This is a genomic window from Comamonas sp. GW821-FHT11H03, from assembly GCF_058807955.1.
Window position 1 is genome coordinate 512,500 of sequence record NZ_JBXARF010000002.1, and the last position, 228,916, is coordinate 741,415.

Below are 228,916 nucleotides of genomic sequence, written 5' to 3' on the forward strand. Positions count from 1 at the left end.
GAATAAATTTTTGGTGGGCCCTGAGTGATTCGAACACTCGACCAACGGATTAAGAGTCCGCTGCTCTACCAACTGAGCTAAGAGCCCGCCGGAGTAAATCCGGAGGATCAATCTGAAGAATCAGACTGAAGAAATTTGGTGGGCCCTGAGTGATTCGAACACTCGACCAACGGATTAAGAGTCCGCTGCTCTACCAGCTGAGCTAAGAGCCCCACACAACGCCTGCGCTGCAAGCGAGACCGCAATTATGCGCTAATTCTGGAGGGCTTGCAGGAAAACCCGCAGGTTTTTTTAATCCAGTGCATTGCGGCGCTGCAATTCGACGAACAGGCCCGCCTGGTCCAGGTCGCCCAGGCCGTTTTTCACGCCCTCGGCATAGAGCTGCTCCAGCAGGCCGGTGATGGGCGCGTCAAAGCCGACTTCCTCGGCCGTGGCGATGGCATTGCGCATGTCCTTGAGCTGCACCGTCATGCGCCCGCGTGGCGCAAAGTCGTGCTTGACCATGCGTTCGCCATGCACTTGCAGGATGCGGCTGTCGGCAAAGCCGCCGGAGATGGCTTCGCGGACCTTGGCCGGGTCGGCGCCGCCGCGCTCGGCCAGCAGCAGGGCTTCGGCCACGGCACCGATGGTGATGCCCACGATCATCTGGTTGGCCAGTTTCGCCAGCTGGCCTGCGCCATGCGGGCCTACATGGGTGGCACGGCCCAGCGCGGCAAAGATGGGCAGGGCTTGTTCGAAATCCGAAACTTCTCCGCCGGCCATGATGGCCAGCGTGCCGGCTTCGGCTCCCAGCGTGCCGCCCGAGACGGGGGCATCCAGATGGCGCACGCCCAGCGCGGCAAGCTTGCCGGCATGTTCGCGCGCTTCGCGTGGCTGGATGGAGGCCATGTCGATGAACAGCGAGCCCTTGGGCAGGGCTTCGGCAACCCCCAGCTCGAACAGCACTTCTCCCACGATGGCGCCGCTCTCCAGCAGGCTCACGGCAAAGTCCACGCCGCGCACGGCATCTGCCGCGCTGTCGTGGATGCTCGCGCCATCGGCAGCCAGCGGCTCGGCCTTGGCGCGGGTGCGGTTCCAGACATGGACTTCATGGCCGGCCCGGGCCAGGCGGCGAGCCATGGGCAGGCCCATCATGCCCGTGCCCAGAACTGCGATCTTCAAAGTGTTCATGGCGTTGTCTCCCTGGAGTTCTGATGAATGACGACATGCTAAGCCCTGACGAAGGCCGCAATGGAGGCCATGATCACAGATCAGTTGTGCGCGCGGGATGCAGAACCAGGAACGCCAGAAACAACAAGGGCAGCCTGAGCTGCCCTTGATGCTTTTTTTTGGAGGTTCACCTTCGCGCTGGTGAGTCGCGCCTGGCGGCCTACATCAGCAGATGCTCGCCGGCGTTGTCGCCGCCGAGGATGACGTAGTTGACCTTGCGGATGTCCATGAGCTTGGTGCCGCCTGCGTAGCTGATGGAGGACTGCACGTCCTGCTGCATCTCGACCAGCGTGTTCATCAGCGGGCCCTTGACGGGCTCCAGAATGCGCTTGCCTTCCACATGCTTGTACTCGCCCTTGTTGAAGTCGGAGGCCGAGCCGTAGTATTCCTTGAACAACTGGCCGTCGACTTCCACCGTCTTGCCGGGCGACTCTTCATGGCCCGCAAACAGGGAGCCGATCATCACCATGGTGGCACCGAAACGGATGCTCTTGGCGATATCGCCGTGGCTGCGGATGCCGCCGTCGGCGATGATGGGCTTGGTGGCCACGCGGGCGCACCACTTGAGCGCCGACAACTGCCAGCCGCCCGTGCCGAAGCCGGTCTTGAGCTTGGTGATGCAAACCTTGCCGGGGCCCACGCCGACCTTGGTGGCGTCCGCACCCCAGTTTTCCAGGTCGATCACGGCCTCGGGCGTGGCGACGTTGCCGGCAATCACGAAGGCCGCAGGGATCTTGGCCTTGATGTAGGCAATCATGTTCTTCACGCTCTCGGCATGGCCGTGGGCAATGTCGATGGTGATGTATTCGGGGCAGATGCCGTCGGCCACGAAACGGTCCACCGTCTCGTAGTCCGGCTGCTTGACACCCAGAGAGATGGAGGCAAACAGTCCCTTGGACTGCATGTCCTTGGTGAAGGCCACGTTGTCGATGTCAAAACGGTGCATCACATAGAAGAAACCGTTTTGTGCCAGATAGGTGCAGATCTTCTCGTCCACCACCGTCTTCATGTTGGCGGGCACCACAGGCAGCTTGAAGCTGCGGTTGCCCAGCACGACGCTGGTGTCACATTCCGAACGGCTTTCCACGCGGCAGATGCGGGGAAGCAGAAGAATGTTGTCGTAGTCGAAGATTTCCATGGTTCCAAGCTCCGGAAAAGGTCACGGCGGGAATCTCACCCACCTCAATTTTCAAGGATAGGCGCTTGGCTTGGAGCCCGGTTTTTGGCAGTGCCGGCATGCAGCAGACAAAAAAAAACCGGACCTCAAAAAACTTGGGCCCGGTGATTGATTCTATACGGCGCTGGCGCAAATCGTATGTCCCTGCATTGTTATGAGGGTTATAAGGATTTTCTTATAGGAGCGCTTTCGCTCTGCGTGTCACCTGGTGTGCCATAGGCCCGCATGAAGGCATCCACGGCGCGCTCGGTGCACAGGGCAATCTCCTGCGCCGTAGGGGCGGGCAGGTGCTGGAACATGAAGCGAGGCAGCAGCTCGGCCTCCAGCAGCGCCAGCAGATGATGGCGCATGACCTCGGTGTCGGCGCGGCGCAGCAGCCGGCGCTCTATGCCCTGCTGCAAAAAGGCATTGATGGCGGCATTGCCACGCGCCGGTCCCATGTCCCAGCAGCGCTGGCCGATATTGGAGCGCCCGCCTTCGGAGACCAGCAGGCGGCGCACGGCCATCACCTCCGGCGAATACAGCAGACCCAGGAAACGCTGGCCAAAGTTGCGCAGTGTCTGCGCCGCATCGTCATTGCCGGTCTGCAGCGCCAGCATGGTGTTCTGGAAGTCGGCTTCGGAGGCCTGAAACATCACCTCCAGAAACAGCGCTTCCTTGGACGCAAAGTAGTTGTAGAGCGTGGCCTTGGAGCCGCCCAGCCGGGTGCAGATCTCGGACATGGAAGTGCGCTCAAAGCCCAGTTCGCCAAAGGTGGCCGCTGCAACGTCAATGATGGCCTGTCGCTTTTCTTCCGTTTTGGTGCGCATGGGGCGAAATGTCCTGGGGCGGTTGTGATGTCTTTCAGTGTAGCGCTTGCGATCTCGAACGCTGGAAACATATACTGTACCGTACAGTTCATTATTAAAGTATTTCATGACTCAATGCATAGCCGTCGAGGCGCAGAGGATTCGGCCCAGGCGCCATGGCTGGTGGGTTCTGGGCTTGCCTGCGGTTCTGGCAGCCTGCGCCCAGATTCCCGAATGGGAGGGCAAGGCACTATTGGCGCAGCCCGTGCCCGAGACTCTGCAGGCTGCAAGCCATGCCCCGCCCATGGACTGGCCCACCCGGCAATGGTGGCAGCGCTATGGCGATGCACAACTCGATCAGCTGATTGCCCAGGCCCTGGAGGGCGCTCCCGATATGGCCGCCGCCGCAGCCCGCGTGCGGCAGGCCAGGGCCATGCTGGGGGTGAGCGAAGCGGCCTCTGCGCCGCAGCTTTCCGCCCGCGCCTCGGTCAGCGAGGACAAGCTCAGCTACAACCATCTGACGCCAGAGGCCTTCGCGCCGCGCGGCATGAATGACTACGGCCGCGCCACGCTGGACCTGAGCTGGTCGCTGGACCTGTGGGGCAAGCAGCGCGCCGCCGTGGCCGCCGCTGCCGGCGAGTTGGCAGCGAGCGAGGCCGATGCCGCGCAGGCGCGTCTCGTGCTGTCCAGCAATGTGGCCCTGGCCTATGCGCAGCTGCTGCGCCTGGCCGCCAATGCGCAGACGCTGGAGCAATCGGTGCAGGTGCGCCGCACCACGGCCGATCTGTTTGAGCAGCGCTATGCCAACGGGCTGGAAAACCAGGGCAGCGTGCACAGCGCCAGGGCGCGTCTGGCAGCCGCGCAGGCCGAGCTGGCACAGATGCAGGAGCAGGTCGCCTTGCAGCGCAACAGCATTGCTGCGCTGATCGGGGCCGCGCCCGATCGTGGTGCTGCCATCGAGCTGGATGCCGGACGCCTGCAATCACCGTGGCAGCAGCAATGGGCCTTGCCTGAGCAACTGCCGGCGAATCTGCTGGGCCGTCGCCCCGATGTGGTGGCCGCCCGCCTTCAGGCACAGGCGCTGGAGTCGCGCGTGGCATCGCAGCAGGCCGAGTTCTATCCCGATGTGAACCTCAGCGCCTTTGTCGGCGTGCAGTCGCTGGGCCTGGACATGTTGACCCGAAGCGGCTCCGGCATCGCCAGTGTGGGGCCGGCTGTCAGCCTGCCGATCTTCAATGGCGGCCGTTTGCGCTCGCAACTGGGTGCTGCGCGTGCCCGCTATGACGAGGCCGTGGCCCAGTACCGCAGCACGCTCAACCGGGCCTTGCAGGAGGTGGCGGACAACGCCGTCAGCCAGCGAGCGCTGCAGCAGCAACTGGCGGCCATGCAGCAGGCCGTGACGGCTGCGACCGAGGCGCATCGCGTGGCGCGCAACCGCTATGAGGGCGGGCTGGCGCGCTATCTCGATGTGCTGTCGGCCGAAGACCAGTTGCTGGCCAGCGTGCGCCAGCTGGTCGATGTGCAGTCGCGTGCCCTGACGCTCGATATCGGTCTGCATCGCGCACTGGGCGGTGGCTGGAGCGAGTCTGCCGGTGCCCCTGATGCGGTCTCGCCAAAGGTCTGAGCCGCTTTCCTGAACTGAATCACGACCTACGCACAACGGGTTCAGGCAAGACGACTGTCTCAGCAGGCAGACCGTTATTGCAATCCCGTTTGCGTAAGTCCTATGAATATTTCCAAGGTTTTGTATGACTGAAAACGCTTCTTCCGTGAACGCGAATCCTGCTGCGCGCGAACAGCGCCGCAACCGGCTGCTGGCCGCGCTGGCAGGTGTGGTGCTGCTTGCCGGCGGGGCTGCCGGCGCCTATTGGTGGCTGCATGCCTCCCACTTCGTCTCCACCGACAACGCCTATGCGGCGGCCGAGGTGGCGCAGGTCACGCCCTCCATAGGCGGCACGGTGCTGGAGGTGCTGGTCAGGGACACCCAGGCCGTCAAGCAAGGCGATGTGCTGGTGCGCATCGATCCCACGGACGCCAGGCTGGCACTGGCCCAGGCCGAGGCCGAGCTGGCTCGCGCCACGCGCCGCGTCAAGGGCTATGTGGCCAACGATGGCGGGCTGAAAGCGCAGGTCACGGCACGCGAGGCCGACGAAAAACGCGCCGCCGCCCAGTTGCTGGCAGCCGAGGCCGATATGGCGCGCGCCACCATCGACCTGCAACGCCGCCAGGCCCTGGCCAAGAGCGGTTCGGTCTCGGGCGAGGAGCTGACGCAGGCGCAGAACGCGTTTGCCGCAGCCAAGGCGCAGCAGGCATCGGCCGTGGCCGCCCAGGCCCAGGCCAGGGCCAACCGCGAGGCCGCCATTGGCGCCAAGCAGGTCAACGCCACGCTGATCGAGGGTGCGGATGCCGAGACCAATCCCGAGGTGCAGCTGGCGCAGGCGCGTCGCGACCAGGCACAGGTCGATCTGGATCGCAGCACGGTGCGCGCTCCCATCGATGGCGTGGTGGCCAAGCGCAGCGTGCAGATCGGGCAGCGCGTGCAGGCCGGCGCGCCCCTGATGACGGTGGTGCCGGTGCAGCAGATCTATGTGGATGCCAACTTCAAGGAGGGCCAGCTGGGCAAGGTGCGTGTGGGCCAGCACGTGCAGCTGCAGTCCGATCTGTACGGCAGCGATGTGAAGTACAGCGGCACTGTGCTGGGCTTCAGCGGCGGCTCCGGTTCGGCGTTTGCAGCCATTCCCGCGCAGAACGCCACGGGCAACTGGATCAAGGTGGTGCAGCGCCTGCCGGTGCGCATTCAGCTGGATGCTGGCGAGCTGGCCAAGAACCCGCTGCGTGTGGGCCTGTCCATGCAGGTGACGGTGGACACCCGCAGCGGTCCTGCCGGCGCAGCCGGCGTTGCGACCACGGCCGCGCAGTGAGTGCCTCATGAGTGATCACAACGCAAGTGCGGCCGATGCGCCTGCCGTGCCCATGGCCGCCGGCATGGTGCCGCTGACGGGGGGCACGCTGTGGCTGGCGGCCCTGGTGCTGGCCGCAGCCAATTTCATGGCCGTGCTGGACATGACGGTGGCCAATGTCTCCGTGCCCAGCATTGCCGGCAATCTGGGCGCGACCACCAGCCAGGGCACCTGGGTCATCACCAGCTACGCGGTGGCCGAGGCCATCACCGTGCCGCTGACCGGCTGGCTGGCGGCGCGCTTTGGCGCGGTGCGCGTGTTTGCCACGGCCATGGGCTTGTTCGGTCTGGCGTCGCTGCTGTGCGGCCTGGCCAATTCCCTGGGCATGCTGGTGTTTGCGCGTATCTTGCAGGGTCTGGCCGGCGGCCCGCTGATGCCGCTGTCCCAGTCGCTGCTGCTGCGCATCTTCCCGCCGCGCATGGCGCCCGCAGCCATCGGCCTGTGGTCCATGACCACGCTGATCGCTCCCGTGCTGGGCCCCATCGTGGGCGGCTGGATTTGCGACGAGTACACCTGGCACTGGATCTTTCTGATCAACATCCCGGTGGCCCTGGTCTGCGCGTTTGCGGTCTGGCATCTGGTCAGGCGCTACGAGCAGCCGCTGCTCAAGAACCCCATAGACACCGTGGGCCTGATTCTGCTCATCGTCTGGGTGGGCTCGCTGCAGCTGATGCTGGACGAGGGCAAGAATCTGGACTGGTTTGCCTCGCCCATGATCGTGGCGCTGGCTGCGGTGGCCGTGGTGGGTTTTGCCGCCTTCATGATCTGGGAGCTGCATGCCGAGCACCCGATCGTGGATCTGCGCGTCTTCAGGCACCGGGGCTTTTCCATGGCCGTGCTGACCATCAGTCTGGCGTTTGCGGCCTTTTTTGCCGTCAATGTGCTCACGCCGCTGTGGCTGCAGAGCTTCATGGGCTACACGGCCACGCTGGCCGGTCTGGTCACGGCATGGACGGGGCTGTTTGCGCTGTTCGTGGCGCCGGCTGCGGCCGGGCTGGCGGCCAGGGTGGACCCGCGCCGGCTGATCTTTGGCGGCGTGTTCTGGATGGGGGTGATCACCTGCTTGCGGGCGTTTGCCACGACGGACATGGGCTATTGGGACATCGCCCTGCCGCTGATGTTCATGGGGCTGGGCCTGCCGTTCTTCTTCATACCGACCACCGGACTGGCGCTGGCCAGCGTGGAGCCGCAGGAGATGGACAACGCGGCCGGCCTGATGAACTTTCTGCGCACCCTGTCGGGCGCAGCGGCGGTCTCCATGGTCAACACGGCCTGGGAGAACGGAACGACGCGCAAGCATGCCGAACTGGTGGGCCTGAGCGACGCCGGCGGCGAGGTGCTGCACGGGCTGCAGCAGTCGGGCATGAGTGCCGATGCGGCGCTGTCGGCGCTCGATCAGCTCATCACCAGCCAGAGCGTGATGCTGGCCACCAACCAGATCATGTTCATCATTGCGGGCGGCTTTGTGCTGGCGGCCTGCGTGATCTGGCTGGCACCGAGGCCGAGCCGCGTGGTCGAGCCCGGTGCGGGCGGCCATTGAGGGCGACGGCTTGAATGAATTGATAGCTGCTTGCGCATGATATGAATGAGTTTCAGGTATGAAAATATCTGAAACCATTATCAATCAAGCGTAATAAGCTATTTTTTCAGGAGTGTCAAGCCGCGAAAGCAGCAGCAAGTCGCAGGGAGTCGCCAGCATTTCTACAATGGGAGGCTATGTTCCCGATCGACCTGCTTGACTCCGCGCCAGACGGTGCAAATTCTGGCGCCAGCCCCGCCTCTCACTCGCCCCTGCTGACCGGCCTCAACGATGAGCAGCTGGCTGCGGTGACCCTGCCTGCGGGCCATGCGCTGATTCTGGCGGGTGCCGGCTCGGGCAAGACGCGCGTGCTGACCACGCGCATCGCCTGGCTGCTGCAGACCGGGCAGGCCACGCCCGGCTCCATCATGGCGGTGACCTTCACCAACAAGGCCGCCAAGGAGATGCTCACGCGCCTGTCGGCCATGCTGCCCTACAACGTGCGCGGCATGTGGATAGGCACGTTTCACGGCCTGTGCAACCGTCTGCTGCGCGCCCATTACCAGGCGGCCAAGCTGCCCCAGGCGTTCCAGATTCTGGACACCCAGGATCAGCTCTCGGCCATCAAGCGCCTGTGCAAGCAGTTCAATGTGGATGACGAGCGCTTTCCGCCCAAGCAGCTGATGTACTTCATCGCGGGCTGCAAGGAAGAGGGCATGCGCCCCGGCGATGTCGTGGCCACGGATCCGGACACCCGCAAAAAGGTCGAGATCTACCAGCTCTACGAGGAGCAATGCCAGCGCGAGGGCGTGGTCGATTTCGGCGAGCTGATGCTGCGCAGCTACGAGCTGCTGCGTGACGATGCCCATCTGCGCCACCATTACCAGCGCCGCTTTCAGCATATTCTGGTGGACGAGTTCCAGGACACCAACAAGCTGCAGTACCAGTGGCTCAAGCAACTGGCGGGCGACGATGTGGGCGGGCGCTACGAGTCGGCTGCCAGCGTGATTGCCGTGGGCGACGACGACCAGAGCATCTATGCCTTTCGCGGCGCGCGCGTGGGCAATATGGCGGACTTCATCCGCGAGTTCGACGTCAGGCACCAGATCAAGCTGGAGCAGAACTACCGCAGCTACAGCAACATCCTCGACTGCGCCAATGCGCTGATCAGCCACAACAGCAACCGCCTGGGCAAGAACCTGCGCACCAGCCAGGGCCCGGGCGAGCCGGTGCGCATCTACGAGGCGCCCAGCGATCTGGCCGAGGCCGCGTGGATGGTCGACGAGATCAAGCAGCTGGTCAGAAACGACGGCTTCATGCGCCAGGAAATCGCCGTGCTCTACCGCAGCAATGCGCAAAGCCGGGTGATCGAGTCGGCACTGTTCAATTCCAAAATTCCCTATCGCGTCTACGGCGGCCTGCGCTTTTTCGAGCGCGCCGAAATCAAGCACGCGCTGGCCTATCTGCGCTTGCTGGAGAATCCGCACGACGACACCAGCTTCATGCGCGTGGTGAACTTTCCCGCACGCGGCATCGGCGCGCGCACCATCGAGCAGTTGCAGGATGCGGCGCGCAGCAGCGGTTGCTCGCTCAGCGATGCCGTCACCGCCGTGGGCGGCGCAGCAGGCACCAAGCTGCAGGGCTTTGTGGCCCAGATCGATGTGCTGCGCGAGCAGACGCAGGGGCGCACGCTGCGTGAAATCATCGAGACCGTGGAAGAGCAAAGCGGGCTGATCGAGCATTACCGCAACGAAAAGGAAGGCGCGGACCGCATCGAGAACTTGCAGGAGCTGGTCACGGCTGCCGAGAGCTTTGTGACCCAGGAAGGCTTTGGCCGCGATGCCGTGGCCATGCCGCTGGACGAGCAGCAGAATGCGCCGCAACTGGGCCAGTCGCCCGTCAGCCAGGGGCTGGATCCGAATCAGCCGCTGCTGGACGAGGCGCTCAGGGCGCCGGCCGGTACGGCGGCCTCCATGGTCAATGCCGACACCGGGGAGACGCTGTCGCCGCTGCAGGCCTTTTTGGTGCATGCGGCGCTGGAAGCGGGCGACAACCAGGCACAGGCCGGCCAGGACGCGGTGCAACTGATGACCGTGCATGCCTCCAAGGGCCTGGAGTTCGATGCCGTGTTCATTGGCGGCGTCGAGGAAGGCCTGTTTCCGCACGAGAACGCCATGATGGATCGTGGCGGTCTGGAGGAGGAGCGGCGCCTGGCCTATGTGGCCATCACGCGTGCGCGCAAGCGTCTGTATCTGAGCCATTCGCAGACGCGCATGCTGCATGGCCAGACGCGCTACAACGTCAAGAGCCGCTTCTTTGACGAGCTGCCCGAAGAGGCACTCAAGTGGATCACGCCCAGACAAAGCGGCTTTGGCAGTTTTGCGCCCTCTTCAGGCACCGGTGGTGCCTGGGGATCCCGGGCTGGAGGTCAATACGGCTCGGGCTGGGGCGGCAAGCAGACCGAAGTCTTTGCCAGCCCGCCGGTGCCACAGCAAAAGGCCGAGCCTGCGCATGGCATCAAGGCCGGTATCGCGGTGTTTCACAACAAGTTCGGCGAGGGCAAGGTGCTGGCGGTGGAGGGCACGGGTGACGACGCGCGCGCCCAGGTCAGCTTCGGTCGCCATGGCACCAAGTGGCTGGCGCTGGCGATTGCCAAGCTGACGATTGTGGATTGAGTTTCCCCAAGTCCCTGGCGCAGAAAAAAGCCGCTGCCTTTTGCAAGGCGCGGCTTTTTTTGTTGAGGCCCGGGCGCGGTACTTACTTGGCGCTGAGCTTCATCTGAGCAGGCGAAGCGGTGAGGTAGCCTACAGCTGCACCGAATTTGCCCTTGTAGTTGGCGTTGATCAGCGGATCCAGCTGGGCCTTGACGTTGGCGTGGATGCCGCCCCAGTCACCGGCGTGCTGGAAGTTGCTCATGATGTAGGTCCAGCCGTTGATTTCGTCCACGGCATGCAGGCCCGTGGATTCGCCGCCGGCAGGCACGGACAGCACGCGCGACAGCTGCTTGGTGTCCACGTTGTAGGCCCACATGAAGTTGTTGACGTGCTGGCTGCTGTCCTCGCCGATGAAGAGGGTGCGCATTTTTTCCGAGAACTTGAGGTTGTCGGGGTTGGCAATCTTGTTGGGGTTGGCGGTGTTGCCCAGGGCGTCGCCCTTGAGGGTCTTGCCATCGGTGTCCAGCAGATCTTCGCCGGCCAGCAGGGGCGCGGTGTCCACGGGCATCCATTCGCTGCTGATGGCTGCGCCGTCGGTGTCCTTCTGGCCACCCTTGAGGTTCAGCGCCATCACCACGCCTGCCACCAGCTGCTTGGGCACCGAGACGCCGTTGCCAGCCACGTTGGCAGCGTTGCCCGCCACCATGGAGGACTGCACGTTTTGCAGTGCGGAGTAGGCAATCTTGTCCTTGGCGTTGACGGTCGTGCCTTCCATCTTGGTGAAGCCCAGGCTGGCGCCCTTGAAGGCGGCATAGCGATGGGTTTCGAGGAAGGCTGCGGCCTTGTCCATGCCGGCGTTGATCTTGATCCACTCGGTCTTGCCGTTGACCACGATCTTGGTGTAGCTGGCGTCGCTGGGGTCGGTCTTGACCACGGTCATGATGTCCGTGGGCTTGAGCGTGTTGGCCAGGTTCTCGATCTCGGTGCTGGTGGCAGAGCCCAGCTTGATCCAGGTCAGGGGGGCAGCGCTCTTGGCGGCGGGGTCGATGGAGAAGCCCGCGCCGACCTTGGCGGCGTACAGCGTGCCCGAGGACAGGTCTTTTTCCTTGTCGGCGACAAAGACGAAGTAGCCGCTGTTGGTGGCGTCGTCACCCATCAGCGCGGTGCGCTGGTCGGGCATGACCTGCACCAGCTCGTGCGAGATGCGGCCCATGCAGAAGTGCTTCTTGATGGTGGCCGTGCCGTCGACGTTCACGATCACTTCGGGCATATGGCCGTAGTGGTAGGGGTTGGCCTTGGCCGGGTCGCCGTACAGGTTCTGGCTGAAGGCCTGCAACTGGGCGTTGGATGCGTTGAAGGCATCAGGCTCGTACTCTTCCGACGACAGATGGGTGCCCCAGGGCGACAGGCTCGCGCCGCAGGTGATCCACAGGCCGTGGACCTTGGAGGTGTCGACGTTGTGGTATTTCACCAGGCTCAGCTTGCCGGTGCTCTGGTCCTGATCCAGCGTCAGCACGGCGATGGGCGAGGGCAGCTTGCCGTACATATCGGTCTTGCCGTCCTGGGCCCAGGTGGTGTATTCGAACTGCACCACGGCGAAGACGGGCAGGCCCTTGACGCCGTCCACCTTGGTGTTGGGCACGGTCAGCAGCGAGGTGCCGTCCGGCGAATCGGAGAAGAAGTGGCGCTCTTTGCCTGCGACCGTCTTGTCGATGATCTTGTTGTTGTAGATGTCGTAGTAACCACCGGCCAGCACCTGGTCGCCCTTGCCGTTGGAGACCATGTCGCCAGTCACGAAGAAGGGTTGGTAGCCCAGGTCGTAGACCTGCTCGCTCTTGTCATCGAAAGCGACCTTGAGCTGGGAGGCCGCATACATGGTCGCCATCTTGTCAGGGGTGCTCAGCGTAGGCGCGGCCATGCTGGTGAAGCTGGCGGACACATAGTTCTTGGTGACAGGAGGCGTTGTGTTGCCACTGTCACCACCACCACATGCGGCCAGCAGGCTGGATGCGGACACGACCGAACCCAGTGGGAGCAGAGGAGCGCCGGAAAAGAGTTGCAGGGCCTTACGACGGCTGAGCAGATTTTGTGCCATGAGAGTTTCGCAGTGTGGGGTGAAGCGCAGACCTGGGGCCGCGCTGAATTGGATGAATGCCAGGGCATGAGATGCATGTCTTGGTCAGTCCTGCGAATCCTAGGAAACGAATATGACAGTGCCATGGCGGCTTGATGACGCCGGGATGAATGATCTGCTGGCGCGGGCCTGTGTTCAGCCCATAAAAAAGCCCCGACCTGAGGGCGGGGCTGGTGCTGGGTGGTAGTGCTCGAGCTTACGAATCCGATGACGGCGGCGCTGTGCCCGACGAGGACTCGATCAGAGTCTGGTCGTCATCGGGCGGGCTGAAGCTGTCACGGAAGGTAAACACAATCGAGGTAAAAAAGATGGCCGCCAGCATCAGTGCCGTTGCCACCATCAGGCCACCGGCAATGCTGCCGATGAGCATGGCCAGGATGCCGGTCACGATGGCCAGGGCCATGCCGGAGACGATGAACACGCCTATCCAGCAGACACCGAACACCAGATAGGCACCGATATTGCGGATGCAGCCGACAAAACTGAAGAACAGCGATTTGACGGGGCTGATTCCATGCCAGTGGATGAGCGCCGGAGCATGCCAGAAGGCCAGCGACAGCGGCAGGTAGAGAAACATGCTCAGCCACATGGCGGACTGGAACTCAGGCTCTTCGGCCAGTTCGCGGGTCATGGGCGTCTGGCCCAGGTAGACGCTGGCAAAAGTGCCGCCGTCCACAAGGCTGGAGGCTCCGATGATGAGCAAAAAGCCTGCGGCATAGAGGCCGCCCAGCATCAGCATGGAGTGCAGATGCTGGCTGCCGGAGCGGAAAGCCACCAGCAGCAGCGCCGGTGTGGGCTTGCGGCCGTGGGCGGCTTCGGATGCCGCGACCATCATGGTCAGCGAGATGCAGGGCAGCAGTGCCAGTGCAATGACGGGGCCGATCAGCGGCAGGGCCGAGATCAGAGACATGCTGGCCATGCCCAGAAAGAAAAGGGCTGCCAGGGCCAGGGGCTGGCTTTTGAAGGTGCGCAGGCCCTGCAGCACCCATTGCAGACCGGTGCCGGGTGGAACGATTTGAAGTTTCATGGAAGAGGCTGAAATACTTTTGCGAGAGCGTGCAAAAGTCGCTTCTTGCACTGTACCCGAGACGGCTGGGCGGGGCCATCAAAAGCCCCGGAGCAATCAGCTGCTTGGTACTCAGTCCAGCGTCAGCGGATGCGCGATGCGCTGGCTCAGCACACGCTCGAAGTGGGTGGGGTCGTGGGGCTGCAGCAGTGCGGCTTCACGCGGCAGATGGAAGTCCCAGAGACGGGAGATCCAGAAACGCAGGGCGCCGGCACGCAGCTGGGCGTTGAGCAACTCGCGCTCGGGCCCGGTCAGCGGACGCACGGCCTGGTAGGCCGCAAGCATGGCTTTGGCGCGCTCGGCATCATGTGCACCTGTTGCGTGATCGATACACCAATCGTTGAGGCAGACCGCCAGATCGAAGAGCCAGGTGTCCACGCCCGCGAAATAGAAGTCGAACAAGCCGGTCAGCCGGTTGCCGTCGAACATCACGTTGTCGCGGAACAGGTCGGCATGGATGGGGCCGCGCGGCAGGGCCGCATAGCCGGCCGAGGCGGCGATATGGTTCTGGTAGGCCAGCTCGGCGCGCAGCATGGCGGCGGTTTCCTCGCCCAGATGGGGCAGGACCACGGGCACGGTTTCATTCCACCAGGGCAGGCCGCGCAGATTGGGCTGCTGGCGGTTGTAGTCCTGACCGGCCAGATGCATGCGCGCCAGCATCTCGCCCACGGCCGCGCAGTGCACGGCAGCCGGGGCCAGCTGGCTTTTGCCGGCCAGGCGGTTGACGATGGATGCGGGCTTGCCGCACACCTTGAGCAGAATGTCGCCGCTGCGTGTCTCGCCCTGCGGGTCCGGCACGGGAATCCCGGCTTGTGCCAGGTGCTTCATCAGGTAGAGGTAAAAAGGCAGCTGCTCGGCACTCAGGCGCTCAAACAGTGTCAGCACCCACTCTCCCTGGTCGGTCGTCAGAAAGTAGTTGGTGTTTTCAATGCCGCCTTGAATGCCGCGCAATTCCTTGAACGAGCCTAGGGGCATGCGGCGCAGCAGTTCGCGCGCATCTTTATCGGAAACTTCGGTGAAAACAGCCATGGTGAATACGCCGGTCTGGGGCGACCGGCCGAACTAGCGGGGAGAAGGTGTCTATATGCAACAGGGCAGTGAAGCACTGCCCTGTCATGAATGGGGGAAAGCGCGCCGCGCTTCAGAATTTGATGAAATTCCAGACGCGGGTGCCCGTGGTGTCGCCGCTGTTGTTGTCGCGGTTGCGGGCTGCGCGGGCGCCGTCGTTGGACTGCACCTCGTACTCGGGCATGGAGCCGACCTTGGGTTGCACGGTGATGCTCTGGGTCTGACCGCCGACACGGGTTTCATCCACACGGCTGCCAGCGTCTTCCACACGGATATGTTCGATCCGCTGGTTGTGCTTGCCGGTGGGCGCTGAGTTGTCCTGCTGACCCTGGGGCGCAGGAGCGACCACGGCATTGGCCGGAGCAGGAGTGGGGGACTGGGCCAGAACGGATCCGGCAGCCAGGCTCAGGATGATGAAAAGTGGTGCAGCGCGCATGATGCATAGATTGTAGGGCGTCTTCGAATGGTCACACCAGGCGCTGCCTGTCTTTGAGGCTGGGGCCTACAGTGTCGGGCACGCGTGCACAATCCAGGGTATGAGCAATTCCAAGACCCTGGTGCTGGTGGACGGCTCCAGCTACCTCTACCGCGCCTACCATGCCATGCCCGATCTGCGGGCGATTCCAGGCGACCCGGCCAGCCCGGCCACGGGCGCTATCCGCGGCATGGTGAACATGATGCAGGCGCTGAGGAAGGACGTGCAGGCCGATTACGCCGTCTGCGTGTTCGATGCCTCGGGCCCGACCTTCCGCGACGAGATGTACACCGAGTACAAGGCCACGCGCTCGCCCATGCCCGATGATTTGCGCAGCCAGATCGAGCCTATTCACGAGGTGGTTCAACTGCTGGGCTGGAAAGTGGTGGCCGTGCCCGGCGTGGAAGCCGATGACGTGATTGCGACCTTGGCGCAGACTGCGGCGGCCCAGGGCATCAACGTGATCGTCTCCAGCGGCGACAAGGACCTGAGCCAGCTGGTGGACGAGCATGTGACCATCATCGACACCATGAATGGCAAAAAGCGCGACGTGGCGGGAGTGACGGCCGAGTTCGGCGTGCCGCCGGCGCTGATGATCGACTACCAGGCGCTGGTGGGAGACACCGTGGACAACGTGCCAGGCGTGACCAAGGTTGGCCCCAAGACCGCTGCCAAGTGGCTGGAGGAGTTCGGCTCCCTGGACAATCTGATTGCCAACGCGGCCGGCATCAAGGGCGTTGCGGGCCAGAACCTGCGCGATGCGATTGCCAGCGGCCAGCTGGCGCTGAGTCGTCAGCTGGTGACCATGAAGACCGATTGCGATCTGTCCGCCTACATCGGCGGCCTGCCGCAGCTCGACGCCGTCACGCTGGGCGAGCCCGATAGCGCCGCACTCGCGCCGTTCTACGAGAAATACGGCTTCAAGGGCCTGGTGCGCACGCTGGGCGCTGCGGCAGCCGAAGCCAAGCCGGCCAAGCCCGGCAAGGCTGCCAAGGTCGACAGCGCCCAGGGCGGTCTGTTCGATGCCGATGACGCGGCGGCGACGGAGGTGGCCGTGGCTGCCCAGCAGCGCGATGTGCTCTACACCACGATTCTGAGCGAGGCTCAGTTCGATGAATGGCTGGCCAAGATCCAGGCCGCCGAGCTGACCGCGCTGGATACCGAGACCGATTCGCTGGACGAGATGGTGGCCCGCATCGTCGGCATCTCCTTCAGCGTGGCCGTGGGCGAGGCCGCCTATATTCCGCTGCGCCACGAGGGCATGGACGTGCCCGAGCAGTTGAACCTGGACATGGTGCTGGCCAGGCTCAAGCCCTGGCTGGAAGACGCCGGCAAGAAAAAGCTGGGCCAGCATGTCAAATATGACCAGCATGTGTTTGCCAACCACGGCATCACCGTGCGCGGCTATGCGCACGACACCATGCTGCAGTCCTATGTGCTCGAAGCCGACCGCCCGCACAATCTGACCAGTCTGGCGCTGCGCCATGTGAATCGCAGCGGCATCAGCTACGAAGACCTGTGCGGCAAGGGCAAGGGCCAGATTCCGTTTGCCCAGGTGAGCGTGGACAAGGCTGCGGCGTACAGCTGCGAGGACTCCGACCAGACGCTGGACGTGCACCACGCCTTGTGGCCGCGCATCCAGGCCCAAGCCGGGCTGCTGCACATCTACGAGCTGGAAATGCAGACCAGCGAAGCGCTGCTGCGCATCGAGCGCAATGGCGTGAGCATCGACGCGGGCGAGCTGGCGCGCCAGAGCAACGATCTGGGCGCGCGCATCCTCAAGCTCGAAGAGGAGGCTTACGAGATTGCGGGCCAGCCCTTCAATCTGTCCTCGCCCAAGCAACTGGGCGAGATCTTCTTCGACAAGCTGGGCATGCCCGTCGTGAAGAAGACCGCCACCGGCGCGCGCAGCACGGACGAGGAAGTGCTGGAAAAGCTGGCCGAGGACTATCCGCTGCCCGCCAAGCTGCTCGAACACCGCTCGCTGTCCAAGCTCAAGGGAACCTACACCGACAAGCTGGCGCAGATGGCCTTGCCCAGCGACGGCCGCGTGCACACCCACTACGCCCAGGCCGTGGCGGTGACGGGGCGTCTGTCCAGCAACGACCCCAATCTGCAGAACATTCCCGTGCGCACGCCCGAAGGCCGCCGCGTGCGCGAAGCCTTTGTGGCCCCCGAGGGCAAGCTGATTGCCAGCGCCGACTATTCGCAGATCGAGCTGCGCATCATGGCCCATCTGTCCGGCGACGAGGCCCTGCTGAGCGCCTTCAAGAACGGCCTGGACGTGCACCGCGCCACGGCCGCCGAAGTCTTCGGCGTGAGTGTGGACGAGGTCAGCAGCGAGCAGCGCCGCTATGCCAAGGTGATCAACTTCGGCCTGATCTACGGCATGAGCAGCTTCGGCCTGGCCAAGAACCTGGGCATTGAAACCAAGGCAGCGGCGGCCTATATCGACAAATACTTCCAGCGCTACCCCGGCGTGAAGCGCTATATGGACCAGACCGTGGAGCTGGCCCATGCCCAGGGCTATGTGGAGACCGTGTTCGGTCGCCGCCTGGTGCTGCCCGAGATCAACGGCGGCAACGGCCCGCGCAAGAAAGCGGCCGAGCGCGCGGCCATCAACGCTCCCATGCAGGGCACGGCGGCCGATCTGATCAAGAAGGCCATGGTGGCCGTGCAGGCCAGGCTGGATGCCGAAAAGCCCGAGGTGCTGGTCATCATGCAGGTGCATGACGAACTGGTGTTCGAGCTGCCCGAGTCCGCCAGGGACTGGGTGCAGGCCGAGATCCCGGCCATCATGGCCGGCGTGGCGGACCTGTCCGTGCCGCTGCTGGCCGAGATCGGCTTTGGCAGCAGCTGGGAAAAAGCGCATTGAGTCTTTCGCCGCAAGGCGCTCTGGGCTTTTTTCAAGAAAGCGCACCAGGCCTCTTGCCAAAGGGGTCGTGCGCGCTTTCGACTCCAGGATGCGCCCGGATTCTTTCGATGCGTAGCTCCTAAAAAGAGAGCTTATAGCGCATGTCAAATAAGAACTTCAGGTTGTTTTTGACCTGAAGTGCTTTGTGAGCATGCGCTTGCAGCTCCTGAATTGTTCTAGCTTGATCCAGGAAATATCTTGTTCAAAGGCTTTGCAATGACGCCCGCCGTGCGCATGGGGCTGTCGATTTCGGTGGCGACGGGGCTGTACGGCATCTCCTTCGGCGCGCTGTCCGTGGCGGCGGGTCTCAGCCTCTGGCAGACCATGGCGCTGAGCGCGCTGATGTTCACGGGCGGCTCGCAGTTCGCCTTCATCGGCGTGGTGGCGGGCGGCGGCAGCGGCGTGGCGGCCGTGAGTGCGGCCTCGCTGCTGGGCGTGCGCAATGCCATCTACGGCATGCAGATGAGCCGCCTGCTGGGCGTCAAAGGGCTGCCGCGCTGGCTGGCGGCGCACTGGACCATCGACGAATCTGCGGCCACGGCATCTGGGCAGCAGGAGCTGGCCGAGCAGCGGCGCGGCTTCTGGGTCGCCGGGGCAGGTGTGTTTGCGCTGTGGAATCTGTTCACCTTGCTGGGCGCGCTGATGGGCAATGCGCTGGGCGATACGCGTCGCTTTGGGCTGGATGGGGCGGCGGTGGCCGCCTTTCTGGGCTTGCTCTGGCCGCGCCTGAATGCGCGCGAGCCGGTGGCGCTGGCGCTGGCTTGCGGGCTGGTGACGGCGATTGCCATTCCTGTGGTGCCGGCAGGCGTGCCCATTTTGCTGGCCGCTGCAGTGGGCGCGTTCTGGGGCTGGGTCAGGCCATCGGAGGCAAAGCAATGACGCTGTCTTTATGGCAATGGATCTTGCTGGCCTGTGCGCTGGCCTTTGTGACCAAGCTGCTGGGCTACAGCCTGCCCGAGCGCTGGATGCGCAGCCCGCGCATGGCCCAGATCGCGGCCTGTCTGACGGTGGCGCTGCTGGCCTCACTGACGGTGATGAACACCCTGGCCAGCGGCACGCGAATCGATCTCGATGCACGCCTGGGGGCCTTGCTGGTGGCGGCGCTGGCCCTGTGGCTGCGGGCACCATTCTTGCTGGTGGTGATTCTGGGCGCGGCCGCAGCGGCGCTGCTGCGTTGGCTGGTCTGAGAACGTCGACATGCTCCGGGTGCCTGCAACGCACTGGCCTTAGACTGCATGGCCAGCCGGGCTTGCTGCGCGAGCCGGGCTGGCTGGAGATCGTCAACACGTTCTGAAATTCCATCATCCCAAGGAGGATCCATGAAGTACGAAGACATCGCTCAGGATATGCAGGGGCTGCTCGGTGGTCGCGCCGATGCCCAGCCCAGCCGCCGCACAGCCTTGCGTGCGGCCCTGGGGGCCGGCCTGGGCGTGGGTTATGCCTGCGCTGCCGGCCCGGTCATGGCACAGACGGCCATCAAGACCCCGGTCGACGGCCTGACGGCAGGCGAGGTCAGCATCGATGTCAAAGGCTTCAAGCTGCCGGCCTACCGGGCCATGCCTGCGGGCCGGCGGAATCTGCCCGTGGTGCTGGTGATCTCCGAAATCTTCGGCGTGCACGAATACATTGCCGACACCTGCCGCCGCCTGGCTCGTGCCGGCTATCTGGCGATCGCCCCCGATCTGTTTGTGCGCCAGGGCGACCCCATGGCCTATGCCGAGATGGCCAAGCTTATGAGCGAGGTGATTGCCAAGGTGCCCGATGCCCAGGCCATGGGCGACCTGGACGCCGCCGTGCAATGGGCGGGTACCCAGGGCGGCGATGTCAAAAAGCTGGCCATCACCGGCTTTTGCTGGGGCGGGCGCATCACCTGGCTCTATGCCGCGCACGCGCCGCTCAAGGCCGGCGTGGCCTGGTACGGGCGTCTGCAGGGCAACAAGAACGATCTGCAGCCCAGCTATCCACTGGATCTGGTGGGGCAGCTCAAGGCTCCGGTGCTGGGCCTGTACGGCGGCAAGGACACGGGCATTCCGCTGGAGTCGGTCGAAGCCATGAAGGCTGCGCTCAAGACCGGCTCTGCGGCGGCCAGGGCCTCGGAGTTCGTGATCTTCCCCGATGCGCCCCATGCCTTCCATGCCGACTACCGCCCCAGCTACCGCGAGCAGGCCGCGCAGGACGGCTGGGCCCGCATGCTGACCTGGTTCAACCAGCATGGCGTGGCCTGATGCTGCATGCGCCGAAATTTTTGGCCCCGGGGGGCTTGACAGCTTTGCTAAGGTGAAAGAAGTCCCGGCATGCCATGCACGTCATGCGCATCCGGGGCTGACGTTATGGGGATAGTCGCAAGCGGGCCGCGTTGGGCGGCGCATTCTGCGAAAATCCCCAAGATTCGCCTGTAAAAGGTTGCGGTTAAGCCATATAAAGCTATGACATTGGTAGCAATTATTCTGGCCACCCTGGCTGCTGGTATCGGCAGTGTCTGGGTGGCCGCGTTGTTGATGAGTCTGGGAGGGGGACGCACGCCGGGGCTGATGCCCCAGCGTCTGCTGAGCCTGGCTGCGGGAGCCTTGCTCGCCACGGCCTTCATGCATTTGCTGCCCGAGGCGTTCGAGAGCCACGGCAAGTCCCATGATCTTTTCGTGGTGCTGCTGATCGGGCTGGTGTTTTTCTTTCTGCTGTCCAAGGCCGAGCTCTGGCACCACGGCCATGAGCATTCGCATGGAGATGCCCACCAGCCTGTTGCCGTGCACCACGCTCACAGTCATGGCCATGATCACCAGCATGGTCACGAACGCCATGACCATGGCGAGCACACGCATGGTCACAGCCATGTCAAGGGCGGCTGGGCCATCTTGACGGGCGACAGCGTGCATTGCTTTGGCGATGGCGTGCTGATTGCATCGGCTTTCGTGGCCGACATCCGTCTGGGCCTGATCGCCGCCCTGTCGGTGCTGGCGCACGAGGTGCCTCACCACATGGGCGATATCGTGGTGCTGCGCCAGTCCAGCAGCAATCGCCGCGTGGCGCTGATCAAGGTGTCCATGGCGGGAGCCGTGACCACGCTGGGCGGGGTGGCCGGCTATTTCCTGATCGGACAGCTGCACGAGCTGCTGCCGTATTTCCTGGTCGTTGCGTCGAGCAGCTTCATCTATGTGGCCCTGGCCGACCTGATTCCCCAGCTGCAAAAGCGCCTGAGCGCCAAGGAAACCGCAGCCCAGGTCTTCTGGCTGCTGCTGGGCATCGTCATCGTGACGGTGATGAGCGGCGCGGCGCACAACCATGGGCACGAGCACGACCACGATCATGGCGCCGAGGTCGGGCAACCGCATGAGCCCGCATCCCCGGCTGCCGGCGAAGCGGCGCACAAGCATTGATTGCGGCTGCAGTCGATAAAAACCGGCTTTCGGCCGGTTTTTTATCGTTCAGGAAATCTCTCTGAGCTCGGTCTTGACCGCTGCCAGCTGGCGGCGCGAGACCGGCAGCAGCTCGGGCACGCCCTGCAGGCGCAGGCCCCAGCCTTCGCCTTCCTGCGGGTCGTCATATTTTTCAAGGCCGCGCAAGGCCGCACGCAGCACCAGGGCGTTGCGGTGTATGCGCAGCAGATGCTCGCCATGGCGGCTTTCGAGATCGGCCAGCGCTCCGTCGAGGACGTAGTTGCGCTGCACGGTGCGCACGGTGATGTATTTCTGCTCGGCCTTGAGAAAGCGCACCTCGGACAGCGGCAGCCGCAGCGTGCTGCCGCGCTCCTGGATCAGCAGCACGGGACCGTTGTCGACGACGCTGCGCGTGCTCAGTGCGCGCTCGGCCTTTTGCAGCGATTGCTGCAGGCGCTCCAGGCGTACGGGCTTGGTCAGATAGTCCACGGCATCGAGCTCGAAGGCCTGTACCGCATGGCTGGCATGCGCCGTCACGAACACGATGGCGGGCGGGTCGGCCAGCTCCGCCAGTGCCGTTGCCAGCTGCAGCCCGTTGCGGCCCGGCATGTGGATGTCCAGCAGCACCAGCTGTACGGGGGTGGGCCGTGCGGCCTGCAGTATCTGCAGGGCCTGGTCGGCATCGGCGGCTTCCTGGATATGGTGCGGGCCATGTGCGCAGTCGCCGAGCAAAGTGCGTAGTCTGGCGCGGGCCAGAGCTTCGTCATCAACGATCAGAATGTGCATGGCGGGATTGTCCCGGTTTTGACTCGCTCTGCAGCAAAGGCACGCTCAGGCGCACCACATACAGCCCGTCGCGCACCTTGGCGCTGAAGCTGCCTTGCAGATCGTGCAGCAACGACAGCCTGGCCTTGACATTGTCCAGGGCCATGCCATGGCCGGTGCTTTGATGCTCGGCGCTGGCCGGCGGCAAGGTGTTGATGATCTGGATCAGCGCCTCGTTGCCGCGCCTTTCCGTGCGCACCTGCAGCTTGCCGCCGCGTGCATTGGGCTCCACGCCGTGGCGGATGGCGTTCTCCACCAGCGGCTGCAGCAGCAGGGGCGGCAGCAGCGCGCCATGCACGCTTTCGTCGAGCTGCCACTGCATCTGCAGGCGCTCGCCAAAGCGTACCTGCTCTATGGACAGATAGCGCTGGGCCAGCTCTATCTCCTGGGCCAGCGTGGTGGTCAGATGCGGCTCGGCCAGCGCATAGCGAAACAGATCGCTGAGGTCTTCGAGCAAGGCCTCGGCCTTGGCCGGCTCGGCGCGCACCAGCGCAATCGCGCTGTTGAGGGTGTTGAACAGAAAGTGCGGCCTGATGCGTGACTGCAGCTCGGTGAGGCGAGCCTGGGTCTGCGCCGGCGTGTTGCCGCGTGCGCGCAGCACCAGCGCCGTCACCAGCAGCGCGGCCAGCAGGCCTCCCGTGACAGCACTGGCCAGCCAGGGGGCTTTGGGTATGCCGATGAAAAACAGCATGCCGCAGGCATAAAGACCCGCAAGGGCGCCCAGCAGCACGCCGGCCAGATACTGGCCGCGCGTGCCCAGGCGCTGCAACTGGTGCTTGAGGCTGCAGGCCGCTATCAGCCAGACCAGGGTGCCGGGCAGGCAGGCCCCGGTGAGCAGGGCGGTGCTGGAAAACCACTCCCACAGCGACTGCGCACCATAGAGGGCGGCCGTGCCCACCACCACCTGTACAAACAGCACGGCGCGCAGCACCACGCCGGCATTGCAGGCGTCGAACACCAGGACCTTGCGGGCCGGGTTGGGGGCGGCAGCGATGAGCGGAGAAATGGGCACGGGCGGTCTGGTCGGGTCTGGTGCAGGGCGGTGATTTGGATGCAGGAGCCGGGCGGGCCAGCATGCGCAAAGAGCATATCCATCGACATGCCCGATCCGAATTTGCGCAAGTCCCGTGATTATTGGCCCGCAGCTGCGCCGCAACTGCAATTCCTGCGGCATCTGTCGGCTGGATGCATCAGCGTTTGTGCTGACTCAAACCGAGGCCGCAGCCCGGCCTGCGGCCTGAAAGCGTCTGAGCGACCAGACCACGCCCGCGAGAATCAGCAGCATGGGCGCCAGCTCGGCGAGCTGGGGCAGGCGCTGTTCATAGAGGAAGTGGTAGGCCAGGGCGAACAGGGTCTCGAACACCAGCAACTGGCCCACGAAGGTGATGGGCAGGCGCTGGCTGGCGGCATTCCACATCCAGTTGCCCAGCCAGGACGAGAGGATGGCCACGGCCAGATTCAACAGCCAGAACAGCTGCCAGCGCTGGGCCGAAATGTCGGGATTGCCGGCACCGCTGGCCTCTGGTGATATCAGCCACAGCAGCGCCCAGAGCAAGGCGCTGATCAGCCCGACGACCAGACCCCAGAGCGTGGACCATTCCGTGCCGTTGAAGCGGCTTTGCGCCAGATAGCGGGTGTTGTCCAGCGCGTAGCGGCTCCAGCAGAGCATGGCCAGCACGGCCATCAGCACGCCCAGCAGATAGCGCCCCTGGCTGCCTTCGGACCCTGTGGTCAGCGCATGGGCGTTGACGAGCACGATGCCGGCCAGAATCAGCGCCATCGGCGCCAGCATGCGGCGCAGCGGAAGCGCGCCATGGGTGTTGCGGCCCAGCAGCGGCACGGTGACGGGCACCAGGCCCACGATCAGCGAGGTCACGGCCATTCCTATCCATTGCACGGCGGTGGCGACCAGGGCAAAGTACACCACATTGCCCGTCAGGGCCAGCCAGACCAGGTGCCGGATATCGGCCGCTTGCAGCCTGGGCAGCAGCCTGGTGGCCCGAGGCAGGAAAACGCACAAGGCCACCACGCCATAGAGCACGAAGCGGCCGAAGGTGATCTGCAGCGGCGAGAACTCCGGCAGCATGGCCGGCACGAGAAAAATCGCGCCCCAGAGCGCACAGGCGGCCAGGGCAAAACCGAGGCCGGAAATCAGGGAAGAGCGGGAATTCATGCCGGGCGGCGCGTCAGCCGGGCGGGCCGCGGCCTGTGAGGAAGGTGAGCGAAGAGGCCGAGATTGTCCGCGCAAGCCAGAAACCGGGTGGCTGCTGCCGGATTTTCCTGATTTGCATGGAAAGGCCGTTCAGGCCTTTCCCATAAAGCGTGGAAAGCTATTTATTAATGAGCGATTGGTGCGTGAGTGCCGCTTTGTCGCAGTGACCGGCAATGGCTCTGGGGCGCTCTGGCACCGGTGTCGGGTCAGGCCGATAAAATCCCTGTTTCTGCTTTGCACAGCCGTCACGCCAAACTTCTGCATTGGGCGGCCTGTGGTTTTACGGGATTGTTGCCCTCACATGTCTACATCTGCTCCTTCGCACAACCAGCTCGATTCCAAGGCCGAAGCCTGGTCTGCCCTGTTCTCCGAACCCATGAGCGACCTGGTCAAGCGCTACACCTCCAGCGTGTTCTTTGACAAGCGCATGTGGCAGGCCGACATCCAGGGCTCTTTGGCGCATGCCGAAATGCTGTCGGCCCAGAAGATCATTGCGGCCGAAGATTTCGCCTCCATCCAGAAGGGCATGGCGCAGATCACGGCCGAGATCGAGGCCGGCACTTTCGAGTGGAAGCTGGACCTGGAAGACGTGCACCTGAACATCGAGGCGCGCCTGACCCAGCTGGTCGGCGATGCCGGCAAGCGTCTGCACACCGGCCGCAGCCGCAACGACCAGGTGGCTACCGACGTGCGCCTGTGGCTGCGCAGCGAGATCGACATGATCGAAGGCCTGCTCAAGGAGCTGCAACGCTCGCTGGTCGACGTGGCTGCCAAGAACGTGGACGTGATCCTGCCCGGCTTCACCCATCTGCAAGTGGCCCAGCCCGTGAGCTTCGGCCACCACATGCTGGCCTATGTGGAAATGTTCAAGCGCGATGCCGAGCGCATGCTGGACGTGCGCAAGCGCGTCAATGTGCTGCCCCTGGGCTCTGCCGCTCTGGCCGGCACCACCTACCCGCTGGACCGCGAGCGCGTGGCCAAGACCCTGGGCATGGAAGGCGTGAGCCAGAACTCGCTGGACGGCGTGTCCGACCGTGACTTCGCCATCGAGTTCACCGCTGCGGCCTCGCTGTGCATGGTGCACGTGAGCCGTCTGTCGGAAGAGCTGATCATCTGGATGAGCCAGAACTTCGGCTTCATCAAGATCGCCGACCGCTTCACCACCGGCTCGTCCATCATGCCCCAGAAGAAGAACCCCGACGTGCCCGAGCTGGCACGCGGCAAGACCGGCCGCGTGGTCGGTCATCTGATGGGCCTGATCACGCTGATGAAGGGCCAGCCCCTGGCCTACAACAAGGACAACCAGGAAGACAAGGAGCCGCTGTTCGACACCGTCGATACGCTCAAGGACACGCTGCGCATCTTCGCCGAGATGATCGGCGGCCAGCTCAACCCCGCCAGCGGCGTCAAGGAAGGCGGCATCACCGTGAATGCCGAGAACATGCGCGCGGCTGCCCTGAAGGGCTATGCCACGGCCACCGACCTGGCCGACTATCTGGTCAAGAAGGGTCTGCCTTTCCGTGACGCCCACGAAACCGTGGCTCACGCCGTGAAGCTGGCCACCATGAAGGGCGTGGACCTGACCGAGCTGCCGCTGGCCGAGCTGCAGGCCTTCAACCCCAACATCGAGGCCGATGTGTTCGAGGCCCTGAGCCTGGAAGGTTCGCTCAATGCCCGCAACACGCTGGGCGGTACGGCTCCGGCGCAGGTGCGTGCGCAGCTGGCCAAGCACCACGCTCGTCTGGTCTGATGGACTCAAGCACTGTGGCGTAACGTTCACGCCTTGAAAGCGCCCTTTGCCGGGCGCTTTTGTTTTGGTTAGTCTGGAAAAAGCATAAGGAGAAAACACATGACGCAAACTCGTCGTCAATGGCTCAAAGCCGGAGTGGGAGCGGCTGCCGCGTCTGCCCTGGGCTCGGTGGCCTGGGCCTCGTCGGGCCAGCCCATCCGCATTCTGGTGGGCTTTCCGCCCGGCGGCGGCTCGGATGCGATTGCGCGCCTGCTGGCCGACAAGCTCAAGGACGAGCTGGGCGGCGTGACGGTGCTGGTGGAGAACCGCCCCGGCGCTGGCGGCCAGATTGCGGCGCAACTGCTCAAGGCCTCGCCTGCGGACGGCCATACGCTGTTTCTCACGCATGACCACACCATCTCCATCCTGCCCAAGGTCGTGAAAAAGCCGGGCTTCGATCCGCAGCAGGACTTCATTCCCGTGGCCGGGGTCGCCACTTTTGTGAATGCACTGGCTGTCTCCAGCAACACGCCGGTGAGGAATCTGGCCGAGTACGCGGCCTGGGCCAGGGGCAGTGCCAAGAACGGCACCATCGGCATTCCGGCTCCGGCATCGACGCCCGAATTTCTGGTCAAGATCCTGGCCGAGCACTACAAGCTCGATCTGGTGGCCGCACCGTATCGCGGCAGCGCTCCCTTGCTGGCCGATATGCTGGGCAATCAGATTCCTGCCGGCATCGCCTCGGTGCCCGACTTCATGGAGAACCAGAAGGCCGGCAAGCTGCGCGTGATCGGCGTGCTGGGCGCCAAGCGTCAGGCTTCCATGCCCGAAGTGCCGACCTTGCTGGAGCAGGGCATCAAGGGCTTCGAGGACATGCCTTACTACGGCATTTTTGCGCCCAAGGGCGTGCCCCAGGCCTTTGTCGAGCGCTTTTCTGCAGCCGTTGGCAATGTGCTCAAGCAGCGTGACGTTTACGCGCAGCTGACGGCACTGGGGCTTACAGTTGGATACATGAATCCCCGCCAATTGGGGGAGCGTGAGGCCGCCTATTCCAGGGTTTGGGCCGGTATCATTCAGCGCAGCGGTTTCCAGCCGCAGTAGTTTCGCGCGTGCGGCACCTGCTCAAGGCCCTGCTTCACTTGTGAGGCGGGGCTTTTTGCATTCTGCCGTCCTGCACTGCTGCGTCGCTGATTCCAGACTTCAGACTCAAACAGCCAGGGCCGGCAGCAGCCTGCCCGAAAAGAAAGTGACTGTATGACTGTGCCTTATGCAGAGGGAAGGAAGAGGGAGCAGATCGCGCCGCACTGGCGCAAGCTGCTCAAGGCAGGCCTGTTATGGGGCCTGACGGCCACAGCGGCCCATGCCGTGGGGGTGCGCCAGTTCAGCCCGCAGGGCGATGTGAGCAAGGTGGGCCAGGTGGTGGTGCAGTTCGATGGGGCCGCCGTGCGCTTTGGCGACCCCAAGGCCGCCGCGCCGGTCAACCTGCAGTGCAGCGATGCCCAGGCCGCCAAGGGCACGGGGCGCTGGAACAGCGAAAAGGAATGGGTCTTCGACTTTGCCCAGAACCTGCCCGCTGGCGTGCGTTGCACGGCCCAACTCAACCCTCAGTTCAAGAGCGTCTCGGGTGCAGCTCTGACGGGCGCAGCCAGCTATCAATTTCAGACCGGCGGCCCGCAGGTGGCCAGCATTGCACCCAACACCTATGAAGAGGTGGACGAGCAGCAGTATTTCGCACTGCGCCTGACGGGCGCGGCATCCGTCGACAGCCTCAAGCAGCGCGTCTGGTGTACCTCCGAAGGCGTGGGTGAGCGCATTCCCGTGCAACTGATCGAGGGCAAGGACCGCGAGGCCGTGCTCAAGCAGCGCCACTGGGACAAGGATGCCGCAAAGAACCCGCAGAACTTCGCGGTGCTGGCCTGTAACCGCCGCCTGACTTCGGGCAGCAAGATGACCCTGGTCTATGGCAAGGGCGTGGCCATGGCCAACGGCCTGGCCAGCAAGGACGAGCAGCGCTACGAGTACCAGGTGCGCCAGCCGTTCAGCGCCGACTTCAGCTGCGAGCGCGAGAACGCCAACGCCGCCTGCCTGCCGATCCGGCCCATGCGCCTGTCCTTCAGCGCGCCGGTGCCGCGCAAGCTGATCGAAGGCATACGCCTCAAGAGCGGTGCCTCGGCCGTGGCTCCCATCATCGAGCAGAACGGCGAAAAGCTGGCCGAGGATTCGCTGGTGGACAGCGTGAGCTTCCCCGCTACCATGCAGCCCAACACCAAGTATGTGGTGGAGCTGCCGCCGCAGTTCAAGGATGCTGCGGGTCGCACGCTGAGCAATGCCAATATGTTCCCGTTGGCCACGGCCACGGGCAATATGCCGCCGCTGGTGAAGTTTGCCGCCGCGCCCTTCGGCATTGTCGAGCGCTTTGCCGAAGGTCCCAAGGGCCCGGCGCTGCTGCCCGTGACGCTGCGCAATGTGGAGCCGCAGCTTCTGGGCAAGTCGCTGGATGCCAGCGTGGTGCGCACCAAGAAGGGCGGCTCGGACGCCGACATCATCGCCTGGCTCAAGAAGGTCGAGCGCTATGACAGCTACAGCGTGGAGCGCAAGCGCGCTGCGCGTGATGTAAAGGTCTTGCCTCCTGTCATCAACGACGACAACAAGCACTGGGTGCAGACCCGCATGCTGTCGCTGCTGGACGGCCAGAGCCAGACCCAGACGCTGGAGCTTCCCAAGGCGGCCAAGAGCGACCCGCGCCCCTTCGAGGTCGTCGGCATTCCGCTGAACCCGGGCTTCCAGGTGGTGGAGATCGCCTCGCCCATGCTGGGCCAGTCTCTGCTCGATGAAGGCTATGGCGCGGGCCGCACCATGTATGTGCGTACCTCGGTGCTGGTGACCAATCTGGCCGTGCACTTCAAGCTGGGTCGTGAAAACTCGGTAGCCTGGGTGACGACGCTGGACAAGGGCACCGTGGTGCCGGGCGCCACGGTGCAGGTCTCGGACTGCAACGGCCAGGCGATTGCTTCGGCCGTCAGTGATGCCCAGGGTCTGGTGACCTTTAACGGCCTCAATCCCAATCCGCCTTCTTGCAGCAATGAAGACGGCTACTACCGCAGCAACTCCTATTTTGTGAGTGCGCGTGCCAAGACCGAGGCTGGCGAGGAGCTGGCCTTTGTCTGGAGCAACTGGAACAAGGGCATAGAGTCCTGGCGCTTCAATGTGCCGACCAGCTCCAGCAGCAAGCGCGACGAAGTGGCGCATACGGTGTTTGACCGCATGCTGTTCCGTGCCGGCGAAACCGTGTCCATGAAGCACTTTCTGCGTGCCCTGACGGGCCCCGGCAAGAACTCCACGGGCTTTGAACAGACCCAGGACAAGCCTGACCGCCTGACCATCACCCATCTGGGCAGTGGCCAGCGCTTTACCCAGGCCCTGAACTGGAATGGCAATGGCAGCGCGAGCAGCGAGTTCCCCATCTCCAAGGCCGCCAAGCTGGGCGAATATGCGGTGGAGCTGGGCTATGCCAACGACAGCGGCCGCCGCTCCAGCTTCAACACCGGCATCTTCCGTGTCGAGGAGTTCCGCCTTCCCGTGATGGAGGGACGTGTGGGCCCGGCCGGCAAGGAGCAGCTCTACGCTGTCAGCAGCGTGCCTGCCGAAGTGCAGATCAACTATGTCTCGGGTGGTGCCGCCGCCAATCTGCCGGTCAAGGTGTCGGCTCTGCTGCGCTCCAAATCGCTGGATTTCGCGGGCTGGGATGGCTTCAGCTTCAACCCGCCGCGCAGCGCCCAGGACGTGGGCAGCAGCGACGACGAGGAAAGCACGGCGGCTGACGACACCAAGGTCGTGGCCGACAAGCTGTCCGTGACGCTGGACAAGAACGGTCTGGGCAAGGTCGCTATCGACAAGCTGCCCAAGTCCGGTGAGCCGCGCGAGCTGCTGATGGAGGCGACCTACGCCGACCCGAATGGCGAGGTGCAGACCCTGCGCAGCACGCGCACCATCTGGCCGGCTGCCGTGGTGGCCGGCGTGCGCTCCGAGAACTGGATCTCGGTGGATCGCAAGCTGCGCTTTCAGGCGCTGACGCTGGATACGGCAGGCAAGGCCCAGGCAGGCGTGCCCGTCAAGGTCGAGGCCGTGGCGCGCATCACCACCTCCAGCCGCAAGCGGCTAGTGGGCGGCTTCTACAGCTACGACAACCAGACCACGCTCAAGAATCTGGGCACCGTGTGCTCGGGCACCAGCGACAGCCATGGCCTGGTTCAATGCGAGGCCCAGCTGTCTCAGCCCGGCGAGGTGGAGCTGATCGTCAAGGCCGCCGACAAGGAAGGCCGCAGCAGCCAGGCCGCGACCTCGGTGTGGGTCACTGGCCAGGGCGAACTCTGGTTCGGTGGTGAAGACCATGACCGCATGGATGTGCTGTCCGAGCGCAAGAGCTATGAGCCCGGCGAGACAGCGCGCTTTCAGGTACGCATGCCCTTCCGCCGCGCCACGGCGCTGGTGGCCGTGGAGCGCGAAGGCATCGTCAGCACCCAGGTGGTGGAGCTGGCGGGTGACAACCCCACGGTGGAGGTCAAGATCGAAGATAACTGGGGCCCCAATGCCTATGTCAGCGTGCTGGCGCTGCGCGGCCGCCTGATGGAGGTGCCCTGGTACAGCTTCTTCACCTGGGGCTTCAAGTCGCCCATGGAGTGGTGGCGTGCCTTCTGGAATGACGGCAAGGAATTCATCGCGCCAACTTCCATGGTGGACCTCTCCAAGCCTGCCTTCCGTTTCGGCATGTCCGAAATTCGCGTGGGTTTGAAGAGCAATACCCTGGACGTCAAGGTCTCCTCGGACAAGTCCAGCTACAAGGTGCGCGGCACAGCCAAGGTCACCATCAAGGCGACGCTGCCCGATGGCAAGCCTGCTGCGGGTGCCCATGTGGCGCTGGCGGCCGTGGACCAGGCCTTGCTGGAGCTGATGCCCAACAGCAGCTGGAATCTGCTCGATGCCATGCTGACACGCCGCGAATGGGGTGTGCAGACGGCAACGGCCCAGATGGAGGTGATCGGCCGACGCCATTACGGCAAGAAGGCCGTGCCTGCGGGCGGTGGCGGTGGCCGCAGCCCCACGCGCGAACTGCTCGACACCCTGCTGCTGTGGAAGCCCGATGTGGTGCTGGACGGCAACGGCATGGCGCTGATCGAGGTGCCGCTCAACGACGCCCTGACCACCTTCCAGGTGGTGGCCGTGGCCGATGCGGGCGTGAGCCTGTTCGGCACCGGCCAGGCGGCGATCCGTACCACGCAGGATCTGCAGATCATCAGCGGCCTGCCGCCTCTAGTGCGCGAGGACGATCAGTTCCGCGCCCAGGTCACGTTGCGCAACACCTCGGCCAAGGCCATGAAGGTGGAGGTCACGCCGCGTGCCACCATGCTGGAGCTCAAGGCCCAGAAGGTGGAGATTCCCGCTGGTGAGGCGCGTGAAGTGGCCTGGGATGTGAAGGCTCCGGCCCAGCTCTCGGGCACGCGTGTCGAGGCGCTGATCTGGGAGATTTCCGCGCGCGACACCGCTGGCGGCGCCGATGCGGCGCAGGATGCGCTCAAGATCAGCCAGCGCATCGTGCCCGCTGTCCCGCTGTCGGTGCAGCAGGCCACGCTGGTGCAGGTCAACGGCAGCTACAGCGTGCCCGTGAATCCGCCCGCCGACGCGCTGCCCGGCCGTGGCGGTCTGCAGATGTCGCTGGTGCCCAAGCTGACCGAAGGTCTGCCCGGCGTGCGCGACTGGTGGGCCCGCTATCCCTACACCTGCCTGGAGCAGACCACCAGCAAGGCCGTCGGCATGAACAACGCCGAGCTGTGGGGCAGCATCATGGCCCAGCTGCCCAACTATCTGGACGGTGACGGCCTGGCCAACTACTTCCCGCCCCAGGACGGATCGCTCAGCCGAGGCAGCGACACGCTGACCGCGCATCTGCTTAACCTGTCGGCCCTGGCACAAGGCGTTGACAAGCGCTTCGTGATTCCTGCCTCCGATCGTGCGCGCATGGAGGACGGCCTGATCGCGTTTGTGGAAGGCCGCATCCAGCGCAACTTCTGGAGCCCGCGCAAGGATCTGGAAATGCGCAAGCTGGCGGCGATTGCCGCGCTGGCACTGTCGGGCAAGGCCACGCCGCGCATGCTCGACAGCATCAACGCCACGCCCAACCAGTGGCCCACGCACACGGTCATCGACTGGGTGCAGCTGCTGCAGCGCATGAGCGATGCGCCGCAGCGCGACGAGCGCCTGGCCCAGGCCATGCAGATTCTGCGTGCCCGCCTGACCTACAACGGCACGCGTGCCGGCTTCTCGACCGATCAGGACGATGGCTGGTGGTGGCTGATGCAGGGCCCGGACGTGAATCTGGCGCGCCTGATTCTGGCGACCATCAACGATGCGGCATGGGCCGAAGACATGCCGCGTCTGGTCAGCGGCTTTATCGCACGCCAGCAGGGCGGTGCCTGGCACACGACCACGGCCAACCTCTGGGGAGCGCTGGCGTTGCGCCGCTTCTCGCAGAAGTTCGAGTCCGAGCCCGTGGCCGGCAGCACCGTGGCCAGCATGAACGGCAACGAGGCCAAGGTGAACTGGGCTGATGTCAGGCGTGCCACGGCCGAGGATGCGCAGGGCACGGCCCATGCCAGCAGCCTGTTTGGTGATCCCGTGCGCGCCGGCGGTCTGATGAATAACACCATGTTCATGCCCTGGGCCAAGGCCGGCAAGGGCCAGCTCAGCGTCACGCAGCAAGGCACGGGCAAGCCCTGGCTGACCGTGCAGTCCGTGGCGGCCGTGGCCCTCAAGGCTCCGTTCAGCGCCGGCTACACCATCAAGAAGACCGTGACGCCGGTGGAGCAGGCGGACAAGGGCCTGTTCGGTGGCGGCCAGTACACGCGCGGCGATGTGCTGCGCGTGACGCTGGAGGTGCAGGCCAAGACCGATATGACCTGGGTGGCCATCACCGACCCCATTCCCACGGGGGCGACCATTCTGGGCGGCGGCCTGGGCCGTGATTCGGAGATCGCGTCCAAGGGCGAGAAGCAGGAGGGGGCCGGCTGGCTGGCCTATGAGGAGCGCAGCTTCGAGTCCTACCGTGCCTACTACCAGTACCTGCCCGCAGGCACGACCAAGGTCGAATACACGGTGCGCCTGAACAACGCCGGTGAATTCGCCCTGCCGCCCACACGTGCCGAAGCGCTGTATGCGCCCGAGATGTTTGGCGAAATTCCCAACGCCAAGCTCAAGGTGGTGATGCCCAAGTAAGCCCTCGGCGGTTTTCTGCCGGGCTCGGCCAAGCCCCGGTCTGCGCAAGCGGCCGGGGCTTTTTCATGCACTGATGCTATGAATACAGAAGCTGCTTGCGCCTTTGAACAGGATGATTCAAAGTCATTTCAATCTGAAATCTATGAATAGAGAGCGCAAGAAGCTCCTGTTTTTGATGACACTCAAGTTGACACGCGGCTGTCATCCAGTCTTTCTAGACTGGCGCGATGTCTTTGATCGAGCTGGAGAACGTCGCCAAATCCTGGGGTGACGCCACGGCCCTGCATGCCGTGAATCTGCGCATTGAACCAGGCTCGTTCTGCGTCCTGCTCGGCCCTTCGGGCTGCGGCAAATCCACCACCTTGCGCATGATCGCCGGGCTGGACACGCCTAGCTCGGGGTCGGTGCGCATCGATGGTCGCGACGTCACTCATCTGCCGCCCGCGCAGCGCGGCATTGCCATGGTGTTTCAGAACTATGCGCTGTTCCCGCATCTGAGCGTGGCCGACAACATCCAGTTCGGTCTGCAGGTGCGCAAGGTTGCCAAGGCCGAGCGCGAGCAGCGTCTTGAGCAAACGGCCGAGCTGCTGGGGCTGACGGCACTGCTGGAGCGTCGGCCCGGGCAACTCTCGGGCGGTCAGCAGCAACGCGTTGCGCTGGGCCGTGCGCTGGTGGCGCAGGCCAGGGTCTGTCTGATGGACGAGCCGCTGTCCAATCTCGATGCCCAGCTGCGCCAGGAAATGCGCGCCGAGCTGCGTGAGCTGCAGCAGCGTCTGGGTCTCACGGTGGTCTATGTGACCCACGATCAGGCCGAGGCCATGAGCATGGCCGATCAGGTGGTGCTGCTCAACAAGGGTCTGGTGGAACAGGCCGCCGGGCCGCGCGAGATCTATGCCCGGCCCGCAACCACATTTGCCGCGCGCTTTATCGGCACGCCCGCCATGAATATCGTTGCCCTGCAAGGCAACCGGATTGCCGGCAGCGATGTGGTCGTGGCCCCGGATCTGGTGACCGGCAGCGCCTATCCGCAGGCGCTGGGCGTGCGGCCCGAGGTGATTGCCGTGGCAGGTGATGTCGACGGCGGCAACGAGGGGCTGGGCAACGGCATTTCGGCCACCGTGCAGGGCTTTGAATATCTGGGTGCCGATCTGGTGCTGCGCTGCCAGGTTGGCAGCGAGCTGCTGACGGCGCGTGTGCCCGGCCATGCCCATGCAGATCTGCGGCCTGGACAAGGCGTGATCCTGTACTGGCCGCAGCAGGCTGCGCATTGGTTCGATGCGCAGGGCGGGCGCATTCATGTGTGCGGGCAGGCGGTGGAATCCGCCCGCTCCTTGCTGGCCGCAGCCTGAGCCGCCGGTGTTTTCCATTGTCTGCAAATCCCGAGGAGAGATTCCCATGCGTCGCCATACCTTTGTTCACGGCCTGTTCGCCGCTGTCGCCGGCCTTGGCCTGGCGGGCACTGCTCTTGCGCAGTCCCCGCTGGAAGTGCCTTTCTATTACCCGGTGGCCGTGGGCGGCCCCATCACCAAGGTGATAGACGGTTATGCGGCGGACTTCAACAAGGCGCATCCGCAATACAAGCTCACGCCCATCTATGCGGGCACCTATCAGGAAACCATCGTCAAGGCGCTGACGGCGCACAAGGCCGGCAAGGCGCCTGCGAGCTCGGTGCTGCTGTCCACCGATATGTTCACGCTGATGGACGAAGGCGCGATTGCGCCCATTGACGACTTCGTGAAGACCGATGCCGACAAGGCCTGGCTCAAGGGCTTTTACCCGGCCTTCATGGCCAACAGCCAGGCCGGCGGCAAGACCTGGGGCGTGCCCTTTCAGCGCTCCACCGTGGTGATGTACTACAACAAGGAAGCTTTCAAGGAGGCCGGCCTGAACCCCGACAAGGCGCCCCAGAACTGGAAGGAGCTCAAGGAGGCCGCCCACAAGCTGACCAGGAAAGACGCCAGCGGCAAGGTCGTGCAATACGGCATCCAGATTCCGTCCACCGGCTTTGGCTACTGGATGCTGCAGACCCTGACCACGCCCAATGATGTGCTGCTGGCCAATGAGTCCGGCACCCGCGTCATGCTCAACCACCCCAAGGTGGTGGAGGCGCTGAACTTCTGGGTCGGCCTGGTCAAGGACGGCGTGCACCCTGCAGGTGTGGTGGAGTGGGGCACGACGCCCAGGGACTTCATGGAAAAGAAGGCCGCCATCATCGTGACGACCACGGGCAATCTCACCAATATCCGCGCCAATGCCAAGTTCGACTTCGGTGTGGGCCAGATCGCCGGCAATGTCCGCAAGGGCTCGCCCACGGGCGGGGGCAATTTCTACATCTTCAAGAATGCGCCCAGGCAGCAGCAGCAGGCTGCGTTCGAGTTTGCCAAATGGGTGACGCAGCCAGAGCGTGCAGCGCAGTGGAGCATGGACAGCGGCTATGTGGCTGTCTCGCCTGCTGCCTACGAGACTCCCGCACTCAAGAAGTACGGCCAGGAATTTCCCCAGGCACTGGTGGCGCGCGATCAACTGCCCGTGTCGGTGGCCGAGTATTCCACCCATGAGAACCAGCGCGTGACCAAGGTGCTCAACGATGCGATTCAGGCGGCCCTTAACGGCACCAAGACCGCAGCCCAGGCCATGGACGACGCGCAGAAGGAATCCGAGCGCATTCTGCGTCGCTACCAGTAATGAGCAGTCCGGCGCTTGAAACCGGCAAGGGCGCCATGTCTGCGCCTTTGTCATCCAGGGCCGCCCGCCGGCTGGCGCAGGCCGCCGCGCGACAGCAGGCCGTGCATGCCTGGCTGCTGCTCATGCCGGCGCTGGTGCTGCTGCTGGGCTTTACGCACTGGCCGGCCTTGTCCACGTTGATCGACAGCCTGCATGCCACGGGGCGTGGCGGCCAGTCCGGCGAATGGGTGGGTCTGGAAAACTACGCGCTCATGGTCGACGACCCCGTGTTCTGGCAGGCCGTGCGCAACAACCTCTGGTTTGCCGCCGCCACCATTCCGCTGTCCATGGGGCTGGCCTTGCTGATGGCGCTGTGGGTCAACGAGAAACTCGCGGGGCGGGCCTTGCTGCGCATGGCGTATTTCACGCCCACGGTGCTGCCCATGATTGCCGTGGCCAATATCTGGCTGTTCTTCTACACGCCTCAGTACGGACTGCTGGAGCAGGTGCGCGGCGCACTGGGCCTGGACGCGCACAACTGGCTGGGCGATCCATCCACGGCCCTGGCCTGCATCACGCTGGTGGCCGTGTGGAAGGAGGCAGGCTTTTTCATGATCTTCTATCTGGCCGCGCTGCAGACGCTCAATCCCAGCCTCAAGGAGGCGGCGGTCATCGAAGGCGCATCGCGCTGGTATTTCCTGCGCCGCGTGCAGTGGCCGCTGCTCATGCCGACCACGCTGTTCATCCTGGTCAACGCCGTGATCAATGCCTTCCGGCTGGTGGACCATGTGTTCATTCTCACGCGCGGCGGGCCGGACAATGCCTCCACGCTGCTGCTCTATCACCTCTACGAAGTGGGCTTCAAGTTCTGGGATACCGGCTATGCAGCGGCCATCACCGTGGTGCTGGTCGTGGTGCTGGCTGCCGTGGCACTGTTCCAGTTCTTCGTGCTGGACAAAAAGGTGCACTATCAATGACAGCTGCTGCATTTCTGTCGGGGCGCAGGAGCGCACGGGCAAGCCAGGGCGTGAGCTTTTATGGCGCTTCATGGCTGGACACCCTGGCCGCCTGGACGCTGGCGCTGCTGTGGCTGCTGCCGCTGGCGTATGCGGTCTGGACGGCGTTTCATCCGTCCGATGCGTCCACGCGCCTCGATCTGTCGGCGCCCTGGACGCTGCAGAACTTCCGCCATGCCTGGGAAGCCGCGCCGTTTGCGCGCTATTTTCTCAACACCATCTTGCTGGTGGCCATGATTTTGGCGGTGCAGCTGCTGCTGTCCACGCTGGCTGCATTTGCCTTTGCACGCTTGCGCTTTCGCGGCAGCAATGTGGCGTTTGCGCTGGTGCTGATACAGCTGATGATCATGCCGGACATCCTGCTGGTGGCCAACTATCAGACCATGTCCGGGCTGGGCGCGGTCGATAGCCTGTTGGGCATAGGTCTGCCGTATTTCGCCTCGGCCTTTGCCATCTTTTTGCTGCGCCAGACCTTTATGGGCATACCCCGCGAGCTGGACGAAGCTGCGCGCGTGGAAGGTGCCAGCACGCTGCAGATTCTCTGGCGTGTCTACGTACCGCTGGCCAGGCCGGTCTACACCGCGTTTGCGCTGGTTTCGGTGAGCTTTCACTGGAATAATTTTCTCTGGCCTCTGATCATCACCAACAGCGTCCAGGCGCGTCCGCTCACCGTAGGGCTGCAGGTTTTCTCCAGCGTGGAATCGGGCGTGGAATGGTCGAGCATCTGCGCCGCCACGCTGATGACTTCAGGGCCGCTGCTGATCGCATTCCTGCTGTTCCAGCGCCAGTTCGTGCAAAGCTTCATGCGCGCGGGCATCAAGTGAGTGGGATACAGTCAAACCATTTGAGGAGTTGGCGATGCCTGGTCCCGCTGCTGCCGGCGTGCTGATTTATGCCAAGGATTTCCAGAGTCTGGCCGGCTTCTATGAGCAGGTTCTGGGCATGCAGCGGCTGCATGAGGATGCGCACGTCATCGTGCTGGAGTCCGCTGCGTTGCAGCTGGTGATTCATGCCCTGCCTGCCGAGATTGCGGCGCGGGTCAGGATCGGCACGCCACCGCAGCGCCGTGCCGATGTGGCTCTCAAGTTCTTCGTCACCGTGGCGGCGATTGACAATGCCAAAAGCGCTGCGCAGGCGCTGGGCGGACAGGTGTTTGACGAGCGTTGGCAAGGTCCTGGCTTTGCGGCCTGCAATGCCATGGACAAGGAGGGCAATGTGTTCCAGTTGCGCGAGACCTTGGTCTGATCCGCAGCTGAAAAAATAGTGGCAAGTCAGGGCTTGAGCCATTTTCAATCTGGAAAGACACGACAAGATGAATATCCTGACCTGGAACGTGCAATGGTGCTGCGGCATGGATGGACTGGTCAGTGTGGAGCGCATCGTGCGTCACGCGCTGCAAATGGGCGAGCAGGCCGGCGGACTGGATGTGCTGTGCCTGCAGGAAATCGCCGTCAACTACCCCGATCTGCAGGGCCGGCCCGGCGACCAGCCGGCCGAGCTGAAGGCACTGTTGCCGGGCTGGCAGATTTTCTTTGGCGCATCGGTCGATGAGTTCACGCCCCGGGGACATCAGCGTTTTGGCAATCTGATTGCCACGCGGCTGCCGGTGCGGCTGGTTCAGCACTATCTGCTGCCCATGCCGGCAGAGGCCGATATGCGCTGCATGCAGCGCATGTGTTCTGTGGTCACGGTCGAGGACGCGGCGCTGGGGCCGGTACGCATCATGACCACCCATCTCGAATATTTTTCGACGCGTCAGCGCATGGCTCAGGCCGGCGCACTGCGTGCCCTGCAGATGCAGGCCTGTGCGCTGGCCGATGCCCCGCCGCAGCCGGCCAGTGATGGCTCGCCCTATCAAACCAAGCCGCATACACGCCACGCCGTGCTTTGCGGGGATTTCAACTTCGAGCCGCACGAGCCCGAATATGCCGTTCTGTCCGCGCCTTGGGTTGCCGGCGAGGAAGGCTGTCTGCAGGCCGGGCAGTGGCGCAATAGCTGGGATGTGCTGTATCCCGGGCAACCGCAGCCGCCGACCTTCAGACTGGTGGACAGAACCTGGGGAGCAGAGCCCGGGGCCTGTGACTTGATATGGGTCAGCGACAGCTTGTGCCAGAGAGTGCAAACTTGGCGTGTAGACAGCGCCACACAGGCGTCTGACCACCAGCCTGTGATATTGACGCTGGGCTGAGCTTGTTGCTAGTGTCGGAGCTGGAGTCGAGAGACGAGTGGCAGCACAAGTCGCACTGTTGTGAAACCCTGAGAACGTAAACACGTTCTAAAAGAGAGGAGTCTTCATGCCTGTAGAAATTCCGTCCATGTCCATCATGCTGCACCGTAGCTGGTGGGTGCTGTTGTTGCGCGGTGCCGCCGCCATCATCTTCGGCGTGCTGACCTGGATGCAGCCCGCAGCATCCGCCGCCGCGCTGGTGCTGGTGTTTGGCGCCTATGTGTTTGTCGATGGCCTGCTAGGCATCTACACCGCCATCAAGAGCCGCCAGCAGTCGCGTCACTGGTGGGTGGTTTTGCTGTGGGGGTTGACGGGGGTGGTGGTGGGGGTGCTCACGGTCATCAACCCTGCGATTACGGCGCTGGTTCTGACCATCTATATCGGCGTCTGGGCCTTGATGACGGGCGTACTTCAGATCGTCGCGGCGCTGCGTCTGCGCAAGGAAATTCAAGGCGAGTGGGTGCTGGTGCTCGGGGGGCTGCTCTCAGTGCTGTTCGGCATCTTCGTGCTGATGCAACCCGGCGCGGGCATGATGGCCATGCTGTGGGTGCTGGCGACCTATGCCGTCATCTTCGGTGTGCTGATGGTGATACTGGCCTTCAAGATCAAGAAGTTCACGGCTTGAAGGGCAGTGATCTCGCAGAAGCGGCTCGCTGGAGCCGCTTTTTTGCAGCCGCTTGTCTGAGCGGGCAGTTTGCCATGCCATCTTTGGGACAATGACTGCTGACTTCCAACAGCACACAAGGACATGGAACAAGGCATGCAGCGGTATCTCCAGCCCCCGAAAATGAAGCAGTCCTGGCGAACCGTTGGCATGACGGCCGCTTTATGGCTGGGTCTTGCCGCCAGCAGCCATGCGGTGCCCAGCTATGACGAGGTGCGCAGCGACCATCGCTCCTCGGAGACCCTGCTGCTTTCGCGCGAAGGCGAGATGCTGCAACGCCTGCGCACCGACAGCACGGTGCGCCGCGGCTCCTGGGTGGCATTGGCCGATGTCTCGCCGGCACTGCGCACGGCCCTGGTGCTCAGCGAGGACAAGCGTTTCTACGAGCACAGCGGCGTGGACTGGGCTGCCGTCAGCGCAGCCGCCTGGGGCAACCTCTGGAACACGCGCACGCGCGGCGCAAGCACCATCACCATGCAACTCGCCGGTCTGCTGGATGGCGACTGGCGTCAGGGATCGGGCGGGCGCAGCGTGGTGCAGAAGGTGGGTCAGGCCGTGGCGGCCCAGGTGCTGGACAGGCGCTGGCGCAAGGACCAGATTCTTGAGGCCTATCTGAACCTGGTGCCGTTTCGCGGCGAGATCGTGGGTATAACTGCGCTGTCGCAAAGCCTGTACGGCAAGGCAGCTCATGGGTTGGATGCGCGCGAGGCGGCCATTGCTGCGGCCCTGGTGCGTGCGCCCAATGCCTCTGTCGAGCGCGTGGCCCAGCGTGCCTGCGGCGTGCTGCAGGTGATGGTGCCCGATGATGTAGCGGCCAAGGATTGCTCGGCCATGCAGCTCTATACCTCCAGCGTGCTGCAGCGGCGTCAATGGCTGGCCAGCGAGGGCGTGGCCCCGCATTTCGCGCGGCGCTGGCTGGCCTTGCCCCAGAACAGGGGGCAGGAGCAGGTGCGCTCAACCTTGAGCGCGCCCTTGCAGCGCTTTGCGGTGGCCAGCCTGCAGCAGCATCTGCGCGAGTTGCAGGGCCGCAATGTGGAAGATGGTGCGGCCGTGGTGCTGGACAACCGGACAGGCGAGATTCTGGCCTGGGTCGGCTCCTCAGGAACGCTGAGCCAGGCGTCCGAGGTCGATGGCGTCACCGCGCTGCGTCAGCCCGGCTCCACGCTCAAGCCTTTTCTCTATGCCCAGGCGATTGCCGAAAAGCGCATCACGGCCGCCTCGCTGATCGAGGATTCATCGGCCCATATTCCCACGCAGAACGGCCTCTACATTCCGCAGAACTACGACCGGCGCTTCAAGGGCTGGGTGTCGGCGCGCACGGCGCTGGCATCCTCGCTCAATGTGCCTGCGGTGCGCACGCTGGTCATGATCACGCCCGACGCCTTCTTCGAGCAGCTCAAGAAACTGGGCCTGCCGCTGCGCGAAAGCGGGGGCTATTACGGCTTCAGCCTGGCGCTGGGCAGCAGCGAGGTCGCGCTGCTCAATCTGACCAATGCCTATCGGGCACTGGGCAATGGCGGTCAATATCGCCCCGTGAGTTGGGCCTTGCCTCAGGCTGAAAGCCGCAAGGCCGGCAGCAAAACCGGCGACGACGCGCTGCAGGCGCTGGATGCGCGGGCCGCCTTCATCGTGGGCGACATCCTCTCCGACAATATGGCGCGGGCCCCAACGTTCGGCACGGACAGCGTGCTGGCCACGCGCTTCTGGACGGCTGTGAAAACCGGCACCAGCAAGGATATGCGCGACAACTGGGCCGTGGGCTGGTCCGAGCGCTACACCGTGGGCGTCTGGGTGGGCAATGCGGGTGGCGAGGCCATGCATTCGGTCAGCGGCACCAGCGGCGCAGCGCCCATCTGGGCCGATATCATGGGCTTTTTGCATCGCAACCTGTCCAGCCGTGCGCCCAGGGCTCCGAGCGGTGTGCTGCAGCAGCAAGTGCAGTTCGGTGCGTTGGCAAGCGGCGCCACGCCTATCGAAAGCGCACGCGAAGAATGGTTTGTGGCAGGGACCGAGCAATCACTGTTTGCCATGGATCACGTGGCTGGCAGTGCGGAGCAGAAAAACCTTGCAAGGCAAAAAGGCAGCAAGTCTGGCAGCGCTGCGGCTGCGTCCGCTGTGCGTATCTCGCGTCCGGCCAATGGCACCATTTTGGCGCTGGACCCCGATATTCCGCCTGACAGCCAGCGCGTGCAACTGGTGGCGCGCCAGGCCGGTATGGCGGCCGAGCAGGACTGGCGTGACGGCAGCTTGCGCTGGCGGCTGGTGACCCGGCAATACGGCCCGCCTGCGGCTGCCGACAAGAATGCGCAACCCGTGATGCGGGAAGTGCAGCGCGAGCTGGGGCGCGGCAGTCAGCTGGGCTGGCTGCCCTGGCCGGGACGCCACAGGCTGGAGTTGCTCGATGCCTCTGGCAAGGTGCTGGACAGCATTGCGCTTGAGGTGCGCGGTGCCGGGGCACTGGTTGCGGGCCCCGAGGACATCAAGAAAAAAAGATAGACATGAAAAAACTGCTGGTCTGGGCCAGCGGTTTGTAGAAGGGGGCATGGCCGCTGGACATTCCTGCCCCCCAAGCGAAACCATCGGGAGGCAGCAGTGCCGTCTCACCGAGGCGCTCAGCGCACCAATAGATCGCCCGTGATCTCCGAGACCTTCTTGACGCTGGTCAGCGTCATGGCCACGCGCATTTCCTTCTCGAGCAGGTTCAGCAGGTTGGTCACGCCGGCTTCGCCCTCGGCGGCCAGCGCGTAGACGAAGGCGCGGCCTATCATGGTGCAGTCTGCGCCCAGGGCCAGCAGGCGCACGATGTCCAGGCCGTTGCGCACGCCCGAGTCGGCAAAGATCTTGATCTGGCCCTTGACGGCATCGGCAATGGCTGGCAGGGCGCGTGCCGACGAGAGCACGCCGTCGAGTTGGCGCCCGCCGTGGTTGGAGACGATGATGCCGTCAGCGCCGAAGCGCACGGCATCCCTGGCGTCCTCGGGATCGAGGATGCCCTTGATCAGCATGGGACCCTTCCAGAAGTCGCGGATCCACTCCAGGTCCGACCACGAGATCGAGGGGTCGAAGTTCGCGCCCAGATAGCCCATATAGTCTTCGAGCGAGACGTTCTGGCCCTTGTAGGTGGAGATGTTGCCCAGCGTGTGTGGGCGGCCCATCAGGCCCACGTCCAGGGCCCAGTGCGGATGGGTCACGGCCTGCAGATAGCGGCGCATGGCGGCGTTGGGGCCGCTCATGCCCGAGTGCGCGTCGCGGTAGCGGGCACCGGGCACGGGCATGTCCACGGTGAAGACCAGGGTGGAGACGCCAGCAGCCTGGGCGCGCTCCAGCGCGTTCTTCATGAAGCCCCGGTCCTTGAGCACATAGAGCTGGAACCACATCGGTCGGCCCAGCCTGGGTGCGACTTCCTCGATGGGGCAGACCGAGACGCTGGACATGGTGAAGGGGATGCCCTTCTTGTCAGCGGCCATGGCGGCCTGCACTTCGCCGCGGCGGGCGAACATGCCGGTCAGGCCCACGGGAGCCAGCGCCACGGGAATCGAGAACTTCTCGCCGAACAGCTCGATGCTGGTGTCCAGCTGGCTCATGTCCTTGAGCACGCGCTGGCGCAGGGCCACGTCGGCCAGGTCGTCGACATTGCGCGCCAGCGTCTTCTCGGCATAGGCACCGCCGTCGAGGTAGTGGAACAGAAAGGGCGGCAGGCGCTTTTGCGCAGCCGCGCGGTAGTCGGTGGTGGAGGAGATGATCATGAAAAAATGGCGGAGGAAGAGGAGAAACGATCCAGCCGCTTGCGTCGGGCCGCTTCGGCATCCGACTCGGACAGCTTTTCGTGAACATAGGCCAGGTGCTGGCCGATGGCGCTTCTGGCCTGCTCGGGCTCGCCGTCGACAATGGCCTGCATGAGATTGCGGTGCTGCGCAGTCAGATGCTCCAGCGTCGAGAGATCGTCATGCACGAACATCAAACGCCGGTTCTGGGCCACGGTGCCCAGCACCAGCTCGAAGAGGCTGCCCATGAGCTGAACCAGCACGGCGTTGTGCGAAGCCTCGGCAATCGCCAGATGGAACTGCGCATCGGAGCGGGCCGCACTGGCAGCATCGCGCGCCTGCTGGTGGCGCAGCATATCGTCGAAACAGTGGCGGATGCGGTCCCTGTCCTTGTCAGTGGCACGCTGGGCCGCATACCAGGCAGTGCTGAGCTCCAGAGCCTGGCGTGCTTCCAGCACGTCGTAGCGGTATTGGGGGTCGTCGCGCAGCAAGGATTCCAGCGGTGCGACGGCTTGTTCGTGCCACAGCGGCACGCGCGAGCCGACAAAGGTGCCGGCGCCTACGCGGCTTTCGAGCACGCCTCGGCTGGCAAGCTTCTGTATGGCCTCGCGCAGCGCCGTGCGCGAGACCCCCAGTTGCTCGGCCAGCGCCCGTTCGGTCGGCAGCCTTGCGCCGCTCTGGAGCTGGGTGCTCTGGATCAGCTCCAGCAACTGCTGGGCAACGCGGTCGGACAGGCGGATGGCGGACATGGGGTCTGGCAGGAGTTTCAGGTGGTGGGAATCATCCACGGAAACACATAAGCCTGCAGCGTGCAGATGATGCCGATCAGCACCAGGAAGGCCAGGCTGTGCTTGACGGTAAAGCGGAACAGGTCCGATTCCTTGCCGGCCAGGCCTACGGCTGCGCAGGCAATGGCGATGGACTGGGGCGAGATCATCTTGCCGGTTACGCCGCCGGTGGTGTTGGCCGTCACGGCCAGAACCTCGGGCAGCCCCAGCTGCGCTGCCGTCGTGGCCTGCAGGGCGCCGAACAGCGCATTGGCCGAGGTGTCGGAGCCCGTGAGGAACACGCCGACCCAGCCCAGGAAGGGCGAGAAGAACGCAAAGGCCTTGCCGGTATGGGCCAGCGCCATGGCCAGCGTGGTGGACAGGCCGGAGTAGTTGGCGATGAAGGCGAAGGCCAGCACCATGCCGATGGAGTAGATGGGCAGTGCCAGTTCCTTGAAGGTCTCGCCCAGGGTCCGGACTGCCACGGCAGGCTTGAGGCGCAGCAAAAGAATGGAGAGCACGGCGGCGATCAGGATCGCGGTTCCCGTGGCCGACAGCCAGTTGAAGGAATAGACCGCGCCATAAGGCGTGGGCGTGGCAACGACGGGAGCCATTTTCTGCACCAGATTGTGCAGCATGGGAACGGGAATGCTGAAGACCGTGCCGGACAGTGCGCCGCCCGAGGCGAACAGCGCCTTGAAGGGCTTGAGGCTCCAGATGGTCACCATGGCCGTGAGGATGATGAAGGGCGACCAGGCCTTGAGCACCATGCCGGTGGTCAGCTTGACGGGGGCCGCTGTCTGGATCTTTGCCGCGCCCGGCTCGGTGTCGAAGCGGAAGATGCGCTTGGGCTGCCAGAACTTGAGGAAGGTGGTCAGTGTCACCAGGGCGAAGATGGCCGAAGTGATGTCCGGCAGTTCGGGGCCGATGTAGTTGGCTGTCAGAAACTGTCCGAGTGCAAAGCTGCCGCCGCCCACCAGCACCGCAGGCCAGGTTTCCTTGACGCCGCGCCAGCCGTCCATGATGGCCATGAGCCAGAACAGCACGATGATGGTCATGAAGGGCAACTGGCGGCCGGCCATCTGGCTGATGGCCATGACATCGACGCCCGAGACCTGAGCGGCCACGATGACGGGAATGCCCATGGCGCCGAAGGCCACAGGAGCGGTATTGCCGATCAGGCACAGGCCCGCTGCATATAAAGGCCTGAAACCCAGGCCCACCAGCAGCGCTGCCGTGATGGCCACGGGGGCGCCGAAACCGGCAGCTCCCTCAAGAAAGGCACCGAAGCAAAAGCCCACCAGGATCAGCTGCAGACGCTGGTCTTCGGTGACTGACAGAATCGACGAGCGGATGATGTCGAACTGCCCGGTCTTGACCGAGACCTTGTAGAGAAAGACCGCCGCGACAATGATCCAGGCAATCGGCCACAGACCGTAGAAGAAGCCGTAGACGCCTGCGGCCAGCGCGTTGGCGACCGGCATGCGATAGAACAGCAGCGCCACGGCCAGAGACAGCGCCACCGTGATGGTGCCCGCCACATAGCCCTTGAGGCGCAGCTTGGTCAGCGCGAGAAAGAAAAAGATGATGGGTATGAGCGCCACCAGCGCCGACACCCACACATTGCCTGCGGGGTCGTAGTTCTGCGACCAGATTTCTTGCATTGCCTTGATCTCCTGGAGATGCGCGGGGAGGTCAAGCCTCCTGACTGCCCAGAAGTCTTCCCCGTCAAATTTTCAAAAATGACCGTGCGCAAAACCGGCTGTGCCGCGCCATAGGCGGGCCTGAGTTATTCCAGTCTTGCTTGCTAAATTGGTATTACCAATATCGGTCGATTTCAAGTGGAGTGGATTGTATGAAGCGAAATAAGTCTTGAAATTCATGGTTTTCCCTTGATTTATGAAATTAATTGGTAATACCAATTGGGGCGGTATGAAATTCTGAGAACATAAAAAAACCGCAGGCCTGGGGCGCTGCGGCTTTTATGGACAAGCTCATTGCCGTCCCCCTGGAGGGACGCCGCAAAGCGGCTCAGGGGGCGCGTCAATTCACCATCAGATGGAAGGGCCAGACATAGGCCTGCATGGTGACGAACAGGCCCATCAGGCAGGCCAGGGCGATGGAGTGGAAGAACACATAGCGCAGGATGTCGCCCTCGCGGTTGAACCAGCGTGTGGCGGTCGAAGCCACGACAATGGATTGCGCATCGATCATCTTGCCCATCACGCCGCCCGAGCTGTTGGCGGCACCCATGAGGTTGGGGGACAGGCCCAACTGATCGGCAGCGACTTTCTGCATGCCGCCGAACAGCACGTTGGACGCCGTGTCCGAGCCCGTGAGCGCCACGCCCAGCCAGCCCATCAGCGTGCCGAAGAAGGGGTAGAACACACCGGTGTTGGCAAAGGCCAGGCCCAGGGTGGTGTCAGTGCCCGAGTAGCGTGTCAGTGTGCCCAGGGCCAGCATCAGCACGATGGTCAGCAGCGAGTAGCGCACCAGCCAGGTGGTCTTGAAGAAGGTGCGCACTATGGTCACCGGGTTGTACTTCATGACGAAGGCGCTGACGATGGCAGACAGCAGAATGCCGGTTCCGGTGGCCGACAGCAGGTTCAGCGTGTAGACCGCGCCTTCCTTGGTCGGCTGAGGCACCACGGGCGGCATTTTCTCGATCAGATTGTGCAGGCCCGTCATGGGGAAAGCGGGGGCAAACAGGCTGTTGAGCCAGGCCTTGACCGGCGGCAGACCCCAGATGAACACAAACACCGAGAGAATGATCCAGGGTGTCCAGGCGGCGATCAGCGCGCTCCTGCTGTGCTTGGCTACGGGCTGGGGCGGCTTGACTTCGGAGGCGCTGACATCCTTGCCGCGCAGCGAGGCCGAGGTCCAGATCTTCTTGGGCTGCCAGACGCGCAGGAACAGGATCAGGCTGGTCATGGAAACAATGGCCGCGATGATGTCCACCAGTTCCGGGCCGATGAAGTTGGAGACCAGGTACTGGGGAATGGCAAACGACAGGCCGGTGACCAGAATCGCGGGCCAGATCTCCATCATGCCCTTGCGACCGGCAAAGGCCCAGATCAGCCAGAACGGCACCAGCACCGAGAAGAAGGGCAGCTGGCGGCCGATCATGGCAGTCACTTCCATCAGATCGTAGCCATGGACCTTGGCCAGCGTGATGACGGGCGTGCCCAGTGCGCCAAAGGCCACGGGAGCGGTGTTGGCGATCAGCGACAGGCCGGATGCCGCCAGCGGCGAAAAGCCCAGGCCGATCAGAATGGCGGCCGTCACGGCCACGGGCGTGCCGAAGCCGGCAGCGCCTTCGAAAAAGGCACCGAAGGAGAAGGCAATCAGCAGCAGCTGGATGCGGCGGTCTTCGGTGATGCCGGAAAGCGAATCCTGCAGCACCTTGAAGCTGCCGTTCTGCTCGGTCAGCTGATGCAGGAAGATGATGTTCAGCACAATCCAGCCAATGGGCAGCAGGCCGGTGAAGCCGCCGAACAAGGCAGCACGCCCCGCCATTTCGCCGGGCATGTTGTAGACAAAGACTGCAATCAGCAGCGCTGCAATAAGGCCTGCGCCTGCGGCCAGGTGGGCCTTCATGTGCAAAAAGCCCAGGCCCACCAGCATCACCACGACCGGAATGGCCGCAAGCAATGTGGATAGCCACATGTTCGATAGTGGGTCGTAGACCTGTTGCCAAACCATCTCTGTTGTCTCCTGTTTGTTGTGGTGACAAGGATGGTGACTGTGCCAATAGGCTTGCACACCTAGCAATAGCCCTTGATTTTTTCTCGCTGAAGAAAATTTCAAAACCGGCATAAATCACTTCAAACCATAGTGCACCGCCGATCACGACGATGAGGGCTACCATCGGGTTCAATTCCAATTACAAGGCTAGAAGTCGTGAGCGATCTTTCCAAAATCACCTGTATCGAAGACCTGCGTGTGGTGGCCAAGCGTCGTGTGCCGCGCATGTTCTATGACTACGCCGATTCGGGCTCTTACACCCAGGGCACGTATCGGGCCAACGAAGACGAGTTCCAGAGCATCAAGCTGCGTCAGCGTGTGGCCGTGAACATGGAAGGGCGCAGCACGCGCACCACCATGATCGGCGAGGAGGTCGCGATGCCGGTGGCGATTGCGCCCACAGGCCTGACGGGCATGCAGCATGCCGATGGCGAGATTCTTGGAGCCAAGGCCGCCAAGGCTTTTGGCGTGCCGTTCACGCTGTCCACCATGAGCATCTGTTCGCTGGAGGACATCGCCGAGCACACCGATCGCCATCCGTTCTGGTTCCAGCTGTATGTGATGCGGGACAAGGCCTTCATGGAGCGCCTGATCAATCGTGCCAAGGCGGCCAACTGCTCGGCGCTGGTGGTGACGCTGGACCTGCAGATCCTTGGGCAGCGCCACAAGGACATCAAGAACGGCCTGTCCACCCCGCCCAAGCCCACACTGGCAAACCTCATCAATCTGGCGACCAAACCGCACTGGTGCCTGGGAATGCTGGGTACCAAGCGCCGCAGCTTCGGCAATATCGTCGGCCATGTGGATGGTGTGGGCGATGTCTCCTCGCTGTCGTCCTGGACGGCAGATCAGTTCGATCCGTCACTGAACTGGAGCGATGTGGAATGGATCAAGAAGCTCTGGGGCGGCAAGATCATTCTCAAGGGCGTGATGGATGCCGAAGATGCACGTCTGGCGGCGCAAAGCGGTGCTGACGCGCTGGTGGTCAGCAACCATGGCGGCCGTCAGCTTGACGGTGCGCCTTCTTCGATTGCCGCCTTGCCGTCGATTGCAGAGGCTGCGGGCAAGGACATCGAAGTCTGGATGGATGGCGGCATTCGCAGCGGTCAGGACGTGCTCAAGGCCCGCGCACTGGGTGCGCAAGGCACGATGATAGGTCGCAGCTTCCTCTATGGTCTGGGGGCCTATGGCCAGGCCGGCGTGAGCAAGGCGCTGCAGATCATCCACAAGGAGCTCGATACCACCATGGCCTTCTGCGGGCACACCAATATCAACCATGTCGGCAAAGAGATTCTGTTGCCAGGCACCTATCCCAAGCCGTTTGCAGTGATCTGATCCGTGTTGTCGGCGGCTTGCTGCGCTGCAAGCCGCCGCGACCTCTGGCCGCAGGTCAGGAGTTGCCGGCCTTGGGCTTCCACTCCTGCACCTGCTGCTGGATCTTGGCCCGTTGCGCCGGCTTCAATTTCTTGGCAATGATTTCCTGCTGCTTGGCCGAATCCTTCTCGCCATCCCTGGCTGCCAACAGCGCCCAGAAATAAGCCTGGGGCCAGCTTTGGCTGACACCGCGGCCCAAGGCATACATGGAGCCCACGTTGAACTGGCTATTGGCATCTCCTTGTTCTGCCGCAATCATGTACCACTTGAAGGCCTCCTTGCTGTCTTGCGCCACGCCACGGCCATGGTCGTACATATAGCCGAGATTGCTCTGGCTCGATACATGGTTTTGTGCCACGGCAAGGCGGTACAGCCTGACGGCTTCTTCCGGGTTCTCAGCCACGCCCCGTCCGTCGTCATACATCACCGCGAGGTTGAACAGGCCATCGACATCGCCTTGTTCTGCCGCCAGGCGATACCACTTGACGGCCTCTTCATCGCTTTGCGGCACGCCGCGTCCGCGGCCGTACATCAGGCCCATATTGGCCTGGCTTTCGGCGTGGCCCTGCTTTGCGGCCAGCATGAACCACTTGGCGGCTTCGTCATCATTCTTGGGTCCACCGCGGCCCGTGAGATAGACGGCCGCGAGCTTGAACTGCGCCTGGGCATCGCCCGCCTGGGCTTTTTGCAGCAGGTCGGCCGATTGCGCGATGGCCAGAGGGCCGGACAGCAGCAGGGCGGCTGCGCAAAGGAGATGGCTGAATTGCTTTTTCATGGATTGCCTGTCGATAAGGGGTTGCTGTTTCGAATGCGCAAATTCAGCGATTTGTCGTCTTGGGTTTCCAGGCACCGATTTTCTTGTCCAGGGCGGCGCGCTCCGCAGGCTTGAGCTTCTGGGCCGCAGCATCGCGCAGCGACACCGTGTCCTCCAGGCCCTGGGCGGCTGCCAGGGAGTACCAGAAATAGGCCTGAGACAGGCTGCGCTTGACGCCGCGGCCTTCCTCAAACATCGTGCCGAGGTTGACCTGGGCCGTCGCATTGCCTTGCTCCGCGGCCAGGCCCAGCAGTCGGGCTGCCTCCTTCTCGTCGAGCGGCACGCCGCGACCGGTGGCATACATCACGGCGAGGTTGGCCTGGCCCGAGTCGTGGCCCTTGGCGGCCGTGATGCCAAACCATTTGGCGGCCTCCTGATCGCTTTGCTCCACCCCGCGGCCGCTGACATACATCAGCCCCAGGTTGTACTGGGCATCGAGAAGGTTCTGCGCGGCGGCAAGCCGATACCACTTGACGGCTTCCTGATCGCTTTGCTCCACCCCGCGGCCGTCTTCGTACATGACGCCAAGATTGAACTGGCCGTTGGCCTCGCCCTGCGCTGCCGAGAGGCGATACCACTTGACGGCCTCCTGATCGTTCTGCGCCACACCACGGCCACGGTCATACATCAGGCCGAGATTGCTCTGGCTCAAGGCGTTGCCTTGTGCGGCTGCCAGGCCAAACCATTGCGCGGCTTTCTCGTCGCTTTGCAACACCTCACGGCCATCTGCGTACATCTGGCCCAGGTCAAGCTGTGCCTGGGCATCCCCCGCCTGTGCTTTGCGCAACAGGTCTGCGGGTTGGGCCATGGCCAAGGTGCTGGCTAGCAGCAGTGCGGCAGCGGAGTAAAGGTGAAGCATGTTTTTCTGCATTTTTCCTGATGTTCTTGGGATGGAGGTGCCGTTTTCGGCCTGCAACTGCAAAGCTCGTCATCGCTTCAGGCGGCCCTGAGGCCTTTGCCTGAGAGCCGGTGCAGGAGCACGGTGAAGCGGTTCACTGTGCGTGAGCGTGCAGGGACGCTGCACAGCGAGACCTGCGAACACCGGGTCCTGGCCGATTGACGCCTGAGCATGGATCGAGAATCTCTGGAGCACTGGTCATTGCCGTCAATGGAGCAGGCAGATATGCGGATTGCGGGGCAGAGCGAGGAGGCATTCTAGTCACCAAACAGGAACGCCTTTGACTGTTTCTAGCCCCATTGGGCATCACGATCGAGAAGTGCTTATGCGTGCTGCAGGCGCTTGCGCATGGCAAAGCCATAGCCCAGCCCCAGCAAGGCGGCGACGGCCGAGCCTGCCAGAATGCCCAGCTTGGCCGCGCCCAGCAGCTTCGCATCGGCAAAGGCCAGGCCGCCGACAAAGATGGACATGGTAAAGCCTATGCCGGCCAGCAGACCCACCAGCAGCACACCGCGCCAGTTCAGGCCCTCGGGCAGGCTGCACAGCCCGCTCTTGACGGCTAGCCAGGTGCAGATGAAGACGCCCAGGGGCTTGCCCAGCACCAGGGCCACCAGCACGGCCATGGCCGTGGTCTGCGGTGCGCTCGCGCTCAGGTCTATGTCCGAGAATTGCACGCCGGCATTGGCCAGCGCAAAGATGGGCATGATGCAAAACGCCACCCAGGGATGCAGAATCATGGGCAGGCGCAGAGCGGGCGGCAACAGGTCGCGCTGTGCGAGCTGGGCGGTGCGCAGCTCCTGCAGCAGGTGCTGCGGATCGGGCCGGCCGCTGAGCATCTGCTCGCCAGCCTTGCGCATCGCCGTCTGTGCCGTGATCAGCAGCGGCATGGGAGTGGGGCGTACAAACACAGGCGTCATCAGACCCAGCACCACACCTGCCAGAGTGGGGTGAGCGCCGGTCTTGAGCAGGCCGAACCAGAGAATGGCTCCGGGCAGCACATACAGGGGCGCGGCGGCAATGCCCATGCGGTTGAACAGCAGCACCAGCAGCACGCCAGCTGCGGCAACTACAAAGCCCATGGCCTGCAGGCCGCCCGAGTAGAAGAACGCGATGATGAGCACGGCCACTATGTCGTCGATGATGGCCAGGGCCAGCAGGAAGATGCGCAGTGCACCCGGGATATTGCGGCCCAGCAAGGCCAGCACGCCCACGGCAAACGCGATGTCGGTCGCCGTCGGAATTGCCCAGCCGTTGAGCAGTGTCCTGTCGTTGCCCGCGAGGGCCACGTAGATGAGCGCGGGCACGGCCACGCCGCCGATGGCTGCGATCAGCGGCAGGCTGGCCTGGCGCAGGCTGGCCAGCGCGCCGTTGTGCAGCTCGCGCCGGATCTCCATGCCCACGACCAGAAAGAACACCGTCATCAGAACGTCGTTGACGATGAAATGCAGATCGGTGCTGAAGCTCCATGGGCCAAGCGTCAGCGCGACGGGCGCATGCCACAGTGCAAAGTAGCTTGGAGCTGCAGCGGAGTTGGCCCAGATCAGGGCTGCCGCAGCGGCCAGCATGAGCACCATGCCGGCGAAGGACTCGATATGCAGCAGGTGCGAGATTTGTGCCTGCACGCGCTCGGTCGCGGATTGCAGCGCGGGGACACGGGGCGAATTTTGGGATGCAAAAGGCGCAGGGGCCTGCACAAGTGTTTGTGGGTCCATGAGTTGGTAGGTGTCTGAAGTCGTGCGCTGAAGGCGTTCTGCACCCGAGGCAATGCCTGCTGGTGCCGTCTGCATTCCTGGACGACTGACGCGCTGGCGGCCCGACCTGCGCATGAACATTCACCTGCCATCGCCACCTCGTGCGGCGGGCACCCGGCTGAAATTGTAGCTAAAGACGCAGCAATGGCCTGGATATGGGGTTTATTTGCCGGGAAAAAGACGTCGCCATCAGCACGGAAGCCGTTCGTGCTTCACGTCGCCTTGGCTTGAGCGGGCGGACTGCACGAATCGCGTCAGCACTGCCCGGCAGCCGGCGCTATGCTGGCGCGTTCACAAAAAAGAAAGCGTCTCATGCCGGGCATAGGAATGGAATATCTGTGGGTGGGAGTGGTGCTGTTTGCGGCGGCGGCGCAGACGGTGCGCAACACGGCCCAGCGCTCGCTGACGACGCAGGTCGGCACCCTGCCGGCCACGCTGGTGCGCTTTCTCTATGGCCTGCCGTTTGCCGCCGTCTATCTGTTGGCGCTGTATGGTCTGGGCGATCCGTCCCAGGTGCTGCCGAAGTTCAGCGTCGCGTATCTGGGCTGGATTGCGCTTGGTGCGCTCTTTCAGGTCGCAGCCACGGTCGCCTTGCTCATGGCCATGAAGGAGCGCAACTTTGCCGTGGCGGTCACGCTGTCCAAGACCGAGGTGCTGCAGGTGGCCCTGTTTGCCGCCATGTTCCTGCATGAGCTGCCGACCCGGCTGGCGCTGCTGGCCATGGTGCTTGCCACGGTGGGCGTGCTGATGCTGTCGCTGCCGCCGCGCGGGCAGCTGTTCACGCTCTCGGCCTGGACCAGCAAATCCTCGGTCTACGGGCTGATCTGCGGCGCCTGTTTTGCGCTGGCCACGGTGGGCTTTCGCGGCGGCGCGGTCGAGATCGCAACACTGGGCGTGAGCTCGCCCTGGTTGTCGGGGGCCTGGGGCGTGCTGATTGCGCAGACCATGCAGTCCGTCGTCATGAGCGCCTGGATCGCCAGAACCCATGAACAGGGCTTGCGCCCCATCTTCAAGGCCTGGCGCATCTCGCTGCTGGCCGGCAGCATGGGCGCTGCGGCCTCGCTGGCCTGGTTCACCGCCTATGCCATGCAGGGGGCTGCCGCCGTGCGCACCCTGGGCATGGTGGAGGTGGTGTTCAGCTATATCGTCTCTCGCAAGGTGTTCAGCGAGAAGCTGTCGCTGACGGAAAAGCTGGGCATGGCGCTGATGATGCTGGGCCTGGTGCTGATCTGTCTGCAGCTCTGATTTCAAGAGCTGCTTGCGCTTTTCAGTGTTCATTTTCAAGGTGAAAAGTCCTTGAAATTAAACGTGGAATAGCAAAATAAGCTCCTGAAAAAATAGCTTTCTGCAGCGAGAATGCGCGATGCCGTGCCTGGCTTGTTGCTACAGTTCCTTGAAGCCGCTATCAGGCGCTGGCGGTGGTCAGCGTGGCCGGCTGTGACCGCCTGCTGGCGCTGCCCATGGACTGCAGCACGACATCGCCGACCATGTCGGCGGTGACGGCCGACAAGGTCCAGCCCAGATGGCCGTGGCCGGTGTTGTAGAACACGCAGGGCTTGTTGCCAGAGCCCACGCGCGGCAGCATGTCCGGCATCATGGGACGCAGACCGGCCCAGGGCACGACGCTGCGTGTGCTGACGCCCGGGAAGCATTGCTGCACCCATTCGATGAGCGGTCGGATGCGGTCGGCGCGGATGTCCTTGTTGTAGCCGTTGAATTCGGCCGTGCCGGCCACGCGGAAGCGATCGTCACCCAGGCGGCTGGTGACCAGCTTGGTCTCGTCGTCCAGCAGGCTCACCAAGGGGGCAGCGGCTCGGCTGGCTTCATCCGTCAGATTGACCGTGATGGAATAGCCCTTGACCGGGTAGATGTTGACGCTGTCGCCGAGCTGAGCGGCCAGCGCGCGGCTGGCCGTGCCCGCGCAGACCACCATGGCGTCGAAGGTCGAGGTTTCGGTTTCCAGACCCTGGCGCACGGTTACGCTGGCCTGCTTGCCATTGCTGTCCACCGCCACGATCTCCTGACCGTAGCGGCATTGCACGCCCAGTCGCTCGCAGGCGGCGGCAAGGCCGCTGGTGAACTTGTGGATGTCGCCGGTGGAGTCGCTCTCGGTGAAGTAGCCGCCATAGAAGGTTCCGGACAGGGTCGGCTCGATGGAGCGCATCTCCTGCGGTGTCACGGCGCGGCGCTCCAGCCCGCCTTTGGCCAGCAACTGGGACACCTTGCCCGCATGTTCAAAGCCTGCTCGGTCGCGGTAGATATGCAAGATGCCTTTTTGCTTCAGATCGAAGTCAATGCCTTCGCTGGCCGCCCAGCCAAACAGGTGTTCGCGTGCCGCAATCGCCAGTCTGGCGGTCTCCACGGTGTTTTTCTCGTAATGGGGGATGGCAGCGAGAAACTGGCAGAACCAGGAAATCTTGTGCCAGCTGGGCTTGGGGTTGAGCAGTAGCGGAGCATCGCTCTTGAGCATCCATTTGAGGCCCTTGACGATGGTGGACCAGTGGGTCCAGACCTCGGCGTTGGAGGCCGAGAGCTGGCCGCCATTGGCGAACGAGGTTTCCATGGCGGCATAGCGCTGCTTCTCGAACAGGGTGACGGAAAATCCGCGGCGTGCGAGGGCGTAGGCGGTGGTCACGCCCGTGATGCCACCGCCGATGACGGCGATTGTCTTCATGATTCAGATTCCAGATGCGTCAAGGGTGGAGCCCGTGCGCAACATGCGCAGCGGACGCCCCCTCTGTTCTGGACCTGAGAGATTCACGAGGCAGGGCCTTGCGGCGCTGCTCGCTTGCTCCTTCGGTATGCCCGGCGGACGATGACGTCCGGACATTCTTCAGAGTGTCTGAAAGCGATGCCGATCCTTTGGCCTGAGAGTTTCCGGGGCGGTTGCTCCTTCGGCGCTGCATGCGCCAAGTTTGCGCTGCAGTCTCTCTCGGCATCACCGGGCTGAGAGCCTGTGGGCAAATGTAGGAAGAATGGCGGCGTCTGGATATACGGGTTTACTCGACTTCTGCGCCAGGGGGCAGCCATGGCCGATCATGCCGCTTCTGTAATATTTGATAGCAATTACCGCATGTGCCCTGTAGAACTCAATGTTGTTTGACCATGAAAGTGAATATATTCATGCGCAACATGCTTTCAAATTCATAGCTATAAGCTCTGTCAAGAGTGCCTGAGCAGCCCCAGAGTCAGCCCCTGCATTGGCACAGCGGCTCATGGACGTTGGTGGATTTGGGCAAAATATCGTCTTTGCCTGTCAATGGGCCCGGCGATATCACCGCTTTGCCATTGAAGCACCCGACCGGGGTGGCTGCCGATTCAGAATGCAACTGGCCTATCCGCCATGGCGTTCTGCTGTCATGGCTTCGTTCCTTTGTCCTTGTTGACCGCGACCGTCATGGTCGCCTTTTTGCGTTGCCAGTCGCAGCGCCTGCGGGATGGTTGGGTGTTTTGTCCGGATGGGCGCAAACCATTACAACAAGACATTTATGTCCCAACCCAACTCAAGCCAGCAGCTCGCGCCGACTGGCGATGGTGACGATAAGCAGCCCCGCTTGCACCGGGTGCTCAAGCAGCGCCACCTGAGCATGATCGCCATTGGCGGCGCCATCGGCACGGGCCTGTTTGTGGCCTCCGGCTCGGCCATCGCCCAGATCGGCCCCGGCGGTGCCGTGCTCACCTATCTGCTCATCGGCATCATGGTCTACTACATCATGACCAGCCTGGGCGAGCTGGCTGCCTTCATGCCTGTGGCCGGTTCCTTCTCTACCTATGCCTCGCGCTATGTAGATCGCGGCTTCGGCTTTGCGCTGGGCTGGAACTTCTGGTTCAGCTGGGCCGTGGTGGTGGCGGTGGATCTGGTGGCCTCGCAGCTGGTCATGGCCTACTGGTTTCCGAATGTGCCGGGCATCCTCTGGAGCGGCCTGTTCCTGCTACTGATGGTGGGGCTGAACGCGTTTTCCGCGCGCGGCTTTGCCGAGGCCGAGTACTGGTTCGCGCTGATCAAGGTGCTGGCCGTGGTGGCCTTTCTGATCACCGGCGTGCTGATTCTGTTCGGCATCATCAGCAACGGCCATGCGCCCGGTTTCGAGAACTGGACCACGGGCGATGCGCCTTTCGTCGGCAGTTTCGCGACCTTTGTGGGCGTGGCCATGATCGTGGCCTATTCCTTCCAGGGCACGGAGCTGGTGGGCGTTGCGGCGGGCGAATCCGAGAATCCGCGCGAGAACGTGCCGCGTGCGATTCGCCAAGTGTTCTGGCGCATTCTGCTGTTCTATGTGCTGGCCATCATCGTCATCGGCTTTCTGATTCCCTACACCGATCCGCAGCTGCTGCGCACCGATGTGGCCGATATCGCCGTGAGCCCGTTCACGCTGGTGTTCCAGCACGCGGGCCTGCTGTCGGCGGCCACGGTGATGAATGCGGTGATCCTGACCTCGGTGCTGTCGGCCGGCAACTCGGGCATGTATGCGGCCACGCGCATGCTCTACAACATGGCCACCGAGGGCAATGCGCCGCGCATCTTCTCCCGGCTGACCCAGAACGGCGTGCCGCTGGTGGCCTTGATCGGCAGCACGCTGGTGGCCAGCCTGTGCCTGTTCTCCTCGCTCTACAGCCCGCAGGCCGTCTATATCTGGCTGCTGAATCTGGCCGGCATGACGGAGTTCATCGTCTGGCTGGGCATTGCCGTCAGCCACTACCGCTTCCGTCGCGGCTATGTCATGCATGGTCATGATGTGGGCCTGCTGCCCTACAAGGCCGGCGCCTTCCCCTTCGGACCCATCTTTGCCTTTGTGCTGTGTCTGGTGGTGACGCTGGGCCAGAACTACCAGGCCTTCCTGGAAGATCGCATCGATTGGGGCAGCGTGGTCTCGACCTATCTGGGCATTCCGCTGTTCCTGCTGTTCTGGCTGGGTTACTGGCTGGTCAAGCGCAAGACCTGGATCAGCTATGCCGATATGCGTTTTGACGAGCTCGAAGACATCAAGCAGGGCAAGGTGTCGTCCTGAGGCGGTTTGAGCCTTCCCCTTCTTCGTGCGGGAAGGGGTAGCGGCAGGGGCGGGAGCTGCTTGCTGTTTCCCGGTGCCCGTGTGCCTGTTTGACGCATGGCTGCCGTCTCTTGCCAGCGCAGGCAAAATCGGCACTGTGAGCGATCTTCCCACCAGCCCCGAGCCCAGGCCCAGGCGCATAGCGCATCTGGACATGGATGCGTTCTACGCCTCCGTGGAGCTGTTGCGCTACCCGCAGCTCAAGGGGCTGCCGGTGGTGATCGGCGGCGGGCGGCGCAGCTTTGACGAGCAGCTGCTGGCGCGGCATGCGGGGCGGGCGCTGTCCGAGATCCCGGTGGCGGACTTTCCGCTGCTGCGCGATTACACGGGGCGCGGCGTGATCACCACGGCCACTTATGCGGCCCGGCAGTTCGGCGTGGGCTCGGCCATGGGCATGATGAAGGCCGCCAGGCTGTGCCCGCAGGCGATTCTTCTGCCCGTGGACTTTGCCGAGTACCGGCGCTTTTCGCGGGCCTTCAAAGAGATCATCGTGTCGATTGCGCCGCTCATGGAGAACCGTGGCGTGGACGAGGTCTACATCGACTTCACCGACGTGCCCGGCGGCCAGCGCGAAGGCGGACGCGTGCTGGCCCGGCTGATCCAGAAATCCATCTTCGACGCCACGGGCCTGACCTGCTCGGTCGGTGTGGCTCCCAACAAGCTGCTGGCCAAGATGGCCAGCGAGTTCAACAAGCCCAACGGCATCTCCATCGTCCAGCCCGAAGATCTGCAAAGCCGGATCTGGCCGCTGGCTTGCCGCAAGGTCAACGGCATAGGGCCCAAGGCCGATGCCAAGCTCAAGAGCCTGGGCATAGAAACCATTGGCGACCTGGCCGCGCAAAGCCTGCCACAGCTGCTGCACTGGTTTGGCAAAAGCTATGGCCACTGGCTGCACGAGTCGGCCTGGGGGCGGGACGAGCGCGCCGTGGTGACCGAGAGCGAGCCGGTGTCCATGAGCCGCGAGACCACCTTCGAGCGCGATCTGCATGCCGTGCGCGACAAGGCCGAGCTGGGGGCCATCTTCACGGACCTGTGCGAGCGGCTGGCCGAGGATCTGCGGCGCAAGGGCTATATGGGACGTACGGTGGGCATCAAGCTGCGCTATGACGATTTCAGGATCGCCACGCGGGACCAGACCCTGAACCTGCCGATACAGGATGCGGCTGCCATCCGCCTGGCTGCAGGCCAATGCCTCAAGCGCGTGCCACTGGGCAAGCGCATCAGGCTGCTGGGGGTCAAGGTTTCGGGCCTGATCGCCGAGCAGCTCTGGCAGGCCAGCGCTCACGATCCGGTGGCAAGAGAGCTACTGCTGAGGCCTTATGGTTTGACCTCCGTCAAGCATTTGGATCCCTATACCGCATCTCTGTTCTGAGCCTGGGGGATCGGGAATCATCACTGTGCGATGATTCAAGTGTGAATTTGTGTATCTGGTTAACCAGCTGACTACGGGATGCCTGATCGCTCACTCTCGAACAAAAACTACATAGGCCTATTGGAGGAGTGCAAAGCATGCGCCTGAACCTGCCGGTATCTCAACAAAACTACGACTTTCCGGGTGACGAGCTGTTGGTCTCCAGCACCAACACCAAGGGCGAGATCTCTCACTGCAATCCGGCCTTCGTGCGCGTCAGCGGCTATGCCTACGAAGAGCTGATCGGCCAGCCGCACAATCTGATTCGCCATCCCGACATGCCGGCCGCTGCCTTCAAGGACATGTGGCGCACCATTGCTCATGGCTATCCCTGGACGGCACTGGTCAAGAACCGCCGCAAGAACGGCGATCACTACTGGGTGCGGGCCAATGTCACGCCCATCATGGAAGGCGGCAAGCCAAGCGGCTATCTGTCGGTGCGTACCAAGCCTTCGGCCAGGGAGGTGGCCGAAGCCGAAGCGCTGTACGCGCGCATGCGCGACGAGGAAAAGCAGGCACAGGCCAGCTTCCGCCTGCGCGCAGGCTCGGTGCGCCGTCTGGGCCTGATGGGCTGGTGGGATGGTCGCAAGGATGTGGGCCTGGTGGCGCGCATGGCCTGGTTGCTGGCCATCGTGGCATTGATCGCCATGCTGCCCGATATGCTGGGCTGGCAGGGTGCAGCCGCCTGGGGCTGGCGTGCTGCAAGCCTGGTGGCTGGCGGCGCATTCGTGCTGTGGCGCTTTCAACGGCGCTGCGTGGCGGGACTGGAGGAAGCCAGCCGCTTTGCTGCCGATGTGGCCGCCTGCAACCTGAGCACCGAATGCAGCCAGACCTACAGCGGTGCCATGGGGGCGCTGATGCTGAGGCTGCAGCAGATCCAGATCAATCTGCGCGCCGTGGTGGGGGATGTGCGCACCGAGGTGCAGGGCTTTGCCCAGACCGCCCATGAAATCGCCCAGAGCAGTTTCGATCTGGCAGGGCGTACCGAGTCGCAGGTCACCAGCCTGCAGCAGACAGCGGCCTCGATGGAGGAGATTTCGGGCACCGTGTCGCAGACGGCCGATACGGCCCAGTTCATGGCCGGAGCCAGCGACGAGAGCAGCAAGGTGGCCAGCCGCAGCGGCGCTGCCATCAGCGAGGTGGGCCAGGCCATGGAACATATTCGGGGCTCCTCGACGCGCATGAGCGAAATCATTGGCGTGATCGAGAGCATTGCCTTCCAGACCAATCTGCTGGCACTGAACGCGGCCGTGGAGGCGGCGCGTGCCGGCGAGCAGGGGCGCGGCTTTGCCGTGGTGGCGGGCGAGGTGCGGGCACTGGCCCAGCGCAGTGCCGAGGCGGCCAAGGAGATCAGCGTGCTCATCAACCGCACGGTCGACGGCATCAACGACGGCAATGCGCGCATGCGTGCCGCAGGCCAGACCATAGACGGCATGGTGCAGGCCGTGGACAAGGTCGGCTCCCTGGTGCACCAGATCAGCATTGCCACGCGTGAGCAATCGATAGGCATCTCCCAGGTCAACGAGGCCGTGGCCCAGCTCGACTCCGTGACTCAGCAGAATGCGGCTCTGGTGGAGCAGTCGACCAGCGCCGCGCAATCGCTGCGCCAGAGTGCCAAGACGCTGGAGCGTTCGGTGGACGTGTTCCATCTATAGGCTTTTGTGGCCTTGCTCTGAAAAGGCAGCCGTGGAGCTGCCTTTTTCACATCGGCTTTGGGTAGGATTGCGGCATGAGTGTTGTGCTGATCCTGATCGCCATTGCGGCGCTGGCCCTGTGTTTGCTGATCTGGCTGATATCGCGTTTGCGCGCTGACGCCAGACCGGCACCGTCTGCAACTGTGGGGCAGGAGGCCGAGCCGTCTGTGGCCCAGGCCAGAACGGCGTCGGAGGCTGCGGCGCAGACACCCTCCGATCAAGAGCTTGCGGCGCAGGCGGACATGGTGTCGGAGTCCAATCGGGATGTGAATTTTCGCCCCCAGGGCGAGCGCGGCATGGGCGGCCCCATCTACGGCGACGTGCTGTGTGCGGACGGCGTCTATCTGCCCCATGTCTGGGAGATGGACATGCACACCTCCTATGACGGGCGCTGGCTGCGCACGGGCTTTTACGACAGCGAGGCCGCCCATCTGGTCGATCGCAAATCACGTCGCAGCTGGCGCATAGACAAGCCGGAAGGCGAGCTGCTGGATGCCATCCACTGGCGCATGCCGCGCTGGAGTGGCGAGAGCATCAACGAGAGCGGCATTGCCGACGATGCACATGTGATCATGTCCGATGCCAACTTCGAGGGCTGGCTGGGCGAGCATATGGCTGCGCAGCCGCAGCCCCTGCAGCAGGTGGTGGATCTCTGGGTGCCGGCAGACTGCCTGCCGGTCGAAGTCGCCCGGCCCATGCCAACCCTGCCGCAACCGGCTCAGCCCAGCTCGGTGCCGCCGGTGCTGCTGCAGCGCCACTGGCCGGCTTCGCTGCGCAAGCTGCGCTACCCCATGGCTCCGCTCCAGAATCCGCACTGGCAGCTGATGCTGGGCGAGTCCCCCCAGCCCTGGGTGCTGGACGAGAATCACAGCATGGTCTGGCGTGCCGATGCCCAGGCCTTTGCGCTTTATGCCTACCCGACCCAGGGCGATGCCAGCCAGGCCAGCCTGCGGCTGGCCGTCTGGACCATGGAGGGGGGCTGGCAGCAATGGCCGGAGTTGATGCCCGAGGACCGCAAGCCCTGGGCGCTGGGCCTGGCACGATTGGGCCTGGCCCGGCCGGGTGATGAGCAGGAGTCCGGTGCTTTGCCGCTGAGCTGGCTCAATGAACTGCTGCTGCAGAAAGTGCAGCTCGATATACCCGAGACCGAACGCCTGCACGATGGCACCAGCATCAGCTGCGCCATGAGCGAGGTGGATGTCTGCGCAGCCCATCAGCGCGATGGTCTGCCCATCACCCAACCCTCGCTGCCCGTGAGCTTCGACTGGCTGCGTGACCCGGCGCAGCCCGCGCTGTGGCGCGCGCAGAGCGAGCCACTCAAGGGTCAGCGCCTGATCTGGACCCTGTCCAAGCCCGCCAGGGAGGAGCTGGGTGAAACAGCGGCCTACAACCTGCAATGGGGCGAGCGCCATCTGCCCGGCAGCTGGGCGCTGGAGCATGTGATCGTGCAGGGGCGCTGGGCGGTTCTCATGCCCCATGGCCGCGCCCCGATTCGCGGCGGCAGCGGCAGCCTGCAGGTCTGGGATGGGGAGCGACTGCAAAGCGTGGACCTGCCCTGGCCCGTGGTGCGGCTGGCTGCTGTGCCGTCGGTCAAGGGCGGCATGGCCGCCCGCATGCGCGTGCTGGCGTTGACGGCCAGTCTGGCGGACAAGGACTGGGACCCCTCCACCGCATCCTGGCGCTGGCCTCTGCAGTCCGTGTCGGCCAGCCATCTGGCCAGACCCGACTGGCGCCCGCTTTACTCCGAGCGCGAACTGGCGCCCGATGCGCAAGGGCGCTGGCAGTTGCTGCCGCGCTGGCGCGAGGTGAGGCAGATCCAGCATCCCTGCTCCGACGGCGACTATGTCTGGCGTGACGAGGTGCGCGGCGACACCGTCTGGTGGTGGGGCGGCGTGAACGAGCGTGTCAACCACTATTGGCAGCATGATGAACCTCGCAAGGATGGCGTGATCATGACGCGCAGCGGTCTGGCGTTCTGCGGTGTCGGGCCCTGCGCCTGTCCCCATCCTTCAGGCGAAGGCTGGGCCTTGCTGGAGCCGGTGGAGACACGCCATGGCGAACAGGGGCAGTGGCAGCTGCACTGGCTCAACCCTGTGGAAAAGGAAGTGCGCACGCTGACGCTCAAGGCGCGCATGCCGGTGCTGCAGGGCTGGGATGCCCAGGGTCTGCATTGGCAGGATCTGCCCTTGCCTGACGAGGCGGCGCTGCAGGGTGAGGCCAGCGCGGTTCACAAGTCCCAGGCAGAGCCGGCGGCGCCGCGTCAGCTGGTGGTGGCGCAGACCTGGCAGCGTGCTGCGGTCGAGCCCCTGCGCCAGGGCATGAACGGGCTTTGGCTGCGCATTCAGGATCTGCGTTATGCCGAGGCTTTGCTGGGGCAGGATGACTGCCCTTGGAAGAGTTGATCTCCCTGAGCCGCGTTGCGGCCTCCCCTTGAGGGGGACGGCAGCCTTGCTGCGGGGCGGCCCTTGCTGGCTGCCCTTGATTGGGCCGTGCCGCTGTTACTGGCGGGCGGTGCGCACGTTGGCGGGCAGGGCGCCCGGGTGGCTGGTGCGCAAGGGGTTGATGTCCAGGCCGCCACGGCGCGTGTAGCGCGCGTAGACGGCCAGCTTGATGGGTTTGCAGCGGCTCCAGATGTCCATGAAGATGCGCTCCACGCATTGCTCATGGAATTCGTTGTGGTTGCGAAAGCTCACCAGGTACTGCAGCAGACCTTCCTGCTCGATCTGTGCGCCGCTGTATTGAATCTGCACGCTGCCCCAGTCGGGCTGGCCGGTGACCAGGCAGTTGCTCTTGAGCAGGTTGCTGACCAGGGTTTCGCTGACGGGCGCTTCGTCATGGTTGGCACGCAGCAGCTCGGGAGCCGGCGTGTACCGGGTGCACTCCACATCCAGGCGGTCCAGCAGCAGACCGTCGAGCTCGTGCACTTGCTGGGCATCGAACTGCTGCGCTTCCAGCAGCCGCACACCCACGCTGCCCTGGGTTTGGCTGCCGCGCCAGGTGGCTTCGGACAGATCACTGCGCAGGCGCGCCAGCACCTCGCTGGCGTCGGCAAAGCGGGTGTTGTTGAAGCTGTTCAGGTACAGCTTGAAGGACTTGCTCTCGATCAGGTTGGGCGTTTCGCAGGGGATGGTGAAATGCGCCAGCGCCACCTGGGGCTTGCCGCGCAGATTGAGCCAGGAAACTTCAAATGCCGTCCACAGATCGGCGCCAAAGAACGGCGGGTTGATGGCAGCGCCGATTTCCTCGCGCTTGGCAAGGCGCGGCAGGGGAAAGAGCAGGGACGCGTCGTACTGGTCCACATAGGCCGAGCTTTTGCCCAGCTGCGATTGTTCAGGGGTATGCATGATTCAAAAACAAAATGACCAGCAGTAAAAAGGATAGCTGCTGGCGCTTTATGAGTAAGGGCTAGCGCCTGTTTTACTTGAACTCTCGTTCACGCAGCCACTTGGTGGCAATCCATTTTTCGCCCTCCAGCACGGGGGCGCCGCCGTGCAGGGTCTTGGTGGCCGGGTCGGGCCGGTTGTAGCTGAAGAATACGGCATTGCCACGGCGCGGAACGACCTGCAGCCCTACATCGGGAAAGGTGGTTGCGCCGCCGCGCGCGGGCTCGTTGAGATACATGACCAGGGTTCCCACGCGCTGGCCGCCACGTTTGAGTATGGTCGGCGTGCCGGGCTCGCTGGGGGCGAAGTAATCGTAATGCGGCTTGTACTCGGCGCCTGGTCGGTAGTGCAGCACCTGCATGCCTTCGCCGTTTTCCAGCGGCCAGTTCAGCAGTCTGGCAATGCGCTGCTCGACACGGCTGATGAGCTCGTTTTCTCCGCGCTGGAAGAACATGCCATTGCTGGTGCGGTCGTCGTTGATGGCCTCGCCACCGCTTTGGTTGTCCACGGTCAGCGAGCGCTGCATGCGCGGGCGGGCAGCTGCGATGATGGCATCGCATTCCTCGTTGGAGAGCAGGTTGCCGAACACCACGACGCGCGGGTGGCGCACGCTCATCAGCACATGGACATCGCGATCGCCGGCATGGACGCAGCAGGGATCTGTCAGCAGATCGGGCTCGGGAACGCCTGACTCATGGACCTGCACTGCCACATCGGCTTCGGGTCTGGCTGCTGCGAAAGGCAAGGGCAGTACACCCTCCTCGGGCAGGGCCAGCGCGCGGCGTGCGAGATGCTCGGCCCAGCCCGCCTTGCGCATGGATTGCAGCAGCGATGGCAGTGGCACGCCAGAGGCGCTTTGTGTGCGCACCCATTGCATCAGCTCGGGTGTCAGGCCGGGAGGTGTGACGAACTCGTCTTGGGTGGAAGTGCTCATGTCGACAATGCTAGTGCGCACTGATGCCGATTTCAATGTGCAGCGTCAGTCTTGCTGCTTGCGGCGGAACACCAGCTTGCCGGGCGTGCTGGCCTGCTCGGCCAGTGCATAGCCTTCCAGGTCGAACTTGCGCAGGTCGGCCACCTTCTTGGCCTTGTGCTGCACGGCCCAGCGCACCATCAGCCCGCGCGCGCGCTTGGCATGGAAGCTGATGATCTTGTATTTGCCGCCCTTGAAGTCCTCGAAAACGCATTCCACCACGGGAGCCTTGAGTGCCTTGAGATCCACGGCCTTGAAGTATTCCTGAGATGCCAGGTTGACGACAATTCGCTCGGTCTGGGCGTCACCGCGCTCGGCTTGCGCGCTGCTGCGCTCGTTCAGGTAGTCGGCAATCTGGGTTCCCCAGAACTGGTAGAGGTTGCTGCCCTTGGCGTTTTCCAGCCGGGTGCCCATCTCCAGGCGATAGGGCTGCAGCAGATCCAGCGGGCGCAGTGCGCCGTAGAGGCCGCTCAGGATCACGACATGCTCCTGGGCCCAGTCCAGCTCCTTGGGCTTGAGGCTGGCGGCATTCAGGCCCTCATAGACATCGCCATTGAAGGCCAGCACGGCCTGGCGCGAGTTCTTGGCGGTGAACCTGGCGCTGAACGCTTCGTAGCGGCCCACATTGAGCACGGCCAGCTTGTCGCTGATTTTCATGAGCTCGGAAATCTGCTGGGGCGACTTCTCGCGCAGCACTTCGATCAGTTCCAGGGGCTGCTTTTTGAATACCGGCAGCGTGTGTGGCAGCTCGGCGGAAATAGGGCTTTCATAGTCCAGCGATTTGGCCGGAGAGATCAGAAACAACATGGCTTGACGTTCACTCAATCAAAGAAAGGGCGCATGAAAAAGGGCCAAGGCCCATCCACGGAAGTGGACAGTGCCTTGGCCCAGTGATGCCGCAAGGCAGTCTGCTTAGGCGTTGACGCCTGTAGCCTGTTCTTCCTTCTCGAACGGCAGCTGCATCAGGCTCAGATCCTTGCGGGTCTCGACCAGAATCAGCGGGCCTTCGTCGAGCACCACCACGGGTGGGCGCTCGCGCGGAATGCGCACGGGCTTGGGCTCGGCGGCAATCGCAGCCTGGACGGCGGCGATCTTTTCGGCATCGGAGTTGATCCATTCCAGACCCGATGCGGCTGCCAGGGCTTGCAGCTCGGCAATCGGCAGCGCGTAGCTCTGTGCCTTGGGCGCTGCGACTGCGGGGGCAGGAGCTGCAGCTTCAGCCACAGGCTCCACGACTGCTGGCTGAGGCTCTGCGGCAATCGCAGGCTCCGCCTGCACGGGCTGGGCGGGTTCGGCTTCAGGAGCGACAGCTGTCACTACGGCTTCTTCTGCAACCACGGGTGCCTGCACTTCTGCCGCAACAGGCGCTTGTTCTGCCTGAGCCTGAGGTGCAACAGCATCAAAGTAGCTGCGGCGTGCCGGCTGCTCGCCAGCGTCTGCGGCAGGCAATTCGACCGGGGCCTGGGCTTCGGCTGTCTGCTCGGCAGCCTGGCCTTCCGCCTGGGCGTCGCGCGGTGCACGGTCGCGGCGGTCACGGCCATAGCGGTCGCGCGAACGGCGCTGACGGGGCTCGCGAGCTTCGCCGCCTTGTGTGCCATCCTGCACCTGAGCGTCAGAACCCTCGACTGAGGCGATGTTCAGCGCCGCTTCGTCGGCCACGGCCTGCATGGCGGGCTGGGCATCGGCGTTGCGATTCTGGCGCTCGCGGCGGCCTTCACCGCGTTCGCCGCGCTCATTGCGTTCCGCACGTTCACCGCGCTCCTGGCGGTTGCGCTCGGGCTTGGGAGCTGCGTTGAACTCTTCGCCATTCAGCGCGGCTTCTGCCACCTGGGGCTGGCGGTCGTCGCGGCGCTCATTGCGTTCGCCACCGCGGCGACTGCCGCGCTCGGGGCGGTCCTGGCGCTGCTGCTGCTCGGGACGCTCGTTGCGTTGCTGCTCGTCACGGCCCTGGGCATTGCGGCGGTTGTTGCGGTCTGTGCGTTCGCTGCCATTGCGCTCCGCGCTGTTGCGGTCGCTGCGCTCGTTGCGGTCACCGCCACGGCGGTTGCGGTCACCGCCACGGCCTTCGCCTCGGCGGCCGTCGCGGCTGCCTTCACGGGCGGCAGGAGCGGCAGCCTCGGCTGCGGGAGCGGGCGCTGCCACGGGAGTCTGTGCGCCAAAGCCGAACAGATTCTTGAGCCAGGCAAAGAAGCCTTGCTCGCGCACCACAGGGCGGGCCGCTACGGGAGCGGGTGTCGCGGCGGCAGCGGCAGTGCGCGGCTGGCGAGGAGGGCGAGGCTCGGCAATCGGTGCGGGAGCATCGGGCAGCACCCCCTTGATGACGGGAGTCTGCTTGTTGGTGGGCTCCTGCGAGCGGCGGGTGACGGTGGTCACCTCTTCGGGCTCGTCGGCCAGCTTGTAGCTGGCTTCCATGGATTCCAGGCGCGCGTCGTCGTGCTTGAGGCGCTCGAGCTTGTAGTGCGGCGTGTCCATGGACTTGTTGGGCACCATGATCACGTTGACGCGCTGCTTGAGCTCGATCTTGGTGATTTCACTGCGCTTCTCGTTGAGCAGGAAGGAGGCCACTTCCACGGGCACCTGGCAGTGCACGGCGGCCGTGTTGTCCTTCATGGACTCTTCCTGGATGATGCGCAGAATCTGCAGCGCCGAGCTTTCCGTGTCGCGGATGTGGCCGGAGCCGCCGCAGCGCGGGCAGTTGATGTGGGCGCCTTCGGACAAGGCAGGCTTGAGGCGCTGGCGGCTCATTTCCATCAGTCCGAACTTGCTGATGGTGCCGAACTGCACGCGGGCGCGGTCCTGGCGCAGGGCATCGCGCAGGCGGTTTTCCACTTCGCGGCGGTTCTTGGCCTCTTCCATGTCGATGAAGTCGATCACGATCAGGCCGCCCAGGTCGCGCAGGCGCATCTGGCGCGCCACTTCGTCGGCTGCCTCGAGGTTGGTGCGGGTCGCGGTTTCCTCGATATCGCCACCCTTGATGGCGCGGGCCGAGTTCACGTCCACGGAAACCAGGGCTTCGGTGTGGTCGATCACGATGGCTCCGCCCGAGGGCAGGGTCACGGTGCGCGAATAGGCGGACTCGATCTGGTGCTCGATCTGGAAGCGCGAGAACAGGGGGGCGTCGTCGCGGTAGCGCTTGACGCGGGCAGCATGCTCGGGCATCACATGTGCCATGAACTGCTGGGCCTGTTCGTAGATGTCATCGGTGTCGATCAGGATGTCGCCGATGTCATTGTTGAAATAGTCGCGGATGGCGCGGATCACCAGGCTGGATTCCTGATAGATCAGGAAGGCGCCCTTGGAGGACTTGGCGGCACCGTCGATGGCACTCCACAGCTTGAGCAGGTAGTTCAGGTCCCACTGCAGCTCGGGAGCCGAGCGGCCGATGCCGGCAGTGCGCGCAATGATGGACATGCCCTTGGGGTACTCGAGCTGGTCCATGGCCTCCTTGAGCTCGGCGCGGTCCTCGCCCTCGATGCGGCGCGAAACGCCACCGCCACGGGGGTTGTTGGGCATCAGCACCACATAGCGGCCGGCCAGAGAGATGAAGGTGGTCAGGGCTGCGCCCTTGTTGCCGCGCTCTTCCTTTTCGACCTGGACGATCAGCTCCTGACCCTCGCGAATCACGTCGTTGATGCGGGCCTGGCTGGGCGAAACGCCTTCGGCAAAGTATTGCTTGGAGATTTCCTTGAAGGGCAAAAAGCCGTGGCGGTCTTCGCCATAGTCAACAAAGCAGGCTTCGAGAGAAGGCTCGACGCGGGTCACGACGGCCTTGTAGATATTGCCCTTGCGTTGTTCGCGACCTTCGATCTCGATCTCGTAGTCCAGCAGCTTCTGGCCGTCAACAATGGCCAGACGGCGTTCTTCAGACTGCGTCGCGTTAATCAGCATCCGTTTCATGATGCGCTTCCTTTATTCGTTTTATGGGGCACGCTGGTCACAGACCAACGTGCCTTTGACTGGTAATCAAAGACAGGCTCAACAGGAGCCGTGATGCCAGACGAACGCGTTGAAACGGATGAGGAATCTGGGGCGGTACAGGACGGCGCTACTGGCCTGATCTCAAGTCAGTAGCGGAGGTACAGGCCGGGGGACGAGCGGGAGAGGACGCGCATGCAGACGGGGTACAAAAGAAGCCGATGCGCGTGCTAGGGAGGTGGGTGGTTTCTTCAAGACATGGCTCGTCTCGGGGGCCGGCCGTGCCTTGCCCCAGAGGTTGATCAGCAATGTCCAAAAGATCCACATGCTCGTTGAGAGAACCGGCAGTTGCAGGCTGCTTTTGCCTGGTCAACTGCACGGTATGAGATTCCGTATCAGTGTTTCAATTCGTCAGCCTTTGCCAGGCTTTCACAGGCTGCTGCAGCTCTTCTTGACTGCAATTTGCGTGTGCAAAACTGGCGGGCATCGACCTGCCTGTGCGGTGGGAAATGATTGTTTGGACTAAACTCCATGCGAATCAATCACTTACAACTAAGCTCGGCACAGGTGAAACACATTATAGAGGGCAAACCGGCGCAGGGCCGGTCACAGAATACGGCTGCGGCCTCGGTACGGCTGATCGAGGTCGATGAAGACTCTGCCGGACAGCGACTTGACAACTTTCTCATGCGCCACCTCAAGGGGGTGCCCAAGACCCATGTCTATCGCATCATCCGCAGCGGTGAAGTGCGTATCAACAAGGGGCGCGTGAGTGCCGAGACCCGGGTTCAGCCCGGCGATGTGGTGCGTCTTCCCCCGGTCCGGATTTCCGAAAAAGTGACTGAAAAAGCGGAACGCCCGGCACCGGCTAAGGACTTTCCCTCCCTGTTGGATGACGAACACATGATTGCGTTGTCCAAGCCTGCCGGCGTGGCCGTGCATGGAGGCTCGGGCGTGAGCTTTGGCGTCATCGAGCAACTGCGCCAAGCGCGTCCCGATGCCAAGTTTCTCGAGCTGGTGCACCGGCTGGATCGCGAAACCTCGGGCATTTTGCTGGTGGCCAAAAAGCGCTCCGCACTCATCAATCTGCAGGACCAGTTTCGCGAGCGCGAGACCGGCAAGACCTATCTGGCGCTGGTGCAGGGAGCCTGGCCGGCCAACAAGAAGGTCATCGATCTGCCGCTGCACAAGTATCTGCAGGCCGACGGCGAGCGCCGCGTGCGCGTGACCACGGCCGATGACCCGGATGGAATGCGCTCCATCACCCTGGTCAAGGTCAGGAAGCTGATCGAGCCGCGCCCTCTGCAGGGACTGCCAGCCATGAGTCTGCTGGAGGTGACCATCAAGACGGGGCGTACCCACCAGATTCGCGTGCATCTGTCCTCGCAGGGGCATCCCATCGTGGGTGATGACAAATACGGCGATTTTGATCTCAACCGTCGTGTGCAAAAGCAGGGGCTCAAACGCATGTTTCTGCACGCCTGGCGGCTACAGTTCAATCATCCCGCCAGCGGCGAGCGTGTCGAGCTGCGCGCCGAGTTGCCGCCGGAACTGGCGGATTTTGTGAACTGACTAGGCTCCATGACTACTGAAAACCATAGCGCCCGGCGACCACGCCGCTTCGATCTGATTGCATTTGACTGGGATGGGACCGTGGCGGACTCCACAGCCATCATCAGTCGCAGCATCCAGGAGGCGGTGCGTGATGTGGGCGGCACCGTACCCAGCGACGAGCAGGCTGCCTATGTGATCGGCATGGCGCTGATGCCGGCCCTGGCCCGCGCGGCACCCGATGTGCCGCCCGAAAAATATCCTGAGCTGGCCAATCGCTATCGCTTTCACTTCTTCAAGCATCAGGACGATATCTGCGTGTTTGACGGCATCCTGCCGCTGCTTGCCGAGCTGCGTGAGCGCGGTCACTGGCTGACCGTGGCCACGGGCAAGAGCCGCATGGGGCTCAACCATGCGCTGCAGGACCCGCAGCTCAAGGGATTGTTCGACGGTTCGCGCACGGCCGATGAGACCGCCGGCAAGCCCAGTCCGCTGATGTTGCACGAGTTGATGGCCGAATTCGGTGTGGAGCCCGAGCGAACACTGATGATTGGCGATACCACGCACGATTTGCAGATGGCGCAGAACGCCGGCTGTGCCTGTGTAGGGGTTTCCTATGGTGCCCATGCTCCCGACGGCTTCTCGCAGTTCAATCCGCTGTTCGTGGCCGACTCCGCAGCGCAGCTGCGGGCCTGGTTGCTGGCCAGCGCGTGAAGGCCGCCATGACGCAGACCGTGGAGTTGTGCGCCAGTGCCGCTTTGGTCGAGGGCGGTCGGGCTGTGGGCTTTGACGTGCGGTATGCCGGCCAGGGCAGCCGAGCTTTTGCAATTCGCTACCAGGGGCAGGTCTATGCCTATCTGAATCGCTGCAGCCATATTCCCATGGAAATGGACTACCAGGAGGGTCAGTTTTTTGACGATTCCGGTCGCTGGCTGTTGTGTTCTACCCACGGAGCTGCCTATGAACCTGACAGCGGTGCCTGCGCCGGCGGTCCTTGCCGTGGCGGGCTGGTAAAAATCGCCTTGAGCGAAAGCGATGGCGTGGTGCACTGGCATACTGGGCCACAACTGAAACCTCCAGAGTTTTGAGATGAGTTCCCCAAACACCCCTGACAATCATGATTCCCAGCAGCATGTGACGCCGGGCGCGGACCTGTGGTCCAAGGCTTCTGCCGCATCCGCCGAAGCGCCAGCTGCGGCCAAGGCCTCCGGGAATGGGGGCTGGGAGCGCGATGTGCTGGAAAAGCTGGTGTTCGCCTCCATCAAGGAGCAGCGAGCAGCACGGCGTTGGCGCTTTTTCAGCCGTCTGCTGTGGTCCGTAGTGGTGCTGCTGGTGCTGTGGGCGGTGTTCTTCAAGGATACGGCCACCAAGACCAGCACCTCACCCCATACAGCGGTGGTGGAGATCAAGGGCGAGATCGCCTCGGGTGCGGACGCCAGTGCCGAGCTTGTGGTGGCCGCCATGCGCAGTGCCTTTGAGGATTCGGGCTCGCGTGCCGTGGTGCTGCTGATTAACTCGCCCGGCGGCAGCCCCGTGCAGGCAGGCATCATCAACGACGAGATGACGCGTCTCAAGGCCAAGTACAACAAGCCTCTGTATGCGGTGGTCGAGGAGTCCTGCGCCTCGGCGGCCTACTACATCGCGGCGGCGGCCGACGAGATTTTTGTCGACAAGGCCAGCATCGTGGGCAGCATCGGCGTGCTCATGGACGGCTTCGGCTTCACAGGGGTGATGGACAAGGTGGGGGTGGAGCGCCGCCTGCTGACGGCTGGCGAGAACAAGGGGTTTCTCGATCCGTTCAGCCCCATGTCGGCGCAGCAAAAGGAATTTGCGCTGCAGATGCTGGAGCAGATTCACCAGCAGTTCATCGGCGTGGTCAAGGCCGGCCGTGGCGACCGTCTGCATGAAACCCCCGAAATGTTCAGCGGACTGTTCTGGACCGGCCAGCAGGCCGTGGAGCTGGGTCTTGCCGACAAGCTGGGCAGCCTCGACTTTGTGGCGCGTGAAGTGGTCAAGGCCGAGGAAGTCATCGACTACACCCGCCGCGACAATGTGGCCGAACGTCTGGCCAAGCGATTTGGTGCGGCCATCGGCGAGGGCTCGGTAAAAGCCATGCGCGGGCTGGTGCCCAGCATTCGCTGATCAGGTATCACAGAGGCGTTAACCCTTTCTGGATAAACGCCAGTAGCTATCAAAAAAGCCTGCGGTTTGGCCGCAGGCTTTTTTGTTTCCTGGCGCTCAACGGCCTATGGCAAACACCACCGGCGTGCGATTGTCGGGTGGTGCATTGCGCTGGCGCCATTCGCGCACCAGATGGCTTTCAATGCGCGCCGTCTCCAGCGTCAATCCGCTGGCCAGGGCCAGCCTGGTATTGGGTTGCAAGGTTTGCAGCAACGCCTGCCAGAGGGCTGCATTGCGGTAAGGCGTCTCGATGAACTGCTGGGTCTGGCCTTGACGCAGGGCCAGGCTCTCCAGTTCCTTGATGCGGGCCGTGCGCTCAGCGCCATCCTGAGGTACATAGCCGACAAAGGCGAAATTCTGGCCGTTGAGGCCGCTGGCCGCCAAGCCCAGCAGCAGCGAAACCGGCCCCGTCAGCGGCACGACGCGAATGCCCAGATCATGGGCGGCACGCACGATGGAGCTGCCGGGGTCGGCCACGGCGGGCATGCCCGCCTCGCTGATCAAACCCATGTCCTGCCCGGCCAGTGCCGGTGCCAGCAGGGGTTTAGGGTCGAAGACGGCGCCGCCCTTGTTGCCGTGGTCGCCTTTTTTGTGGGCTTCGCGTGGCAGCTCGGCAATGTTCTGGGCCTGCAGCGGCGCAGCCAGCGGGAACAAGGCGTCGATACGCTTGAGATAGGCTCGGGCCGTCTTGGCGTTTTCGCTGATCCAGTGAGTCAGAGAGGCGGCGCGGCGCAGTGTGCCCTCGGGCAGCACCTCGGTCAGCGCTGTCTGGCTTTCGCAGCCAAAATCGAGTGGAGCGGGCACCAGATAAAGAGTGCCTGCTTTGCTTTGGGAAGTCTCGCTCATGGCAGCACCACTCCTGCAGCACGCAGCAACTGGCAGGTGCGGATCAGCGGCAGGCCTATCAGTGCCGTGGGGTCGTCGCTGACGATGGCATCCAGCAGGGCGATGCCCAGGCCTTCGCTCTTGGCCGAGCCTGCGCAGTCATAGGGCTGCTCGGCGCGCAGGTAGCGCTCGATTTCAAGGTCGTTCAGCTCGCGAAAGCGCACTTGCACCGTGACCACGCTGGATTGCGTGAAGCCGGTTTCGGTACAGCTCACGCAGACGCCGGTGTGGAAATTCATCTGGCGGCCGCTCATCTGGCGCAGCTGTTCGGTGGCTCGCTCGTGGGTGCCAGGCTTGGACAGGGGCTGGCCGTCGAGCTCGGGCACCTGGTCGGAGCCGATCACAATGGCGCCAGGGTGCAACTGGGCCACGGCCTGCGCCTTGGCTATGGCCAGACGCAGACTCAGGTCGTGGGGTGTCTCGCCACTGAGCGGGGTTTCATCCACTTCGGGAGACACTGTCTCGAACGGCAGTTGCAGGCGGCTGAGCAACTCACGGCGATAGCGCGAGGTGGAGCCAAGAATCAATGGACGCTCAAGTCGTCCGGCAATCAATAAGTCGGGCATTTCGGGATTCTCTTACACTGGCTGCATGAGCAAGGATTTTTCTGCGACCCGGCTGGACGTGCGTGCATTCGCGCAGGCTGCAGGTCATGTGCATGGTCAGGCACCGTTGTCGGACTTCAAGCGTCTGGCGGCCGATGCGTTGGCGATTACTGGAGAGCAGCCCCTGGTGCGCTGGGAAGCCGAAGGCGAGCTGGTGGAGCAAAAAGGCGGCAGCGGCCATGTGTGGCTGCACCTGAGTGCCGAGGTGGCTTTGCCGCTGACCTGTCAGCGCTGCCTGACCGAGGCCGATATTCCCCTTTACGTGGATCGGTCATTTCGCTTCGTTCCGGACGAAGAGACGGCAGAGCTGGAAGATGACGACAGCGATGAGGATGTGCTGGCATTGAGCAGCGAGTTCAATCTGCTGGAGTTGATCGAGGACGAGTTGCTGATGGAAGTGCCTGTAGTGCCTCGCCATGAGGTCTGCCCGGTCCCCGTCAAGCTAGAGGTCAGCGATGACGCCTTCGAGCAGGCCAGTGAGCAAAAGGAAAACCCTTTTGCCGTGCTGCAATCTCTCAATGTAGGCAAGTCTGCCGACTGATCCATCCCATGGCACGGTGGGGATTTGATTTTGCCTGGGCCGCGAAAAGCGTTTGCGCTATAATCGTGAGCTTCGCGCGAAACCCCCTCGTGTCTTTAATGGGCTGATCGCGTTTTTTTAGGACTTGCACGGTCAAGGGCGCCCTCTCGCTGAGGGTGTCGAAAGGCAGAGTTTTTTGCCCGGTCTTGCTGTGTAGGTCGTGTTACCAACCCTTTCAAGATACACAGGAGCCATCATGGCTGTTCAGCAAAACAAGAAGTCTCCCTCCAAGCGCGGCATGCACCGTTCGCACAATGCACTGAATGTGCCTGGCATCGCTGTTGAAGCCACCACTGGCGAAACACACCTGCGCCACCACATCAGCCCCAACGGCGTGTACCGTGGCCGTCAAGTGCTGAAGAACAAGTCCGAAGCCTAAGCGACGACTGCATTCACAAAGCCTGTTGCTACATTTTTTGTAGCAACAGGCTTTTGTTTTTATAGGGATATTTGCAAAATCAGTCATGGCCGCCCTTGCTGCACAATTCCGGGACTGGTTTTGCAAATAACTCCTGTTGTGGTCTCAGGACCGTTCAGTTCATCACCCCAAACCCGATTGGACCTGTCAGTCGCCCATGATTACTTTGGCTGTTGACTGCATGGGGGGCGATCATGGCCCCCGCGTCACGCTGGTCGCGTGTCGTCAGTTTCTGAATTTACACCCCGATGTGCATTTGCTGCTGGTCGGCAAGGCCGATGAGTTGGCTGGCTTCAAACACGAGCGTGTGACCGTCGTCCCCGCCACGGAAGTGGTGAGCATGGATGATCCTGTGGAAATCGCCCTGCGCAAGAAAAAGGACTCGTCCATGCGCGTGGCCGTGCAGCAGGTCAAGAATGGTGCGGCTCAGGCTGCAGTGTCGGCGGGCAATACCGGGGCGCTGATGGCGATCTCGCGCTATCTGCTCAAGACGCTGGATGGCATTGACCGTCCTGCCATTGCCTTTGGTTTGCCCAACGCCAAGGGTAGCGACACCACCATGTTGGACCTGGGGGCCAATGTGGACTGCACGGCGGAGCATCTGCTTCAGTTTGCGGTCATGGGCTCGGCCCTGGTGTCGGCGCTCAAGAACACGGAGGCGCCCAGCGTCGGCCTGCTCAACATCGGTGAAGAGCTGATCAAGGGCAGTGAAGTCATCAAGCGTGCGGGAGAGCTGCTGCGCGCCGCAGGCGAAGCGGGCAACCTCAACTTCTACGGCAATGTGGAAGGCAACGACACCTTCAAGGGTGTGGTGGATATTGTCGTGTGCGATGGTTTCGTTGGTAACGTTGCGCTCAAGACCACCGAGGGGGTTGCCTCGATGATCTCGGGGATTCTCAAGGAAGAGTTCAAGCGCAACATCTTCACCAAGATTGCTGCCATCATTGCCTATCCGGTGCTATCTGCGCTGATGAAGCGTGTTGATCACCGTCGTTACAACGGCGCTGCATTGCTGGGTCTGCGCGGGCTGGTCTTCAAAAGCCATGGCTCGGCCGATGCAATGGCATTCGAGCATGCTTTGAACCGCGCGTATGATGCGGCACGCAACAACCTGCTTGACCGTGTCCGCAGCCGTATTGCTGCTGCCGCACCATTGCTGCTGGCAGCGCAGACGGAATCTGGAACTTCGGCGCCCTGATAGAAGACATGAGACGCTACGCACGCATCATTGGTACCGGCAGTTACCTGCCGCCCCGCCGCCTGACCAACAACGACCTCGCAGCCGAGCTGGCTCAGCGCGGCCTGGAAACCTCGGACGAGTGGATCGTCGAGCGCACCGGCATTCGTGCTCGCCACTTTGCCGAGCCCGATGTGACCAGCAGCGACCTGGCTCTGGAAGCCAGTCGCAACGCCATCGAGGCTGCAGGCATAGAGGCTTCGGATATTGATCTGATCATTGTCGCAACGTCCACCCCGGACATGGTGTTTCCCTCGACGGCCGCCATCCTGCAGCACAAGCTGGGCATCAGCAACGGTTGCCCAGCCTTTGATGTGCAGGCGGTGTGCAGCGGTTTCGTCTATGCCCTGGCGGTGGCCGATTCCATGATCCAGACCGGCGCTGCCAAGCGCGTGCTGGTGGTGGGCTCCGAAGTCTTCAGCCGCATCCTGGATTTCAACGACCGCACGACCTGCGTGCTGTTCGGTGATGGCGCAGGCGCCGTGGTGCTGGAGGCCTCCGATGAGCCCGGCATCCTGTCCACCGAGCTGCACGCTGATGGCAGCCATGTCGGCATTCTCTGCGTGCCGGGCAATGTCTCCGGCGGCAATGTGCTGGGCGATCCCTTGCTCAAGATGGATGGTCAGGCCGTGTTCAAGCTGGCGGTGAGCGTGCTGGACAAGGCGGCTCGCTCCGCGCTGGAAAAGGCAGGTCTGACGGATGCCGACATCGATTGGCTGATTCCGCATCAGGCCAATATCCGCATCATGCAAAGCACGGCACGAAAGCTCAAGCTGTCCATGGACAAGGTGGTGGTGACTGTCGATCAGCATGGCAACACCTCTGCGGCGTCGATTCCCCTGGCGCTAGACCATGGCGTGCGCAGCGGCCAGGTCAAAAAAGGCCAGACCGTGCTGCTCGAAGGCGTGGGTGGCGGCTTCACTTGGGGTGCTGTGCTCCTCAAGATGTAGCTGTAAGCGCAATCTGGATAAGCGTTTAAGGCAGTTTTTATACTAAGAAATATGAAGAAATTCGCATTTGTATTTCCTGGCCAGGGCTCTCAGTCCGTAGGCATGCTGGACGGCTGGGGTGATCATCCTGTCGTGGCTCAGACCGTAGCCGAGGCCTCCGAAGCTCTGGGTGAGGATGTGGGCCTGCTGATCAAGCAAGGCCCCAAGGAAGCGCTGGCGCTGACGACCAATACCCAGCCCGTGATGCTGGTGGCCGGTGTGGCGGCCTGGCGTGTCTGGCAGGCCGAAGGCGGCGCGCTGCCCGATGCCGTGGCCGGTCACTCCCTGGGCGAGTACTCGGCGCTGGTTGCGTCCGGCGTGCTGACGCTGGCTCAGGCCGCACCCCTGGTGCGTCTGCGCGCCGCTGCCATGCAGGATGCCGTGCCTGTGGGCACGGGCGGCATGGCGGCCGTGCTGGCGCTGGATGCTGAAAAGGTCAAGGCAGTCTGTGCCGAAGTGACGGCCCAGCTGGGCGGCGCTGAAGTGGTGGAAGCCGTGAACTTCAACGACCCTGGCCAGACCGTGATCGCCGGCAGCAAGCTGGCCGTGGAAAAGGCCTGCGAAGCGGTCAAGGCGGCCGGCGCCAAGCGCGCCCTGCCTCTGCCGGTCTCCGCACCTTTCCACTCCAGCCTGATGAAGCCCGCTGCAGAAAAGCTCAAGGCCGCGCTGGCCGAGCTGACACTGGCTGCTCCATTGATTCCCGTCATCAACAATATCGACGTGACCGTCCAAACGGACGCTGATGCGATTCGCGATGCCCTGTACCGCCAGGCCTTTGGCCCGGTGCGCTGGGTGGAGTGCGTGCAGGCCATCAAGGCTCGCGGCGTGACCCACATCGTGGAATGTGGGCCCGGCAAGGTGCTGGCCGGCATGGTCAAGCGTATTGACGCCGACCTGACGGGTGCTCCCCTGTTTGATACAGCCAGCCTGGCTGACGTGAAAGAATTGCTCGCATGACTGATAACCAGACCAAGCCCCAGGTTGCCCTGGTCACCGGTGCCACCCGTGGCATTGGTGCCGCCATCGCGCAGGAGCTGGCCTCCAAGGGCTATCAAGTGATTGGCACGGCCACATCGGATGCTGGCGCTGAAAAGATCAGCCAGGCTCTGTCCGCCTTCGGTGGCCGTGGTGTCACGCTGAACGTGACTGACGGCGCTGCCGTGGATGCCCTGATCGACTCCATCGTCAAGAATGACGGTGGCCTGCATGTGCTGGTCAACAACGCAGGCATTACCCGCGATACCCTGGCGATGCGCATGAAGGATGACGATTGGGATGCTGTCACCGACACCAATCTGAAGGCTGTTTTCCGAGTCAGCCGTGCGGCTATTCGTCCCATGATGAAGCAGCGTTTTGGCCGCATCATCAGCATCACCAGCGTGGTCGGCGCCTCGGGTAATGCCGGTCAGGCCAACTACGCTGCAGCCAAGGCTGGCGTGGCAGGCATGACCCGTGCCCTGGCCAAGGAACTGGGCAGCCGCGGCATCACCGTGAACTGCGTGGCTCCCGGCTTCATCGCCACGGACATGACGGCAGATCTGCCAGAGGCGCAGAAGGCTGCGCTCAAGGCGCAGATCGCCATGGGCGATCTGGGGCAGCCCAGCGACATCGCGCATGCGGTGGCCTATCTGGCTTCTGCCGGTGCCGGCTATGTGACGGGGCAGGAATTGCACGTCAACGGCGGCATGTACATGTAAGAAATTTCGGCAGTTTGCGCGGTGTTTGTCGCACTTGCTGCCAGAAGCTGAACACTTTTGCAAGTTCAGTGGCCGTTTCCTCGCGACGGCCAGCCGCCAAGGGGCTTCTCCCGAAACGGCTAGAATCGCGGGTTCATTCACAACCCCCTGAGGGAAACCATGAGCGATATCGAAGCACGTGTCAAAAAAATCATTGCCGAACAACTCGGCGTTGAAGAGTCCCAAGTGACCAACGAAAAGGCCTTCGTGGCTGACCTGGGCGCTGACTCCCTGGACACAGTGGAACTGGTGATGGCCCTGGAAGATGAATTCGGCATCGAGATCCCTGACGAAGACGCAGAGAAGATCACGACGGTGCAAAACGCCATCGACTACGCCAATACCCACCAAAAGGCCTAAGGTCTTTTTTCAGCGATCAGTTAAAGGTTTGAACGCATGAGCCGTCGTCGCGTTGTCGTGACCGGTCTAGGCTGCATCTCCCCCGTGGGTAACACGGTGGGCGAAGCCTGGGCCAATCTTTTGGCCGGCCAGTCCGGTATTGACCTCATCACCAAGTTCGATGCGTCGAACTTCTCCTGCAAGATTGCAGGTGAGGTCAAGGGATTTGATGTGGAGAAGTACATGAGCGCCAAAGATGCGCGCTCCATGGATACCTTCATTCATTACGGCATCGCGGCTGCGGAGCAAGCCGTTCTGGACGCAGGCCTGCCCACAGGCGAAGCCCTGTCCGAAGACCTGGCCACACGCATTGCCTGCGTGATCGGCTCGGGCATTGGCGGCCTGCCGCTGATCGAGAACACTCACGCAGAACTGGCTGCCCGCGGTCCTCGCCGCATCACGCCGTTCTTCGTGCCTGCTTCCATCATCAATATGGTGGCAGGGCATGTGTCCATGCGATTTGGCTTCAAGGGGCCGAATCTGTCGATAGTGACAGCCTGCACCACAGGCCTGCACTGCATCGGCGAAGCCGGACGCATGATCGAATACGGCGATGCAGACATCGTCGTGGCCGGTGGCACGGAAGCCACTGTTTCGCCTCTGGGTGTCGGCGGCTTTGCTGCCATGCGTGCGCTGTCAACGCGCAACGATGACCCGAAGGCTGCTTCGCGCCCCTGGGACAAGGACCGTGACGGTTTTGTGCTCGGTGAAGGTGCTGGCGTGCTGGTGCTCGAAGAGTACGAGCACGCCAAGGCCCGTGGCGCAAAGATTTACGCGGAGCTGGCTGGCTTTGGCATGAGTGCCGATGCCGGTCACATGACGGCTCCCAATATGGACGGCCCCCGCCGCGCCATGCTCAACGCTTTGCGCAATGCCGGTGTGAACCAGGATCAGGTCAACTACCTGAATGCGCACGGCACGTCCACACCGCTGGGCGATGCGAACGAATCCAATGCCATCAAGGCGGCCATGGGTGAGTTCGCCAAGAAGAATCTGGTGGTCAGCTCGACCAAGTCCATGACGGGTCACCTGCTGGGTGGTGCTGGTGGCATCGAGAGCGTTTTCACCGTGATGGCGCTGCACGACCAGAAGATTCCTCCGACCATCAATTTGGTGAACCAGGATCCCGGGTGCGATCTGGACTATTGCGCCAACACAGCGCGTGACGCCAAGCTGGAAGTCGCCGTGAAGAACAACTTCGGTTTCGGCGGTACCAACGGCACACTGGTCTTCAAGCGCGTCTGAGTCGCGTCGAGCCGCTTCTGCACAAGCCCGCACCGGCCCTGGCCTTGCGGGCTTTGTTCTATGTGCGGCTTGATCGTGCTTTCCCTAGCTTTGCTGCAGCCGGGTTTTCGCACATGGTCGGCCCATGAGTGCTCGCTACCATGCTCCAGCCGTTGCCTATGTCTTTGTCCGGCCTAGCTGGGCCGGAGGGGGGCTGGTGCTGACCGGAATGGTCCTGCTGATGGCTCTGCTGGTCTGGTGCCTGCAAGTCCAATCGGGCTGGTTGCAGGTGCTGCTGGCTTTACCGGCCTTGATCCTGGCCGCGGTGCTGCTTTACGGGCAGTGGCGCAACTGGCCGCAAGGACGTCTGCTCTGGAATGGCGAGCATTGGTTGCTGGAGGCCGAAAACCTGTCAACCGCTCGGTCACTGCCTGTGCGGCTGGCGGTGGGGTTTGATGGTGGCCACTGGCTTTGGCTCAGTGTTTCGGATGCTTTAGTGTTCAGGACCAAGGGCGGAAGGCGCAAGGCGCTATGGATTTTCCTGTCCCAACGACACAGCCCCGAGCAATGGGGAGACTTGCGGCGTGCGGTATATTCCTCCATCGTGCCGCTGGCAGAGCAAGGCTAGGCCTTCGCCGGTTATGGCAGCACGCCGCTTGGCCTTTCATGACACCTCCCGATTTTCCCACTCCCTCTGCCGACAGCGATCTGGCTCTGGTCGAACGAGCCAATGCTGGCGACACACGGGCTTTTGAGCTGCTGGTCATCAAGTACCAGCGCCGCATCGAGCGTCTGGTGGGCCGCATGGTGCGCGATGTCGACCTGGTGCCCGACATTACGCAGGAAACCTTCATCCGCGCCTACAAGGCCTTGCACCAGTTTCGCGGCGAGGCCCAGTTCTACACCTGGCTGTACCGCATTGCCGTCAACACGGCCAAGAAGGCCTTGATGGAAATGCATCGCTCGCCGGTGATAACCGAGAGCGCGTTACACGCTGGGGACGATGACGATGAAACTTCTTTTCACAGACAGGAACTAACGACTCAGGAAACCCCGGAAACAGTGTTGGCGGCGCGTGAAATTGCCGAAGCCGTCAATGCCGCCATGGAGGCTTTGCCCGAGGATTTGCGCCAGGCGGTCACGCTGCGCGAAATCGAGGGGCTCAGCTATGAAGAAATCGCGCAGGCGATGGACTGTCCCATAGGTACGGTGCGCTCGCGCATCTTTCGGGCACGCGAGGCGATTTCGGCCAGGGTCAAGCCCCTGCTGGAGCGCCAGGGTGGAAAGCGTTGGTAGTACAGGCAAGACGAGCAGGTGAACTTCATGAATGACGATCTGATCAAGCAGGAACAGTTGTCGGCCCTGGTGGATGGCGAGACTTCCTCGGTCCAGATGCAGGACGTGCTTTCCTATGCGGAAAGCGACGAAGGCCAGCATTCCTGGGCCATGTATCACCTGATTGGCGATGTGCTGCGTTCTCCCGAGCTGGCCCATCACAGTCAGCACGATATTCTGAGCCGCGTGCGCGCTCATATGGAGCGCGAGCCGATCCGCGGCATTCATCTGCCCGGTGTGACCGCAGATGCAGCCAGCTCCCTGGGTTTGGGCGGTCTGGAACAGATCACAGCAGCCGAGGAGCGCGGGCAGGCTCAGGGCAACGGCGCAACCGTGGTCAGCCTGCCTGCCCGTCAGGCGGCCAATGCATCGGTCTTTCGCTGGAAGATGGCCGCCGGCTTTGCTTCGGTTGCTGCCGTGGCCGCCGTTGGCTGGGGGGTCATGCTCGCAGGCTCGGGGGGGCTGTACGGCCGCCAGGGTGGGGCGCAGCTCGCTGCTCTGAGCCCGAATGCCGTAGTGGCCGCTGCGCCTGCTGCATCGCTGGGCTTGAGCCAGCCCGTTTCGGACGGTGAAGAGACAGCCATGCCCTTGGGTTCGGAGGCCCAGTCTTCCACCGTGGTGGCAGTTGCTGGTCCCAACGGCCAGACCGTGATGCTGCGCGATCCGCGTCTGGACGAATTGCTGGCTTCTCACCCTCAGCAAAGCAGCGCGCCCAATCTGCAGATGCCGGCCAGCTTTTTGCGCAATGCAAGCTTTGCCACGGCCACCCGCCATTGATGCTTTTCCACACAGCCGTCTTGGCCTGAAATGCATGGTTTCAGGTCTAGGCTTTTTCCCGGCTTGCGTACGCAGCTATTGATTTAGGATCAGTTGGGCGCAGATACTGTTTCATCTGCGCCCAATTTGAAGGGCCGGATCGCTTTCAGTCGATGGCGGCTTTTGCCAGAAAGCGTTTCAATGCTCTCACCTATTTTCTCTCATGGGTCTGATTTGGCGACCCGTTCTGTCAGACGACTCGAACAAGGAATAAAAACGATGCGCACACCAGCCTGGACGACGCTCAAATCCCGTGTTTCGGCTACAGCCATTGCCAGTGCTATGGCGATCGCGGCTCTGGCCGCAGGAGGCATGCTGCCAGTTACTGCTGCTCATGCCCAAAGTGCTGCAACGGCGCGCGGTCTGCCGGACTTCACGGATCTGGTCGATCAGGTCGGACCTTCCGTGGTCAACATTCGAACGCTGGAGAAGGTCTCCAACAACAGCGCCGAAGCTCTGGGCATGGATGAGGATATGCTGGAGTTCTTTCGCCGCTTCGGCCTTCCCGTGCCCAATGTGCCGCGTCAGCGTTCACCCAAGGGCGGTCAATCAGAGGAGGAGCAGCCCCGTGGCGTGGGCTCTGGCTTCATCCTTACGGCCGACGGCTATGTGATGACCAATGCCCATGTGGTAGACGGCGCAGATGAAGTCATTGTCACGCTGACGGACAAGCGCGAGTTCAAGGCAAAAATAGTCGGCGCAGACAAGCGTACCGATGTCGCCGTGGTCAAGATCGATGCCAAGGGGCTTCCCGCGGTCAAGATCGGCGATGTGAGCAAGCTGCGTGTGGGCGAGTGGGTCATGGCGATAGGCTCGCCCTTCGGACTCGAAAATTCGGTCACAGCCGGCATTGTCTCGGCCAAGCAGCGCGACACCGGAGACTACCTGCCCTTCATCCAGACCGATGTGGCCATCAATCCCGGCAACTCGGGCGGCCCGCTGATCAATATGCGCGGAGAGGTGGTGGGGATCAACAGCCAGATCTATTCGCGCTCGGGCGGTTTCATGGGTATCAGCTTTGCGATTCCCGCCGATGAAGCGATTCGTGTCAGCGATCAACTGCGTGCCACCGGCAAGGTCACGCGCGGCCGTATTGGCGTGCAGATTGGTCCCGTGACCAAGGATGTGGCCGAGTCCATAGGCCTGGGCAAGCCAGAAGGCGCTCTGGTGTCGGCCGTCGAGCCGGACTCCCCTGCCGCAAAGGCTGGCGTGGAGGCGGGCGACGTGATCACCAAGTTCGATGGCAAAGCCATCGAGAAGGTCTCCGATCTGCCGCGTCTCGTAGGAAATACCAAGCCAGGCACCAAGAGCGCCATTACCGTGCTGCGCCGTGGCAAGCTCAAGGAGTTGAGCATGGTGATTGCCGAAGTGCCTTCCGACGAATCTGCCAAGACCAAGGCTGGCAGCAGCGGTGCAGGCAAGACTCCATCCGGTACGCTGGAGAACAAGTCGCTGGGTCTGACGCTGAGCGAGCTGACGTCTGCACAGAAGAAGGAGCTGGCCATCAAGGGCGGCGTGCGCGTGGCGGCTGCGGTGGATGCCGCAGCCCGTGCCGGCTTGCGTGAAGGCGATGTGATCCTGCAACTGGCGAATGCGGAAGTCTCCGATCTCAAGAGCTTCGAGGCTGCCTGGGCCAAGGCCGACAAGTCCAAACCCGTCAATGTGCTGGTGCGCCGTGGTGACTGGGCGCAGTATGTATTGATTCGCCCTGCCAAATAACTGTGGTGAAAAGCCTGCATGGGCTTGTTGCCATTTCGTGATCTGAAATGACAACAAGCCCTCAGCCTGTCAGTGTCCCTATGCCATTGGGTAGAATCCCACGCAAATGCATGGTGGTTGGACGCAAAAAATCACGCTGACAGGCGGTTTTCAAGCGGTGCAAAAGCCTTTGCAATCTCCGGCTGCTGATGGCTAAACAGTGTTTTTCGGTTTGTGGATAATTTGTTGATAAATGAATTCGAAAATCACAAACCGAAACTTGTCAAGCCTTGCCGGGTCTTGGCTTGCGGCCAGTTTTGCCTACAATAAAGTCCCAACTATCGCAGTTGCCAGAGATTGTTGGTTAAGGGCGCGCCGCTTGAGGGACGCGCCCTTTTTTCTTGCTGCTGCAGGCCACTTTTTTCAATTCCAAAGCTGTCTTTCTCGTTGATGAATCACATCCGTAATTTCTCCATCATTGCGCACATTGACCATGGCAAGTCCACCCTGGCGGACCGCCTGATCCAGCGCTGCGGAGGCCTTGCCGACCGCGATATGGAAGCCCAGGTGCTGGACTCGATGGACATCGAGAAAGAGCGCGGCATCACCATCAAGGCCCAGACCGCGGCCCTGCAGTACAAGGCCAAGGATGGTCAGGTCTACAACCTGAACCTGATCGACACCCCCGGCCACGTGGACTTCTCCTACGAAGTCTCGCGCTCGCTGTCGGCCTGCGAAGGCGGCCTGCTGGTGGTCGATGCCTCCCAGGGCGTGGAAGCCCAGACCGTGGCCAATTGCTACACCGCGCTCGATCTGGGCGTGGAGGTGTTCGCCGTCCTCAACAAGATGGATCTGCCCCAGGCCGATCCCGAGAACGCCAAGGCCGAGATCGAGGACGTGATCGGCATTGATGCCAGCGACGCCATTCCCTGCTCGGCCAAGACCGGCATGGGTATCGACGAGATCCTGGAAGCCATCGTGGCCAAGGTTCCTGCCCCCAAGGGCAATCCCGACGGCCCGCTGCGCGCCATGATCGTGGACAGCTGGTTCGACCCCTACGTGGGCGTCGTGATGCTGGTGCGCGTGGTCGACGGTCAGCTCAAGAAGGGCGAGCGCTTCAAGATGATGGCCACAGGCGCAGCCTATGAAGCCAACAACATCGGCGTGTTCACCCCTGCCAACCAGCCGCGCGATGCGCTCAAGGCCGGTGAGGTGGGCTACATCATTGCCGGCATCAAGGAGCTCAAGGCCGCCAAGGTCGGCGACACCGTCACGCTGGAAAAGAAGCTACCCAACAACCTGGGCCCGGCCGAGAAGGCCTTGCCCGGCTTCAAGGAAGTCAAGCCCCAGGTGTTTGCGGGTCTGTACCCTACCGAAGCCTCTGAATACGACCAGTTGCGTGATGCGCTGGAAAAGCTGCAGCTCAACGATGCGGCGCTGCAGTTCGAGCCCGAAGTCTCGCAGGCGCTGGGCTTTGGCTTCCGCTGCGGCTTCCTGGGCCTGCTGCACATGGAAATCGTGCAGGAACGCCTGGAGCGCGAGTTCGATCAGGACCTGATCACCACAGCCCCTAGCGTGGTGTACGAAGTGGTCAAGGCCGACGGCGAAGTCATCCAGGTGGAAAACCCCTCCAAGATGCCTGATCAGGGCCGCATGGAAGAAATCCGCGAGCCCATCGTGACCGTGCATCTTTACATGCCGCAAGACTATGTCGGCCCGGTGATGACGCTGGCCAACCAGAAGCGCGGCGTGCAGAAGAACATGGCCTACCACGGTCGTCAGGTCATGCTGACCTATGAAATGCCGCTGGGCGAAATCGTGCTGGACTTCTTCGACAAGCTCAAGTCCGTGTCGCGCGGCTATGCCTCCATGGACTATGAGTTCCTGGAGTACCGCGCTTCCGACGTGGTGAAGGTCGATATCTTGCTCAACGGCGAGAAGGTCGATGCCTTGTCCATCATCGTGCACCGCTCGCAGTCCGTGTATCGCGGCCGCGCCGTGGTCGCGAAGATGCGCGAGATCATCAGCCGCCAGATGTTCGATGTGGCCATTCAGGCTGCCATCGGCGCCAACATCATTGCGCGCGAGACCGTCAAGGCCATGCGCAAGAACGTGCTGGCCAAGTGCTATGGCGGCGACATCACGCGCAAGCGCAAGCTGCTCGAAAAGCAGAAGGCCGGCAAGAAGCGTATGAAGCAGATTGGTTCGGTAGAAGTGCCGCAGGAAGCCTTCCTGGCCATTCTGCAAGTGGAGGATTGATGCAAGTCATGCAGTGGATCACGGCCGCCATCCTGGCGGCCTTTGTAGGCTATATCGCGGCCTGGTACACCGGCTCCATCGAAGGCAACTTCGCATTGCTGCTGTTTCTGGCAACCGTGGTGACCGGCGTGTACTGGCTGGCCGAGCGCTTTTACTTCTGGCCGCGGCGCCGAGCGGCTGCGGCCGCGTTGGAGCAGGCTGCGGTCGAGCGCCGCGCCGAGCTGGACCGCATGGGCATCGCCAAGACAGACATCGAGGTCTCCGACGACGCCAGGGGCCGCATCCTCATGCAGCCCTGGTGGCTGGACTGGACCGCCGGTCTGTTCCCGGTGATCGCCATCGTCTTCGTGCTGCGCTCCTTCCTGTTCGAGCCGTTCAAGATTCCCTCAGGCTCCATGATTCCGACGCTGATGGTGGGCGACCTGATCCTGGTCAACAAATTCACCTACGGCATCCGTCTGCCCGTGATCAACAAGAAGATCACCGAAGGCAACAAGCCCCAGCGTGGCGATGTGATGGTGTTCCGCTACCCGCCCCAGCCCACGCTGGACTACATCAAGCGTGTGGTGGGCGTGCCCGGCGATGAAGTGGCCTATATCAACAAGCGTCTGAGCATCAACGGCAAGGAGCTGCCCACCCGCGAGCTGCCGGACTTTCTGGACCGTGACGTGATGCGTTACTTCAAGCAGTTCGAGGAAACCCTGGGCGAGCAGCCGCACCGTACCATCGTCAACAACGATGTGCCGGCCTTCATTCAGGGAGCGAGCAACTTCGAGTACAAGGAAAACTGTCGCTACAGCGTTGAAGGCGTGACCTGCAAGGTGCCCGAAGGGTACTACTTCATGATGGGCGACAACCGCGACAACTCGCTGGACTCGCGCTACTGGGGCTTTGTGCCGGACCAGAACATCGTGGGCAAGGCATTTTTTGTCTGGATGAACTTCGGTGATCTGAGCCGTATCGGCCGCTTCCACTGAACACCGGCAATCGGTTCGTCATTTTTCTGGGATACACGGGCAGGAACATGCCCGGCTTCAGAGGGGAAAAGCATGAAAAATCTGGCATTGCGCTCCAGGCAGCGCGGTCTGTCCTTCATCGGTCTGGTGTTTCTCGTGGCCATCATCGTGGCGGTTGCCGCAATTGGCGCACAATCGGTGCCCGTCTTCCTGGAGTACCAGGCCATCACCAAGGCGGCCAACAAGGCCGCCGCTGAAGGCAGTAGCGTTGCCGAAGTCAAGGCCAGCTTTGATCGTTCGGCCTCCATTGATGATTTCAAGTCCATCTCCGGCAACGATCTGAACGTGACCAAGGTCAACGACAAGATCGTCGTGGGCTTCGAGTATTCCCGTGAGATTCATCTGGCAGGCCCTGCCTACCTTGTTTACCGTTTCAAGAAATAGACCTTTCAGGTGGAACCTGCTCTAGTCGCTCTGCAGCAAAGGCTGCAACATCAATTTGCCAACCCGGCGCTGCTGCAGCGTGCCATCACGCACCGCAGCTTCTCTGCCGACAACAACGAGCGACTGGAGTTTCTGGGCGACTCGGTGCTCAGTCTGGCCATCTCCAGCTTGCTCTATGCCAAGCTGGCCTCCATGCCCGAAGGCGATCTCTCGCGTGTTCGGGCCAATCTCGTCAAGGAAGGCACGCTGCACAAGATTGCGCTGAAGCTGCAGTTGCCCGATCTGCTGCGTCTGGGTGAGGGCGAAGCCAAGTCCGGTGGCAAGCAGCGCCCGTCCATCCTGGCCGATGCCGTGGAGGCGCTGATCGGAGCCGTCTACCTCGATGCCGGTTTTGCCGCCGGCGAGACAGTCGTCCACCACCTCTTCGAGGGCGTGGACATCAATCCCCACATGCGTGCGGCCGACAAAGACCCCAAGACCGCACTGCAGGAATTGCTACAGGGCAAGCGCATGAAGCTGCCGCAATACCATGTGGTGGAAATCAGTGGCGCGGCGCACAAGCAGACCTTCAAGGTCGAGTGCACGATTGCCGAATGGAATATCAGCGCCCAGGGCTCGGGAGCATCCCGCCGCATGGGCGAGCAGGCAGCCGCCGCTGCCTTGCTGGAAAAAGTGAAAGCCAAAAATCCATGACCGATGCTGCTAAGAAAAAGATAGCGGGCACCGCAGGTGCAGAAAAAGCCAAGGGCCAAAAAGGTCCCAAGTCTGTGACTACCGATATCAGCGACCCCAACCTGGACTACATCAGCGCCATGCTGGCTGCTGCCAAGCCGGGCAGCACGCCGACCGCCATCCGCGACCAGGAGGAAGAAGCTCCGGCGCGCGTCTACGCGCCCGAAGAGCAGCGCTGCGGCCTGATCGCCATCGTCGGCAAGCCCAATGTGGGCAAGTCCACGCTGATGAACGCACTGGTGGGTCAGAAGATCTCCATCACTTCGCGCAAGGCACAGACCACGCGCCACCGCATCACCGGCATCCGCACCAAGGACGAGACCCAGTTCGTCTTTGTGGATACCCCCGGTTTCCAGACCAAGCATTCCACCGCCCTGAACAAGTCGCTCAACAAGACCGTGATGGGCGCGATCGGCGATGTGGACCTGATCCTGTTCGTGGTGGAGGCGGGCAGCTTCACGCTGGCCGACGCCAAGGTGCTTAGCCTGTTCAAGCCAGGCATCCCCACGCTCTTGATCGCCAACAAGCTCGATACCGTGGGTCGACGCGCCGAGATCGCGCCCTGGCTGCGCGATATGCAGGAGCGCCATCCTTTTGCCGAGTTCGTGCCCATGTCGGCCAAGAACAAAAAGGATATCGAGCGCATGTATGGCATCTGCGCCAAATACCTGCCGCAGCAGCCCTGGTTCTACGGTGAGGACGAACTGACCGACCGCAGCGAGAAGTTTCTGGCTTCCGAGACCCTGCGCGAGAAGCTGTTCCGCTTCACGGGCGACGAGCTTCCCTACACCTCGACGGTGGTCATCGACAAGTTCGAGGAGGAGCCCAGCCCCAAGTTCGGCCGCTTCATGCGCGTTGCCGCCACCATCGTGGTCGAGCGCGACGGTCACAAGGCCATGGTGATCGGCCAGGGTGGCGAGCGCCTCAAGCGCATTTCCACCGAAACCCGCCAGGAGCTGGAAAAGCTGCTCAACGCCAAGGTGTTCCTGGAAGTCTGGGTCAAGGTCAAGTCCGGCTGGGCCGATGACGAGGCCCGGGTCAGGTCCTTCGGCTATGAGTAAAACTTTTTGACCCCCACGCTCGCTCACTGCGTGTGCTCGCTGCCCCCCGAGGGGGCCCGGACCCGGCTTAGGCCGGGTTTTGCCTTGGGGCGGCCTGGCGGCAAAACCGCCCCCTTCACCTTTTTGTTGTGGTACGGAGCAAGTCATGGCTAGCGCCAAACGCGTCGGTGACGAACCCGCATACATCCTGCACCAGTACGACTGGAGCGAATCCAGCCTGATCCTGGAGGTGTTCACACGCCATCGCGGGCGCGTGGCGCTTGCGGCCAAGGGCGTCAAGCGCCATACCTCCAACTTTCGCCCTGTGCTGCTGCCACTGCAGCCGCTCAAGCTCAGCTACACGCTGGGAGCAGAGGGCAATGCCGAGATTCATAGCCTGAAGGGGGCGGAATGGGTGGGCGGGCATGTCATGCCCCAGGGTGATGCGCTGTGGTCGGGCATGTACCTGAACGAGCTGCTGCTGCGCCTGCTGGCACGCGACGACCCTTATACGGCGCTGTTCGACATCTATGCCGGTGTGGTGCGCGTGCTGGCTGGCCAGCATGGCGGCACGACCGAGGCCATCGAGCCCGTGCTGCGCGCCTTCGAGCTGGTGCTGCTGCGAGAACTCGGCCATCTGCCCGATCTGAGGCAGGAAAGCGCCACGCTCAGCCAGGTCAACAGTGTTTTGCGCTACACGCTGGTGGCCGATGGGGGGTTGCGCCAGGCTTCTGGCTACGAACGCGCGGCCCTGACCGGCGTGCAGTGGCAGAGCATAGAGCTGGCGCTGCAGGCCGAGCAGCCGTTTCCGAGAACCCTGAACGCGCTGTCCGAGCCCGAAGTGGCCCAGGCCCTGAAGCCGCAATTGCGCCATCTTCTGCAATACCATTGCGGCTCAACCATGCTGCGCACCCGCCAGCTGATGATGGATTTGCAATCGCTATGAATACCTCTGCCTCCCCACGCACCGCGCTTTCGGTCAATGTCAACAAGGTGGCGCTGCTGCGCAATACCCGCCATCTGGGCATTCCCTCCGTGACGCGTGCGGCGCAGATCTGCCTGGAGGCCGGAGCGCAGGGCATCACCATTCACCCGCGTCCGGATGAGCGCCATATCCGTGCGCAGGATGTGTTCGAGCTGCACGAGCTGCTCAAGAACTGGCCTCAGGCCGAGTTCAATATCGAAGGCAATCCCACGCAGAACCTGATGGATTTCATCCGCCAGACGCGTCCGCATCAGGCCACGTTCGTGCCCGACAGCGAAGACCAGTTCACCAGCGACCATGGCTGGAGCTTTCCCCAGGATGCCGAACGCCTCAAGCCCTTGATTGCCGAATGCAAGGCGCTGGGCGTGCGCGTGAGCCTGTTCATGGACCCCATCCCCGAGCAGATGGCGGCTGCCAAGGCGGTCGGCGCCGACCGCGTGGAACTCTACACTGAGCCCTTTGCCGCCAACTGGGGCCAAGCCGGCCAGGAGCAGCAACTGCAAGCCTATGCCAGGGCCGCGCAGGCCGCGCTGGATGCAGGCCTGGGCATCAATGCCGGCCATGACCTCAATCGCGACAACCTCGCGGCCTTTGTGGCCCGGGTGCCCGGTCTGGCTGAGGTCTCCATCGGCCACGCTCTGGTCGCCGATGCGCTGGAGCTGGGCTATGCCCAGACTGTCAAGGCCTACCAAGCCTGCATCGACTCTGGCATGGCAGACAAAAATTCCTGAAAAAGATAGCTGATAGCACTTTCTAGGTAAGCGTTTTAGGCCTTTTTCTCTAAAAGGAGTCATGGATGATTTACGGCATCGGCACCGATATCTGCGACGTGCGCCGCATTCGCGCCAGCCTGGAAAAGCATGGCGAGCGCTTTGCCCGCAAGGTTCTGGCCGATGGCGAGTTGGCGACCTGGAAGGCGCGCAGCGAGCGCTGGCCCGAGCGCGGCATCCGCTATATGGCCACGCGCTTTTCGGCCAAGGAGGCTTTCAGCAAGGCCGTGGGAATGGGCATGGTCATGCCCATGACCTGGCGCCATTGCGAAGTCATCAAGCTGCCCAGCGGCCAGCCAGCGATTCGTCTGCATGGCGAACTCAAGGAGTGGTTTGAGAAGAACAATCTGACGGCGCACCTGTCCGTCACCGATGAATCCGACTACGCAGCCAGCTTTTGTGTCGTCGAAAGAAAAGAGTGAAACTGGCCTCTGGTGCTCGATATATAAGCGCCGGATGCTATGGAAATATATAAATCATGAGCATGCATGCACCTCTGATCATTGATATTGCCGGCACATCGCTGACCGATGTGGACCGCGCGCGCCTGGCCCATCCGCTGGTGGGCGGCATCATTCTCTTCAAACGCAACTGGGAAGACCGCAGTGCGCTGGTCCAGCTGTGCGCAGATATCAAGGCCGTCAAGCCCGATCTGCTGATCAGCGTGGACCACGAGGGCGGCCGCGTGCAGCGCTTTCGCACCGATGGCTTCACGCATATTCCGCCGATGCGCGCCTTTGGCGAGAAGTGGATGGATGACGGTAAGGGCAAAAAGCACCGCGAAGGCAGCGGCGCCATGCGGGCCATGAACGCTGCCACGGCCGCCGGCTATGTGCTGGGTACGGAGCTGCGCGCCTGCGGCGTGGACTTCAGCTTCACGCCTGTGCTGGATCTGGACTACGGCGAATCCTCGGTCATCGGTGACCGTAGCTTTCACCGCGACCCGCGCGTGGTGGCCGCTCTGGCCAAAAGCCTGATGCACGGCCTGTTACAGGCCGGCATGGGCAATTGCGGCAAGCATTTTCCCGGGCATGGCTTTGTGAAGGCCGATTCGCATGTGGACATTCCCGTCGACAAGCGTAGCCTGACGGCCATCCTCGACGAAGACGCCGCGCCCTATCCCTGGCTGTCCAGCGTGCTGACCGCCGTCATGCCCGCCCATGTGATCTATCCCAAGGTGGACAAGCGCCCGGCGGGCTTCAGCGAGAAATGGCTCAAGGACATCCTGCGCGCCCGTCTGCGCTATGACGGAGCCATCTTCAGTGACGACCTGAGCATGGAGGGCGCGCGCCGCATTGATGGCGCACTCATCAGCTACACCGATGCCGCGTTGACGGCCCTGAATGCGGGCTGCGACATGGTGCTGCTGTGCAACCAGAGCCTGGGTCTGGGCGAGCATGTGGACGAGTTGCTGGACGGCATGGATGCGGCACTGCGCGATGGTCGCTGGGTGCCCGATATCGACTCCGAATCGCGCCGTGTCTCGCTGCTGCCCGATACCGAACCCCAGGCATGGGAGGATCTGATGCGCCAGCCCGCCTATCTGCAGGCGCTGGATCTGCTGCCGTAGGCCAGGACTTGCCCGACCCCGCCATCCGCTGCCTCTGATGCAAGGGCAGCGGATTTTTTTATGGCTTTTGAAGGCCGGGCAGGGCGGTCTCGCACATTTAAGTCTGGCCTCAGCTAGCCGGCTTAGGGTGAGCTCAGTAGCCCGGCAGCGGCATCAGTGCCGCGCCAGTTGTTCAAGAATCACCGAAAGCCTGCATGAATTCGAAGATTTCGAGACCTGAGTCCCGCAAACACCGACCGGGCGTGCTGCGCCAGGCCTTTTCCCTGACCCGGCCCTATTTCCAGTCCGAGGAGAAATGGAAGGCCTGGGGGCTGCTGGCCGCCATCGTGGGCCTCAATCTCGCAGCGGTGTTCATGCTGGTGCAGATCAATGAATGGAACCGGGTGTTCTATGACGCATTGCAGAACAAGCAGGCCGAGGTGTTCTGGCAGCAGCTATGGCGCTTTCTCTGGCTGGCCCTGGTCTATATCGTCATCGCGGTCTACAAGTTCTATCTGACGCAGTTGCTGCAGCTCAACTGGCGGCGCTGGCTGACCGAGCACATGTTGCAGCGCTGGTTGTCGGCCAAGGCGTTCTACCGGCTGGAGCTGGGGCGCTATGGCGTGGACGGCAATGCCAAGGCCCCCGACAACCCCGACCAGCGGATTCAGGAGGACCTGAATCTCTTCACCACCTATACCGTGTCGCTGTCCATGGGGTTGCTGAATGCGGCCGTCACCTTTGTGAGCTTCGTCGGCATTCTGTGGAGCCTTAGTTCCGTCGTCGATATCGGTCTGCCTGCCCTGTTCGGCGGCGGGCAGCTGCAGGTTTCCGGCTTCATGGTCTGGATGGCGGTGCTGTATTGCCTGGTCGGCAGTGCCATCACCTTCTGGATCGGCAAACCCCAGGTCTGGCTCAACAGCCGCCAGCAGCAGCTGGAGGCCAATTTCCGCCACCACCTGATCCGCGTGCGCGAGCATGCCGAAGCCATCGCCCTGGACGGCGGCGAGCGCGTGGAGGGCGCGCAGATCGGCCTGCGTTTTGGCGATGCCCTGGGCAACTACCTGAACCTGATCAAGAAGCAGAAGAGTCTGGGATGGTTTACCAATTTCTTCGGCCAGGCGGCCGTGGTCTTTCCCTTCATCATTGCCGCACCCCGCTTTTTCAGTGGCGCCATCCAGTTGGGTCAGCTCATGCAGATAGGCTCGGCCTTCAATCAGGTGCAGGACTCGCTGAGCTGGATTGTCAACAACTACTCCGATATCGCGGCCTGGCGGGCCACGACCTTGCGTCTGGCCGGTTTTGACGAGAGTCTGCGCGAGCAGGAGGAGCATCCGCTCGGCGTGCAGCTTGCAGCGTCGACCCAGTTGCAGACCCGGGCTCTCGATGTGTCCCTGCCCGCAGGCAGCCCCATCGTGGCGGACGCCGAGCTTCAGATACGCCCGGGTCAGAGGCTGCTGATCAGCGGGCCTTCGGGCAGCGGAAAGTCCACCTTGCTGCGGGCCTTTGCCGGCATCTGGCCCTATGCGCGAGGTCAGGTGGAGCGGCCTCTGGACGCGATGTTCATTCCTCAGCGTCCCTATTTTCCCGACGGCAGCCTGCGCGATGCGCTGGCCTATCCGGAGCCGGCGGCAAGCTACAGCGACGCTGAGCTCAAGCAGGTCTTGCGCGAAGCGCAGCTGCCGCAGCTGCAGGAGCGGCTGGACAGCCAGGCGGCCTGGAACAGCAGCCTGTCGGGAGGCGAGCAGCAGCGGCTGTCCGTGGCGCGGGTCCTGCTCAAGCGTCCGGCCTGGGTGTTTGCGGACGAGGCCACGAGCGCGCTGGACAATGCCGCCGAAGCGCAGATCTACAGCCGGCTGGTGCAGCTGGTGCAAAGCAGAGGCGGGGCACTGGTCTCGGTGGCCCACCGCGACAGCGTGACGGAGTTCCACACGGCCCGCTGGCTGCTTTCGCCGCAGCAAGGGATCCGGGAGGCCGGCCCTGCAGGGAGCTGCTGAAGCAGGCAGGTTCGAGGACAAGCAGTCTCAACCGCAGTGCAGGCCTGCGAGGCTTTGGCTGCAGCTTTCTCGTGGGATGATGTGCATTCGAGAATCTTTGGAGAGCGAGCCCATGCGCGTTGGTGTGCTGACCGGTGGCGGCGATTGCCCCGGCCTCAATGCGGTGATCCGTGCGGTCACCAAGTCCCTGATCAACCATGGCCAGTGCGAGGTGCTGGGCATTGCCGACGGCTTTGAAGGCCTGATGGATGCAAACCCGCGCGTCAGAGCGCTGAGTTGGGACGAAGTCAGCGGCATTTTGCATATCGGCGGCACGATCCTGGGCACCAGCAATAGCGCCAACCCGCTGCGCGATGCGGCCACGCTGGCCCAGGTGGGGAGCAACGTCAAGGCGCTGGCACTGGATGTGGTGGTCGCCATCGGAGGCGACGGCACCATGAGTCTGGCCCACGGTCTGGCGCAGGTGGGACTGCAATGCGTGGGCGTGCCCAAGACCATCGATAACGACATTGCCAACTGCGAGCGCAGCTTCGGCTTTGACACGGCCGTGGCCACGGTGACCGAAAGCCTGCGCCGCATCGAGAGCACGGCCATGAGCCATCACCGCGTGATGATCGTCGAGACCATGGGTCGCCACGCGGGCTGGCTGGCGCTGGAGTCCGGCATTGCCGGTGCTGCCGACATCATTTTGCTGCCCGAGATCGATTACGACCTGCAGTCCATCATCAAGGTTTGCCAGGAGCGCGAGCGGCGTCAGCGCTACACCATCATCTGCATCGGCGAGGGGGCCAAGGAAAGCGGCCAGAGCCTGACGGTGCGCGAGCGGATTGCACACAGTCCCGACCCCGTGCGCCTGGGCGGCGTCGGCCATGTGCTGCGCGAGCGCCTGCAACCCCATCTCCAGAGCGAGGTGCGCACCACGGTGCTGGGCCATGTGCAGCGCGGCGGCGATCCGACTCCGTTTGACCGGGTGCTGGCCACGCAGTTCGGCCACCATGCGGCGCAGCTGGTGCTGGACGGCCGGCTGGGCCATATGGTCACGCTGCAGAACGGCCGCATCGGCAGTGTGGCGATTGCCGATGTGGCCAATACCCAGCGCACCGTGCCGCTGGACAGCCCGCTGCTGACCATGGCGCGCGATATCGGAATTTGCTTCGGCGAGGCCTGAGCTGCGCTAAGGTGTGAGCCTGCGCGCACTTTCGGCGCGCCGGAGAAATTGAGCATGGACCGACATGAAGAAGCCGTGATGCAGTTGCTCACGGCCAACGGTGAGACTTTTGTGGCCCCCAAGTACGAGGTGGCCGATGGCTGGCAATGTCCGGCTTTCGTGGCATTGCGCCCGGCTCGTCGCCAGGTCTATGTGGTCGAGGTATCGGCTTCCGGCTATCCGCTGGCGCTGGTCAACCGTCTCAACGAGCGGGTCGAGAAATGGTATGCCCCGCTGCTGTCGCAGCTGCACGGCCTGGGCATCACGCAGCCCGACTGGGAGATCGCCTGCCTGGTGTTTGTGCGCAGCGATCAGATCGACTGGCTCAAGGAGCGCGTCAAGGACTTGAGCGGCGTGCATGTGCTCGGCCTGGAGCAAGCCAGCAGCCCCTGGGTCTGGGACGATGCGGTCTGGACTTCCGAGATGAAGTTCGACGCGGGATGCATTCCGCAGCGTGGCGGCAAGGCTGTCGGTCTGACGCATTGATGGCCACCGGAAATTTTCATGAAATTGGCCTCAATCCACTTGTATTCAAGCGATTGAAGCTATCGATTTGATAGAGATGCAGGCCCATGAACACCACTCACTTGCAGGTAGGCAGATGACTCTTTTTCGAATTCTGATCGCGGCGGCTTTGACAGCCTGCGCCGCTGCCGCCCAGGCTGCAGACTGGCAGATCTGCGATCTCAAAGTGCAGGTGCGAGAAAAGCAAAGCGGTGGCCGCGCGCTGCAGACCCGCGTGCTCGAAGCCAAGGCCAGGGGTGATGCCGAATGTCCGCAACCGGGCACGGCGCTGAGCTTCAGGCCCGAAACGGCGGACTATCAAAGCGAGCTGCCGCGCAAGCAGTGGCCCAGCCCCGGTGCTGCCGTGACGGTACGCTTTCGCTATCTGGACGGGCAATGCAAGAATCGCGGCGCCTGCCGCATCGAGCACTACTCGCCGATGCCGCACTGAATCTTCCATCCGCTGCGTCATGCGCTGCATCGCTCGGCGCTGAAAGCGGCCCGAATTGCCAAGCTGCGGCCAAGAGAGGCTTGCCTGCTCGCCTATGATCGGGGGCTTGGCCCCATATATGCAGGATGCAACCATGACCACCCTAGGAACCCCTCTCTCCCCCAATGCCACCAAAGTCATGCTGCTGGGCAGCGGCGAGCTGGGCAAGGAAGTGCTGATTGCCCTGCAGCGCCTGGGCGTGGAAACCATTGCCGTGGACCGCTATGAAAACGCGCCTGGCCAGCAGGTGGCCCACCATGCGCGTACCATCACCATGAGCGATCCGGCCCAGCTCAAGGCGCTGATCGAAGAGGTCAAACCCGATCTGGTCGTGCCCGAGATAGAAGCCATTGCCACGCCCATGCTGGAAGAGCTGGAGGCAGCAGGCGCCATCACCTGCATTCCCACAGCCCGCGCCGCGCGTCTGACCATGGACCGCGAAGGTATTCGCCGGCTGGCCGCCGAGACCCTGGGCCTGCCCACCAGCCCCTATCGTTTCTGCGACTCCCTGGCCGAGCTGCAAGCAGCGATCGAGGGCAGCGACGGCCAGCCCGCCATCGGCTACCCCTGTGTGGTCAAGCCCGTGATGAGCAGCTCGGGCAAGGGCCAGAGCAAGATCGACGGCCCGGCCGATGTGGCCAAGGCCTGGGATTACGCCATGGCTGGCGGCCGTGTGGCCAAGGGCCGGGTGATCGTCGAAGGCTTTATTGACTTCGACTACGAAATCACCCAGCTGACCGTGCGCGCCAAGGGTGCGGATGGTCAGATCGAAACCCATTTCTGCGACCCCGTGGGCCACGTCCAGCAGGCCGGCGACTATGTGGAAAGCTGGCAGCCCCACCCCATGCACCCTGCCGCGCTGGAGAAATCGCGCCAGATTGCCAAGGCCGTCACCGACGACCTGGGCGGCCTGGGTCTGTTTGGCGTGGAACTGTTTGTGAAGGGCGAGCAGGTCTGGTTCAGCGAAGTCTCGCCACGCCCTCATGACACAGGCTTGGTGACGCTGTGCACGCAGTGGCAAAGCGAGTTCGAGCTGCATGCCCGCGCGATTCTGGGTCTGCCTGTGGATGCCAGCCTGCGCAACCCCGGTGCCAGTGCCGTGATCTACGGCGGTCAGGATGCCGAAGGCCTGGTGTTTGATGGCGTGGAGCAAGCCCTGGCCGTGCCCGGCACCGATCTACGCCTCTTCGGCAAGCCCGAGAGCTTTGTCAAGCGCCGCATGGGTGTGGCCCTGGCGCGCGCCAGCGATGTGGAGCAGGCCCGTGTGAATGCCAAGCTGGCTGCCAGCAAGGTCAGGCCGCGTCTGCCTTGAGGGAATCAAAAAAGGGCTTCTCAGGAAGCCCTTTTGCATGGAGGCCGGGTATCAGCCGCTCTCAGCCCGAGGCAGCGGCGCTGCCGCCAGGAGTGGTGATGGCCACGGCGCACGCTTCCTCCTGGCTGGTGGCAGGAGTGTTCTCCGTGACCATCGGCATGCCGCCTTTCCAGCGGCGAATGACGCGCTGGAAGATCAGGGAGTTGGGAATCTGCAGCAGATTGGGCATGCCCGCCGGTGCGCTGTCATCCTGCAAGGTGATGTAGAGCATGTTGAGGTCGATCACGCGGCCCTTGGCTCCAGGTTTTTCGGCAGTGTCGAGCACCTCGATATAGTCGCCCAGACGGAAGGGGCCAACGGTGACGATCAGCAGCGCGCAGAACAGGTTGGAGAGCACGCTCCAGGCTGCGAAGAAGGCAACGGCGCCCACGGTGGCAAAGCCGGTGAAAGCCGTCCAGAGAACGGTAGCCGACATGCCCAGGCGCTCCAGAATCGCCAGCACGGCGGCGGCGATGATGATCCAGCGAAACACGCCGCGCAGCGGCATGAGCAGCTCATGAGGCAGGTCGTAGGCCTTGCCTGCGCGCGAGATGATGCGCTTGATGAGCCAGTTGATCAGCCAGGCCACCAGGATGATGAGAAAGATCTGAATCCCGGGAATCAGGATTTCAAGCCAGTCCTGCATCCAATCGGGCAGGCGCATTTGAAGACGACGCATAACCAGTCACTCGAGAAAAACGGCAGAGGTCAGTCCCGAAGGACCGACAGGACAATGCGCCAATCCTAGCGTCTCTTGAGCGCAGCGCTGATAAGTGTCGATCGGCAAGGCTGTGCCGCAACGCTGCTTGGTGGACTGCTAGGCGTGACGCGGCGAATCGAAGGCCTGACCGTGCTTGACTACCCGATGCCGCGCGGGGCGCTGGCGGGCTACTACCCGGAGCTCAACCCCCTGCTGCCGCTGGACTACTACGACCGGATCAGCGGCACGCCAGCGGCGAAATCCATTCCGGTACGGATGCGCGCGCAGGTCGACGTGCCTGCGTAAGGCCCCGTGCCTACAATTGCTCTTTGTCGCTCAGCACGATGCTGCCATCCAGCAGCACCGGCACCATCTGGGTCCAGCCCTTGGCGTTGTAGTCAAGGCTGACCAGGTACACCCAGCCGCGCGCTGTATCCTCGCCCTGCGCCGCAGCGCCTTCGGTAAACCGCTGCAGGCTAACCTCGGAAACCACGAAGTCATCGCTGGGATAGCGCAGGTGCGCGTGGGCCAGCGCGGCCGCCGTTGCTTGATGCACCGACAGCGGCGGCTCGGCGCGTGCCGGGTCGAAGGCGGGAAGCGTTCGCAACCGCGTCCCGCTTACCTGCCAGCGTTCATGGGTGTCGGCGCCATCGCCGCTGGACAGCACGGTCCATTGGCGTTCGCCTGCCATGACCGGAGGGCTCAGCAACGCGGACAGCAGGAAGGCAGCAGAGGCGATGCGGGCAGACATGAAAAAGCTCCAATGAACGTCATGCATCATGACAGCAGGCAGCAGCGACGGGCGCGTCGTGCGTTGGCTATCATCAGCTCGTGGACATATCCGGACTGCTAGATCTGTCTTTGCTCTATGGTGTCCATCTGCATCTCGAAGCTGAAGAAGCGGTTGCGCCCTTGCGATTTGGCGGCGTACAGGGCTTCGTCGGCTCGCATCAGCATGGATTCGGCGCTGGTGTGCTCGTCGGGAATGCAGGTGGTAATGCCGCCGGAGAGGGTCAGCGGAATATCCTCGGTGGTTCCTGGCGGGCGAACCTTGAGGAACTTGAGCATTTGGCCGAGAGCACGGGCGAATGTCATCGAACCGGAGCGCGGGGTATTGGGCAGGATCAGGGCAAATTCTTCACCGCCGTAACGTGCGGCGATGTCGCGCGGGCGCACGCAGACTTCGCGCAGCAGACGCCCGACCTGCTTGAGGCATTCGTCGCCCTGGACATGGCCGTAGTTATCGTTGAAGTGCTTGAAGTGATCGAGGTCGCAAAGCATCAGCGTCAGCGGCCTGCTCTCGCGCCTTGCCGCAGCAATTTCGGCATGCAGCATGCGATCGAGGCCTCGGCGATTGACCAGGCCCGTGAGCGCATCGAGCTCCACCATTTCGTTGAGCTTTTGATTCGCCAGATGCAGCTCTGCAGAGACCGTGACCAGGCGACGGCGCATGTCCAGCAGGCGGCGCATGGCGCGCAGCTTGGCGACCAGCACAATGGGTTTGACGGGTTTGACCAGATAGTCGTCGCCGCCCGCCTCAATACCGCGCCAGACGTCCAGATCGTTGTCCAGGCCGGAGAGAAAGATGATGGGTGTCCACTCGCCGGGCTCGGCCTCGCGCAGCTGGCGCGCGACCCAGTAGCCGTCTTCGCCGGGCAGGCGGATGTCCAGCAGCACCAGGTCGGGCCTTTCGCTGCGAAACAGTGCCAGCGCGGTGCGGCCGTTTTCGGCTTCCAGCACCTGGGTCACGCCGGCCTGGCGAAGTTCCGTCACCAGAGCAGCGCGCATGACGGCCTGATCCTCGACGACCAGCACGGAGAACGGCGTCGCGGAATCGGGCGACGAGAACCGTGCACCGCTGGATTCGATGGCAGACAAAGCTGATGCAGAAGATGGCAGAGCTGTCATGGGAGGAAGATCAGGGGCGGACGCATCTGTAGTTCAGGCATGTTCCGGGGAAATATATGGTTACTTTATACGCCGGTTTCGAGCAACAGGCTTTGCGAATGGTCACGGAGATACTCAGGCCAATTCCAGAGTGGAGTGCGCCTTGCTGCTTTCATCGTGCCAGATGACAAAAGTCTGGGCCGCTGAGCACAGCGTCGTCGCGCCCAGCTGATCGATGAAGCGGCAGGCCGCGAACCGTGCCGATTTGGCCTCATAGTCGGATACCCACTGCTGGCGCGAAGCCCGGCAGGCCTCAGGCTGGGGCCAGCGTCTTTCCTGGGTGGACAGGCCATTCAAGCCCATGCGCCAGGGCTTGCCGCTGACGCGGGCGCGAAAGCACTGCTGCTGATGGCACAGCATGGCATACAGCGGGTCGACCTCAAGCTGCTGGAACAGTGTCTGCACCTCGGGGGAAGATGGGCTGAATGCGGCGTGGGTGACGATGACGCGCAAGCCCTTGGGCGTTTCGTAGACGCGCAGGCCCCAGTCGGGATGGTCGGCGCAGAAGGCCTGAACCCTTGCCAGCGCGATTTCGGCAGGCGGTGGCTGCAGGGCCTGGCTGCGCTGCGCCTGGCGGGACTGCAGCCATTGCTTCAGGCCCGACCAGAAGACCAGGCCGATGCTGGCCACCAGCAGCATCAACAGTGCCGCACCCAGATTCCAGGTCAGCGGGGTCAGCCACAGCCAGGGCAGGGCCAGGGCCAGCAGCAGCGACGAGATGAGAGGAAATCGGGCGGGCTTTTTCTGAAGCGCAAAGTCGATGTCGGCAATGGCCACGTTCTCCGTGTTCAGGCAATGTGCGCCATAGCTGTTGCGGGTCATGACGGATTCATCACGCCGCTCCAGCACCTCTTCGCGAATGGGCATGCCGCCTTCCAGCCCGTATTCACCACGCCATTCCATGCGCTCGAACCCCGCATCGAGGTGGCGTTGCGTGGGGGCGGCCAGCACGGCGTCCAGCGCTTGCTGGGCTCGTTGCTGCGCATGGTTCTGTGCTTCCTGCTGGCTGTGGTCGGACCAGCCCCAACGCTGGACGGTCGCGCCGTGGCGTTGGCCGGTTGCATGGCGCAGCCGCGCTTGCGCCCAGTATTGAGGGATATGCATGGTGGGCCAGTATAGCCATGGGGCTGATGCCCCAGTCACTGGCCAGATGGCCGACGGCGATTGGATGAGCTTGCGCCGGGCTTGGGCTTGCGCGGCTGAGCACGCCCTCAGGCTTGAATGGGTGCGAATGGCAGGTATTCGATCTGCGTGCCACGCACGACGATCGCCGTCGACTCGGGCACCTGTGCCCAGGCCTGCGGCAGATCGACCAGCGGTTCGGACACGATCAAATACGCATCGTCACCAACGGCCGCGATGCGCGGGTCGTCGGGGTAAAGCGCGTGAAGATGCTTGAAGGAGGTGCTGTGATAGAGCGAGCGCGGCGACTGGCCTTCGCTCGCGTAGCGCACGGCCACCAGTTGCTCGCCATCGCTGGCACACACGGTCATGCTCAGCGGGTGAGCGATCCCATGCCTGCGCGCCGTGGCCTCGACAAAACCCGCCATGCGCGCGATGGCCGGCGCAGGACTGTGCTCCAGCCCGAAACTCATGGCCAGAAGAAACATGGTCTCCGAGTCCGTCGAGCCTTCCAGCGAGGTGAAGAACTGCGGATCGATGGCCATGAGCAGATCGCGCCGTACCAGGGGAAAGTCCTCGATCATGCCGTTGTGCATGAACATCCAGCGCCGGTGGCGGAAGGGATGGCAGTTGGTCTCCTGCACCGGCGTATGCGTTGCCGCGCGAACATGCGCAAGAAACATGGGCGCCGACACGGCGCGCGACAGCTCGCGCAGGTTGTGATCGTGCCAGGCCGGCTGGATGCTGCGATAGCGAAAAGGCATATCGTGCGGGTGCTGGTACCAGCCCAGTCCGAAGCCATCGCCATTGGTCGTCGTCGCTCCGAATCTCGAATGCAGGCTTTGGTCGATCAGCGAATGGCGCGCGTGGAACAGCATTGTTTCCAGGGAAACAGGATTGCCCGTATAGGCCAGCCAGCGACACATGGCGCTCTCCTTGTGGACATGGAACCGAGGATTCATCCTATCGGCCCCAGGCACCACCGGGGCAATACCGGTTTTTTGCTGATTTTTTAATAGCTAGTAGCGCTTGCTCTGCTTGGTTTTCAGTGATGAAAGTATCTGAAAACCAAGACAGTCAAGCGCTAAAAGCTATCAATTTCAGACTTACTGTTCGCGGCGCAGGGCAGGGAACAGAATCACGTCACGGATGCTGGCGCTGTCGGTCAGCAGCATCATGAAGCGGTCGATACCGATGCCGCAGCCGCCGGTGGGGGGCATGCCGTACTCGAGGGCGCGCACAAAGTCGTGGTCGAAGTACATGGCTTCGTCGTCGCCGCCGTCCTTGGCTTCCACCTGGGCATTGAAGCGGGCAGCCTGGTCTTCGGCGTCATTGAGCTCGGAGAAGCCGTTGCCGAATTCGCGGCCGGTGATGTAGAGCTCGAAGCGCTCGGTCACTTCGGGACGCTCGTCGTTGGCACGCGCCAGCGGCGAGATCTCGGTGGGGTGCTCCATGATGAAGGTGGGGTTCCACAGCTTCTCTTCCACCACCTCTTCGAAGTACAGCACCTGCAGGCTGGCCAGGGTGCGGGTGGACAGCTTGTCCTTGTCTTCGTGCATGCCCAGCTTCTTCAGGGCATTGGTCAGCCATTCGCGGTTGGCCACGTTGTCGCCGGCTTCGGTGTACTTGACGATGGCTTCGGGGATGGTCAGGCGCTCGAAGGGCTTGGCCAGATCCACGGGCTTGCCGCCGTAGCTCAACTCCAGCGTGCCCACGGCCTTGATGGCCGCGTCGCGGATCAGCTTTTCGGTGTAGTCCATCAGGTCCTGGTAGTTCCAGTAGGCCGCGTAGAACTCCATCATGGTGAACTCGGGGTTGTGGCGCACCGAGATGCCTTCGTTGCGGAAATTGCGGTTGATCTCGAACACGCGCTCGAAGCCGCCGACGATCAGGCGCTTGAGATACAGCTCGGGCGCGATGCGCAGGTACATCTCCTGATCCAGCGCATTGTGGTGGGTGATGAAGGGCTTGGCATTGGCTCCGCCGGGGATGGGGTGCAGCATGGGGGTCTCGACTTCCAGGAAGCCGTGCTCGACCATGAAGTCGCGGATGCCGGCCACCGCCTTGCTGCGCGCCACGAAGCGCTTGCGCGCTTCTTCGTCAGTCATCAGGTCCACATAGCGTTGGCGCACCTTCTGCTCCAGGTCGGCCATGCCGTGGAATTTGTCGGGCATGGGGCGCAGGCTCTTGGTGAGCAGGCGGATTTTCGCGGCCTTGATCGACAGCTCGCCGGTCTTGGTCTTCATCAGCTGACCTTCGACAGCGATGATGTCGCCCAGATCCCACTTCTTGAAGTCGGCATAGACCTCTTCGCCCACGGCATCGCGGGTGACATAGGCCTGGATGCGGCCCGTGGCGTCCTGCACGGTGGCAAAGCTGGCCTTGCCCATCACGCGCTTGAGCATCATGCGGCCCGCCACGCTGACAGCCACGGCAGCGGCGTCCAGGGCTTCGGCATCCTTGTCGCCGTGCTCGGCGATCAGGGCAGCTGCGCGATGCTCGGGCTTGAAGTCGTTGGGGAAAGCGACGCCGCCATGGACCTTGGAAGACTCTCGCAGGGCTTTGAGTTTTTCGCGGCGCTCGGCGATGAGTTTGTTTTCGTCCTGAGGGGCGGTGTTTTCTACCGCAGAAGAGGTGTTTTGTTCAGTCATGAAAAGAGAGCGCCAGCGACAAGCGCCGGATGGAGGCCAGAAACAAGGGGCAGCAAAGATGGCTGCTGCCCGAAACCGGTGATTTTAAGTTTTTTGCCGAAGCAGCGGTAGGCGGGCGGGCAAAGCGCTGACGGGAGCTGCGGTATGCGGCCTCAATGGCTCAGGCCGCAGCCAAGATTGTCAGTTTTATGCTATTGAAAAAGTAGCTTTGGTCGATTGTCAGCAAAGGGATTCAGGCGATTGCAGGCGATTTCAGGCATCGTCCTGCGGGGCCGATCCGGTAATGCCGCTTTGCTCCAGCACATCGGCGATCAGCTCCAGCCGCAGCAGCGGGGCATCCAGCGTCATCAGCTGCTGCTTGATCCGCAGCGCCAGGGGCAGCATCTCGGCCCAGCGATTGGCCACCCAGGCGCAGTCGTGCATCTGCGCCGGTGTGGGCAGCTGGGCGTGATCGGGGTCGTGGTCGTGCAGGTTCAGCAAGGCCTGAGCCAGCGCATAGGAGGTGCTGAGCAAATGCTTGGGAACGGTGACCTTGGGGTCATCGGGCAGCATGGTGACATCGGCCACCCACAGGCCATGTGGCAGTTGCCAGCAGCGCTGGATGTGAAAGCGCTGGGCGCCCCGGCATTGCAGATGCATCAGCCCGGGCTGGGGCGAATCGAGCTGGGCAATACGGGCCAGCACGCCTTCGGAGTGCAGGCGCTCGGTCTGGGCGCCTGCCTTGCGCACTTCCTGCCCCGCCTGCAGCGCCACCACGCCGAAAGGAGCGTCGGCATGCTGGCATTTGCGGATCATGTCCAGATAACGCACCTCAAAGACCTGCAGACTCAACAGGCCTTCAGGAAACAGCACCGTGTTCAGCGGGAACAGGGGCAGGGAATGCAGACTTTGCGTATCGGTCATGGTGCCCGGCTATCATCCCATGAATAGGTGAGTTGCTCACTGTTTTCTGAATTGGGTCACATGCTGTTTGAAATCGTTTTGTTTCTGCTGGATGTCGTCGTCGGGTTGATCAGCGGGGCCTGCCTGCTGCGCATGTACATGCAGGCGCAACGTGTGCCGTTTGGCAATCCCGTGGGGCAGCTGGTCTTTGCGCTGAGCGACTGGATCGTCATGCCGTTGCGCAAGGTCGTTCCGGCCAAGGGCCGCTGGGACAAGTCCAGCCTGATTGCTGCCTTGCTGCTGCAACTGGCGCAGGTGCTGCTGATCTGGCTGCTGCTCGGTGCCAAGGGATCGGTGCTGGCGCTGCCATGGCTGGCTTTTTGCGGACTGGTCAAGGTCATCCTGTCCGGCATGATGGGCATCTTGCTGATCTACGCCATCCTGTCCTGGGTTCAGCCCTATTCCCCCATCTATGGCGTGCTGCAGCGCCTGGCCGATCCGCTGGTGGCACCGATACGCAAGGTGGTGCCCCTGATAGGCAATGTGGACTTTTCGGCGCTGATTGCCCTGATCGGCCTGCAGGTGCTGCTGATGGTGCTCAACTATGTCCAGGCTGGCGGCCTGTCCATGATTGCCGGTGTGCGCTAGGGGCGCTTCCCGGGCCGGCAAAGCTGCACCGCCTTGAGGTTGGCGGACGAAACCTCGTCAATTCCAGAGCCTGCTCCGAGGTGCCTTGTGAATGTCCCGAGGCATGAAAACCGACAAAAAAAGGCTGACGCAGATGAATGCTGCGTCAGCCTTTTTGCTTGGGGTCGGCCGGTGCTTATTCCACGGCGTCCGCAGGCAGGCGTTGCAGCATGGCCAGAGAGCTGGAGATGCGATCACGCAGCTCGCGGCGGTCGACGATCATGTCCACGGCGCCCTTGTCCTGCAGGAATTCGGCGCGCTGGAAGCCCTCGGGCAGCTTCACACGCACGGTGGTTTCGATCACGCGAGGGCCGGCAAAGCCGATCAGTGCCTTGGGCTCGGCGATCACGATATCGCCCACGAAGGCGAAGCCGGCGGACACACCGCCCATGGTCGGGTCGGTCAGCACGGAGATATAGGGCAGGCCCTTCTTGGCCAGACGTGTCAGCGCAGCATTGGTCTTGGCCATTTGCATCAGCGACAGCAGGCCTTCCTGCATGCGGGCACCGCCGGTGGCGGTGAAGCAGATGAAGGGCACTTTCTGCTCGATGGCGGTTTCCACGCCGCGCACAAAGCGTTCGCCGACCACGGAGCCCATGGAGCCGCCCATGAAGTCGAACTCGAAGCAGGCCACGACCACATTGATGCTCTTGACGGAGCCGCCCATGACGATCAGTGCGTCGGTCTCGCCGGTGTTCTCCAGCGCTTCCTTCAGACGCTCGGGGTACTTGCGGCTGTCCTTGAATTTCAGCGGGTCGACAGGAATGACTTCCTGGGCCAGTTCATAGCGGCCTTCGGCGTCGAGGAAATGGTTCAGACGCGCACGCGCACCGATGCGGTGGTGGTGGCCGCAGGTCGGGCAGACGTTCTGGTTCTTTTCCAGATCGGTCTTGTACAGAACGGTTTCGCAGCTGGGGCACTTGATCCACAGACCTTCGGGAATCTGCTGGTGGCGTTCCGTCGGATTGGTCTGCTGGATTTTTGCAGGCAGAAGTTTTTCAAGCCAGGACATGGTTATTTCCTTTTCAGTTTCCACTGCACTGCGCGCCACCCGCAACCCATGAGAGCGGCGCGGCGCAGGCACTGGCGCAATCCCGGTCAGGGACAGCGAGCAAGGGCCGCCCCGCTGCGAGGCTGTCGTCCCCCTTCAAGGGGGAAGCGGCAAAGCCGCTCAGGGGGTGGCTGATTTCAGGGCTGCATTATGCGTCGAGAGCCTTTCGCACGCCACGCAGAAAGTCTATTGCCAAAGGCACGATCTTCTCGTGGGGCTGGTTGTCGAGCAGGTCAATGATGCGGCTGCCGATGATGACGGCGTCGGCCACCTGGCCCACGGTCTGTGCGGTCTGGGCATCGCGAATGCCGAAACCCACGCCTACGGGAACGCTGACATGCTGGCGAATGCGCGGCAGCATGGCCTCCACGGCCGAGGTGTCCAGAGCGCCCGAACCGGTCACGCCCTTGAGCGAGACATAGTAGACGTAGCCGCTGGCCACGCGGGCCACCTGTTGCATGCGCTCCTCCGTGCTGGTGGGCGCCAGCAGGAAGATCAGGTCCATGTCGCGGGCCTTGAGCTTGGCGGCGAACTCCTCGCATTCCTCGGGCGGATAGTCCACGATCAGCACGCCATCGACGCCGGATGCGGCGGCATGGTTGACGAAGGCATCTTCGCCATGGATCTGGTCGTAGCGCTCCAAGGGGTTGGCATAGCCCATGAGCACCACGGGCGTGGTCTGGTCCTTTTTGCGGAACTCGGCCACATAGGCCAGCACCTGGCTCAGGCCCACGCCGTTGGCGATGGCCTTGTCGCCTGCGCGCTGGATGGTGGGGCCGTCGGCCATGGGGTCGGAGAAGGGCACGCCCAGCTCGATCACGTCGGCACCGGCTTCCACCATGCCGTGCATGAGGGGCGGGGTGATGGCGGCAAACGGGAATCCTGCAGTCACATAGGGAATCAAGGCCTTGCGGCCCTCTTCCTTGAGCTTGCTGAAAGTGGCGGTGATTCGACTCATAACTTGTTGCCCCCTGAGGCAGCCTTGGCTGCATCATGTCCGGGAGCGCCCTTGACGGTGAGACCGCGCATGGAGGGGCGGTCGAAGTATTCGGCACCCGACAGGTCGGCCACGGTGCCGATGTCCTTGTCGCCGCGGCCGGAGAGGTTGACGAGAATGGATTGCTCGGCGCGCATGGTCTTGGCCAGCTTCATGGCATAGGCCACGGCGTGGCTGGACTCCAGGGCCGGGATGATGCCTTCGGCGCGGCACAGGTAGTGGAAGGCGTCCAGCGCTTCCTGATCGGTGATGCCCACGTACTGGGCGCGGCCGATTTCCTGCAGCCAGGCATGTTCGGGGCCCACCCCGGGGTAATCCAGGCCGGCGCTCACCGAGTGAGTCTCTGTGATCTGGCCGTTTTCATCCTGCAGGATGAAGGTGCGGTTGCCGTGCAGCACGCCCGAGCTGCCTTTTTGCAGCGAGGCCGAGTGCTTGCCGGATTCCAGACCCTCGCCAGCCGCTTCCACGCCGAACAGCTTGGTGTCTTCGTAGGGGATATAGGGGTAGAAGATGCCCATGGCATTGCTGCCGCCGCCCACGCAGGCAACCACCGCGTCGGGCTGCTTGTCGGCGCCCAGGAACTCGGGCATCTGCGTCAGGCATTCGTCGCCGATGACCTTCTGGAAGTCGCGCACCATCATGGGGTAGGGGTGGGGGCCGGCCACGGTACCGATGATGTAGAAGGTGTTGTCCACATTGGCCACCCAGTCGCGCATGGCTTCGTTGAGCGCGTCCTTCAGGGTCTTGCTGCCGGACTCGACAGGCACCACGGTCGCACCCAGCAGCTTCATGCGGTAGACATTGGGGCTTTGGCGCTTCACGTCCTCGGCACCCATGTAGACGATGCACTCGAGGCCGTAACGCGCGCAGATGGTGGCCGTGGCCACGCCGTGCTGGCCGGCACCCGTCTCGGCAATGATGCGCGGCTTGCCCATGCGCTTGGCGAGCATGGCCTGGCCGATCACATTGTTGATCTTGTGCGCGCCCGTGTGGTTGAGGTCCTCGCGCTTCAGATAGATCTGCGCACCGCCCATTTCACGGCTCATGCGCGAGGCGTGATAGACGGGCGAGGGACGGCCTACATAGTGGGCCAGCTCGGACTGGAATTCGGCGACGAATTCGGGGTCGTTCTGATACCTTGCGTAGGCCTCACGCAGCTCGGTGAGGGCGTGGGTCAGGGTTTCGCTGGCGAAGCTGCCGCCGTAGCGGCCGAAATGGCCGTGGACGTCGGGATACTGGTATTCAAACATGTGTCAGTCTGCAAAATTTGGGCATCAGCTGCGCGTACGGCAGCAATGAAGCGATGAATCTTGTGGGCATCCTTGATGCCTTTGAGAGGCTTGCCGTCGGGACCATCGGCCTCGACTCCAGAGCTCACATCAACGGCCAGAGACAACCCGCGAGGGCGCACTTGCAAGATGCCATCGGTCACGTTTGCAGGCGTGAGTCCACCAGACAAAACGAGGTGAGAGTCGACGCTTGTTGGCAGAAGTGACCAATTGAATGCCTTGCCGCCGCCACCATAACCATCGACATGGGCGTCGAGCAGGATGGCTTGGGCCTTTGAATAACGTTGGGCATATTCTACGAGGTCAAACTGGGCCGCATCGTCTCCAAGGGGTATGCGCGCCGCGCGCAACCAGGGCTGCACGCCCCGGGTGGCGGCCTCGCAATCCGCAGCCGTTTCATCGCCATGAAATTGCACGCAGGCGTTTGATATTCGGTCGCAGGCAGCTATCACATTGGTAGCTGTTTCATTCACAAAGAGCAAAACAGGTGTGACAAAGGGCGGCAGTCGCCGAGCCAGCTCGGCCGCGCGTTGCAGCGTCACGGCGCGCGGGCTTGGTGCATAGAGCACAAAGCCGACGGCATCGGCTCCGGCGGCCACTGCGGCGTCGACATCCTGCTCGCGGGTCAGGCCGCAGATTTTGATGCGGGTGCGGGGGGCAATGGAAGACATGGCAAGTCTCTGGCGTTGCAGCAATCGATGGTGCTTGGCCGCTCAGGGCAGCCAGGCAAACGGGGGAGTGTCTACAGGCAGGCCCCAGCGTGTATCGTAAATGGGGCCGAGAAAGTACAGCCCGTCAGGGGAGAAGGTGGGGGCTGCCACTTCGCGCGAGCGTGCCTCCAGCACCTGCTGCATCCACTCCACGGGCTTGGAGCCCTGGCCCACGTAGATCAGGCAACCCATGATGTTGCGGATCATGTGGTGCAAAAAGGCGCTGCCCTCGAACTCGAAGCGCCAGTAGCCGTATTCCATCTGCGCGTCGCGCATGGGCGCCTGTCCTGCGGGGCGGTAGTGGATGTCGATGCGGCGCAGGGTCTTGACCGGGCTCTTGGCCTGGCAGCCTGCGGCGCGAAAGGACGAAAAATCATGCTCGCCCAGCAACAGATCGGCGGCTGCGCGCATGCGCTGCGCATCCAGAGCCTGAAACACCCAGCCCACCCGGCCCTGGTCCACGCTGGGGCGCACGGGCGATTGCAGCAGAACATAGGCATAGCGGCGCGCGGTGGCGCAGGCCCGGGAATGGAAGCCATCCGGGCCGTCAGCGACCTCGGCCGCCCATTGCACGGCGATGTCCTTGGGCAAGAAGGTGTTGGTGCCTCGTACCCAGGAGTTGGGCGCGCGCTGCAACTCGGTGTCAAAGTGCACGACCTGCATCAGGCCGTGCACACCGGAATCGGTGCGACCGGCGCAGATGGTGGAGACTTCTTGAGTAGCAAAGCGGCCCAGGGCCGCTTCGAGTTTGTCTTGTACGGTGTTGCCATCGGGCTGGCTTTGCCAGCCGCGATAGGCCTGACCGTTGTAGCTGACGCCAAGAGCTATGCGCATGGCATGGCTCCCGGCGCGGGGTCTGAATGCATCAAATCAATCAACCAATCTGAGAGAGAAGGCTGTGGGCCTTGGCCTTGAGATCGCCATGGGCTTCGGCGATCACTTCCTCGATCAGTGTACGCGCACCGTCGCTGTCGCCGATGGCATTGAACTCTTCGGCCAGGGCCAGCTTGGTGGCCAGCGGGTCCTCCGGTTCGGAGGGGGCTGGCACGGCATCGATCGGCGCGGCGATATCGGATGTGCCCAGATCCAGCGACAGGCCGCTGAGGTCGAAAGTCACCTCGGGTTGTGCAGGAGCGGCGGCGGGGCTGTCGCTCTCCTGGGCTGGCTGCTGCAGGGTCAGGGCTTCGGCACCTTGCACTTCGTCCAGTGTCTGCAGGTTGGAGGATAGGTTCAGCGGAGCTGCATCCAGTCCGCCGCCCGGCTCGGGCGGTGTCTGCAAAGGCAGGGTGAAACTGTTGAGGTCGAACTCGAGCGCATTCAGAGAACTTTGCTCGGCGGGCGCGGGAGCTGCGACTGGGGCCGGGGCTTGAGATGCCGTGGCGGGCAGGCTGAACGAGGCCAGATCATCGAGATCCAGGTTCAGGCCATTGTCTGCGGTTGCAACTGCCGGCTCTGCGGAGGGGGCAGCAGGAGTGTCCCACTGTGCCAGTGCTGCGAAGTCCTGTTCGTTGGGCAAGGAGACTGGTTCGGAGGCCACAGGCGCTGCGCTGGCTGCGGTGTCAGGCAGGTCCGCCGGCAACTCCAGATCCATGTTGAAGTCCATGCCGGCGGGCTCCGTGGGAGGGCCTTCGCGGCTGGCCGCGGCTTCGGCTGCCTGTGCAGCAGCCAGTGCCGAGCCAAAGGCCACGGCCGCGCCGGCACCGCTTTGCAAAGCGCTTGAGGCACTGGTGGGGCTGAAGGCGCTTGGGGTCGCAATTGCCGCTGCAGGAGCTTGGGGGGCGCCGCCCAGCTGGTAGGTCAGATTTTCCGGATCCAGGATGCGGCCCTGATCGGCCAGTCGCTGCCATTCGGGGCCCTTGCCCTGGGTCAGGGCAAAGACGTTGTTGGCCACTGATGCGTAGGCCATGCGGTCATGGCGCTTGGCATAGATTTCAGCCAGCTTCTGGTGCAGCACCAGACGGTTGGGGTCGGTGCGCAGCGCTTCCTTGAGGATTTCCTCGGCCTGCAGATCGCGGCCGTAGGCCAGGTACACATCGGCTTCGGCCAGCGGGTCCACATCGCCGGCGTCGAGCTGGCTGGGAGAGTACTGCATGGACTGGCCCGACATCTGGCTGCTGCTGGTCGTGGTGTCCACGCGCTGGCCGCCGCTGGCGCCGAAGAAGGAGTCCGCGGACAGCTGGCTGTCGCCCAGCATGCTGTCCGCGCCTGCTGCGGCGGCTTTGCGACGCTGAGAAACACGGTAGCCGCCATAGCCCAGAAGCAGGGCCAGCAGTGCTGCACCAGCCAGCGGGATGGTCGGGTCTTCCATCAGGCTGTCGATAAAGCTGGGCTCCTCGGGAATGGGGGCCGGTGCCGCCACAGGCTTGGGAGGTGCAGCCGGTGCCGGTGCCGGTGCCGGCGTGGCAGGCTCGGCTGCGGCCTGTGCCGGTTCGCCTTCGGCCGGAGTTGGTGCAGGCATGGTGTCGCCTGGCTTGGCCGCATCGGCTGCCGCAGCCTCGGGTGTGGCTGGGGTAGCAGGCGTTGCAGCCGCATCAGCAGCCGCAGCCGCAGCGGGGGCAGGCGCTGCTGCATTGGCGGTGCTGGCCGCGGGCACTGTGACTGTGGGGCTTGCCGCTGGCGCAGCGGCAGCCGGGGTGCCTGGTGCGGGAGCGGCAGCCGTACCTGCGGGCTTGGTGGCTGCCGCAATCTGGCTCAGCTCGGCCATATTGCGTTTGAGCTCATCGGCGCGGGCAGATTGGTCTGCGGCCTGTTTTTGCTGGGCCACTTGCTCATCGGCGGCCGCGCCCTTGACGGAGCCCTTGGACAGGGTCAGCTTGTCGGGAGCTGCGGTGGCGGCCTTGGCATCTGCGACATGGGCCTGAACCTGGCCGGACGCGCTGCGGGATGCTGCTTCCACAGGGGCCACAGGCGCCACGCCAGCCAGTTGACGGCGGTACTGGTTGAAATCCTTGGACTGGGCCGCCATGATCTGGCGTGCTTCCTTGGCCGAGGTGGCCTGGGCGGCTGCCTGATCGGGCAACTGGATTACCGCGCCGCTGCGCATGCGGTTGATATTGCCATTGACAAAGGCCTGTGGGTTGCTGCGCAGCATGGCGACCAGCATCTGATCGAGCGAGACGCCTGCTGGTTTGTGCGCCGCAGCAATGCGACCTGCGGTGTCGCCTGTCCTGACGCGAACTTCATCACCGCTGCCAGCCGGCGCTGCAGTGCCAGCCTGGCGCTTTTGCTGAGGCTTGGTTGCCGCTTCATCGTGATCGCGGTCATTGCGCAGGTCCCGACCGGCCATGTTGACGGAGCCGGGTGCCGGGCGTGTAGTCACGGCGGGACGTACAGGCGCAGGTGCAGGCGCAGGCACCACGGCAGGCGTGGCCTGGGCGGCGGTCGTGGGCGTCGGGGCCGGGCGGCGCGTTGCAGGGGGGTCGAGCAGCAAGGTGTAGTTGCGCTGCAGCTTGCCCGATGCCCAGTTGGCATCGATCACCAGGTCGACAAAGGGATCATTGACCGGCTGAAAGCTGCTGAGCTTGAGCACGGCCGAGCCATTGGCGCGTTTTTGCACCTGCACGCGCACCGAGTTGGCCGTGCCTGTGAATTCCATGCCCTGGGCGCGGAATGCCGCTGGCGATGCGATAGCGGCCTGCAGGCTGTCGGCCTCGGCAGCGCTGAGTTGAGGGATCTCGACCTCGGCACGCAAGGGCTCGCCCAGAGCCGACTGCACCGTGATGCGGCCCAGTGCCAATGCCCATGCATCGGTGGCCGGCAGGCTTGACAGTGCGAGGGAGGCTGCGGCGAGCGCAGAAAGTTTCCAGCGTTGCATAGGGCTCAGACTTGATTCGTGCAGCCTACAGCCCTCTTGTTCTTATCGGGTTTGTGGCTGCGGTGCACATAAAAATTGGAAATTCCAGCACGCGGCAAAGGTCTCTCGGCCCGGCGGACACAGTTTGCATTGTCAACGACGCTATTGCAATGTGAGCAATTGCAGGGTCGGCAAGGCTCTCAATTGTTGTCGATTGGCAACGAGCTGAAACCTAATGTAGGTTTGCTGACGGTTTGCATTCGCCCGAATAGGTGGGCAATTGTCGCCCAAGCCCGGGGTCTGGGAAGCAAAAAAGCGCCGCTCATCACGCGGATGAGCGGCGCTTTGCTGCGCTGGATCAAGCCCGCTGCGGGCTTGGTGGCGGCGCAGATCAGGCAGCCAGCAGGATGCGCAGCATGCGGCGCAGCGGCTCGGCAGCGCCCCACAGCAGTTGGTCGCCGATCACGAAGGCCGAAACGTACTCAGGGCCCATATTGAGCTTGCGAACGCGGCCCACGGCAACGTCAAGGCCGCCTGTGGTCGCTGCGGGAGTCAGCTCCTTGACGGTCAGGGCGCGCTCGTTGGCCACGAACTTGACCCAGGGGTTGCCGCCCTTGATCAGGGCTTCGATCTCTTGCAGGGGCAGGTCCTTCTTGAGCTTCAGGGTCAGGGCCAGGGAGTGGCAGCGCATGGCGCCGATGCGCACGCACAGGCCGTCCACGGGGATGGTGGCTTCGGTGCCGAGAATCTTGTTGACCTCGGCCTGGCCCTTCCATTCTTCCTTGGACTGGCCGTTGGGCAGCTGCGCGTCGATCCAGGGGATCAGGCCGCCGGCCAGAGGCGCGCCGAAGAATTCGGTGGGCACATCTTCGCGGATGGTCTGGGCTACCTTGCGGTCGATTTCCAGAATCGCCGAAGCAGGGGTTGCCAGCTCGTCGGCGACGGCGGCGTGCACCACGCCCATGCCCTTGAGCAGCTCGCGCATATGGTTGGCACCGCCGCCCGATGCGGCCTGGTAGGTCATGGAGGAGACCCATTCCACCAGACCGGCCTTGAACAGACCGCCCAGACCCATCAGCAGGATGGAGTTGGTGCAGTTGCCACCGATCCAGTTCTTGCCGCCGGCGGCCAGCTTTTGCTGGATCAGGTCGTCGTTGACGGGGTCGAGCACGATGACGGCGTCGCTCTCCATGCGCAGCGAGGAGGCGGCGTCAATCCAGTGGCCACTCCAGCCGGCAGCGCGGATCTTGGGGAAGACTTCCTTGGTGTAGTCGCCGCCCTGGCAGGTGATGATGATGTCGCACTTGGACAGCTCGGCGATGTCGTTGGCGTCCTTCAGCTCGGTGTGCACGGTGGCCATGGCAGGAGCCTTGCCGCCGGCATTGGAGGTGGAGAAGAACACGGGCTCGATCAGCGCGAAGTCGCCTTCGGCCTGCATACGATCCATCAGCACGGAGCCGACCATGCCGCGCCAGCCCACCAAACCTACCAATTGCTTGCTCATTTGAAACGCCCTTTCAGTTTTGAAAACAGTAGCTTGAGACTGATTCGTCCGGCTCGTCAGGGCCGGAGGGGGCGCGCGACGAACCGGGCTGGGTCAGCCTGTAATCGTCTTAATGGTGATTGCGCGCGCATTCACACCGGCAAGCTTTGCGGGTGTGACGATCTCGGGAGCGAAGGTGCGTGCGGCAAACATAAGAGTTGTCATTCTAGCGACTAGAGCAAAAGCTTGAAGAACTAAAAGCGCTTGAAACTCTAGTCAAAACGTCGAAATAGGTGATTTATTTTTGACGTTTTGTTCGTTTGATGCCGAAAAATGCGTCAGCCCCAAGCCGCCGCCTTGCGGCAGTGGCGGGGTATCAGCGGCTTCCAGGCCTGGATCGTAATGACGTTCTCAGACGCCGGCCAGGGCCTTGACCACGGCATCGCCCATTTCACGGGTGCTGACCTTGGTCGTGCCTTCGCTGTAGATGTCGGCGGTGCGCAGGCCGTCGGCCAGCACCTTTTGCACGGCGGCTTCGATCTTCAGGGCGGCTGCTTCCTGGCCCAGGCTGAAGCGCAGCATCATGGCGGCCGAGAGGATGGTGGCCAGAGGATTGGCAATGCCCTTGCCGGCGATATCGGGGGCCGAGCCGTGGCTGGGCTCGTACAGGCCTTGCTTCTTGTCGTTCAGGCTGGCGCTGGGCAGCATGCCGATGGAGCCGGTCAGCATGGAGGCTTCGTCGGAGAGGATGTCGCCGAACATGTTGCCGGTGACCACCACGTCGAAGCGCTTGGGCTCCTTGACCAGCTGCATGGCGGCGTTGTCCACGTACATGTGGTCCAGCGCCACATCGGGGTACTGCTTGGCGACTTCGGTGACCACGTCCTTCCACAGCTGGAAGGTTTCCAGCACATTGGCCTTGTCCACGCTGGTCACGCGCTTGCTGCGCTTTTGGGCAGCCTGGAAGGCGACATGGGCGATGCGCTCGATCTCGGGACGGGTGTAGCGCATGGTGTCGAAGGCTTCCTCGGCACCGGGGAAGTGACCGTCGGGAGCCACACGGCGGCCGCGCGGCTGGCCGAAGTAGATGTCGCCGGTCAGCTCGCGGATGATCAGGATGTCCAGGCCCGCCACCAGCTCGGGCTTGAGGCTGGAGGCGTGGGTCAGTTCCTTGTAGCAGATGGCGGGACGGAAGTTGGCGAACAGGCCCAGGGCCTTGCGCAGGCCGAGGATGGCCTGCTCGGGGCGCAGGGGGCGGTCCAGTGTGTCGTACTTCCAGTCGCCCACGGCTCCGAACAGAATCGCGTCGGCTTCCTGGGCCAGCTTCAGCGTGGCGGGGGGCAGGGGGTGGCCGGCAGCTTCGTAGCCGGCGCCGCCCACGGGAGCGGTTTCCATCTCCAGACCCAGATCCAGGGCCTCGAGCACCTTGACGGCTTCCGCGACGATTTCGGGACCGATGCCATCACCGGGCAAGACTGCAATCTTCATGATGTTCCTTTGATTAATTTGATAGCTGTCAGCGCTCGTTATTCATAGATTTCAGATTGAATTAATGCTGATATCCATGAATAGAAAGTGCTAGAAGCTCATTTATTGGTAGCAACCTAAAAATAAGCACGCCCCAAACAAGGGGCATCAAGCAAGGGCCTGGGCGGCCCCGCCGCCCCGCAGCGAAGATGCCGTCCCCCTTCCGATGCAACGCATCGAGAAAGGGGGAAGCCGCGGGGCCGCCTAGGCAAAGCGGCTCAGGGGGTTATTTCTGCAAGAGCGTATGCGCCAGCCAGGGCTTTTGCGCCAGGCGCTCGGCTTCGAAGGCCTTGATCTTGTCGGCATGGCGCATGGTCAGGCCGATGTCGTCAAAGCCGTTGAGCAGGCAGTACTTGCGAAAGGCGATGACGTCGAAGGCGATCTCTTCGCCCTGGGGGCGCACGATGACCTGGCGCTCCAGGTCAATGGTCAGCTCGTAGCCGGGGAAGGCCGCCACGTCGTTGAACAGCTGGTCGATCGTCGCCTCGGGCAGAGCGATGGGCAGCAGACCGTTCTTGAAGCTGTTGTTGAAGAAGATGTCGGCAAAGCTGGGGGCCAGGATGGCGCGGAAGCCGTACTGGTCCAGGGCCCAGGGCGCATGCTCGCGGCTGGAGCCGCAGCCGAAGTTCTTGCGCGCGATCAGGATGCTGGCGCCCTTGAAGCGGGGCTGGTTGAGCACGAAGTCGGGGTTGGGCTTGCGGTCGGCTTCGGGCACGCCGGGCTGGCCGGGCTGGTCCAGATAGCGCCACTCGTCAAACAGATTGGGGCCGAAGCCGGTCTTCTTGATGGACTTCAGGAACTGCTTGGGGATGATGGCGTCGGTGTCGACGTTCTCGCGGTCCATCGGGGCGACAAGGCCCTTGTGCACGGTGAATTTTTGCATGGTGTGATTCCAGAATCTTTGGTCTTGGCGACGTTCGCGTCTTGCGTCAGAGACGGCCCGCAAGGGTCGTCCCGCAGCAAAGGCCGTCGTCCCCCTGGGGGGAAGGCGCGCAGTGACTCAGGGGGTTACGCAAATTGACGGATGTCGACAAAGTGACCATGGATGGCAGCCGCGGCGGCCATGGCGGGGCTGACGAGGTGGGTGCGGCCACCGGCGCCCTGACGGCCTTCGAAGTTGCGGTTCGAAGTCGACGCGCAGCGCTCGCCGGGCTCCAGGCGGTCGGCGTTCATGGCCAGGCACATGGAGCAGCCGGGTTCGCGCCACTCAAAGCCGGCGGCCTTGAAGATCTGGTCCAGGCCTTCACGCTCGGCCTGTTCCTTGACCAGACCGGAGCCGGGCACGACCATGGCCAGCTTGATGTTCTTGGCGACCTTCTGGCCCAGCTTCTTGACCACGGCGGCGGCTTCGCGCATGTCCTCAATGCGGCTGTTGGTGCACGAGCCGATGAACACCTTGTCGACAAAGATGTCGTTGATGGGCTTGCCGGGGGCCAAAGCCATATAGGTCAGCGCACGTTCGATGGCGCCGCGCTTGTTGGAGTCCTTTTCCTTGTCGGGATCGGGAACGACGGCATCGATGCCCAGCACCATCTCGGGGCTGGTGCCCCAGGTCACCTGGGGCACGATGTCGGCGGCGTCCAGCTCCACCACGCGGTCGAACTTCGCATCGGCGTCGGAATGCAGCGTCTTCCAGTAGCTGACGGCGGCATCCCATTCGCCACCCGTGGGCGCCAGGGGGCGGCCCTTGATGTAGTTGATGGTCTTGTCGTCCACGGCCACGAGGCCTGCACGGGCGCCGCCTTCGATGGCCATGTTGCAGACCGTCATGCGGCCTTCCACGCTCAGGTCGCGAATGGCTTCGCCGGCAAACTCTATGGTGTAGCCCGTGCCGCCGGCGGTGCCGATCTTGCCGATGATGGCCAGCACGATGTCCTTGGCGGTGATGCCGGGCGCGACCTTGCCGTTGACCTGCACCAGCATGTTCTTGGCCTTCTTGGCCAGCAGGGTCTGGGTGGCCATCACATGCTCGACCTCGGAGGTGCCGATGCCGTGGGCCAGAGCGCCGAAAGCGCCATGGGTGGAGGTGTGGCTGTCGCCGCAGACCACGGTCATGCCGGGCAGGGTCGCGCCTTGCTCGGGGCCCATGACGTGAACAATGCCCTGGCCCTTGTCCATGAAGGGAAAGAAGGCGGCCGAGCCGAACTCGGCAATATTGCTGTTCAGCGTGGTGATCTGTTCCTTGCTGATGGGGTCGGCAATGCCGTCATAGCCGCGCTCCCAGCCGTCGGTGGGGGTGTTGTGGTCGGCCGTGGCCACCACGGAGCTGACGCGCCACAGCTTGCGTCCGGCCATACGCAGACCTTCGAAGGCCTGGGGGCTGGTGACTTCGTGCACCAGATGGCGGTCGATATAGAGGACAGAGGTGCCGTCTTCCTCGGTGTGAACGACGTGCTCGTCAAAAATCTTGTCGTAGAGGGTGCGTCCCATGATGGTCTCGTGAGGTTGGTTTGTTGGGAGGATTCTGTGGTGGCTTGATGCGATGTTTCAGGCCTTGGCACTGGCAGGGCAGAGGTGATCGACCAGCAGGCGGGTGGTCACCGGCAGCGCTTCAAAGTCGCGGGCCACCACGCAGAGTTCGCGGTGCGCCCAGTCGTCGGTGAGCTGCACGGCGCGCAGATGGCCCACGCCATGCATCAGCTCGAAGGCGCGGTCGGGCAGCAGGCCCAGTCCCAGGCCGTTGTCGATCATGCGGCACATGGCGTCCAGGCTGGTGACCTGGATGCGCTGGTGCAGCGGATGACCGGCCTGGGCCGCAGCAGAGCGCATGGCCAGGCTGATCGAGGAGCCCGCATGCAGGCCGACGATGTCCCATTCCAGCACTTCGGTGAAGGCCACGCTTTCGCGTTCGGCCAGGGCATGGCGCTCGGGCACGACGACGACCAACCGATCGTTGCGGTAGCTGCGGTACTGCAGCGGCACATTGCCCTGGGTCAGCTGAACTGTGGCCTGCTGGCCTTCGCTGCTCCTGATATTGCCCAGCGTGCAGATACCGATATCGGCCGTGCCCTCGGCCACGGCGCTCAGCACGTCGGGGCTCAGGTGCTCCTGCAGATCGATCTTGATCTGGCTGTGTTCGCGCGCAAAGGCCCCCAGGTCTTCGGGCAGAAACTGCACGATGGCCGACATATTGGCGTGCATGCGCACATGGCCGCGCACGCCGTCGGCGTATTCGGAGAGCTCGCCTTGCATGCGCTCCAGCCCGTACAGCACATTGCGCGCATGGTGCAGCAGGCTCTCGCCGGCCGGCGTCAGTGTCACGCCGCGGCTGTGGCGATAGAGCAGGGCGGTGTCCACCGTCGCTTCCAGGTCGGACAGCCGCTTGCTGACGGCCGAGGCTGCAATGAACTCGCGTTCAGCGGCGCGGCCAATGCTGCCCAGTTCGCACACGGCGACGAACAGCTGAAGCGAGGTGAGATCGATGCGGCGCGCAAAACTGCGCTCTGAATTCTTCATGGGGTAGGCTCAAGTCTTCTCGTTTCGAGAAGTTTTCAGCATTTTTACCGATTAATCCAGCTGTATCCATCTTTGAATGAGATGTCTGGCTTGGCGATGGGTAAATTTTGGAGATGGGTAAGTTCTTGCTTTGCGATGGATTGAGCAGACCTGAAAAGGCGATGTTGCATTTGTCAGTCTTGCGCACTTGAATTTTCATAGCGAAGACTCTAGATGCCAGAATCGTTTGAGCCTGATCCAGCCTGGGGCGCGAAAGTCTTGCCGGGGCCTGAGTTCCGGCATTTCTTTGACAAAGTAAATCGTCAGTAAAGCAGCCCGGAATCGAGGCTATTCGCTGCAAAAATGTGAGTCATGAGAGTTCCCAATCATCCGATGTCTGACAGTGAGCCTTCCGAGTTGCCAGCTATGGCTTCGGGGGCGCCCCTCTTGCACCGCAGCCGTTGCTGGGGTCAGGTCTGCCTGCTGGCAGCTGCGCTGGCGCTGGGCGGCACTGCCTTGCCAGCTGTGGCCAAAGGCAAGACCCCGGCCAAATCCAGTGCGGCCGCACCAGCCAAATCATCCAAGTCCACCAAGAGCACGACTGCAGGTGCTGCCAAATCTTCATCGGCAAAGTCCGCCGGCAAGGCCGGTAAAAAAGGGCGCGCCGGCCGCAATGCAGCGGTCGCTGGTGCTGCGGCAGCAGGTGCGGCAGCGGCCGCGCCGCTGGGCCGTGAGCATTGGACGCCGGAGGCCAGGAACAACCAGGCCGAAGATGTCAAGGAGCTGGCCGCCGTGCGTGCAGCAGCACAGACGGGCGACGCCAAGGCCCAGTATCTGCTGGGCTCGCGCTACCGTTTTGGCAAAGGTGTGAACCAGGACCTGGCACAGGCCGTGCACTGGTATCGCCAGTCGGCCGAGCAGGGCTATGCCCCTGCGCAATCCGATCTGGGAGTGCTCTACGCCAATGGGCGGGGTGTGGCTCTGGACGAGGCGCAGGCCGTGAACTGGTACCGCAAGGCGGCAGAGCAGGGCGACGGCATCGCCCAGAACAATCTGGGTCTGATGTATGCCGAGGGGCGCGGCGTGGCGGCCGATGATGCACAGGCTGTGCAATGGTTCGAGCGTTCGGCCAAAAGCGGCGAGGCTGCAGGTCAGTACAGCCTGGGGGTGATGCTCTCCAGCGGCCGGGGCGTCAAGGAGGACGGTCGGGCCGCCTTGCAGTGGTTCGAGCAGGCGGCCGACAAAGGCCATGCCGACGCCCAGTACAACACCGGCATGATCTATGCCGTAGGTGCGCTGGTGCCGCAGGATCTGACGCGCGCGGCGCGGTGGCTGGAAAAGTCCGCCGGCCAGGGCAATGCGGCGGCTCAGTCGTCTCTGGGTTTTCTGTATGCCAACGGCCAGGGTGTGCCGCAGGATGCAGGTCAGGCGGCGCGCTGGTTCGATCGCGCAGCCAAGCAGGGCTACACACTGGCGCAGTCGAATCTGGCAGCCATGTATGTCAGCGGTCAGGGGGTCCAAAAAGACATGGGCAAGGCCTATTTCTGGCTGACTATCGCTCATGCCAAGGATCCCTCGCTGCAAAGCCGCATGCTGGCGGCGGAGCAGGCATTGAGCGCCGCAGAGCGGCTGAAGGTGCAGCGCGAGGTGCGCAACTGGAAGCCCGGCAAGGAGTGATGGGTGCGCCACGAAAAAAGCCCATCAGGTAGTGCTGATGGGCTTTTTGTGGGGTGCAGGGGCCTAGCTGAAGAAGCTCTTCAGGCGGTCCGTCCAGCTTTCGCCGCTGGGCGAATGCTTGGAGCCACCTTTCTTGAGCGACTCGTCCAGGTCCTTGAGCAGCTTGCGCTGGTACTCGGTGAGCTTGACCGGAGTCTCCACCACGATGTGGCAGTACAGATCGCCGGGGTAGCTGGAGCGAATGCCCTTGATGCCCTTGCCGCGCAGGCGGAACTGCTTGCCGGCTTGCGTGCCTTCGGGAATGTCGATCGCAGCCTTGCCTTGCAGTGTGGGTACTTCGATTTCGCCACCCAGGGCGGCGGTGATGAAGCTCACGGGCACGTTGCAGTGCAGATCGTCGCCGTCGCGCTCGAAGATGTCATGGTCCTTGACGCGAATCTCGATATAGAGGTCGCCTGCCGGGCCGCCATTGGTGCCGGGCTCGCCATTGCCGGCCGAGCGGATACGCATGCCGTCGTCGATGCCGGCTGGAATCTTCACTTCCAGCGTCTTCTGGCGCTTGACCTTGCCCTGGCCGCCGCAGGATGTGCAGGGCTCGGGGATGATCTTTCCCGTGCCGCGGCAGTGCGGGCAGGTCTGCTGCACGCTGAAAAAGCCCTGGCGCATCTGCACCGTGCCCATGCCGTTGCAGGTGGTGCAGGTCTTGGTGCTGGTGCCGGGCTTGGCGCCGCTGCCGCTGCAGGTGTCGCAGCTGTCCCAGCTCGGAATGCGGATCTGGGCATCCTTGCCCTTGGCAGCCTCTTCCAGGGTGATTTCCATGGAATAGCTGAGGTCGTTGCCGCGGTAGACCTGGCGGCCGCCGCGACCGCCGCGGCCGCCGCCGCCGTTGAACATATCGCCAAAGATGTCGCCAAAGGCCTCGGCAAAGCCACCAAAGCCCTCGCCGCCGCCCATGCCGCGATTGGGGTCCACGCCGGCATGGCCATACTGGTCGTAGGCCGCGCGTTTCTGGCTATCGGAAAGCATCTCGTAGGCCTCTTTGACCTCCTTGAACTTTTCCTCGGCTTCCTTGGCCTTGTCGCCCTGATTGCGGTCAGGGTGGAACTTCATCGCCAGCTTGCGATAGGCCTTCTTGATGTCATCGTCCGAGGCGCTTTTGGCAACGCCCAGAACTTCATAGTAGTCACGTTTGGACATGTGAGTTTTCGGTCGGATGGAACAGGAACGCCGCGCCAGCTCCTGGGAGCCCGGCGCGGCGGCAAGCGGTCAATGGTTTGAGGCCAGGACCTGCCCGCGCTTAGTCCTTCTTGACTTCCTTGACTTCGGCGTCAACCACGTTGTCGTCAGCGGCAGCCGATGCGCTGGCACCGGCAGAGGCTGCAGCGGCAGCTTCGGCACCGCCTGCGGCCTGTGCGTCGGCGTACATCTTCTCGCCCAGCTTCTGGCTGGCCGTCATCAGGGCCGTGGTCTTGGCGTCGATGGCGTCCTTGTCATCGCCCTTGAGCGCTTCTTCCAGCTCCTTGACGGCGGTTTCGATGGCGCTCTTTTCGGCGGCATCGAGCTTGCCGCCATGCTCGGCCAGGCTCTTGTTGACGCTGTGAACAGCGGCTTCGCCCTGGTTCTTGGCAGTCACCAGCTCCAGCTTCTTCTTGTCGTCGGCTGCGTTCAGCTCAGCATCCTTGACCATGTTCTGGATTTCTTCTTCCGACAGGCCAGAGTTCGCCTTGATGGTGATCTTGTTTTCCTTGCCGGAGGCCTTGTCCTTGGCCGACACGTTCAAGATGCCGTTGGCGTCGATGTCGAAGGTCACTTCAATCTGGGGCGTGCCACGCGATGCGGGCGGGATGCCTTCCAGGTTGAACTCGCCCAGCATCTTGTTGGCGCTGGCGATCTCGCGCTCGCCCTGGAACACCTTGATGGTCACGGCAGGCTGGTTGTCTTCAGCCGTGGAGAAGGTCTGCGCGAACTTGGTGGGGATGGTCGTGTTCTTGCTGATCATCTTGGTCATGACGCCGCCCAGGGTCTCGATACCCAGAGACAGGGGAGTCACGTCCAGCAGCAGCACGTCGGAGCGCTCGCCACCCAGCACCTGGCCCTGCACGGCAGCGCCCACGGCCACGGCTTCGTCGGGGTTCACATCCTTGCGGGGTTCCTTGCCGAAGAATTCCTTGACCTTTTCCTGCACCTTGGGCATGCGGCTCATGCCGCCGACCAGGATCACGTCGTGGATGTCGGAGACCGAGATGCCCGCATCCTTGATGGCGGTGCGGCAAGGCGCAATCGTGCGCTCGATCAGATCGTCCACAAGGCTTTCCAGCTTGGCGCGGGTCAGCTTGATGTTCAGGTGCTTGGGGCCTGTGGCATCGGCGGTGATGTAGGGCAGGTTGATGTCGGTCTGTGCGGAGTTCGACAGCTCGATCTTGGCCTTTTCAGCAGCTTCCTTCAGGCGCTGCAGGGCCAGCACGTCCTTGGACAGGTCGACGCCTTGTTCCTTCTTGAACTCGTCGATGATGTAGTTGATGATGCGCTGGTCGAAGTCTTCGCCGCCCAGGAAGGTGTCGCCGTTGGTCGACAGCACTTCGAACTGCTTTTCGCCGTCCACGTCGGCGATTTCGATGATGGAGACGTCGAAAGTGCCGCCACCCAGGTCATACACGGCCACCTTGCGGTCGCCCTTGCCCACCTTGTCCAGGCCGAAGGCCAGGGCCGCAGCGGTAGGTTCGTTGATGATGCGCTTGACTTCCAGACCAGCGATGCGGCCAGCGTCCTTGGTGGCCTGGCGCTGTGCGTCGTTGAAGTAGGCGGGCACGGTGATGACGGCTTCGGTCACGGCTTCGCCCAGGAAGTCCTCGGCGGTCTTCTTCATCTTGCGCAGCACTTCGGCGCTGATCTGGGGAGGAGCCAGCTTCTGGTCGCGCACTTGCACCCAGGCGTCGCCGTTGTCGGCCTTGACGATCTGGAAGGGCATCAGGTCGATGTCCTTTTGCACCTCGGCTTCGGCAAACTTGCGGCCGATCAGGCGCTTGGCAGCGTAGATGGTGTTCTTGGGGTTGGTGACGGCCTGGCGCTTGGCGGATGCGCCGACCAGGATTTCGCCGTCTTCTTGATAGGCAACGATAGAGGGGGTGGTGCGGGCGCCTTCGCTGTTCTCGATCACGCGGGTGTTGTTACCCTCCATGATGGCGACGCAGCTGTTGGTGGTGCCCAGGTCAATACCGATGATTTTTCCCATAATTCTCTCCGTAATCTGTTGAATGTTTGCTTGATTCGTCACTTGTGGGCGTAGTGGCCGGCTTCAAGAGCCGTCACTCACAATTTTTGCCCTGACGGTGGGTTTTCTGATGTCTTGCGGGTTCAGCCCTGGGCCACGGTCACCAGCGCGGGACGCAGGATGCGGTCGGCGATCACATACCCCTTTTGCAGCACGGCAACCACGGTGTTGGCGGGCTGGTCGGCGGGAACCATGGAGATGGCCTGGTGGTGGTGAGGGTCGAACTTCTCGCCCGCAGCGGGGTCGATGGCAAGGACCTTGTTGCGCTCCAGGGCCGAAGTCAGCTGGCGCAGGGTGGCATCCGAGCCTTCGCGCAGCTGCTCGGGCGTGGCGTTCTGGATGGACAGGGCCGCGTTCAGGCTGTCGATCACGGGCAGCAGGCTTTCGGCAAAGCTCTCGATGCCGAACTTGCGCGCCTTGGCAACCTCTTCTTCGGCGCGGCGGCGCATGTTTTCGGCATCGGCCTTGGCGCGCAGGTATTGGTCGGCCAGATCGGCGCTCTTGGCCTTGAGTTCTTCCAGCTCGGCCTGCAGACGACCCAGTTCGTCCGACGCATTGGCTGCCAGTGCCGCCTCCAGTTCCTCGGGGCTGGCGTCGTTGATGGTGTTGGGGTTGTGGTTCTCGGTCATAGGTGGTGAAGGTTTCTCAAAACTTAAGACAATCTGTCTGCCAGATGCGCCCTGGCAGGTCTATTTCAAGACCCGTGTCGCCCAACAAAGGGCGGCGGGCGCAGTAGCTGAGGTGAGCCTGCAGGATTTGCGGAGCATTCCAGGAGAGTAAGTGCTTGTGATTTCAGGACCTCTCGCCTTGATTGACCAATGGTAATCGCAGGTTTATAGGCCCCAGAGTGTACAGATAGTCTGCCACTCGGCTAGAATCTAACGTTTTGCCTTGCCGCACCGCTACAGACGCAGTGGGCGGCGTTTACCCAAAAGGAGTCGTTATGCGTCATTACGAAATCATTTTGTTGATCCATCCGGATCAAAGCGAACAAGTTCCCGCGATGCTGGAGCGCTACAAGGGCATGATTGCTGCTGGTGGCGGCAAGGTGCACCGCGAAGAAGATTGGGGCCGTCGTCAGCTGGCTTACATGATCAACAAGCTCGCTAAGGCTCACTACCTGTGCCTGAACATCGAAGCCGACCAGGCTGTGATGGCTGAACTGGAACACGCCTTCAAGTTCAATGATGCCGTGCTGCGTCACCTGACTGTGCAGAAGAAGAAGGCTGATACAGCTGCTTCCGCCATGATGAAGAGCGTTGAGCGCGAAGAAGCCCGCAAGGCCAACCAGGCCGAGCACGCTTAACAGCATCAGACACTGAAGGAGTGGAAAACCGCGTTGTATTGACGGGCCTTCTCGCAGAGCAAGCTGCTTTGCGCTACACGCCCGCCGGATTGCCGGCCCTGGATTTGCGAATTGAACACAGTTCGCAGCAACAAGAGCAGGGCAGTGCGCGCAACGTGAATGCATCTGTCAAGGCTGTTGCCTTTGGCGCCCTGGCTGAAAAGCTGGCCCGCCAAGCACCCGGTAGTCAATGGACCTTTCAAGGTTTTCTGGCCACGCCGCGCAATAGCAAGATGCTGGTTTTACACATTCAGGATATTCAACAAAATTAATTTTCAAGAGGTCCAGCAATGGCCACGTTCAAGAAATTCAACAAGGACAAGCGTCCTAAGCGCAACACCCAGTCGCTGCTGTTCAAGCGCAAGCGTTTCTGCCGCTTCACAGTCGCCGGCGTCGAAGAAATCGACTACAAGGATGTCGACACCCTGCGTGACTTCATCGCCGAAAACGGCAAGATTGTGCCCGCACGCCTGACCGGCACGCGCGCCATCTATCAGCGTCAGCTGAACACAGCCATCAAGCGCGCTCGCTTCCTGGCTATGCTGCCCTACTCTGACCAGCACAAGATCTAAGGAGCACGACAATGCAAATTATTCTGCTCGAAAAGGTTGTGAACCTGGGTAACCTGGGCGATATCGTCAAGGTCAAGGACGGTTACGCTCGTAACTTCCTGATCCCCTCCGGCGCTGCACGTCGTGCAACAGCTGCTGCCAAGGCTGAATTCGAAGCCAAGCGCGCTGAGCTGGAAAAGGCTGCTGCCGAGAAGCTGGCTGCCGCTCAAGAACTGAGCGAAAAGCTCAACGGCGCCAATGTGAAGATCACTCAGAAGGCTGGCGTTGACGGTCGTCTGTTCGGCTCCATCACCAACGCCGACATCGCTGAAGAACTGGTCAAGGCCGGTTTCGCAGTGAACAAGTCGCAAGTGCGCATGCCCAACGGCCCCATCAAGACCGTTGGCGACGCCACTGTGGTGGTGGCTCTGCACACCGACGTGGCTGCAGAAGTGGCCGTCTCCGTGTACGGCGACCACTCCTAATTCAGGCTTTGTTCTGAATTGGCAAAAAGCCGCCTTCGGGCGGTTTTTTGTTTTCTGGTAATTGTTTGTCTCGCCAGCGTTTTTATAGTCACCCGCCGTGACGTCGCCACCGCCTCCCGCTACGATGGAGGACTTGTCTCTAGGAGTCTCATGTCGTCAGTAATGCCCCCGCTTGATCTGCAAGATGATGCATTCGCCCCGGTCCCGCCTGCAGACCAGCAGGTGGCGCAACTGCGTGTGCCGCCGCACTCCATGGAGTCGGAATCTTCGGTGCTCGGCGGTCTGCTGCTGGACAACAATGCCTGGGAGCGTGTTGGTGACCTGCTTGGCGACGGCGACTTCTATCGACACGAGCACAAGCTGATCTACGAAGCCATCGGCAAGCTGATCAACGCCAGCAAGCCGGCCGACGTGATCACGGTCTACGAGCACCTGCAAGGCATGGGCAAGGCCGAGGAAATCGGCGGCCTGATGTACCTGAACCAGCTGGCGCAGTATGTGCCCAGTGCCAGCAATATCCGCCGCTATGCGGAAATCGTGCGTGAGCGCGCCATCTTGCGCAAACTGGTGACGGCCAGCGACGACATTGCGACCAACGCCTTCAATCCGCAGGGCAAGACCGTGGAGCGCATCCTCGACGAGGCCGAGCAGAAGATCATGGCGATCGGCGAGGAGGGCGCGCGCAACAAGCAGGGCTTCCAGTCGCTGGACACGCTGGTGGTGGATCTGCTGGACCGGGTCCAGGAGATGGCCGACAACCCCATGGATGTGACCGGCGTGCCCACGGGCTTTGTCGACCTGGATCGCATGACCTCGGGCCTGCAGGCCGGCGACATGGTGGTGCTGGCGGCGCGTCCCTCCATGGGCAAGACCTCGTTTGCTGTGAATATTGCCGAACATGTGGCGCTCAATGAGGGCTTGCCGGTTGCCATCTTCTCCATGGAAATGGGCGCTGCCCAGCTGGCGGTTCGTATCGTCGGCTCCATCGGCCGCGTCAACCAGGGCAATCTGCGTACCGGCAAGCTCAGCGACGACGAGTGGCCGCGCCTGACCGAGGCCATCGAGCGATTGCGCACGGTGTCGCTGCATATCGACGAAACCCCGGGCCTGTCCCCGACCGAGCTGCGTGCCAATGCGCGTCGCCTGGCGCGCCAGTGCGGCAAGTTGGGCCTGATCGTGGTCGACTACCTGCAGCTGATGAGCGGATCGGGATCTGCCGCCAGTTCCGACAACCGTGCCACCGAGCTGGGCGAAATCTCGCGGGGCTTGAAGATGCTGGCCAAGGAGCTGCAATGCCCGGTGATTGCGCTGTCCCAGCTCAATCGCTCGGTGGAGCAGCGTACCGACAAGCGCCCCATGATGTCCGACCTGCGTGAATCGGGCGCCATCGAGCAGGATGCGGACATCATCATGTTCATCTACCGGGATGACTACTACAACAAAGAGAGCAAGGAGCCCAATATTGCCGAAGTCATCATCGGCAAGCAGCGTAACGGGCCGACAGGGACGGTGAAGCTCTTCTTCCAGAAGAACCAGACGCGTTTCGAGAATCTGGCTCAGGGCTATGGCACGGACGAATACTAAAAATCATAGCTGTTAGCGCCTGTAGTGTATTGATTTCAGAACTATATGAATCTGAACTCTATGAATACCGGGCGCTGAAAGCTATCAAATTGAATGTGGACATAAGAAAAGCCCGCAAGGCACAGACCTTGCGGGCTTTGTTTTTGAGTGACGCAGGCGCTAGCGGCTGAGCAGGTAGAAGCCAAGACCGATCACGCACAGTCCCAGCACGCCGCAGGCCCAGGCCAGGCGCTGCGCACCTGTGCGCAGCGCGCCCACGGTCGCGACGATCTGGGCATTTTGCTGGGCCAGCTTCTCGATGATCTCCAGCGACTGGCGCTGCGACTGCTCCAGCTGGGCGATGCGCTCTTCCTGCTGCTGGATCAGCAGCAGCGCCTGCTCGCCTGCGGAGGCCGGCGGCGAAATGCGCTGCGCAGCGCTTTGCGCGCTGGCGTCCTGCTCGCGCGCCTCGGCCTGGGCCTCTTTCTTCTTGAGCATGCCCTGGGCGGCCTTCACCACCTGGGGCGTGGCCTTGATGACCTCGCCCCAGGGCACGAGCTTGAGCGCCGCGATCCAGCTGGCCACTTACAGCACCTCGCTGGCGAAGTCCGCCAGGCGCGAGCGTTCGCCGCGCGCCAGGGTGATGTGGCCGCTGTGGGGCCAGCCCTTGAAGCGGTCCACCACATAGGTCAGGCCCGAGCTGCCTTCGGTCAGATAGGGCGTATCGATCTGGGCCAGATTGCCCATGCAGATGATCTTGGTGCCGGGGCCGGCACGGGTGATCAGGGTCTTCATCTGCTTGGGTGTCAGGTTCTGGGCCTCGTCGATGATGACGTACTTGTTCAGGAAGGTGCGACCGCGCATGAAGTTCATGCTCTTGATCTTGATGCGGCTGCGGATCAGCTCATTGGTGGCGGCGCGCCCCCATTCACCGGCATTGCCGCCATCGCCCTTGGCCAGGAACTCCAGGTTGTCGTCCAGTGCGCCCATCCAGGGGCCCATTTTTTCCTCTTCGGTGCCGGGCAGGAAGCCGATATCCTCGCCCACGCTCACCGTGGCGCGGGTCATGATGATCTCGGTGTAGCGGCGCTCGTCCAGCACCTGGGCCAGGCCGGCGGCCAGGGCCAGCAAGGTCTTGCCGGTGCCGGCCGTGCCCGTCAGCGTGACAAAGTCGACTTCGGGGTTGACCAGCAGGTTCATCGCGAAGTTCTGCTCGCGATTGCGTGTGGAAACGCCCCAGACGGCATTCTTGGGATTGCCGAAGTCGCGCAGTGTCTTGAGCACGGCCGTCTTGTCGCGGATCTCGGTCACGCGCATGTAGAGGCTGGGCTCGCCCGGCGCTTCGTAGTAGACGAACTGGTTGATCATCAGCTGGTCGACGATAACGCCGCTGACGCGGTAGTAGGTGATCGCGCCTTCCTGCCAGCTCTCCACATTCTTGCCGGCCTTGGCCCAGAAGTCGTGGGGCAGGGCCAGCGCGCCCGAGTACAGCAGATCGCCATCTTCCAGCACCTTGTCGTTCTGGTAGTCCTCGGCGGCCAGGCCCAGCGCGCGCGCCTTGACGCGCATATTGATGTCCTTGGACACCAGCACCACTTCGCGGTCCTTGTGCTGCTCGCGCAAGGCGGCGACCACGCCCAGAATCTGGTTGTCGGCCTTGCCCTGAGGCAGGCTCTCGGGCAGGGATGCATCCAGGGTATTGGTCTGGAAGTACAGCGTGCCGGTGGCACTGCGCTGACCCGTGGCATTGAGCGGCAGGCCTTTTTCCAGACCGTCGGCGGGCTGGGAGGCAACCAGGGAGTCCAGCGTGCGGCTGACCTGGCGGCCGTTGCGCGCCACTTCGGTCATGCCCTTTTTGTGGTTGTCCAGCTCTTCCAGCACCACCATGGGCAGGAAGATGTCGTGCTCTTCGAAGCGGAACAGGCTGCTGGGGTCGTGCAGCAGCACATTGGTGTCCAGCACGAACAGCGTGGTCGGGCCGGTGCGCGTATTGCGGGCGCGGCGGGCAGGCTTGGCAGCCGCGTCGGCGGGTTTGGCGGGTGCTGCGGCAGCGGGCCCTGTCTTTGCGGAGGCAGCCGATGCTGCGCCAGTCGAAGCTGCGCCAGCCGATGCTGCGGTCGTGGGTGCAGCAGCGGCAGTCGTTGTGGCAGTCTTGCGCGGCTTGATGGTGCTGCGGCGCGGCCTGGTGGCCGCAGGTGCGGTCTCTGGAGTCGCATTCAGGGCGACTCCGTTGGAGGGGTTCAGATCCTCGTCAAGCTCTGCAGTCTGCCTGGCAGTCTTGCGGATGGACGAAAAGGCTTCTGCGGAGAGCTTTGCGGCGCGGTGGCCGGGTGCGGGGGGCAGGGGCATAGTGGACGAACCGTTCTCAACAAGATTCAAAAAGCACAAAGCCGCCTGGAAACCGAGGCGGCTTTGGTGGGGTGAACAGAGAATACTGCGTAGCACTGAGGCATGCCCCATTATGCATAGGCTGCGAGGGCCTGAATGCAGTATTTCCTGTTTTGCCTTGTTTAAAGACTTTGAAATACTTTGCGTGTAGATGAATGCAAGGTTTTCTGTCTCAGGCAGTGGCTCAGGCCACTTTCTTGTCTTGAGTCTTCAGGCTCTTGACGGCCTTGAGAACTTCGTCCACATGGCCGGGCACCTTCAGGCCGCGCCATTCCTGCATCAGGATGCCGTCGGAGCCGATCAGGAAGGTGGAGCGCTCGATGCCCTTGACCTTCTTGCCATACATGATCTTGTTCTTGACCACGCCGAACATGTGGCACATCTTTTCTTCGGTATCAGCGATCAGCTCGAAGGGCAGTTCCAGCTTTTCCTTGAAGTCGTTGTGCGAGTTCATGTTGTCGCGCGACACACCAAACACGGTGGCGCCAGCCTTCACGAAATCCTTGTACTTATCGCGGAATTGCATTGCTTCCGTGGTACAACCCGGCGTGTTGTCCTTGGGGTAGAAATACAGGATCAGAATCTGGCCGTTGTGCGAGGTGTTGGACACCTTGACGCCGCCGGTGGCATTGGCTTCAAATTCTGGAAGTGGTTTGTTGACAACGATCGCCATGCGCTTGTATCTCTCGGGTGTGTTCGTTGAAATGCCGAGGGCGTCGGTGGTATTTTTGTTTTTATCAATCGATTGCCCCCAACCGCAACCTGCGATTTTACCCTGAAATACGTATTTCTCTCAATGTAAGCTTACAAGGCTATGCTATCAGCAGGGCTGCGACCACGTTGCGGCCTTCGCTGGCCAGAACGTTATAGGTGCGGCAGGCCGATGCGGTGTCCATGCTCTCCAGGCCAATGCGTTTGGCGATCAGCGGCCTGAGCCAGGCTGCGGGTGGAAAGCGGTTCTTGCTGCCGCTGCCAAAGAGGACGACTTCCGCATCCAGCTTGGCAAGCTCCTCGAAATGCTCGGCCGTCAGGTCTTCGAAACGGGTGCAGTTCCACTCGGTCAGCAGGCCGCGGGTGCCTACCAGCAGACTGGTTTCATGGTTTTGCTTGTCAACGGCGATCCAGCCCGGGCCATAGCCGGTGATGGTTTGCGCATCGGATTTGTCTGCCTGAAATTTCATGATGGAGAGTGTGCGCAATCGGCGCGCTGGACGGGTGCGATGGCTGCTGTCTCCATACAGAGAGGGTGGGGACATTGCTGCAGCGCGGAACTGTGCTTAAATTATAGGTTTCACCATGGCACTTAATGCGCCCTGGCGTGCCTGAAATCCTTTTGTATTGATTCGCATGAAAACCGTTCAAAAATCCGCCAAGTTAGCAAACGTCTGTTACGACATCCGCGGGCCGATCATGGACGCGGCGAAGAAGATGGAGGACGACGGCCAGAAGATCATCAAGCTCAATATCGGCAATCTGGCCGTGTTCGGCTTCGATGCACCCGAGGAAGTGCAGCAGGACATGATCCGCAACCTGCCCAACTCGGCCGGTTACTCCGACAGCAAGGGCATCTTCGCGGCGCGCAAGGCCGTGATGCACGAAACCCAGCGCCAGGGCATCAGGGGCGTGACGCTGGACGATATCTATCTGGGCAACGGTGCTTCGGAGCTGATCAGCCTTGCCACCAATGCGTTGCTGGACAACGGCGACGAGATGCTGCTGCCTGCGCCCGACTATCCGCTGTGGACGGCTGCCACCAGCCTGTCTGGCGGTACGCCCGTGCATTACATGTGCGACGAGTCCAATGGCTGGATGCCCAATATGGCCGACATCCGCGCCAAGATCACGCCGCGCACCAAGGGCATTGTCGTCATCAACCCCAACAACCCCACGGGTGCGCTGTACTCCAGGGAGCTGCTGCTGCAGATCGTGGAGCTGGCGCGCGAGCATGGACTGGTCATCTTCGCGGATGAGGTCTATGACAAGGTGCTGTACGAGGATGCCAAGCACACGCCGCTGGGCAGCCTGTCCATCGATGTGCTGACCATCACCTTCAATTCCCTCTCCAAGGCCTACCGCTCCTGCGGCTACCGTGCCGGATGGATGGTGATCTCGGGCGACAAGAAGCCCGCCAAGGATTACATCGAGGGCCTGAACATGCTCTCCAATATGCGCCTGTGCGCCAATGTGCCCGGCCAATGGGCCGTGCAGACGGCACTGGGCGGTCACCAGAGCATCGATGCTCTGGTGCAGGAGGGCGGACGCCTGCGCGTGCAGCGCGATCTGGCCTGGGAGCTGATCAACGCCATTCCCGGCGTGAGCTGCGTCAAGCCCCAGGGGGCGCTGTACATGTTCCCGCGCCTCGATCCGGCCGTCTACCCTATCCAGGACGACCAGGAATTCTTCCTGGAAGTGCTGCAGGAAACCAAGGTCATGCTGGTGCAGGGCACGGGCTTCAACTGGCCTGAGCCTGATCACTTCCGCATCGTCTTCCTGCCGCATGAGGCCGATCTGCGCGAGGCCATCAACCGGCTGGCCGCCTTCCTCGAGAAGTACCGCAAGCGCCATGGCACGGACAAGCCCAAGGCCGTGCCGGCCGAAAAGGCACTCAAGCCTGCCAAGGCTGAGAAAGCCGCGTAACACATCTTTTTGATAGCTGATGGCGCTTGATTTTCAAGCGCTTCAGCGCTTTTTTGACCTTAGAACTTATGAAACCCATCCAAGTAGGCCTGTTGGGCATTGGCACCGTAGGCAGCGGTACTTTCAATGTGCTGGAACGCAATCAAGACGAGATTCGCCGTCGTGCGGGTCGTGGCATTGAAATTACCATGGTCGCCGACTTGGATACCGAACGCGCCAGGAGCGTGGTGGGTGACAAGGTCAAGGTGGTCGGCGATGCACGTGAAGTCATCGCCAACCCCGATATCGATGTGGTGGTCGAGCTGATCGGCGGCTACGGCATTGCCAAGGCCCTGGTGCTGGAAGCCATCGCGGCCGGCAAGCATGTGGTGACCGCCAACAAGGCCCTGCTGGCCGTGCACGGCACGGAAATCTTCAAGGCAGCGTCCGAGAAGGGCGTGATGGTGGCTTATGAAGCCGCCGTGGCCGGTGGCATTCCCATCATCAAGGCCTTGCGCGAAGGCCTGACCGCCAACTCCATCCAGTGGGTGGCCGGCATCATCAACGGCACGACCAACTTCATCCTGTCCGAAATGCGGGACAAGGGCCTGGACTTCGACGTGGTGCTCAAGGAAGCGCAGCGTCTGGGCTATGCCGAAGCCGACCCCACCTTCGACATCGAGGGTGTGGATGCAGCCCACAAGGCCACGCTGATGAGCGCGATTGCCTTCGGCATTCCCGTGCAGTTCGACAAGGCCTATGTGGAAGGCATCACCAAGCTGGCAGGTGCCGATATCCGTTACGCCGAACAGCTGGGCTACCGCATCAAGCTGCTGGGCATCACCAAGCGCACGGACAAGGGCATCGAGCTGCGCGTGCACCCCTCGCTGGTGCCTTCCAAGCGTCTGATTGCCAATGTGGAAGGCGCGATGAACGCCGTGGTGGTGAACGGCGATGCCGTGGGCACCACGCTGTACTACGGCAAGGGTGCCGGGTCCGAGCCCACCGCTTCCGCCGTGGTGGCTGACCTGGTGGATATCGCCCGCATGGACGGCTCCGACCCTGCCCACCGCGTACCTGCCCTGGCCTTCCAGAGCAGCACCCTGGCTGCCGCCGGCAACGTGCTGCCCGTGCTGCCCATGGCCGAGGTCGTGACCAGCTACTACCTGCGCATCCGCGTGGCCGATGAAGCCGGAGTGCTTGCCAAGATCACCGGCTTGCTGGCAGGTGCCGGCATCAGCATCGATGCAGTGCTGCAGCGCGAAGCCGACGAAGTGGGCGGTGAAGGCTCGACCCAGACCGACCTGATCATCCTCACGCACGACACGCGTGAAGGGGATATGGACAAGGCCCTGGTCGAAATCCAGGGTCTGCCCACGGTGCTGGCTCCCATCACCCGCATCCGCAAGGAAGAGCTGAACTAAGGACTTGAGCATGTACCGTCGCACTCAAACCGGTTTATTCCCTGTTCCGTGCGGTGTCGGTATTGCAAACTCCTTCAAAGGCTGGCGCCCTATGGCGCCAGCCTTTTTGCTTTTGGTGGCAGCGGGTGCGCAAGCGGCGCCCGTCGACGTCTATCGTGGCACGCTGGGCGGCTCGGCGGTGGTGATGGAGCTGGGCAAGCCAGGTGAGGATGGTGAACGCCAGGGGCGCTATTTCTATCTGCGGCATGGAGTGGATATTCCGCTCCGGGGCGCGCTGAATGCGCTGTCTGAGGCACGTCCTTTGAATAACGACTGGGCGCGTGAAAGCGGTGGCGAGCCTCCCGTGTTGACCGACTCCCAACAGCGCCGCATCGTTTGGCAGCTGCGCCAGCAAGGCACTGCTTTGGCAGGTGAATGGGTGGATGATATTCATGGCAAAAAACTGCCGCTAGCCCTTACCCATATTGCGCAGTACGACCCTGAAAAGATAGCGCCATTCGGTGTGGAGGCCGTGACGTTGGCGATTGTGCAAGGTGCGGGCAGCGGTATTGCATCGGGCGTTGCCATCTCGGCACAGGCCACGCCCTACGACTATCTGAAAGTCGCCGAGCAAAAGCTGGAGCAGGGCAAGGAAGTGGTGGTCAGCCCCACTCTGGCCTGGAGGCCGGTGCGCGATGCGCGTACCCAGTTCTGGTATCCGCGCCTCACGCGTCATCCGAATACCCAAATTCTGGCGCAGACCAATACCGTTCTGGAGCAGCGCCACTGGGGCATGAGCCTGGAGGCGCTGGCCTGTGTGGGCTCGATCTACCAGAACGCGGGCCCGGCGGCAGGCTCACTGGGGGACTTCAATAACGAGTCGATCAAGCTGACGTACCTCTCAAGCGCCTTGATGAGTGTGGTGGAGTCCGGTTCAACCGGTTGCGGCGGCGCGCACCCCAACAATCATTACGACCCCTTTGTGCTGGATTTGCTGCGGGGTGGCTATATGGACTTCACCCGCCTGCTCAAGGACGTGAAATATGGCGAGTACACGCTGGAATACGGTGATCGGCTGTCGCGTTTTCTGAGCAAGGCAGTGAGCCGGTATTCCGAGGATGACAAGGAGTGCACCGAGCTCCTGCCTCAGTACATGGCGCTGATGTTCGACAAGCCCGACAAGATGAGTTTTGTGATCTCCGGCATAGGTCATGCCATGGGAGCGTGCCTGGGCAGCGGCGTCAGTGTCCCGTTCAAGGAGCTGAAGCCCTATATCAAGCCTGGGGCGCAGCGCTATTTCCAGCCCTGAGTCCCCGTTCAGCGCGATATGAGGCAATGGCGTTGGCCGGTCTCTGCATTCACGCGCAGTCAGATCGGGCTTGCTGACCGATAATGGTCAGCTTGGCGGCATGACTTCTGCCCGTTTGGCTGCCCGTTCCGAATTTTAGTTTTTGGCGAGTTTGAGATGCTGTATCTGTCCACCCGCGGCCATGCTGACCGCAAGCGTTTTTGCGATATTTTGCTGGCCGGTCTGGCTCCCGATGGTGGCCTGTATCTGCCCGTCGAGTACCCCCAGATCGACGACGCCAAGCTGACTCAGCTGCGCGAGACGCTGGCCACCCAGGGCTATGCGGCCCTGGCCTTCGAGATTCTGTCGCTCTATATCGACGACATTCCCGCCGAAGATCTGCGCGCCCTGTGTGTGAAGACCTATACCAAGGAAGTCTTTGGCAGCGACGCCATCGTGCCCGTGCGCCAGCTGGACGGCGTGCTGCACATCGAAGCCCTGTCCAACGGCCCCACGCTGGCCTTCAAGGACATGGCCATGCAACTGCTGGGCAATCTGTTCGAGTACGAACTGGCCCGCCGCAACGAGGAACTGAATATCCTGGGTGCCACCAGCGGGGACACCGGCAGCGCGGCCGAGTACGCCATGCGCGGCAAAAAGGGCGTACGCGTCTTCATGACCAGCCCCCACGGCCGCATGAGCCCCTTCCAGCAGGCGCAGATGTTCAGCCTGCAGGACGAGAACATCCACAACATCGCCATCGAAGGCGTGTTCGACGACTGCCAGGACATCGTCAAGGCCGTCTCCAACGACCACGCCTTCAAGGCCCAGTACAAGATTGGTACTGTCAACTCCATCAACTGGGCGCGTCTGCTGGCCCAGGTGGTCTACTACTTTGCCGGCTATCTGCAAGCCACCCGCTCCAATGACCAGCAGGTGAGCTTCACCGTGCCTTCCGGCAACTTCGGCAATATCTGCGCAGGCCATGTGGCGCGCCAGATGGGGCTGCCGATTGCCAAGCTGGTGGTTGCCACCAACGAAAACGATGTGCTGGACGAGTTCTTCCGCACCGGCATCTACCAGGTGCGAGGCTCGGCCAACACCTACGAGACATCGAGCCCCTCGATGGACATCTCCAAGGCCAGCAATTTCGAGCGCTTTGTGTTCGACCTGGTTGGGCGCGACGGCGTGCGCACCAAACAACTGTTCGCTGAAGGCGTGGCCAAGGCGGGCAAGTTCGATCTGAGCACAGACCCCGCCTTCAAGGATGCGGCCGGCAAGTACGGTTTTGTGAGCGGCAAGAGCACCCACGCCGACCGACTGGCCACCATCAAGGACACCTTCGAGCGCTTTGATCAGATGATCGACACCCATACCGCCGACGGTGTGAAGGTGGCGCGCGAGCATCTGGGCGCCGAGCCCATGCTGGTGCTGGAAACCGCTTTGCCCATCAAGTTTGCCGCGACGATCGAAGAGGCGCTGGGCCGCCAGCCCGACCGTCCCGTCAAGTTCAACGGCATCGAAGACCTGCCCAAGCGCGTGGTCGTCATGGCTTCCGACGTGGACAAGGTCAAGGCCTTTATCGCCGCAAACTGCAGATAAAGTCCTGCGGCGCTAAGCTTGAAAAGCACCTGTGGCTTGGCGACAGGTGCTTTTTTCTTTGAATAAAATTGGTGTTCTGCACTTTCCCGTAGAGCATTGGTAGCTATCAAAAACATATTGAAATCAAGATGAAGGTCATAGGCTTTGCCGGATATTCGGGCGCGGGCAAGACCGGCCTGGTCGAGGCGCTGGTGATGCTGATGAAGCAGCGCGGCCTCAGGGTCTCGGTCATCAAGCATGCCCACCATGACTTTGATGTTGACCAAGAGGGCAAGGACAGCTGGCGTCATCGCAAGGCTGGCGCTTATGAAGTGCTGCTCGCCTCCGATAGGCGCCTGGCGCTGATGCGCGAATACGAGCAGCCTGCACCGCTGAGCGTGCACCATATGCTGGCGCAGCTGGACCCCAGCGTGGACTGGGTGCTGGTTGAAGGCTTCAAGCATGGCGAGTTGCCCAAGATAGAGGTCTGGCGGCGGCAGCAGGACAGGCTCAATAGAGGCAAAAGCCTGGAGCCTCTGTTTCCGCATGACCCTCGGGTGCTGGCCGTGGCCACCGACGCTGCCCATGACCTGCCGCAAGCGCCTCTGCAGCCCGTGCTGGATCTGAACCAGCCACAGCTTGTGCTGCAATGGCTGCTGGCTCATTCGGATTCTCTGCAATACAAGAACTAAGGAAAGACACAGCAATGCAAGCACCACAGACGCCTCGCAAGCCGCTCAAACCTCTGGATGAAGCCCTGCAGGAGCTGCTGGCCCATGCCCGGCCTCAGGCCGGCGCGCAGATGGTGGACACCTTTGATGCCGATGGCCGCGTGTTGCTGCAGGCCGCCGTCTCGCCGCTGCAAGTGCCGCCCCAGGACAATTCGGCCATGGACGGCTATGCCGTGCGCGCCGCCGAATGTGCGGGCGGCACGGCGGTACTGCCGGTGTCGCAGCGCATCCCTGCCGGCACCTCGCCCGAGGCGCTGACCGCTGGCACCGTCGCCCGGATTTTCACGGGCGCGCCCGTGCCTGCCGGGGCCGATGCCATCGTCATGCAGGAGGACTGCGAATTGCTCGAGGACGGCCGCGTGCGCATCAAGGTCGAGCCACGGCTCGGCCAGTGGATTCGCCGCGCGGGCGAGGACATTACGCAGGGAGCGACCGTGATCGAGGGCGGCACCCGCCTCACGCCGGCCCACCTTGGTCTGGCTGCCAGCATGGGTTTCGCCAGCCTGCAGGTGACACGCAAGCCGCGAGTGGCCCTGTTCTCCACCGGCGATGAACTGGTCATGCCCGGCACCGTGGCACCGCAGGACATGCCAGCGGGCAGCATCTACAACAGCAACCGCTTCTTCCTGCGTGCATTGCTGTTGCGCATGGGCTGCGAGGTGACGGATCTGGGCATAGTGCCCGACGACCGCGAGGCCACGATTGCAGCGTTGGCCGATGCCGCCATGGACCACGATGTGATCGTCACCAGCGGCGGCGTCTCCGTGGGCGAGGAAGACCATATCAAGCCTGCGGTGCAGGAGTTGGGGCAGCTGGATCTCTGGCAGATCAACATCAAGCCCGGCAAGCCTTTTGCGTATGGCCGCGTCAATCGCGAGTCCGGCACGGGCTTTGCACACTTCATCGGCCTGCCGGGCAATCCGGTCTCCAGCTTTGTCACCTTCCAGGTGCTGGTGCGCCCCTTTTTGCTGCGTCTGCAAGGCGTGCAGCATGTGCTGCCGCGTGCCATCGATGCGCGCGCCGATTTCGAGTGGCCAAAGGGCGACAAGCGCAGAGAGTTTCTGCGGGTGCGCTACAACGAGCGTGGCGGGCTGGAGCTGTTCAGAAACCAGAGCTCGGGCGTGCTGACTTCCACGGCCTGGGGCGACGGCGTGGTGGACAACCCTGCCGGCACCACGATTGCCATGGGAGACAGCGTGCGCTTTATCCCGTTTGCCGAACTCATGGCCTGATGGAGTTGGAGATGAAGACCGTTACGATTCGATATTTCGCCTCTATCCGGGAAGCCTTGGGTACGGGCAGCGAAAGCCTGCAGACCCCGGCTGCCACCGTGGGAGCATTGCGCGAGCAACTGATGAGCCGCAGCGATGCGGCTGCCCAGGTGCTGGCTGCCGGCAAGGCCGTGCGCATGGCGCTGAACCAGGATATCTGTGATGCCGATGCCGTGCTCAGCAATGGCGACGAAGTGGCGTTTTTTCCACCGGTGACCGGGGGCTGATGAGTCTCTGAGCGCTTGTGAGCCTGTCGAACGGGCTCTGGAAGCCCGAAGCCCGAAGCCCGAAGCCCGAAGCCCACAAAAGGCCTGTGCAAACCGCATGCACAGGCCTTTTTGCTGTTTGCCGGTTTCCAGGTGCCAGCTTTGAACGTGAGATTGCTTACTAGGGTTTTCCTGGGTCTGTTTTCATGAATCTGACGAGATTCATTTTGGAGAATCCGCGCTTTCTACAAGAAAGACAGAAAGCACTTACTCATGACAACTCAAGTCAATATGGAGGAGACCCGCTCTGCGCGCTTTGCCATGCGCTGCGCCAGCTGGGCGGAGAAGTGGTTCCCGGATTCCTGGGTGTTTGCCGTGGTCGGCATCTTCATCGTGGTGCTGGCCGCGTTTGCGATCGGCGTGCCCGCGCAGGAAACCAGCAAGGCCTTTGGCAAAGGCTTCTGGAGTCTGATCCCCTTCACCATGCAAATGGCTTTTGTGGTGATTGGCGGTTATGTGGTGGCCAGCTCGGCTCCGGCCTCGCGCCTGATCGAGACGCTGGCGCGAGTGCCAAAGACAGGTCGTCAGGCCGTGGCCTGGGTGGCATTCGTATCCATGACGGCATCGTTGCTGAATTGGGGCCTGAGCCTGGTGTTCGGCGGCCTGCTGGTCAAGGCACTGGCTCGACGCAGCGATATCAGGATGGATTACCGCGCCGCCGGCGCTGCCGCCTATCTGGGCCTGGGGGCTGTGTGGGCGCTGGGCATTTCTTCGTCGGCTGCACAACTGCAAGCCAATGCAGCCAGCCTGCCTGCGGGCATTCTGGCGATCACGGGTGTGATTCCTTTCACACAGACGATCTTCATGTGGCAGTCAGGCGTGATGCTGGCCGTGCTGATGCTGGTCTCCATCGTCGTGGCCTATGTGACGGCGCCCAGTGACAAGGCGGCGCGTGATGCAGCCCAGTGCGAAGTCGATATCAAGGCCGAAGCCGTGAAGGCTGTGGCCAGGCCCAGCCGTCCCGGCGAGTGGCTGGAATACAGCCCCATTCTCATCATCATGCTGGTGGCACTGACCGTGGGTTGGATGGTGGAGGAGTTCTCCAGCAAGCCCTTCATCCAGGCGATCTCGGGTCTGAACACCTACAACCTGATTTTTCTGATGGCAGGTGCATTGCTGCACTGGCGTCCGCGCAGCTTTCTGGATGCGGTGGCCCGCGCCGTACCCACCACCACGGGCGTGCTGATCCAGTTCCCGCTGTATGGCGCCATCGCCGCCATCATGACGGAGGTGAAGGGCGCCGATGGTGCCTCGATTGCCCACCATATCTCCACCTTTTTCACTCACTTCGCCACACATGACACCTATGCGCTGCTGATGGGCACTTACTCGGCCGTGCTGGGCTTTTTCCTGCCCTCGGGCGGTGGCAAGTGGATCATCGAAGCGCCCTATGTGATGCAGGTGGCCAATGAACTGCACTACCACCTGGGTTGGGCGGTACAGATCTACAACGCAGCCGAAGCACTGCCCAATCTGATCAACCCCTTCTACATGCTGCCGCTGTTGGGCGTGCTGGGCCTCAAGGCGCGCGACCTGATCGGTTTCAGCTTTGTGCAATTGCTGGTTCACACACCGTTGGTGCTGTTCCTGCTATGGTTCCTGGGTCAGACTCTGAGCTATATCCCTCCTGTAATGCCATGATCGAAACCGCCGATTTGTCCACTCCCGAAGTCAACCCCGAGATCAGTGCCCGCACCCGCAAGGCTCTGGCTGAAGCGCGCGAGCGCGGAGTCAAGCTGGGCACGGCCGGTGCGGCCAATATCCGCGCCACGGTGGAAAAACGCAAATCGGCGGCCGATGCCTTTGCCAGGCAGCACGAAGCGCTGTTCGCCGAATTGCAGCAGCAAGGTCTGACCCACCGCGCCATGGCGGCCGAACTCAATGCACGGGGCATTGCGGCCGCCAAGGGCGGCGAGTGGACCCATGGTCAGGTGCAGCGCATTCTGAACCGCTATGCGGACTGGAAGGCTGCGGAGCCGATCCGGGCCTGAGGCCGTGATGCCGACCCCAAAAGCCGTGCTGCGTCAGCTGCACGGCTTTTTTGATGAAGCTCGGGGGAGAATGAGTCAGGCAATACAGAGCAAAGCCGCAGCGCACATCTTATGCGCCATGCAGGGTGACCGCTTTCTGCCTTGTAGCAGCCAGTGCCAGCAATCCCAGCACAATCAGCATCACACCATAGCCATAGGTAGTGGGCACCAGCCCCAGGCTCTGGGTCAGCAGGCCTGCCGCAATGGCAGGCAGGCTGAAGGCCAGATAGCTCAGCACATAGATGGTGGACAGCAGGCCGCCGCGTTCATGCGGCTCGGCCAGTGGCAGCACGCTGCGCAGCGCCCCTTGAAAGCCCACACCAAAGCCCGCACCGGCAATGATGGAGGCGGCCACCATCAGCGTCAGGCTGTGGCTGGCCACGCCCAGTAGCAAAATCACAATGCCCAGCGGCAGAACCGAACCACCAAAGCGCAGCATGCGCTGGGCCGTCCAGTGGCGAAGCAGCCAGATGGCCGCTGCGGCGCTCAGAGTGTTGATGCACACTGCCAGGCCTGCCATCAGGGTGGAGCCGGTGATCACGCGCAGCAGGGTGGGGCCTAGCGAGAGATAAAAGCCCACCAGCGCCCAGGCGGCAATATCCAGCGGTGCCATGCGCATGAACGCCGGGCGGATATGCGGGGGAAGGCGGATGCGAGGGCGCATGGAGGCCGCAGCCCCGCTGCGGCGGCTGACGGTTTCAGGCATCACTGCAATGGCCCAGGCCGATGCCGCAAATACCAGCAGCAGCCACCAGTAGATCTGGTGCAGCCCGTCGTGACCGTGGCTTGCCAGCTGGTTGGCACCGAACACCCCGGCTGCCATACCCAGCATGGGAGACAGCGTATTGATCAGCGCACCGCGTTCGCGGTCCAGATCGAGCAGGGTCGCGCCCAGGGCTGCGCTGGCCATGCCGGTGGCAAAGCCCTGCACCACGCGCGACCAGAGCAGGGCTTGCGCATCCTGTGCATGGGCGAACATCAGCATGGAGATTGCCTCCAGTCCCAGGGCGGCAAGAATGACGGGGCGCCGGCCCAGGTAATCGGACAGTGCGCCCATGGTGAGCAGGGCGACGAGCAGACTGAAGGCATAGACCGCAAAGATCAGGGTCAGCATGCCCGAAGAAAAGCCCCAGGCCTGCTGGTAGAGCCGATACAAGGGCGTTGGAGCGCTGGAGGCGGCCAGAAAGCTGGCCAGGGTCAGCGCGACGGCGGCCATGCTGCGGGTGGTGGACGCGGCAGTCAGGGATATAGAGGATGTGGGCATGGAAAAGCAGGCTCCGCTACCATAAAAGCAAATTTTTTGCGTTTGCGTATTCTGCGTTAGTTTCCAACTAACGCAAATATTTAGCTTTAATGACCATGATTGCAAAAGACCCAGTCCAATCCCGGCCGGGCGGGCGCAGCTCCCGTGTACAGGCCAGCGTGCATCAGGCGGTGAGGAAACTGCTGGAGCGCATGCCGCGCGAGGAGCTCACCTTCCCCCTGATCGCCACCGAAGCCGGAGTGACGCCTTCCACGCTGTACCGCCGCTGGGGCGATCTGCCGCAGTTGCTGGCCGATGTGGCGCTGGAGCGCATCCGTCCCATTGCCGAGCCTGCGGACACGGGCAGCCTGCATGGCGATCTGCAGGCCTGGACCGAGCAATACATCGAGGAAATGGGTTCGCCCCTGGGGCGCACTTTGCTGCGCGATACCTTGGTGGCGACCCAGGAAGACCAGGTGACCTGCGCCTGCGTGGACATCATCCGCGACCAGCTTGGCATAGTGCTGAGCCGGGCCCGGGCGCGTGGCGAGTCGGGTCCCGATGTGGACACCATGCTGGACCAGTTGGTGGCACCCATCGTCTATCGCATTCTTTACGGTCTGCAGCCCGATGTGGCTTTCGGACGCAAGCTGGTCGAGCAACTGAAACCTGCACGGCTCTGAGGCTCTTGCTCTAGAATCGCGGCTCACAGATGCAAAGGGGCGCCTGCCCGCACAAGAGGCTCTCACCCTTGCTTTAGGCGGCGTGTTCACGCTCGATGTCGATGTTCTGTCAGACCATGGTTGTTTTACGGGCCCAGCGCGGGAGGCTCCGATGCAACCTGGAGCACTGTCATGACTTCATCTCTTCATCCCCAGGCGCGGCGCGCGCTGACGCGGGACTACAAACAGGCGTTTCCCGCCATGGGCATCTACGCGGTGCGCTGCGATGCCGCCGACCTGCTGCGCCTGGGTGCCAGCCGCAATGTGGACGCAATACTCAACCGCCTGCGGTTCGAGCTGAGCAATGGCTCCCGGCGCGATGTGGCCCTGGCCCAGGCCTGGGCGCGCCATGGCGCGCAGGCATTTCGTTTTGAAGTACTGGACCGCGTGAAGGAGCGCGAGGATCCCTTGTTCGACTATGACGCCGAACTTCAGGCTCTGCTGTCCCTGTGGCAGCAAGAGCTGCAAGGGGTGCAGCCATGAGCCGCGAAGCCGTGAATGCCATGAGCGCAGGCCAAGCGCTGCCCGATGACGCTGTAGCCATTGACCCGTCGGGTCCGGCCATGGGGGCCAGTTCTGTTTCAGGATTCCTGTCGCCGCAGGCCCTGGTCGACGAGATCAAGGTGCGTGCCCGCGTGCGCTTGAGCCGCGCGCGGCGCGAGGGTTCTGCGGGCTCGGCCTCATTGCGCGACCACTTGCATCAGGCGGCGCGCGATGTCGGCTTTGCCGGCTGGGAGCAGGCGCGTCTGGTGCTGGGAGCGCTGGCGGCTGCCGGTGATGACATGGGCAGCTTCTGGCATGTGCCGCGTAGCGGCATTCTTTTGCACATCTGGTTCAGCGAGTACGCACAGGCGCGCAGCGTGCTCGCACAGCAGGTGGATGGTTTTTTGCTGCCTTATCGGCGCCAGTGCTTCATCGTGCAAGCGCCGTTCATTGAGGCCTTGGGCTTGAGCGCGGCCGACCCGGCCTGGGCCGCCATAGGGCGAGATCTGGTCGCTGGCTATGGAACGCCTGCCTGGCGGGCCTTGGCCTGGCAGCGGCTGCATGCGCCTGCCGGGGCCTTCTGATCTGCTCCAGAGCGGAGGGCTCCTGAAATTAGGCCGAATAATGCTGCTCTGACAGCGCTGAAAATCGGTTCTGTCCGGGTTTTCAGGCCGGGTCTGCAGGAATGGGGAACTGCGGTGCACGCCATTCCAGCAGCTCGGCCAGGCGCTGAACGATCCAGACCGCTTCAAGCGCCGTGACGACCGAGCCCTCCGCAGCCAGGCCCGCATGCATGCCCAGCAGCACCTGCTCTTCGGAGGAATTGCCCGAGTGATAGAGCGTCTGTGCCTGCTCGGTCAGATGGCTTGCCAGGTCTTCGCACAGCTCATAGCGTGCGACGACCTCGGCAATCGGGGCGGACAGCTTGCCGCTGCGCGTGCGAAACAGCTCGGCAAAGCTGGGCGGCGGCTGAATCTGGCTGGTGTCGTCCATGGCTTAGCTTGGCTCGAACAGGCGCTCGAAACGCTCGATGTCCACGGCCAGCTCGCAGGTGATGAGCTGACCCGATTTGTTGTCGCGCTTGCGGTGGGCGGCAAACAGCGTGGCCTTGCCCTTGAAGTTGTAGTCGGGCAGGTGGATCAGCTCATAGGGATAGGGCACAAAGAGCTGGAACTCGAAAATCATCCGGTGCTCATTGCGCGGAGAGGGGTACAGCGTGTACTCTGGCAGATTGATGGTTTGTGTGGCCATGGCGCAATGCTAATGCGCCAGACATGCCCATGCTGGCCTGCGACAATGCAGGCATGACTGCAGCACGTGTATCCATTCAGACCAAGGACTTTGACCTCTCGGCCGAGATTGCCGCCCTGCGCGCCGGCGATGCACGCGTGGGCGCGGTCTGCAGCTTTGTCGGCACGGTGCGCGACTGCAACGAGGGCGATGCCGTCTCCAGCATGGAGCTTGAGCATTACCCCGGCATGACCGAGAAGTCGATCGAGGCCATCATCGACAAGGCCGTGACGCGCTTTGGTATCTATGGCGCGCGCGTGATTCATCGTATCGGGCTGCTGCAGCCCATGGACCAGATCGTGCTGGTGGCCGTGACCAGTGCCCACCGCGGCAAATCCTTCGAGGCCTGCGAATACATCATGGACTATCTGAAGTCCGAAGCGCCGTTCTGGAAAAAAGAGCAGACCGAGCAGGGCGCACGCTGGGTGGATGCTCGCATCAGTGACGAGCAGGCGCTGGCGCGCTGGACCCGTTAAGGCACTGTTCGGCTTGCCATGGGCGGGACGGAGCCCCGTTGTCGGGCGGCTCTCTCAATGCTGGTTCTTGCCTGGTGAGCGGGCTTGTATGGTGGCGGTTGCCTAACTGTGCTGGACGAAATTCTATGAATAAAGGCCTTCAACCCTTATCTATCAAGCACTAGCAGCTATGGTTTTTGATGAACTGTATCGCTCGTTTACGAGCGTGGAACCGGCTGATCCGGCTTGCTGAAGTCGGGTGCATTGTGGGCTTGCTCCTACACGGCGGTATGGCTGGGCGCGCCATGCTCGGGTGTGGCATGCGTGCAGATGCACCGTTTGATCCTGCGCAAACAAGGTCGCGCTTGAAGCCGTCTTGCCGCTTTGTTGCGGGCTCTGGTCTTGAAAATACCCGCACGGCTATCAGATAAATCGCAATGACATTGATATGGAGCGAAAGCGACACACCATGCGAATTGACAAACTGACGACCAAATTCCAAGAAGCCTTGGCCGACGCGCAGTCTCTTGCGCTCGGTGCCGACCAATCCAGCATCGACCCCTTGCACCTTCTGGTGGCCATGCTGCGCCAGGATGACGGCCCGCGTGCGCTGCTGCAGCGCGCCGGCGGCAATGTGCAGCAACTCAAGAACCTGGCCGAGCAGGCCATGGCTGACCTGCCGCGCGTGCAGCAGCAAGGCGATGTGCAGGTAGGCTCCGAGCTGGCCCGCCTGCTGCAGGCGACCGAAAAGGAAGCGCTCAAGCGCGGCGACCAGTTCATCGCCAGTGAGCTGTTCCTGCTGGCGCTGGCTGACGCCGCAGGCTCGGCCACGCGTGCCGGGGCCTTGCTCAAGCAAAGCGGCGTGAGCAAATCCAGCCTGGAAGCCGCCATCAATGCGGTACGAGGAGGGCAGAACGTGGACAGTGCAGAAGCCGAAGGCCAGCGCGAAGCGCTGAAGAAATACACCATGGACCTGACCGAGCGCGCCCGCAGCGGCAAGCTTGATCCGGTGATCGGCCGCGACGACGAAATCCGCCGCGCCATCCAGGTGCTGCAGCGGCGCAGCAAGAACAACCCCGTGCTCATCGGCGAGCCCGGCGTGGGTAAGACCGCCATTGTCGAGGGCCTGGCCCAGCGCATCGTGGCCGGCGAAGTGCCCGAGAGTCTGCAGAACAAGCGCGTGCTGTCGCTGGACATGGCGGGCCTGCTGGCCGGTGCCAAATATCGAGGTGACTTTGAGGAACGCCTCAAATCCGTGCTCAAGGAGCTGGCCCAGGAAGAAGGGCGAGTCATCCTGTTCATCGACGAAATCCACACCATGGTGGGTGCCGGCAAGGCCGACGGCGCCATGGATGCGGGCAATATGCTCAAGCCCGCCCTGGCGCGCGGCGAGCTGCACTGCGTGGGTGCGACCACGCTGGACGAGTACCGCAAATACATCGAAAAGGATGCCGCGCTGGAGCGCCGTTTCCAGAAGGTGATCGTGGACGAGCCTTCGGTCGAAGACACCATCGCCATCCTGCGCGGTTTGCAGGTGAAGTATGAGGCGCACCACAACGTCGACATTACGGACCCCGCTATCGTTGCTGCAGCAGAGCTGAGCCATCGCTACATCACCGACCGCTTCCTGCCGGACAAGGCCATCGACCTGATCGACGAGGCTGCGGCCAAGATCAAGATCGAGATGGACTCCAAGCCCGAGGTGATGGACAAGCTCGAGCGCCGCATGATTCAGCTCAAGATCGAGCGTGAAGCCATGAAGCGCGAAAAGGACGAGGCTTCGCAAAAGCGTCTGCAACTGATCGAGGAAGAGCTCGAAAGCCTGGAGCGCGAGTACGCCGACCTCGAAGAAATCTGGAAGGCCGAGAAGGCCAGTGCGCTGGGCTCCGAGCAAATCCGCAAGGAGGTGGACAAGTTGCGTATCCAGATTGAAGAGTTCAAGCGCAAGGGTGACTTCAACAAGGTGGCCGAGCTGCAATACGGCAAACTGCCCGCGCTCGAAAAGCAGTTGCATGAAGCCCAGGCCAAGGAAAAAGGCCAGGACGGTGCGCCCGCCCACAAGCTGCTGCGCACACAGGTGGGGGCCGAGGAGATTGCCGAGGTGGTCAGCCGTGCCACGGGCATTCCCGTTGCCAAGATGATGCAGGGCGAGAAAGACAAGCTGTTGCATATGGAGGACAAGCTGCACGAGCGTGTGGTGGGCCAGGAAGAGGCGATTGCCGCCGTGGCCAATGCCATCCGTCGCTCGCGCTCGGGTCTGTCCGATCCCAACCGTCCCACGGGTTCCTTCCTGTTCCTGGGCCCCACGGGCGTGGGCAAGACCGAGCTGTGCAAGGCGCTGGCAGGGTTCCTCTTCGATAGCGAGGAGCATCTGGTGCGGGTTGACATGAGTGAGTTCATGGAAAAGCACTCTGTGGCACGATTGATCGGTGCGCCTCCCGGCTATGTGGGCTACGAAGAAGGCGGTTATCTGACCGAGGCCGTGCGTCGCAAACCCTATAGCGTGCTGCTGCTGGACGAGGTGGAAAAAGCCCACCCCGATGTCTTCAATGTGCTGCTGCAGGTGCTCGACGATGGCCGCCTGACCGACGGCCAGGGTCGTACGGTGGACTTCAAGAACACAGTGATCGTGATGACCAGCAATATCGGCTCGCATCTGATACAGGCCATGGTGGGCGAGGACGCCGATGATGTGAAGGACGCGGTCTGGGGGGAACTTAAAAACCATTTCCGACCCGAATTCTTGAACCGTATCGATGAAACCGTGGTCTTCCATGCACTGGATGCCAAGAACATCGAGGCGATTGCCAGAATTCAGCTGAAGTTGCTGGAAAGCCGTCTGCAGAAGATGGAGCTGAGCATTCAGGTGTCCGAGCAAGCCCTGGCCGAGCTGGCCAAGGTGGGCTTCGATCCCGTGTTTGGTGCCCGTCCGCTCAAGCGCGCCATCCAGCAGCGTATTGAAAACCCGCTGTCCAAGTTGTTACTCGAAGGAAAGTTCCCGCCCAAGAGTACGATAGCTGTGACTGTCGACCCGGTGAATGATCCCGGGGTGTTCCGGTTCGAGTCCGCAGGCACTGCCTGAGGCCCCGAACCCTAGAAAGAGGTATTGCTTTGAACGATTTCGCCGCCACTGCAACCCGTTGGGCCGTCCGCATCATGCTGATGCTGGTGGGCCTGGTGTTCTTCCTGTGCCTGATGGCCGTGGCCTGCCTCATCGCCCTGGCCTGGGGCGTGCGCGCCCTGTGGGCCAGACTCACGGGCCAGCCCGTGGTGCCCATGAGCATGGGTGCCATGAGCCCCTTTGCCGGCTGGCAGACGGTGTACCGATCGGGGGCCGAGTGGATGGCGCAATCGTCGGGCAATGCCGACGCCAGAATGGATGGGCGTGAAGCCCGCGGGCGTCGCGGCGTTCTGCCTGGTAGCGGCGATGTGACCGATGTGCAGCCGCGCGAGGTGCACGAGTCGTAATGACAAGCCCTTGCTCAGGCTTCATACTTTGGAGCCAGTGAGGCACAAAAGGCCGCAGGCTGGTTTCGCGGTCTACACACAAGAGCCTGTGCAGTGTTGCATCAGGCTCTTTTTTTACGCTGTGTTTACGCAGTCTCGCGGTATGGTGGGGACTGTGATCTTGGGATTTTCAGACAGGCATGAACTACATGGACTTGCACCGCATTTTTGACTTGCAGTACCAAGCCAGCCGCACGCAGGTCGATGTGCCTTTGCTGGTGCGCCGGGAGAGGCTGCTGCGTCTGCAGAAGCTGTTGGACCAGAATGGCCCGGCCTTGTGCGCGGCGGTGGAGCAGGACTTTGGTGTGCGCTCCGAGCGCTGGACCGAAATGCTGGATCTGATGCTGGTGCGAAACATGCTCAAGCACACGCTCAAGCATCTGCCCCGGTGGAGCAAGCGCCAGCGCGTGCGCACGCCGCTGATGCTGCAGCCCGGCAAGGCCTGGGTGGAGCGCCAGCCTCTGGGCGTGGTGGGCATCATCTCGCCTTGGAACTATCCGCTGCAGCTATCGTTGGCGCCGGCCATCACGGCGCTGGCGGCGGGCAATCGCGTGATGCTCAAGCCCAGCGAGCTGACGCCGCAGACTTCGGCAAAAATGGCCGAGCTGGTCGCCCAGTTCTTTGCGCCCGAAGAGTTCTGCGTGATCGAGGGCGATGTGGCCGTGGCCACGCAGTTCTCGGGCCTGCAGTTCGACCATCTGCTGTTCACCGGCTCCACGGCCGTGGGGCGGCGCGTGGCGCAGGCGGCAGCCGTGCACCTGACGCCCACCACGCTGGAGCTCGGGGGCAAGTCGCCCTGCATCATTGCGCAGGACTGCGATATGCAGGCCGCTGCGCTCAAGGTGGCCTACGGCAAGCTGGTCAATGCCGGGCAGACCTGCATCGCTCCTGACTATGTGCTGCTGCCACGTGGCAAGGAGCAGGAGTTTGCCGAGGCCTATCAGGCGGCGGTGCAACAGCTGTACCCACGCATCTCGGGCAACCCGGACTACACAGCCATCATCAGCAAGCGCCATCTGGCACGACTCAAGCAGATGCTGCGCCAGGCGCAAAGCCTGGGAGCGCAGGTGCACTGGATGCATGAAGCGGCTGCCCCCGCTGCGGACGGTGACACCACGGCCTGGGGGGAGGCCGTGGAGCGGCAGTTCGCTCCGGCGCTGGTGTTCGGTGCCACGGGCGAAATGCAGTTGATGCAGGAAGAGATCTTCGGCCCCATCCTGCCCGTGATCTCCTACGAGCATATTGAAGATGTGATCAATGCCATCAACGCGAGCCCGCGTCCGCTGGCGCTGTACTGGTTTGGCAACGACGAGGCCGAGCGCGATGCGGTGTTGATGCGCACCGTCAGCGGAGGCGTCTGCGTGAACGACACCTTGCTGCATGTGGCGCACGAGAACTTGCCGTTCGGCGGTGTCGGCGACAGCGGCTGGGGAGCCTATCACGCAGAGCAGGGCTTTTTGCGCTTTGTGCACCAGAAGGCGGTTTTCGTGCAGTCGCGCTGGGCGGCGACTTCCTTGCTGTACCCGCCGTTCGGGGAAAAGTTCGACCGGGTGATGGACCTGATACGACGCTGGCTCTGAAATTTCTTGGCCGTCGCACAGGGATTGAGCGCTTCGATGCTGTCCTGAGTGCTTGCCACTTTGTCATCAAATGTGACGCAAACCATTGATGGTTGCGGGCTTGCTGCTCTGCTTAGTGGAGCGCATAGCACATAGACTGCGCCATAGCAAGAAATTGCGAACAGCCGCAGTTGAGCAAATGGCTAACCATCGCACCGCGTGCCAAAACTCTGAATCTGTAGACAATTACGCCCTTCTATTCTTACATGTTTCTGCCCCGGTTTTTCCATGTCTAGTATCCAGGTCCGTCCCGCTACTCTTCGCGATGCAAAAGCGATTGCCCAGATCCATACTGCTTCCGCACTGGAGGCTTATCGAGGTCTGGTTCCCGATGATCAACTGAAGGCCATGTCTTCGGTTGAAAAGCGCCAGGCTTACTGGCGCGAAGCTATTGAATACTGTGAGCCACAGGTCCAGGTCGCCATCGACGGCGACAAGATCGTTGGCTTTGTCGGCTTTGACCGTTCCCGTGATGAAAAGTCCCGCCAGACCACAGGCGAGATCTGGGCTATCTATGCAGCTCCCTCGCACTGGAGTCAAGGGGTTGGCGTTGCCCTGTGGGACGCCGCCCGAGATGGTCTGCTGGAGGAAGGCTGCACCAATGTGACAGCCTGGATTCCGCTGCGCAACGAACGTGCCCTGCGTTTCCATGAAATGGCAGGCTTCAAGCGTGAAATGTCCACGGCCAAGACGGCTGTGATTGGCAGCATCAAGATTGAAGAAGTGCGCGTCAAGCGCCCTCTGAACGGCTGATCGCAGCGTTCAGCACTCACTGAAAGACAGGCCGTGACGTCTCCCAACAGCAAGCTCGCGGCCTCGGTCTGCGCTCCCTCATCTGCTTTCGACCTGCTGCAATGGCAGGAGCAAGCTCAGGCTCATACGGCTTTGTGGCGCAGCGAAAGCAGCTTGCCCAAGCCCCGCCGCATCGAAGTTGCCGATGACACCATGCCCGCTGATACGGCGTTTCGCCATATCAGCGAAGGTGCGTCGCTGCTGTGGCGCGGTGATTTTCAAAATGCGCGTCAGCTGTTGCTGGCGCTGGGCCGCAGACTCGACAAGAAGTCGCGACGCAAGAGCCCTGCAAAGAGCCCTGCCGCATCGGGCTTTCCCCACGCTTTTCATCTGTACCGCCAGTCCCAGGCCCAGCGTGCACGCTTGCTGGCCAGCCTCCTGATCGAGCTGGATGTGCAATGGCATTGCGCCTTGCGCCGGGCTCCGGACTGGAGCCTGGCCTGCGCCGAGGCCTGGGGCGCAGTTCCGGCCGAAGCGCACGCGCAGTCCGTGCTGGTGCCGCTGCGCGATCTGCTGGGCGTGGTCGGCGCCCATGAGTGGCGCAAGAAGGGGGTGGAGATTCCTGCCCTGGATGGCGCCCGCATTCATGCGCACTACGGTGTTTTCTCGCCCGTGCGCGGTGAGTATCTCGATCTGGTGGCGCGTGCGAGCATTCCCGCTGCCGGTCTGGAGCAGGCCTGGGATATTGGTGTCGGCACGGGCGTGCTCTCGGCATTGCTGCTCAAGCGCGGCGTGAAGTCGGTGGTCGCCACCGATACCAGCGAGCGTGCGCTGGCCTGTGCCTGCGAGAATCTGCAGCGCCTGGGTCATGCTTCCCGGGTGCAGTTGCAGCATGCCGATCTGTTTGCACAAGGGCAGGCCGGCCTGATCGTCTGCAACCCGCCCTGGCTGCCGGGAAAAGCGGCATCGGTGCTCGATCAGGCGATTTATGACGAAGACAGCCGCATGCTGCGCGGCTTTTTGCAAGGGCTGGCGGCGCATCTGCTGCCGGGCGGCGAAGGCTGGCTCATCATCTCCGACCTGGCCGAGCATCTGAAGCTGCGCACGCGTGACGAGCTGCTGGGCTGGATTGAAGCGGCTGGCCTCAAGGTGCTGGGACGCGACGATATCCGCCCGCACCATGGCAAGGTACTGGACACAGAAGACCCTCTGCACATTGCGCGCTCTGCCGAAGTGACCTCGCTTTGGCGTCTGGCCAACGCAGGCTGACAGCCAGGCTGCTAGGCCGTTGCGCCTTGCAGTTCCTGGCAGGGTGCATCGGCGGCTTCCCCATGCGCCAGCAGGGCCGCCAGCCTCTCGCGCAGCGAATGTGCGCGCTCTTCGCCCGCGTATTCCTCTACCGCCACCAACAGGCTGATGCCTGCGCTGCGCAAGCTGTTCAGGTCTCTGGCCTCGCGCAGTTGGGTTCGCAATGTCTGGGCCAGGGCTTCGTGGCGGTTGGCAAACAGGCGTTCGCACATATCGAATAAGTACATGCGCGTGCCCGCCATATTGATGGCCGGCACCGAGCTGGCGGCTTGCTCGGCTGGCGCCAGGGCTGGTGTGGCCGGGCCGTCTCCAACCTTGGCGAGAGAGGTTGCTGGATGAGTAGCCATGCTGCGCTCTTTGGAGGCGCTGGCTGGCACCAGCTGAAGATATCCCTGCTCCACCAATTGCCGGGCCAGTGCGGCATGATCGCTGCCCAGCATGGCGGCAAGTTCCTCTATGCTCTTGCCGCCGGCCACCAACAGCAGGGAGCGCGCGCGCTGCGGCAGCTGGCGCGATCCGGGCTGAAGTTCCTCCTGGGCCTTGGCGGTTTTCTGCAAAATCATGGCTGGTTCTGTCTGGCGCATTACAAGTGCGGATGCGCTATTGCATGAGTTGACGATGACACTGGTGTGAATCTGCGTCAATTCGCAGTGGATAGCCCCGTCATTGCTGCCCAAGCTTGCCAACTGCTTCTGAATTAATAGCTGCTGGCGTTTTCTGAATAAGCGCTGCAGGTCAATCTGACTTGAATCTGAAATGAGACTGCTGCTTGCGCCCATGGAAGGGCTGCTGGATTTTGTGTTGCGCGATGTGCTGACCCGGGTGGGCGGCGCGGATCGCTGCGTGTCCGAGTTCATTCGCATCAGCGGATCGCTGCTGCCGGACAAGGTCTATCTGCGTACCATGCCCGAACTGCGCAACGGCAGCAGGACGCTGGCCGGCGTGCCGGTGCGGGCGCAACTGCTGGGCTCCGACCCCGTCAGCATGGCCGAGAATGCGGCTAATCTGGCGCGCCTGGGGCCCGAGGGCATTGATCTGAATTTCGGCTGCCCGGCCAAGGTGGTCAACCGCCATGGCGGCGGAGCATCGCTGCTGCAGGATCCCGAGCAGATCGTGCGCGTGGTGGACGCCGTGCGCCGTGCCGTACCCGCGCAGATGCCGGTGTCGGCCAAGATGCGCTTGGGCTTTAACGACCGCGCGTTGATGATCGAGTGCGCCCAGGCCATGGAGCAGGGTGGTGCCTGTGAGATCGTCGTCCATGCACGCACCAAGCTGGACGGCTATCGTCCGCCGGCCTATTGGGAAGAGATTCCGCGCATCCGTGAGGCGGTGGGCGTGAATGTGGTGGCCAATGGCGAGATCTGGACTGTGGAAGAGGCCTTGCGCTGCCGCGAAGTTTCGGGCTGCGAGGATCTGATGCTCGGGCGCGGCATTGTGGCTGACCCGGGTCTGGCCTTGGCTGTGCGCCGCGCCGTGGGGCAGGGCAGTGGCACGGCGGCCGCTGGCATTGACTGGCTGGCGCTGGTGCCCCAGGTGCAGCGTTTTTGGTATATGGTCTGCGAGGATCTGGAGCCGCGCCAGCGTGCGGGTCGCCTCAAGCAGTGGCTCAATCTCATGCGCAGGCGCCTTCCCGAGGCCGAGCTGGCTTATCAGGAAGTGCGCACCCAGACCGATCAACGCGCCATCAGCGACTGGGTGCAGGCGCTGCCGCTGCGGGATCTGCAGCAGGAATGGGCTTGGCCGCAAACCACGCCTAAAGCAGACTGTCCGGAGCCAGAGGCCCGAGCAGCTGCAGCATGAGGCGCAGTCCGAGGCTGGCATCGGGCTCCGAGTAGGAGTCCCTGAGCCCGCTGTCCAGGGGGGCGCGCCAGACCAGCTTCCCCTTGGGGTCCAGATCCACCCGCCAGCTGTTTTCGGGCAGGCTTTCGTCGATGCTGTCGCCGGCCAGCTGGCTGAAGCGGCGGCTGGCGATCAGCACGGCGATCTCGGTGTTCTGCAGCTGTGAGCGCATGTCCAGATTCATGGAGCCCACGGCGACCAGACGTCCGTCTATGACCAGCAGCTTGGTGTGCAGCATGGCCCGCGAAGCCCCGGCACTGCCCCCGCTGGAGCCTGTGGTGCCTGCGCGCAATGCCGAGCGTACGTTGGCCGCTTCGCTGCGCATTTCATGCAGCTCGATGCCCATCTCCAGCAGCGCCTTGCGGTGGCGCGCATAGCCGGCATGGGCCAGCGGCGCATCGTTGGAAGCCAGGGAGTTGGTCAGCACCCGGATGCGCACGCCCTTGCTGCGCGCGGCGCGAAAGGCGTCCATGATCTCCGTCCCCGGGACAAAGTAGGGTGAAACCACCAGCAGGTCCTGCCTGGCGGAGCGGATCAGAGCCAGCAGACCATCGACGACCGATTCGGCATTCAGCGCCGGCGTGGCCGAGGGGGGCGGGCTGTAGGCGTCGTCGGCCTTGAACACGGCCGCTCCGGCGGGCTCGCTGGCGGCCGATCGTTCCGCACCTTCGGCGGGGATCTTGGTCGGGCTGTCCGCCAGCACCATGGCCTGGGCCCAGATCCAGGGGATCTGGTTCAGGTTCATGGACCCGCCTTCGGACTCCGGTTCGGCGATGCCGGTGTCCGGGGCTGGCGCGGCTTCGGTTTTGGCGTCTTCCTGGTCGAACTGGGTCTTGAGCTTGAGCAGGTCCGGCTCGCTGATCAGCGACTGCACGGGGTAGGCGCGCACATTGTTCCAGTAGCGGTCGAAGCTGCGCGACAAATCCTTGACGACGGGGCCGCCGGCCAGAACATCGAGATCGACAAAATTGCCCTCATTGGAGGCATCAAAGTAGGCATCGCCCAGGTTGCGTCCGCCAATCACGGCCAAGGTGTTGTCGGCCACGAACAGCTTGTTGTGCATGCGCTGCTGGGCGCGCTGAAAGTCGGTCAGCAGCGTCCAGGCCCGGCCGATGGTGGAGGCGCGCGAGCCGGCCAGCGGATTGAACATGCGCATCTCCACATTGGGCACAAAAGCCAGGCGCATGACCTGCGCATCGGGCCCCGTGCTGTGGAAGTCGTCCAGAAGCACGCGCACGCGCACGCCGCGCCGGGCCGCCTGCACGACCGCGCGCAGCAGTCTCCCGGTGCTTTGATCGGCATGGATGGCGTAGTACTGCAGATCCAGCGTCTTCTGTGCGTTTTCCACCAGCGCCATGCGGCTGCTGAGGGCATGCCTGGGGCCGGAGAGCAAGGCAAAAGCCGAGGCATCTGGCTTTGCCCTGGCCGGGCGAGCCTGAGAGACGAGCAGGCCCAGCTCGGTGCTTTGGGGCTGGCTCAGTGAGGTGCTGACGGGGCGCTCCACGTCCCTGGGTAGCGACGCCGCGCAACCCGTGAGCAGCAACGCGATAAAAGCGCCGGCAAGCAGTGCCAGACACTTTGGCCGCTGCAATGGCTGCAGTCGTGACGATGTGGAGATGGAAGCCGTCATTGCTGCTTTGTAACCCATGATGACCGAGTGCACATGTCGGACACAGGCTGCGCTAGAACTGCTCTCGGCCCTGGACTCTGGCAACAATGCGCAGGTCCGGTCCCAGGCGGGCGACATCATGGAACTGCAGTGGCAGACCTTGGTCCAGGCTGTCGAGCGGGCCGAAGTTGGCAATGCCCATGGCACCCGTGCCCAGCAGCCTGGGGGCTTGATAGAAGAGAAACTCATCGACCAGACCTTCGCGAATCAGTGAGCCGTTGAGTTTGAAGCCTGCTTCCACATGCAGCTCATTCGTGCCGCGCTGGGCCAGATCGAGCAGCATGGCTGCCAGATCGACCTTGCCCGCTGCATTCGGCATAGCAATAACCATAGCGCCTAGCGCTTGCAGTTGCTCGATCTTGGATTGATTTGTACTGCAAGTGTATATAAAGCATGCGCTAGGTGCTTTCAAAACATGAGCATCCAGTGGCATATCCAGCTTGCTGTCCACCACGGCAATGCGCGGCTGGCGTGGCGTGTCTACATCCCGCACATTCATGCGCGGATTGTCTTCAAGCACCGTGCCTATTCCGGTCAGAATCGTGCAGGCGCGGGCACGCCAGGCATGTCCGTCGGCGCGCGCTGCCGCCGAGGTGATCCACTGGCTTTGACCATTGTGCAAGGCCGTGACGCCGTCCAGCGAGCTGGCGGCCTTCATTCGCACCCAGGGCGTGCCGCGAATCATGCGGCTGAAAAAGCCGATATTGAGTTCGCGTGATTCAGCTCCGCCGGGGCCTATCTCTACATCGACACCCGCGGCGCGCAGCCGCTCGAAGCCCTGGCCGGCCACCTGCGGATTGGGGTCCATCAGCGAACCCACCACCTTGCCTATGCCGGCTGCGATCAAGGCGTCGCAGCAGGGGCCGGTGCGGCCGTGGTGCGAGCAGGGCTCCAGCGTCACATAGGCTGTGGCCCCACGCACATCGTTGCCTTTGGAAGCCGCGTCGCGCAGAGCCATCACCTCGGCGTGCGGGCCACCGGCCTGCTGGGTAAAGCCCTGGCCGATGATGCGACTCGAGGCATCGACGATCACGCAGCCAACACGCGGATTGGGCGAGGAAAGAAAAAGCGCCTGAGCAGCCTGCTCAAGCGCTTTGTTCATGAAGTGGGCAGAGGGTGTCATGCCCAGGATGGTAATGCAGAGGCCTCTGGCTTACTTGCCCCAGCAATCTGTGTCGTAACCAGATTCCCCGGACTTTTTACCATTGGCTCCATGCAAGCCTGTATTGCTCAGGGTGTAGGTGCCGCATTTGTCACTGGCTTGTGGGCCAGGTGATTTGGGTGTGGCAGTGAGGGTGTAACTGGTTGATGTGGGCGAAGTAATTGCGATTGTGTAGCGCTTGTTGGCATCCGATGCCCATGTCAAAGCAGAGGGAAGGTCCGCTGTTGGGTATTGACCAGTCGCTGTGGCTGCTCGCTCTAGCCATTGTTGAGCTTGTAGTAGTCCCGCGCGTGCATCCGCTCTATGACCGCGACGTACATACTCGGTATAGCTGGGATATGCGATAGCTGAAAGAATGCCAACCACCGCCACGACAATCATTAATTCAATCAGCGTGAAGCCTTGGTTATATCTATATTTTGACAAATTCGGCATGGTCATGATATTCACTCTCTTCTGATTCATTATTTCAACTGGCGCCAGCTGGGACGAACTAATACCACAGGAAGTCTTGCAAGCTTATCTGTTATTCCATCATTACCTTTTCGTATCTGCTCATTCTTGGTATTGAATCGAAGCTCTTTGCTGGAGGCGGTCATGCGAGAGTAATTTTTTCCATTTATGGTGTCTAGTGAATTATAGTGTGGGTCTCCATTGATGTTGATAATGGGCACAGAAGGTGATGATCCTGAAGTAATATTAATGAATGTTCTAAATGTTTTTGCTGCTTGAGGCTGGGGGGCGCAAACCTCTTCACCACTTGCAGTAGCACTTCCTGATGCGGGCTTTTCACTGATGATTTCTAAAATATTACTACCATCATAGAAATCAATATTGCTTGTTACGCGCTCTCCGGCAACAGGAAGGTCAAGATACCAGCCCTTCTTTGCTGTGCAACTTGTGCTGCCTGAACTACAAGCATAGACCACCTCTTGGGTGGAGAGGGTCCAATAATTGCGTGATGCACTGATGCCTTGTCCGCTGGATCCTGTTCCTGCTCCATTATCAACAGATTGACTCTGCAATGCGCTGCGACCGGAAACTGTAGCTGGTTCAGGGTCAGTGGTTTTGACAGTAACCCTTCCTGTATCGGAACCGCTCGAGGCGATGATGTATCGGGTATTATCCAGAATTGAATAAACGGTCTGCGTAGATGTATCTGTGCGATCTGTCTCTGTGAGATTTCTGCCAGTGCCAAATGCGACCATCAGGCCTCCTGCACTGCGATTCGTGCGCAGAGTTGGTGGAGCAGTAATGGGTTGTCTGCTAGAACTGCCAGAAGTCGATGTATAGGTGGCTGTAAAAAAAGGGTTCCCGCTGAAAGCAACGCCCCAATTTGCTGCTGTAGAACTTGAAATGTCAAACTTCCACAGGTTACCGCGTAAATCACCTGCATATACATAATCAGGGATGCCGTCCCCATTAACGTCCAGCGTTTGTGGGGATGAAAGGCCGTTTTGTACAGCTTCTGCGGTTCCTGTTGCTACAGCAGGAATTTTGACCAAGGATTTATCACCGTCAAGATATTGAAGCAAAAGAACTGGCCGCTCATTAACACTGTTGTAGCCATTTCCAGTGATATAAGCCCATCGACCATTGTTTAGGCGCGTAATTTGCAATGTTCTTTGAAAATTGCTTTCAGCAACAACTGGTGAACCAAAGATATGTCCAATATCTGAATCGACATTCGTGTCCAATGGTTTGCTGGTGCCCGCAGCATCAGTCACTGCTGCAGCTGTTTTGTCCATGACAACTAAAGACGCTGCATTGGATTCAGAAAAATTAGTTGCAGGTGCTGTGGGAGTCTTTGTGGAGCCATCTGATCCAGGTTTTGTCACATCCAGCACAAAATAGCCTCTGCCGCCAGCTCCTAGTGCACCAACGAGGTAGGTGCGCCAATCTGGTTCGCTACTTGTTCCAACATCAATATCCCCTGACATTGGGGATCCATCAACATAATAGCGGTGCGAATATCCTCCATCAGATAGTGTGGCAAGATTCTGAATCACTCCATGAGGTACATACGCTATTTTCTCAGTTCCATCATTGGCCGAGAATCCATGAAGCATGCCATCATTACCGCCAACATAAAGCATCGGCAAGCGATAACGATTGCTATTGATGAATGATTGATAACTATTGCTGATATACCCGTTGGCCGGAGATCCTACATACCAGATGGCAGAGTTGACAATATCCCCTTGGCGGCTTTTACGATTGCGGAAATTTGCAGTGGTATTTGAGGTGCTGTAATTTCTTGACTCTTTGCTCCTGTCGCCTCTAATGAAGTTCAAGCGATCCTCTCCTCGACCATCTCCCGCAAGGGTAGTGCCTGTATCGATATAGCCTTTATTGAGCCACATCTTCTGGGAAACGCCGGTGTTGGAAGAGCTCAAATTTGCCCATTTGAATGGAATGCCGGCGGCTGGACTGGATAAGTTATTGAAGGAGAGGATAAATCTGCTGTTTATCTGTGCCGTACTTAGGGCGTCAAGTTTGTCTGCTGTAGAGAAGGCTTTATTATTTGATGGATTTGTTCCCCAATTGGGGTTGATGATAGATGACCCAGAGGTGTCTATCGTGTCTGATGTTACGAATCCATACCAGCGATTGTCATTCGAATTTGGATCATCTGCAGCAATATAGCTTGTTTGATAAGATTGTGTGCCCACCCGGCTAACAGACCCAGATGCAGACGTGAAGCCCGTTATAGGTGCGTTTGTGTCAACAATAATGTCATCAAAAATATCTGAAAAAACAGCAGTCAAATCGCCTGTGACAGGGTAGTATTTACCTCTGCTATTGATGGCCATATGCCAGAGTTCTTGCGGTCTGAAATCATCATAATCACTGTCGGCATTTGATGATGTGACATCATCCCATTTTTTATTTCCGACGACTAAATTCGAGAAGCCAGTGTCATACATGCCAAAGACACCGCCTGACCATTGGGGTGATGTGGATGAGTTTTCACATGTTGTCTTATTTGAGCCGCTATAATTTGAGCAAGCTTTGTTGTTGAAAGAAGAAGATGAAGATCCTCCTATTTTTGACAAAGTGCTGGCGGTAGGTCCATAGCCAATTGTGTATTGAACAAGATGTTGCCATTCCGCAGGGTCATTTCTGGGATTCCAGTATTCTGATAGTGTTCTGGAGCTATTATTGGAGCCTGTGAATGTCTCATCGCCTGTTTTTCTTATTTTTGGATTTACCTCGTTGGCTATCCCATTTTGCAGGTCATTAGCCCAATAGTAAAATGCTATGTCTGATAATGTTGGGTATGCATAGTATTGTGAATTAGATAGCCTTGTGTCACTGCCATATGCATCCCGATATATTCTTGTTTGTGTATTTGTGGCGAGATATGCTTGTGTTCCATAAGGGGATGCGGCGCGTGTGCTGCTTGCTGGGGCCGGGGTAGGTAATGATGCTATTTCTTTATTGTCGTAATTTTGGATGGGAAGTGTGGATAATGCACTTGGAAGCTTCATGTCCGTTTGAAAAGACGTTCCATTTAATCCGGAGTCGGAGTATTTGAAATTCCAGCCGCCATCTGATAATAATATATGGTAGGCTCTTCGGCAGCTTAATGGATTTGAGTCTGCGGTGCCGGGAATTTTGTTCCAGGGACTGCTTGCTCCTGTGGTTTGAAGATATTTTCCTGCATTCCATGCTAAGACTTGAGTTGGCGTTGTTCCTGTTGCTGTTAGCTTGCCTAGCCATGTCTTAAAGTTTGTTTTTTGAGTTCCTGAAAATTTGCCTATTGAATTGACGCTAAGGCAATTTCCAGAAGACGATGGAATTGCATTGCAGGAAAATGACTGCCAAGCTAATCTGAATTGGTCATCGTATCTTGTACTGTTGATCAATACATTGTTCAAACCATCCTGAACTAGTTTTATGCGCGTATTTATTCCATCATCTTTTGTACCCATACTCCCTGATGTGTCGATCGAAAGAATGACATTAGGAATGGGCGCTTTGTATGCGGTTCCTGCAGGATACATTACTAAATTAATAGGATCAGCCCATGATGCTGGCGTGCAGCCTAGAGATGCAATCAATAAGGCAAGCTTGGTGTGCTTCGGTGGAAAAGAGTTTTTCATGAAATTTTCCGAAATTTATCAAATCTAGGTGGATTTATTCAATTGCCTGAACTGATAAAGTAGATTGAAGAACAACTTCAGTATTTGGTTTTAGTCCGCGTGCTAGTGCTGTAATGCGATAGACTATAAGTTTTTTTCTGGCGGGCGCAAAACGCTCTACATTTGAATTTGGGTCCAATCCGGACATAAGAGCCACATTGGTGTCAATATAGGGCAGCATCTCCACCCAGTACCAAGCGCCTTTGCCTGCTTCTGATCGCGAGAGAATTTCATTGCTGGTAGTTGCTCCTGTGAATTGTCCGTAGCGAGCCCCAACGTCCGTAGCAATCATGCTGGAGAGTGTGCTTGCGTCATTCCAGAAGTCCTGAGGGTCTGCTCGTTTCTGGCATATGCCTTTGAAGCATTTGACAGTAGGGTTTTGGGTACCAATGGTTGAGAGCACGCTTTCAAGATCTTTGGTTTCTATATCAAAATAGACAGCAGTTGTTGCTCTGCATACATCGCCCTTTGATTCATCCCTGACGCAAGCAGAACCATCTGCTTTGGTTCCTCTGATATCAAACTCGGCATCTTGCAGCATGGCTTGTGCGGCTTCAAAGGTTCGCTGATAATCAGCATCGTTGCCAAGCAATATTTCATTGAACCATGAGCTTCTTGCTGCCCATAATGCAAGCAGCATTGAAAGCAAAACAAAAACAATAACGACATATAAAGCAATACCGTGTTGCTTCATTTTTGGTGAGGGTATTTTTGATTTTTGCATAATTTCTCAAATATTAGGCATTTCCTTGGCTTCGTATTTGATATGTGTTGCGAAAAACCATTTTCATTCGATTCCCATAAGAGGTGCTGGTCCCGCTGCAATTGATGTATTTCGCATCCGATGTTGATGTATTTTCGGTCCCTGAAAGCTCTAGGCAAATTTCAACAGCGTAAATACGGTTCCAACTACTAATGCCGTCTGCAGAGTGATACTGCATATTTGCACTGTTGTTGGCTTGCTCTAAATACCTTACCTGCATATCCGTGACATTACTGATGATGGGTTGTGCTGATGTGCTACCTGTGCTGGTGCATACCAATTCATTGGTGGATGCTTTTCTTTCAAATTGACTGGTTAGAACGGAAGTTGTTGCCAAGCTTCCCGAGCTTGCTGTTGCTGGATTTTGACCAAGGCAATCTCTTAGCAAAGATGTGCTTGTAGATGTTGTTGTGTATTCAAAGTAATTCTGATAACCAACAGTGATGCTTGGAGTGGTGCTGCCACTTAATGTTGATGTCGCCCTGTTGAAGTTGGGACGTGCTCCTGCAGGGTCGGGAGGGTCAAATGCAACAGGAATCATGGCGATATTTGAATTTGTTGCAGATGCTTGTGTAATGCTTGGGTTCAGATCCAATTGCATGCTTCCTGCTTGTCTGATCTGCTGTCCAATGACTCGAAAAGCATAAGAGGCTTGTTGTTGCAAAGTAGTCGCTTCAGAAACGGAGCTTGATATTCCACGAGAGGCCATTAAGGCGCCTGCCGCGGTCGCTACAACTAGCAGTCCTAGCGTGATGCCAACCATTAATTCAATTAACGTGACACCTCTTTGGGAGATCGCTTTCTTTGTCATTATGAAACTCGTATGATTAAATATTTTCATAATTGTTATTATTAGTTGGGGCAATAAAGGTTGCCGTCACCAATTGACCATGGAGCGCAGCGCTGCATGGGTTGAACATATTGAAGGTGGCAGGTTAGGCCAGTGGGACAGCTCACAGCAGTACCAGATGAGTCTGTTGCTGATTTTATGGCTAATGGTGTGCTGAGCTTGTCATTTTCATCTGCAGTCAGTTCTTTTCCATTTTGAAGATATTTGTTCTCATTCCAGCCAATAACAACACCTAATTGGTTTGTGCCGTTTTGGGGTAGAAAAATATTGACATTAGATCCTGGGAGCGTATTCGTGACATTTGTGCGCCATTGCTTGATGTCATAGGTGGCTAATTCTGCTGGTGTGCATACGGCACTGCCGCAGTCATTGCTGGTTTTTGGGCTTGTCGTATACGTAGACAAATTTCCAAGTGCATCTGGATTATTTTGAAGACGCTCTCCAAGGTCTCCAATCAGGCGTATGGCCTGAGCCCGGCGGACACTGGCCTGCGTGTCGGTAAGTGTCTTCATTTGAGCTCCTAGTATTCCCAGGATGCCAAGCACCATGACAATGATGGCGATCATTGACTCAAGCAGGCTGAAGCCTTTTTGTATCTTGGAAGAATTCATTGTTTTGGCTATTTTTGGCATGGGATATCTTTTTGTTCTATGACATTAATACGACCACCTGAGGCCATACAGATGCCTTTGGCGGCAGGAGATGAAATTCCGGCGGGTTGTGGGGCAACAGTAAAACCCACAAGGTTGGCGCCATCGGCCATGCCCCAGCGGTTTAGGCTGATAGTGACACCAGATTTGCTGCGGCTTACTGTGATGTTTTTGGGAGTTTCGTAGCGCAGAATTTCCTCGCCCGCATTCCAGCGTTTGTTGGCATTGGCATCAACAAAGACAACCCAGCCGCAATCCCAGTCTTGCGTGGTTCCATCCGTTACACATCCGGCGGTGGTTTTTGGAAGCTTTTCCAGATAGACCTTGCCACCACGTTTGATGGCTTCAGATCTGGCAAGCATCAAGCTGGATTTCATTGCCTCAGTCACTTGATATACGCGCCATTGATCAAATAAGGGGTTGAAACTGGGGATCGCAATTGCAGTCAAGACAGTCAGCACTGCCATGGTCATCAGCATTTCAATGGCCGTGAGTCCACGAGATGAAAATTGCCTTTGGCAACTGCTGCTGGTAGAGCAAGACACGCGGACTCCATTTCAAGAATCACGATCTATCTAGCCGGGCTGCATTGCTGTTCCCCTGTGGGTTTTCTCAGGTGCAGGCGAGGGTGCTTGAATTCATGCGCTTGATGCGGCCGCTGCCGCTCACGCAAAGCGAGCTGGCACTGGCTTCTGCGTTGCTGCTATCCAAAGGCGTCAGGCGGAAAGCGAAAAAAGATACGCTGTCGCTTGTAAGTTGACCCCAGCGATCGACCTGAACTGGCTTGGTCAGGCTTCCGCTGTCCTGTCCGGTGCTGCTATCAATACTTGTAAGCTTGACTTTAATGCGGCGAGGAGGCGGTGTTTGTTGAAGAATTTCTTCACCGCTGTCTTTGACGCCGTCGCTGTTTTTGTCGGCAAATACGAGCCACCCGCAATTCCATACATCCGTGTCAGTGTCGGAAATCGTGCATCCGTCGGTGCTGGCGTTTCGGAGGATGGTAACCCCTCCCCCGCGCTTGACCGCCTCCGACCGCGCAAAGTACAGAGTGGACTGCAACTCTTCCGAAACCTGGCGCACTCGCCAGCGTTCAATGATTGGATTGAAGCTGGGTGCGGCAATGCCGGCCAAAATGGCCAGAATGGCAACCGTGACCATGAGTTCAATGGCTGTGAAGCCTTTGGAAAAATGGCGACGAATGAGGGGCAAATTGGGCATGCTGGCATATTACGTTTCGTTGCATGCCGAATGCTTTGTGACTGGATGAGTGGTCTTGCTGGGGAGATCGGTGGTTGTTTTCAGCGGCGGCGGCCGGAAGGTGGGTAGGCATACCCAGAGCATGCCCCGGAGTTGGGTCTTCCCTGGCATTCCCGATACAGCCGTCTCTCGCGTTCGGCCGTGGTTTCTTCCGAGCTGCTCCGGGTGGTCTGGATCTTGACCTTGCTGCTTTGCTTCTTGGTTGCTTTGTGCTTGCGTTGGCCTGTATTGGCTGCGAGTGCTGGCTGATCTGCGAGAGCGAAGACCATGAGGGCCGCTGTGCAGAGGCTGGCAAACGAATGGCGTCTAGGAAAGCTGGTCATTGCAGATCCCTGGATGGAGGTGATGGGCGCATTGTCCGAGCCTTGCTTGGAAGCGGGCAAGCGGGTTTGCCAGCCTTGGTCTTGTGCCCAGTCGTGCTATTGCATGGAGGATAAATCGCCTCTTGATATAATCACTGGGTTTTGCATGGTGCAAGACGCACGCCGAGGCCTTTCCAGCCCTGGCGCAAGTAACCAAGGTGCTCCCCGCTGAGTGCCAAATCCTAAGGAAAACAAAATGATCGCTGCCGATAAGAAGGCTGAAGTTGTCAAGGCCAATGCCCGTTCCGAAAACGACACTGGTAGCCCCGAAGTGCAAGTGGCTCTGCTGACAGCTCGCATCAACGAACTGACTCCCCACTTCAAGGCTAACGCCAAGGACCACCACGGTCGTCGCGGTCTGCTGCGCATGGTGAGCCGTCGCCGCAAGCTGCTGGACTACCTGAAGTCCAAGGACGCTGACCGCTACACAGCACTGATCGCCAAGCTGGGCCTGCGCAAGTAAGCACGGTGAAAGATCGAAACGCCTGAGTTAGATTGCCTAGCTCAGGCGTTTTTTACTTCGGAGTTCGCAAAACAGAGCGAAGCTGTGTCATTCCAGTGCTGCACTATTTGTAGCGCGTAGTGCAGCACTGGAATGGCATCGTGTTCTGTTTGCACTCCAAATCAAGACTGGATCAGCGCATCCAGCTATTCATAAAGGAGTCAATATGACCATGTTCAACAAAGTTACCAAGACCTTCCAGTGGGGCCAGCATACGGTCACCATGGAAACCGGCGAAATCGCCCGTCAGGCCTCCGGCGCCGTGCTGGTCAACATCGACGACACCGTGGTGCTGGCCACTGTGGTGGGCTCCAAGATCGCCAAGGCCGGCCAGGACTTCTTTCCCCTGACCGTTGACTACATCGAGAAGACTTATGCAGCCGGCAAGATCCCCGGCAGCTTCTTCAAGCGCGAAGCCAAGCCTTCCGAGCTGGAGACTCTGACCTCGCGTCTGATCGACCGCCCCATCCGTCCCCTGTTCCCCGAAGGCTTCTACAACGACGTGCATGTGGTCATCCACACCATTTCGCTGAATCCCGAAGTCGACGCCGACATCGCTGCCATGATTGCTGTCTCCGCTGCTCTGGCAGTGTCGGGCCTGCCTTTCAACGGTCCTATCGGTGCAGCCCGCGTGGGTTACATCAATGGCGAATACGTGCTGAACCCCGGTCAGACCCAGCGCAAGGATTCGCAGATGGATCTGGTCGTTGCCGGTACCGAATCCGCCGTGCTGATGGTGGAGTCCGAAGCCCAGCAACTGCCTGAAGAAGTGATGCTGGGCGCCGTGGTGTTCGGCCACGAGCAAGGCAAGATCGCCATCGACGCCATCCATGACCTGGTGCGCGAAGGCGGCAAGCCCGCATGGGACTGGACTGCTCCCGCCAAGGACGAAGCGCTGATCGCCAAGGTGGTCGAGCTGGGCGAAGCCAAGCTGCGCGCCGCTTACCAGGAGCGCAACAAGCAGGTGCGTACCCTGGCTTGCCGCACTGCCTACGCCGATGTCAAGGCCGCCTTGACCGAGCAAGGCGTGGCGTTCGACGGCGTCAAGGTTGAAGGCATGCTGTTCGACATCGAAGCCGGCATCGTGCGTTCGCAGATCCTGGCGGGCGAGCCCCGTATCGACGGCCGCGACACCCGTACCGTGCGTCCCATCGAAATCCGCTCCTCCGTGCTGCCCCGCACTCATGGCTCCGCGCTGTTCACGCGTGGTGAAACCCAGGCTCTGGTGATCTCCACGCTGGGTACTGAGCGCGACGCTCAGAAGATCGACGCGCTGGCTGGCGAGTTCGAAGACCGCTTCCTGTTCCACTACAACATGCCTCCCTTTGCCACTGGCGAAGTGGGTCGCATGGGCTCGACCAAGCGCCGTGAAATCGGCCACGGCCGTCTGGCCAAGCGCGCTCTGGCCGCTTGCCTGCCGACCAAGGAAGAGTTCCCCTACACCATCCGCGTGGTGTCGGAAATCACCGAGTCCAACGGTTCCTCGTCCATGGCTTCGGTCTGCGGCGGCTGCCTGTCCATGATGGACGCCGGCGTGCCCATGAAGGCGCATGTGGCCGGTATCGCCATGGGTCTGATCAAGGAAGACAACAAGTTCGCCGTGCTGACCGACATCCTGGGTGACGAAGATCACCTGGGTGACATGGACTTCAAGGTGGCCGGTACCACCAACGGCATCACTGCCCTGCAGATGGACATCAAGATCCAGGGCATCACCAAGGAAATCATGCAGGTCGCCCTGGCTCAGGCCAAGGAAGCGCGCATGCACATCCTGGGCAAGATGCAGGAAGCCATGGGTGAAGCCAAGACTGAAGTCTCCAGCTTCGCGCCCAAGCTCTACACCATGAAGATCAACCCCGAGAAGATCCGTGACGTGATCGGCAAGGGCGGCGCCACCATCCGTGCGCTGACCGAAGAGACCGGCACCCAGATCAACATCGAGGAAGACGGCACCATCACCATTGCCGCCACCGACGGCGCCAAGGCTGAAGCTGCCAAGCTGCGCATCGAGCAGATCACGGCTGAAGTCGAGATCGGCAAGATCTACGAAGGCCCCATCGTCAAGATTCTGGAATTCGGTGCCCTGGTCAATCTGCTGCCCGGCAAGGACGGTCTGCTGCACATCAGCCAGATCGCTCACGAGCGCGTGGAAAAGGTCACCGACTACCTGCAAGAAGGTCAAGTGGTCAAGGTCAAGGTTCTGGAAACCGACGACAAGGGTCGTGTCAAGCTGTCCATGAAGGCGCTGACCGAGCGTCCCGCCGGCATGCCCGAGCGCGAGCCGCGTGAACCCCGTGGCGATCGCGAGTACCGCGAACGTGCTCCTCGTCAGAATCGCGAACCCCGCGAGAATCGCGAGCCGCGCGAAAACCGCGCAGCCGCTGACGAGCAGCAGCAACAGCAGCAGTAATGACTGAGCAGGAGTCCGCCGCGAGGCGGTCTCCTGTTTTGTTGTTTGCTGGCTGATCCTGAGTTTGTAGTTGCTAGCGCTTTTGCATAAGCGCTTGAGCCTGATTTCTTTGATAAAGCAAAGCCTGACTATGCAAGCCAACACAATGCGAGCGGTGGAAATCACCAGCTATGGTGCGCCAGACGTGCTGCGCATGGGTGTACGTCCCATGCCGGTGGCGGCCGAGGGGGAGGTGCTGATTCGCGTTGCCGCGAGCGGCATCAATCGCCCCGACGTGCTGCAGCGCAAAGGTCATTACGCACCGCCTCCTGGTGCCTCCGATCTTCCGGGGCTTGAGGTGGCGGGTGTGATCGTGGCGGGCGATGAGGCGGCCATGGGCAAGGCGGGCTTCAAGCTCGGCGACCGTGTCTGCGCGCTGGTCGCCGGTGGCGGCTATGCGAGTTTCTGCGCTGCGCCCGTTGACCAGTGTCTGCCGGTGCCGGCGGGCTTCAGCGACGTGCAGGCGGCTGCCTTGCCCGAGACCTTTTTCACGGTCTGGAGCAATGTGTTTGACCGGGGTGCTCTGCAGCCTGGCGAAACCTTGCTGGTGCAGGGCGGCAGCAGCGGCATTGGCGTGACGGCGATTCAGCTGGCCAAGGCCTGGGGTGCGACGGTCATTGTCACGGCGGGCAGTGATGCCAAGTGCGATGACTGCCTCAAGCTCGGGGCCGATCACGCCATCAACTACAAGACACAGGATTTTGCGGCAGAAGTGCAGCGCATCACGTCGGGCGAAGGCGTCAACGTCATCCTCGACATGGTCGCCGGCAGCTATGTGGCGCGCGAAGTCCAGTGCCTGGCTCCTGATGGCCGTCTGGTCATCATTGCGGTGCAGGGCGGTGTCAAGGCCGAGTTCGATGCCGGCCTGGTGCTGCGCAAGCGACTGACCGTGACCGGCTCCACGCTGCGCCCGCGCTCCGTGGCCTTCAAGGCGGCGATCGCCGAGGCGCTCAAGCGCAATGTCTGGCCTCTGCTGGAGTCCGGCAAGGTGCGCCCAGCCATTTATCGTGAATTCGATGCTGCTGATGCGGCGCAGGCTCATGCGCTGATGGAGTCCAGCCAGCACACCGGAAAAATCGTTTTGACTTGGGAAACATGAAGCAAAAACTCATTGTTGGCAACTGGAAGATGAATGGCAGCCTGGCTGCCAATGCCGCTTTGCTGCAGGCCATCAAGCAGGGCTTGCCTGCTGACAACAAGGCGGGTGTGGCTGTGGCTGCTCCTGCGCCCTATCTGGCTCAAGTCCAGGCGGAACTTGCGGGTGCTGCCATTGGTGTGGGCGCTCAGGATGTGTCCCAGCACGAGCAGGGTGCATTCACGGGCGAGGTTTCGGCCGCCATGCTCAAGGAGTTCGGCGTGCGCTATGCGCTGGTCGGTCACTCCGAGCGTCGTCAGTATCATGGCGAGACCGATGCCGTGGTTGGCAGCAAGGCTCAGGCCGCGCTGGCCAAGGGCATCACGCCCATCGTCTGCGTGGGCGAGACCCTGGCGGAACGTGAAGCAGGTCAGACCGAAGCCGTGGTCAGGCGTCAACTGGCAGCCGTGATTCATCAGGTCGGCCACTGCGTGAGCGAGCTGGTCGTGGCCTATGAGCCTGTCTGGGCCATAGGCACCGGCAAGACTGCCACTCCCGAGCAGGCCCAGCAGGTGCATGCCGTGCTGCGGGCGCAGCTGGCGGCGGCCAGCGACAAGGCTGATCGCGTGCCCCTGCTTTATGGCGGCAGCATGAATGCAGGCAATGCGGCGCAACTGCTGGCTCAGGCCGATATTGACGGTGGCCTGATCGGTGGCGCGGCTCTCAAGGCCCCGGATTTCCTCACTATTATTGCGGCAGCGCAATAATTCGTCTGCGCCGCACTCCGGTGCGGTGCGCAATGATTCAGACTTTTAGGTTTTGATATGAACGTCTTTTCCAGCGTCATTCTCGCGGTCCAGATGCTGGCCGCTCTGGGCATGATCGGCCTCATTCTCATGCAGCACGGCAAGGGTGCCGATATGGGGGCTTCTTTTGGCAGCGGCTCGTCGGGCAGTCTGTTTGGCGCCTCGGGCAGTGCCAACTTCCTGTCGCGCTCCACGGCCGCTCTGGCCACGGTGTTCTTCGTGGCGACACTGGCACTGGCTTATCTGGGCAATGCTCGCCCAGTGAGTTCGGGTAGTGTGCTGGAAGGCGCAGCTCCTGTGTCGGCTCCTGCGCCTGCTGCCGATGTGCCGCCAGCAACTACTACCGGTGGTGCTGCCGTGCCTCCTGCTGCTCCTGCAGAGGGTGCAGCCCAGATCCCAACAAAATAATTTGAGAAAATCCTGAGGAACCCCGGAGAGTGGGGTTTTTCAGGCTAGAATCTAGGGATTGTCTGGGGATCAGAATCTTTGCAATGAGGGTTCCAGAGATTGCCAGACTTTGAGACGATGCCGTCGTGGTGGAATTGGTAGACACGCTATCTTGAGGGGGTAGTGGCGAAAGCTGTGCGAGTTCGAGTCTCGCCGACGGCACCAACATATAACTAAAAACCTGCCCTGCTGATCAGGCAGTGATCGGTGAGGCATGTTTTCATAACAAGGCCCACTCGATGAACATCGATCAGTACCTTCCCGTTCTTCTGTTCATTCTTATTGGCATGGCTGTGGGTGTTGTACCCCTGGTCCTCGGCTACGTGCTGGGTCCCAACCGCCCTGATGCTGCCAAGAACTCCCCCTATGAATGCGGTTTCGAGGCGTTTGAAGACGCTCGAATGAAGTTTGATGTGCGCTATTACCTGGTCGCCATCCTGTTCATTCTGTTCGATTTGGAAATCGCATTTCTGCTTCCCTGGGCTGTCGCACTCAAAGATGTCGGCGGCGTGGGTTTTGTTGCTGTCCTGATTTTCCTGGCCATTCTGGTCGTGGGCTTTGCCTACGAGTGGAAAAAAGGCGCCCTGGATTGGGAATGAGCAGCTTTTCTGAGGAAACACGATGATCGAAGGCGTGATGAAGGAAGGCTTCGTCACCACCAGTTATGACACGGTGGTGAACTGGGCCAAGACGGGGTCGATCTGGCCCATGACGTTTGGCCTGGCCTGCTGTGCGGTGGAGATGATGCACGCAGCCGCTGCCCGCTATGACATCGGTCGCTTCGGCTCCGAAGTGTTCCGTGCCAGCCCCCGCCACTCTGACCTGATGATTGTTGCCGGTACGCTGTGCAACAAGATGGCTCCCGCGATGCGCAAGGTCTATGACCAGATGTCCGAGCCGCGCTGGGTCATCTCCATGGGCTCCTGTGCCAATGGTGGTGGTTACTATCACTACAGCTACTCGGTGGTGCGCGGTTGCGATCGCATTGTTCCCGTCGACGTCTATGTGCCTGGTTGCCCACCGACAGCGGAAGCGCTGATCTACGGCATCATCCAGCTGCAGCAGAAGATTCGTCGTACCCACACCATCGCTCGCGTTTAAAGGGCTGAGATGACTGCAATTGCAATTCACCCCGAAAAGCTTCGGGATGTGGTTACGGCTGCCTTGGGTGACAAGGTGCGCTCTGTCACTTTGGCCTATGGCGAAGTGACGGTGGAGGTATCCGCTGACAAGTATCTGGACGTGATGCAGATTCTGCGCAATGCCCCGGACTGCCAGTTCGAGATGCTGCTGGATCTGTGCGGCGTGGACTACTCCACTTATGCGGAAGTCGGCAAGGACGGTCCGCGTTTTGCCGTTGTATCCCACCTGATGTCTCTGACGTTGAACCAGCGCCTGCGGGTGCGTGTGTACTGCGCGGATGACGACTTCCCCGTGGTGGCCTCGATCAACCCCATCTGGAACTCGGCCAACTGGTTCGAGCGCGAAGCCTTCGATCTGTTCGGCATCGTGTTCGAAGGTCACGAAGACCTGCGTCGCATCCTGACCGACTATGGCTTCATCGGCCATCCGTTCCGCAAGGATTTCCCTCTGTCCGGCCACGTGGAAATGCGCTACGACGCCGAACAGCAACGTGTGGTGTACCAGCCCGTCACGATCGAGCCGCGCGAAATCACGCCTCGCATCATTCGTGAAGAAAACTACGGCGGAGGCCTGCACTAAAGGCGCACGTCGCCTTTTGACGGAAGACCATGGCTGAAATCAAGAACTATTCCCTGAACTTTGGTCCGCAGCACCCGGCAGCGCACGGTGTGCTGCGTCTGGTGTTGGAGCTCGATGGCGAAGTGGTGCAGCGCGCCGACCCGCACATCGGTCTGCTGCACCGCGCGACCGAAAAGCTGGCCGAAAGCAAGACCTATATCCAGTCGCTGCCCTATATGGACCGCCTGGATTACTGCTCGATGATGAGCAACGAGCACGCTTACTGCCTGGCCATTGAAAAACTGATGGGCATCGAAGTGCCCATCCGTGCCCAGTACATCCGCGTGATGTTCTCGGAAATCACCCGCATCATGAATCACCTGATGTGGCTGGGTTCCTCGGGCAACGATGCCGGAAGCTCGACCATCCTGATCTACAGCTTCCGCGAGCGTGAAGCGCTGATGGACATGTACGAAGCCGTCTCGGGCGCGCGCATGCACGCGGCCTACTTCCGTCCCGGTGGTGTGTATCGCGACCTGCCGGACAGCATGCCCCAGTACAAGGCCAGCAAGGTGCGCAATGTGCGCTCCATGGAGGCCATGAACGAAGACCGCAAGGGTTCGATGCTGGACTTCATCGATGCTTTCACGCAGCGCTTTCCCAAGTGCGCGGATGAGTACGAAACCCTGCTGACCGACAACCGTATCTGGAAGCAGCGCAACGTCGGCATCGGCGTGGTGTCTGCAGAGCGCGCCATCAACCTGGGTCTGACCGGTCCCATGCTGCGCGCCTCCGGCTTGCCCTGGGACATGCGCAAGACGCAGCCCTACGAGGTCTACGACAAGCTGGACTTCGATATTCCGGTGGGCGCTACGGGCGACTGCTACGACCGCTATCTGGTTCGCATGGCCGAGATGCGCGAGTCCAACAAGATCATCAAGCAATGCGTGGACTGGCTGCGTGTCAATCCCGGCCCGGTGATCACGGACAATCACAAGGTTGCACCCGCAAGCCGTGAAGCCATGAAGTCCAACATGGAAGAGCTGATTCACCACTTCAAGCTCTTTACCGAAGGCTTCAAGGTTCCCGAAGGCGAGGCTTATGCTTCCGTCGAGCATCCCAAGGGTGAGTTCGGCATTTATTTGATCAGCGATGGTGCCAACAAGCCCTATCGACTGAAGATTCGTCCACCAGGATTTGCGCACATGGCTGCTCTCGATGAAATGAGCCGTGGCCATATGCTGGCTGACGCCGTGATGGTGCTCAGTACCCTGGACATCGTGTTTGGAGACGTTGACCGATGATTACCGAAGCGACCAGAGAACGCTTTGCGCGTGAGGTGGCAAAGTATCCGGCTGACCAGAAACAGTCTGCCGTCATGGCTTGCCTGTCTATCGTGCAGCAGGAGCAGGGCTGGGTCAGCCAGGAAAGCGAGGCAGTGATTGCCGAAGTCCTGGGCATGGCCGAGATTGCGGTGCACGAAGTCACCACTTTCTACAACATGTACAACCAGCAACCCGTTGGCAAGTACAAGCTCAATGTCTGCACCAATCTGCCATGCCAGCTGCGTGACGGCTACAAGGCCTTGCACCACCTGGAGCACAAGCTGGGCATCAAGATGGGTGAGACCACCAAGGATGGCCTGTTCACGCTGCAGCAGTCCGAGTGCCTGGGCGCCTGCGCCGATTCGCCCGTGATGCTGGTCAACGACCGTTGCATGTGCAGCTTCATGAGCAATGAGAAGCTTGACGAGCTGGTCGACGGCCTGCGCGCAGCGGAGGGCAAGGCATGAGCACGATTCTGAACAATCCTGCCGCCAATGCCGTGCTGGCCAAGTTCGCGTCGACCGGCAATGAAACCTGCTTCCACGACCGTCACATCAACCCCCAGATCTATGCAGATCTGAACGGCAGCAACTGGTCCATCAAGGACTACGAAGCACGCGGCGGCTATCAGGCCCTGCGCAAGTTGCTGGGCAAGGACGGCGGCGAAGGCCTGACGCAAGATCAGGTCATCGCGACGCTCAAGGAATCCGGTCTGCGTGGCCGCGGTGGTGCGGGCTTTCCCACGGGTCTGAAGTGGAGCTTCATGCCCCGCCAGTTCCCCGGTCAGAAGCATCTGGTCTGCAACTCCGACGAGGGCGAACCAGGTACCTGCAAGGACCGCGACATCCTGATGTTCAACCCGCACATCGTGATCGAAGGCATGATCATTGCCGCTTTCGCGATGGGTATCAGCATCGGCTACAACTACATCCACGGCGAAATCTTCGAAGTCTATGATCGCTTCGAGGCAGCCCTGGAAGAAGCTCGCGCGGCCGGTTATCTGGGTGACAACATCCTGGGCAGCAGCTTCAGCTTCCAGTTGCATGCCCACCATGGCTTTGGCGCCTATATCTGCGGCGAAGAAACCGCGCTGCTGGAATCGCTGGAAGGCAAGAAGGGTCAGCCCCGCTTCAAGCCGCCATTCCCCGCCAGCTTCGGTCTGTACGGCAAGCCTACGACCATCAACAACACCGAGACTTTTGCGGCCGTTCCCTGGATCATCCGCAACGGTGGCCAGGCCTATCTGGAATGCGGCAAGCCCAACAACGGCGGCACCAAGATCTTCTCGGTCAGCGGCGACGTGAACCTGCCCGGCAACTACGAAGTTCCCATGGGCACGCCTTTCAGCAAGCTGCTGGAGCTGGCGGGCGGTGTGCGCACCGGTCGCAAGCTCAAGGCCGTGATCCCCGGCGGCTCTTCGTCGCCCGTGCTGCCTGCCGACATCATCATGGACTGCACGATGGACTATGACTCCATCTCCAAGGCCGGCTCCATGCTGGGTTCGGGCGCCGTGATCGTGATGGATGATTCGCGCGACATGGTCGAGTGCCTGCTGCGTCTGTCGTACTTCTATTCGCACGAGTCCTGCGGCCAGTGCACGCCCTGCCGTGAAGGCACGGGCTGGCTGTGGCGCGTGGTGAACCGTATTCAGCACGGCGAAGGCCGTCCGGAAGATATCGAGCTGTTGGACTCGGTATCCGTGAACATCATGGGCCGCACCATCTGTGCGCTCGGCGACGCGGCAGCCATGCCGGTTCGCGCCATGATCAAACACTTCCGCCACGAGTTCGAAGCGAAGATCCAGAACGCTTCCAAACAGGCTGCATAAGCGCCTGATCGCGAGACAAGCATATGGTTGAAATTGAACTGGACGGAAAAAAGGTCGAGGTGACGGAAGGCAGCATGGTCATGCATGCAGCCGAGAAGGCCGGCACCTACATTCCTCACTTCTGCTACCACAAGAAGCTATCCATTGCGGCCAACTGCCGCATGTGCCTTGTGGATGTGGAAAAGGCTCCCAAGCCCATGCCCGCCTGCGCCACGCCAGTGACGCAAGGAATGATCGTGCGCACCAAGAGCGAGAAGGCCATCAAGGCACAACAGTCGGTGATGGAGTTCCTGCTCATCAATCACCCGCTGGACTGCCCCATCTGCGACCAGGGCGGCGAATGCCAGCTCCAGGATCTGGCAGTGGGTTATGGCAGCAGCTCTTCGCGCTACGAAGAAGAAAAGCGCGTGGTGTTCCACAAGAACGTGGGGCCGCTGATTTCCATGGAGGAAATGAGCCGTTGCATTCACTGCACACGTTGCGTGCGCTTTGGCCAGGAAGTGGCCGGCGTCATGGAACTGGGCATGATTCACCGCGGCGAGCATTCCGAGATCACCACCGTGGTGGGCGATAGCGTGGACTCCGAGCTGTCGGGCAATATGATCGACATCTGCCCCGTGGGCGCGTTGACCAGCAAGCCCTTCCGCTACAGCGCCCGTACCTGGGAGCTGTCGCGCCGCAAGTCGGTGGCTCCTCACGACTCCACAGGCTCCAACCTGATCGTTCAGGTCAAGAACCACAAGGTCATGCGCGTTGTGCCTTTCGAGAACGAAGAGGTCAACGAATGCTGGATTGCCGACCGCGACCGCTTCTCCTACGAAGCGCTGAACAGCGACGAGCGCCTCACCAAGCCCATGCTCAAGCAGGGCGGCGAGTGGAAGGAAGTCGACTGGCAGACCGCTTTGGAGTATGTGGCTAACGGCCTGCAGCAGATCAAGAGCAACCATGGTGCCAGCACCATCGGCGCTCTGGTCAGCCCTCACAGCACAGTGGAAGAGCTGTTCCTGGCTGGCAAGCTGGTGCGCGGCATCGGTAGCGAGAACATCGACTACCGTCTGCGCAATGCCGAGTTCACTGCCACGCAAGGCGTTCAGTGGCTGGGCCTGCCCATCGCTGCATTGAGCAATCTGCAGTCGGCGCTGATCGTGGGCTCCAACCTGCGCAAGGACCATCCGCTGTTCGCACAGCGCATTCGCCAGGCTGCCAAGAAGGGCTGCAAGGTCTTCGCCATCAACGATCGCGTCTATGACTGGGCCTTGCCCGTCAACGCATCGGTGGTCGCTGCCGGCGACTGGGCTCAGGCCCTGGCCGATGTGGCCGCCGCCGTGGCCGAGGCCAAGGGCGTGACGGCTCCCGTAGCCGGTCAGGTCCATGACGAAGCCAAGGCGATTGCCGCGGCCCTGCTGGCCGGCGAGCAAAAGGCCGTGCTGCTGGGCAATGCCGCAGCACACCATGCCCAGGCTTCCGCACTGCTGGCTCTGGCCAGCTGGGTTGCCGAGCAGACCGGCGCTGCCGTGGGCTATCTGACCGAAGCCGCCAACACCGTGGGCGCGCAATGGGTCAAGGCCATGCCTGCTGGCAACGGTCTGAATGCGGCTCAGATGATTGACGGCGGCCTGAAGGCAGCCATCTTGCTGAACAATGAGCCCGAGTTCGACAGCGCTGCCGGCAAGGCCGCCATCGCCGGCCTGAACAAGGCCGAGATGGTGGTGACACTGAGCCCTTTCAAGGCCAACCTTGAATTCAGCGATGTGCTGCTGCCCATTGCTCCGTTCACGGAAACCTCGGGCAGCTTTGTCAATGCCGAAGGCCGTCTGCAGAGCTTCCACGCCGTCGTCAAGCCTCTGGCCGACACGCGTCCCGCATGGAAGGTGCTGCGCGTGCTGGCCAATCTGATGGGTGTGCCGGGCGTGGACTATGAGACGTCGCAAGACGTGCTGGCTGAGGCCACTGGCGGCGCTGCCCAAGTGCCTGCCAATGTGCTGAGCAATGCGGCCAAGGCCGTGAGCGCAGTGCCCGCCGGCAATGTGACTGCGCCTGCAGTCGCCAGCATTTACCAGCTCGACAGCATCGTGCGCCGCGCTACATCGCTGCAATTGACGGCTGACGCTCGTCAGGTTCGTGAGGGAGGCGCCGCATGATCGACGCATTGAAAGCCTGGGGCGCGGGCCTTTCCGCCGCTCCTTTCTGGACCGATGTGGCCTGGCCCGTCATCTGGATTCTGCTCGGCATCGTGGCCATCGTGGCTCCCCTGATGGGTGCCGTGGCCTACCTCACATTGTGGGAACGCAAGCTGCTGGGTTTCATGCAAATCCGTCTGGGCCCCAACCGCGTGGGTCCCTCGGGTCTGCTGCAGCCTCTGGCTGACGGCCTGAAACTGCTGACCAAGGAACTGATTCAGCCCACGGCAGCTGCCAAGGGCCTGTTCTATGTGGGTCCTGTCATGGCCATCATGCCTGCCCTGGCGGCCTGGGTGGTGATTCCCTTCGCTCCCGATGTGGCCCTGGCCAACGTGAATGCGGGCCTGCTGCTGCTGATGGCCATCACTTCCATCGAAGTCTATGGCGTGATCATTGCGGGCTGGGCCTCCAACTCCAAGTACGCCTTCCTGGGTGCGCTGCGCGCCTCCGCTCAGATGGTGAGCTACGAAATCGCGCTGGGCTTCTGTTTCCTGGTGGTCATCATGGTCACGGGCAGCATGAACCTCTCGGCCATCGTGATGAGCCAGGGTCAGGGTCAGTTCGCATCCATGGGCATGAGCATCCTGTCCTGGAACTGGCTGCCGCTGCTGCCCATCTTCATCGTCTACCTGATCTCGGTCGTTGCCGAAACCAACCGTCACCCGTTTGACGTGGTTGAAGGCGAAGCCGAAATCGTGGCCGGTCACATGGTCGAGTACTCGGGCATGGGCTTTGCGGTCTTCTTCCTGGCCGAATACGCGAGCATGTGGCTGGTCTCCATCCTGGCCGTGATCATGTTCCTGGGCGGTTGGTTGCCTCCGTTCGACTTCCTGGGCTTCATCCCCGGTTGGATCTGGCTGGCGATCAAGACCTTCCTGGTGGTGTCGTGCTTCATCTGGATTCGCGCGACCTTCCCGCGCTTCCGTTATGACCAGATCATGCGTCTGGGTTGGAAGATCTTCATTCCTGTCACCCTGGTGTGGCTGGTGGTTGTGGGTGCTTGGCTGTACTCGCCCTGGAACATCTGGAAATAAGCGGAGTACGTATGTCTGCAGTAGCTGCAACACCTTTCTCCTTCAAGGATTTCCTCAAGAGCTTCATGCTCTGGGAACTGGCCAAGGGCATGGCCCTGACTGGTCGCTACACCTTCCGTCGCAAGATCACGGTGCAGTTTCCTGAGGAAAAAACACCTCAATCGCCACGCTTCCGTGGTCTGCACGCCCTGCGCCGTTACGAAAACGGCGAAGAGCGCTGCATTGCCTGCAAGCTTTGTGAAGCCGTGTGCCCTGCCATGGCCATCACCATCGAGTCCGATGTGCGTGACGACGGCTCGCGCCGTACCACGCGCTATGACATCGATCTGACCAAGTGCATCTTCTGCGGCTTCTGCGAAGAAAGCTGCCCGGTGGACTCCATCGTGGAGACGCACATCTTCGAATACCACGGCGAAAAGCGCGGTGATCTCTACTTCACCAAGGACATGCTCCTGGCAGTGGGTGACCGTTATGAAGCCGAGATCGCTGCCAACAAGGCAGCAGATGCCAAGTACCGCTGAAGCGGCTCCTTGATCACTTGAAAAGATTCGATCCATGGACGCCAAAACTGGTTTTTTCTATCTGTTCTCGGTCGTGCTGCTGTTTGCAGCCTTCCGGGTTGTCACGGCTCGCAACCCTGTGCACGCCGTGCTCAATCTGATTCTGGCCTTCTCGCAAGCGGCTGCCATCTGGCTGCTGCTCAAGGCTGAATTCCTCGGCATCGCTCTGGTGCTGGTCTATCTGGGCGCTGTGATGGTGCTGTTCCTGTTCGTGGTGATGATGCTCGATATCCGTATCGACTCCATGCGCCGCGGCTTCTGGAAGCATTTCCCGTTCGCAGCCCTGATCGGTGTGCTGATCGCCTTTGAAATGGGCATGGTGCTGATGGGCGGTTTCGGCGATGTCGAAGACGCCAAGGCGGTTGGTGCGACCATGGTCAATGCAGCCGGCCAGACCGTTCCTTACTCGAACACACAGGCTCTGGGCAAGCTGCTGTACACGGAATACCTGTATCCCGTGGAAATAGCGGCCGTGATCCTGCTGGTGGCCATGATTGCCGCAATTGCCCTGACGCTGCGCAAGCGCAAGGACAGCAAGGCCATGAACCCTGCAGATCAAATTCGTGTACGCGCCTCTGACCGCATCAAGCTGGTCAAGGTCGACAGCACCAAGCCTGCACAAAAACCTGACGCTGAAGCCGCGGCTGCAGCGCCTGCTGTGGAGACAAAAGCATGACGCTGACTTTGGGCCACTTCCTGACGCTGGGTGCCATGCTGTTTGCACTCTCCGTGGTTGGCATCTTTCTGAACCGCAAGAACCTGATTGTCTTGCTCATGGCCATCGAGCTGATGCTGCTGGCCGTGAACATGAACTTTGTCGCGTTTTCCAGTTATCTGGGCGACATGCACGGTCAGGTGTTCGTGTTTTTCATCCTGACAGTGGCTGCTGCTGAATCGGCCATCGGTCTGGCGATCTTGGTGCTGTTGTTCCGTAACAAGACAAGCATCGATGCGGAAGATCTCAACGCCCTCAAGGGTTGAGTCCGCCGTAACTTGCAAGGTTCTCAAGAAATGAGTCAAACCCTTTCTGCATCCATGCTGCTTGCGGTGCCTTTGGCACCGCTGGTCGGCTCCGCACTCGCGGGTATCTGGGGCACGGCCTTTGGCGGCAACAAGATTGGTCGCACCGGCAGCAGCTCCCTGACGATTCTGAGCGTGCTCTTGGCCTTCGTTCTGTCGGCCCTCACGTTCCAGGCTGTCGTCTTCGACGGCGCAAAGTTCAACGAGACCATCTACACCTGGATGGTTGTCGGTGGCCTGAAGATGGAAGTCGGTTTTCTGATCGACTCCATCACGGCCATGATGATGTGCGTGGTGACCTTTGTGTCGCTGATGGTTCACATCTACACCATGGGCTACATGGAAGAAGATGACGGCTACAACCGTTTCTTCTCCTATATCTCGCTGTTCACCTTCTCCATGTTGATGCTCGTGATGAGCAACAACCTGCTGCAGCTGTTCTTCGGCTGGGAAGCCGTGGGTCTGGTGTCCTATCTGCTGATCGGCTTTTACTACAAGAAGCCCACGGCCATCTTCGCGAACCTGAAGGCCTTCCTGGTCAACCGCGTGGGTGACTTTGGCTTCATTTTGGGTATCGGCCTGATCGCTGCCTACACCGGCACGCTGAACTATTCTGAAATCTTCGCCAAGCTGCCGGAGATCCAGAACACCCAGCTGCCCGGTACGGGCTGGCTGCTGGTGACCGTGACTGCCATCTGCCTGTTCATCGGCGCGATGGGCAAGTCGGCCCAGTTCCCGCTGCACGCCTGGCTGCCGGACTCCATGGAAGGCCCCACACCTATCTCCGCGCTGATTCACGCGGCGACCATGGTGACGGCTGGTATCTTCATGGTGTCGCGCATGTCCCCTCTGTTTGAGCTGTCGGATGTTGCGCTGAACTTCATCCTGGTGATCGGCTCCATCACGGCGCTGTTCATGGGTATCCTGGGCATCATCCAGAACGACATCAAGCGCGTGATTGCGTACTCCACGCTGTCCCAGCTGGGCTACATGACCATCGCTCTGGGTGTGTCGGCCTACTCGGTGTCCGTGTTCCACCTGATGACCCACGCCTTCTTCAAGGCGCTGCTGTTCCTCGGTGCCGGCTCCGTCATCATGGGCATGCACCACAATCAGGACATCCGCTGGATGGGCGGCGTGCGCAAGTACATGCCCATCACCTGGATCACCTTCCTGCTGGGTAATCTCGCGCTGATCGGCACGCCGTTCTTCTCGGGCTTCTACTCCAAGGATGCGATCATCGAGGCGGTTCATGCTTCCAACCTGCCTGCTGCCGGCTTTGCCAATTTTGCAGTGCTGGCCGGTGTGTTCATCACGGCTTTCTACTCCTTCCGCCTGTACTTCATCGTCTTCCACGGCAAGGAACGCTACGACCAGAACCCCGATGCCCACCATGATGACCACCACGGTCATGACGACCACGGCCATGGCCATGATGCCAAGCCCCACGAGTCGCCTCTGGTGGTGACCGGTCCTCTGGTGCTGCTGGCCATTCCTTCGGTGGTGATTGGTGCGATTGCGCTGATGCCCATGCTGTTTGGCGACTTCTTCAAGGGCGTGATCCACGTCGATGGCTCCAAGCATGGCGCCATGGCCGAACTGGCCGAGCAGATCCACGGCTGGGTGCCCATGGCGCTGCACGGCTTCACGGCTGCACCGTTCTGGCTGGCTCTGGCCGGTGTGGTGGTGTCCTATGTGTTCTACATGGTCAAGCCCGAGATTCCTGCTGCCATCATGGCTTTCTCCAAGAAGATTGGTCTCTACCAGGTTCTGGAAGGCAAGTACGGCGTGGACTGGGTGTACGAGAACATCTTCGCCCGCGGCTCCCGTGCCTTCGGTACCTTCTTCTGGAAGGCCGGCGATCAGGCCATCATCGATGGCGCCATCGTCAACGGCTCCTGGAAGCTCATGGCCAAGCTCGGTCAGTGGGTGCGCGGCCTGCAAACAGGCTATCTCTATCACTACGCGTTGGTCATGCTGCTGGGTATCGTTGCCCTCATGACGTACTTCGTGTGGCTCAACAAGTAGTAGGGGAAGAACAAAAATGGGTTTGTTGAGTCTTTCTATCTGGGTGCCGATTGCTTTTGGCGCCCTCCTGCTGGCCTTCAGCAAAGAAGGGCAGGCCAACGCGGTGCGCTGGCTGGCACTGATCGGTGCGCTGATCGGTTTTGCGGTGACCATTCCTTTGGTCACCGGCTTCGACACCACGACTGCCAACATGCAGTTTGTGGAGAACGCGCTCTGGATCGAGCGCTTCAACATCCACTACCACCTGGGCGTGGATGGCATCTCCATGTGGTTTGTGCCGCTGACGGCCTTCATCACCGTCATCGTGGTGATCGCCTCCTGGACCAGCATCACCGAGCGCGTTAACCAGTACATGGCCGCTTTCCTGATCCTGTCAGGTCTGATGATCGGTGTGTTTGCGTCTCTGGACGGCATGCTGTTCTACGTGTTCTTCGAAGCGACTCTGATCCCGATGTATCTGATCATCGGTATCTGGGGTGGTCCGAACAAGATCTACGCAGCCTTCAAGTTCTTCCTGTACACCTTGATGGGCTCGCTGCTCACGCTGGTCGCCCTGATCTATCTGTACACCCAGTCGGGCGGCAGCTTCGAGATCCTGGACTGGCACAAGCTGCCCCTGTCCGGTACCGCACAGACGCTGATCTTCTTCGCCTTCTTCGCCGCTTTTGCGGTGAAGGTGCCCATGTTCCCGGTCCACACCTGGCTGCCCGACGTTCACGTTGAAGCGCCTACCGGCGGTTCCGCCGTGCTGGCCGCCATCATGCTGAAGCTGGGTGCCTACGGTTTCCTGCGCTTCTCTTTGCCCATTGCTCCCGATGCGGCGCATGAGTGGTCGGGCCTGATGATCACGCTGTCGCTGATTGCCGTGATCTACGTGGGCGTGGTGGCGCTGGTGCAAAAGGACATGAAGAAGCTGGTGGCTTATTCGTCCGTGGCTCACATGGGCTTTGTGACCCTGGGCTTCTTCATGTTCAACAACCTGGGCATCTCCGGTGGCCTGGTGCAGATGATTGCCCACGGTTTCGTGTCCGGCGCCATGTTCCTGTGCATCGGCGTGCTGTACGACCGCGTTCACTCGCGCGAAATCGCCGCTTACGGCGGTGTGGTCAACACCATGCCCAAGTTCGCTGCCTTTGCCCTGCTGTTCGCCATGGCCAACTGCGGCCTGCCTGCCACTGCCGGTTTTGTCGGCGAGTGGATGGTGATCCTGGGTGCCGTGCAATACAACTTCTGGATTGGTCTGGGCGCTGCAACCGCTCTGATCTTCGGCGCTGCCTACACCCTGTGGATGTACAAGCGCGTGTACCTGGGTGCAGTGGCCAACGACCATGTGGCTGAGCTCAAGGACATCAACTGCCGCGAATTCCTGGTGCTTGGCCTGTTGGCCGCGGCCGTGCTGGTCATGGGTCTGTATCCCAAGCCCTTCACCGATGTGATGGATGTGTCTGTGGCAGAGCTCATCAAGCATGTGGCTGTGAGCAAGCTCAACTGACCAGACTGAAACGAGAGACACGAGATGATTGACAACATCAGCTGGCTGGCGATCTACCCGGAGATCACACTCCTGGTCATGGCCTGCGTCATTGCCTTGGTGGACCTGGGCGTCAAGAGCGCCCGTCGCACCGGCACCTATGTTCTGACCATGCTCACCCTGCTTGTCGTGGCGGTGATGCAAGGCATGTACGCCGCAAGTGGCAACACCTTCTACGGCTGGGGCAACATGGTTGTCTCGGACGCCATGGGCAACTGGCTCAAGTGCTTTGCCACTATCGCCGTGATGATCACCATGGTCTATGGCCGCCCTTATGCGGCCGAGCGCGACATGCTGCGCGGCGGTGAGTTCTTCACACTGTCCATGCTGGCCCTGCTGGGCATGTTCATCATGATCAGCGGCAACAACTTCCTGGTTCTGTATCTGGGCCTGGAGTTGCTGACCCTGTCCAGCTATGCGCTGGTGGCTCTGCGCCGCGACCACACCGTGTCCGTCGAAGCCGCCATGAAGTACTTCGTTCTGGGTGCCATGGCTTCCGGCTTCCTGCTGTACGGCATGTCCATGCTCTACGGCGCTACCGGTTCGCTGGATGTCGGACAAGTCTTCAAGGCCATCAATTCCGGTGAAATCAAGCACCAGGTGCTGGTCTTCGGTCTGGTCTTCGTGGTCGCCGGTCTGGCCTTCAAGCTGGGTGTGGTTCCCTTCCACATGTGGGTGCCCGACGTTTACCAGGGTGCACCTACCGCCATCACCGCCTTGATCGGCGGCGCGCCCAAGCTGGCTGCCTTTGCCATGACCATCCGCCTGCTGGTGGACGGCCTGCTGCCGCTGGCCATCGACTGGCAGCAGATGCTGATGGTTCTGGCCGTCTGCTCGCTGCTCATCGGTAACCTGGCCGGTCTGCAGCAGACCAACCTCAAGCGCATGCTGGCTTACTCGACGATTTCCCAGATGGGCTTTGTGCTGCTGGGTCTGATGTCGGGTGTGGTGGATGGCAAGGTCGACCCTGCCACCGTCGAAAATGCCTACAGCTCGGCGATGTTCTACATCGTGACCTATGTGCTGACCGCCCTGGCTTCGTTCGGCGTGGTCCTGTTGCTGGCCCGTGAAGGCTTCGAAAGCGAAGAGATCTCCGATCTGGCCGGCCTGAACCAGCGCAGCCCGCTGTACGCCGGCGTGATGGCGATCTGCCTGTTCTCCATGGCCGGTATTCCTCCGCTGGTCGGCTTCTACGCCAAGCTGTCCGTGCTGCAGGCACTGGTCGCTTCGGGCAGCAGCCTGTACATCGGTCTGGCCGTGTTCGCCGTGATCATGTCGCTGATTGGTGCCTTCTATTACCTGCGTGTGGTCAAGGTCATGTACTTTGATGCTCCAATCACCGCTACCAGCGTGTCTGCTCCTCTGGATGTGCGCGTTGTGCTGACTATCAACGGTGCGCTGGTTCTGCTGCTGGGCATCTTGCCTGGCGGTCTGATGGCCTTGTGCGCTGACGCTGTTGTGCGTGCCCTGGCTTCCTGATAAGACGAATGTGATGAGGGCTCGATGCCCTCATCGCTTTTTCTAGGAATGGCTTTGTGTCTATAACCGCCTCTATCTGGCTCATCATCTTGGCTGCCCTTGTGGCAGCCAATTTGCCTTTTATCAACCAGCGTCTGGGCATTGTCGGCCCCGTCATGGCTGGTCGCAAGCCGCTGTGGGTGCGCCTGCTGGAAATGATTGCCCTGTATCTGCTGGTGGGTGGCCTGGGCTTGCTGCTGGAGCGCCGCGCCGGCCAGATATCTCCCCAAGGCTGGGAGTTCTATGCCATTACTGCTACGCTGTTTTTGACGCTGGCATTTCCCGGCTTCGTTTATCGCTATCTGGTTCACCGCAAGGGTTGAGTGGCGCCATGAAAGTGCTTGATCTTCACTGCCCTGCAGGCCATGTCTTCGAAGGCTGGTTTGCTTCGGAAGATGATTTTCAGAATCAGCTGCAGCGCAAGCTGGTGCAATGCCCTGTTTGCGGCGACAGCGATGTGACCAAGCGCTTGAGTGCTCCCCGTCTCAATCTGGGTGCCCAGCCACCCAAAGCTGCCCAGACTTTGCAACCGGCCCCTGCCGCAGCGCCGGCACTTCCTGCGGCCAGCCCCGAAATCAGCGCCGAGGCGCGCGCACATCTTCAGTCCATGCAGGCAGCGTGGATGCAGTGGTCGCGCAAGGTCGCGCAGAGCAGCGAGGATGTCGGCAAGAAATTTGCCGAAGAGGCGCGCCGCATTCACTACGGCGAAACCGAGGAACGCGCCATTCGCGGTCAGACCAGTGCCCGGGAGGCCATGGAGCTGATCGAAGAGGGCATTGGCGTTCTGCCCCTGGCCTTGCCCGAGTCGTCGGCCAGCGGCGAAGGCGGCAGCGGCAGCCTGCAATAAGACAACCCAGCCTCCGATCGGAGACCTGCGGCCTCAGCTCAGTTGCTGATAGACCGCGTTGGCCAGAGCCTGCAGGCGCTCGCGTGGCAAGGAGGCGCTCAAGGCATAGCCTTGCCGGCCGTCGATCCAGTAGAAACCATGGCTTGCACCGTCGCTGCTCCATTCAAAGGAAGCGGGTGCGGAGGTGGCCGCCGTCCCGGGTTTGAGCACCGAGACATACAGGGTGACGCGCTGGCCGGCCTGATCCTCGTACATGAACTGGGCGCGGGCCTGGCCGCTCTCTCCGGGCAGCAGCCGCCCGCCCATGAGATGAAAGCCCTGGGCCTCCAGCACCGGGGGCTTGAGCGCAACGCCCAGCCGCTTGGACAGCCACTGCACCAGATGCGCCTGCTGCTGCGCCGCGACCTCGACGGGGTGGCGCTGCTCGGGCACATAGACGGCATGGGCGGCCGCCGCCTCGCGCACAAAGCCCGGCAATTGAGCGGCCGTGTCGGCTTGGTGCGAGGCGGATTTTTGCTGGCCTGCTCCATAGCCTAGACCCAGGCCCACGCTGAGCATGAGGCCGGCGGCCAGCGCATGCGGCCAGCGCCACTGCAGCGCCGGCTTTTGCAGCGATCGCATGAGCCGGGGCGGCACCGGCTCATCGAGCAGTTGCGCATGCAGAGCCTGAAGGCCGGCGTTCTGCGCCTGGATGGCGGCCATGCGCGCGGCCTCTTCGGGATGTTCGGCCAGCCATTGCGCCACGGCTGCAGCGGCATCGGGCTGCAACTCTCCATCCACCCAGGCATGCAGCGTGGTTTCATCGGGGCGCTGGCGTGTCATTGCACTTTCCTTCATTTGACAGCCCTCAACACGGTCGTCGCGGGTCTTTCTCCTTCCATGAGGCGCCTGAGCTGCTCGCGGGCGCGCGAGAGGCGCGACATCACCGTTCCCATGGGAACGCCCAGCATCTGCGCGGCTTCGCCATAGCTGAACTGCTCCATGCCGATCAGCAGCAGCACCTCGCGTGCCTGCGGCGTGAGATGGGATAGGGCGCGCTCCAGATCCAGCTGCAGCGCCAGTCTGGGCATGGGGTCGTGGGGCGTGTCCTGGGCCTCGTCAAGCGCCACCATGCGATGCCGCGACGACTGCTGCCACTGATTGGCGTAGAGGTTGTGCATCAAGGTCAGCAGCCAGCTGAGCAAGGCCTTTTGCACCTGCTCGACCGAGGCGGCGGCCGGTGGCTGCCACAAGTCCCACTTCTGGCAGGCGCGCTCCAGGGTGTCCTGCACCAGATCGTCTGCCAGCGCGGCATCGCCCGCCAGCGCACGCGCATAGCGGCGCAGGCGGGGAATATGGACCAGGGCGGCGTCGACCTTCACTCAAGGCTTGGCGACATGCCAGCTATTGTTGAGGAAGCCGTCACCCGTCATGTCGCCGGGCTTGGCATCCTTGGCCCAGTGATAGAGGGGGCGGCCCTTGTAAGCCCATTGCTTGCTGCCGTCGTCGCGCATCACCACGCTCCAGTCGCCGATCGGCGCAGCATTCGCGGGGGCCATCAAAGGCGGCCAGTTGGTGGCGCAGCCGCCGTTGCAGACGCTTTTGCCGGAGCCTGCTGCATCCTTGTCAAAGACATAAAGCGTCATCTGGGTCGGACCTACCAGCACGCCGTTGAGGGTGGTGGCAGGGGATTTGGCCGAAGTGACCGAGCCGGTCGAGCAGGCAGCTAGCAGGGCGGCGGAAGCTAACGTCAGAGAAGCGATGCGAAACATAAAGTCTCTCCTTGTGGTTGACCTGCAGTAAACAGTTCTGCAAGGGGTTTTATTCCATGCGTTTTCACGAAGGAACTCAATAGCAGCGCGGCAGCTCTTGCAGGCATGGGCTCAGGCATCGATTGATAAATAATTTAATAGCTGCTATCGATTACTGAGTATGTATTTCAAATATAAAAATGACTGAAATTGTTATATATAAATCGGAGTAAGCTATTGAATTAATAGCGATATGGTCGCTCTTTGTCGCCCTTGGTTTTTAAGGGCGACAAATGGCAAGCATATTTGCGGGCATTGGGCTAGTAACCTAGTTACTTCAGTGGGAATTGAGGGGCTCAGGGTTTACGACATCAGGGCCAATCTGGGGAGCGCTGTGCGATGGGGACATATTTCGCCCAGTCTTATTAATATTGATAGCGCAATATGTATAAGGCATAAGCTTTATAGAGATTTCGAACTGGATGCTGGACATTCCTGCGGATGCCGCTATCTCTGGTGCGACTTGCAGATGCGATGAGTTTGAAGTTTGCAATTACTTATGTTGTTGCTATTTGTTTTTCAGGGGATTAGGGAAAGCATACGTCCGGCAGCTCTCCATTCCTAGGAGTTTCCCGCTGCGGCACTGCAGCATGAAAGACCAAGATGCCGCTCAGGCAGAGGAAGCACAGCAAGTTGCGCTCCTCTTTGTTTTGCAGCATTCAGGACTGACGGCCAGCGCATGAGCGACCTTATTCTCGAAACCAGGCAACTCACCAAAGAGTTCAAAGGCTTTACCGCGGTCAGCAAGGTGGATCTGGCCGTGCAGCGTGGCTCCATTCACGCGCTGATCGGACCCAATGGTGCGGGCAAGACCACTTGCTTCAATCTGCTGACCAAGTTTCTGGAGCCCACTTCCGGGAGCATTCAGTTCAACGGGGTGGACATTACCCGCGAGGCGCCGGCGCAGATTGCGCGGCGTGGCGTGATTCGCTCGTTTCAGATTTCCGCCGTCTTTCCGCACTGCACCTTGCTGGAGAACGTGCGCATCGGCCTGCAGCGCAAGCTGGGCACGGCCTACCAGTTCTGGACCAGCGAAAAAACGCTCAACCAGCTCAATGACCGCGCCATGGAGTTGCTGACCGAAGTCGGTCTGCAGGATCTGGCCGACGAGGTGACCGTGAACCTGCCCTATGGTCGCAAGCGGGCCCTGGAGATCGCCACCACGCTGGCCATGGAGCCCGAGCTGATGCTGCTGGACGAACCCACGCAGGGCATGGGCCACGAGGACGTGGACCGCGTGACGCAGCTCATCAAGAAGGTCTCTGCCGGTCGCACCATTTTGATGGTGGAGCACAACATGAAGGTGATCGCCACCATCGCCGATCGCATCACCGTGCTGCAGCGAGGCGCCGTTCTGGCCGAAGGGCGCTACGAAGAGGTTTCGCGCAATCCGCAGGTCATGGAAGCCTATATGGGGACCACGGACGGGCAACTGCAGGGGGCGCATTGAAGGCTCCCCCTGTGCCGCTCACGCGGCTTCCCCCTGAGGGGGACAACACCATCGCTGCGGGGCGGCCCTTGCTTGGTGTTTCTGACTTGGGTTCGTGCCAGTTTTGAGATCAGATGAACAATGAATAAGACAAGTACTCCGGCGCTGGAAATTTCGGGACTCAATGCCTGGTATGGCGAATCCCATGTGCTGCATGGCATGGATCTGGTGGTCAATCCCGGCGAGGTGGTGACCCTGCTGGGCCGCAATGGCGCGGGGCGCACTTCCACGCTGCGCGCCATCATGGGGCTGACCGGCTCGCGCAAGGGCTCGATCAGGATCAACGGCGTGGAAACCATTCACATGCCCACGCACAAGATCGCCCACCTGGGCGTGGGCTACTGCCCCGAGGAGCGCGGCATTTTCTCCAGCCTGTCCTGCGAGGAGAACCTGATGCTACCGCCGCCGCTCAAGACCGGCCAGCCGGGCATGAGCATCGACGAGATCTACCAGATGTTTCCCAACCTCTATGAGCGCAGGAACAGCCAGGGCACACGCCTGTCGGGCGGCGAGCAGCAGATGCTGGCCGTGGCGCGCATCCTGCGCACGGGCGCGCGCCTGTTGCTGCTCGACGAGATCTCCGAAGGTCTGGCCCCCGTCATCGTCCAGACCCTGGCTCGCATGATCACCACGCTGCGCGAAAAGGGCTACACCGTGGTGATGGTGGAGCAGAACTTCCGCTTTGCCGCGCCGCTGGCCGACCGCTTCTATGTGGTCGAGCATGGCCATGTCGCCTTGCGCTTCGGAGCCAGCGAACTGGACGAGAAGATGTCCGTGCTCAACGAGCTGCTGGGTGTCTGAGCCTGCAAGCAATTCCCATTCGTTCACAACAAAGACCCAACCCGTGGAGATAAAGATGAAAGCAAAACTGAGCGTTCTCTCGTGCATGCTGGCCGTGGCCGGTCTGTCCAGCCCTCTGGCCCAGGCCCAGGAAAAGGTGAAGATCGGTTTTGTCACCGATATGTCCAGCCTGTACGCCGACGTGGAGGGCAAGAACGGTGCGGTCGCCATGCAGATGGCGATTGACGACTTCGGTGGCAAGGCCCTGGGCCAGCCCATCGAGCTGGTCAGCGCAGACCACCAGAACAAGGCCGACATCGCTGCCTCCAAGGTGCGCGAATGGATTGATACGCAGGGCATCTCCATGGTCTTCAGCGGCACCAATTCCGGCACGGCACTGGCGGTGTCCCAGATCGCCAACGAGAAAAAGCGCGTTCACTTCAACAGCGGCGCGGGTTCTTCCGCGCTGACCAACGAGCAGTGCAACCCCTATACCGTGCACTACGCCTACGACACCGTGGCCCTGGCCAAGGGCACCGGCGGTGCGGTGGTGGATCGCGGCGGCAAGGACTGGTTCTTCCTGACGGCCGACTATGCGTTCGGCCAGGCACTGGAGGCCGACACCACCAAGGTCATCAACGCCAAGGGCGGCAAGGTGCTGGGCTCGGTCAAGCACCCGCTCAATGCCTCGGACTTCTCGTCCTTCCTGCTGCAGGCGCAAAGCTCCAAGGCCCATATCCTGGGTCTGGCCAATGCGGGCGGCGACACCATCAATGCCATCAAGGCCGCCAAGGAGTTCGGCATCAACAAGACCATGAAGACCGCCGGTCTGCTGGTCTTTCTGACCGACATCCACAGCCTGGGCCTGAAGAACACCGAAGGCCTGCTGCACACCACCAGCTGGTACTGGGACATGAACGACGAATCGCGCAAGTTCGCCAACAAGTTCTTTGCCAAGACCAAGCGCATGCCTACCGATGTGCAGGCCGCCGACTACTCGGCCGTGATGAACTACCTCAAGGCCGTGGAGGCGGTGAAGACCACCAATGCCGACAAGGTGATGGCCCAGCTCAAGAGCACGCCCATCAACGACTTCTACGGCAAGGGCGTGATCCGTCCCGACGGCACGTTTGCCCACGATATGTATCTGGTCGAAGCCAAGAAGCCCAGCGAATCCACCAAGCCCTGGGACTACCTCAAGGTGCTGACCAAGTTGCCTGCCGAGACGGTCTGGACCACCAAGGCCGAAACCAAGTGCGCGCTCTGGAAGTAATGGCACTACCGGTTTGATGCACACCTCACCCTCACCAGCGTATCTCTCATGGAAATCTTCGGCGTTTCATTGCCCGGCCTGATGAGCCAGCTCCTTCTGGGGCTGGTCAACGGTTCGTTCTACGCAATTCTGAGTCTGGGCCTGGCCGTGATCTTCGGCCTGCTCAATGTCATCAACTTTGCGCATGGCGCCCTGTTCATGCTGGGGGCCATGTGCACCTGGATGGCCATGAGCTATTTCGGCATCAACTACTGGGTGATGCTGATCCTGTCGCCGGTGCTGGTGGGGATTCTGGGGGTGTTGATCGAGCGCTTTTTGCTGCGCTGGATCTACAAGCTCGATCATCTCTACGGCCTGCTGCTGACGCTGGGGCTGTCGCTGCTGATCGAGGGGGTGTTCCGCTCCGTCTACGGCGTCTCGGGCCTGGGCTATGACACGCCCGAGCTGCTCGAAGGCGCGACCAATCTGGGCTTCATGATCCTGCCCAATTACCGTGCCTGGGTGGTCGTGGCATCCATCGTGGTGTGCGTGGCAACCTGGTTTGTGATCGAGAAGACGCGCATCGGCGCCTATCTGCGTGCCGGCACCGAAAACCCGCGCCTGGTCGAGGCGTTCGGCGTCAACGTGCCCGTGATGATCACGCTGACCTATGCCTTCGGTGCCGCGCTGGCAGCTTTTGCCGGCGTGCTGGCCGCTCCCGTCTACCAGGTCACGCCGCTGATGGGGCAGAACCTCATCATCGTGGTGTTTGCCGTGGTGGTGATTGGCGGCATGGGCTCCATCATGGGATCGATCCTCACAGGTCTGGCGCTGGGCGTCATCGAAGGGCTGACCAAGGTTTTCTGGCCCGAAGCATCGTCCACCGTCGTGTTTTTCATCATGGTCATTGTTTTGCTGATTCGCCCCGCTGGCTTGTTCGGTAAAGAAAAATAAGAGGGGCACGACATGAAATCCAAGACGCTTGTTCAACGCATTGCCCCCGTGGGCTATGGCCTGCTGCTGCTGGGCCTGATAGTTGCTCCTTTCCTCGGTGCCTATCCGGTCTTTGTCATGAAGCTGATGTGCTTCGCACTGTTTGCTTCGGCCTTCAATCTCCTGCTGGGCTATACGGGTCTGCTGTCCTTCGGCCACGCCGCGTTTCTGGGCGGTGCGGCCTATGTTGCGGGCTACAGCATCAAGGCCTGGGGCTTCACGCCCGAAGTCGGCATGTTGCTGGGCACGGTGATCGGCGGTCTGCTGGGCCTGATCTTTGGCTGGCTGGCCATCCGTCGCCAGGGCATTTATTTCTCCATGATCACGCTGGCGCTGGCACAGATGCTGTTCTTTGTCGCGCTGCAGGCCAAGTTCACCGGCGGCGAAGACGGCCTGCAGGGCGTGCCGCGCGGCAAATTGTTCGGCGTGATCGATCTGAGCAGCGACCTGGTCATGTACTACGTGGCGCTGATCATCGTGGCGGCGGCTTTTCTACTCATCGTGCGCACCATCCACTCGCCGTTCGGGCAGGTGCTCAAGGCCATCAAGGAAAACGAGCCGCGAGCCATCTCGCTGGGCTATGACGTCAACCGCTTCAAGCTGCTGGCCTTTGTCATCTCTGCGGCCCTGACGGGTCTGGCCGGTTCTTTGAAGACTCTGGTGCTGGGCTTTGCCACCTTGTCCGATGTGCACTGGACCACCTCCGGCCATGTGATTTTGATGACGCTGATGGGGGGGCTGGGCACGCTTTCCGGTCCGTTGCTGGGATCGGCGGTCGTGGTGGCACTGGAAAACAAGATTGGTGATTTTGGCAGCTTCCTGGCCCATGTAACCGGCGTGGAATGGTTCGGCACGCTGGGCGAATCGGTGACCATCGTCACTGGCCTGATCTTTGTGCTCTGTGTGCTGCTGTTCCGCAAGGGCATCATGGGCGAGTTGATCGCCTGGCTGCTGCGTCGCAAATAAGGCGCTTCACTCTTCCTTCCAAGGCCGCATCTGCGGCCTTTTTTGATTGGGATGACTCCGGTCAGGGGTAGGAAGTTTCAGATATTTCTGAAATTTCTGGTACACGTTTGCAAGCGATGGACTTTATTTCTCACAACAATGGACTTTTTTTCTCATTTCAAAAAATGCCTAGCCGTCGCCGGAGGCCGGTGCGCGCGCGGGCTCATACAGTTCGAGGTTCGATATGACACATCAGGAGCAGGCGCAGCCCTTGGCCGCGCGCATCTGGCTCTGGGTTCTGGGGACGGCGCTGACGCTTGCCGGCCTGTTCTTCTTGATAGGCGGTGGCAAGCTCATCAGCCTGGGCGGCAGCTGGTACTTTTTGCTCGCCGGCCTGGGTCTGCTGCTGTCCGGCGTGCAAATGGTTCGCCGCCGCAGGAGCGGCGCATGGTTTTACCTGAGCACTTTCGGCGCGACCGTGCTGTGGGCGCTGGCCGAAGTCGGTCTGGATTACTGGAGCCTGATTTCGCGTCTGCTGGCGCTGACCTTTGCTGCCGTGGCGGTGCTGGCCAGCATGCCCTTGCTGCGCAAGGCCGGCGAGCCGGGCAAGGTGTCGTCGAGCAAAGCGCCATTTGCGGCAGCGGCGGTCCTGCTGGTGGCTGGCATGGCGGCCTTTGTGTCCATGTTCCAGATTCACCCCGAGGTGCAGGCCCAGTCTGCCGTGGCACGCAAGCCCGTGGATGCGGCCAGCGAGCAAAAGGACTGGAGCCATTACGGCAACAGCAGCAACAATGACCGCTTTGCCGCGCTGGATCAGATCAACGTGGACAACGTGAACCAGCTGCAGGTGGCCTGGACTTTTCGCACCGGCGACGTACCCAAGTCCACAGGCGCCGGCGCTGAAGACCAGACCACACCGCTGCAGGTGGGCGACAAGGTGTTTGTCTGCACGCCCAGCAACAACGTGATTGCGCTGGACGCCGACACCGGCAAGCAGCTGTGGCGTCATGACACCAACTCTCATGTGGGCGGTGTGTGGGAGCGCTGCCGAGGCCTTGCCTACTTTGATGCGGATGCCGCACTGGCTCAGCCCAGCGTGCCGGGATCGACTCCTGTGCAGGCGGTGAGCCTGCCTGCTGGCGCCACCTGCAAGCGCCGCATTCTGATGAACACCATCGATGCGCGTCTGTTTGCCATCAACGCAGACAACGGCGAGCTGTGCGGCGAGTTTGGCGATCACGGCGTGGTCGACCTCAAGCAGGGCATTGGCAATGTCCCCAATCCCGCCTACTACACCCTGACATCGGCCCCCACGGTGGCCGGCACCACGGTGGTGATCGGCGGCCGCGTGGCCGACAACGTGCAGGTGGACATGCCCGGTGGCGTGATCCGCGGCTTTGATGTGGTGAGCGGTGCACAGCGCTGGGCGTTCGACTCCGGCTCGGCCACGCCCAATGAAGTGCTCAAGCCCGGCCAGACCTACACCCGCTCATCGGCCAATGTCTGGGCGGGAACGACCTACGACGCAAGCTCCAACACCGTCTACCTGCCCATGGGTTCTGCCTCGGTGGACCTGTATGGCGCCACGCGCTCTGCAGCGGACCTGAAGTACGGTGCTTCCATCCTCGCGCTGGATGCCGCCACGGGCAAGGAAAAATGGGTGTACCAGACAGTGCACAACGACCTGTGGGACTTCGACCTTCCCATGGCTCCCACGCTGATCGATTTCCCCGGGCAGGATGGCAAGACGACCCCGGCGCTGGTGGTCGGCACCAAGGCCGGTCAGATCTTCGTGCTGGACCGCCACAGCGGCAAGCCGCTGACCAAGGTGGAGGACATCGCCGTCAAGCCCGCTCATATTCCCGGCGAAAAGTACGCCCCGACCCAGCCTTTGTCCGTGGGCATGCCGCAGATCGGCACCAAGACCTTGACCGAAGCCGATATGTGGGGCGCGACGCCGGTGGATCAGCTGATCTGCCGCATCAAGTTCAAGTCCATGCGCTATGAAGGCCTGTTCACCGCGCCTGGTACCGATGTGTCGCTGAGCTTCCCGGGTTCGCTGGGCGGCATGAACTGGGGCGGTCTGTCTGCGGATCCAGGCAACAATCTGATCTTTGTGAACGACATGCGTCTGGGCCTGTGGGTGCAGATGATGCCCCAGCAGAAAAAGGACAAGCTGTCCGACGGTGGTGAAGCGCCCAACACCGGCATGGGTCAGGTGCCGCTGGGCGGCACTCCCTATGCGGTGATCAAGGACCGTTTCATGTCGCCTCTGGGCATTCCTTGCCAGAAGCCTCCATTCGGTACGCTGACTGCCATCGACATGAAGACCCAGCAAGTGGTCTGGCAGGTGCCCGTGGGCACGGTGCAGGACCAGGGACCCATGGGCATCAAGATGCGCATGCCCATGCCTGTTGGCCTGCCCACACTGGGCGGCACGCTGGCGACCCAGGGCGGTCTGGTGTTCTTTGCCGGCACGCAGGATTACTATCTGCGCGCCTGGGATAGCGCCACCGGCAAGGAAATCTGGAAGGGCCGCCTGCCAGTCGGCAGCCAGGGCGGCCCCATGACTTACAAGTCGCCCAGAACCGGCAAGCAATATGTGGTCATCTCGGCCGGCGGTGCCCGTCAGTCGCCCGACCGCGGCGACTACGTGATTGCCTACGCGCTGCCCGATAGCGTCAAATAAGCACGGATGCATTGAACCGACCAGCCATGGCTCGCAAGAGCCATGGCTTTTTTCATTGCCGGGCAGCCCCAGGATGAAAAGCGCCCCTCTTGCAGGGGCAGCAACCACACGCAGTGGGAAGCGTAGGGGGCTTTTTTTCATGTCTGCGCTGCGTGTTACGCTGGCGCGCTTGAGTCAATGGAGATGTGGTCGTGAGCGAGCAGCAAGGTCTTGAAAATTCATGGGGCCAGCAGCCTTCGGCAGACGAGGCAGCGGCCGATATGCGCCGAGCTCTGCTAGACGCGGGCAAGACCGAGTTTGCCAATTTCGGCTATGACGGAGCACGGCTGGAGCGCATTGCCGCCAAGGCGGGCTGCGCCAAGCGCATGCTCTACTACTACTTCGGCAACAAGAAAGACGTGTATCTGGCGGTCATCGAGCAGAGCTACTCGGATATCCGCGAGTCCGAGGAGCAGCTCAATCTCGATGCGCTGGAGCCCTTGCAGGCGCTGCATGCGCTGGCGCAAAAGAGCTTCGAGTATCACGAGCAGAACCAGGAGTTCACGCGACTGGTGCTGCAGGAGAATTTCCAGGGCGGCGAGATGCTGGGCCAGATCTCCAAGACCGAATTGCTGCGCAAGGCGGCGCTGGAGCCGATCGAGCGCATCGTGCAGCGCGGAGTGGCGCAGGGCCTGTTCAAGGATCAGCTGAACGCTGTCGATGTCCACTACCTGATTTCGGCCCTGTCCGGCTTCCGCGTGGATCATGCAGCGACCTGGCACAGCCTGCTGCAGGTCGACCTGTTGGGCGACAACCTGCGCGCGCGCCATCTGCAGCTGCTGCTCGCTCAGCTCAGTGCTCTGGTTTGCAAGGAACAGGGCTGATCTAAAGCCTCAGCGCATTCGCATAGCCGGTCATTTCCAGGTAACCGCTGCCTACGCGGCGGCTTTTGCCGTCGGAGCCGATGCTGCGCAGCTCGCACAGACCCTCCCAGTAAATGGCGCCGGTGCTGGCGCGGCTGTCCAGTTCCTGGTCGTCCACCAGCGCATGAACCTCAAAACGGCCCGCCGGTGTCTGCACGCTCCAGGCCACGGGGTAACTGGCTTTGCTGTGCGGGCTGCTCCAGTGGCGCAGCGGTTTGAACCGTACCTGATCGGCGGCAAAGATTTGCGCGTTCTGGTTCGGCGCGCGGAATGAACCACCGGCCCAGAGTGCCGAGCCATTGCGTTGGCGCAGATGAAAGGCCGTGAGGGCGCTGCCGTCATCGAGGTTCATGCCAATCCAGTCCCAGCCCTGGGCCTCTGGGTCCATGATGGCCGCGCTGCATTCATGGTCCAGCCAGGCGCGGTTGTGCGCGCTGGCTTGCACAGGCAGTTTCTGCCCGCCCACGGTGATGGAGCCGCCGACCTTGAGCTGAGGCTGGCTGTAGTAGTAGCTGGCCTGCTCCTCACGCGGGCCTTTGCGTGAAAGACCATTCAAGCCCTGCAGCAGCAATGGCTGCGTGCTGTCAAATTCAAGATCCAGTGTGAAGTCCTGGCTGCTGAGCAAAGCGCTGTAGCGGCTGGCTTCGCTGGCGCTTCGTCCTGGTACGGGTCGACGCTGGAGATACCAGTCGTTGAGATGCACATCGGTATCGTTTTCGCTGGCTCCGGCCAGGCCCAGTCCCGCGCGCGCCATGCGCTGGTCGTGGCGCAGCTTTTGGCCTTCGACATCGCACAGGGCCGCATGGGCGAAGATCAGCTGCTTGGCCGCGAGCGCCGATTGCAGGCCTTGTGCGGCTTCGATGCGTGAGCGAAAGAACGTCAGCTGAAAGCCCCAGGGCCTGCCGCCGGCCTGCAACTGCCCGGTGATATACCACCACTCGGTCTGCAGATCAGGGTGGCTGCCGAAGTCGCGAGGAAACTGCAAGGTTCTGGACAGCAACGCCATGCCTGGCAGAGGCAGGCCCAGAGCCGCCCAGCCCAGACCGGCAGCAGCCAGCGTCTGCAGGGACTGCCTGCGTGACAGGGCCAGCAGTGCCGGTTGTTGAGGCGGGGAGGGCGTGGGCTGATAAGGCATCGCCCATTGTCGCCCAGCCGATCAGCGCAACGCCATGATCGCGAGGCGCTGCTTTGCGCCGCCTCAGCCTATATCGACCAGGGGAACGATCACCATCCAGCTGACCCCGAAGCGGTCGGTCACCACGCCAAAACGACGTGCAAAAAACGTGGTGTCCAGCGCCATCTGTACCTTGCCGCCCTGGCCGACGGCGGCAAAGATGCGGTCGGCCTCATTCTCGCTGGGCGCGGTGATGGACAGAGAAAAGCCTTTGAAGTCGGGCTTGCCGCCGTTCATGCCGTCAGATGCCATGATCTGCGTCTCGCCAATCTGGACATTGGCGTGCATGATTTTTTCGGGATCCATCTGGCCCGGGCCGCAGCCTTGCTGGGTCGATGGCTCGGGCTGCGGCGGAGCATCCTTGTAGCGCATCAGCATGGTGATCTCGGCGCCCAGAGCGGCCTGGTAGAAATCCAGAGCCTCTTCGCAGCGACCATCGAAAAAGAGATAGGGCTGGATTTGCATACGAACTCCTCGCAGCGGTGAAGATTTCATTTTGCGCTGCGCAATGGTGCAATCATGTGAAAAACGCTGATAGGGGTGCAGGTATAGCTACCAGTCCTCCTTGACGGCCAGCACCGCGTCGGCACTGGCGGCCCGGCGCCCGGCCAGCCATGCGGTAATGACGCCTGCCAGCACCACGGCCGCGCCCAGCGCCAGCAGGCGCAGCAGGGGTAGGCGCAGTTCCATGGTCCAGTGAAAGCTCTGCGGGTTGACCACATGCACGAGGATCACCGCCACGCCCAGCCCGAGCAGCGTGCCCGCGATGGTGCCCAGCATGGTCCAGGCCAGTCCCTCGGCGGCGACCACGCTCAGCACATTGCGGCGAGTCAGGCCCAGATGGGCCAGCAGCCCGAACTCCTTGCGTCTGGCCAGCACCTGGGCGCTGAAGCTGGCGGCAATGCCGAACAGGCCTATGCCTATGGCCACGGCCTGCAGCCAGTAGGTGACGGCAAAGCTGCGATCGAAAATGCGCAAGGAGCGCTCGCGCAGCGCCTGGCTGCTGACAAATTCCAGCGCCGGGGGCGGCTGCCCCGGCGTGCCGAGGGCCTGCTCTATCGCCGCTTGCAGATCGGTGCCGGACAGCTGGCTCGGGGACGCTGGCCAGACGGCGATCTCGCTGATCTGTGCCGCATTGCCAGCCTTGCCCACCAGCGCCAGATAGTCCGTCCAGTCCAGGGCCACGGCACCGAACTGACGCACATAGTCGCGCCACACGGATGCTATGTAGAAAGAATCCTCTGACGCTTGATGGGCCTGGGTTTGAAGGCTGAAAGCCCTGGACAGCAGCGGCCAGCTGTCGCCGGGCTTCAAACCATAGAGCTGGGCCACGGCTTCGCTGATGTGCACAGGAATGCCCGGGCGGGCCTGGTGCAGCGGCCCCTGCACCCAGGGCAGCTGCATGGCCTGCTCACCTTGAAGAGGACGAATCAGCAGACTCAGGGCCGGGCGCTCTGGGCTGAGTACCAGCTGGCTGCTGCGCATGGCCTGGGCACGCGCTATGCCGGGCAACTGCTCCAGGCGCTGCGCCGCGTCGGCCGGCAGCAGGGCGGCATCGACGCGGCTGGAGCCGCCGGCGGCGCGCACATACATGGGCGCAGGCAACACGGCGTCCAGCCACTCCATCATGCTGCCGCGAAAGCTGGTGACCATCACCGTCAGCGCCACCGCCAGGCTCAGGCTGGCCACCACGCCGCCCACGGCCACGGTAGTGGCGTGGCGCATGCGCCGCGCACGCTCCAGCGCCAGCATGGCCAGCGGCTGGTGCGAGAAGGCGTTGGGCACCAGTCCCAGCACCACACCCAGCAGCCAGGGCAGGGCTGCCATGCCGCCCAGCAACAGCAGGCCCACGGCCAGATAGGCCGCCAGCGGGACACCTGCCACCGGTGGCATAAAGGCCAGCACCAGGCTGGCTGCAAGCAGCGCCGCAGCGGGCCACAGGCGCGGCGCTCTCTCATGCGTGCTGCCCAGCCCCTTGAGCGTGGCCGCTGGCGGCAAATCCATGGCGGCGCGTGCGGGCCACCAGGCGCCGGCCAGCGTGGCGGCAAGGCCCAGCAGGCCAAATACCAGCGCCGCCACAGGACTCCAGTGCAGGGCAGGCTGCACGCCGGCAAAAAAGCCACCGCCCAGATCGCCGCCCAGCAACTGCAGCGCCAACCAGGCCAAAGCCGTGCCCAGCGCAATACCGGCCAGGCTGCCCAGCGTCCCCAGCGCCAGCGCTTCCAGCAGCACCAGCGCCATGCGCTGGCGTGGCGTGGCTCCCAGCACGGCCAGCAGCGCAAACTGCGGCGCGCGCTGTGCCACGCTGAGCGCCAGCACCGAGAACACCAGAAACGCTCCCGTGAACAAGGCCACCAGCGCCAGCACAGTGAGGTTGACGCGGTAGGCGCGCGACATCTCGCCCACGCGCTGCTGATCGTCGCTGGGCTGCTGGATCAGTATCTGCTCTTGCCAGGCCGCCAATGCGTGCAGGGCGGTGCCCACCTGGCTGCGGCTGGCGCTGTCGGTGAGCAAAAGGTCCAGCCGGTCGATGCGCTCAAACAGGCCGAGCTTCTGCTGCAGTGCGGCAATGTCCATGACCGCGACCGGTGCGCCGCTGGCGGCAACCGTGCCCGCAATACGCAACTGCTGGGCCTGGCCGTTGAGCAGCCATTGCATGGGGGCGTTGACCGCTTGTTCAGGACTCAGTTGCAGGGCCTGCAAGGCGGCGGCATTGAGAAACACGGCGTCGGGAGCAAACAGATCGAGACGGTCACCGCCCTCAAACAAACGCGGCATCAGTGCCGGGGCGACAGGGGCGAGCTTGAGAGCATCGCTGCCGAGCACGCGCAAGCTCACGCCTTGCGCCGCTCCTTGCGTGCTGCGCGTCTGCGCGTCTGCAGTGCTGCCGGGCAGCAATACCGTGGTTTCGACCCAGGGCACGGCGCTGGCCACGCCCCGGACCTGCGCCACCTGGGGATAGAGCGCCAGCGGCAGGCCACCCTGCATGGCGTGCAGCTGAAGATCGGGCTGGCCGTTGACGCTGCGCACCGCCCTGGAGAATTCGTCCAGCGCCGACTGGTTGATCACATGGACGGCAAAGCCCAGCGCCACGCCCAGCATGATGGCGATCAGCGCCGTGGCCGTGCGCCAGGGGTGCTGGCGCAGCTCCTGCCAGGAAAAGCTGGTCAGCAGCAGAAGAAGCGGGGGGCGTGAAGTCACAGGCCTAGGGTGGTTTGCTGGGATGCGGATAGTTCGGCCTGCATGCCGCCTGCTGTCAGGCGCAGCACGCGGTCGGCTCGTCTGGCCGCTTCTGCGGAATGGGTGACCAGTACCAGCGCCGTGCCGTTGTCGCGGGTTTGCTGCAGCAGCAAATCCATGATCTGCTGGGCAGTGGACGGGTCGAGATTGCCCGTGGGCTCGTCGGCCAGCAGCAGAGGCGGTGAATGCACCAGGGCACGCGCAATGGCCACGCGCTGCAGCTGGCCGCCGCTGAGCTGCTGGGGCAGGCGCTGGCCCAGACCCGCGAGTCCCACGGCTTGCAGCACCTGCTGCACGCGCTGCTGACCCTCGCCATCCATGCGGCCCAGCAGCATCAGCGGCAGGGCAATGTTCTGCGCCACATCGAGATGGGGCAGGACATGAAAGGCCTGGAACACAAAGCCCAGATGCGCGCGCCGCCAGATGGCGCGCCGGGCTTCATCGAGCGTGGACAGATCCGTGCCGCTGTGCAGAACCCGGCCTTGCTGCCAGCTGTCCAGCCCGGCCAGGCAGTTCAGGAAGGTGGACTTGCCCACGCCGGAGTTGCCGACGATGGCGACAAATTCGCCGGCGGCTATCTCGCAGCTCACCTGCGCGAAGACCGTGGTCTGGGCCTCGCCCTCGCCATAGCGTTTGGCAAGGTCGCTGACCTGCAGCAGTGGGTGGGCGTGGGATGAGTCAGTGGCAGCCATGCAGCGATCTTAACGACGGGCGCTGCTGCGGCAGCTCTCTAGCTTGCGGCCTGCTGTGCTGCGTCAATAGCCGCCATGGCCGCATCCAGCAGCTGCTGCTGGGCGCCCGGTGCATCGCAGGCAATGGCATGGCGCTGGGGCATGGAGCGCAGCCAGGTGATCTGGCGCTTGGCCAGCTGGCGTGTGGAGGCGATGCCGCGCTCGCGCAGGCCTGCCATGTCCAGCGGTTTGCCGGGATCGGCTTCAAACGCTTGCAGCACTTCCCAGGCCTGGCGATAGCCCACGCAGCGCATCGAGGGCAGATCCAGATGCAGATCGCCGCGCGCCCGCAGGCTGCGCACTTCGTCGAGGAAGCCCTGCTCCAGCATCAGCTCAAAGCGCAGTGCAATGCGCTGGTGCAGCCAGGCTCGCTCTGCAGGCTCCAGCGAGAAAAGCGCGGCAAGTCCCATCTGTTCTGCGGGGCCCGCCTTGTTCTTGGTCGTGTGAAAGCTCGAAAGCGGTTTACCGGAGACCTGCCAGACTTCAAGCGCGCGCTGGATGCGCTGGCTGTCGCCGGGGGCCAGGCGTGCGGCCGTGACGGGGTCCACCTCGGCCAGTCTGGCATGCATGGCGGGCCAGCCCAGCTCGGCGGCCTGCGCGTCCAGCATGGCGCGCACTTCGGGGTTGGCGGCGGGCATATCGTCCAGCCCGTCCATCAGCGCCTTGAAATACAGCATGGTGCCGCCCACCAGTAGAGGTATGGCGTTGCGCGCGCGGATTTCATCGACCAGCTTCTGCGTATCGCGCACGAACTCGGCTGCACTATAGGCCTGCAGCGGATCGATGATGTCGATGAGGTGATGCGGGACGGCGGCCAGCTCTGCCGCCGTGGGCTTGGCCGTGCCGATGTCCATGCCCTTGTAGACCAGGGCCGAATCCACGCTGATGATCTCGGCCTTCTGAGCGCGTTGCGCCAGCCGCTCGGCCAGTGCCAGCGCTGCCGCAGTCTTGCCCGAGGCAGTGGGGCCGGCAATGGCGATACAGGGCAGGGCGTGGGCAGCAGTCATGGGGCGAAATCCGTACAGGTCAAAGCACAAGAACCAATGGCCGTCGGTCATTGGTTCTTGCTGGTTGTCAAGGATAACGCAGCCTGCCGCCTTGCGGCAGCGGCGGGACTTAGTGAGCTGCCTAGCCCTGGATCAGTCGTGCCGGCACATAGCGGTCGGCCTGAATATCGGGCGAGAGGCCGTGGCTGTAGTTTTCGGCCGTGATGGGCAGCAACTGCTCGTTCCACTGCTCCCATTGCCTGCGCAGTCCGGCAAAGATCTCGGGCTGATGCTCCTTGAGATTGGCGCGCTCGCGGGCGTCCTCCTCCACATTGAACAAAAACTCGTTGTCGTTGATCTTGAGGTATTTCCACGGGCCCTGGCGCACGGCGCGCTGGGTCTGTGATTTGTAGCGCCAGAACAGGCTGCGCTCGGTAGGGGCCGCATTGCCCTCCAGGATGGGCAGGATGTTCTGGCCGTCGCTGGGGAAGTCCGGATGCGGCCTGGCACCGGCAGCGGCCAGCAGCGTGGGCAGCCAGTCAAAGGAGGCGGTGACCTGTTCCTGGACCTGGGGGCGGATGCGGGCGCTCCAGCGCAGCAGCGTGGGCACGCGGATGCCGCCTTCCAGCAGCTCGGTCTTCTGGCCGGTGAAAGGCCAGGTCTTGGAAAAGCGCTCGCCGCCGTTGTCGCTGGTGAAGATGACAATGGTGTTGTCGGCCTGGCCGCTGTCATCAAGCGCCTGCAGCACCTGGCCCACGGCCTTGTCCAGCGCCTCGACGATTTCGCCGTATTTCTTCAGACTGCCGCCGTCGTAGTGAAACAGATCCTTGATGCTGTGCGCGACATGCTCGTCCTCGGGCCCTTCCCAAGGCCAGTGCGGCGCCGTGAAGTGCAGCGACAGGAAAAAAGGCTTGTCCTGACCCTTGCGCTCATGCACATAGCGCGTGGCTTCATCCCCCAGGATATAGGTGTAGTAGCCCGTGCGCTGCACAGGCTCGTTGCCTTGCCACAGGTCGGGGCTGAACTGTTCGCCCACGCCGGGCTTGTGCGTGAAGTAGTCGATGGCACCGCTGTGGTTGCCGAAGAAGTAGTCGTAGCCGCTGCGCTGCGGGCCATAGGAGGGCGGCTTGCCCAGATGCCATTTGCCGATCAATGCCGTGTCGTAGCCGGCCTGCTTGAGCAGCGATGGCAGCGTGGGGTGATCGGCCGGCAGGCCGAGTTGCGCGCCATGGCGTGCCAGCGGCTCTTCGAGCCCGGCCTGCAGCCGGTACTGATAGCGCCCGGTGATCAGCGCAATGCGTGTGGCCGAGCAGACGGCCGAGTTGGCATAGGCCTGATTGAAGCGCACGCCCTGGGCGGCGAGCCGGTCCAGATGCGGGGTCTTGAAATCGGTGGCGCCATAGACGCCCAGGTCGGCCCAGCCCAGATCGTCGGCGAGGATGAAAACGATGTTCGGTGCGGTCATGAGTTCTTCGCCTTGCTTATTCGATGACAAAGCCGGAGTTGCTGATCACGGGACGCCACTTGGCAACTTCGGCCACGCGCAACTGCTCCAGCGCCTGCGGAGTGCGCGGGTCGGGCTGCAGGGACAGCTCCGCCCATTTGGGCTGCAGCTTGGGGTCCAGCAGCGCATGGTTGACGGCGCGGTTGACCGCGGCAATGGCTTCGGGCGAAGTGCCTTTGCGTGCCCACAGGCTGTACCAGCCGCTGCCCGTGGCCTTGGGGTAGCCGGCTTCGGCAAAGGTCGGCACATCGGGCAGTTCGCGACCGCGCTGGCTGCCGAAAGTGCCCAGAATGCGCACCTTGCCTTCCTTGTGCAGCGGAGCGAGCTCGCTGGTGGTCTGGATGGCGGAGGCCAGCTGGCCGCTGATCAGATCCGTCATCATGGCCGGGCCGCCCTTGTAGGGCACATGCACGATGTTGACGCCGGCCGCTTCGCCCAGCAGCAGTCCGAAGAAATGCGGCAGGCTGCCCACGGCGGGGCTGCCGAAGTTGGCTTTGTCGGGGTTGGCCTTGAGCCAGGCCACATATTCCTGAATATTGCGCGCCGGGTGCCTGGCGGGGACGGCCAGACCGAACTGGAAATGCGCGAGCAGACCCACGGGGGAGAAGTCGCGTGCTGGATCGTAGCCAGGCTTTTTGTAGACGATCTGCGATAGCACCGGGGTGATCAGCGGCGCGATCAGATAGGTGCCGCCGTCGCTGGGGGCGTTGAGCAGCGTCTGTGCGGCAATCTGGCCGTTGGCGCCAGGCTTGTTGTCCACCACCACATAGTGGCTCTTGCCCAGTTGTGCGGCGATGCTTTCGGCCAGCACGCGTGCCAGCAGATCGATGCCGCCGCCTGCGCCAAAGCCCACCAGAATGCGGCTGGCCTGAGGAACGGCGGAGATCTCGGCGGCCTTGGCCAGAGAGCTTAAAGAGAAGCCGGCAGAGCTGGCGGCGAGCAGCGATTGCTGCAGAAAGGAGCGGCGGGAATGCATGGCTGGAGATCACAAAAAGTGCGGCGCGTTGGCCAGTCCAGGCATTCTCAAAAAAACTCTATAAAAAGAAAAATAATAAAAATTGGTTTTTAAATAACCTAATCATCTTATTTCAAATCATGATTTGCTGATGCCAAAACGCTGCACCAGCGTCCATGCCGTGATGGCCGTGCAGGCCGACCAGAACCAGATGCCGAAGGCCAGCGGCATGGTGGAGTCCCCATCCAGATTCAGTCCCAGCCAAAGTCCCATGGCAAAAGCCATGAGCATCATCACCAGGCCGTTGATGGCCGAGGCCGTGCCCGCAGCCTGGGGGAAGGGCGCGATGGCATTGCTTTGTCCGCAGGGCATGTGAATGCCGTGGGCGATCTGGTAGAGGCAAAAAGGCAGGGCATAGGCCCAGATGCTGCGCAGATCGAACAGGGCCGCCAGGCCCATGATGGAGCCCGCCGTCAGCGACAGCACTCCTGCCACGGCCACGGTGCGCTGCACGCTCATGCTGCGCAGCAGGCGGCGGCAGGCAAAGGTGCCGGCGATGTAGCACAGCGCATTGCCGCCCAGCATCAGCCCGAAGTGCGTGCGCTCCATATGCAGCACGTTGATATAGGTGAACGCAGAGGCCGCCAGATTGGTGAACAGCCCTGCATAGCTGAAGCAGGTCAGCAGGTTGTAGGCCTGGAACACGGGGTTGCGCACAATGCGCGACCAGGTGCGCAGCAGATTGCCCGCTTGCAGTGCCTCGGGGGTGCGCTGGGGAAGCGACTCCCTGAAGCGCAGCATCACCAGCAGCCAGGCGAGGCTGCCCATGAAGGCCTGGGCCAGCATGGTGGAGCGCCAGCCCAGCCAGCCCACGAGCAAGCCGCCGCTGATGGGGGCCAGAAAGGCCAGCACGCCCAGAACCGTCAGCGCCTTGGACATGACTTGCGCGCCCCTATGCGGTGCGTAGAGATCGCGCACCACGGCACGAGCGCATACCACACCGGCTCCCAGGGCTGCGCCTTGCAGGCTGCGCAAGGCAATCAAGGACTCCATGCTCTGGGCGCTGGCGCAGCCCAGCGCTGCGATCACATAGCCGCTGATGCCCAGCAGCAAGACCGGGCGGCGGCCCAGCCTGTCCGACAGCGGGCCCCAGAGAATCTGTGAGCAGCCAAAGGCCAGCAAAAAGCCGGTCAGTGTCAGCTGGGCCTGCGAGATATGGGCGCCAAAGTCTTGCCACAGCTGTGGCAGGGCGGGCAGATAGAGGTCGGTTGCCAGCGGCTGAAGACCCAGCAGCAGCCCTAGCGTGAGAATCACGAAGACTGCAGCTTCAGGATCACTCTTCGATTGCTCATCAAGGGAGTGAGTGGGATTGGGCTTTGATTTCAGGGCAGGCGGCGCAGACATAGCCAGACAGACTATCAGAACCTGCCCATTGATCCGTATGCTGACGAGACAGTCTGTAGCGATGCCGCTCAGCGCGGATTCAGGCCGAACAGCTCATGCAGGGCCTGGCGATACTGGGCCAGGGCCTTGGATTGGGTGTTGTGGTGGCTGGCACCTTCGACCAGGATCAGGCGCTTGGGCTCGCGCGCTGCATCGAACAGCTGCTGGCCCAGCCGGGCCGGAATCAGCGGATCGGCCGTGCCGTGCACGACCAGCAGCGGCGAGCCGATGTCCGCTACCCTGCCGACCGAGTTGAAACGCTGCGTGATCAACCAGTTCACGGGCAGCCAGCCCCAGCGCATGGAGTCGAACACATCGGGAATGCTGGTGAAGGTGGACTCGACCAGCACCCCGCTTTCATCCTTGATGGAGCTGGCCAGATCGATAGCGACGGCACCGCCCAGCGAGTGGCCGAAGACATAGCGTGGCCTGCCTGCAGCCTGTCGGCCCAGCCAGTCCCAGGCGGCGCGCGCATCCTCGGCGGCCGAGGCCTGCGAGGGCAGGGCCGGGCTGCTCTTGCCAAAGCCGCGGTAGTCCACGGCCAGCACCGAAAAGCCCATGGCCTGCAGGCGCCGTATGCGTGGCGAGGAGCCAGCCACATTCCAGCGCGCACCATGCAGAAACAGCAGCAGCGGGGCACGGGCATCGCTGGATGGCATCCACAGGGCGTGCAGCCTGGCGGCGCTGCCGTCACGGCTGCGAAAGTCTATCCATCGCTCCTGCATGCCGGCCGTGTTGGCTCCGGGCCAGCTGCGGTCGCTGGGCTGAAAAATCCAGACCCGCTGCCTGGCATCGAGCTCGCTCAGGCCCCAGCTCACAAGCGCCAGCAGCAAGGCCAGACCGAGTGCTGCCGCGATGCGGCGGGGGCTCCAGAAGCGTGATGTCTTGGGCATGAGAAGGGGGGCGGCGCAAGAGTGCGGCTGTCAAGTGCTGTGCAAGTATGGCTGTCTGACCCGGCCCCAGTCATCTGGGGTGCATGAATTGGCGATATTCTTGCGGGTGTTTCAAACCGCAAATAGATAGCTGATTGCGCAGGGTTTGCGAGCGTTTGAAGCTTGTTTGAAGGATTAGTTCACTATGTCGATCTGCCTGGGTCTTGCCGCCAACAAACTCCACCACCAAACCGAGGACGCTGCGCTGTTTGCCCTGCTGCGCGCCTGCGAGGCCGGAATTCGCGAGCTCAAACTCGGCTTTCATACCGTGGGCCGCACCTATGACGCCATCACGGCGGCCAGCATGCTCCAGGGCTACAAAGGCCTGGTGCGCTATCCCTATGGCCGCGAGGGCGGTCTCATGAGGCTGGTGGCCGAGGTGGTGGGCATGGAGGGAGACGAGCGCACCCTTGATGGCGCCATCTACCTGATGGACCCGGTGGACCCATCGTCCATCTTCCCCGAAGCCCTGGCCTTGAAGCGCCAGTGCGTGATTCACGGCAAGCCTTTTCTTTCCACCGTCGCCTCCACGCGCGACTGGATAGAGATGGAGCGCATTCACGCCGGCCTGGCACGTGACCGCAATGCCGACCGCTTTCATGACTACGAAAACCAGACGCTGGCGCTGATTGCCCACGATGCCATGAAGCCCACCATGCTGGACTTTGCCGCGCACAACTTCGAGCTGCTCAGCCGCTACCGCCGCCGCGTGGGGACCGGCACCACGGGCCAGAAACTCAACGAGATGGCCTGGAGCAAAGGCTGGCCTGCCGACAAGCCCTGGGTGGACCGCTACAACAGCGGTCCGCTGGGCGGCGATGCGCAGATTGCCGATCTGGTGCTGGAAAAGCGCTGCCACCGCGCCATCTTCTTTGAAGACCCCCATGTGGCGCGCCAGCACGAAGCCGATATCCAGCTGCTGGAGCGCGCCGTGACCACGGTCACGCACGATGCCGTCTGCAGCACCTCGCCCCAGGTGGCGCAGCGCTGGTGCGATGCGGCCGTCAAGCGCGCGGGCTGAGGCGGGTTGCTGAGCGTTACTGGCGGCTGCGGTAGCGCTTGAGCTCGGCCTGCAGCCAGACGGCGCTGGCTTCGGCCTGCTTGCCGCTGCAGCGCACCTGGTAGGGCTTTTGGCTGATGCTGCTTTGCGTGGCTGCGCGGGCAATGAAGTCCTCGGCCGTCTCCACCCAGCCCTTTTTGAGCAGATAGTCGTATTTGCTGCGCAGATGCTCGGCGGCCTTGGCGCTGTCATGCCAGCTGCCATTGCGCTCAAACTCGCAGCCCGAGGCTTTGAGGTGGCCGATCAGGTACTCGATCTCCTGAGTCGCTGCAGGCGTGGGCGATGCGGCAAGGCTCAAGCTGCAGGCTGCACCCAGCAGCAAGGCGGCAACGGTGTGTTTCATGTGCCTGATCCTACAGAAGAAGAGCCGAGCAAATAACAAAGGCCGCAGCGATGGACTGCGGCCTTGTCCTGGTCGGCTGAAGCCGTGCGGTGCTCAGGGGGCCGGTGTGGCCAGAGGCTTGCCCTTTTCCACGACATACACGCCAATCAGTTTGACCGTGCCATTGCTGGCGTTGTGTGCGTCATGAATCACGCCAGCGGGCACGACAAAGGTCTCGCCGGCCTTGAGCGTGCGCGGCGGCTGGCCGTCGATCAGCAGATCGACCTCACCTTCGCTGATATAGCTGATCTCGTCGCCCGGGTGAGTGTGGCGACCCGCGCGCGAGCCTGGGGCGACCTCCACCCTGGCCACCACGGCTTCGCGACCAGGTACCGAAACATCGGCCTTGCCGACCAGGGTCCGGGACAGGCCTGAAGCCTGGGGTGCAGCCGGCTGGGGCGCTGCAGCCTGGGCCAGGGCATTCTGGCTGAACAGCATGAAGGCGCTGCTGCAAAGCAGGCTGGAAAAGCTGGCGCGGCGAATCAAGATCATCAGATATCCCTCCGGATGTGTGAAACCTGTCACTTGTACCGGCAAGGAGTGCCGCCATGCCATGGGGGCAGCCCTAGTCGAAGGGCCGCCGAAAACCGGCCCGGGCTCCATGGCACAAGAGCATTCGGGCAGGCAAGCGCCTTGCGTAGCAGGCCGCCGCTTTAGTTGTCTGCGCTGATCCTCGCGAACTTCACCAGCTCGGCGTATTTGTCCATGTCGGTGCGCATCACCTGGGCAAGGCTTTCATTGCCCTTGGCGGGCGGGGTTCCGGCTGCTTCGAGCTTCTGGCGGATGGCCGGATCGGCAAGACCTGTCTGTATCGCTTTTTGCAGCTTGGCCAGCACTTCCGGGGGCAGGCCCTTGGGAGCCGCGAGGGCAAACCAGCCGCTCAGGGCATAGCCCTTGAGCGCGGGATGCTCCGCCAGCGCCGGAACCTCCTTGAGCGTGGCGATGCGGGTGGCCGTGGTGGCCCCCAGAATCCGGATCTTTCCGGACTGCACCAGCGGCGCTGCGGCCATGGGCGAGAGGATGGCGAAGTCCAGGTTGCCGCCGCCCAGATCGCTGGTCATGGCCGGAGATCCCTTGTAGGGGATGTGCACGAGATAGACACCCGCAGTCTTCTTGATCAGCTCTCCCGAAAAATGCGGTGTCGAGCCAATGCCGGGGCTGCCGTAGCTGTATTTGCCAGGGTTGGCCTTGGCCAGTTTGACGAAGTCATCCACGGTTTTGACAGGAACATGCGCTCCGGCCACCCACAGATTGGGGGCCTGCGCGGTCAGGCTCACCGGGGTCAGATCCACAGCCGGATCGTACTTCTGCGCGGCATTCACAAACTTGGTGCCCGCCATTTCGTTGCTCGAGCCTGCCAGCAAGGTGTAGCCGTCGGGCTTGGCCGATACCACGCGCTGTGCTCCCACCACGCCTGCGGCACCCGGCACGTTCTCGACCACGACGGTGGCGTTCAACTGCCTGGCCAGTATGTCCCCGACCACCCGGCCGACCATGTCGACGGAGCCGCCCGGGGCATAGCCAATCACGATGCGGATGGGCTTGCTGGGATAGGCATCCTGTGCCTGCACCGCGCCTGCGAACAGGCTGGTCATGGCACAGGCGATGCAAAGTCGGCGGGAAAGAGGGGCGCGGTCTGGATTCATAAGTCCCACAACTATTTGTGGCGAAGGTTGATTCAGTGATTGGTGTTGAATTGCTCAACAAAACTTAATTAATTGTCATGAAATTTCACATGAGGAGGAATCCATGAAAACCAGCAGTTCCACTGATTTCCAGCCAGTGCCTCGCGCCGGCAGAGCTGGCTGAAACAGCGGCTGCGTTGGCTGGCGCAGGCAATCAGTCCGTTGCAGTCAATCAATGATCGATGTTCCTGCTTATAGTCAGTGGCAAGGCGCTGTCGAGCACATACCATGCAACGGCGCGTTCTTCGCGGCAGACAGCCAACCGGGCACAGATCCGGCTCACAAGCGTTTCAGTGGAATCGTCAGGGAGTCTCAGATGCAGGAACAGAAAAGCGTTGCCGCCTGGCACGCGTTGCCGACCGATGCCGTACTCGCTCAATTGCAATCGACTGCCGCCGGGCTGAGTTCCGGCGAGGCTGGTGAGCGCTTGCAGCAGCAGGGTCCCAACGCCCTGCCCGCCGCCGCGTCACGCGGCATGCTGGCCCGCTTTCTGTGGCAGTTCAACAATCTGCTGATCTATGTGCTGCTTGGCTCGGCCGTGGTCACCGCACTGCTGCGGCATTGGGTCGATACGGGGGTGATCCTCGCGGTGGTGCTGATCAATGCGGTCTTCGGATTCGTGCAGGAAGGCCGTGCCGAGAAGGCGCTGGACGCCGTGAAGGCCATGGTTTCCAGTCGCGCCAATGTGCTGCGTGACGGCTTGCGCATGGCAGTGCCTGCAGAAGAACTTGTGGCTGGCGACTGTGTGCTGCTCGAAGCCGGCGATCGCGTCCCGGCCGATGTGCGGCTGCTGCGCGCCAGCAGCCTGAAGCTGGACGAGGCCATGCTGACCGGGGAGTCGGTCGCCGTCGACAAGTCGGCCGATCCGGTGGCGGTCGATGCCGCTCTCGGCGACCGGCTTTCCATGGCCTACTCCGGCACCCTCGTTGCCGCAGGGCAAGGCCTGGGCGTCGTGGTCGCCACAGGCCCTCGTACCGAGCTGGGCCAGATCAGCACCATGCTGGGCTCGGTGCAGACACTGGCCACCCCGCTGACGCGGCTCATGGACCGCTTTGCGCGCCAGCTCACCATCACCATACTGAGCCTGTCCGCGCTCATGTTCTGCTTTGCCCTATGGGTGCGCGACTACGACACAGCCGATGCCTTCATAGCCGTGGTGGGGATTGCCGTATCGGCCATCCCCGAAGGCCTGCCCGTGGTCATGACGATTGCGCTGGCCATCGGTGTGCAGCGCATGGCCGCACGCTATGCCATCGTGCGCAGCCTGCCGGCGGTGGAGACACTGGGCGCCGTCTCGGTCATCTGCTCCGACAAGACCGGCACATTGACACGCAACGAAATGAGCGTGCGCGCCGTGGTGCTGCCCGGTGCCCGCTTCGACATAGAGGGCGAAGGCTATGCCCCCCAGGGGCGCTTCACCCTGGCGGGCGAGGAGATTGATCCTGCACGGCATCCGCAGTTGCTGCACTTCGCCACCGGCGCAGCGCTTTGCAACGACGCCCATGTAAGACATGCCCAGGGCAAGGCCTGGGCAGTCGAAGGCGACCCTATGGAAGGCGCGCTGGTGACGCTGGCTGCGCGCGCCGGTCTGGATGTGGAGCGCCTGCGTCAGGACTGGCGCCGACTGGACGAAGTTCCCTTTGATGCCGTCCACCGCTACATGGCCACTTTGCACCGCCCAGTGGATGCTCCAGCCGTGGTCTTCGTCAAAGGGGCTCCGGAGCAGGTTCTTGCCATGTGCCGCGACCAGCAGGGCGCACAAGGCTTGCAGGCGCTGGATGCAGCCTATTGGCTGGAGCAGATCGATGCCCTGGCCGCCAAAGGCTATCGTGTGCTGGGTCTGGCCAGCCGGGTCCCGGTTGAAGGCCGGGACATGGTTGATATGGCCGACATCAAGGACCTCACTCTTCTTGGCGTGCTGGGCATGATAGATCCGCCGCGAGAATCGGCAAAGGAGGCCGTGCGTGAATGCCGCAGCGCCGGAATTGCCGTGAAGATGATCACCGGCGACCATGCTGCCACTGCAGCTGCCATTGCCCGGGAGCTGGCGCTGGCCGACACCATCCGAGTCACTTCGGGCCATGAACTGGACGGGCTCAACGATGCCCAGCTGATCGACGTGGCCAGAGCCTCCACGGTATTCGCCCGCACCAGCCCGGAGCACAAGCTGCGCCTGGTGCAGGCCCTGCAGGCAGATCGCAGCGTCATCGCCATGACCGGTGACGGCGTCAACGACGCACCGGCCCTCAAGCGGGCCGACATCGGCGTGGCCATGGGCATCACCGGCACGGCTGCCGCCAAGGAGGCCGCAGGCATGGTGCTGGCCGACGACAACTTCGCCACCATCGTCGCTGCCGTCAAGGAAGGGCGCACCGTCTACGAAAACCTGCGCAAGGTCATTGCCTGGACCTTGCCGACCAACGGCGGCCAGGCCATTGTCATCGTCGCCGCCATTTTGCTGGGCGTGTCGCTGCCGGTCACTCCGGTGCAGATTCTCTGGGTCAATCTGGTCACGGCCGTGGCCCTGGGCCTGACACTGGCCTTCGAGCCGCCCGAGGCCACGCTGATGCAGCGCAAGCCGCGCTCGCCGAACGAGCAACTGCTGCAGCCCTATCTGCTGTGGCGCGTCGCCCTGGTCTCGGTGCTGTTTGCCTTGGGCTGCTTCGGCATGTTCGAGTGGTCGCTGCGCCGCGGCGACTCGGTCGAGCTGGCCCGCACCATCGTGGTCAATGCGCTGGTGATCATGGAGATCTTCTATCTGTTCAGCGTGCGCTACACGCAGGGAACATCGCTCAGCCTGCGCGGCGTCCTGGGCACCCCGGCCGTGCTGCTGGGCGTGGCCGGCGTCACCCTGGCGCAACTGCTGTTCACCTACGCCCCGCCCATGCAGGCGCTGTTCGACAGCCGTCCTGTCGACCTGGCGGCCGGATTGCTGGCCATCGCGCTGGGAGTTGCCCTGCTGCTGCTGCTGGAGGTCGAGAAGCTCTTGATGCGCTGGATGAGACTGTGCGTGAGGGCCTAGGGCGCTGTGCACGCAAGGCCTTCAAGCCGTCGCTTCACCGCCTGAGCGAGGGCATTAAAAAAGGCCCCGAAGGGCCTTTCTTGCGAGTGACGAGCGCCTGACGCTCAGATCACGCCTTGTGCCAGCATGGCATCTGCCACCTTCACAAAGCCGGCGATATTGGCGCCGTCGATGTAGCTGATGGTGCCGTCTGCGCGCTTGCCGTGCTTCACGCAAGCAGCGTGGATGCTTTGCATGATCTGCAGCAGACGTGCATCCACTTCTTCGGCAGGCCAGGACAGGCGGGCCGAGTTTTGCGACATTTCCAGGCCGGAAGTGGCCACGCCACCGGCGTTGGATGCCTTGCCGGGTGCATACAGCACGCCGGCAGCTTCGAAGGCGCGGGCGGCTTCATTGGTGGAGGGCATGTTCGCGCCTTCGGCCACGCACAGCACGCCATTGGCGATCAGGGTCTTGGCATCGGCCTCGTTCAGCTCGTTCTGAGTGGCGCAGGGCAGGGCCACGTCCACCTTGATGGACCAGGGGCGCTTGCCGGACAGGAATTCCACGCCGGCAACCAGCTTGGCGTAGTCGCTGACGCGGCCGTACTTGTGGTTCTTCACATCCATCAGGATGGCCAGCTTCTCGGTGGTGAAACCGGCGGCGTCATACGCGGTGCCCGAAGAGTCGGACACGCTCACGACCTTGGCACCCAGCTCCATGGCCTTTTCCACGGCGTACTGAGCCACATTGCCCGAGCCGGACACGGACACGGTCTTGCCTTCGAAGGACTGGCCGCGAGTGGCCAGCATTTCCTGAGCGAAGTACACGGTGCCGTAGCCGGTGGCTTCGGGACGGATCAGCGAGCCGCCGAAGGACAGGCCCTTGCCCGTGAACACGGAAGCCGCAGTGTTCGACAGCTTTTTGTACATGCCGGCCATATAGCCCACTTCACGGCCGCCCACGCCGATGTCGCCTGCGGGCACATCGGTGTCAGGGCCCACGTGGCGGAACAATTCGGTCACGAAAGCCTGGCAAAAGCGCATGACTTCGGCAGGGCTCTTGCCCTTGGGGTCGAAGTCCGAGCCGCCCTTGCCGCCGCCCATGGGCAGCGTGGTCAGTGCGTTCTTGAAGGTCTGCTCGAAAGCCAGGAACTTCAGCACGGACTGGTTGACCGAGGGGTGGAAGCGCAGACCGCCCTTGAAGGGGCCGATGGCCATGCTGTGCTGGATGCGGAAGCCGCGGTTCACCTGCACCTGGCCCTTGTCGTCAGTCCAGCTCACGCGGAACTGGATGATGCGCTCGGGCTCGACCAGGCGCTCCAGCAGGGCGTGCTCGGCGTACTTTGGATTCTTCTCGATGAAGGGCCACAGGCTTTCCATCACTTCGGTGACGGCTTGCAGGAATTCGGGCTGACCGGGGTTGCGTTGTGCCACTTCTTCCAGGAATTGGCCTACGGACTCGTACTTCATAGAGAACTTTCTGACAGGGACAGGGGAATGCGCTGAAACTCGCGAAAACAAAATTATGCCAAAAAGTTATGCCGTCATGCATGGATTCGGTGCATGGGGGCGCAATTCTGGTGCGTGCATGCCCGAATTTGGAACATTTTTGCTGTATTTGTTCTTAGTTTTCAGGCACTTGGATGGTGCATTTGAAGTAAAAGATTTTTCATTTTCGTGTCGTAAAAACATTTTTGCGGCTTGTCGCACAAGCGTTTTTGTTTCGTGACACACCGCTTCATGCGCTCGCCATGTCTTATCTGTGATAGCACCATCGTGGTGCATGTGATTTCAGGCACGGAATCTGCAATCGTGAAAACTGATTTTCATGAAGGCGGCCGCAAGCCTGTGCAGGCGGACTTCGCGGTCGGCTTCATGGCCTGGGTAAATATGGATTTGAAAAATTATTTTCATAAATTCAAATATGAAAAATAAATTTCAAATTCGTTTTGCCGGCCCAGTGACTGGGCGGTCATCAGCACACAGGAGGTGGATATGGCAGGTGAGATCCCCGTGACGCCCTCGGCGTCAGGCAAGGCCAGTGCGGCGCAGATGCAGCAGCTGGAAACTGCGCTCAACCAGATCGGCGTGACGCGCTCGCACAAAAGCATCATCTTTCTGGTGGTCTGCGGCGTGCTCTTCGATGTGTTCGAGCAGAACGCGGTCGGCCTGGTCGGCCCCCTGCTGCGCCAGCAATGGGGGCTGGACGCGACGGACATCGCCTTTCTGAACACCATCACCTTCTTTGCCGCCGCCATGGGGCGTCTGCTGTCGGGCTACCTGGCCGACCGCATGGGCCGACGCTTCATGCTCAATGTGAACCTGGCACTGTTCACGCTGGGAGCCGTCGGCTGCGCGCTGGCGCCCGACTACGCTTTCCTGGCCGTGGCGCGTGCCATCGTGGGCTTCGGTCTGGGCGGCGAAATCACCACGGCCGTGACCATGCTGGCCGAGTTCTGCTCGGCCCGCTTTCGCGGCACGGCCGTCGGACTCATCAACGTCGGCGGCGGCGGTCTGGGCAATATGCTGGCGCCGGCCTTTGCGCTGGGCGTGTTCACGCTGTTTCCGGGCGATGACTCCTGGCGCTGGCTGTTCGGCTGTCTGGTCATGCCGGCCATCTTCATCGTGTTCTACCGCCGCTTTGTGCCGGAGACGCCGCGCTTTCTGCTCTCCAAGGGGCGGGTCGAGGAAGCCAACCAGGTTCTGAGCATGCTGGCGGCCGGCAAGCTGGCCAATGCGCAGTACGAGCTGCGCGAGTTCATCAGCCCGGGCAGCGCCCAGGCACAGACGGCTGCCGCGCAGACCGTGCAGCGCAGCTCATTCAGCGACATCTTCAGGGGCGGCTATGCGCGGCGCACGATTGCCGTGGGTGTGGCTTCGTGGATGACGTTTGGTGCGCAGCTCTCGGTGCTCACGCTGATGCCGACAATTTTGGTCGCCCAGGGCTACTCCATCACCAAGAGCTTCAGCTTCACCATCGTCATGCAGATGGGCAGCCTGGCCGGCGCGATCGCGGCATCGACCATGGGTTATTACTTCCCGCGCAAGCGGGTGCTGACGGCAGGCGCGATTGCCGCCTGTCTGGCGGGCCTGGCGTTCGGCAACTTCACCGATAGCGTGGCCATGATCCTGGTCTGCGGTGCGCTGTTCCAGTTCTGCGTACTGACGCTCAACACTTCCATCTGGATCTTTGCGCCCGAGCTCTACCCCACGCGCATTCGTGCGCTGGGAACCTCCTTCCTGCTGGCGCTGGGCACGATTGGCGGAGCCATGTCCCAGGTGCTGGCAGGCAAGATGTTCGACCTGCACGGCGTCTCCGGAATGTTCGGCATGATCGCCGCCATGTATTTCATCTTTGCGATTGCCGTGCAGTTTGCCCCCGAGACCTTCGGCCGCTCCATCGAGGAAGGCGCTGGCGGGCAATCCCATCCCGAGCAGGAGTCTGCCGCTGCTGCAGGCGAGCATGCCGGCGCTCAGGAGCGCACGGCATGAAAGCTGGCATGCAGATATTGCTGATCAACCCCAACACCTCTGAGCAGACCACGGCGCTGATGCTCAGACAGGCGCGGGCCTGTCTGCCACCCGGCGCGCTGCTGCATGGCGCGACGGCCGAGCGGGGCGCGGCCATGATTACCGACGAGGCGGGGCTGAGGCTCGCCGAGCAAGAGGTGCTGCGCCTGGGCCTGGCCTTTGCCCGGGGAGATGACAGTCAGGCTGGCCGGGCCATCATCGTGGCCGCGTTCGGCAATCCGGGGCTGGAGTTGCTGCGTGCGGCCCTGCCGCAGCGGGTTGCCGCCTTTGGCATTGGCGAAGCCGCCATGCGGCAGGCCGCGCGCGACGAGCAGGGCGGCCCGCGCCGCTTTGGCATTGCGACGACCACGCCGGGGCTGGAGGCTTCGATTGCCGCCTCGGTCGCAGCGCTGGGCCTCACGCCCTGGTTCTGCGGCACGCGCATTGCGGTGGGCGAGCCGCTGGCGCTGGCTGCAGACCCGGCCTTGCAGTGCGAGCGCCTGGGCGATGCCGTGGCCCTATGCGTGCAGCGCGATGGCGCGCAGGCCGTGGTGATCGGCGGCGGCCCGCTGTCCGAAGCCGCGCTGTGGCTGGCACCGCGCTTTCAGGTGCCGGTGCTGTCGCCGGTGGTGGCAGCGATGCAGGCGGCGCTTGCGGAGCTGGCGCTAGCCGTCACCCACTGATGGATAGGGGCTGCTATTGCTTGCGATCGACTGCTATCGACTGCTATTGATTAAAGAGCGATTACCGCTCGTCAATCATGGATTTAAGATATAAAAATATCTGAAATCTATTAGTGGCAAGCGATGTAAGCTTCTTATTTCATAGCATCTCGTCCAGCGCATCGTGGCTGGTCTCGATGGCCGCCATATGTCGGCGCCCCGGCTGCCCGCTTTGCTGCAAGGTGGCCGTGGCAATCAGATGGCAGAGCATGAAAAGCGCTGTGTGATTGTCCAGGGGTCCCGGCGCCGAGGTCTGCACGCGCAGCAGCCAGTCCGCCTCGGGGGCCGGGCTGGCATGGTCGGTGATGCAGATCAGGCGGGCGCCCAGCAGTCTGGCCTGGCGCGCGAACTCGCTGACCACGCGCACGCTGCGGCGCAGGGCAAAGATCACCACCACATCGTTTTCGCCGATCTGGGCCGCATACTCACCCAAGGTCTCGCCAGCGCCGGGAATGACCTGGCTGGGCATCTCCAGTGCCTGCAGCAGCTGCCAGCGAAGATAGGCCGCAAAGTTGCGGTTCTGGCGATAGCCCACAAAGAACAGCTGACGCGCGCCGATCAGCGCCATGGCGATGGCATCGAGCTGATCTGCCGAAATCTGTCCGATGGTGACGGCCAGATTCTCCGAGGCCTGGCGCAGATGCGTGGCGATCACATCCGCCGTAGGGCGGCCCTGGGCCGATGCGGCAGCCAGAAACAGTGGCGAGCCATTGTCGCCCTGCGCGCGGGCATGGCGGCGTGCATCCTCGTAGCCCTCATAGCCCAGCCGCTGTATGAAGCGCGTGACCGTGGCATTCGACACCCCTGTGAGCTTGGCCATCTCGGCGGCCGCGTAGCTCGACAGATTGCCGGGAAAGTCCAGCAGGAATTCCGCCAGCCGCCGCTCCGACGGCGGCAGCTGCGGCAGGGCCGCACGCACGCGGGCGATGAAGGAATGGGCTTCGGCGGGTTCCGGGGTGGGGGGGCTGGAGTTCATGACGGCGGATGGCAGGCGGGCCCGCTGATCTCCCGGCCCGCCGTTTTGGTCGATAACGGCAATGTAGCGGCTATTGAGTGGCTATTGAGCGGCTATTGCCGCCCGACCATCAGCGCCCGCGCAGAAACAGCGCATCCAGCTCCTTCATGCTCAGCTGGCGCCAGGTGGGGCGGCCGTGATTGCACTGGTCGGAGCGCTCGGTCACCTCCATCTGGCGCAGCAGCGCATTCATCTCGTCTAGCGTGAGCTTGCGGTTGGCGCGCACCGCCCCGTGGCAGGCCATCGTGGCCAGAATCTCGTTGCGCGCGCGCTGCACCACGGTGGTTGCGTCATGCTGGGCCAGTTCGGCCAGCACGCTGCGCGCCAGCTCCACGGCATCGCCCTGGGCCAGCGTGGCCGGCACGGCGCGCACGGCCAGGGTCTTGGGCGAGAAGGGCGAGACCTCCATGCCCAGCGTCAGCAAGGTCTCGGCATGGGCTTCGGCCGTGGCGACTTCCTCGGGCGTGGCGGCAAAGGTGGCGGGGATCAGCAGCGGCTGGCTGGGAATCTGCTGGTCGCCACCTTCCGTATTCACGGCATTCTTGAGCTGCTCATAGACGATGCGCTCGTGGGCTGCATGCATGTCCACGATGACCATGCCCTGGCTGTTTTCGGCCAGGATATAGACGCCGTGCAGCTGGGCCACGGCACGGCCCAGCGGCCAGACCGGGGCCGAGTCGGCCGCAGCGGCAGCGGGCGCGGCGGCGACTGCCGTCGGCCTGGCTGTCGTCAGTGGTTGTGCTGGTGGTTGCGCCGCTGCAACGATCTGCGTAGCGGCTGGCGCTTCCTGCATCTGGGGGGCAGGCGCTTTGCGCTGAAAGTAGCTGGACTGGCCCGAAGGGCGCAGCCTGATGCCCTCGGCCTCGGGCTGAGGCACGGGGCTGGGCATGGCCGTGGTGTTGGTGATCGTGGTCGTGATCGCGTCGCTGGCAGATTCCGGCGTGGCGGGCGTGGCAGGTGTCGCAGGCGTCGCAGCGGCGGCACTCGCTGGGGCTGGTGCCGCAGTCTCCATCTGGGGGGCGGGCGCGGTCTCGGGCGTGGGTGCGGTCTCGAGTGCGGTCTCGGGGGCGGGTGCGGCTTCCGCAGTGGCTTCGCGCATGGGCTCCCAGAGCTTGGCCAGATCGCTGACGGGGTTGCCAACGGCGGGTTCGCCAAAGCTCATGCGGGTCTGCGGCCAGGCCGGGGTTGCAGCGGGCTTGGTCGCAGCCTTGGTAGCGGCCTTGGCTGCGACAGGCGTGGCAGTGCTCTCGTCGATCAGGCCGGACTGGCGTGCGGCTTCCTGTGCCGCCGCCTCGACCACGGCTGCGGCGCGCGGTGTGGCCAGCGCGTTCTCGATCGCGTGGCGCACCGCCTGGTGGACTTCACGGCTATCGCGAAAGCGCACCTCGATCTTGGTGGGGTGCACGTTCACATCCACACGCGCGGGGTCGATCTCGATGTAGAGCGCATAGACCGGCTGCTTGTTGCCGTGCAGCACGTCCTCGTAAGCAGAGCGGGCCGCATGCGTCAATACCTTGTCGCGTACAAAGCGGCCGTTGACATAGCAGAACTGGTGGTCGGGGCGCGAGCGCGCCGCGTCCGGGATGCCGGCGCGGCCCGTGACATGGACGGGGCCGGCCCAGTGGTCGACGGCCACCGAGTTGTCGACGAACTTGTCGTTCAGCACATCGGCCAGGCGGCGCGACAAGGCTTCGTCGGGCGTGCTGCCGGCAGCGCGCCATTGCTCGACCAGCTTGCCTTCATGCCAGATGGCAAAGCCCACATCGGGGCGTGCCAGTGCATGGCGACGCACGGACTCGATGCAATGCGCCAGCTCGGTGGCATCGGTCTTGAGGAATTTACGGCGTGCGGGCGTGGAGAAGAACAGCTCCTTGACCTCCACGGTCGTGCCCTGGTTGCGTGCGGCGGGGCGCAGCTCGCCGCTGCGCGCGTCCAGCAGATAGGCTGAGTCCTGACCTGCGGGGCGCGAGAAGATGGAGGTTTCCGATACCGAGGCAATGGCGGCCAGAGCCTCGCCGCGAAAGCCCATGGTGGCCACGGTTTCCAGATCGTGCAGATCGCTGATCTTGCTGGTGGCATGGCGGCGCAGGGCCACGGGAAGCTCGTCGCGCGGGATGCCGCAGCCGTCGTCTTCCACCGCGATCAGGCGCACGCCCCCGGCCAGCAGGCGCACGGTGATCTGGCCGGCACCCGAGTCCAGGGCGTTGTCCACCAGTTCGCGCACCACGGAGGCGGGGCGTTCGACCACCTCGCCGGCAGCGATCTGGCTGATCAGCTCGTCGGGCAGATCGCGAATCGGCCGGCGCACGGGGGCAGCCTGGTCGGCGGTTTCGGTAGGGGAGGGGGGGAGTTCGGTGCTGGTTGCGTTCACGGCAACCATTCTAGGCGGCTGTACAAACCGGCCGGCAAGTGAGTTTTTTGAGGGGCGAAAACACAAAGAGCTGCCGGAATATTTCTGGCAGCTCTTTATTCGGCCCAAGGCGCTCGCAGGGCTTAGCGGTGGCGGTAGCCGCCCTTGGTCAGTTCGTTACCGATCAGCGCACCGGCGGCAGCACCGCCGATGGTGCCCACGGGGCCGCCAAACAGCACATTGCCCACTGCACCGCCGGCCACGGCACCTGCGCCGATACCGACTTGCTGACGGCTGGGGCCATGGGCGCAGCCGCCCAGTGCCAGGGCGCCGGTCAGTGCGGCTGCCAGAGTCAGGGCCTTGCCATAGCGCATGGTGAATGTCTTCATGTTCGTATTCCTCTCGTCGTGCTAGTTATGGAAAGCGGTCTGGTCTCTGTGCCCACTCCTGCACATGCGGGAGGCTGGAGACACCGGACTTTGTTGGCCAGGGGGCCGATGTCGTGATTTGCAATGCACGGCTTGCGGCGACACAGCTCTACTGTGCCAGCAGAAATGCCAAGCTGACGTATTGTTGACGTTTAGTTTTATCAAAACTTGTAACAAACCAGCATGAAAAGGCCGGCCTTGTTGCAGTCTGCAAGCAGCTGTGAGTTTGCTCTCAAAAACATGGCGCTCCAGCAAGAGGTGGAGCGTCTGCGGGCTTTGGGGGCGCAGTACATTACTGACCGGCATACGCTGGTATGCCAATCCATTTTTGAGGAACGTGTTTTGGAAATCATTCAGTTTCTGATCGACTTCATCCTGCATATCGACAAGCATCTGGAAGCCTTTGTCGTGGCCTATGGGCCCTGGGTGTATGCCCTGCTGTTCATCATCGTGTTTGTCGAAACCGGTGTGGTGGTCATGCCTTTCCTGCCCGGTGACTCACTGATGTTCATCGTCGGCGCGCTGTGCGGTGCCGGCTACATGAGTTACCCACTGGCGGTGGTGGTGCTGCTGGCCGCAGCCATCCTGGGCGACCAGAGCAATTACACGATAGGCCGCTACCTGGGGCCCAAGGTGTTCCAGTGGGAGGATTCGCGCTGGTTCAACCGCAAGGCTTTTGACCAGGCCCACAACTTCTATGAGCGCTATGGCGGCGTGACCATCATCTTGGCGCGCTTCATGCCTTTCATCCGCACCTTTGCACCTTTCGTTGCCGGTGTGGCTCATATGAGCCGCGCCAAGTTCAGCATGTTCAATGTCGTGGGGGCCGTGCTGTGGGTGGTGGGCATCAGCGCCGCAGGCTACTTCTTTGGCAATATGGAGTGGGTGAAGAACAATCTCGAGAAAATCATCTGGGGCCTGATCCTGGTGCCGGGCCTGATCGCCATCTTTGGTGCCTGGCGCGCCGGCAGCAAGGACAAGACTGGCAAACCTGCCTGAGTCCATGACCGGACATGCAGCAAAAGGGGCGCGGTAAGCGCCCCTTTTTTGTCGCTCGAATTTGTCGCTCGAATTGGCAGCTCAGACGCTCACTTCCACAGGCCGGTGACGCGCTTGCGCAGGCTTTTGAGGCTTTGCACGATGCTGCCAAGGAGCACGCTGTCGCTGCTGGCCTCCTTGTCCTCGGCCACCAGGTGACGGTGGGCCAGTGCGGGCGATATGCGAAAGCGTCCGTGCTCCTTCATCGCCGCAGACACGGCCAGTTGCAGCACGCTCTTGCGCAGCGGCTTGGTGGCAAAGCGAAAGATCTGGCTCGTGTTGATGAGACGGATCACCAGATCGGCATCGCTGGCGCGGGTGAGCATGACGGTATTGATCAGCGGGTAGTGGCGCTTGAGCAGATGCAGAAAGTGGCCCATGTCGCTATTGCCGACACGTGCCTCGGTGACGAGCACTCCCACATCGTGTCTGGACAGCAGGTCGATGGCCTCTTTCACCGATTCAGCCGTCAGACAGGCGTGGTCCTCGCCCAGTAACTGGGCGATGGCGTCGAGATCCGAGCGCTGGTCGTCGATGATCAGTACCTGCGGGCGTTGCGCAGCCTGTGCCATGAAATCCTGCACTGCCTGATCGTTCGGGACGGCGGCCACTCGCGCCGCGCTGCCGGCCTGGACGGCCGAGGCGATGGTCGCCTGGATTTCCGCATGGTCCCAGGGCTTGTTGATGAAGCGAAAGACCTCGCCCTCGTTGACCGAGCCGACAATTGCCGCCAGGTCCGAGTAGCCGGTAAGCAGCAAGCGCATGGCTGACGGCTGCAGCCTTCGCACCTGGTCCAGAAACTCGATGCCGGTCATGCCCGGCATGCGCTGATCGCTGACGACCACATCGACCGGCGTGCTCTGCAGTATCTGCAGAGCTGCGGCACCTGAGGTGGCTGTGTGGACTTCGTAGTCCTGACGAAAAATGATGCGTAGCTGGTTGACTACACGCTCCTCGTCGTCCACAAAAAGAATGCAGGGACGCATGCCCATAGTGGATTTCCTCTTGGGTTTGGTTTCTTGGGGCCGCGCTCAGTCAGAAAACAATGCGTCTGCACTGTTGGCTGCCTTTTCGGGTGTTGTGGCGGCATTGCTCAGGGGGAGCAAGATGGTGAAGACGGTGCCGGTATCCTTGACGGTGTCTATCAGGATGCGACCACCGTGCTCTTGAATGATCTTGAAGGAAATCGACAGCCCCATGCCCGAGCCTTGGCCAATGGGCTTGGTGGTGTAGAACGGGTCGAAGATGCGGGGCAGCACCTCCTCGGGAATGCCGCTGCCGTTGTCCTGAATCTCGATCAGCACCATATGCTCTTCGGGCGCTATGCTGGTGCGCAGCGTGATGATGTTGGGCGTATCGCGCTCGGGCATGGCCTGGGCTGCATTGGTGATCAGGTTCAGGAAGACCTGGTTGATCTGGGACGGCGAGCCCGAGATCTCGGGGATCTGGCCGTAGTCTTTGCGGATCTCGATATGGTTCTTGAGCAGGTTGCGCGCCAGCAGCAAAGTGCTTTCCAGTCCGGCCTCGACCGAGAAGTTGGTGATGCGTTCTCGGTCCAGACGGCTGAAGTTCTTGAGGTTCAGCACGATCTCGGAAATCTGATCGATGCCGTGCACGCCATCATCGAGCAGCTTGTTCATCTCAGGCATCACCTGCTGGTCGCTGAGGTCGGCAGCCAACTGCTCGACGCGCTGAAAATGCTGGTTCAGCAGCTGTTGGTCGCGCTGCGGCGCTCGCATGGCCTGGGTAAGGGCCTTGCTGTGCTGGCTCAACTCGTCCAAAGGACCCAACTGGTCGCGCACGATGCTGAAAGTGCTTTTGACATAGGCCAGCGGTGTGTTGATCTCGTGGGCGATGCCGGCCACCATCTGGCCCAGGGCAGACATCTTTTCGGATTGCACCAGCTGGACCTGTGATTCCTGAAGCTCGTGGTGGCTGCGTTCCAGTGCGGTATTGGCCTGGGCCAGCGTGTTGTTGGTCTGGTTGAGCAACTGATAGTTGCGAAACAGTTTCCAGCCTACAAAAGCCAGCAGCAGCAACAGCAAGGTCGAGTAAATGGCCAGCGCGCGCTGGTAGCCTTGCAGGCCTGCGAGCAATTGGTCGTTTTCTTGCGTGTGGGCGTCGGACAGATCGTCGATAGCCTTCGCGGTCGGCAGGCTTGCCAGCGTCTGAAGCAATTGGTCGCCACGTTCTTGCTGGCGCAGCATGGAGTGGACATGGGCGACAAAGGTGTCGGCCAGCGTCTGCAGATCCTGGCTTTGGGCCAGGGCTTGCAGGGCGGTGGCGTTGTCGCTGATCAACTTGCGCAGCTCCGGATCGGGCGTTTGGGCGTAGCTCATGGAGCTGGCCAGTATCTGGTTGAGCAGCTCTTCGGCGCGCTGTCGCTGGTCCGGTGCCTGCGAGCTGTTGCGCAGTGCCTGCGCCAGCTCGGTGGCAGCCAGGGGGAGAAAGCGTGATGAGTTCTGCAAGATCGCGTTTTGCGATTTGAAGTGCTCGATCGACGCAATTTTTTGCTCCATCAGCTCGCTAAAGTGATCGAGCAGCGGACGCATGCGCGAGACGCTCTCGTGCCTGTCCAGCCAGTATTCGGCGGTGGTTTCGCCCAGCTGCTTTTCCAGCTGTGCGATCAGCGGCAAAGGACTTGCCACCTGATCGTAGTTGGTGCTCAGGCCGGTCTTGGCGCGCAGCACGTCCACGTTCCAATCCGCGTCTACCTGTTTGAGGTTACGCAGCGTGCCGATGATTTCATTGCTGGCGTTGAGGTTGATGGCGCGGGTCTGTAGCACCAGGAACACCAGCACGGCAATGAGCAGGAGTGCGACCAGTGCATAGACCCAGCGCAGCGAACCACGC

The 228,916-nt window shown here is 62.0% G+C and carries 200 protein-coding genes, 3 tRNA genes and 1 riboswitch (1 of these 204 cut by a window edge); of the genes, 118 read left to right on the plus strand and 85 right to left on the minus strand.

Translation table 11 applies throughout. The features are described 5' to 3' along the window. Window positions 1–11 precede the first annotated feature (11 nt). From AC1RTQ_RS06825 to AC1RTQ_RS06845, 5 genes are all read right to left on the minus strand, one after another. Window positions 12–87: transfer RNA gene (locus AC1RTQ_RS06825), tRNA-Lys, on the minus strand. Between the two features lie 49 nt (window positions 88–136). Beyond that, window positions 137–212: transfer RNA gene (locus AC1RTQ_RS06830), tRNA-Lys, on the minus strand. Between the two features lie 79 nt (window positions 213–291). Further along, on the minus strand, window positions 292–1,170 hold the full coding sequence (locus AC1RTQ_RS06835) for an NAD(P)-dependent oxidoreductase (RefSeq protein ID WP_492874803.1): 879 nt from the start codon (window positions 1,168–1,170) through the stop codon (window positions 292–294). A 199-nt stretch (window positions 1,171–1,369) separates the two neighbouring features. Next, window positions 1,370–2,347, minus strand: coding sequence for a GMP reductase (locus AC1RTQ_RS06840; protein ID WP_003058185.1), 978 nt, complete (start codon window positions 2,345–2,347; stop codon window positions 1,370–1,372). Window positions 2,348–2,547: 200 nt separating this feature from the next. Then, window positions 2,548–3,195: a TetR/AcrR family transcriptional regulator gene (locus AC1RTQ_RS06845; RefSeq protein WP_492874804.1), complete on the minus strand. Its 648-nt coding sequence runs from the start codon at window positions 3,193–3,195 to the stop codon at window positions 2,548–2,550. Between the two features lie 106 nt (window positions 3,196–3,301). On the opposite strand from AC1RTQ_RS06845, the gene AC1RTQ_RS06850 reads away from it, so the two are divergent. From AC1RTQ_RS06850 to AC1RTQ_RS06865, 4 genes are all read left to right on the plus strand, one after another. Then, window positions 3,302–4,798: an efflux transporter outer membrane subunit gene (locus AC1RTQ_RS06850; protein ID WP_492874805.1), complete on the plus strand. Its 1,497-nt coding sequence runs from the start codon at window positions 3,302–3,304 to the stop codon at window positions 4,796–4,798. A gap of 124 nt (window positions 4,799–4,922) precedes the next feature. Continuing rightward, a complete protein-coding gene (locus AC1RTQ_RS06855) occupies window positions 4,923–6,095 on the plus strand; it encodes an HlyD family secretion protein (protein ID WP_492874806.1) in 1,173 nt (390 codons plus the stop codon). Window positions 6,096–6,102: 7 nt separating this feature from the next. Further along, the gene (locus AC1RTQ_RS06860; RefSeq protein WP_492874807.1) at window positions 6,103–7,674 is read left to right on the plus strand and encodes a DHA2 family efflux MFS transporter permease subunit; all 1,572 of its coding nucleotides are present in this window, start codon (window positions 6,103–6,105) and stop codon (window positions 7,672–7,674) included. Between the two features lie 176 nt (window positions 7,675–7,850). Beyond that, entirely contained in the window at window positions 7,851–10,328 is a 2,478-nt protein-coding gene (locus tag AC1RTQ_RS06865; protein ID WP_492874808.1) for a UvrD-helicase domain-containing protein, read from the plus strand. A gap of 82 nt (window positions 10,329–10,410) precedes the next feature. Here AC1RTQ_RS06865 and AC1RTQ_RS06870 read toward each other — a convergent pair whose 3' ends face one another. The 4 genes from AC1RTQ_RS06870 to AC1RTQ_RS06885 all read right to left on the minus strand — a co-directional run bounded on the left by AC1RTQ_RS06870 (window position 10,411) and on the right by AC1RTQ_RS06885 (window position 15,011). After that, on the minus strand, window positions 10,411–12,402 hold the full coding sequence (locus AC1RTQ_RS06870; RefSeq protein ID WP_492874809.1) for a PhoX family protein: 1,992 nt from the start codon (window positions 12,400–12,402) through the stop codon (window positions 10,411–10,413). Between the two features lie 235 nt (window positions 12,403–12,637). Beyond that, the gene (locus AC1RTQ_RS06875; protein ID WP_492874810.1) at window positions 12,638–13,468 is read right to left on the minus strand and encodes a BPSS1780 family membrane protein; all 831 of its coding nucleotides are present in this window, start codon (window positions 13,466–13,468) and stop codon (window positions 12,638–12,640) included. 111 nt (window positions 13,469–13,579) lie between these two features. Further along, window positions 13,580–14,536, minus strand: a complete 957-nt coding sequence (locus AC1RTQ_RS06880) for a homoserine kinase (RefSeq protein ID WP_492874811.1) — start codon at window positions 14,534–14,536, stop codon at window positions 13,580–13,582. Between the two features lie 112 nt (window positions 14,537–14,648). Continuing rightward, window positions 14,649–15,011: a hypothetical protein gene (locus AC1RTQ_RS06885; protein WP_492874812.1), complete on the minus strand. Its 363-nt coding sequence runs from the start codon at window positions 15,009–15,011 to the stop codon at window positions 14,649–14,651. Window positions 15,012–15,111: 100 nt separating this feature from the next. On the opposite strand from AC1RTQ_RS06885, the gene polA reads away from it, so the two are divergent. The 5 genes from polA to AC1RTQ_RS06910 all read left to right on the plus strand — a co-directional run bounded on the left by polA (window position 15,112) and on the right by AC1RTQ_RS06910 (window position 21,338). After that, entirely contained in the window at window positions 15,112–17,925 is a 2,814-nt protein-coding gene (gene polA / locus AC1RTQ_RS06890; RefSeq protein ID WP_492874813.1) for a DNA polymerase I, read from the plus strand. Between the two features lie 237 nt (window positions 17,926–18,162). Continuing rightward, window positions 18,163–18,843: an AzlC family ABC transporter permease gene (locus AC1RTQ_RS06895; protein WP_492874814.1), complete on the plus strand. Its 681-nt coding sequence runs from the start codon at window positions 18,163–18,165 to the stop codon at window positions 18,841–18,843. Next, window positions 18,840–19,151, plus strand: a complete 312-nt coding sequence (locus AC1RTQ_RS06900; protein WP_302092047.1) for an AzlD domain-containing protein — start codon at window positions 18,840–18,842, stop codon at window positions 19,149–19,151. Before AC1RTQ_RS06895 ends, AC1RTQ_RS06900 begins: the two co-directional genes overlap by 4 nt. A gap of 132 nt (window positions 19,152–19,283) precedes the next feature. Continuing rightward, complete coding sequence (locus AC1RTQ_RS06905) at window positions 19,284–20,189, plus strand: dienelactone hydrolase family protein (protein ID WP_492874815.1); 906 nt, start codon at window positions 19,284–19,286, stop codon at window positions 20,187–20,189. 201 nt (window positions 20,190–20,390) lie between these two features. After that, window positions 20,391–21,338 carry a ZIP family metal transporter gene (locus AC1RTQ_RS06910; protein WP_492874816.1) on the plus strand — a complete coding sequence of 316 codons (948 nt, stop codon included), beginning with the start codon at window positions 20,391–20,393 and terminating at the stop codon, window positions 21,336–21,338. A gap of 48 nt (window positions 21,339–21,386) precedes the next feature. Here AC1RTQ_RS06910 and AC1RTQ_RS06915 read toward each other — a convergent pair whose 3' ends face one another. The 3 genes from AC1RTQ_RS06915 to AC1RTQ_RS06925 all read right to left on the minus strand — a co-directional run bounded on the left by AC1RTQ_RS06915 (window position 21,387) and on the right by AC1RTQ_RS06925 (window position 24,336). Beyond that, window positions 21,387–22,124 (minus strand): LytR/AlgR family response regulator transcription factor, encoded by a 738-nt coding sequence (locus AC1RTQ_RS06915; protein WP_492874817.1) that lies wholly within the window; start codon window positions 22,122–22,124, stop codon window positions 21,387–21,389. Then, complete coding sequence (locus tag AC1RTQ_RS06920) at window positions 22,105–23,175, minus strand: sensor histidine kinase (RefSeq protein WP_302092043.1); 1,071 nt, start codon at window positions 23,173–23,175, stop codon at window positions 22,105–22,107. Before AC1RTQ_RS06920 ends, AC1RTQ_RS06915 begins: the two co-directional genes overlap by 20 nt. Window positions 23,176–23,370: 195 nt before the next feature. Then, window positions 23,371–24,336, minus strand: a complete 966-nt coding sequence (locus AC1RTQ_RS06925) for a DMT family transporter (RefSeq protein WP_302092042.1) — start codon at window positions 24,334–24,336, stop codon at window positions 23,371–23,373. A 340-nt stretch (window positions 24,337–24,676) separates the two neighbouring features. Between AC1RTQ_RS06925 and argH the strand changes: the two genes are divergently transcribed. The 11 genes from argH to pbpC all read left to right on the plus strand — a co-directional run bounded on the left by argH (window position 24,677) and on the right by pbpC (window position 42,440). After that, complete coding sequence (gene argH / locus AC1RTQ_RS06930) at window positions 24,677–26,125, plus strand: argininosuccinate lyase (protein WP_302092041.1); 1,449 nt, start codon at window positions 24,677–24,679, stop codon at window positions 26,123–26,125. A 99-nt stretch (window positions 26,126–26,224) separates the two neighbouring features. Further along, the gene (locus AC1RTQ_RS06935; protein ID WP_302092040.1) at window positions 26,225–27,205 is read left to right on the plus strand and encodes a Bug family tripartite tricarboxylate transporter substrate binding protein; all 981 of its coding nucleotides are present in this window, start codon (window positions 26,225–26,227) and stop codon (window positions 27,203–27,205) included. Between the two features lie 153 nt (window positions 27,206–27,358). After that, window positions 27,359–33,373, plus strand: coding sequence for an alpha-2-macroglobulin family protein (locus tag AC1RTQ_RS06940; RefSeq protein ID WP_492874818.1), 6,015 nt, complete (start codon window positions 27,359–27,361; stop codon window positions 33,371–33,373). A gap of 227 nt (window positions 33,374–33,600) precedes the next feature. Then, a complete protein-coding gene (locus AC1RTQ_RS06945; RefSeq protein WP_302092038.1) occupies window positions 33,601–34,722 on the plus strand; it encodes an ABC transporter ATP-binding protein in 1,122 nt (373 codons plus the stop codon). 46 nt (window positions 34,723–34,768) lie between these two features. After that, window positions 34,769–36,058 carry an ABC transporter substrate-binding protein gene (locus AC1RTQ_RS06950; RefSeq protein ID WP_302092037.1) on the plus strand — a complete coding sequence of 430 codons (1,290 nt, stop codon included), beginning with the start codon at window positions 34,769–34,771 and terminating at the stop codon, window positions 36,056–36,058. A gap of 35 nt (window positions 36,059–36,093) precedes the next feature. Continuing rightward, a complete protein-coding gene (locus AC1RTQ_RS06955; protein ID WP_302092036.1) occupies window positions 36,094–37,014 on the plus strand; it encodes a carbohydrate ABC transporter permease in 921 nt (306 codons plus the stop codon). Beyond that, window positions 37,011–37,877, plus strand: a complete 867-nt coding sequence (locus AC1RTQ_RS06960) for a carbohydrate ABC transporter permease (protein WP_302092035.1) — start codon at window positions 37,011–37,013, stop codon at window positions 37,875–37,877. The genes AC1RTQ_RS06955 and AC1RTQ_RS06960 overlap by 4 nt, the downstream gene beginning before the upstream one ends. A gap of 34 nt (window positions 37,878–37,911) precedes the next feature. After that, complete coding sequence (locus AC1RTQ_RS06965; RefSeq protein WP_302092034.1) at window positions 37,912–38,298, plus strand: VOC family protein; 387 nt, start codon at window positions 37,912–37,914, stop codon at window positions 38,296–38,298. 67 nt (window positions 38,299–38,365) lie between these two features. Further along, window positions 38,366–39,241 carry an endonuclease/exonuclease/phosphatase family protein gene (locus AC1RTQ_RS06970; RefSeq protein ID WP_492874819.1) on the plus strand — a complete coding sequence of 292 codons (876 nt, stop codon included), beginning with the start codon at window positions 38,366–38,368 and terminating at the stop codon, window positions 39,239–39,241. 106 nt (window positions 39,242–39,347) lie between these two features. Next, complete coding sequence (locus AC1RTQ_RS06975) at window positions 39,348–39,905, plus strand: HdeD family acid-resistance protein (RefSeq protein ID WP_012837236.1); 558 nt, start codon at window positions 39,348–39,350, stop codon at window positions 39,903–39,905. A gap of 135 nt (window positions 39,906–40,040) precedes the next feature. Next, window positions 40,041–42,440 (plus strand): penicillin-binding protein 1C, encoded by a 2,400-nt coding sequence (pbpC, locus tag AC1RTQ_RS06980; protein WP_492874820.1) that lies wholly within the window; start codon window positions 40,041–40,043, stop codon window positions 42,438–42,440. Between the two features lie 116 nt (window positions 42,441–42,556). On the opposite strand, the gene lldD is transcribed toward pbpC, so the two are convergent. The 4 genes from lldD to AC1RTQ_RS07000 form a co-directional block, all read right to left on the minus strand. Further along, window positions 42,557–43,690 (minus strand): FMN-dependent L-lactate dehydrogenase LldD, encoded by a 1,134-nt coding sequence (gene lldD / locus AC1RTQ_RS06985; RefSeq protein ID WP_492874821.1) that lies wholly within the window; start codon window positions 43,688–43,690, stop codon window positions 42,557–42,559. After that, complete coding sequence (gene lldR, locus AC1RTQ_RS06990; protein ID WP_302093133.1) at window positions 43,687–44,457, minus strand: transcriptional regulator LldR; 771 nt, start codon at window positions 44,455–44,457, stop codon at window positions 43,687–43,689. The genes lldD and lldR overlap by 4 nt, the downstream gene beginning before the upstream one ends. 17 nt (window positions 44,458–44,474) lie before the next feature. Next, window positions 44,475–46,139: an L-lactate permease gene (lldP, locus tag AC1RTQ_RS06995; RefSeq protein WP_409814480.1), complete on the minus strand. Its 1,665-nt coding sequence runs from the start codon at window positions 46,137–46,139 to the stop codon at window positions 44,475–44,477. A 379-nt stretch (window positions 46,140–46,518) separates the two neighbouring features. Next, entirely contained in the window at window positions 46,519–48,177 is a 1,659-nt protein-coding gene (locus tag AC1RTQ_RS07000) for an L-lactate permease (RefSeq protein WP_302092025.1), read from the minus strand. Window positions 48,178–48,375: 198 nt separating this feature from the next. Here AC1RTQ_RS07000 and AC1RTQ_RS07005 point away from each other — a divergent pair, with 198 nt between their 5' ends. Then, on the plus strand, window positions 48,376–49,554 hold the full coding sequence (locus tag AC1RTQ_RS07005) for an alpha-hydroxy acid oxidase (protein WP_034364828.1): 1,179 nt from the start codon (window positions 48,376–48,378) through the stop codon (window positions 49,552–49,554). A 55-nt stretch (window positions 49,555–49,609) separates the two neighbouring features. Here the strand turns inward: AC1RTQ_RS07005 and AC1RTQ_RS07010 are convergent, their stop codons facing one another. The 3 genes from AC1RTQ_RS07010 to nhaA form a co-directional block, all read right to left on the minus strand. Further along, a complete protein-coding gene (locus AC1RTQ_RS07010) occupies window positions 49,610–50,368 on the minus strand; it encodes a tetratricopeptide repeat protein (RefSeq protein ID WP_492874822.1) in 759 nt (252 codons plus the stop codon). Between the two features lie 43 nt (window positions 50,369–50,411). Further along, on the minus strand, window positions 50,412–51,266 hold the full coding sequence (locus AC1RTQ_RS07015) for a tetratricopeptide repeat protein (RefSeq protein WP_492874823.1): 855 nt from the start codon (window positions 51,264–51,266) through the stop codon (window positions 50,412–50,414). Window positions 51,267–51,628: 362 nt separating this feature from the next. Continuing rightward, a complete protein-coding gene (nhaA, locus tag AC1RTQ_RS07020; protein WP_492874978.1) occupies window positions 51,629–53,017 on the minus strand; it encodes a Na+/H+ antiporter NhaA in 1,389 nt (462 codons plus the stop codon). Between the two features lie 351 nt (window positions 53,018–53,368). Between nhaA and AC1RTQ_RS07025 the strand changes: the two genes are divergently transcribed. Beyond that, window positions 53,369–54,301 carry a DMT family transporter gene (locus tag AC1RTQ_RS07025; protein ID WP_302092020.1) on the plus strand — a complete coding sequence of 311 codons (933 nt, stop codon included), beginning with the start codon at window positions 53,369–53,371 and terminating at the stop codon, window positions 54,299–54,301. A gap of 160 nt (window positions 54,302–54,461) precedes the next feature. On the opposite strand, the gene AC1RTQ_RS07030 is transcribed toward AC1RTQ_RS07025, so the two are convergent. After that, complete coding sequence (locus AC1RTQ_RS07030) at window positions 54,462–55,730, minus strand: D-amino acid dehydrogenase (protein ID WP_492874824.1); 1,269 nt, start codon at window positions 55,728–55,730, stop codon at window positions 54,462–54,464. Between the two features lie 171 nt (window positions 55,731–55,901). After that, a riboswitch (glycine riboswitch) is annotated at window positions 55,902–56,001 on the minus strand. Between the two features lie 543 nt (window positions 56,002–56,544). Here AC1RTQ_RS07030 and AC1RTQ_RS07035 point away from each other — a divergent pair. The 4 genes from AC1RTQ_RS07035 (at window position 56,545) to AC1RTQ_RS07050 (ending at window position 63,611) form a co-directional block, all read left to right on the plus strand. Beyond that, complete coding sequence (locus AC1RTQ_RS07035; RefSeq protein ID WP_492874825.1) at window positions 56,545–58,065, plus strand: amino acid permease; 1,521 nt, start codon at window positions 56,545–56,547, stop codon at window positions 58,063–58,065. 193 nt (window positions 58,066–58,258) lie between these two features. Continuing rightward, window positions 58,259–59,476 carry a DNA polymerase IV gene (dinB, locus tag AC1RTQ_RS07040; RefSeq protein WP_492874979.1) on the plus strand — a complete coding sequence of 406 codons (1,218 nt, stop codon included), beginning with the start codon at window positions 58,259–58,261 and terminating at the stop codon, window positions 59,474–59,476. Between the two features lie 137 nt (window positions 59,477–59,613). Then, on the plus strand, window positions 59,614–61,170 hold the full coding sequence (locus tag AC1RTQ_RS07045) for a methyl-accepting chemotaxis protein (protein WP_492874826.1): 1,557 nt from the start codon (window positions 59,614–59,616) through the stop codon (window positions 61,168–61,170). Between the two features lie 74 nt (window positions 61,171–61,244). Continuing rightward, entirely contained in the window at window positions 61,245–63,611 is a 2,367-nt protein-coding gene (locus AC1RTQ_RS07050; RefSeq protein ID WP_492874827.1) for a hypothetical protein, read from the plus strand. A 96-nt stretch (window positions 63,612–63,707) separates the two neighbouring features. Here AC1RTQ_RS07050 and queF read toward each other — a convergent pair whose 3' ends face one another. The 4 genes from queF to AC1RTQ_RS07070 all read right to left on the minus strand — a co-directional run bounded on the left by queF (window position 63,708) and on the right by AC1RTQ_RS07070 (window position 69,462). Next, on the minus strand, window positions 63,708–64,553 hold the full coding sequence (gene queF, locus AC1RTQ_RS07055) for an NADPH-dependent 7-cyano-7-deazaguanine reductase QueF (protein WP_304351383.1): 846 nt from the start codon (window positions 64,551–64,553) through the stop codon (window positions 63,708–63,710). A 73-nt stretch (window positions 64,554–64,626) separates the two neighbouring features. Beyond that, window positions 64,627–65,526, minus strand: a complete 900-nt coding sequence (locus tag AC1RTQ_RS07060) for a 2OG-Fe(II) oxygenase (protein WP_492874828.1) — start codon at window positions 65,524–65,526, stop codon at window positions 64,627–64,629. A gap of 45 nt (window positions 65,527–65,571) precedes the next feature. Then, window positions 65,572–66,372: a peroxide stress protein YaaA gene (gene yaaA, locus AC1RTQ_RS07065; protein ID WP_492874829.1), complete on the minus strand. Its 801-nt coding sequence runs from the start codon at window positions 66,370–66,372 to the stop codon at window positions 65,572–65,574. A 105-nt stretch (window positions 66,373–66,477) separates the two neighbouring features. Continuing rightward, window positions 66,478–69,462, minus strand: coding sequence for an Rne/Rng family ribonuclease (locus AC1RTQ_RS07070; protein WP_492874830.1), 2,985 nt, complete (start codon window positions 69,460–69,462; stop codon window positions 66,478–66,480). Window positions 69,463–70,047: 585 nt separating this feature from the next. On the opposite strand from AC1RTQ_RS07070, the gene AC1RTQ_RS07075 reads away from it, so the two are divergent. From AC1RTQ_RS07075 to AC1RTQ_RS07090, 4 genes are read left to right on the plus strand one after another with little or no spacing between them, the layout of a single operon-like run. Further along, complete coding sequence (locus AC1RTQ_RS07075) at window positions 70,048–71,052, plus strand: RluA family pseudouridine synthase (protein ID WP_326999432.1); 1,005 nt, start codon at window positions 70,048–70,050, stop codon at window positions 71,050–71,052. Between the two features lie 9 nt (window positions 71,053–71,061). Then, window positions 71,062–71,745: an HAD family hydrolase gene (locus tag AC1RTQ_RS07080; protein ID WP_302092010.1), complete on the plus strand. Its 684-nt coding sequence runs from the start codon at window positions 71,062–71,064 to the stop codon at window positions 71,743–71,745. A gap of 8 nt (window positions 71,746–71,753) precedes the next feature. After that, window positions 71,754–72,119: a Rieske (2Fe-2S) protein gene (locus AC1RTQ_RS07085; protein WP_302092009.1), complete on the plus strand. Its 366-nt coding sequence runs from the start codon at window positions 71,754–71,756 to the stop codon at window positions 72,117–72,119. A 1-nt stretch (window position 72,120) separates the two neighbouring features. Further along, complete coding sequence (locus AC1RTQ_RS07090; RefSeq protein WP_492874831.1) at window positions 72,121–73,173, plus strand: S49 family peptidase; 1,053 nt, start codon at window positions 72,121–72,123, stop codon at window positions 73,171–73,173. A 96-nt stretch (window positions 73,174–73,269) separates the two neighbouring features. Here AC1RTQ_RS07090 and AC1RTQ_RS07095 read toward each other — a convergent pair whose 3' ends face one another. Further along, window positions 73,270–74,058 (minus strand): SAM-dependent methyltransferase, encoded by a 789-nt coding sequence (locus AC1RTQ_RS07095; RefSeq protein ID WP_304351388.1) that lies wholly within the window; start codon window positions 74,056–74,058, stop codon window positions 73,270–73,272. Continuing rightward, window positions 74,055–74,663 carry a Maf family nucleotide pyrophosphatase gene (locus AC1RTQ_RS07100; RefSeq protein WP_302092006.1) on the minus strand — a complete coding sequence of 203 codons (609 nt, stop codon included), beginning with the start codon at window positions 74,661–74,663 and terminating at the stop codon, window positions 74,055–74,057. The genes AC1RTQ_RS07095 and AC1RTQ_RS07100 overlap by 4 nt, the downstream gene beginning before the upstream one ends. A 25-nt stretch (window positions 74,664–74,688) precedes the next feature. On the opposite strand from AC1RTQ_RS07100, the gene AC1RTQ_RS07105 reads away from it, so the two are divergent. From AC1RTQ_RS07105 to purT, 26 genes are all read left to right on the plus strand, one after another. Further along, complete coding sequence (locus tag AC1RTQ_RS07105) at window positions 74,689–75,243, plus strand: YceD family protein (protein WP_302092005.1); 555 nt, start codon at window positions 74,689–74,691, stop codon at window positions 75,241–75,243. Window positions 75,244–75,478: 235 nt separating this feature from the next. Further along, on the plus strand, window positions 75,479–75,661 hold the full coding sequence (gene rpmF, locus AC1RTQ_RS07110) for a 50S ribosomal protein L32 (protein ID WP_003058062.1): 183 nt from the start codon (window positions 75,479–75,481) through the stop codon (window positions 75,659–75,661). A gap of 196 nt (window positions 75,662–75,857) precedes the next feature. Then, complete coding sequence (gene plsX, locus AC1RTQ_RS07115) at window positions 75,858–76,898, plus strand: phosphate acyltransferase PlsX (RefSeq protein ID WP_492874832.1); 1,041 nt, start codon at window positions 75,858–75,860, stop codon at window positions 76,896–76,898. Between the two features lie 8 nt (window positions 76,899–76,906). Next, window positions 76,907–77,887 carry a beta-ketoacyl-ACP synthase III gene (locus AC1RTQ_RS07120; RefSeq protein ID WP_302092003.1) on the plus strand — a complete coding sequence of 327 codons (981 nt, stop codon included), beginning with the start codon at window positions 76,907–76,909 and terminating at the stop codon, window positions 77,885–77,887. A gap of 51 nt (window positions 77,888–77,938) precedes the next feature. Then, window positions 77,939–78,883, plus strand: a complete 945-nt coding sequence (gene fabD, locus AC1RTQ_RS07125) for an ACP S-malonyltransferase (protein ID WP_492874833.1) — start codon at window positions 77,939–77,941, stop codon at window positions 78,881–78,883. Further along, window positions 78,880–79,623, plus strand: a complete 744-nt coding sequence (fabG, locus tag AC1RTQ_RS07130; RefSeq protein WP_003058052.1) for a 3-oxoacyl-ACP reductase FabG — start codon at window positions 78,880–78,882, stop codon at window positions 79,621–79,623. Before fabD ends, fabG begins: the two co-directional genes overlap by 4 nt. 159 nt (window positions 79,624–79,782) lie before the next feature. Then, the gene (gene acpP, locus AC1RTQ_RS07135) at window positions 79,783–80,022 is read left to right on the plus strand and encodes an acyl carrier protein (protein WP_003058049.1); all 240 of its coding nucleotides are present in this window, start codon (window positions 79,783–79,785) and stop codon (window positions 80,020–80,022) included. Window positions 80,023–80,058: 36 nt separating this feature from the next. Next, window positions 80,059–81,306 carry a beta-ketoacyl-ACP synthase II gene (fabF, locus tag AC1RTQ_RS07140; protein WP_302092001.1) on the plus strand — a complete coding sequence of 416 codons (1,248 nt, stop codon included), beginning with the start codon at window positions 80,059–80,061 and terminating at the stop codon, window positions 81,304–81,306. A 124-nt stretch (window positions 81,307–81,430) separates the two neighbouring features. Then, window positions 81,431–81,913, plus strand: coding sequence for a hypothetical protein (locus AC1RTQ_RS07145; protein WP_492874834.1), 483 nt, complete (start codon window positions 81,431–81,433; stop codon window positions 81,911–81,913). A 38-nt stretch (window positions 81,914–81,951) separates the two neighbouring features. Continuing rightward, window positions 81,952–82,581: an RNA polymerase sigma factor RpoE gene (gene rpoE / locus AC1RTQ_RS07150; protein WP_492874835.1), complete on the plus strand. Its 630-nt coding sequence runs from the start codon at window positions 81,952–81,954 to the stop codon at window positions 82,579–82,581. 27 nt (window positions 82,582–82,608) lie between these two features. After that, complete coding sequence (locus AC1RTQ_RS07155; RefSeq protein ID WP_304351393.1) at window positions 82,609–83,397, plus strand: sigma-E factor negative regulatory protein; 789 nt, start codon at window positions 82,609–82,611, stop codon at window positions 83,395–83,397. A gap of 258 nt (window positions 83,398–83,655) precedes the next feature. Then, window positions 83,656–85,155 carry a DegQ family serine endoprotease gene (locus tag AC1RTQ_RS07160; RefSeq protein ID WP_302091997.1) on the plus strand — a complete coding sequence of 500 codons (1,500 nt, stop codon included), beginning with the start codon at window positions 83,656–83,658 and terminating at the stop codon, window positions 85,153–85,155. A gap of 429 nt (window positions 85,156–85,584) precedes the next feature. Then, entirely contained in the window at window positions 85,585–87,393 is a 1,809-nt protein-coding gene (gene lepA, locus AC1RTQ_RS07165) for a translation elongation factor 4 (protein ID WP_302091996.1), read from the plus strand. Beyond that, entirely contained in the window at window positions 87,393–88,370 is a 978-nt protein-coding gene (lepB, locus tag AC1RTQ_RS07170; RefSeq protein WP_492874836.1) for a signal peptidase I, read from the plus strand. The genes lepA and lepB overlap by 1 nt, the downstream gene beginning before the upstream one ends. Window positions 88,371–88,442: 72 nt before the next feature. Beyond that, a complete protein-coding gene (locus tag AC1RTQ_RS07175; protein ID WP_034364897.1) occupies window positions 88,443–88,793 on the plus strand; it encodes a DUF4845 domain-containing protein in 351 nt (116 codons plus the stop codon). Window positions 88,794–88,802: 9 nt separating this feature from the next. Continuing rightward, entirely contained in the window at window positions 88,803–89,486 is a 684-nt protein-coding gene (gene rnc, locus AC1RTQ_RS07180; RefSeq protein ID WP_302091994.1) for a ribonuclease III, read from the plus strand. Further along, window positions 89,483–90,586 (plus strand): GTPase Era, encoded by a 1,104-nt coding sequence (gene era, locus AC1RTQ_RS07185; protein WP_302091993.1) that lies wholly within the window; start codon window positions 89,483–89,485, stop codon window positions 90,584–90,586. The genes rnc and era overlap by 4 nt, the downstream gene beginning before the upstream one ends. 145 nt (window positions 90,587–90,731) lie before the next feature. Continuing rightward, window positions 90,732–91,511, plus strand: a complete 780-nt coding sequence (gene recO, locus AC1RTQ_RS07190) for a DNA repair protein RecO (protein WP_302091992.1) — start codon at window positions 90,732–90,734, stop codon at window positions 91,509–91,511. Next, a complete protein-coding gene (locus AC1RTQ_RS07195; RefSeq protein ID WP_492874837.1) occupies window positions 91,508–92,281 on the plus strand; it encodes a pyridoxine 5'-phosphate synthase in 774 nt (257 codons plus the stop codon). The genes recO and AC1RTQ_RS07195 overlap by 4 nt, the downstream gene beginning before the upstream one ends. A gap of 65 nt (window positions 92,282–92,346) precedes the next feature. After that, the gene (acpS, locus tag AC1RTQ_RS07200; RefSeq protein ID WP_003064212.1) at window positions 92,347–92,742 is read left to right on the plus strand and encodes a holo-ACP synthase; all 396 of its coding nucleotides are present in this window, start codon (window positions 92,347–92,349) and stop codon (window positions 92,740–92,742) included. Between the two features lie 56 nt (window positions 92,743–92,798). Further along, on the plus strand, window positions 92,799–93,890 hold the full coding sequence (gene nagZ, locus AC1RTQ_RS07205; protein ID WP_492874838.1) for a beta-N-acetylhexosaminidase: 1,092 nt from the start codon (window positions 92,799–92,801) through the stop codon (window positions 93,888–93,890). A 194-nt stretch (window positions 93,891–94,084) separates the two neighbouring features. Next, complete coding sequence (locus AC1RTQ_RS07210; RefSeq protein WP_492874839.1) at window positions 94,085–95,866, plus strand: ABC transporter ATP-binding protein/permease; 1,782 nt, start codon at window positions 94,085–94,087, stop codon at window positions 95,864–95,866. A 112-nt stretch (window positions 95,867–95,978) separates the two neighbouring features. Then, window positions 95,979–97,034 (plus strand): 6-phosphofructokinase, encoded by a 1,056-nt coding sequence (locus AC1RTQ_RS07215; protein ID WP_492874840.1) that lies wholly within the window; start codon window positions 95,979–95,981, stop codon window positions 97,032–97,034. 54 nt (window positions 97,035–97,088) lie between these two features. After that, window positions 97,089–97,559: a hypothetical protein gene (locus AC1RTQ_RS07220; protein ID WP_492874841.1), complete on the plus strand. Its 471-nt coding sequence runs from the start codon at window positions 97,089–97,091 to the stop codon at window positions 97,557–97,559. Between the two features lie 115 nt (window positions 97,560–97,674). Then, entirely contained in the window at window positions 97,675–98,028 is a 354-nt protein-coding gene (locus AC1RTQ_RS07225) for a hypothetical protein (protein WP_302091986.1), read from the plus strand. 133 nt (window positions 98,029–98,161) lie between these two features. Beyond that, window positions 98,162–99,379, plus strand: coding sequence for a formate-dependent phosphoribosylglycinamide formyltransferase (gene purT / locus AC1RTQ_RS07230; protein ID WP_492874842.1), 1,218 nt, complete (start codon window positions 98,162–98,164; stop codon window positions 99,377–99,379). 61 nt (window positions 99,380–99,440) lie between these two features. On the opposite strand, the gene AC1RTQ_RS07235 is transcribed toward purT, so the two are convergent. Next, window positions 99,441–100,097 carry a mechanosensitive ion channel family protein gene (locus tag AC1RTQ_RS07235; RefSeq protein WP_302091984.1) on the minus strand — a complete coding sequence of 219 codons (657 nt, stop codon included), beginning with the start codon at window positions 100,095–100,097 and terminating at the stop codon, window positions 99,441–99,443. A 144-nt stretch (window positions 100,098–100,241) separates the two neighbouring features. Between AC1RTQ_RS07235 and AC1RTQ_RS07240 the strand changes: the two genes are divergently transcribed. After that, window positions 100,242–100,424 (plus strand): hypothetical protein, encoded by a 183-nt coding sequence (locus AC1RTQ_RS07240; protein WP_409814416.1) that lies wholly within the window; start codon window positions 100,242–100,244, stop codon window positions 100,422–100,424. Window positions 100,425–100,434: 10 nt separating this feature from the next. On the opposite strand, the gene AC1RTQ_RS07245 is transcribed toward AC1RTQ_RS07240, so the two are convergent. The 6 genes from AC1RTQ_RS07245 to AC1RTQ_RS07270 form a co-directional block, all read right to left on the minus strand. Further along, window positions 100,435–100,869: a hypothetical protein gene (locus tag AC1RTQ_RS07245; protein ID WP_492874843.1), complete on the minus strand. Its 435-nt coding sequence runs from the start codon at window positions 100,867–100,869 to the stop codon at window positions 100,435–100,437. Window positions 100,870–100,967: 98 nt separating this feature from the next. Beyond that, the gene (locus AC1RTQ_RS07250) at window positions 100,968–102,026 is read right to left on the minus strand and encodes a GGDEF domain-containing response regulator (protein ID WP_302091981.1); all 1,059 of its coding nucleotides are present in this window, start codon (window positions 102,024–102,026) and stop codon (window positions 100,968–100,970) included. Between the two features lie 114 nt (window positions 102,027–102,140). Next, window positions 102,141–103,169: a hypothetical protein gene (locus AC1RTQ_RS07255; RefSeq protein ID WP_492874844.1), complete on the minus strand. Its 1,029-nt coding sequence runs from the start codon at window positions 103,167–103,169 to the stop codon at window positions 102,141–102,143. A 107-nt stretch (window positions 103,170–103,276) separates the two neighbouring features. Continuing rightward, complete coding sequence (locus AC1RTQ_RS07260) at window positions 103,277–104,113, minus strand: class II glutamine amidotransferase (RefSeq protein ID WP_492874845.1); 837 nt, start codon at window positions 104,111–104,113, stop codon at window positions 103,277–103,279. A gap of 180 nt (window positions 104,114–104,293) precedes the next feature. Next, window positions 104,294–105,838 (minus strand): lysine--tRNA ligase, encoded by a 1,545-nt coding sequence (gene lysS, locus AC1RTQ_RS07265; protein WP_492874846.1) that lies wholly within the window; start codon window positions 105,836–105,838, stop codon window positions 104,294–104,296. Between the two features lie 252 nt (window positions 105,839–106,090). Further along, window positions 106,091–106,741: an LON peptidase substrate-binding domain-containing protein gene (locus tag AC1RTQ_RS07270; protein WP_492874847.1), complete on the minus strand. Its 651-nt coding sequence runs from the start codon at window positions 106,739–106,741 to the stop codon at window positions 106,091–106,093. Window positions 106,742–106,801: 60 nt separating this feature from the next. Here AC1RTQ_RS07270 and AC1RTQ_RS07275 point away from each other — a divergent pair, with 60 nt between their 5' ends. Continuing rightward, window positions 106,802–107,368 carry a YggT family protein gene (locus tag AC1RTQ_RS07275; protein WP_043371073.1) on the plus strand — a complete coding sequence of 189 codons (567 nt, stop codon included), beginning with the start codon at window positions 106,802–106,804 and terminating at the stop codon, window positions 107,366–107,368. 175 nt (window positions 107,369–107,543) lie between these two features. Here the strand turns inward: AC1RTQ_RS07275 and accD are convergent, their stop codons facing one another. From accD to AC1RTQ_RS07330, 11 genes are all read right to left on the minus strand, one after another. Continuing rightward, window positions 107,544–108,419: an acetyl-CoA carboxylase, carboxyltransferase subunit beta gene (accD, locus tag AC1RTQ_RS07280; RefSeq protein ID WP_003076614.1), complete on the minus strand. Its 876-nt coding sequence runs from the start codon at window positions 108,417–108,419 to the stop codon at window positions 107,544–107,546. A gap of 187 nt (window positions 108,420–108,606) precedes the next feature. Further along, a complete protein-coding gene (gene trpA / locus AC1RTQ_RS07285; protein WP_492874848.1) occupies window positions 108,607–109,416 on the minus strand; it encodes a tryptophan synthase subunit alpha in 810 nt (269 codons plus the stop codon). Then, entirely contained in the window at window positions 109,413–110,705 is a 1,293-nt protein-coding gene (gene trpB, locus AC1RTQ_RS07290) for a tryptophan synthase subunit beta (protein ID WP_492874849.1), read from the minus strand. The genes trpA and trpB overlap by 4 nt, the downstream gene beginning before the upstream one ends. Further along, window positions 110,630–111,415: a phosphoribosylanthranilate isomerase gene (locus tag AC1RTQ_RS07295; RefSeq protein WP_492874850.1), complete on the minus strand. Its 786-nt coding sequence runs from the start codon at window positions 111,413–111,415 to the stop codon at window positions 110,630–110,632. Before AC1RTQ_RS07295 ends, trpB begins: the two co-directional genes overlap by 76 nt. Window positions 111,416–111,457: 42 nt before the next feature. Beyond that, entirely contained in the window at window positions 111,458–112,288 is an 831-nt protein-coding gene (gene truA, locus AC1RTQ_RS07300) for a tRNA pseudouridine(38-40) synthase TruA (protein ID WP_492874851.1), read from the minus strand. A gap of 40 nt (window positions 112,289–112,328) precedes the next feature. Next, window positions 112,329–115,268 (minus strand): motility hub landmark protein FimV, encoded by a 2,940-nt coding sequence (locus AC1RTQ_RS07305; protein ID WP_492874852.1) that lies wholly within the window; start codon window positions 115,266–115,268, stop codon window positions 112,329–112,331. A gap of 370 nt (window positions 115,269–115,638) precedes the next feature. Further along, on the minus strand, window positions 115,639–116,751 hold the full coding sequence (asd, locus tag AC1RTQ_RS07310) for an aspartate-semialdehyde dehydrogenase (protein ID WP_302091972.1): 1,113 nt from the start codon (window positions 116,749–116,751) through the stop codon (window positions 115,639–115,641). 390 nt (window positions 116,752–117,141) lie between these two features. After that, complete coding sequence (leuB, locus tag AC1RTQ_RS07315; protein WP_409814394.1) at window positions 117,142–118,218, minus strand: 3-isopropylmalate dehydrogenase; 1,077 nt, start codon at window positions 118,216–118,218, stop codon at window positions 117,142–117,144. A gap of 265 nt (window positions 118,219–118,483) precedes the next feature. Then, on the minus strand, window positions 118,484–119,140 hold the full coding sequence (leuD, locus tag AC1RTQ_RS07320) for a 3-isopropylmalate dehydratase small subunit (RefSeq protein ID WP_302091970.1): 657 nt from the start codon (window positions 119,138–119,140) through the stop codon (window positions 118,484–118,486). 125 nt (window positions 119,141–119,265) lie between these two features. Further along, entirely contained in the window at window positions 119,266–120,687 is a 1,422-nt protein-coding gene (leuC, locus tag AC1RTQ_RS07325) for a 3-isopropylmalate dehydratase large subunit (RefSeq protein WP_492874853.1), read from the minus strand. Window positions 120,688–120,744: 57 nt separating this feature from the next. Then, the gene (locus AC1RTQ_RS07330) at window positions 120,745–121,713 is read right to left on the minus strand and encodes a LysR family transcriptional regulator (RefSeq protein ID WP_304351413.1); all 969 of its coding nucleotides are present in this window, start codon (window positions 121,711–121,713) and stop codon (window positions 120,745–120,747) included. 372 nt (window positions 121,714–122,085) lie between these two features. Between AC1RTQ_RS07330 and AC1RTQ_RS07335 the strand changes: the two genes are divergently transcribed. Further along, a complete protein-coding gene (locus AC1RTQ_RS07335; RefSeq protein WP_492874854.1) occupies window positions 122,086–123,369 on the plus strand; it encodes a tetratricopeptide repeat protein in 1,284 nt (427 codons plus the stop codon). 63 nt (window positions 123,370–123,432) lie between these two features. On the opposite strand, the gene dnaJ is transcribed toward AC1RTQ_RS07335, so the two are convergent. The 3 genes from dnaJ to grpE all read right to left on the minus strand — a co-directional run bounded on the left by dnaJ (window position 123,433) and on the right by grpE (window position 127,269). Further along, window positions 123,433–124,566 carry a molecular chaperone DnaJ gene (gene dnaJ / locus AC1RTQ_RS07340; RefSeq protein WP_003076586.1) on the minus strand — a complete coding sequence of 378 codons (1,134 nt, stop codon included), beginning with the start codon at window positions 124,564–124,566 and terminating at the stop codon, window positions 123,433–123,435. Between the two features lie 100 nt (window positions 124,567–124,666). Next, window positions 124,667–126,601: a molecular chaperone DnaK gene (gene dnaK, locus AC1RTQ_RS07345; protein WP_492874855.1), complete on the minus strand. Its 1,935-nt coding sequence runs from the start codon at window positions 126,599–126,601 to the stop codon at window positions 124,667–124,669. A gap of 122 nt (window positions 126,602–126,723) precedes the next feature. Beyond that, window positions 126,724–127,269 carry a nucleotide exchange factor GrpE gene (grpE, locus tag AC1RTQ_RS07350; RefSeq protein WP_302091966.1) on the minus strand — a complete coding sequence of 182 codons (546 nt, stop codon included), beginning with the start codon at window positions 127,267–127,269 and terminating at the stop codon, window positions 126,724–126,726. Between the two features lie 314 nt (window positions 127,270–127,583). Between grpE and rpsF the strand changes: the two genes are divergently transcribed. The 5 genes from rpsF to dnaB all read left to right on the plus strand — a co-directional run bounded on the left by rpsF (window position 127,584) and on the right by dnaB (window position 130,605). Further along, window positions 127,584–127,946 carry a 30S ribosomal protein S6 gene (gene rpsF / locus AC1RTQ_RS07355; RefSeq protein ID WP_003057922.1) on the plus strand — a complete coding sequence of 121 codons (363 nt, stop codon included), beginning with the start codon at window positions 127,584–127,586 and terminating at the stop codon, window positions 127,944–127,946. Between the two features lie 20 nt (window positions 127,947–127,966). Then, window positions 127,967–128,257 carry a primosomal replication protein N gene (gene priB / locus AC1RTQ_RS07360; RefSeq protein ID WP_302091965.1) on the plus strand — a complete coding sequence of 97 codons (291 nt, stop codon included), beginning with the start codon at window positions 127,967–127,969 and terminating at the stop codon, window positions 128,255–128,257. Window positions 128,258–128,275: 18 nt separating this feature from the next. Further along, window positions 128,276–128,557, plus strand: a complete 282-nt coding sequence (gene rpsR, locus AC1RTQ_RS07365; protein ID WP_003057920.1) for a 30S ribosomal protein S18 — start codon at window positions 128,276–128,278, stop codon at window positions 128,555–128,557. Window positions 128,558–128,568: 11 nt separating this feature from the next. Next, complete coding sequence (gene rplI, locus AC1RTQ_RS07370; protein WP_003057918.1) at window positions 128,569–129,021, plus strand: 50S ribosomal protein L9; 453 nt, start codon at window positions 128,569–128,571, stop codon at window positions 129,019–129,021. 150 nt (window positions 129,022–129,171) lie between these two features. Further along, on the plus strand, window positions 129,172–130,605 hold the full coding sequence (gene dnaB / locus AC1RTQ_RS07375) for a replicative DNA helicase (protein WP_302091964.1): 1,434 nt from the start codon (window positions 129,172–129,174) through the stop codon (window positions 130,603–130,605). Between the two features lie 159 nt (window positions 130,606–130,764). Here the strand turns inward: dnaB and AC1RTQ_RS07380 are convergent, their stop codons facing one another. The 4 genes from AC1RTQ_RS07380 to AC1RTQ_RS07395 all read right to left on the minus strand — a co-directional run bounded on the left by AC1RTQ_RS07380 (window position 130,765) and on the right by AC1RTQ_RS07395 (window position 134,153). Beyond that, entirely contained in the window at window positions 130,765–131,169 is a 405-nt protein-coding gene (locus AC1RTQ_RS07380) for a hypothetical protein (RefSeq protein ID WP_492874856.1), read from the minus strand. Continuing rightward, window positions 131,170–132,933 carry a PhoH family protein gene (locus tag AC1RTQ_RS07385; RefSeq protein ID WP_492874857.1) on the minus strand — a complete coding sequence of 588 codons (1,764 nt, stop codon included), beginning with the start codon at window positions 132,931–132,933 and terminating at the stop codon, window positions 131,170–131,172. Between the two features lie 223 nt (window positions 132,934–133,156). Beyond that, complete coding sequence (locus AC1RTQ_RS07390) at window positions 133,157–133,645, minus strand: peroxiredoxin (RefSeq protein ID WP_304349624.1); 489 nt, start codon at window positions 133,643–133,645, stop codon at window positions 133,157–133,159. A gap of 139 nt (window positions 133,646–133,784) precedes the next feature. Further along, window positions 133,785–134,153 (minus strand): Mth938-like domain-containing protein, encoded by a 369-nt coding sequence (locus AC1RTQ_RS07395; protein ID WP_302093129.1) that lies wholly within the window; start codon window positions 134,151–134,153, stop codon window positions 133,785–133,787. Window positions 134,154–134,319: 166 nt separating this feature from the next. Between AC1RTQ_RS07395 and AC1RTQ_RS07400 the strand changes: the two genes are divergently transcribed. The 9 genes from AC1RTQ_RS07400 to AC1RTQ_RS07440 all read left to right on the plus strand — a co-directional run bounded on the left by AC1RTQ_RS07400 (window position 134,320) and on the right by AC1RTQ_RS07440 (window position 144,119). Continuing rightward, entirely contained in the window at window positions 134,320–135,609 is a 1,290-nt protein-coding gene (locus AC1RTQ_RS07400; protein WP_304349623.1) for a pyridoxal phosphate-dependent aminotransferase, read from the plus strand. 68 nt (window positions 135,610–135,677) lie between these two features. Next, window positions 135,678–137,012: a homoserine dehydrogenase gene (locus AC1RTQ_RS07405; RefSeq protein ID WP_492874858.1), complete on the plus strand. Its 1,335-nt coding sequence runs from the start codon at window positions 135,678–135,680 to the stop codon at window positions 137,010–137,012. A gap of 91 nt (window positions 137,013–137,103) precedes the next feature. Beyond that, window positions 137,104–138,300: a hypothetical protein gene (locus AC1RTQ_RS07410; protein ID WP_492874859.1), complete on the plus strand. Its 1,197-nt coding sequence runs from the start codon at window positions 137,104–137,106 to the stop codon at window positions 138,298–138,300. A 156-nt stretch (window positions 138,301–138,456) separates the two neighbouring features. Then, window positions 138,457–139,881, plus strand: a complete 1,425-nt coding sequence (gene thrC / locus AC1RTQ_RS07415; protein WP_492874860.1) for a threonine synthase — start codon at window positions 138,457–138,459, stop codon at window positions 139,879–139,881. Window positions 139,882–140,009: 128 nt separating this feature from the next. Next, window positions 140,010–140,552, plus strand: a complete 543-nt coding sequence (gene mobB, locus AC1RTQ_RS07420) for a molybdopterin-guanine dinucleotide biosynthesis protein B (RefSeq protein ID WP_409814375.1) — start codon at window positions 140,010–140,012, stop codon at window positions 140,550–140,552. A 14-nt stretch (window positions 140,553–140,566) separates the two neighbouring features. Next, complete coding sequence (locus AC1RTQ_RS07425) at window positions 140,567–141,823, plus strand: molybdopterin molybdotransferase MoeA (protein ID WP_492874861.1); 1,257 nt, start codon at window positions 140,567–140,569, stop codon at window positions 141,821–141,823. Window positions 141,824–141,834: 11 nt separating this feature from the next. Continuing rightward, window positions 141,835–142,089, plus strand: coding sequence for a molybdopterin converting factor subunit 1 (gene moaD / locus AC1RTQ_RS07430; protein ID WP_302091955.1), 255 nt, complete (start codon window positions 141,835–141,837; stop codon window positions 142,087–142,089). A gap of 252 nt (window positions 142,090–142,341) precedes the next feature. Beyond that, a complete protein-coding gene (locus tag AC1RTQ_RS07435; RefSeq protein WP_492874862.1) occupies window positions 142,342–143,769 on the plus strand; it encodes a short-chain fatty acid transporter in 1,428 nt (475 codons plus the stop codon). Next, window positions 143,766–144,119 (plus strand): recombinase family protein, encoded by a 354-nt coding sequence (locus AC1RTQ_RS07440; RefSeq protein WP_492874863.1) that lies wholly within the window; start codon window positions 143,766–143,768, stop codon window positions 144,117–144,119. Before AC1RTQ_RS07435 ends, AC1RTQ_RS07440 begins: the two co-directional genes overlap by 4 nt. A gap of 109 nt (window positions 144,120–144,228) precedes the next feature. Here AC1RTQ_RS07440 and AC1RTQ_RS07445 read toward each other — a convergent pair whose 3' ends face one another. Further along, window positions 144,229–145,422, minus strand: a complete 1,194-nt coding sequence (locus tag AC1RTQ_RS07445) for an MFS transporter (protein WP_492874864.1) — start codon at window positions 145,420–145,422, stop codon at window positions 144,229–144,231. A gap of 89 nt (window positions 145,423–145,511) precedes the next feature. Here AC1RTQ_RS07445 and AC1RTQ_RS07450 point away from each other — a divergent pair, with 89 nt between their 5' ends. The 3 genes from AC1RTQ_RS07450 (at window position 145,512) to AC1RTQ_RS07460 (ending at window position 147,190) form a co-directional block, all read left to right on the plus strand. Then, entirely contained in the window at window positions 145,512–146,084 is a 573-nt protein-coding gene (locus AC1RTQ_RS07450) for a TetR/AcrR family transcriptional regulator (RefSeq protein ID WP_419145828.1), read from the plus strand. Between the two features lie 171 nt (window positions 146,085–146,255). After that, a complete protein-coding gene (locus AC1RTQ_RS07455; RefSeq protein WP_302091951.1) occupies window positions 146,256–146,606 on the plus strand; it encodes a GIY-YIG nuclease family protein in 351 nt (116 codons plus the stop codon). Next, a complete protein-coding gene (locus AC1RTQ_RS07460) occupies window positions 146,603–147,190 on the plus strand; it encodes a hypothetical protein (RefSeq protein ID WP_492874865.1) in 588 nt (195 codons plus the stop codon). Before AC1RTQ_RS07455 ends, AC1RTQ_RS07460 begins: the two co-directional genes overlap by 4 nt. A gap of 82 nt (window positions 147,191–147,272) precedes the next feature. Here the strand turns inward: AC1RTQ_RS07460 and AC1RTQ_RS07465 are convergent, their stop codons facing one another. Further along, the gene (locus AC1RTQ_RS07465; protein WP_302091949.1) at window positions 147,273–147,599 is read right to left on the minus strand and encodes a hypothetical protein; all 327 of its coding nucleotides are present in this window, start codon (window positions 147,597–147,599) and stop codon (window positions 147,273–147,275) included. Between the two features lie 3 nt (window positions 147,600–147,602). Then, a complete protein-coding gene (locus AC1RTQ_RS07470; RefSeq protein ID WP_003057869.1) occupies window positions 147,603–147,857 on the minus strand; it encodes a hypothetical protein in 255 nt (84 codons plus the stop codon). A gap of 53 nt (window positions 147,858–147,910) precedes the next feature. Between AC1RTQ_RS07470 and AC1RTQ_RS07475 the strand changes: the two genes are divergently transcribed. The 6 genes from AC1RTQ_RS07475 to AC1RTQ_RS07500 all read left to right on the plus strand — a co-directional run bounded on the left by AC1RTQ_RS07475 (window position 147,911) and on the right by AC1RTQ_RS07500 (window position 155,478). Further along, on the plus strand, window positions 147,911–148,372 hold the full coding sequence (locus AC1RTQ_RS07475; RefSeq protein WP_492874980.1) for a molybdenum cofactor biosynthesis protein MoaE: 462 nt from the start codon (window positions 147,911–147,913) through the stop codon (window positions 148,370–148,372). A 448-nt stretch (window positions 148,373–148,820) separates the two neighbouring features. Next, window positions 148,821–151,433, plus strand: coding sequence for an ATP-dependent chaperone ClpB (gene clpB / locus AC1RTQ_RS07480; RefSeq protein ID WP_492874866.1), 2,613 nt, complete (start codon window positions 148,821–148,823; stop codon window positions 151,431–151,433). 29 nt (window positions 151,434–151,462) lie between these two features. Beyond that, the gene (locus AC1RTQ_RS07485) at window positions 151,463–151,819 is read left to right on the plus strand and encodes a hypothetical protein (RefSeq protein ID WP_302091946.1); all 357 of its coding nucleotides are present in this window, start codon (window positions 151,463–151,465) and stop codon (window positions 151,817–151,819) included. Window positions 151,820–151,998: 179 nt separating this feature from the next. Beyond that, window positions 151,999–153,438: a coniferyl aldehyde dehydrogenase gene (locus AC1RTQ_RS07490; RefSeq protein ID WP_492874867.1), complete on the plus strand. Its 1,440-nt coding sequence runs from the start codon at window positions 151,999–152,001 to the stop codon at window positions 153,436–153,438. Window positions 153,439–153,705: 267 nt separating this feature from the next. Next, window positions 153,706–154,230 (plus strand): GNAT family N-acetyltransferase, encoded by a 525-nt coding sequence (locus tag AC1RTQ_RS07495; protein WP_218242760.1) that lies wholly within the window; start codon window positions 153,706–153,708, stop codon window positions 154,228–154,230. A 33-nt stretch (window positions 154,231–154,263) separates the two neighbouring features. Next, entirely contained in the window at window positions 154,264–155,478 is a 1,215-nt protein-coding gene (locus AC1RTQ_RS07500) for a methyltransferase (RefSeq protein ID WP_492874868.1), read from the plus strand. 11 nt (window positions 155,479–155,489) lie between these two features. Here the strand turns inward: AC1RTQ_RS07500 and AC1RTQ_RS07505 are convergent, their stop codons facing one another. Beyond that, a complete protein-coding gene (locus tag AC1RTQ_RS07505; RefSeq protein WP_492874869.1) occupies window positions 155,490–156,101 on the minus strand; it encodes a hypothetical protein in 612 nt (203 codons plus the stop codon). 172 nt (window positions 156,102–156,273) lie between these two features. Here AC1RTQ_RS07505 and AC1RTQ_RS07510 point away from each other — a divergent pair, with 172 nt between their 5' ends. Beyond that, window positions 156,274–157,317, plus strand: a complete 1,044-nt coding sequence (locus tag AC1RTQ_RS07510) for a tRNA dihydrouridine synthase (RefSeq protein ID WP_492874870.1) — start codon at window positions 156,274–156,276, stop codon at window positions 157,315–157,317. Here the strand turns inward: AC1RTQ_RS07510 and AC1RTQ_RS07515 are convergent. The 9 genes from AC1RTQ_RS07515 to AC1RTQ_RS07555 all read right to left on the minus strand — a co-directional run bounded on the left by AC1RTQ_RS07515 (window position 157,271) and on the right by AC1RTQ_RS07555 (window position 167,813). Next, complete coding sequence (locus tag AC1RTQ_RS07515; protein WP_492874871.1) at window positions 157,271–158,986, minus strand: phospholipase D-like domain-containing protein; 1,716 nt, start codon at window positions 158,984–158,986, stop codon at window positions 157,271–157,273. The two genes, AC1RTQ_RS07510 and AC1RTQ_RS07515, sit on opposite strands and share 47 nt — an antisense overlap. Before the next feature lie 52 nt (window positions 158,987–159,038). Beyond that, on the minus strand, window positions 159,039–160,148 hold the full coding sequence (gene ribD, locus AC1RTQ_RS07520) for a bifunctional diaminohydroxyphosphoribosylaminopyrimidine deaminase/5-amino-6-(5-phosphoribosylamino)uracil reductase RibD (RefSeq protein WP_492874872.1): 1,110 nt from the start codon (window positions 160,146–160,148) through the stop codon (window positions 159,039–159,041). 30 nt (window positions 160,149–160,178) lie between these two features. Continuing rightward, the gene (locus tag AC1RTQ_RS07525; protein WP_492874873.1) at window positions 160,179–160,628 is read right to left on the minus strand and encodes a type IV pilin protein; all 450 of its coding nucleotides are present in this window, start codon (window positions 160,626–160,628) and stop codon (window positions 160,179–160,181) included. A gap of 23 nt (window positions 160,629–160,651) precedes the next feature. Continuing rightward, window positions 160,652–164,293: a pilus assembly protein gene (locus tag AC1RTQ_RS07530; RefSeq protein ID WP_492874874.1), complete on the minus strand. Its 3,642-nt coding sequence runs from the start codon at window positions 164,291–164,293 to the stop codon at window positions 160,652–160,654. Window positions 164,294–164,327: 34 nt separating this feature from the next. Further along, window positions 164,328–165,056 (minus strand): pilus assembly PilX family protein, encoded by a 729-nt coding sequence (locus tag AC1RTQ_RS07535; protein ID WP_492874875.1) that lies wholly within the window; start codon window positions 165,054–165,056, stop codon window positions 164,328–164,330. Window positions 165,057–165,069: 13 nt separating this feature from the next. Beyond that, window positions 165,070–165,906 carry a PilW family protein gene (locus AC1RTQ_RS07540; protein WP_492874876.1) on the minus strand — a complete coding sequence of 279 codons (837 nt, stop codon included), beginning with the start codon at window positions 165,904–165,906 and terminating at the stop codon, window positions 165,070–165,072. Window positions 165,907–165,947: 41 nt separating this feature from the next. Next, on the minus strand, window positions 165,948–166,577 hold the full coding sequence (gene pilV, locus AC1RTQ_RS07545) for a type IV pilus modification protein PilV (RefSeq protein ID WP_492874877.1): 630 nt from the start codon (window positions 166,575–166,577) through the stop codon (window positions 165,948–165,950). Next, the gene (locus tag AC1RTQ_RS07550; RefSeq protein WP_492874878.1) at window positions 166,565–167,140 is read right to left on the minus strand and encodes a GspH/FimT family pseudopilin; all 576 of its coding nucleotides are present in this window, start codon (window positions 167,138–167,140) and stop codon (window positions 166,565–166,567) included. Before AC1RTQ_RS07550 ends, pilV begins: the two co-directional genes overlap by 13 nt. A gap of 67 nt (window positions 167,141–167,207) precedes the next feature. Then, window positions 167,208–167,813, minus strand: coding sequence for a GspH/FimT family pseudopilin (locus AC1RTQ_RS07555; RefSeq protein ID WP_492874879.1), 606 nt, complete (start codon window positions 167,811–167,813; stop codon window positions 167,208–167,210). Between the two features lie 597 nt (window positions 167,814–168,410). Here AC1RTQ_RS07555 and rpsO point away from each other — a divergent pair. From rpsO to AC1RTQ_RS07665, 22 genes are all read left to right on the plus strand, one after another. Next, complete coding sequence (rpsO, locus tag AC1RTQ_RS07560; RefSeq protein ID WP_003057844.1) at window positions 168,411–168,677, plus strand: 30S ribosomal protein S15; 267 nt, start codon at window positions 168,411–168,413, stop codon at window positions 168,675–168,677. Between the two features lie 205 nt (window positions 168,678–168,882). Continuing rightward, on the plus strand, window positions 168,883–171,126 hold the full coding sequence (gene pnp / locus AC1RTQ_RS07565) for a polyribonucleotide nucleotidyltransferase (protein ID WP_492874880.1): 2,244 nt from the start codon (window positions 168,883–168,885) through the stop codon (window positions 171,124–171,126). Window positions 171,127–171,256: 130 nt separating this feature from the next. Further along, complete coding sequence (locus AC1RTQ_RS07570) at window positions 171,257–172,264, plus strand: NAD(P)H-quinone oxidoreductase (protein WP_492874881.1); 1,008 nt, start codon at window positions 171,257–171,259, stop codon at window positions 172,262–172,264. Further along, window positions 172,261–173,007, plus strand: a complete 747-nt coding sequence (gene tpiA, locus AC1RTQ_RS07575) for a triose-phosphate isomerase (RefSeq protein WP_492874882.1) — start codon at window positions 172,261–172,263, stop codon at window positions 173,005–173,007. Before AC1RTQ_RS07570 ends, tpiA begins: the two co-directional genes overlap by 4 nt. Before the next feature lie 57 nt (window positions 173,008–173,064). Then, window positions 173,065–173,454 carry a preprotein translocase subunit SecG gene (gene secG, locus AC1RTQ_RS07580; RefSeq protein WP_492874883.1) on the plus strand — a complete coding sequence of 130 codons (390 nt, stop codon included), beginning with the start codon at window positions 173,065–173,067 and terminating at the stop codon, window positions 173,452–173,454. Window positions 173,455–173,573: 119 nt separating this feature from the next. Next, window positions 173,574–173,658: transfer RNA gene (locus AC1RTQ_RS07585), tRNA-Leu, on the plus strand. A gap of 74 nt (window positions 173,659–173,732) precedes the next feature. Next, entirely contained in the window at window positions 173,733–174,092 is a 360-nt protein-coding gene (locus AC1RTQ_RS07590; RefSeq protein ID WP_003064381.1) for an NADH-quinone oxidoreductase subunit A, read from the plus strand. Between the two features lie 22 nt (window positions 174,093–174,114). Then, entirely contained in the window at window positions 174,115–174,594 is a 480-nt protein-coding gene (locus AC1RTQ_RS07595; RefSeq protein ID WP_003057832.1) for a NuoB/complex I 20 kDa subunit family protein, read from the plus strand. Between the two features lie 9 nt (window positions 174,595–174,603). Next, a complete protein-coding gene (locus AC1RTQ_RS07600) occupies window positions 174,604–175,215 on the plus strand; it encodes an NADH-quinone oxidoreductase subunit C (protein ID WP_003076499.1) in 612 nt (203 codons plus the stop codon). A 29-nt stretch (window positions 175,216–175,244) separates the two neighbouring features. Then, a complete protein-coding gene (locus tag AC1RTQ_RS07605; protein ID WP_302091926.1) occupies window positions 175,245–176,498 on the plus strand; it encodes an NADH-quinone oxidoreductase subunit D in 1,254 nt (417 codons plus the stop codon). Then, window positions 176,495–176,986, plus strand: a complete 492-nt coding sequence (gene nuoE, locus AC1RTQ_RS07610) for an NADH-quinone oxidoreductase subunit NuoE (RefSeq protein WP_003057829.1) — start codon at window positions 176,495–176,497, stop codon at window positions 176,984–176,986. Before AC1RTQ_RS07605 ends, nuoE begins: the two co-directional genes overlap by 4 nt. Then, complete coding sequence (gene nuoF, locus AC1RTQ_RS07615) at window positions 176,983–178,347, plus strand: NADH-quinone oxidoreductase subunit NuoF (RefSeq protein WP_003057828.1); 1,365 nt, start codon at window positions 176,983–176,985, stop codon at window positions 178,345–178,347. Before nuoE ends, nuoF begins: the two co-directional genes overlap by 4 nt. A gap of 23 nt (window positions 178,348–178,370) precedes the next feature. After that, complete coding sequence (gene nuoG, locus AC1RTQ_RS07620; protein WP_409814315.1) at window positions 178,371–180,488, plus strand: NADH-quinone oxidoreductase subunit NuoG; 2,118 nt, start codon at window positions 178,371–178,373, stop codon at window positions 180,486–180,488. After that, window positions 180,485–181,561 carry an NADH-quinone oxidoreductase subunit NuoH gene (gene nuoH / locus AC1RTQ_RS07625; RefSeq protein WP_003057825.1) on the plus strand — a complete coding sequence of 359 codons (1,077 nt, stop codon included), beginning with the start codon at window positions 180,485–180,487 and terminating at the stop codon, window positions 181,559–181,561. The genes nuoG and nuoH overlap by 4 nt, the downstream gene beginning before the upstream one ends. Window positions 181,562–181,572: 11 nt before the next feature. Beyond that, on the plus strand, window positions 181,573–182,082 hold the full coding sequence (gene nuoI, locus AC1RTQ_RS07630; RefSeq protein ID WP_003057824.1) for an NADH-quinone oxidoreductase subunit NuoI: 510 nt from the start codon (window positions 181,573–181,575) through the stop codon (window positions 182,080–182,082). 34 nt (window positions 182,083–182,116) lie between these two features. Next, the gene (locus AC1RTQ_RS07635; protein WP_003076492.1) at window positions 182,117–182,797 is read left to right on the plus strand and encodes an NADH-quinone oxidoreductase subunit J; all 681 of its coding nucleotides are present in this window, start codon (window positions 182,117–182,119) and stop codon (window positions 182,795–182,797) included. Beyond that, complete coding sequence (nuoK, locus tag AC1RTQ_RS07640) at window positions 182,794–183,102, plus strand: NADH-quinone oxidoreductase subunit NuoK (protein ID WP_003057821.1); 309 nt, start codon at window positions 182,794–182,796, stop codon at window positions 183,100–183,102. The genes AC1RTQ_RS07635 and nuoK overlap by 4 nt, the downstream gene beginning before the upstream one ends. A gap of 30 nt (window positions 183,103–183,132) precedes the next feature. Next, on the plus strand, window positions 183,133–185,169 hold the full coding sequence (gene nuoL / locus AC1RTQ_RS07645) for an NADH-quinone oxidoreductase subunit L (RefSeq protein WP_302091923.1): 2,037 nt from the start codon (window positions 183,133–183,135) through the stop codon (window positions 185,167–185,169). Window positions 185,170–185,185: 16 nt separating this feature from the next. Continuing rightward, complete coding sequence (locus AC1RTQ_RS07650; protein ID WP_182286033.1) at window positions 185,186–186,661, plus strand: NADH-quinone oxidoreductase subunit M; 1,476 nt, start codon at window positions 185,186–185,188, stop codon at window positions 186,659–186,661. A 24-nt stretch (window positions 186,662–186,685) separates the two neighbouring features. Then, the gene (gene nuoN / locus AC1RTQ_RS07655) at window positions 186,686–188,179 is read left to right on the plus strand and encodes an NADH-quinone oxidoreductase subunit NuoN (RefSeq protein WP_302091921.1); all 1,494 of its coding nucleotides are present in this window, start codon (window positions 186,686–186,688) and stop codon (window positions 188,177–188,179) included. A gap of 56 nt (window positions 188,180–188,235) precedes the next feature. Next, entirely contained in the window at window positions 188,236–188,541 is a 306-nt protein-coding gene (locus AC1RTQ_RS07660; protein ID WP_003057814.1) for a DUF2818 family protein, read from the plus strand. 8 nt (window positions 188,542–188,549) lie between these two features. Continuing rightward, window positions 188,550–189,065: a DUF1178 family protein gene (locus AC1RTQ_RS07665; RefSeq protein ID WP_492874884.1), complete on the plus strand. Its 516-nt coding sequence runs from the start codon at window positions 188,550–188,552 to the stop codon at window positions 189,063–189,065. 33 nt (window positions 189,066–189,098) lie between these two features. Here AC1RTQ_RS07665 and AC1RTQ_RS07670 read toward each other — a convergent pair whose 3' ends face one another. From AC1RTQ_RS07670 to AC1RTQ_RS07680, 3 genes are read right to left on the minus strand one after another with little or no spacing between them, the layout of a single operon-like run. Continuing rightward, complete coding sequence (locus AC1RTQ_RS07670; protein ID WP_492874885.1) at window positions 189,099–189,887, minus strand: anti-sigma factor family protein; 789 nt, start codon at window positions 189,885–189,887, stop codon at window positions 189,099–189,101. A gap of 11 nt (window positions 189,888–189,898) precedes the next feature. Continuing rightward, entirely contained in the window at window positions 189,899–190,426 is a 528-nt protein-coding gene (locus AC1RTQ_RS07675; protein ID WP_492874886.1) for an RNA polymerase sigma factor, read from the minus strand. Then, window positions 190,427–190,816 carry a COG4315 family predicted lipoprotein gene (locus tag AC1RTQ_RS07680; protein ID WP_087084761.1) on the minus strand — a complete coding sequence of 130 codons (390 nt, stop codon included), beginning with the start codon at window positions 190,814–190,816 and terminating at the stop codon, window positions 190,427–190,429. A gap of 718 nt (window positions 190,817–191,534) precedes the next feature. Here AC1RTQ_RS07680 and AC1RTQ_RS07685 point away from each other — a divergent pair. From AC1RTQ_RS07685 to AC1RTQ_RS07715, 7 genes are all read left to right on the plus strand, one after another. Further along, complete coding sequence (locus AC1RTQ_RS07685; protein ID WP_034365081.1) at window positions 191,535–192,305, plus strand: ABC transporter ATP-binding protein; 771 nt, start codon at window positions 191,535–191,537, stop codon at window positions 192,303–192,305. Window positions 192,306–192,425: 120 nt separating this feature from the next. Continuing rightward, the gene (locus AC1RTQ_RS07690; RefSeq protein ID WP_003057808.1) at window positions 192,426–193,145 is read left to right on the plus strand and encodes an ABC transporter ATP-binding protein; all 720 of its coding nucleotides are present in this window, start codon (window positions 192,426–192,428) and stop codon (window positions 193,143–193,145) included. Window positions 193,146–193,200: 55 nt separating this feature from the next. Continuing rightward, entirely contained in the window at window positions 193,201–194,397 is a 1,197-nt protein-coding gene (locus AC1RTQ_RS07695) for an ABC transporter substrate-binding protein (RefSeq protein WP_492874887.1), read from the plus strand. A 48-nt stretch (window positions 194,398–194,445) separates the two neighbouring features. Next, on the plus strand, window positions 194,446–195,330 hold the full coding sequence (locus tag AC1RTQ_RS07700; protein ID WP_003057801.1) for a branched-chain amino acid ABC transporter permease: 885 nt from the start codon (window positions 194,446–194,448) through the stop codon (window positions 195,328–195,330). Between the two features lie 12 nt (window positions 195,331–195,342). Beyond that, a complete protein-coding gene (locus AC1RTQ_RS07705) occupies window positions 195,343–196,335 on the plus strand; it encodes a branched-chain amino acid ABC transporter permease (RefSeq protein ID WP_492874888.1) in 993 nt (330 codons plus the stop codon). A gap of 223 nt (window positions 196,336–196,558) precedes the next feature. Further along, window positions 196,559–199,003: a membrane-bound PQQ-dependent dehydrogenase, glucose/quinate/shikimate family gene (locus AC1RTQ_RS07710; protein ID WP_492874889.1), complete on the plus strand. Its 2,445-nt coding sequence runs from the start codon at window positions 196,559–196,561 to the stop codon at window positions 199,001–199,003. A gap of 191 nt (window positions 199,004–199,194) precedes the next feature. After that, complete coding sequence (locus AC1RTQ_RS07715) at window positions 199,195–199,866, plus strand: TetR/AcrR family transcriptional regulator (RefSeq protein WP_492874890.1); 672 nt, start codon at window positions 199,195–199,197, stop codon at window positions 199,864–199,866. A 1-nt stretch (window position 199,867) separates the two neighbouring features. On the opposite strand, the gene AC1RTQ_RS07720 is transcribed toward AC1RTQ_RS07715, so the two are convergent. The 9 genes from AC1RTQ_RS07720 to AC1RTQ_RS07760 all read right to left on the minus strand — a co-directional run bounded on the left by AC1RTQ_RS07720 (window position 199,868) and on the right by AC1RTQ_RS07760 (window position 210,831). After that, window positions 199,868–201,040 carry a lipocalin-like domain-containing protein gene (locus AC1RTQ_RS07720; protein ID WP_492874891.1) on the minus strand — a complete coding sequence of 391 codons (1,173 nt, stop codon included), beginning with the start codon at window positions 201,038–201,040 and terminating at the stop codon, window positions 199,868–199,870. A 63-nt stretch (window positions 201,041–201,103) separates the two neighbouring features. Beyond that, window positions 201,104–201,544, minus strand: a complete 441-nt coding sequence (locus AC1RTQ_RS07725; RefSeq protein ID WP_492874892.1) for a VOC family protein — start codon at window positions 201,542–201,544, stop codon at window positions 201,104–201,106. An 87-nt stretch (window positions 201,545–201,631) separates the two neighbouring features. After that, window positions 201,632–204,280 (minus strand): FtsX-like permease family protein, encoded by a 2,649-nt coding sequence (locus AC1RTQ_RS07730; protein ID WP_492874893.1) that lies wholly within the window; start codon window positions 204,278–204,280, stop codon window positions 201,632–201,634. Continuing rightward, complete coding sequence (locus AC1RTQ_RS07735) at window positions 204,277–205,011, minus strand: ABC transporter ATP-binding protein (protein WP_492874894.1); 735 nt, start codon at window positions 205,009–205,011, stop codon at window positions 204,277–204,279. The genes AC1RTQ_RS07730 and AC1RTQ_RS07735 overlap by 4 nt, the downstream gene beginning before the upstream one ends. 38 nt (window positions 205,012–205,049) lie before the next feature. Beyond that, entirely contained in the window at window positions 205,050–206,057 is a 1,008-nt protein-coding gene (miaA, locus tag AC1RTQ_RS07740; protein ID WP_492874895.1) for a tRNA (adenosine(37)-N6)-dimethylallyltransferase MiaA, read from the minus strand. A 121-nt stretch (window positions 206,058–206,178) separates the two neighbouring features. Then, window positions 206,179–207,501, minus strand: coding sequence for a sulfatase family protein (locus AC1RTQ_RS07745; RefSeq protein ID WP_302091910.1), 1,323 nt, complete (start codon window positions 207,499–207,501; stop codon window positions 206,179–206,181). A 16-nt stretch (window positions 207,502–207,517) separates the two neighbouring features. Continuing rightward, window positions 207,518–208,516, minus strand: a complete 999-nt coding sequence (locus AC1RTQ_RS07750; protein WP_492874896.1) for a tripartite tricarboxylate transporter substrate-binding protein — start codon at window positions 208,514–208,516, stop codon at window positions 207,518–207,520. A gap of 117 nt (window positions 208,517–208,633) precedes the next feature. Continuing rightward, entirely contained in the window at window positions 208,634–209,809 is a 1,176-nt protein-coding gene (locus AC1RTQ_RS07755) for a multidrug effflux MFS transporter (protein ID WP_492874897.1), read from the minus strand. Window positions 209,810–209,967: 158 nt separating this feature from the next. Further along, entirely contained in the window at window positions 209,968–210,831 is an 864-nt protein-coding gene (locus AC1RTQ_RS07760; RefSeq protein ID WP_492874898.1) for an alpha/beta hydrolase, read from the minus strand. 184 nt (window positions 210,832–211,015) lie between these two features. On the opposite strand from AC1RTQ_RS07760, the gene AC1RTQ_RS07765 reads away from it, so the two are divergent. Then, window positions 211,016–211,891, plus strand: coding sequence for a methylglyoxal synthase (locus AC1RTQ_RS07765; protein WP_012837335.1), 876 nt, complete (start codon window positions 211,016–211,018; stop codon window positions 211,889–211,891). A gap of 16 nt (window positions 211,892–211,907) precedes the next feature. Here AC1RTQ_RS07765 and AC1RTQ_RS07770 read toward each other — a convergent pair whose 3' ends face one another. The 3 genes from AC1RTQ_RS07770 to AC1RTQ_RS07780 all read right to left on the minus strand — a co-directional run bounded on the left by AC1RTQ_RS07770 (window position 211,908) and on the right by AC1RTQ_RS07780 (window position 213,907). Continuing rightward, the gene (locus AC1RTQ_RS07770) at window positions 211,908–212,273 is read right to left on the minus strand and encodes a YfeK family protein (protein WP_302091906.1); all 366 of its coding nucleotides are present in this window, start codon (window positions 212,271–212,273) and stop codon (window positions 211,908–211,910) included. 93 nt (window positions 212,274–212,366) lie between these two features. After that, window positions 212,367–212,804, minus strand: a complete 438-nt coding sequence (locus AC1RTQ_RS07775; RefSeq protein WP_492874899.1) for a cupin domain-containing protein — start codon at window positions 212,802–212,804, stop codon at window positions 212,367–212,369. A gap of 161 nt (window positions 212,805–212,965) precedes the next feature. Then, a complete protein-coding gene (locus AC1RTQ_RS07780; protein WP_304349189.1) occupies window positions 212,966–213,907 on the minus strand; it encodes a Bug family tripartite tricarboxylate transporter substrate binding protein in 942 nt (313 codons plus the stop codon). Window positions 213,908–214,313: 406 nt separating this feature from the next. On the opposite strand from AC1RTQ_RS07780, the gene AC1RTQ_RS07785 reads away from it, so the two are divergent. Next, window positions 214,314–217,019, plus strand: coding sequence for an HAD-IC family P-type ATPase (locus AC1RTQ_RS07785; protein ID WP_492874900.1), 2,706 nt, complete (start codon window positions 214,314–214,316; stop codon window positions 217,017–217,019). 104 nt (window positions 217,020–217,123) lie between these two features. Here AC1RTQ_RS07785 and gdhA read toward each other — a convergent pair whose 3' ends face one another. Continuing rightward, window positions 217,124–218,470, minus strand: coding sequence for an NADP-specific glutamate dehydrogenase (gdhA, locus tag AC1RTQ_RS07790; RefSeq protein WP_492874901.1), 1,347 nt, complete (start codon window positions 218,468–218,470; stop codon window positions 217,124–217,126). Between the two features lie 255 nt (window positions 218,471–218,725). On the opposite strand from gdhA, the gene AC1RTQ_RS07795 reads away from it, so the two are divergent. From AC1RTQ_RS07795 to AC1RTQ_RS07805, 3 genes are read left to right on the plus strand one after another with little or no spacing between them, the layout of a single operon-like run. Beyond that, complete coding sequence (locus AC1RTQ_RS07795) at window positions 218,726–218,935, plus strand: hypothetical protein (protein WP_492874902.1); 210 nt, start codon at window positions 218,726–218,728, stop codon at window positions 218,933–218,935. 60 nt (window positions 218,936–218,995) lie between these two features. Next, window positions 218,996–220,492, plus strand: coding sequence for an MFS transporter (locus AC1RTQ_RS07800; protein ID WP_492874903.1), 1,497 nt, complete (start codon window positions 218,996–218,998; stop codon window positions 220,490–220,492). Next, on the plus strand, window positions 220,489–221,193 hold the full coding sequence (locus tag AC1RTQ_RS07805) for an aspartate/glutamate racemase family protein (protein ID WP_492874904.1): 705 nt from the start codon (window positions 220,489–220,491) through the stop codon (window positions 221,191–221,193). Before AC1RTQ_RS07800 ends, AC1RTQ_RS07805 begins: the two co-directional genes overlap by 4 nt. Window positions 221,194–221,332: 139 nt before the next feature. On the opposite strand, the gene AC1RTQ_RS07810 is transcribed toward AC1RTQ_RS07805, so the two are convergent. From AC1RTQ_RS07810 to AC1RTQ_RS07820, 3 genes are all read right to left on the minus strand, one after another. After that, on the minus strand, window positions 221,333–222,208 hold the full coding sequence (locus tag AC1RTQ_RS07810; protein WP_304349194.1) for a MurR/RpiR family transcriptional regulator: 876 nt from the start codon (window positions 222,206–222,208) through the stop codon (window positions 221,333–221,335). A gap of 109 nt (window positions 222,209–222,317) precedes the next feature. Then, the gene (gene mutL / locus AC1RTQ_RS07815) at window positions 222,318–224,627 is read right to left on the minus strand and encodes a DNA mismatch repair endonuclease MutL (protein WP_492874905.1); all 2,310 of its coding nucleotides are present in this window, start codon (window positions 224,625–224,627) and stop codon (window positions 222,318–222,320) included. Between the two features lie 113 nt (window positions 224,628–224,740). Beyond that, a complete protein-coding gene (locus AC1RTQ_RS07820; protein ID WP_182286060.1) occupies window positions 224,741–224,986 on the minus strand; it encodes a hypothetical protein in 246 nt (81 codons plus the stop codon). Window positions 224,987–225,367: 381 nt separating this feature from the next. Here AC1RTQ_RS07820 and AC1RTQ_RS07825 point away from each other — a divergent pair, with 381 nt between their 5' ends. Then, window positions 225,368–226,024 carry a DedA family protein gene (locus AC1RTQ_RS07825; RefSeq protein ID WP_492874906.1) on the plus strand — a complete coding sequence of 219 codons (657 nt, stop codon included), beginning with the start codon at window positions 225,368–225,370 and terminating at the stop codon, window positions 226,022–226,024. 89 nt (window positions 226,025–226,113) lie between these two features. Here AC1RTQ_RS07825 and AC1RTQ_RS07830 read toward each other — a convergent pair whose 3' ends face one another. Next, window positions 226,114–227,055, minus strand: a complete 942-nt coding sequence (locus tag AC1RTQ_RS07830) for a response regulator (protein WP_492874907.1) — start codon at window positions 227,053–227,055, stop codon at window positions 226,114–226,116. Window positions 227,056–227,094: 39 nt separating this feature from the next. Continuing rightward, window positions 227,095–228,916, minus strand: partial view of a DAHL domain-containing protein gene (locus AC1RTQ_RS07835; protein WP_492874908.1) — the 3' portion only. 23 nt of this gene lie beyond the right edge of the window; only the last 1,822 of its 1,845 coding nucleotides appear in the window; its start codon lies off the right edge, out of view — the gene reads right to left on this strand; the stop codon is at window positions 227,095–227,097.

Bases quoted from the DNA above. Each gene is read 5' to 3' on its own strand.
- AC1RTQ_RS06835 (WP_492874803.1), bottom strand. From the start codon at position 1,170: ATGAACACTTTGAAGATCGCAGTTCTGGGCACGGGCATGATGGGCCTG.
- AC1RTQ_RS06840 (WP_003058185.1), bottom strand. From the start codon at position 2,347: ATGGAAATCTTCGACTACGACAACATTCTTCTGCTTCCCCGCATCTGC.
- AC1RTQ_RS06845 (WP_492874804.1), bottom strand. From the start codon at position 3,195: ATGCGCACCAAAACGGAAGAAAAGCGACAGGCCATCATTGACGTTGCA.
- AC1RTQ_RS06850 (WP_492874805.1), top strand. From the start codon at position 3,302: ATGACTCAATGCATAGCCGTCGAGGCGCAGAGGATTCGGCCCAGGCGC.
- AC1RTQ_RS06855 (WP_492874806.1), top strand. From the start codon at position 4,923: ATGACTGAAAACGCTTCTTCCGTGAACGCGAATCCTGCTGCGCGCGAA.
- AC1RTQ_RS06860 (WP_492874807.1), top strand. From the start codon at position 6,103: ATGAGTGATCACAACGCAAGTGCGGCCGATGCGCCTGCCGTGCCCATG.
- AC1RTQ_RS06865 (WP_492874808.1), top strand. From the start codon at position 7,851: ATGTTCCCGATCGACCTGCTTGACTCCGCGCCAGACGGTGCAAATTCT.
- AC1RTQ_RS06870 (WP_492874809.1), bottom strand. From the start codon at position 12,402: ATGGCACAAAATCTGCTCAGCCGTCGTAAGGCCCTGCAACTCTTTTCC.
- AC1RTQ_RS06875 (WP_492874810.1), bottom strand. From the start codon at position 13,468: ATGAAACTTCAAATCGTTCCACCCGGCACCGGTCTGCAATGGGTGCTG.
- AC1RTQ_RS06880 (WP_492874811.1), bottom strand. From the start codon at position 14,536: ATGGCTGTTTTCACCGAAGTTTCCGATAAAGATGCGCGCGAACTGCTG.
- AC1RTQ_RS06885 (WP_492874812.1), bottom strand. From the start codon at position 15,011: ATGCGCGCTGCACCACTTTTCATCATCCTGAGCCTGGCTGCCGGATCC.
- polA (WP_492874813.1), top strand. From the start codon at position 15,112: ATGAGCAATTCCAAGACCCTGGTGCTGGTGGACGGCTCCAGCTACCTC.
- AC1RTQ_RS06900 (WP_302092047.1), top strand. From the start codon at position 18,840: ATGACGCTGTCTTTATGGCAATGGATCTTGCTGGCCTGTGCGCTGGCC.
- AC1RTQ_RS06905 (WP_492874815.1), top strand. From the start codon at position 19,284: ATGAAGTACGAAGACATCGCTCAGGATATGCAGGGGCTGCTCGGTGGT.
- AC1RTQ_RS06910 (WP_492874816.1), top strand. From the start codon at position 20,391: ATGACATTGGTAGCAATTATTCTGGCCACCCTGGCTGCTGGTATCGGC.
- AC1RTQ_RS06915 (WP_492874817.1), bottom strand. From the start codon at position 22,124: ATGCACATTCTGATCGTTGATGACGAAGCTCTGGCCCGCGCCAGACTA.
- AC1RTQ_RS06925 (WP_302092042.1), bottom strand. From the start codon at position 24,336: ATGAATTCCCGCTCTTCCCTGATTTCCGGCCTCGGTTTTGCCCTGGCC.
- argH (WP_302092041.1), top strand. From the start codon at position 24,677: ATGTCTACATCTGCTCCTTCGCACAACCAGCTCGATTCCAAGGCCGAA.
- AC1RTQ_RS06935 (WP_302092040.1), top strand. From the start codon at position 26,225: ATGACGCAAACTCGTCGTCAATGGCTCAAAGCCGGAGTGGGAGCGGCT.
- AC1RTQ_RS06940 (WP_492874818.1), top strand. From the start codon at position 27,359: ATGACTGTGCCTTATGCAGAGGGAAGGAAGAGGGAGCAGATCGCGCCG.
- AC1RTQ_RS06945 (WP_302092038.1), top strand. From the start codon at position 33,601: ATGTCTTTGATCGAGCTGGAGAACGTCGCCAAATCCTGGGGTGACGCC.
- AC1RTQ_RS06950 (WP_302092037.1), top strand. From the start codon at position 34,769: ATGCGTCGCCATACCTTTGTTCACGGCCTGTTCGCCGCTGTCGCCGGC.
- AC1RTQ_RS06955 (WP_302092036.1), top strand. From the start codon at position 36,094: ATGTCTGCGCCTTTGTCATCCAGGGCCGCCCGCCGGCTGGCGCAGGCC.
- AC1RTQ_RS06960 (WP_302092035.1), top strand. From the start codon at position 37,011: ATGACAGCTGCTGCATTTCTGTCGGGGCGCAGGAGCGCACGGGCAAGC.
- AC1RTQ_RS06965 (WP_302092034.1), top strand. From the start codon at position 37,912: ATGCCTGGTCCCGCTGCTGCCGGCGTGCTGATTTATGCCAAGGATTTC.
- AC1RTQ_RS06970 (WP_492874819.1), top strand. From the start codon at position 38,366: ATGAATATCCTGACCTGGAACGTGCAATGGTGCTGCGGCATGGATGGA.
- AC1RTQ_RS06975 (WP_012837236.1), top strand. From the start codon at position 39,348: ATGCCTGTAGAAATTCCGTCCATGTCCATCATGCTGCACCGTAGCTGG.
- pbpC (WP_492874820.1), top strand. From the start codon at position 40,041: ATGCAGCGGTATCTCCAGCCCCCGAAAATGAAGCAGTCCTGGCGAACC.
- lldD (WP_492874821.1), bottom strand. From the start codon at position 43,690: ATGATCATCTCCTCCACCACCGACTACCGCGCGGCTGCGCAAAAGCGC.
- lldR (WP_302093133.1), bottom strand. From the start codon at position 44,457: ATGTCCGCCATCCGCCTGTCCGACCGCGTTGCCCAGCAGTTGCTGGAG.
- lldP (WP_409814480.1), bottom strand. From the start codon at position 46,139: ATGCAAGAAATCTGGTCGCAGAACTACGACCCCGCAGGCAATGTGTGG.
- AC1RTQ_RS07000 (WP_302092025.1), bottom strand. From the start codon at position 48,177: ATGGTTTGGCAACAGGTCTACGACCCACTATCGAACATGTGGCTATCC.
- AC1RTQ_RS07010 (WP_492874822.1), bottom strand. From the start codon at position 50,368: ATGAAAAAGCAATTCAGCCATCTCCTTTGCGCAGCCGCCCTGCTGCTG.
- AC1RTQ_RS07015 (WP_492874823.1), bottom strand. From the start codon at position 51,266: ATGCTTCACCTTTACTCCGCTGCCGCACTGCTGCTAGCCAGCACCTTG.
- nhaA (WP_492874978.1), bottom strand. From the start codon at position 53,017: ATGGACCCACAAACACTTGTGCAGGCCCCTGCGCCTTTTGCATCCCAA.
- AC1RTQ_RS07025 (WP_302092020.1), top strand. From the start codon at position 53,369: ATGCCGGGCATAGGAATGGAATATCTGTGGGTGGGAGTGGTGCTGTTT.
- AC1RTQ_RS07030 (WP_492874824.1), bottom strand. From the start codon at position 55,730: ATGAAGACAATCGCCGTCATCGGCGGTGGCATCACGGGCGTGACCACC.
- AC1RTQ_RS07035 (WP_492874825.1), top strand. From the start codon at position 56,545: ATGTCCCAACCCAACTCAAGCCAGCAGCTCGCGCCGACTGGCGATGGT.
- dinB (WP_492874979.1), top strand. From the start codon at position 58,259: ATGGATGCGTTCTACGCCTCCGTGGAGCTGTTGCGCTACCCGCAGCTC.
- AC1RTQ_RS07045 (WP_492874826.1), top strand. From the start codon at position 59,614: ATGCGCCTGAACCTGCCGGTATCTCAACAAAACTACGACTTTCCGGGT.
- AC1RTQ_RS07050 (WP_492874827.1), top strand. From the start codon at position 61,245: ATGAGTGTTGTGCTGATCCTGATCGCCATTGCGGCGCTGGCCCTGTGT.
- queF (WP_304351383.1), bottom strand. From the start codon at position 64,553: ATGCATACCCCTGAACAATCGCAGCTGGGCAAAAGCTCGGCCTATGTG.
- AC1RTQ_RS07060 (WP_492874828.1), bottom strand. From the start codon at position 65,526: ATGAGCACTTCCACCCAAGACGAGTTCGTCACACCTCCCGGCCTGACA.
- yaaA (WP_492874829.1), bottom strand. From the start codon at position 66,372: ATGTTGTTTCTGATCTCTCCGGCCAAATCGCTGGACTATGAAAGCCCT.
- AC1RTQ_RS07070 (WP_492874830.1), bottom strand. From the start codon at position 69,462: ATGAAACGGATGCTGATTAACGCGACGCAGTCTGAAGAACGCCGTCTG.
- AC1RTQ_RS07080 (WP_302092010.1), top strand. From the start codon at position 71,062: ATGACTACTGAAAACCATAGCGCCCGGCGACCACGCCGCTTCGATCTG.
- AC1RTQ_RS07085 (WP_302092009.1), top strand. From the start codon at position 71,754: ATGACGCAGACCGTGGAGTTGTGCGCCAGTGCCGCTTTGGTCGAGGGC.
- AC1RTQ_RS07090 (WP_492874831.1), top strand. From the start codon at position 72,121: ATGAGTTCCCCAAACACCCCTGACAATCATGATTCCCAGCAGCATGTG.
- AC1RTQ_RS07095 (WP_304351388.1), bottom strand. From the start codon at position 74,058: ATGAGCGAGACTTCCCAAAGCAAAGCAGGCACTCTTTATCTGGTGCCC.
- AC1RTQ_RS07100 (WP_302092006.1), bottom strand. From the start codon at position 74,663: ATGCCCGACTTATTGATTGCCGGACGACTTGAGCGTCCATTGATTCTT.
- AC1RTQ_RS07105 (WP_302092005.1), top strand. From the start codon at position 74,689: ATGAGCAAGGATTTTTCTGCGACCCGGCTGGACGTGCGTGCATTCGCG.
- rpmF (WP_003058062.1), top strand. From the start codon at position 75,479: ATGGCTGTTCAGCAAAACAAGAAGTCTCCCTCCAAGCGCGGCATGCAC.
- plsX (WP_492874832.1), top strand. From the start codon at position 75,858: ATGATTACTTTGGCTGTTGACTGCATGGGGGGCGATCATGGCCCCCGC.
- AC1RTQ_RS07120 (WP_302092003.1), top strand. From the start codon at position 76,907: ATGAGACGCTACGCACGCATCATTGGTACCGGCAGTTACCTGCCGCCC.
- fabD (WP_492874833.1), top strand. From the start codon at position 77,939: ATGAAGAAATTCGCATTTGTATTTCCTGGCCAGGGCTCTCAGTCCGTA.
- fabG (WP_003058052.1), top strand. From the start codon at position 78,880: ATGACTGATAACCAGACCAAGCCCCAGGTTGCCCTGGTCACCGGTGCC.
- acpP (WP_003058049.1), top strand. From the start codon at position 79,783: ATGAGCGATATCGAAGCACGTGTCAAAAAAATCATTGCCGAACAACTC.
- fabF (WP_302092001.1), top strand. From the start codon at position 80,059: ATGAGCCGTCGTCGCGTTGTCGTGACCGGTCTAGGCTGCATCTCCCCC.
- AC1RTQ_RS07145 (WP_492874834.1), top strand. From the start codon at position 81,431: ATGAGTGCTCGCTACCATGCTCCAGCCGTTGCCTATGTCTTTGTCCGG.
- rpoE (WP_492874835.1), top strand. From the start codon at position 81,952: ATGACACCTCCCGATTTTCCCACTCCCTCTGCCGACAGCGATCTGGCT.
- AC1RTQ_RS07155 (WP_304351393.1), top strand. From the start codon at position 82,609: ATGAATGACGATCTGATCAAGCAGGAACAGTTGTCGGCCCTGGTGGAT.
- AC1RTQ_RS07160 (WP_302091997.1), top strand. From the start codon at position 83,656: ATGCGCACACCAGCCTGGACGACGCTCAAATCCCGTGTTTCGGCTACA.
- lepA (WP_302091996.1), top strand. From the start codon at position 85,585: ATGAATCACATCCGTAATTTCTCCATCATTGCGCACATTGACCATGGC.
- lepB (WP_492874836.1), top strand. From the start codon at position 87,393: ATGCAAGTCATGCAGTGGATCACGGCCGCCATCCTGGCGGCCTTTGTA.
- AC1RTQ_RS07175 (WP_034364897.1), top strand. From the start codon at position 88,443: ATGAAAAATCTGGCATTGCGCTCCAGGCAGCGCGGTCTGTCCTTCATC.
- era (WP_302091993.1), top strand. From the start codon at position 89,483: ATGACCGATGCTGCTAAGAAAAAGATAGCGGGCACCGCAGGTGCAGAA.
- recO (WP_302091992.1), top strand. From the start codon at position 90,732: ATGGCTAGCGCCAAACGCGTCGGTGACGAACCCGCATACATCCTGCAC.
- AC1RTQ_RS07195 (WP_492874837.1), top strand. From the start codon at position 91,508: ATGAATACCTCTGCCTCCCCACGCACCGCGCTTTCGGTCAATGTCAAC.
- acpS (WP_003064212.1), top strand. From the start codon at position 92,347: ATGATTTACGGCATCGGCACCGATATCTGCGACGTGCGCCGCATTCGC.
- nagZ (WP_492874838.1), top strand. From the start codon at position 92,799: ATGAGCATGCATGCACCTCTGATCATTGATATTGCCGGCACATCGCTG.
- AC1RTQ_RS07210 (WP_492874839.1), top strand. From the start codon at position 94,085: ATGAATTCGAAGATTTCGAGACCTGAGTCCCGCAAACACCGACCGGGC.
- AC1RTQ_RS07215 (WP_492874840.1), top strand. From the start codon at position 95,979: ATGCGCGTTGGTGTGCTGACCGGTGGCGGCGATTGCCCCGGCCTCAAT.
- AC1RTQ_RS07220 (WP_492874841.1), top strand. From the start codon at position 97,089: ATGGACCGACATGAAGAAGCCGTGATGCAGTTGCTCACGGCCAACGGT.
- AC1RTQ_RS07225 (WP_302091986.1), top strand. From the start codon at position 97,675: ATGACTCTTTTTCGAATTCTGATCGCGGCGGCTTTGACAGCCTGCGCC.
- purT (WP_492874842.1), top strand. From the start codon at position 98,162: ATGACCACCCTAGGAACCCCTCTCTCCCCCAATGCCACCAAAGTCATG.
- AC1RTQ_RS07235 (WP_302091984.1), bottom strand. From the start codon at position 100,097: ATGCGTCGTCTTCAAATGCGCCTGCCCGATTGGATGCAGGACTGGCTT.
- AC1RTQ_RS07245 (WP_492874843.1), bottom strand. From the start codon at position 100,869: ATGTCTGCCCGCATCGCCTCTGCTGCCTTCCTGCTGTCCGCGTTGCTG.
- AC1RTQ_RS07250 (WP_302091981.1), bottom strand. From the start codon at position 102,026: ATGACAGCTCTGCCATCTTCTGCATCAGCTTTGTCTGCCATCGAATCC.
- AC1RTQ_RS07255 (WP_492874844.1), bottom strand. From the start codon at position 103,169: ATGCATATCCCTCAATACTGGGCGCAAGCGCGGCTGCGCCATGCAACC.
- AC1RTQ_RS07260 (WP_492874845.1), bottom strand. From the start codon at position 104,113: ATGTGTCGCTGGCTGGCCTATACGGGCAATCCTGTTTCCCTGGAAACA.
- lysS (WP_492874846.1), bottom strand. From the start codon at position 105,838: ATGACTGAACAAAACACCTCTTCTGCGGTAGAAAACACCGCCCCTCAG.
- AC1RTQ_RS07270 (WP_492874847.1), bottom strand. From the start codon at position 106,741: ATGACCGATACGCAAAGTCTGCATTCCCTGCCCCTGTTCCCGCTGAAC.
- AC1RTQ_RS07275 (WP_043371073.1), top strand. From the start codon at position 106,802: ATGCTGTTTGAAATCGTTTTGTTTCTGCTGGATGTCGTCGTCGGGTTG.
- accD (WP_003076614.1), bottom strand. From the start codon at position 108,419: ATGTCCTGGCTTGAAAAACTTCTGCCTGCAAAAATCCAGCAGACCAAT.
- trpA (WP_492874848.1), bottom strand. From the start codon at position 109,416: ATGAGTCGAATCACCGCCACTTTCAGCAAGCTCAAGGAAGAGGGCCGC.
- trpB (WP_492874849.1), bottom strand. From the start codon at position 110,705: ATGTTTGAATACCAGTATCCCGACGTCCACGGCCATTTCGGCCGCTAC.
- AC1RTQ_RS07295 (WP_492874850.1), bottom strand. From the start codon at position 111,415: ATGTCTTCCATTGCCCCCCGCACCCGCATCAAAATCTGCGGCCTGACC.
- truA (WP_492874851.1), bottom strand. From the start codon at position 112,288: ATGCGCATAGCTCTTGGCGTCAGCTACAACGGTCAGGCCTATCGCGGC.
- AC1RTQ_RS07305 (WP_492874852.1), bottom strand. From the start codon at position 115,268: ATGCAACGCTGGAAACTTTCTGCGCTCGCCGCAGCCTCCCTCGCACTG.
- asd (WP_302091972.1), bottom strand. From the start codon at position 116,751: ATGAGCAAGCAATTGGTAGGTTTGGTGGGCTGGCGCGGCATGGTCGGC.
- leuB (WP_409814394.1), bottom strand. From the start codon at position 118,218: ATGAAGATTGCAGTCTTGCCCGGTGATGGCATCGGTCCCGAAATCGTC.
- leuD (WP_302091970.1), bottom strand. From the start codon at position 119,140: ATGCAAAAATTCACCGTGCACAAGGGCCTTGTCGCCCCGATGGACCGC.
- leuC (WP_492874853.1), bottom strand. From the start codon at position 120,687: ATGGGACGCACCCTCTACGACAAGATTTTTGACGAGCACGTCGTTCAC.
- AC1RTQ_RS07330 (WP_304351413.1), bottom strand. From the start codon at position 121,713: ATGAAGAATTCAGAGCGCAGTTTTGCGCGCCGCATCGATCTCACCTCG.
- AC1RTQ_RS07335 (WP_492874854.1), top strand. From the start codon at position 122,086: ATGTCTGACAGTGAGCCTTCCGAGTTGCCAGCTATGGCTTCGGGGGCG.
- dnaJ (WP_003076586.1), bottom strand. From the start codon at position 124,566: ATGTCCAAACGTGACTACTATGAAGTTCTGGGCGTTGCCAAAAGCGCC.
- dnaK (WP_492874855.1), bottom strand. From the start codon at position 126,601: ATGGGAAAAATCATCGGTATTGACCTGGGCACCACCAACAGCTGCGTC.
- grpE (WP_302091966.1), bottom strand. From the start codon at position 127,269: ATGACCGAGAACCACAACCCCAACACCATCAACGACGCCAGCCCCGAG.
- rpsF (WP_003057922.1), top strand. From the start codon at position 127,584: ATGCGTCATTACGAAATCATTTTGTTGATCCATCCGGATCAAAGCGAA.
- rpsR (WP_003057920.1), top strand. From the start codon at position 128,276: ATGGCCACGTTCAAGAAATTCAACAAGGACAAGCGTCCTAAGCGCAAC.
- rplI (WP_003057918.1), top strand. From the start codon at position 128,569: ATGCAAATTATTCTGCTCGAAAAGGTTGTGAACCTGGGTAACCTGGGC.
- dnaB (WP_302091964.1), top strand. From the start codon at position 129,172: ATGTCGTCAGTAATGCCCCCGCTTGATCTGCAAGATGATGCATTCGCC.
- AC1RTQ_RS07385 (WP_492874857.1), bottom strand. From the start codon at position 132,933: ATGCCCCTGCCCCCCGCACCCGGCCACCGCGCCGCAAAGCTCTCCGCA.
- AC1RTQ_RS07390 (WP_304349624.1), bottom strand. From the start codon at position 133,645: ATGGCGATCGTTGTCAACAAACCACTTCCAGAATTTGAAGCCAATGCC.
- AC1RTQ_RS07395 (WP_302093129.1), bottom strand. From the start codon at position 134,153: ATGAAATTTCAGGCAGACAAATCCGATGCGCAAACCATCACCGGCTAT.
- AC1RTQ_RS07400 (WP_304349623.1), top strand. From the start codon at position 134,320: ATGAAAACCGTTCAAAAATCCGCCAAGTTAGCAAACGTCTGTTACGAC.
- AC1RTQ_RS07405 (WP_492874858.1), top strand. From the start codon at position 135,678: ATGAAACCCATCCAAGTAGGCCTGTTGGGCATTGGCACCGTAGGCAGC.
- AC1RTQ_RS07410 (WP_492874859.1), top strand. From the start codon at position 137,104: ATGGCGCCAGCCTTTTTGCTTTTGGTGGCAGCGGGTGCGCAAGCGGCG.
- thrC (WP_492874860.1), top strand. From the start codon at position 138,457: ATGCTGTATCTGTCCACCCGCGGCCATGCTGACCGCAAGCGTTTTTGC.
- mobB (WP_409814375.1), top strand. From the start codon at position 140,010: ATGAAGGTCATAGGCTTTGCCGGATATTCGGGCGCGGGCAAGACCGGC.
- AC1RTQ_RS07425 (WP_492874861.1), top strand. From the start codon at position 140,567: ATGCAAGCACCACAGACGCCTCGCAAGCCGCTCAAACCTCTGGATGAA.
- moaD (WP_302091955.1), top strand. From the start codon at position 141,835: ATGAAGACCGTTACGATTCGATATTTCGCCTCTATCCGGGAAGCCTTG.
- AC1RTQ_RS07435 (WP_492874862.1), top strand. From the start codon at position 142,342: ATGACAACTCAAGTCAATATGGAGGAGACCCGCTCTGCGCGCTTTGCC.
- AC1RTQ_RS07440 (WP_492874863.1), top strand. From the start codon at position 143,766: ATGATCGAAACCGCCGATTTGTCCACTCCCGAAGTCAACCCCGAGATC.
- AC1RTQ_RS07445 (WP_492874864.1), bottom strand. From the start codon at position 145,422: ATGCCCACATCCTCTATATCCCTGACTGCCGCGTCCACCACCCGCAGC.
- AC1RTQ_RS07450 (WP_419145828.1), top strand. From the start codon at position 145,512: ATGACCATGATTGCAAAAGACCCAGTCCAATCCCGGCCGGGCGGGCGC.
- AC1RTQ_RS07455 (WP_302091951.1), top strand. From the start codon at position 146,256: ATGACTTCATCTCTTCATCCCCAGGCGCGGCGCGCGCTGACGCGGGAC.
- AC1RTQ_RS07460 (WP_492874865.1), top strand. From the start codon at position 146,603: ATGAGCCGCGAAGCCGTGAATGCCATGAGCGCAGGCCAAGCGCTGCCC.
- AC1RTQ_RS07465 (WP_302091949.1), bottom strand. From the start codon at position 147,599: ATGGACGACACCAGCCAGATTCAGCCGCCGCCCAGCTTTGCCGAGCTG.
- AC1RTQ_RS07470 (WP_003057869.1), bottom strand. From the start codon at position 147,857: ATGGCCACACAAACCATCAATCTGCCAGAGTACACGCTGTACCCCTCT.
- AC1RTQ_RS07475 (WP_492874980.1), top strand. From the start codon at position 147,911: ATGACTGCAGCACGTGTATCCATTCAGACCAAGGACTTTGACCTCTCG.
- clpB (WP_492874866.1), top strand. From the start codon at position 148,821: ATGCGAATTGACAAACTGACGACCAAATTCCAAGAAGCCTTGGCCGAC.
- AC1RTQ_RS07490 (WP_492874867.1), top strand. From the start codon at position 151,999: ATGAACTACATGGACTTGCACCGCATTTTTGACTTGCAGTACCAAGCC.
- AC1RTQ_RS07495 (WP_218242760.1), top strand. From the start codon at position 153,706: ATGTCTAGTATCCAGGTCCGTCCCGCTACTCTTCGCGATGCAAAAGCG.
- AC1RTQ_RS07505 (WP_492874869.1), bottom strand. From the start codon at position 156,101: ATGCGCCAGACAGAACCAGCCATGATTTTGCAGAAAACCGCCAAGGCC.
- AC1RTQ_RS07510 (WP_492874870.1), top strand. From the start codon at position 156,274: ATGAGACTGCTGCTTGCGCCCATGGAAGGGCTGCTGGATTTTGTGTTG.
- AC1RTQ_RS07515 (WP_492874871.1), bottom strand. From the start codon at position 158,986: ATGACGGCTTCCATCTCCACATCGTCACGACTGCAGCCATTGCAGCGG.
- ribD (WP_492874872.1), bottom strand. From the start codon at position 160,148: ATGACACCCTCTGCCCACTTCATGAACAAAGCGCTTGAGCAGGCTGCT.
- AC1RTQ_RS07525 (WP_492874873.1), bottom strand. From the start codon at position 160,628: ATGACCATGCCGAATTTGTCAAAATATAGATATAACCAAGGCTTCACG.
- AC1RTQ_RS07530 (WP_492874874.1), bottom strand. From the start codon at position 164,293: ATGAAAAACTCTTTTCCACCGAAGCACACCAAGCTTGCCTTATTGATT.
- AC1RTQ_RS07535 (WP_492874875.1), bottom strand. From the start codon at position 165,056: ATGCAAAAATCAAAAATACCCTCACCAAAAATGAAGCAACACGGTATT.
- AC1RTQ_RS07540 (WP_492874876.1), bottom strand. From the start codon at position 165,906: ATGACAAAGAAAGCGATCTCCCAAAGAGGTGTCACGTTAATTGAATTA.
- pilV (WP_492874877.1), bottom strand. From the start codon at position 166,577: ATGCCAAAAATAGCCAAAACAATGAATTCTTCCAAGATACAAAAAGGC.
- AC1RTQ_RS07555 (WP_492874879.1), bottom strand. From the start codon at position 167,813: ATGCCCAATTTGCCCCTCATTCGTCGCCATTTTTCCAAAGGCTTCACA.
- rpsO (WP_003057844.1), top strand. From the start codon at position 168,411: ATGATCGCTGCCGATAAGAAGGCTGAAGTTGTCAAGGCCAATGCCCGT.
- pnp (WP_492874880.1), top strand. From the start codon at position 168,883: ATGACCATGTTCAACAAAGTTACCAAGACCTTCCAGTGGGGCCAGCAT.
- AC1RTQ_RS07570 (WP_492874881.1), top strand. From the start codon at position 171,257: ATGCAAGCCAACACAATGCGAGCGGTGGAAATCACCAGCTATGGTGCG.
- tpiA (WP_492874882.1), top strand. From the start codon at position 172,261: ATGAAGCAAAAACTCATTGTTGGCAACTGGAAGATGAATGGCAGCCTG.
- secG (WP_492874883.1), top strand. From the start codon at position 173,065: ATGAACGTCTTTTCCAGCGTCATTCTCGCGGTCCAGATGCTGGCCGCT.
- AC1RTQ_RS07590 (WP_003064381.1), top strand. From the start codon at position 173,733: ATGAACATCGATCAGTACCTTCCCGTTCTTCTGTTCATTCTTATTGGC.
- AC1RTQ_RS07595 (WP_003057832.1), top strand. From the start codon at position 174,115: ATGATCGAAGGCGTGATGAAGGAAGGCTTCGTCACCACCAGTTATGAC.
- AC1RTQ_RS07600 (WP_003076499.1), top strand. From the start codon at position 174,604: ATGACTGCAATTGCAATTCACCCCGAAAAGCTTCGGGATGTGGTTACG.
- AC1RTQ_RS07605 (WP_302091926.1), top strand. From the start codon at position 175,245: ATGGCTGAAATCAAGAACTATTCCCTGAACTTTGGTCCGCAGCACCCG.
- nuoE (WP_003057829.1), top strand. From the start codon at position 176,495: ATGATTACCGAAGCGACCAGAGAACGCTTTGCGCGTGAGGTGGCAAAG.
- nuoF (WP_003057828.1), top strand. From the start codon at position 176,983: ATGAGCACGATTCTGAACAATCCTGCCGCCAATGCCGTGCTGGCCAAG.
- nuoG (WP_409814315.1), top strand. From the start codon at position 178,371: ATGGTTGAAATTGAACTGGACGGAAAAAAGGTCGAGGTGACGGAAGGC.
- nuoH (WP_003057825.1), top strand. From the start codon at position 180,485: ATGATCGACGCATTGAAAGCCTGGGGCGCGGGCCTTTCCGCCGCTCCT.
- nuoI (WP_003057824.1), top strand. From the start codon at position 181,573: ATGTCTGCAGTAGCTGCAACACCTTTCTCCTTCAAGGATTTCCTCAAG.
- AC1RTQ_RS07635 (WP_003076492.1), top strand. From the start codon at position 182,117: ATGGACGCCAAAACTGGTTTTTTCTATCTGTTCTCGGTCGTGCTGCTG.
- nuoK (WP_003057821.1), top strand. From the start codon at position 182,794: ATGACGCTGACTTTGGGCCACTTCCTGACGCTGGGTGCCATGCTGTTT.
- nuoL (WP_302091923.1), top strand. From the start codon at position 183,133: ATGAGTCAAACCCTTTCTGCATCCATGCTGCTTGCGGTGCCTTTGGCA.
- AC1RTQ_RS07650 (WP_182286033.1), top strand. From the start codon at position 185,186: ATGGGTTTGTTGAGTCTTTCTATCTGGGTGCCGATTGCTTTTGGCGCC.
- nuoN (WP_302091921.1), top strand. From the start codon at position 186,686: ATGATTGACAACATCAGCTGGCTGGCGATCTACCCGGAGATCACACTC.
- AC1RTQ_RS07665 (WP_492874884.1), top strand. From the start codon at position 188,550: ATGAAAGTGCTTGATCTTCACTGCCCTGCAGGCCATGTCTTCGAAGGC.
- AC1RTQ_RS07670 (WP_492874885.1), bottom strand. From the start codon at position 189,887: ATGACACGCCAGCGCCCCGATGAAACCACGCTGCATGCCTGGGTGGAT.
- AC1RTQ_RS07680 (WP_087084761.1), bottom strand. From the start codon at position 190,816: ATGTTTCGCATCGCTTCTCTGACGTTAGCTTCCGCCGCCCTGCTAGCT.
- AC1RTQ_RS07685 (WP_034365081.1), top strand. From the start codon at position 191,535: ATGAGCGACCTTATTCTCGAAACCAGGCAACTCACCAAAGAGTTCAAA.
- AC1RTQ_RS07690 (WP_003057808.1), top strand. From the start codon at position 192,426: ATGAATAAGACAAGTACTCCGGCGCTGGAAATTTCGGGACTCAATGCC.
- AC1RTQ_RS07695 (WP_492874887.1), top strand. From the start codon at position 193,201: ATGAAAGCAAAACTGAGCGTTCTCTCGTGCATGCTGGCCGTGGCCGGT.
- AC1RTQ_RS07700 (WP_003057801.1), top strand. From the start codon at position 194,446: ATGGAAATCTTCGGCGTTTCATTGCCCGGCCTGATGAGCCAGCTCCTT.
- AC1RTQ_RS07705 (WP_492874888.1), top strand. From the start codon at position 195,343: ATGAAATCCAAGACGCTTGTTCAACGCATTGCCCCCGTGGGCTATGGC.
- AC1RTQ_RS07710 (WP_492874889.1), top strand. From the start codon at position 196,559: ATGACACATCAGGAGCAGGCGCAGCCCTTGGCCGCGCGCATCTGGCTC.
- AC1RTQ_RS07720 (WP_492874891.1), bottom strand. From the start codon at position 201,040: ATGCCTTATCAGCCCACGCCCTCCCCGCCTCAACAACCGGCACTGCTG.
- AC1RTQ_RS07725 (WP_492874892.1), bottom strand. From the start codon at position 201,544: ATGCAAATCCAGCCCTATCTCTTTTTCGATGGTCGCTGCGAAGAGGCT.
- AC1RTQ_RS07735 (WP_492874894.1), bottom strand. From the start codon at position 205,011: ATGGCTGCCACTGACTCATCCCACGCCCACCCACTGCTGCAGGTCAGC.
- miaA (WP_492874895.1), bottom strand. From the start codon at position 206,057: ATGACTGCTGCCCACGCCCTGCCCTGTATCGCCATTGCCGGCCCCACT.
- AC1RTQ_RS07745 (WP_302091910.1), bottom strand. From the start codon at position 207,501: ATGACCGCACCGAACATCGTTTTCATCCTCGCCGACGATCTGGGCTGG.
- AC1RTQ_RS07750 (WP_492874896.1), bottom strand. From the start codon at position 208,516: ATGCATTCCCGCCGCTCCTTTCTGCAGCAATCGCTGCTCGCCGCCAGC.
- AC1RTQ_RS07760 (WP_492874898.1), bottom strand. From the start codon at position 210,831: ATGCCCAAGACATCACGCTTCTGGAGCCCCCGCCGCATCGCGGCAGCA.
- AC1RTQ_RS07765 (WP_012837335.1), top strand. From the start codon at position 211,016: ATGTCGATCTGCCTGGGTCTTGCCGCCAACAAACTCCACCACCAAACC.
- AC1RTQ_RS07770 (WP_302091906.1), bottom strand. From the start codon at position 212,273: ATGAAACACACCGTTGCCGCCTTGCTGCTGGGTGCAGCCTGCAGCTTG.
- AC1RTQ_RS07775 (WP_492874899.1), bottom strand. From the start codon at position 212,804: ATGATCTTGATTCGCCGCGCCAGCTTTTCCAGCCTGCTTTGCAGCAGC.
- AC1RTQ_RS07780 (WP_304349189.1), bottom strand. From the start codon at position 213,907: ATGACCAGCCTGTTCGCAGGCGCGGTGCAGGCACAGGATGCCTATCCC.
- AC1RTQ_RS07785 (WP_492874900.1), top strand. From the start codon at position 214,314: ATGCAGGAACAGAAAAGCGTTGCCGCCTGGCACGCGTTGCCGACCGAT.
- gdhA (WP_492874901.1), bottom strand. From the start codon at position 218,470: ATGAAGTACGAGTCCGTAGGCCAATTCCTGGAAGAAGTGGCACAACGC.
- AC1RTQ_RS07800 (WP_492874903.1), top strand. From the start codon at position 218,996: ATGGCAGGTGAGATCCCCGTGACGCCCTCGGCGTCAGGCAAGGCCAGT.
- AC1RTQ_RS07805 (WP_492874904.1), top strand. From the start codon at position 220,489: ATGAAAGCTGGCATGCAGATATTGCTGATCAACCCCAACACCTCTGAG.
- AC1RTQ_RS07810 (WP_304349194.1), bottom strand. From the start codon at position 222,208: ATGAACTCCAGCCCCCCCACCCCGGAACCCGCCGAAGCCCATTCCTTC.
- mutL (WP_492874905.1), bottom strand. From the start codon at position 224,627: ATGGTTGCCGTGAACGCAACCAGCACCGAACTCCCCCCCTCCCCTACC.
- AC1RTQ_RS07820 (WP_182286060.1), bottom strand. From the start codon at position 224,986: ATGAAGACATTCACCATGCGCTATGGCAAGGCCCTGACTCTGGCAGCC.
- AC1RTQ_RS07830 (WP_492874907.1), bottom strand. From the start codon at position 227,055: ATGGGCATGCGTCCCTGCATTCTTTTTGTGGACGACGAGGAGCGTGTA.